This is a genomic window from Duganella aquatilis (assembly GCF_009674565.1).
GTDB classification, from domain to species: domain Bacteria; phylum Pseudomonadota; class Gammaproteobacteria; order Burkholderiales; family Burkholderiaceae_D; genus Rugamonas; species Rugamonas aquatilis.
Genome location: NZ_WKJL01000009.1, coordinates 1 through 204,324 on the forward strand (window position 1 = coordinate 1; position 204,324 = coordinate 204,324).

197 protein-coding genes, 2 tRNA genes and 1 pseudogene are annotated in these 204,324 nt (G+C 63.7%); 115 read left to right on the top strand and 85 right to left on the bottom strand.

Annotated features, from left to right (window positions below; translation table 11 throughout):
* Both GJ698_RS13590 and kdpE read left to right on the top strand, forming a co-directional pair.
* On the top strand, window positions 1-1,588 hold a 1,588-nt coding region (locus GJ698_RS13590; protein WP_154358167.1), incomplete at its 5' end, for a DUF4118 domain-containing protein.
* Window positions 1,581-2,279, top strand: a complete 699-nt coding sequence (gene kdpE / locus GJ698_RS13595) for a two-component system response regulator KdpE (protein WP_154358168.1) — start codon at window positions 1,581-1,583, stop codon at window positions 2,277-2,279. The genes GJ698_RS13590 and kdpE, both read left to right, overlap by 8 nt.
* Before the next feature lie 69 nt (window positions 2,280-2,348).
* Here the strand turns inward: kdpE and GJ698_RS13600 are convergent, their stop codons facing one another.
* From GJ698_RS13600 to GJ698_RS13615, 4 genes are all read right to left on the bottom strand, one after another.
* Window positions 2,349-3,263, bottom strand: coding sequence for a GNAT family N-acetyltransferase (locus GJ698_RS13600; protein WP_154358169.1), 915 nt, complete (start codon window positions 3,261-3,263; stop codon window positions 2,349-2,351).
* 112 nt (window positions 3,264-3,375) lie between these two features.
* The gene (locus tag GJ698_RS13605) at window positions 3,376-4,545 is read right to left on the bottom strand and encodes a vWA domain-containing protein (RefSeq protein ID WP_154358170.1); all 1,170 of its coding nucleotides are present in this window, start codon (window positions 4,543-4,545) and stop codon (window positions 3,376-3,378) included.
* A 1-nt stretch (window position 4,546) separates the two neighbouring features.
* Complete coding sequence (locus tag GJ698_RS13610; RefSeq protein WP_154358171.1) at window positions 4,547-5,140, bottom strand: GNAT family N-acetyltransferase; 594 nt, start codon at window positions 5,138-5,140, stop codon at window positions 4,547-4,549.
* Window positions 5,137-5,985 carry an AAA family ATPase gene (locus tag GJ698_RS13615; protein WP_154358172.1) on the bottom strand — a complete coding sequence of 283 codons (849 nt, stop codon included), beginning with the start codon at window positions 5,983-5,985 and terminating at the stop codon, window positions 5,137-5,139. The genes GJ698_RS13610 and GJ698_RS13615 overlap by 4 nt, the downstream gene beginning before the upstream one ends.
* A gap of 201 nt (window positions 5,986-6,186) precedes the next feature.
* Here GJ698_RS13615 and GJ698_RS13620 point away from each other — a divergent pair, with 201 nt between their 5' ends.
* Window positions 6,187-6,525, top strand: coding sequence for a c-type cytochrome (locus tag GJ698_RS13620; RefSeq protein ID WP_154358173.1), 339 nt, complete (start codon window positions 6,187-6,189; stop codon window positions 6,523-6,525).
* An 11-nt stretch (window positions 6,526-6,536) separates the two neighbouring features.
* Entirely contained in the window at window positions 6,537-6,878 is a 342-nt protein-coding gene (locus tag GJ698_RS13625) for a c-type cytochrome (protein ID WP_154358174.1), read from the top strand.
* A gap of 105 nt (window positions 6,879-6,983) precedes the next feature.
* Here the strand turns inward: GJ698_RS13625 and GJ698_RS13630 are convergent, their stop codons facing one another.
* Both GJ698_RS13630 and GJ698_RS13635 read right to left on the bottom strand, forming a co-directional pair.
* A complete protein-coding gene (locus GJ698_RS13630; protein WP_154358175.1) occupies window positions 6,984-7,409 on the bottom strand; it encodes a DUF1841 family protein in 426 nt (141 codons plus the stop codon).
* 56 nt (window positions 7,410-7,465) lie between these two features.
* Window positions 7,466-8,098, bottom strand: coding sequence for an RNA pyrophosphohydrolase (locus GJ698_RS13635; protein WP_229259978.1), 633 nt, complete (start codon window positions 8,096-8,098; stop codon window positions 7,466-7,468).
* Window positions 8,099-8,300: 202 nt separating this feature from the next.
* Between GJ698_RS13635 and GJ698_RS13640 the strand changes: the two genes are divergently transcribed.
* Together GJ698_RS13640 and GJ698_RS13645 are read left to right on the top strand one after the other, a co-directional pair.
* A complete protein-coding gene (locus GJ698_RS13640) occupies window positions 8,301-10,037 on the top strand; it encodes a proline--tRNA ligase (protein WP_154358176.1) in 1,737 nt (578 codons plus the stop codon).
* Entirely contained in the window at window positions 10,037-10,648 is a 612-nt protein-coding gene (locus GJ698_RS13645) for a lytic transglycosylase domain-containing protein (RefSeq protein ID WP_154358177.1), read from the top strand. The genes GJ698_RS13640 and GJ698_RS13645 overlap by 1 nt, the downstream gene beginning before the upstream one ends.
* A 44-nt stretch (window positions 10,649-10,692) precedes the next feature.
* Here the strand turns inward: GJ698_RS13645 and GJ698_RS13650 are convergent, their stop codons facing one another.
* Together GJ698_RS13650 and ffh are read right to left on the bottom strand one after the other, a co-directional pair.
* Window positions 10,693-11,073: an SWIB/MDM2 domain-containing protein gene (locus tag GJ698_RS13650; RefSeq protein WP_154358178.1), complete on the bottom strand. Its 381-nt coding sequence runs from the start codon at window positions 11,071-11,073 to the stop codon at window positions 10,693-10,695.
* A 180-nt stretch (window positions 11,074-11,253) separates the two neighbouring features.
* Complete coding sequence (ffh, locus tag GJ698_RS13655; protein WP_154358179.1) at window positions 11,254-12,621, bottom strand: signal recognition particle protein; 1,368 nt, start codon at window positions 12,619-12,621, stop codon at window positions 11,254-11,256.
* 182 nt (window positions 12,622-12,803) lie between these two features.
* On the opposite strand from ffh, the gene GJ698_RS13660 reads away from it, so the two are divergent.
* The 14 genes and pseudogenes from GJ698_RS13660 to GJ698_RS30950 all read left to right on the top strand — a co-directional run bounded on the left by GJ698_RS13660 (window position 12,804) and on the right by GJ698_RS30950 (window position 27,284).
* Entirely contained in the window at window positions 12,804-13,838 is a 1,035-nt protein-coding gene (locus tag GJ698_RS13660) for a YjgN family protein (protein WP_154358180.1), read from the top strand.
* A gap of 3 nt (window positions 13,839-13,841) precedes the next feature.
* Window positions 13,842-14,843, top strand: coding sequence for a M48 family metallopeptidase (locus GJ698_RS13665; protein ID WP_154358181.1), 1,002 nt, complete (start codon window positions 13,842-13,844; stop codon window positions 14,841-14,843).
* A gap of 108 nt (window positions 14,844-14,951) precedes the next feature.
* On the top strand, window positions 14,952-15,932 hold the full coding sequence (locus GJ698_RS13670) for an ABC transporter substrate-binding protein (RefSeq protein WP_371865298.1): 981 nt from the start codon (window positions 14,952-14,954) through the stop codon (window positions 15,930-15,932).
* Window positions 15,932-16,756 (top strand): ABC transporter permease, encoded by an 825-nt coding sequence (locus GJ698_RS13675; RefSeq protein ID WP_154358182.1) that lies wholly within the window; start codon window positions 15,932-15,934, stop codon window positions 16,754-16,756. Before GJ698_RS13670 ends, GJ698_RS13675 begins: the two co-directional genes overlap by 1 nt.
* Window positions 16,756-17,553: an ABC transporter ATP-binding protein gene (locus GJ698_RS13680; RefSeq protein WP_154358183.1), complete on the top strand. Its 798-nt coding sequence runs from the start codon at window positions 16,756-16,758 to the stop codon at window positions 17,551-17,553. Before GJ698_RS13675 ends, GJ698_RS13680 begins: the two co-directional genes overlap by 1 nt.
* A 22-nt stretch (window positions 17,554-17,575) precedes the next feature.
* A complete protein-coding gene (locus GJ698_RS13685; protein WP_154358184.1) occupies window positions 17,576-18,379 on the top strand; it encodes a cytochrome C assembly family protein in 804 nt (267 codons plus the stop codon).
* Window positions 18,376-18,672 (top strand): PP0621 family protein, encoded by a 297-nt coding sequence (locus GJ698_RS13690; RefSeq protein WP_154358185.1) that lies wholly within the window; start codon window positions 18,376-18,378, stop codon window positions 18,670-18,672. Before GJ698_RS13685 ends, GJ698_RS13690 begins: the two co-directional genes overlap by 4 nt.
* 18 nt (window positions 18,673-18,690) lie before the next feature.
* Window positions 18,691-20,379, top strand: coding sequence for a sensor histidine kinase (locus GJ698_RS13695; protein ID WP_154358186.1), 1,689 nt, complete (start codon window positions 18,691-18,693; stop codon window positions 20,377-20,379).
* Window positions 20,379-21,794 (top strand): sigma-54-dependent transcriptional regulator, encoded by a 1,416-nt coding sequence (locus GJ698_RS30630; protein ID WP_154358187.1) that lies wholly within the window; start codon window positions 20,379-20,381, stop codon window positions 21,792-21,794. The genes GJ698_RS13695 and GJ698_RS30630 overlap by 1 nt, the downstream gene beginning before the upstream one ends.
* The gene (gene ampD, locus GJ698_RS30635) at window positions 21,791-22,381 is read left to right on the top strand and encodes a 1,6-anhydro-N-acetylmuramyl-L-alanine amidase AmpD (protein WP_371865299.1); all 591 of its coding nucleotides are present in this window, start codon (window positions 21,791-21,793) and stop codon (window positions 22,379-22,381) included. Before GJ698_RS30630 ends, ampD begins: the two co-directional genes overlap by 4 nt.
* A 222-nt stretch (window positions 22,382-22,603) precedes the next feature.
* Entirely contained in the window at window positions 22,604-25,540 is a 2,937-nt protein-coding gene (locus GJ698_RS13710) for a ribonucleoside-diphosphate reductase subunit alpha (protein WP_154358188.1), read from the top strand.
* 65 nt (window positions 25,541-25,605) lie between these two features.
* Window positions 25,606-26,715 carry a ribonucleotide-diphosphate reductase subunit beta gene (locus tag GJ698_RS13715; RefSeq protein ID WP_154358189.1) on the top strand — a complete coding sequence of 370 codons (1,110 nt, stop codon included), beginning with the start codon at window positions 25,606-25,608 and terminating at the stop codon, window positions 26,713-26,715.
* A 93-nt stretch (window positions 26,716-26,808) separates the two neighbouring features.
* Window positions 26,809-26,913, top strand: a pseudogene (locus GJ698_RS31420) (hypothetical protein); the annotation flags it as partial.
* 116 nt (window positions 26,914-27,029) lie between these two features.
* Window positions 27,030-27,284 carry a hypothetical protein gene (locus GJ698_RS30950; protein WP_229259979.1) on the top strand — a complete coding sequence of 85 codons (255 nt, stop codon included), beginning with the start codon at window positions 27,030-27,032 and terminating at the stop codon, window positions 27,282-27,284.
* A 91-nt stretch (window positions 27,285-27,375) separates the two neighbouring features.
* On the opposite strand, the gene GJ698_RS13725 is transcribed toward GJ698_RS30950, so the two are convergent.
* Window positions 27,376-28,854, bottom strand: a complete 1,479-nt coding sequence (locus tag GJ698_RS13725; protein ID WP_371865300.1) for an FAD-dependent monooxygenase — start codon at window positions 28,852-28,854, stop codon at window positions 27,376-27,378.
* An 81-nt stretch (window positions 28,855-28,935) separates the two neighbouring features.
* On the opposite strand from GJ698_RS13725, the gene GJ698_RS13730 reads away from it, so the two are divergent.
* The 3 genes from GJ698_RS13730 to GJ698_RS13740 all read left to right on the top strand — a co-directional run bounded on the left by GJ698_RS13730 (window position 28,936) and on the right by GJ698_RS13740 (window position 31,950).
* The gene (locus GJ698_RS13730) at window positions 28,936-29,406 is read left to right on the top strand and encodes a MarR family winged helix-turn-helix transcriptional regulator (protein ID WP_229259980.1); all 471 of its coding nucleotides are present in this window, start codon (window positions 28,936-28,938) and stop codon (window positions 29,404-29,406) included.
* Window positions 29,407-30,376: 970 nt separating this feature from the next.
* Window positions 30,377-31,336, top strand: a complete 960-nt coding sequence (locus tag GJ698_RS13735) for a transcriptional regulator (protein ID WP_154358191.1) — start codon at window positions 30,377-30,379, stop codon at window positions 31,334-31,336.
* Window positions 31,337-31,416: 80 nt separating this feature from the next.
* Window positions 31,417-31,950, top strand: a complete 534-nt coding sequence (locus GJ698_RS13740; RefSeq protein ID WP_371865301.1) for a YggT family protein — start codon at window positions 31,417-31,419, stop codon at window positions 31,948-31,950.
* Between the two features lie 66 nt (window positions 31,951-32,016).
* On the opposite strand, the gene GJ698_RS13745 is transcribed toward GJ698_RS13740, so the two are convergent.
* The 8 genes from GJ698_RS13745 to GJ698_RS13780 form a co-directional block, all read right to left on the bottom strand.
* The gene (locus GJ698_RS13745) at window positions 32,017-32,955 is read right to left on the bottom strand and encodes a carbohydrate kinase family protein (RefSeq protein WP_154358192.1); all 939 of its coding nucleotides are present in this window, start codon (window positions 32,953-32,955) and stop codon (window positions 32,017-32,019) included.
* Window positions 32,956-32,964: 9 nt separating this feature from the next.
* The gene (locus GJ698_RS13750; RefSeq protein ID WP_154358193.1) at window positions 32,965-34,404 is read right to left on the bottom strand and encodes a DUF3426 domain-containing protein; all 1,440 of its coding nucleotides are present in this window, start codon (window positions 34,402-34,404) and stop codon (window positions 32,965-32,967) included.
* Between the two features lie 9 nt (window positions 34,405-34,413).
* The gene (prmA, locus tag GJ698_RS13755; protein ID WP_154358194.1) at window positions 34,414-35,346 is read right to left on the bottom strand and encodes a 50S ribosomal protein L11 methyltransferase; all 933 of its coding nucleotides are present in this window, start codon (window positions 35,344-35,346) and stop codon (window positions 34,414-34,416) included.
* Between the two features lie 2 nt (window positions 35,347-35,348).
* Complete coding sequence (gene accC, locus GJ698_RS13760; RefSeq protein WP_154358195.1) at window positions 35,349-36,725, bottom strand: acetyl-CoA carboxylase biotin carboxylase subunit; 1,377 nt, start codon at window positions 36,723-36,725, stop codon at window positions 35,349-35,351.
* Between the two features lie 105 nt (window positions 36,726-36,830).
* A complete protein-coding gene (gene accB / locus GJ698_RS13765; protein ID WP_154358196.1) occupies window positions 36,831-37,295 on the bottom strand; it encodes an acetyl-CoA carboxylase biotin carboxyl carrier protein in 465 nt (154 codons plus the stop codon).
* A gap of 88 nt (window positions 37,296-37,383) precedes the next feature.
* Complete coding sequence (gene aroQ, locus GJ698_RS13770; protein WP_154358197.1) at window positions 37,384-37,821, bottom strand: type II 3-dehydroquinate dehydratase; 438 nt, start codon at window positions 37,819-37,821, stop codon at window positions 37,384-37,386.
* A gap of 83 nt (window positions 37,822-37,904) precedes the next feature.
* Window positions 37,905-38,447 carry a TlpA family protein disulfide reductase gene (locus GJ698_RS13775; protein WP_154358198.1) on the bottom strand — a complete coding sequence of 181 codons (543 nt, stop codon included), beginning with the start codon at window positions 38,445-38,447 and terminating at the stop codon, window positions 37,905-37,907.
* A complete protein-coding gene (locus tag GJ698_RS13780) occupies window positions 38,444-39,079 on the bottom strand; it encodes a hypothetical protein (RefSeq protein WP_154358199.1) in 636 nt (211 codons plus the stop codon). Before GJ698_RS13780 ends, GJ698_RS13775 begins: the two co-directional genes overlap by 4 nt.
* Window positions 39,080-39,157: 78 nt before the next feature.
* Here GJ698_RS13780 and mpl point away from each other — a divergent pair, with 78 nt between their 5' ends.
* From mpl to corA, 8 genes are all read left to right on the top strand, one after another.
* Entirely contained in the window at window positions 39,158-40,522 is a 1,365-nt protein-coding gene (gene mpl, locus GJ698_RS13785; RefSeq protein ID WP_154358200.1) for a UDP-N-acetylmuramate:L-alanyl-gamma-D-glutamyl-meso-diaminopimelate ligase, read from the top strand.
* Window positions 40,522-41,100 carry a YqiA/YcfP family alpha/beta fold hydrolase gene (locus GJ698_RS13790; RefSeq protein WP_154358201.1) on the top strand — a complete coding sequence of 193 codons (579 nt, stop codon included), beginning with the start codon at window positions 40,522-40,524 and terminating at the stop codon, window positions 41,098-41,100. Before mpl ends, GJ698_RS13790 begins: the two co-directional genes overlap by 1 nt.
* Complete coding sequence (locus GJ698_RS13795; protein ID WP_154358202.1) at window positions 41,097-41,699, top strand: chorismate--pyruvate lyase family protein; 603 nt, start codon at window positions 41,097-41,099, stop codon at window positions 41,697-41,699. The genes GJ698_RS13790 and GJ698_RS13795 overlap by 4 nt, the downstream gene beginning before the upstream one ends.
* Entirely contained in the window at window positions 41,696-43,720 is a 2,025-nt protein-coding gene (locus GJ698_RS13800; protein ID WP_154358203.1) for a ribonuclease catalytic domain-containing protein, read from the top strand. The genes GJ698_RS13795 and GJ698_RS13800 overlap by 4 nt, the downstream gene beginning before the upstream one ends.
* Before the next feature lie 123 nt (window positions 43,721-43,843).
* On the top strand, window positions 43,844-44,731 hold the full coding sequence (locus tag GJ698_RS13805; protein WP_371865302.1) for a TonB family protein: 888 nt from the start codon (window positions 43,844-43,846) through the stop codon (window positions 44,729-44,731).
* Between the two features lie 3 nt (window positions 44,732-44,734).
* Complete coding sequence (gene aroE / locus GJ698_RS13810) at window positions 44,735-45,553, top strand: shikimate dehydrogenase (protein ID WP_154358204.1); 819 nt, start codon at window positions 44,735-44,737, stop codon at window positions 45,551-45,553.
* Complete coding sequence (gene mtgA / locus GJ698_RS13815) at window positions 45,550-46,254, top strand: monofunctional biosynthetic peptidoglycan transglycosylase (RefSeq protein ID WP_154358205.1); 705 nt, start codon at window positions 45,550-45,552, stop codon at window positions 46,252-46,254. The genes aroE and mtgA overlap by 4 nt, the downstream gene beginning before the upstream one ends.
* Window positions 46,255-46,388: 134 nt before the next feature.
* A complete protein-coding gene (gene corA / locus GJ698_RS13820; protein WP_154358206.1) occupies window positions 46,389-47,354 on the top strand; it encodes a magnesium/cobalt transporter CorA in 966 nt (321 codons plus the stop codon).
* On the opposite strand, the gene GJ698_RS13825 is transcribed toward corA, so the two are convergent.
* Window positions 47,355-47,858, bottom strand: coding sequence for a hypothetical protein (locus GJ698_RS13825; protein ID WP_154358207.1), 504 nt, complete (start codon window positions 47,856-47,858; stop codon window positions 47,355-47,357). It lies immediately after the preceding gene.
* Between the two features lie 141 nt (window positions 47,859-47,999).
* On the opposite strand from GJ698_RS13825, the gene GJ698_RS13830 reads away from it, so the two are divergent.
* Entirely contained in the window at window positions 48,000-49,730 is a 1,731-nt protein-coding gene (locus tag GJ698_RS13830; protein WP_154358208.1) for an ABC transporter permease, read from the top strand.
* 10 nt (window positions 49,731-49,740) lie between these two features.
* The gene (locus GJ698_RS13835) at window positions 49,741-51,066 is read left to right on the top strand and encodes an ABC transporter ATP-binding protein (protein ID WP_154358209.1); all 1,326 of its coding nucleotides are present in this window, start codon (window positions 49,741-49,743) and stop codon (window positions 51,064-51,066) included.
* A gap of 101 nt (window positions 51,067-51,167) precedes the next feature.
* On the opposite strand, the gene hemL is transcribed toward GJ698_RS13835, so the two are convergent.
* On the bottom strand, window positions 51,168-52,454 hold the full coding sequence (gene hemL, locus GJ698_RS13840; RefSeq protein WP_154358210.1) for a glutamate-1-semialdehyde 2,1-aminomutase: 1,287 nt from the start codon (window positions 52,452-52,454) through the stop codon (window positions 51,168-51,170).
* 24 nt (window positions 52,455-52,478) lie between these two features.
* The gene (gene thiD, locus GJ698_RS13845) at window positions 52,479-53,333 is read right to left on the bottom strand and encodes a bifunctional hydroxymethylpyrimidine kinase/phosphomethylpyrimidine kinase (RefSeq protein WP_371865303.1); all 855 of its coding nucleotides are present in this window, start codon (window positions 53,331-53,333) and stop codon (window positions 52,479-52,481) included.
* 95 nt (window positions 53,334-53,428) lie between these two features.
* Between thiD and GJ698_RS13850 the strand changes: the two genes are divergently transcribed.
* From GJ698_RS13850 to GJ698_RS13875, 6 genes are all read left to right on the top strand, one after another.
* A complete protein-coding gene (locus GJ698_RS13850; protein ID WP_110845658.1) occupies window positions 53,429-53,581 on the top strand; it encodes a rubredoxin in 153 nt (50 codons plus the stop codon).
* A gap of 79 nt (window positions 53,582-53,660) precedes the next feature.
* A complete protein-coding gene (locus GJ698_RS13855) occupies window positions 53,661-54,053 on the top strand; it encodes a response regulator (RefSeq protein WP_154358212.1) in 393 nt (130 codons plus the stop codon).
* Window positions 54,054-54,072: 19 nt separating this feature from the next.
* On the top strand, window positions 54,073-54,438 hold the full coding sequence (locus tag GJ698_RS13860) for a response regulator (RefSeq protein ID WP_154358213.1): 366 nt from the start codon (window positions 54,073-54,075) through the stop codon (window positions 54,436-54,438).
* Between the two features lie 2 nt (window positions 54,439-54,440).
* A complete protein-coding gene (locus GJ698_RS13865) occupies window positions 54,441-54,980 on the top strand; it encodes a chemotaxis protein CheW (RefSeq protein WP_154358214.1) in 540 nt (179 codons plus the stop codon).
* Window positions 54,981-55,012: 32 nt separating this feature from the next.
* On the top strand, window positions 55,013-57,322 hold the full coding sequence (locus GJ698_RS13870; RefSeq protein ID WP_154358215.1) for a methyl-accepting chemotaxis protein: 2,310 nt from the start codon (window positions 55,013-55,015) through the stop codon (window positions 57,320-57,322).
* Window positions 57,323-57,340: 18 nt separating this feature from the next.
* Window positions 57,341-62,953: a hybrid sensor histidine kinase/response regulator gene (locus GJ698_RS13875; protein ID WP_371865305.1), complete on the top strand. Its 5,613-nt coding sequence runs from the start codon at window positions 57,341-57,343 to the stop codon at window positions 62,951-62,953.
* Here the strand turns inward: GJ698_RS13875 and GJ698_RS13880 are convergent.
* Window positions 62,934-64,373: a cryptochrome/photolyase family protein gene (locus GJ698_RS13880; RefSeq protein ID WP_154358216.1), complete on the bottom strand. Its 1,440-nt coding sequence runs from the start codon at window positions 64,371-64,373 to the stop codon at window positions 62,934-62,936. The two genes, GJ698_RS13875 and GJ698_RS13880, sit on opposite strands and share 20 nt — an antisense overlap.
* Window positions 64,374-64,527: 154 nt before the next feature.
* Here GJ698_RS13880 and GJ698_RS13885 point away from each other — a divergent pair, with 154 nt between their 5' ends.
* From GJ698_RS13885 to GJ698_RS13910, 6 genes are read left to right on the top strand one after another with little or no spacing between them, the layout of a single operon-like run.
* Entirely contained in the window at window positions 64,528-65,181 is a 654-nt protein-coding gene (locus GJ698_RS13885) for a YqgE/AlgH family protein (RefSeq protein WP_229259981.1), read from the top strand.
* Complete coding sequence (gene ruvX, locus GJ698_RS13890; RefSeq protein ID WP_154358217.1) at window positions 65,182-65,571, top strand: Holliday junction resolvase RuvX; 390 nt, start codon at window positions 65,182-65,184, stop codon at window positions 65,569-65,571. It abuts the gene before it with no gap.
* A 2-nt stretch (window positions 65,572-65,573) separates the two neighbouring features.
* Window positions 65,574-66,083, top strand: a complete 510-nt coding sequence (gene pyrR, locus GJ698_RS13895) for a bifunctional pyr operon transcriptional regulator/uracil phosphoribosyltransferase PyrR (protein WP_154358345.1) — start codon at window positions 65,574-65,576, stop codon at window positions 66,081-66,083.
* Window positions 66,084-66,089: 6 nt separating this feature from the next.
* Window positions 66,090-67,055: an aspartate carbamoyltransferase catalytic subunit gene (locus GJ698_RS13900; RefSeq protein WP_154358218.1), complete on the top strand. Its 966-nt coding sequence runs from the start codon at window positions 66,090-66,092 to the stop codon at window positions 67,053-67,055.
* Window positions 67,052-68,365 carry a dihydroorotase gene (locus GJ698_RS13905; protein WP_154358219.1) on the top strand — a complete coding sequence of 438 codons (1,314 nt, stop codon included), beginning with the start codon at window positions 67,052-67,054 and terminating at the stop codon, window positions 68,363-68,365. The genes GJ698_RS13900 and GJ698_RS13905 overlap by 4 nt, the downstream gene beginning before the upstream one ends.
* 9 nt (window positions 68,366-68,374) lie before the next feature.
* A complete protein-coding gene (locus tag GJ698_RS13910) occupies window positions 68,375-69,127 on the top strand; it encodes a lysophospholipid acyltransferase family protein (protein WP_154358220.1) in 753 nt (250 codons plus the stop codon).
* On the opposite strand, the gene GJ698_RS13915 is transcribed toward GJ698_RS13910, so the two are convergent.
* Window positions 69,124-69,981, bottom strand: coding sequence for a symmetrical bis(5'-nucleosyl)-tetraphosphatase (locus GJ698_RS13915; RefSeq protein WP_154358221.1), 858 nt, complete (start codon window positions 69,979-69,981; stop codon window positions 69,124-69,126). The genes GJ698_RS13910 and GJ698_RS13915 overlap by 4 nt on opposite strands.
* Before the next feature lie 100 nt (window positions 69,982-70,081).
* On the opposite strand from GJ698_RS13915, the gene rfbB reads away from it, so the two are divergent.
* The 6 genes from rfbB (at window position 70,082) to waaA (ending at window position 77,193) form a co-directional block, all read left to right on the top strand.
* Window positions 70,082-71,152, top strand: coding sequence for a dTDP-glucose 4,6-dehydratase (rfbB, locus tag GJ698_RS13920; protein WP_154358222.1), 1,071 nt, complete (start codon window positions 70,082-70,084; stop codon window positions 71,150-71,152).
* Window positions 71,149-72,045 (top strand): glucose-1-phosphate thymidylyltransferase RfbA, encoded by an 897-nt coding sequence (rfbA, locus tag GJ698_RS13925; protein ID WP_154358223.1) that lies wholly within the window; start codon window positions 71,149-71,151, stop codon window positions 72,043-72,045. The genes rfbB and rfbA overlap by 4 nt, the downstream gene beginning before the upstream one ends.
* Window positions 72,046-72,308: 263 nt before the next feature.
* A complete protein-coding gene (locus GJ698_RS13930; protein ID WP_154358224.1) occupies window positions 72,309-73,403 on the top strand; it encodes an MraY family glycosyltransferase in 1,095 nt (364 codons plus the stop codon).
* A 121-nt stretch (window positions 73,404-73,524) separates the two neighbouring features.
* Entirely contained in the window at window positions 73,525-74,907 is a 1,383-nt protein-coding gene (locus tag GJ698_RS13935) for a phosphomannomutase/phosphoglucomutase (RefSeq protein WP_154358225.1), read from the top strand.
* A gap of 6 nt (window positions 74,908-74,913) precedes the next feature.
* Window positions 74,914-75,906, top strand: a complete 993-nt coding sequence (gene waaC, locus GJ698_RS13940) for a lipopolysaccharide heptosyltransferase I (protein ID WP_154358226.1) — start codon at window positions 74,914-74,916, stop codon at window positions 75,904-75,906.
* A gap of 3 nt (window positions 75,907-75,909) precedes the next feature.
* Complete coding sequence (gene waaA / locus GJ698_RS13945; RefSeq protein ID WP_154358227.1) at window positions 75,910-77,193, top strand: lipid IV(A) 3-deoxy-D-manno-octulosonic acid transferase; 1,284 nt, start codon at window positions 75,910-75,912, stop codon at window positions 77,191-77,193.
* A 6-nt stretch (window positions 77,194-77,199) separates the two neighbouring features.
* Here waaA and GJ698_RS13950 read toward each other — a convergent pair whose 3' ends face one another.
* The 10 genes from GJ698_RS13950 to GJ698_RS13995 form a co-directional block, all read right to left on the bottom strand.
* Window positions 77,200-78,579 carry a M28 family peptidase gene (locus tag GJ698_RS13950; RefSeq protein ID WP_154358228.1) on the bottom strand — a complete coding sequence of 460 codons (1,380 nt, stop codon included), beginning with the start codon at window positions 78,577-78,579 and terminating at the stop codon, window positions 77,200-77,202.
* Between the two features lie 17 nt (window positions 78,580-78,596).
* Complete coding sequence (locus tag GJ698_RS13955; RefSeq protein WP_371865313.1) at window positions 78,597-79,553, bottom strand: M48 family metallopeptidase; 957 nt, start codon at window positions 79,551-79,553, stop codon at window positions 78,597-78,599.
* Window positions 79,554-79,558: 5 nt separating this feature from the next.
* Entirely contained in the window at window positions 79,559-80,251 is a 693-nt protein-coding gene (locus GJ698_RS13960) for a lysophospholipid acyltransferase family protein (protein ID WP_371865314.1), read from the bottom strand.
* 67 nt (window positions 80,252-80,318) lie between these two features.
* Window positions 80,319-80,885 (bottom strand): D-glycero-beta-D-manno-heptose 1,7-bisphosphate 7-phosphatase, encoded by a 567-nt coding sequence (gene gmhB / locus GJ698_RS13965; protein ID WP_154358230.1) that lies wholly within the window; start codon window positions 80,883-80,885, stop codon window positions 80,319-80,321.
* Between the two features lie 15 nt (window positions 80,886-80,900).
* Entirely contained in the window at window positions 80,901-83,009 is a 2,109-nt protein-coding gene (glyS, locus tag GJ698_RS13970; RefSeq protein ID WP_154358231.1) for a glycine--tRNA ligase subunit beta, read from the bottom strand.
* Window positions 83,010-83,023: 14 nt separating this feature from the next.
* The gene (gene glyQ, locus GJ698_RS13975) at window positions 83,024-83,935 is read right to left on the bottom strand and encodes a glycine--tRNA ligase subunit alpha (RefSeq protein ID WP_154358232.1); all 912 of its coding nucleotides are present in this window, start codon (window positions 83,933-83,935) and stop codon (window positions 83,024-83,026) included.
* An 81-nt stretch (window positions 83,936-84,016) separates the two neighbouring features.
* Window positions 84,017-85,585, bottom strand: coding sequence for an apolipoprotein N-acyltransferase (gene lnt, locus GJ698_RS13980; RefSeq protein ID WP_154358233.1), 1,569 nt, complete (start codon window positions 85,583-85,585; stop codon window positions 84,017-84,019).
* Window positions 85,585-86,472: a CorC family transporter gene (locus GJ698_RS13985; RefSeq protein ID WP_154358234.1), complete on the bottom strand. Its 888-nt coding sequence runs from the start codon at window positions 86,470-86,472 to the stop codon at window positions 85,585-85,587. The genes lnt and GJ698_RS13985 overlap by 1 nt, the downstream gene beginning before the upstream one ends.
* Window positions 86,473-86,563: 91 nt before the next feature.
* Window positions 86,564-87,031, bottom strand: coding sequence for an rRNA maturation RNase YbeY (gene ybeY / locus GJ698_RS13990; protein WP_154358235.1), 468 nt, complete (start codon window positions 87,029-87,031; stop codon window positions 86,564-86,566).
* Window positions 87,015-88,118 (bottom strand): PhoH family protein, encoded by a 1,104-nt coding sequence (locus GJ698_RS13995; RefSeq protein WP_154358236.1) that lies wholly within the window; start codon window positions 88,116-88,118, stop codon window positions 87,015-87,017. The genes ybeY and GJ698_RS13995 overlap by 17 nt, the downstream gene beginning before the upstream one ends.
* Window positions 88,119-88,225: 107 nt before the next feature.
* On the opposite strand from GJ698_RS13995, the gene GJ698_RS14000 reads away from it, so the two are divergent.
* Both GJ698_RS14000 and GJ698_RS14005 read left to right on the top strand, forming a co-directional pair.
* Entirely contained in the window at window positions 88,226-88,549 is a 324-nt protein-coding gene (locus tag GJ698_RS14000; RefSeq protein WP_154358237.1) for a hypothetical protein, read from the top strand.
* A gap of 321 nt (window positions 88,550-88,870) precedes the next feature.
* Complete coding sequence (locus GJ698_RS14005) at window positions 88,871-89,209, top strand: hypothetical protein (protein WP_154358238.1); 339 nt, start codon at window positions 88,871-88,873, stop codon at window positions 89,207-89,209.
* Window positions 89,210-89,271: 62 nt separating this feature from the next.
* On the opposite strand, the gene GJ698_RS14010 is transcribed toward GJ698_RS14005, so the two are convergent.
* Both GJ698_RS14010 and GJ698_RS14015 read right to left on the bottom strand, forming a co-directional pair.
* A complete protein-coding gene (locus tag GJ698_RS14010; protein WP_154358239.1) occupies window positions 89,272-90,117 on the bottom strand; it encodes an HDOD domain-containing protein in 846 nt (281 codons plus the stop codon).
* Window positions 90,110-90,457, bottom strand: coding sequence for a hypothetical protein (locus tag GJ698_RS14015; RefSeq protein WP_154358240.1), 348 nt, complete (start codon window positions 90,455-90,457; stop codon window positions 90,110-90,112). Before GJ698_RS14015 ends, GJ698_RS14010 begins: the two co-directional genes overlap by 8 nt.
* Before the next feature lie 120 nt (window positions 90,458-90,577).
* Here GJ698_RS14015 and GJ698_RS14020 point away from each other — a divergent pair, with 120 nt between their 5' ends.
* The gene (locus tag GJ698_RS14020; RefSeq protein ID WP_154358241.1) at window positions 90,578-92,158 is read left to right on the top strand and encodes a sensor histidine kinase; all 1,581 of its coding nucleotides are present in this window, start codon (window positions 90,578-90,580) and stop codon (window positions 92,156-92,158) included.
* Between the two features lie 49 nt (window positions 92,159-92,207).
* On the opposite strand, the gene GJ698_RS14025 is transcribed toward GJ698_RS14020, so the two are convergent.
* Entirely contained in the window at window positions 92,208-92,555 is a 348-nt protein-coding gene (locus GJ698_RS14025) for a PEP-CTERM sorting domain-containing protein (RefSeq protein WP_371865307.1), read from the bottom strand.
* Between the two features lie 284 nt (window positions 92,556-92,839).
* On the opposite strand from GJ698_RS14025, the gene GJ698_RS14030 reads away from it, so the two are divergent.
* From GJ698_RS14030 to GJ698_RS14055, 6 genes are all read left to right on the top strand, one after another.
* On the top strand, window positions 92,840-93,664 hold the full coding sequence (locus tag GJ698_RS14030; protein WP_229259983.1) for a ChaN family lipoprotein: 825 nt from the start codon (window positions 92,840-92,842) through the stop codon (window positions 93,662-93,664).
* Window positions 93,661-93,981 carry a thioredoxin family protein gene (locus GJ698_RS14035; protein ID WP_154358244.1) on the top strand — a complete coding sequence of 107 codons (321 nt, stop codon included), beginning with the start codon at window positions 93,661-93,663 and terminating at the stop codon, window positions 93,979-93,981. Before GJ698_RS14030 ends, GJ698_RS14035 begins: the two co-directional genes overlap by 4 nt.
* A 68-nt stretch (window positions 93,982-94,049) precedes the next feature.
* Complete coding sequence (locus GJ698_RS14040) at window positions 94,050-95,324, top strand: MFS transporter (RefSeq protein ID WP_154358245.1); 1,275 nt, start codon at window positions 94,050-94,052, stop codon at window positions 95,322-95,324.
* 137 nt (window positions 95,325-95,461) lie between these two features.
* Window positions 95,462-96,865, top strand: a complete 1,404-nt coding sequence (locus GJ698_RS14045) for an MFS transporter (RefSeq protein ID WP_154358246.1) — start codon at window positions 95,462-95,464, stop codon at window positions 96,863-96,865.
* A complete protein-coding gene (locus tag GJ698_RS14050) occupies window positions 96,865-97,959 on the top strand; it encodes an aldose epimerase family protein (protein WP_166454864.1) in 1,095 nt (364 codons plus the stop codon). Before GJ698_RS14045 ends, GJ698_RS14050 begins: the two co-directional genes overlap by 1 nt.
* A 65-nt stretch (window positions 97,960-98,024) precedes the next feature.
* The gene (locus GJ698_RS14055) at window positions 98,025-99,017 is read left to right on the top strand and encodes a LacI family DNA-binding transcriptional regulator (RefSeq protein WP_154358248.1); all 993 of its coding nucleotides are present in this window, start codon (window positions 98,025-98,027) and stop codon (window positions 99,015-99,017) included.
* Here the strand turns inward: GJ698_RS14055 and GJ698_RS14060 are convergent, their stop codons facing one another.
* From GJ698_RS14060 to GJ698_RS14075, 4 genes are read right to left on the bottom strand one after another with little or no spacing between them, the layout of a single operon-like run.
* Window positions 99,018-100,280 (bottom strand): NAD(P)/FAD-dependent oxidoreductase, encoded by a 1,263-nt coding sequence (locus tag GJ698_RS14060; RefSeq protein WP_154358249.1) that lies wholly within the window; start codon window positions 100,278-100,280, stop codon window positions 99,018-99,020.
* A complete protein-coding gene (locus GJ698_RS14065; RefSeq protein ID WP_154358250.1) occupies window positions 100,277-100,534 on the bottom strand; it encodes a (2Fe-2S)-binding protein in 258 nt (85 codons plus the stop codon). The genes GJ698_RS14060 and GJ698_RS14065 overlap by 4 nt, the downstream gene beginning before the upstream one ends.
* Complete coding sequence (locus GJ698_RS14070; RefSeq protein ID WP_371865308.1) at window positions 100,527-101,633, bottom strand: NAD(P)/FAD-dependent oxidoreductase; 1,107 nt, start codon at window positions 101,631-101,633, stop codon at window positions 100,527-100,529. Before GJ698_RS14070 ends, GJ698_RS14065 begins: the two co-directional genes overlap by 8 nt.
* Window positions 101,630-102,562 carry a 4-hydroxyproline epimerase gene (locus GJ698_RS14075; protein ID WP_154358251.1) on the bottom strand — a complete coding sequence of 311 codons (933 nt, stop codon included), beginning with the start codon at window positions 102,560-102,562 and terminating at the stop codon, window positions 101,630-101,632. Before GJ698_RS14075 ends, GJ698_RS14070 begins: the two co-directional genes overlap by 4 nt.
* Window positions 102,563-102,654: 92 nt before the next feature.
* Between GJ698_RS14075 and GJ698_RS14080 the strand changes: the two genes are divergently transcribed.
* On the top strand, window positions 102,655-103,422 hold the full coding sequence (locus GJ698_RS14080; protein WP_229259984.1) for an AraC family transcriptional regulator: 768 nt from the start codon (window positions 102,655-102,657) through the stop codon (window positions 103,420-103,422).
* Here the strand turns inward: GJ698_RS14080 and GJ698_RS14085 are convergent.
* From GJ698_RS14085 to GJ698_RS14115, 7 genes are all read right to left on the bottom strand, one after another.
* Complete coding sequence (locus GJ698_RS14085; RefSeq protein WP_154358253.1) at window positions 103,411-104,892, bottom strand: GGDEF domain-containing protein; 1,482 nt, start codon at window positions 104,890-104,892, stop codon at window positions 103,411-103,413. The genes GJ698_RS14080 and GJ698_RS14085 overlap by 12 nt on opposite strands.
* Window positions 104,893-104,966: 74 nt before the next feature.
* Window positions 104,967-107,318 carry a beta-galactosidase gene (locus GJ698_RS14090; RefSeq protein ID WP_154358254.1) on the bottom strand — a complete coding sequence of 784 codons (2,352 nt, stop codon included), beginning with the start codon at window positions 107,316-107,318 and terminating at the stop codon, window positions 104,967-104,969.
* Window positions 107,318-108,583: a DUF2264 domain-containing protein gene (locus GJ698_RS14095; RefSeq protein WP_154358255.1), complete on the bottom strand. Its 1,266-nt coding sequence runs from the start codon at window positions 108,581-108,583 to the stop codon at window positions 107,318-107,320. Before GJ698_RS14095 ends, GJ698_RS14090 begins: the two co-directional genes overlap by 1 nt.
* Window positions 108,584-108,596: 13 nt before the next feature.
* The gene (locus GJ698_RS14100) at window positions 108,597-109,736 is read right to left on the bottom strand and encodes a glycoside hydrolase family 88 protein (protein WP_208023820.1); all 1,140 of its coding nucleotides are present in this window, start codon (window positions 109,734-109,736) and stop codon (window positions 108,597-108,599) included.
* Window positions 109,737-109,739: 3 nt separating this feature from the next.
* The gene (locus GJ698_RS14105; protein WP_154358256.1) at window positions 109,740-112,613 is read right to left on the bottom strand and encodes a TonB-dependent receptor; all 2,874 of its coding nucleotides are present in this window, start codon (window positions 112,611-112,613) and stop codon (window positions 109,740-109,742) included.
* 300 nt (window positions 112,614-112,913) lie between these two features.
* Window positions 112,914-113,345 (bottom strand): PIN domain-containing protein, encoded by a 432-nt coding sequence (locus GJ698_RS14110; RefSeq protein ID WP_154358257.1) that lies wholly within the window; start codon window positions 113,343-113,345, stop codon window positions 112,914-112,916.
* The gene (locus GJ698_RS14115; RefSeq protein ID WP_154358258.1) at window positions 113,342-113,749 is read right to left on the bottom strand and encodes a hypothetical protein; all 408 of its coding nucleotides are present in this window, start codon (window positions 113,747-113,749) and stop codon (window positions 113,342-113,344) included. Before GJ698_RS14115 ends, GJ698_RS14110 begins: the two co-directional genes overlap by 4 nt.
* Window positions 113,750-113,855: 106 nt before the next feature.
* On the opposite strand from GJ698_RS14115, the gene GJ698_RS14120 reads away from it, so the two are divergent.
* The gene (locus GJ698_RS14120) at window positions 113,856-114,533 is read left to right on the top strand and encodes a penicillin-insensitive murein endopeptidase (protein ID WP_154358259.1); all 678 of its coding nucleotides are present in this window, start codon (window positions 113,856-113,858) and stop codon (window positions 114,531-114,533) included.
* On the opposite strand, the gene GJ698_RS14125 is transcribed toward GJ698_RS14120, so the two are convergent.
* The 4 genes from GJ698_RS14125 to GJ698_RS14140 all read right to left on the bottom strand — a co-directional run bounded on the left by GJ698_RS14125 (window position 114,530) and on the right by GJ698_RS14140 (window position 116,976).
* Window positions 114,530-115,165, bottom strand: coding sequence for a hypothetical protein (locus GJ698_RS14125; RefSeq protein ID WP_154358260.1), 636 nt, complete (start codon window positions 115,163-115,165; stop codon window positions 114,530-114,532). The two genes, GJ698_RS14120 and GJ698_RS14125, sit on opposite strands and share 4 nt — an antisense overlap.
* Complete coding sequence (locus GJ698_RS14130; RefSeq protein ID WP_208023821.1) at window positions 115,162-116,214, bottom strand: DUF2515 family protein; 1,053 nt, start codon at window positions 116,212-116,214, stop codon at window positions 115,162-115,164. The genes GJ698_RS14125 and GJ698_RS14130 overlap by 4 nt, the downstream gene beginning before the upstream one ends.
* Before the next feature lie 13 nt (window positions 116,215-116,227).
* Window positions 116,228-116,776 (bottom strand): PAAR domain-containing protein, encoded by a 549-nt coding sequence (locus tag GJ698_RS14135; RefSeq protein ID WP_154358261.1) that lies wholly within the window; start codon window positions 116,774-116,776, stop codon window positions 116,228-116,230.
* A 123-nt stretch (window positions 116,777-116,899) separates the two neighbouring features.
* A tRNA-Met gene (locus GJ698_RS14140) sits at window positions 116,900-116,976 on the bottom strand.
* Between the two features lie 157 nt (window positions 116,977-117,133).
* Here GJ698_RS14140 and GJ698_RS14145 point away from each other — a divergent pair.
* Window positions 117,134-117,538, top strand: a complete 405-nt coding sequence (locus GJ698_RS14145) for a VOC family protein (RefSeq protein WP_154358262.1) — start codon at window positions 117,134-117,136, stop codon at window positions 117,536-117,538.
* On the opposite strand, the gene miaA is transcribed toward GJ698_RS14145, so the two are convergent.
* Genes miaA through GJ698_RS14160 form a run of 3 tightly spaced genes read right to left on the bottom strand, consistent with a single transcriptional unit; the run spans window position 117,535 to window position 121,424 of the window.
* Window positions 117,535-118,482, bottom strand: coding sequence for a tRNA (adenosine(37)-N6)-dimethylallyltransferase MiaA (gene miaA, locus GJ698_RS14150; RefSeq protein ID WP_154358263.1), 948 nt, complete (start codon window positions 118,480-118,482; stop codon window positions 117,535-117,537). The genes GJ698_RS14145 and miaA overlap by 4 nt on opposite strands.
* A 1-nt stretch (window position 118,483) precedes the next feature.
* Window positions 118,484-120,466 (bottom strand): DNA mismatch repair endonuclease MutL, encoded by a 1,983-nt coding sequence (gene mutL, locus GJ698_RS14155; protein ID WP_154358264.1) that lies wholly within the window; start codon window positions 120,464-120,466, stop codon window positions 118,484-118,486.
* Between the two features lie 31 nt (window positions 120,467-120,497).
* Complete coding sequence (locus GJ698_RS14160; RefSeq protein ID WP_154358265.1) at window positions 120,498-121,424, bottom strand: peptidylprolyl isomerase; 927 nt, start codon at window positions 121,422-121,424, stop codon at window positions 120,498-120,500.
* Between the two features lie 137 nt (window positions 121,425-121,561).
* Here GJ698_RS14160 and GJ698_RS14165 point away from each other — a divergent pair, with 137 nt between their 5' ends.
* Window positions 121,562-122,206, top strand: coding sequence for a VTT domain-containing protein (locus GJ698_RS14165; protein ID WP_154358266.1), 645 nt, complete (start codon window positions 121,562-121,564; stop codon window positions 122,204-122,206).
* Between the two features lie 116 nt (window positions 122,207-122,322).
* Complete coding sequence (locus GJ698_RS14170; RefSeq protein ID WP_154358267.1) at window positions 122,323-123,342, top strand: carbonic anhydrase; 1,020 nt, start codon at window positions 122,323-122,325, stop codon at window positions 123,340-123,342.
* Here GJ698_RS14170 and GJ698_RS14175 read toward each other — a convergent pair.
* The 3 genes from GJ698_RS14175 to tsaE are packed head-to-tail and all read right to left on the bottom strand — an operon-like array spanning window position 123,339 to window position 126,002.
* Complete coding sequence (locus GJ698_RS14175; protein WP_154358268.1) at window positions 123,339-124,178, bottom strand: D-hexose-6-phosphate mutarotase; 840 nt, start codon at window positions 124,176-124,178, stop codon at window positions 123,339-123,341. The two genes, GJ698_RS14170 and GJ698_RS14175, sit on opposite strands and share 4 nt — an antisense overlap.
* A gap of 13 nt (window positions 124,179-124,191) precedes the next feature.
* Window positions 124,192-125,553 (bottom strand): N-acetylmuramoyl-L-alanine amidase, encoded by a 1,362-nt coding sequence (locus GJ698_RS14180; RefSeq protein WP_154358269.1) that lies wholly within the window; start codon window positions 125,551-125,553, stop codon window positions 124,192-124,194.
* Window positions 125,517-126,002 carry a tRNA (adenosine(37)-N6)-threonylcarbamoyltransferase complex ATPase subunit type 1 TsaE gene (gene tsaE, locus GJ698_RS14185; protein ID WP_154358270.1) on the bottom strand — a complete coding sequence of 162 codons (486 nt, stop codon included), beginning with the start codon at window positions 126,000-126,002 and terminating at the stop codon, window positions 125,517-125,519. Before tsaE ends, GJ698_RS14180 begins: the two co-directional genes overlap by 37 nt.
* A gap of 63 nt (window positions 126,003-126,065) precedes the next feature.
* Between tsaE and queG the strand changes: the two genes are divergently transcribed.
* Window positions 126,066-127,166: a tRNA epoxyqueuosine(34) reductase QueG gene (queG, locus tag GJ698_RS14190; RefSeq protein ID WP_154358271.1), complete on the top strand. Its 1,101-nt coding sequence runs from the start codon at window positions 126,066-126,068 to the stop codon at window positions 127,164-127,166.
* Between the two features lie 20 nt (window positions 127,167-127,186).
* On the opposite strand, the gene GJ698_RS14195 is transcribed toward queG, so the two are convergent.
* Genes GJ698_RS14195 through GJ698_RS14210 form a run of 4 tightly spaced genes read right to left on the bottom strand, consistent with a single transcriptional unit; the run spans window position 127,187 to window position 131,176 of the window.
* Window positions 127,187-128,026 carry a CPBP family intramembrane glutamic endopeptidase gene (locus tag GJ698_RS14195; RefSeq protein WP_154358272.1) on the bottom strand — a complete coding sequence of 280 codons (840 nt, stop codon included), beginning with the start codon at window positions 128,024-128,026 and terminating at the stop codon, window positions 127,187-127,189.
* Window positions 128,023-128,505: a MarR family winged helix-turn-helix transcriptional regulator gene (locus GJ698_RS14200; protein ID WP_154358273.1), complete on the bottom strand. Its 483-nt coding sequence runs from the start codon at window positions 128,503-128,505 to the stop codon at window positions 128,023-128,025. Before GJ698_RS14200 ends, GJ698_RS14195 begins: the two co-directional genes overlap by 4 nt.
* Window positions 128,506-128,558: 53 nt before the next feature.
* On the bottom strand, window positions 128,559-129,140 hold the full coding sequence (locus GJ698_RS14205) for a response regulator transcription factor (protein WP_154358274.1): 582 nt from the start codon (window positions 129,138-129,140) through the stop codon (window positions 128,559-128,561).
* A gap of 5 nt (window positions 129,141-129,145) precedes the next feature.
* Window positions 129,146-131,176, bottom strand: a complete 2,031-nt coding sequence (locus tag GJ698_RS14210; protein ID WP_154358275.1) for a two-component system sensor histidine kinase NtrB — start codon at window positions 131,174-131,176, stop codon at window positions 129,146-129,148.
* Window positions 131,177-131,305: 129 nt separating this feature from the next.
* Between GJ698_RS14210 and GJ698_RS14215 the strand changes: the two genes are divergently transcribed.
* Window positions 131,306-132,292, top strand: coding sequence for a TRAP transporter substrate-binding protein (locus GJ698_RS14215; protein ID WP_154358276.1), 987 nt, complete (start codon window positions 131,306-131,308; stop codon window positions 132,290-132,292).
* 155 nt (window positions 132,293-132,447) lie between these two features.
* On the opposite strand, the gene GJ698_RS14220 is transcribed toward GJ698_RS14215, so the two are convergent.
* The gene (locus tag GJ698_RS14220) at window positions 132,448-133,821 is read right to left on the bottom strand and encodes a TRAP transporter large permease (RefSeq protein ID WP_166454870.1); all 1,374 of its coding nucleotides are present in this window, start codon (window positions 133,819-133,821) and stop codon (window positions 132,448-132,450) included.
* Between the two features lie 14 nt (window positions 133,822-133,835).
* Window positions 133,836-134,492 carry a TRAP transporter small permease gene (locus tag GJ698_RS14225; RefSeq protein ID WP_208023822.1) on the bottom strand — a complete coding sequence of 219 codons (657 nt, stop codon included), beginning with the start codon at window positions 134,490-134,492 and terminating at the stop codon, window positions 133,836-133,838.
* Between the two features lie 577 nt (window positions 134,493-135,069).
* On the opposite strand from GJ698_RS14225, the gene GJ698_RS14230 reads away from it, so the two are divergent.
* From GJ698_RS14230 to GJ698_RS30470, 3 genes are read left to right on the top strand one after another with little or no spacing between them, the layout of a single operon-like run.
* A complete protein-coding gene (locus tag GJ698_RS14230; protein WP_154358278.1) occupies window positions 135,070-135,591 on the top strand; it encodes a methylated-DNA--[protein]-cysteine S-methyltransferase in 522 nt (173 codons plus the stop codon).
* Window positions 135,567-136,469, top strand: coding sequence for a site-specific tyrosine recombinase XerD (gene xerD / locus GJ698_RS14235; RefSeq protein WP_154358279.1), 903 nt, complete (start codon window positions 135,567-135,569; stop codon window positions 136,467-136,469). Before GJ698_RS14230 ends, xerD begins: the two co-directional genes overlap by 25 nt.
* 58 nt (window positions 136,470-136,527) lie before the next feature.
* The gene (locus tag GJ698_RS30470; protein ID WP_166454865.1) at window positions 136,528-136,704 is read left to right on the top strand and encodes a hypothetical protein; all 177 of its coding nucleotides are present in this window, start codon (window positions 136,528-136,530) and stop codon (window positions 136,702-136,704) included.
* A 9-nt stretch (window positions 136,705-136,713) separates the two neighbouring features.
* Here the strand turns inward: GJ698_RS30470 and GJ698_RS14240 are convergent, their stop codons facing one another.
* The 3 genes from GJ698_RS14240 to GJ698_RS14250 all read right to left on the bottom strand — a co-directional run bounded on the left by GJ698_RS14240 (window position 136,714) and on the right by GJ698_RS14250 (window position 142,166).
* Window positions 136,714-139,818, bottom strand: coding sequence for an efflux RND transporter permease subunit (locus GJ698_RS14240; protein ID WP_154358280.1), 3,105 nt, complete (start codon window positions 139,816-139,818; stop codon window positions 136,714-136,716).
* 2 nt (window positions 139,819-139,820) lie between these two features.
* Window positions 139,821-141,065 (bottom strand): efflux RND transporter periplasmic adaptor subunit, encoded by a 1,245-nt coding sequence (locus GJ698_RS14245; protein ID WP_154358281.1) that lies wholly within the window; start codon window positions 141,063-141,065, stop codon window positions 139,821-139,823.
* Between the two features lie 129 nt (window positions 141,066-141,194).
* A complete protein-coding gene (locus GJ698_RS14250) occupies window positions 141,195-142,166 on the bottom strand; it encodes an endonuclease/exonuclease/phosphatase family protein (RefSeq protein ID WP_154358282.1) in 972 nt (323 codons plus the stop codon).
* 23 nt (window positions 142,167-142,189) lie between these two features.
* Here GJ698_RS14250 and ybaK point away from each other — a divergent pair, with 23 nt between their 5' ends.
* The 6 genes from ybaK to GJ698_RS14280 all read left to right on the top strand — a co-directional run bounded on the left by ybaK (window position 142,190) and on the right by GJ698_RS14280 (window position 146,636).
* Window positions 142,190-142,681 carry a Cys-tRNA(Pro) deacylase gene (gene ybaK / locus GJ698_RS14255; protein WP_154358283.1) on the top strand — a complete coding sequence of 164 codons (492 nt, stop codon included), beginning with the start codon at window positions 142,190-142,192 and terminating at the stop codon, window positions 142,679-142,681.
* A 59-nt stretch (window positions 142,682-142,740) separates the two neighbouring features.
* Window positions 142,741-143,370: a glycerol-3-phosphate 1-O-acyltransferase PlsY gene (plsY, locus tag GJ698_RS14260; RefSeq protein WP_154358284.1), complete on the top strand. Its 630-nt coding sequence runs from the start codon at window positions 142,741-142,743 to the stop codon at window positions 143,368-143,370.
* Window positions 143,371-144,021: a DsbA family oxidoreductase gene (locus GJ698_RS14265; protein ID WP_154358285.1), complete on the top strand. Its 651-nt coding sequence runs from the start codon at window positions 143,371-143,373 to the stop codon at window positions 144,019-144,021. It abuts the gene before it with no gap.
* A 95-nt stretch (window positions 144,022-144,116) separates the two neighbouring features.
* Window positions 144,117-145,169 carry a sensor domain-containing diguanylate cyclase gene (locus GJ698_RS14270; protein ID WP_154358286.1) on the top strand — a complete coding sequence of 351 codons (1,053 nt, stop codon included), beginning with the start codon at window positions 144,117-144,119 and terminating at the stop codon, window positions 145,167-145,169.
* Window positions 145,170-145,181: 12 nt separating this feature from the next.
* The gene (locus GJ698_RS14275; RefSeq protein ID WP_154358287.1) at window positions 145,182-145,472 is read left to right on the top strand and encodes a DUF427 domain-containing protein; all 291 of its coding nucleotides are present in this window, start codon (window positions 145,182-145,184) and stop codon (window positions 145,470-145,472) included.
* Window positions 145,473-146,636, top strand: coding sequence for a metal-dependent hydrolase (locus tag GJ698_RS14280; RefSeq protein WP_154358288.1), 1,164 nt, complete (start codon window positions 145,473-145,475; stop codon window positions 146,634-146,636).
* On the opposite strand, the gene GJ698_RS14285 is transcribed toward GJ698_RS14280, so the two are convergent.
* Window positions 146,633-147,475, bottom strand: a complete 843-nt coding sequence (locus GJ698_RS14285; protein ID WP_154358289.1) for an oxidoreductase — start codon at window positions 147,473-147,475, stop codon at window positions 146,633-146,635. The two genes, GJ698_RS14280 and GJ698_RS14285, sit on opposite strands and share 4 nt — an antisense overlap.
* Window positions 147,476-147,589: 114 nt before the next feature.
* Between GJ698_RS14285 and GJ698_RS14290 the strand changes: the two genes are divergently transcribed.
* Together GJ698_RS14290 and GJ698_RS14295 are read left to right on the top strand one after the other, a co-directional pair.
* The gene (locus tag GJ698_RS14290; protein WP_154358290.1) at window positions 147,590-148,525 is read left to right on the top strand and encodes a LysR family transcriptional regulator; all 936 of its coding nucleotides are present in this window, start codon (window positions 147,590-147,592) and stop codon (window positions 148,523-148,525) included.
* Between the two features lie 177 nt (window positions 148,526-148,702).
* A complete protein-coding gene (locus GJ698_RS14295; RefSeq protein ID WP_154358291.1) occupies window positions 148,703-148,885 on the top strand; it encodes a hypothetical protein in 183 nt (60 codons plus the stop codon).
* Here GJ698_RS14295 and tsaD read toward each other — a convergent pair.
* Complete coding sequence (tsaD, locus tag GJ698_RS14300) at window positions 148,882-149,922, bottom strand: tRNA (adenosine(37)-N6)-threonylcarbamoyltransferase complex transferase subunit TsaD (protein WP_154358292.1); 1,041 nt, start codon at window positions 149,920-149,922, stop codon at window positions 148,882-148,884. The genes GJ698_RS14295 and tsaD overlap by 4 nt on opposite strands.
* Before the next feature lie 169 nt (window positions 149,923-150,091).
* On the opposite strand from tsaD, the gene GJ698_RS14305 reads away from it, so the two are divergent.
* Window positions 150,092-150,412 (top strand): Rieske (2Fe-2S) protein, encoded by a 321-nt coding sequence (locus GJ698_RS14305; RefSeq protein ID WP_154358293.1) that lies wholly within the window; start codon window positions 150,092-150,094, stop codon window positions 150,410-150,412.
* A gap of 4 nt (window positions 150,413-150,416) precedes the next feature.
* On the opposite strand, the gene GJ698_RS14310 is transcribed toward GJ698_RS14305, so the two are convergent.
* Complete coding sequence (locus GJ698_RS14310) at window positions 150,417-151,475, bottom strand: 3-deoxy-7-phosphoheptulonate synthase (protein ID WP_154358294.1); 1,059 nt, start codon at window positions 151,473-151,475, stop codon at window positions 150,417-150,419.
* Window positions 151,476-151,551: 76 nt separating this feature from the next.
* Between GJ698_RS14310 and ybiB the strand changes: the two genes are divergently transcribed.
* The 7 genes from ybiB (at window position 151,552) to GJ698_RS14345 (ending at window position 159,436) form a co-directional block, all read left to right on the top strand.
* Window positions 151,552-152,538 carry a DNA-binding protein YbiB gene (gene ybiB, locus GJ698_RS14315; RefSeq protein WP_154358295.1) on the top strand — a complete coding sequence of 329 codons (987 nt, stop codon included), beginning with the start codon at window positions 151,552-151,554 and terminating at the stop codon, window positions 152,536-152,538.
* A gap of 34 nt (window positions 152,539-152,572) precedes the next feature.
* Window positions 152,573-153,778, top strand: coding sequence for a BaiN/RdsA family NAD(P)/FAD-dependent oxidoreductase (locus tag GJ698_RS14320; RefSeq protein WP_154358296.1), 1,206 nt, complete (start codon window positions 152,573-152,575; stop codon window positions 153,776-153,778).
* Window positions 153,779-153,919: 141 nt separating this feature from the next.
* Window positions 153,920-154,132, top strand: a complete 213-nt coding sequence (gene rpsU / locus GJ698_RS14325) for a 30S ribosomal protein S21 (RefSeq protein WP_008451879.1) — start codon at window positions 153,920-153,922, stop codon at window positions 154,130-154,132.
* 123 nt (window positions 154,133-154,255) lie between these two features.
* Window positions 154,256-154,705, top strand: coding sequence for a GatB/YqeY domain-containing protein (locus GJ698_RS14330; RefSeq protein WP_154358297.1), 450 nt, complete (start codon window positions 154,256-154,258; stop codon window positions 154,703-154,705).
* Window positions 154,706-154,789: 84 nt separating this feature from the next.
* Window positions 154,790-156,586 (top strand): DNA primase, encoded by a 1,797-nt coding sequence (gene dnaG, locus GJ698_RS14335; protein ID WP_371865310.1) that lies wholly within the window; start codon window positions 154,790-154,792, stop codon window positions 156,584-156,586.
* A 428-nt stretch (window positions 156,587-157,014) separates the two neighbouring features.
* Entirely contained in the window at window positions 157,015-159,255 is a 2,241-nt protein-coding gene (gene rpoD / locus GJ698_RS14340) for an RNA polymerase sigma factor RpoD (RefSeq protein WP_371865311.1), read from the top strand.
* A gap of 102 nt (window positions 159,256-159,357) precedes the next feature.
* Window positions 159,358-159,436, top strand: a tRNA-Ile gene (locus tag GJ698_RS14345).
* Between the two features lie 362 nt (window positions 159,437-159,798).
* Here GJ698_RS14345 and GJ698_RS14355 read toward each other — a convergent pair.
* Window positions 159,799-160,287: a DUF2726 domain-containing protein gene (locus tag GJ698_RS14355; protein WP_154358298.1), complete on the bottom strand. Its 489-nt coding sequence runs from the start codon at window positions 160,285-160,287 to the stop codon at window positions 159,799-159,801.
* A gap of 96 nt (window positions 160,288-160,383) precedes the next feature.
* Between GJ698_RS14355 and GJ698_RS14360 the strand changes: the two genes are divergently transcribed.
* From GJ698_RS14360 to GJ698_RS14415, 12 genes are all read left to right on the top strand, one after another.
* Window positions 160,384-160,584 carry a hypothetical protein gene (locus GJ698_RS14360; RefSeq protein WP_154358299.1) on the top strand — a complete coding sequence of 67 codons (201 nt, stop codon included), beginning with the start codon at window positions 160,384-160,386 and terminating at the stop codon, window positions 160,582-160,584.
* Window positions 160,581-160,793, top strand: coding sequence for a hypothetical protein (locus GJ698_RS14365; RefSeq protein ID WP_154358300.1), 213 nt, complete (start codon window positions 160,581-160,583; stop codon window positions 160,791-160,793). Before GJ698_RS14360 ends, GJ698_RS14365 begins: the two co-directional genes overlap by 4 nt.
* Window positions 160,794-160,843: 50 nt before the next feature.
* Window positions 160,844-161,503 carry a hypothetical protein gene (locus GJ698_RS30640; protein ID WP_208023823.1) on the top strand — a complete coding sequence of 220 codons (660 nt, stop codon included), beginning with the start codon at window positions 160,844-160,846 and terminating at the stop codon, window positions 161,501-161,503.
* Window positions 161,504-161,846: 343 nt separating this feature from the next.
* Complete coding sequence (locus GJ698_RS14375; RefSeq protein WP_154358301.1) at window positions 161,847-162,041, top strand: major capsid protein; 195 nt, start codon at window positions 161,847-161,849, stop codon at window positions 162,039-162,041.
* A gap of 259 nt (window positions 162,042-162,300) precedes the next feature.
* Window positions 162,301-163,632, top strand: a complete 1,332-nt coding sequence (locus tag GJ698_RS14380; RefSeq protein WP_154358302.1) for a virulence factor TspB C-terminal domain-related protein — start codon at window positions 162,301-162,303, stop codon at window positions 163,630-163,632.
* 8 nt (window positions 163,633-163,640) lie between these two features.
* A complete protein-coding gene (locus tag GJ698_RS14385) occupies window positions 163,641-163,940 on the top strand; it encodes a DUF2523 family protein (protein WP_154358303.1) in 300 nt (99 codons plus the stop codon).
* A complete protein-coding gene (locus tag GJ698_RS14390) occupies window positions 163,937-165,085 on the top strand; it encodes a zonular occludens toxin domain-containing protein (RefSeq protein WP_154358304.1) in 1,149 nt (382 codons plus the stop codon). The genes GJ698_RS14385 and GJ698_RS14390 overlap by 4 nt, the downstream gene beginning before the upstream one ends.
* 29 nt (window positions 165,086-165,114) lie before the next feature.
* Window positions 165,115-165,384 (top strand): hypothetical protein, encoded by a 270-nt coding sequence (locus tag GJ698_RS14395; RefSeq protein ID WP_154358305.1) that lies wholly within the window; start codon window positions 165,115-165,117, stop codon window positions 165,382-165,384.
* Window positions 165,385-165,965: 581 nt separating this feature from the next.
* Window positions 165,966-166,865, top strand: a complete 900-nt coding sequence (locus GJ698_RS14400) for a rolling circle replication-associated protein (protein ID WP_208023824.1) — start codon at window positions 165,966-165,968, stop codon at window positions 166,863-166,865.
* Window positions 166,866-167,127: 262 nt separating this feature from the next.
* Complete coding sequence (locus GJ698_RS14405) at window positions 167,128-167,799, top strand: tyrosine-type recombinase/integrase (protein WP_229259985.1); 672 nt, start codon at window positions 167,128-167,130, stop codon at window positions 167,797-167,799.
* 98 nt (window positions 167,800-167,897) lie between these two features.
* Window positions 167,898-169,082, top strand: a complete 1,185-nt coding sequence (locus tag GJ698_RS14410) for an AAA family ATPase (protein WP_154358307.1) — start codon at window positions 167,898-167,900, stop codon at window positions 169,080-169,082.
* Window positions 169,079-169,822 (top strand): hypothetical protein, encoded by a 744-nt coding sequence (locus GJ698_RS14415; RefSeq protein WP_154358308.1) that lies wholly within the window; start codon window positions 169,079-169,081, stop codon window positions 169,820-169,822. The genes GJ698_RS14410 and GJ698_RS14415 overlap by 4 nt, the downstream gene beginning before the upstream one ends.
* Before the next feature lie 141 nt (window positions 169,823-169,963).
* On the opposite strand, the gene GJ698_RS14420 is transcribed toward GJ698_RS14415, so the two are convergent.
* A complete protein-coding gene (locus tag GJ698_RS14420; protein WP_154358309.1) occupies window positions 169,964-170,386 on the bottom strand; it encodes a hypothetical protein in 423 nt (140 codons plus the stop codon).
* 132 nt (window positions 170,387-170,518) lie between these two features.
* Here GJ698_RS14420 and GJ698_RS14425 point away from each other — a divergent pair, with 132 nt between their 5' ends.
* Window positions 170,519-170,746: a hypothetical protein gene (locus GJ698_RS14425; protein WP_154358310.1), complete on the top strand. Its 228-nt coding sequence runs from the start codon at window positions 170,519-170,521 to the stop codon at window positions 170,744-170,746.
* A 9-nt stretch (window positions 170,747-170,755) separates the two neighbouring features.
* Here GJ698_RS14425 and GJ698_RS14430 read toward each other — a convergent pair whose 3' ends face one another.
* The gene (locus tag GJ698_RS14430; protein WP_154358311.1) at window positions 170,756-171,871 is read right to left on the bottom strand and encodes an ABC transporter permease; all 1,116 of its coding nucleotides are present in this window, start codon (window positions 171,869-171,871) and stop codon (window positions 170,756-170,758) included.
* A complete protein-coding gene (locus tag GJ698_RS14435) occupies window positions 171,868-172,602 on the bottom strand; it encodes an ABC transporter ATP-binding protein (RefSeq protein WP_154358312.1) in 735 nt (244 codons plus the stop codon). Before GJ698_RS14435 ends, GJ698_RS14430 begins: the two co-directional genes overlap by 4 nt.
* A gap of 263 nt (window positions 172,603-172,865) precedes the next feature.
* On the opposite strand from GJ698_RS14435, the gene GJ698_RS14440 reads away from it, so the two are divergent.
* Both GJ698_RS14440 and GJ698_RS14445 read left to right on the top strand, forming a co-directional pair.
* Window positions 172,866-173,003, top strand: coding sequence for a hypothetical protein (locus GJ698_RS14440; protein ID WP_154358313.1), 138 nt, complete (start codon window positions 172,866-172,868; stop codon window positions 173,001-173,003).
* Window positions 173,004-173,116: 113 nt separating this feature from the next.
* Window positions 173,117-174,145, top strand: coding sequence for a Gfo/Idh/MocA family protein (locus GJ698_RS14445; RefSeq protein ID WP_229259986.1), 1,029 nt, complete (start codon window positions 173,117-173,119; stop codon window positions 174,143-174,145).
* Here the strand turns inward: GJ698_RS14445 and GJ698_RS14450 are convergent.
* On the bottom strand, window positions 174,138-174,782 hold the full coding sequence (locus GJ698_RS14450; protein ID WP_154358315.1) for a hypothetical protein: 645 nt from the start codon (window positions 174,780-174,782) through the stop codon (window positions 174,138-174,140). The two genes, GJ698_RS14445 and GJ698_RS14450, sit on opposite strands and share 8 nt — an antisense overlap.
* Before the next feature lie 52 nt (window positions 174,783-174,834).
* Window positions 174,835-175,287 carry a GNAT family N-acetyltransferase gene (locus GJ698_RS14455; protein WP_154358316.1) on the bottom strand — a complete coding sequence of 151 codons (453 nt, stop codon included), beginning with the start codon at window positions 175,285-175,287 and terminating at the stop codon, window positions 174,835-174,837.
* A 60-nt stretch (window positions 175,288-175,347) separates the two neighbouring features.
* On the opposite strand from GJ698_RS14455, the gene GJ698_RS14460 reads away from it, so the two are divergent.
* Both GJ698_RS14460 and GJ698_RS14465 read left to right on the top strand, forming a co-directional pair.
* Window positions 175,348-175,713 carry a DUF5710 domain-containing protein gene (locus tag GJ698_RS14460; protein ID WP_154358317.1) on the top strand — a complete coding sequence of 122 codons (366 nt, stop codon included), beginning with the start codon at window positions 175,348-175,350 and terminating at the stop codon, window positions 175,711-175,713.
* A 43-nt stretch (window positions 175,714-175,756) separates the two neighbouring features.
* On the top strand, window positions 175,757-176,830 hold the full coding sequence (locus GJ698_RS14465; protein ID WP_154358318.1) for a class I SAM-dependent methyltransferase: 1,074 nt from the start codon (window positions 175,757-175,759) through the stop codon (window positions 176,828-176,830).
* Here GJ698_RS14465 and GJ698_RS14470 read toward each other — a convergent pair.
* Window positions 176,827-177,711: a LysR family transcriptional regulator ArgP gene (locus GJ698_RS14470; protein WP_154358319.1), complete on the bottom strand. Its 885-nt coding sequence runs from the start codon at window positions 177,709-177,711 to the stop codon at window positions 176,827-176,829. The genes GJ698_RS14465 and GJ698_RS14470 overlap by 4 nt on opposite strands.
* Before the next feature lie 87 nt (window positions 177,712-177,798).
* Between GJ698_RS14470 and GJ698_RS14475 the strand changes: the two genes are divergently transcribed.
* The 3 genes from GJ698_RS14475 to GJ698_RS14480 all read left to right on the top strand — a co-directional run bounded on the left by GJ698_RS14475 (window position 177,799) and on the right by GJ698_RS14480 (window position 180,819).
* Entirely contained in the window at window positions 177,799-178,404 is a 606-nt protein-coding gene (locus GJ698_RS14475) for a LysE/ArgO family amino acid transporter (protein WP_154358320.1), read from the top strand.
* 191 nt (window positions 178,405-178,595) lie between these two features.
* On the top strand, window positions 178,596-178,871 hold the full coding sequence (locus tag GJ698_RS30955; protein WP_229259987.1) for a hypothetical protein: 276 nt from the start codon (window positions 178,596-178,598) through the stop codon (window positions 178,869-178,871).
* Window positions 178,872-178,935: 64 nt separating this feature from the next.
* Window positions 178,936-180,819 (top strand): putative bifunctional diguanylate cyclase/phosphodiesterase, encoded by a 1,884-nt coding sequence (locus tag GJ698_RS14480; RefSeq protein WP_229259988.1) that lies wholly within the window; start codon window positions 178,936-178,938, stop codon window positions 180,817-180,819.
* On the opposite strand, the gene GJ698_RS14485 is transcribed toward GJ698_RS14480, so the two are convergent.
* Window positions 180,812-181,141, bottom strand: coding sequence for a hypothetical protein (locus GJ698_RS14485; protein WP_154358321.1), 330 nt, complete (start codon window positions 181,139-181,141; stop codon window positions 180,812-180,814). The two genes, GJ698_RS14480 and GJ698_RS14485, sit on opposite strands and share 8 nt — an antisense overlap.
* A 24-nt stretch (window positions 181,142-181,165) precedes the next feature.
* Window positions 181,166-182,431 carry an NRAMP family divalent metal transporter gene (locus GJ698_RS14490; RefSeq protein ID WP_154358322.1) on the bottom strand — a complete coding sequence of 422 codons (1,266 nt, stop codon included), beginning with the start codon at window positions 182,429-182,431 and terminating at the stop codon, window positions 181,166-181,168.
* 189 nt (window positions 182,432-182,620) lie between these two features.
* Between GJ698_RS14490 and GJ698_RS14495 the strand changes: the two genes are divergently transcribed.
* A complete protein-coding gene (locus tag GJ698_RS14495; RefSeq protein ID WP_154358323.1) occupies window positions 182,621-184,879 on the top strand; it encodes a TonB-dependent receptor in 2,259 nt (752 codons plus the stop codon).
* A 113-nt stretch (window positions 184,880-184,992) separates the two neighbouring features.
* Window positions 184,993-186,690, top strand: a complete 1,698-nt coding sequence (locus tag GJ698_RS14500) for a methyl-accepting chemotaxis protein (protein WP_154358324.1) — start codon at window positions 184,993-184,995, stop codon at window positions 186,688-186,690.
* Window positions 186,691-186,705: 15 nt separating this feature from the next.
* Here GJ698_RS14500 and GJ698_RS14505 read toward each other — a convergent pair whose 3' ends face one another.
* On the bottom strand, window positions 186,706-186,861 hold the full coding sequence (locus tag GJ698_RS14505; protein WP_154358325.1) for an oxidoreductase-like domain-containing protein: 156 nt from the start codon (window positions 186,859-186,861) through the stop codon (window positions 186,706-186,708).
* 7 nt (window positions 186,862-186,868) lie between these two features.
* On the bottom strand, window positions 186,869-189,913 hold the full coding sequence (locus GJ698_RS14510) for a diguanylate cyclase (RefSeq protein ID WP_229259989.1): 3,045 nt from the start codon (window positions 189,911-189,913) through the stop codon (window positions 186,869-186,871).
* Between the two features lie 207 nt (window positions 189,914-190,120).
* Here GJ698_RS14510 and GJ698_RS14515 point away from each other — a divergent pair, with 207 nt between their 5' ends.
* Genes GJ698_RS14515 through GJ698_RS14545 form a run of 7 tightly spaced genes read left to right on the top strand, consistent with a single transcriptional unit; the run spans window position 190,121 to window position 198,291 of the window.
* Entirely contained in the window at window positions 190,121-191,605 is a 1,485-nt protein-coding gene (locus GJ698_RS14515; protein ID WP_154358327.1) for a DEAD/DEAH box helicase, read from the top strand.
* Entirely contained in the window at window positions 191,602-192,789 is a 1,188-nt protein-coding gene (locus GJ698_RS14520) for an acyltransferase family protein (protein ID WP_166454866.1), read from the top strand. The genes GJ698_RS14515 and GJ698_RS14520 overlap by 4 nt, the downstream gene beginning before the upstream one ends.
* Before the next feature lie 50 nt (window positions 192,790-192,839).
* Window positions 192,840-193,259 carry a GtrA family protein gene (locus GJ698_RS14525; protein ID WP_166454867.1) on the top strand — a complete coding sequence of 140 codons (420 nt, stop codon included), beginning with the start codon at window positions 192,840-192,842 and terminating at the stop codon, window positions 193,257-193,259.
* A complete protein-coding gene (locus GJ698_RS14530) occupies window positions 193,259-194,557 on the top strand; it encodes an FAD-binding oxidoreductase (protein WP_154358329.1) in 1,299 nt (432 codons plus the stop codon). The genes GJ698_RS14525 and GJ698_RS14530 overlap by 1 nt, the downstream gene beginning before the upstream one ends.
* Window position 194,558: 1 nt before the next feature.
* Window positions 194,559-195,296 carry an SDR family oxidoreductase gene (locus GJ698_RS14535; RefSeq protein WP_154358330.1) on the top strand — a complete coding sequence of 246 codons (738 nt, stop codon included), beginning with the start codon at window positions 194,559-194,561 and terminating at the stop codon, window positions 195,294-195,296.
* Window positions 195,296-196,795 carry a hypothetical protein gene (locus GJ698_RS14540; protein WP_154358331.1) on the top strand — a complete coding sequence of 500 codons (1,500 nt, stop codon included), beginning with the start codon at window positions 195,296-195,298 and terminating at the stop codon, window positions 196,793-196,795. The genes GJ698_RS14535 and GJ698_RS14540 overlap by 1 nt, the downstream gene beginning before the upstream one ends.
* Window positions 196,792-198,291 carry a hypothetical protein gene (locus tag GJ698_RS14545; protein WP_154358332.1) on the top strand — a complete coding sequence of 500 codons (1,500 nt, stop codon included), beginning with the start codon at window positions 196,792-196,794 and terminating at the stop codon, window positions 198,289-198,291. The genes GJ698_RS14540 and GJ698_RS14545 overlap by 4 nt, the downstream gene beginning before the upstream one ends.
* On the opposite strand, the gene GJ698_RS14550 is transcribed toward GJ698_RS14545, so the two are convergent.
* From GJ698_RS14550 to GJ698_RS30475, 6 genes are all read right to left on the bottom strand, one after another.
* Window positions 198,284-199,741 (bottom strand): UbiA family prenyltransferase, encoded by a 1,458-nt coding sequence (locus tag GJ698_RS14550; RefSeq protein ID WP_371865312.1) that lies wholly within the window; start codon window positions 199,739-199,741, stop codon window positions 198,284-198,286. The two genes, GJ698_RS14545 and GJ698_RS14550, sit on opposite strands and share 8 nt — an antisense overlap.
* Complete coding sequence (rffA, locus tag GJ698_RS14555; protein ID WP_154358333.1) at window positions 199,738-200,865, bottom strand: dTDP-4-amino-4,6-dideoxygalactose transaminase; 1,128 nt, start codon at window positions 200,863-200,865, stop codon at window positions 199,738-199,740. Before rffA ends, GJ698_RS14550 begins: the two co-directional genes overlap by 4 nt.
* Before the next feature lie 10 nt (window positions 200,866-200,875).
* Window positions 200,876-201,238, bottom strand: coding sequence for a DMT family transporter (locus GJ698_RS14560; RefSeq protein ID WP_154358334.1), 363 nt, complete (start codon window positions 201,236-201,238; stop codon window positions 200,876-200,878).
* On the bottom strand, window positions 201,235-201,969 hold the full coding sequence (locus tag GJ698_RS14565; protein WP_154358335.1) for a GNAT family N-acetyltransferase: 735 nt from the start codon (window positions 201,967-201,969) through the stop codon (window positions 201,235-201,237). The genes GJ698_RS14560 and GJ698_RS14565 overlap by 4 nt, the downstream gene beginning before the upstream one ends.
* 4 nt (window positions 201,970-201,973) lie before the next feature.
* A complete protein-coding gene (locus tag GJ698_RS14570) occupies window positions 201,974-202,924 on the bottom strand; it encodes a glycosyltransferase family 2 protein (protein ID WP_154358336.1) in 951 nt (316 codons plus the stop codon).
* On the bottom strand, window positions 202,924-204,324 hold a 1,401-nt coding region (locus GJ698_RS30475), incomplete at its 5' end, for a hypothetical protein (protein ID WP_166454868.1). The genes GJ698_RS14570 and GJ698_RS30475, both read right to left, overlap by 1 nt.

Genomic DNA, 204,324 nt, shown 5'->3' on the forward strand with positions numbered 1-204,324 from the left:
CCCCTCCCGGCCCGCCGGCGATGCGGCTGGCGGGCCGGGAGGGGCGGGCAAGCGCCGGCGCGCCACCGGCTACATCGTCGCGGCGGCGGCCAGCATCGCCACCGCGCTGGCGGCCACGCCGATGCTGGCCTGGCTCGACCTGGCCAACATCGCCATGCTGTTCCTGCTGGTGGTGGTGCTGGTGGCGGTGCGCTTCGGCCGCGGCCCGTCGGTGATGGCGACCTGCGTCAGCGTGGCCTGCTTCGACTTCTTCTTCGTGGCGCCGCGCTTCACCTTCGCCGTGACCGACTTCCAGTACCTGATCACCTTCGTCGTCATGCTGGCGGTGGGCCTGATCACCGGCCACCTGACGGCCGACCTGCGCTTCCAGGCGCGGGTGGCGGCGCACCGCGAACGGCGCTCGCGGGCGCTGTACGAATTCGCCCGCGAACTGTCCGGCGCCCTGCAGACCGAACAGATCTTCGACACCACCCAAAGCGTCATCCAGCGCGCCTTCCGCGCCCGCGCCACGCTGCTGCTGCCGGACGCCGACGGCCGCCTGCTGGCGCCGGCCGCCGGCGCGCACGACAGCGCCAGCCGCGCGCACCAGTCGGCGATCGATCTCGGCATCGCCCAATGGGCCTACGACCGCGCCGAGCCGGCCGGCCTGGGCACCGGCACGCTGCCGGCCAGCCGGATCTTCTACCTGCCGCTGCAGGCGCCGATGCGCACGCGCGGCGTGCTGGCAATCGAACCGGCGCAGCGGCGCTGGATCCTGATCCCGGAACAGCGCCAGCAGCTCGACACCTTCGCCGCGCTGGCCGCCATCGCGCTGGAGCGGGTGCACTACATCGACGTCGCGCAGCACGCGCTGGTCAGCATGGAATCCGAACGGCTGCGCAACTCGCTGCTGGCGGCGCTGTCGCACGACCTGCGCACGCCGCTGACATCGCTGGTCGGCCTGTCCGAAGCGCTGGCCGGCTCGCGTCCCGCGCTCAGTGCCGCCCAGCTGGCCGACGCCACCGCGCTGCACGACGAAGCGCTGCGCATGAGCACCATGGTGGCCAACCTGCTCGACATGGCGCGCATCCAGAGCGGCGAAGTCAAATTCAACCTGCAATGGCAGCCGCTGGAAGAAGTGGTCGGCAGCGCCCTGCGCGCCAGCGCGCCGCAACTCAAAGACCACCAGGTCAGCACGCGGCTGCCGCCGGACCTGCCGCTGCTGCGCTACGACGCCGTGCTGATCGAACGGGTGCTGGCCAACCTGCTGGAAAACGCCGCCAAGTACACGCCGCCGGGCGCCCGCATCGCCATCAGCGCCGCGCTGCACGGCGCCTGGATCAACATCACGGTGGCCGACGACGGCCCGGGCCTGCCGCCGGGCCGCGAAGAAGCGCTGTTTGAAAAATTCACCCGCGGCGAGCGCGAATCGGCCAAGCCGGGCGTCGGCCTGGGGCTGGCGATCTGCCGCGCCATCGTCGAAGCGCACGGCGGCCGCATCAGCGCCGGCAGCGGCGCCACGGCCTCGGCGCTGGGCGGCGCCGCCTTCACCTTCACGCTGCCGCTGGGCACACCGCCGGCCATGCCGGAAGAGGAACAACATGAGTGACAACACCGCGCCGACCGCCCTGCTGGTCGAAGACGAACCGCAGATCCGCCGCTTCGTGCGCGCCGCGCTGGAAGAAGAGGGATGGCAGGTGTTCGAAGCGCCCGGCCTGCAACGGGGCCTGATCGACGCCGGCACGCGCAAGCCCGACCTGATCGTGCTCGACCTCGGCCTGCCCGACGGCGACGGCATCGACTTCGTCATCGACCTGCGCAAATGGTCGTCGGTGCCGGTGATCGTGCTGTCGGCGCGGGTCAACGAAGCCGACAAGATCCGCGCGCTGGACGCCGGCGCCGACGACTATCTGACCAAGCCGTTCGGCGTCGGCGAACTGCTGGCGCGGGTGCGCGCCACCTTGCGCCGCCAGCGCCAGCCGGCCGCCGACAATAGTGGGCTGGTGCGGTTCGGCGACGTCGCGGTCGATTTGCAGAACCGGCGCGTGACGCGCGGCGGCGAGAATGTGCACCTGACGCCGACCGAATACCGGCTGCTGGCGGTCCTGGTGGCCAACGCCGGCCGCGTGATGACCAACCCGCAGCTGCTGCGCGCCGTGTGGGGGCCGTCGCAATCGGAAAACGGCCACTACCTGCGCATCTACATGGGCCACCTGCGCCACAAGCTGGAAGCCGATCCCACCCAGCCGCGCTACCTGCTGACCGAAACCGCCGTCGGCTACCGCCTGCAACTGCCGTAAACCGGGGTCAGTTCTGCCATTGGTACATGAGTCCGTGTGCGATTGGCAGAACTGACCCCGGATCGGCGGCTAGTCGCGCGCCATGATCTGGTAGCCCTTGTCGTTGGCGACCGTCTGGAAGCTGCGGCGTGCCAGCATATCGGCCATTTGCGAGCCGGCCTTGCTGGCGGCCACCAGCCGGCGCTGCTGGTAGACGGTGCAGAAGAAATTCACCATCGCCGAACCGATGCCGCTGCCGCGGAAGGCCGGCGCCACCGCCACCGCGTGCAGCTCGCGCTCGGGACCCTTGTTGCCGTCCACGCCCAGCACCATCATGTAGGCCGCCACCTGGCCGTCGAGCTCCGATACCCAGAACTCGATCGGCACCGTGCTCTGGCCGCCGCTCCACAAATCGCGGGTGGCGGCGCCGTCGATGATGCCCTGGCTGAAGGTGGCGGTCAGCGCCGCCTGGCGCACGGCGTCCATCACGGTCTGGTCGAAGGCGCCGCTCTCGCCGCCGCTGTTGGTCAGCTGGATAATCGTCGGCACGTCGTCGACCACGGCGCGGCGGATGCTCGCCTTCAGCCGGCGCTGATGGCGTTCGCGGCGCACCTTGCGGCGGAAATTCTGGGCATGGCGGGCGGTGCGCTCGACCAGCATCCGGCCCTCCCATGCCAGCAGCGCCACCAGGCCATAGCCGGCCGCGCTTTGCAGCAAATCGTAGACCAGCATGGTGGCGCTGTCGTGCTGGCGGCTCAGGTAGAAATCGGCGACGCGCGCCGCGCTTGCGCCCAGCACCGCCAGGGTGGTGGCGCCGCGCCCCAGGCGCCAGGCAACCAGCACCACCGGCAGCGTGTAGAAGGGACTGAAGGAAATCGATGTGCCGCTGCCGATATCGAGCAGGAACAACAAACACAGCAGCAGCAGGGCGCCGCCGGCGACGTAGCGCCGGTTCGCCGCGCCCAGGCGGGCCGCCAGGCGATGGAATGAGAACAAGGTGGACATAACGTCAGGCTAAGGGCTGAACGACCGTACTACAACTTGATATTTGTAGCAATTTGTTTCATTTATGGACTGGTTTTTAACGAACTTGTCTTCAATGAAACCTCGCCAGCGGCTACTTGCTGAGGGTGCGCATGGCCCGTTCCAGGCCGTCCATGGTCAGCGGGAACATGCGGTTGTTCATCAACTGGCGCATGATGGACACCGACTGGCGGTACGGCCAGATGTTTTCCGGCTCGGGATTCAGCCACACGAATTTCGGGAAGGCGCTGGTGAAGCGCGCCAGCCAGGTGCTGCCGGCTTCCTCGTTGTTGTATTCGACCGAGCCGCCCGGCTGCAGGATTTCGTAGGGACTCATGGTGGCGTCGCCGACGAAAATCAGCTTGGTGTCGGGCGGGTATTTGCGCAGGATGTCCCAGGTCGGGAAGCGCTCGGCATGGCGCCGGCGGTTGTTCTTCCACATGTAGTCGTACACGCAGTTGTGGAAGTAGAAGAACTCCATGTTCTTGAACTCCGTCTTGGCGGCCGAGAACAGCTCCTCGGTGCGCTCGATGTGGTCGTCCATGGTGCCGCCGACGTCGAACAGCATCAGCACCTTGATGTTGTTCTTGCGCTCAGGCTGCATCTTGATGTCGAGGTAGCCGGCGTTGCTGGCGGTGGCGCGGATGGTGTCGTCCAGCGCCAGTTCCTCGGCCGCGCCCTGGCGCGCGAACTTGCGCAGCCGGCGCAGCGCCACCTTGATGTTGCGGGTGCCGATTTCGCGCTCGCCGTCGTAGTCCTGGTAGCTGCGCGCCTCCCACACCTTGACGGCGCTGCGGTTGCCGCCCTTGCCGCCGATGCGCACGCCCTCGGGATTGGTGCCGCCGTGGCCGAAGGGCGAGGTGCCGCCGGTGCCGATCCACTTGTTGCCGCCCTCGTGGCGTGCCTGCTGCTCCTTGAGCAGCTCCTTGAGGCGGTCCATCAGCTTGTCGTAGCCGAATTTTTCCAGCGCTGCGATCTGCTCCGGCGTCAGCTCGCGCTTCATGCGCTGCACCAGCCAGTCCAGCGGCACGCTGCCGTGGTCGTCGAACACCGCGCTGATGCCCTTGAAGTACAGGCCGAAGGCGCGGTCGAACTTGTCGAAGTGGGCTTCGTCCTTCACCAGCGTCAGGCGCGCGAGGTAGTAGAAGTCGTCCAGCGAGGTGGTGATGACCTGCTTTTGCATCGCCTCCAGCAACGTCAGGAATTCCTTGATCGTCACCGGGATTTTCGCGTCTTTCAGCGTGAAGAAGAAATCGATCAGCATGTCAGACGGTTCCGTGCCGGGCCAGCTTGTAGCGCAGGTGCGCCTTGATCTCCGGCCACTCGCCGGCCGTGATGCTGTACATGACGGTGTCGCGCACGGTGCCGTCGCGGCGCAGCGCGTGGTGGCGCAGCACGCCGTCCTTCCTGGCGCCGAGGCGTTCGATGGCGGCCTGCGAGGCGTGGTTGAAGTTATCGGTGCGCAGGCCGACCAGCGCCGCGCCGACGGTCTCGAAGGCGTGCGTCATCAGCAGCAGCTTGCAGGTGGTGTTGACGTGGCTGCGCTGGCGGCTTTTGGCGTACCAGGTGTAGCCGATCTCCAGGCGGCCGATGTCGGCGACGATGTCGTGGTAGCTGGTGGTGCCGACCAGCGTACCGCTGGCGCTGTCGATCACGGCAAACGCCAGCCGGGTGGGGCGCTGCTCGATGGCCTTGCGAATGTAGGCGTCCACCTGCTCCGGCGCCGGCACCGAGGTCACGCGCAGGTTCCACAGCTCGCCGTCGGCGGCGGCCGCGCGCAGGCCGTCGGCGTGGTGGGCGCCCAGCGGTTCGAGGCGCACGCCGTGCAGTTCCAGCGTGGTGGGCAGGATGGTGTTCATCGGTTGTGGCGCGCCATGGCGACCAGGCGTTCGAACAGGTGGATGTCCTGTTCGTTCTTCAGCAGCGCGCCGTGCAGCGGCGGCACGATGGCTTTCTGGTCCTGGCTGCGCAGCGCTTCCGGCGGAATGTCTTCCGCCATCAAGAGCTTGAGCCAGTCGAGGAATTCCGAGGTCGACGGCTTTTTCTTCAGGCCCTGAACCTCGCGCACCTCGTAGAAGGTCTGCAGCGCCTGCGCCAGCAGTTCCTGCTTCAGGTGCGGGTAGTGCACCTGGACGATCTGCCGCATGGTGTCGCGGTCGGGGAACTTGATGTAGTGGAAGAAGCAGCGGCGCAGGAAGGCGTCCGGCAGCTCCTTCTCGTTGTTGGAGGTGATGATCACCAGCGGGCGGTGCTTGGCCTGCACCATCTCGCGCGTCTCGTAGACGTAGAACTCCATGCGATCGAGTTCGCGCAGCAGGTCGTTGGGGAACTCGATGTCGGCCTTGTCGATTTCATCGATCAAGAGCACCACCGGCTCGGGCGCCGTGAAGGCCTGCCACAGCACGCCCTTGACGATGTAGTTGTGGATGTCGCGCACGCGCTCGTCGCCGAGCTGGGAGTCGCGCAGGCGCGAGACGGCGTCGTACTCGTACAGGCCCTGCTGCGCCTTGGTGGTCGACTTGATGTGCCACTGCATCAGCGGCATGTTCAGCGCGGCCGCCACTTCCTCGGCCAGCATGGTCTTGCCGGTGCCCGGCTCGCCCTTGATCAGCAGCGGGCGTTGCAGGGTGAGGGCGGCGTTGACGGCCAGTTTCAGGTCGGCGGTGGCGACGTACTGGTCGGAACCTTCAAAACGTGCGTGCATGGTGGGCGATCCGGGAAGAGAAAGAGCAAACAGTATAAAAGGAAACGCTAGAGCGGGTGCTCGATACGGCAGGGTGCTTGTGTTGTTTATAAAAAATACTTAGGTTAGAATCCCTGCACTTATAGAGCAAAAGTCAATAGAATTGACTCCGTGGTAGAAGTATCCGAGATCGCAGTATCCGATTACTTACTTAGAGACACCATGAAAAAACTCACCGCACTCCTCGTGCTCGCAGGCATCGCCCACGTCGCCGTCGCTGCGGAAGTTGTGGGCAATGCCCAGAACGCCAAAGCCAAGATTGAAATGTGTATCGGCTGCCATGGCATCCCCGGCTACAAAGCCACCTTTCCCGAAGTGTTCCCGGTGCCGATGATCGGCGGCCAGTCGGCCAAGTACATCGAGAGCGCGCTGCAGGCCTACAAGAAGGGCGAGCGCAAGCACCCGTCGATGCGCGGCATCGCCGCCAGCCTGAGCGACCAGGACATCGCCGACGTGGCGGCGTTCTATTCGCAGCAGACCCGCACTGCCGACCCGAAATGAGGACCGAGTTCATGCACAAACTGATCGCCACCGTGGGCCTGGCCCTGCTCGCCGGCGCCGCGCAGGCGGCCGGCAACCTCGACGCCGGCAAGGCGCTGACCGAGAAATACGCCTGCTTCAGCTGCCACGGCAAGGATTTCAACACGCCGATCGACCCCAGCTATCCGAAGCTGGCCGGCCAGCACAAGGATTACCTGGAACACGCGCTGAAAGCCTACAAGCGCGGCGACGCCCCCAACGGCCGCAGCAACGCCATCATGACCGGCCAGGTCAAGCCGTTGAGCGACCAGGACATCAAGGACCTGGCGGCCTACCTGCACAGCCTGCCGGGCAACCTGGCCACCCACCGCTAAAACTCCGGGGTCAGGTCCCTCATTTCTACACGAGCTCTGCCGTAGCTTTGGCTACGGCAGAGCTCGTGTAGAAATGAGGGACCTGACCCCGGGTTACACGGATGATTACAGCCGGCGCTTGATGGCTTCGATGTAGGCGACGCCGTCGGGCGGGGTGCCGTTGCGCTGGGCGTTCCAGATCATCTCGCCCAGGCAGTCCATGATCACGTGCTGCGCCGCGTGGGCGTCGTCCAGCTTGAGCGTCAGCTCGGTCGCCAGCGCGCGGATGCCGGGCGGCTGGTCGATCGAGATCTGCTCGTCGATCGACAGGTGCATCGACAAATGCAGGAAGGGATTGGCCTGCGCGCCTTCGACCTGGTAGTCGCGCGTCAGCGCCGTCTCCACGTCCGCCAGCACCTCGTGGTATTCGGGATGGTGGCGGATCCAGTCGGCCGCCATGGTTTCGATCGGGGTCAGGATGTCGTGGGCGCGCTGCTTGCGGTAGGCTTCGCAGAAGAAGCGGCGGACATCGTCGGAAGAAGGATTGAACATAGGCCGCCATTGTACGTAAAAAAAGCGGGACAGTCGGACTGTCCCGCTTTTTTGCATCAGCCGCCGTCTTTGCCGGGGTCCGGCTTGTCGGCGCAGCCGCAGTCGGCGTTGGCGGTTTCCAGCGCCGCCGCCGCGGGCGCGGCCGTGGCGGCGCGCGGCGCATGCGGCTGGCGCAGATAGCGCGAACCGTGGTGCCGGCGGTCGTGGCCGTTGGCCGGCCAGGTCAGGAAGCGCGACAATTCCTGCAAGGCGCGCTGGTAGACCTCGCGCTTGAACTCGATCACCACGTCCAGCGGCACCCAGTAGTCGTGCCAGCGCCAGGCGTCGAATTCCGGGTGGTCGGTCAGGCGCAGGTTGACGTCGTTATCGCGCGCGCACATCCGCAACAGGAACCAGATCTGCTTCTGGCCACGGTAGTGGCCGCGGATTTCCCGCTTGATGAAATGGTCCGGCACCTCATAGCGCAGCCAGTCGCGGGTGCGACCGACAATCTTGACGTGCTCGGCCCGCAGACCGATTTCCTCTTCCAGCTCGCGATACATAGCCTGCTCCGGCGTCTCCCCATATTTGATGCCGCCTTGCGGAAATTGCCATGAGTGCTCGCGCACCCGCTTGCCCCACCACACCTCGTTCTGGGCGTTCAGCAGGATGATGCCGACGTTGGGCCGGAACCCTTCACGATCGAGCATATTGCACCTCAAACTTTCTGCGGCCGAGCTCCTGTCTTATATTTTTGCCCACAAAAAGGCACGCCGGACCGGTTTTCGGGGTACGAAAACCGCCGGAGGGCCCTGATTTGAACGCATTTGTATAAAGTATGGATGCATCAGCCAGCTAATCCTTTAAAATTAGGTTGATTATAACTCTCTCTTTTTAAAAAGAATTCACCGTATGCGCGCCTCACGTTTTTTTATTTCCACGCTTAAAGAAGCGCCTTCCGATGCCGAGATCGTCAGCCATCAGTTAATGATGCGCGCCGGCATGATCAAACGGCTCGGTTCCGGCATCTACACCTATATGCCGATGGGTCTGAAAATCATCCGCAAGGTCGAAGCGATCGTGCGCGAAGAAATGAACCAATCGGGCGCCGTCGAGCTGTTGATGCCCCTGATCCAGCCTGCCGAGCTGTGGCAAGAAACCGGCCGCTGGGACAAGATGGGCGCCGAACTGCTGCGCATCAAGGACCGCCACGGCCGCGAGTTCGCCTTCCAGCCGACCGCCGAGGAAGTGATCACCGATGTTGTCCGTTCGGAAATTAAATCGTACCGTCAACTTCCGTTGAATTTTTACCACATCCAGACCAAATTCCGCGACGAACGCCGTCCACGCTTCGGCCTGATGCGCGGCCGCGAGTTCACCATGAAGGATGCGTACTCGTTCGACCGCGACCTGGCCGGCATGCAGGCTTCGTACAAGATCATGTATGACGCCTATACCCGTATTTTCAACCGCTTCGGTTTGAAGTTCCGTGCGGTAGCAGCCGATAACGGCGCCATCGGCGGCACCGGCTCGCACGAATTCCACGTCATCGCCAGCACCGGCGAGGATGCGCTGGTGTACTGCCCGACCTCGGACTACGCCGCCAACATGGAAGCGGCCGAGGCGCTGCCGGTCAACGCCAGCCGTCCGGCCGCCACGCAGGCGCTGACCAAGGTGGCCACGCCGAACGCCACCAAGTGCGAGCTGGTGGCCGAGCAGCTCAAGCTGCCGCTGGCGCAGACCGTCAAGACGCTGGCGCTGACCGTCGAGAGCGAAACCGATGGCAAACCAGCTAAACAGTATTTCATGTTGTTGTTGCGTGGCGACCACGAACTGAACGAAGTCAAGGTCGGCAAGGTGCCGGGCCTGGCCGCGCACCGCTTCTCGACCGAGGCCGAGATCCTGGAAGTCTACGGCTGCGTGCCGGGCTACCTGGGCCCGATCGGCACCCTTGGCCCGGTCACCGTGGTGGCCGACCGCACGGTCGCCAACATGGCCGACTTCGTCTGCGGCGCCAACGACGCCGGCTACCACTACACCGGCGCCAACTGGGGCCGCGACTGCGCCGAGCCGGACCTGGTGCTGGACCTGCGCAACGTGGTCGAAGGCGACGCCTCGCCGGACGGCCAGGGCGTGCTGGCGATCGAGCGCGGCATCGAAGTGGGCCACGTGTTCCAGCTGGGCACCGCCTACTCGGAAGCGATGAAGGCCACCTTCCTCGATGAAAACGGCAAGCCGGCGCCGCTGCAGATGGGCTGCTACGGCATCGGCGTGACGCGCATCCTGGGCGCCGCCATCGAGCAGAACTTCGACGACAAGGGCATCATCTGGCCGACCTCGCTGGCGCCGTTCGAGCTGGTGCTGTGCCCGATGGGCATGGACCGCAGCGAAGCGGTCAAGCAGGCCGCCGAGCAGCTGTACGCCGACGCGGTCGCGGCCGGCATCGACGTCATCCTCGACGACCGTGGCGCCCGTCCGGGCCAGATGTTCGCCGACTGGGAACTGATCGGCGTGCCGCACCGCGTGGTGATCGGCGACCGCGGCCTGAAGGAAGGCAACCTGGAATACCAGGGCCGCCGCGATACCGAAGCGACCGCCGTGCCGGTGGCCGAGGTGCTGGCCTTCATCAAAGGCAAGATGGCGCAGTGATGACCGCGCTGTTGCGCCGGACGGTGCTGGCGGCGGCGACGTCGCTGGCCTTGGCCGCGGCCGCGCCGCTGGCGCTGGCCGGCAACCAGAAGGAGGAAGCGCTGGCCGACTCGGTGCGGCTGGCGCTGTCGAACGCGATCAAGGACGCGACGCCGCCGACGCCCAGCTTCCGCAATCCGTCCGACCAGGCGCGCTACCAGAACTGGCTGGAGACCATGTCCTACCGGCTCAAGCGCAAGCTGCCGGACGACCAGACCCGCAACGAATTCCTGGCCACCGTCTGGTACGAGGCGCGCCGCGCCGGGCTCGATCCGGGCATGGTGCTGGGCCTGATCCAGGTGGAGTCGGCCTACCGCAAGTACGCGGTGTCGCTGGTCGGCGCGCGCGGCTACATGCAGGTGATGCCGTTCTGGACCAATGTGATCGGCGACCGCAACCGCAGCGCGCTGTTCAATATGCAGACCAATCTGCGCTATGGCTGCTCGATCCTGCGCATGTACCTGGACATGGAGGCGGGCAATCTGTACCTGGCGCTGGGCCGCTACAACGGCAGCCGCGGCAAGCCGGACTACCCGAACGCGGTGCTGGCCGCGTGGAATAACTGGAAATAAAAAAACCGGGAAGATCCCGGTTTTTTTTCGTCAGCGCTGAACGCTTATTTCAGGTGGTCGGAAATGAGCTTGGTCATTTCGAACATGGAAACCTGGGCTTTGCCGCCGAAAACGGCTTTCAGCTTATCGTCGGCATTGATGTTGCGGCGGTTGGCCGGATCTTGCAGGTCGAATTTTTTGATGTAGTCCCACACTTTTTTGGTCACCTCGGTGCGCGGCAGAGGCGCGGCGCCGACGATCGCGGCCAGCGAGGCGGATGGCGTCAACGCTTTCATGAAGGCGGCGTTCGGCTTGCGTGCTGCGGGTGCTGCTTTTTTCACTGCTGGTTTCGCTGCTGCTTTTGCTGGTGCTGCTGCTTTCTTCGCGGCCGGTTTGGCCGCAGGCTTCTTAGCGGGTGCTGCTGGGGTTTTTTTGGCTGTTGCCATATTCGAGCCTCCTTAACGAACACATGGAAAATTGCGCAATTGATCGCACCGGCTAATATTGGTGGGGATTTAACCAGTACGCAAGTGTTTTTCGCGTTTTTTCCCGGAAACACCACGTAAACGCGGGCTTCCGGGCGCGCACGCACCTTCCAGGGGCGTAAACCGGGGCTTTTGCCCGGCTTAGCGCAGGCCCGGCATCATGCCCTTCATCGAGCGCATCATCTTCATCATGCCGCCGCCCGACAGCTTTTTCATCATGGTCTGCATCTGCTCGAACTGGTTCAGCATGCGGTTGACCTCCTGCACCTGCACGCCGGCGCCGGCCGCGATGCGGCGCTTGCGGGTGGCCTTGATCAGCTCCGGCTTGGCGCGTTCGGCCGGGGTCATCGAGTCGATGATGCCGACCATGCGCCGCACCTGCTTGTCGGCCTGGTCCATGTTGGCGTTGCCGGCGGCCTGCTGGAACTGCGCCGGCAGCTTGTCGACCAGGCTGGCCATGCCGCCCATTTTCTTCATCTGGCCCAGTTGCGCCTTGAAGTCGTTCATGTCGAACTTGCCGCCCGACTTGACCTTGGCGGCCAGGTCGGCGGCGGCCTTGGCGTCCACGCCCTTGCGCGCTTCTTCCACCAGGGCGAGGATGTCGCCCATGCCCAGCACGCGGTTGGCCATGCGGGTCGGATCGAAGGCTTCCAGGCCGTCCAGCTTTTCCGAGACGCCGGCAAACTTGATCGGCTTGCCGGTGATGTGGCGCACCGACAGCGCGGCGCCGCCGCGCGAGTCGCCGTCCAGCTTGGTCAGCACGATGCCGGTCAGCGGCAGCGCGTCGTTGAAGGCCTTGGCGGTGTTGATGGCGTCCTGGCCCAGCATGGCGTCGACCACGAACAGGGTTTCGATCGGCTTGACCGCGCCGTGCACGGCGGCGATCTCCTTCATCATTTCTTCATCGATGCCGAGGCGGCCGGCGGTGTCGATGATCAGTACGTCGTGGTAGTGCTTCTTGGCCCAGTCCAGCGCGGCCAGCGCGATGTCGACCGGTTTGTCCTGGGCAGTCGACGGGAAGAAGTCGGCGCCGACCTGCGCCGTCACCGATTGCAGCTGGGCGATCGCGGCCGGACGATAGACGTCGGCCGACACGGTCAGCACTTTCTTTTTCTTCTCTTCTTTTAAATACTTGGCCAGCTTGCCGACGGTGGTGGTCTTGCCCACGCCTTGCAGACCGGCCATCAGGATGATGGCGGGCGGCTGCTGGGCAAAGCTCAGCTGGGCCGCTTCCGGGCCCAGGTCGGCGCCCATCAGGGCGGCCAGCTCGCGCTGCACCACGCCGACCAGGGCCTGGCCTGGCGACAGCGAGGAAATCACTTCCTCGCCCAGGGCTTTTTCCTTGACGCGGGCGATGAAGTCGCGCACGGCCGGCAGGGCGACGTCGGCCTCCAGCAGCGCCATGCGCACTTCGCGCAGCATCTCGGCGGTGTTGGCTTCGGTCAGGCGGGCCTCGCCGCGCATGGTCTTGACGACCTTGGCGAGGCGTTGAGTCAGATTATCTAGCATGGTGATCGATCAGTCGGTGGTGGCGCCGGCCGCAGGGCCGGACAATGGCCGCCATTTTACCGCATCGCCCGGGCAGTCACGCATTTGATGTATTGCTAAAAACGTACAATTTCCCATTGACAATATAGTGTATGACAGGCATCTTCTTATCATCTATTTAATTGTCATACTGAGAGGGGAATATGGAACAGCAGCAACCGCAGCGCATGCGCTTTCACGCCACAGGCGGCGAGTATTTCCGTATCTGGATCGTCAACCTGTTGCTGACCATCGTCACGCTCGGCATCTATTCAGCCTGGGCCAAGGTGCGCCGCAACCAGTATTTTTATGCGAGCACCGAACTGGCCGGCAGCAGTTTCGAGTACCACGGCAATGCCGTGGCCATCCTCAAGGGCCGTCTGCTGGCGGCGGTGTTGGTCGGCGTCTACGCGCTGACGCTGCACAGCTCGCCGCTGCTGGCCTTGGTCGCCATCCTCGGGCTGGCGGCGGTCTCGCCCTGGTTCATCTGGAAGAGCTTGCAGTTCCGCCTGCATAACACCAGCTATCGCGGCATCCGTTTCCGCTTTGCCGGCGACGTCCACGACGCCTACATCAACTACATGGTGCGGCCGTGGCTGAGCGGCGTCACCGCCGGCCTGGCGGTGCCCTTCGTCCACCAGCGCGCCAAGGCCTGGCAGCACAACAGCGCCCGCTATGGCAATGCGCGCTTTGCCTTCGATGCCGGCGTCGGCGATTTCTACAAGCTGTATGGCTTGTTGCTGCTGATCGGCGGCGGCGGCTTTGCGCTGCTGACCTGGCTCATCATGTCGCTGGGTAATCAGCCCGACGGCCTCCACAGCTACAGCCAGCAGCGCGCGGCCGAAGCCGGCATGGTGGTCATGGCCGGCTACGCCTGGTTCTTCCTGGTGTATCCGCTGTTCATGAACATGCTGCAAAACCTGGTGTGGAACCATACCCGGCTGGAAGAGCACCGCTTCCAGTCCGACATGCAATGGGGCCGCATGATCTTCATTACCGTCACCAATTATCTGGCGGTGATCTGCACACTGGGCCTGTTCCTGCCGTTTGCGCGCGTGCGCACGCTGCGCTACCGCATCGAATCGATTGCGCTGCTGCCGGAAGGCAGCCTGGACGACGTGCTGGCCGCGCCGCAGGACGAAGTCGGCGCCACCGGCGAGGGCGCGGCCGATCTGTTCGATCTTGACCTGTCGATGTAAGCCATGACCGCCGTTGCCGCCCGCTATTTCGATGGCCGCAGTTCGCGCCTGCAGCACGTCACGCTGAGCGTGGAAGCGGGCCACGCGGTGCTGCGCGGCGACGCCGAGCGGCGCGAGCCGCTGCATGCGCTGCGGGTTTCCGAGCGCAGCCGCGGGGCAGCGCGCAAGGTGACGTTTGCCGACGGCGCCTATCTGGAAGTGGACGACCACGAGGCTTTTGCGCGGCTGCTGCACGAGACCGGTCATCGCGACAGCCTGGTGGTGCGGCTGCAGCAAAGCTGGCGCGCGGTGCTGGCCGCGGCCGCCGCCACGGTGGCGCTGCTGTGGCTGGGCTATCTGTATCTGCTGCCGGCGCTGGCGACCGGCATGGCCGCCGCGTTGCCGGCCGGGGTCGAGCGGCAGCTGGGCGCCGGCGTGCTGGCGCTGATGGACCAGCGCCTGCTGGTGCCGACCACGCTGTCGCCGCAACGCCAGGCCGAACTGACCGGGCGCTTCCGCAGCCTGCAGCCGCCGCGCGGCGGCGCGCCCGGCTGGCGGCTGCTGTTCCGCAGCAGCCGCATCGGCCCGAATGCGTTTGCGCTGCCGTCCGGCGACATCGTGCTGACCGACCAGATGGTCCAGCTATTGAACAACGACACCGCGGTGCTGGCGGTGCTGGCGCATGAACTGGGCCATCTGCATGAGCATCACGGCATGCGCCGGCTGATCCAGGGCTCGGTGGTGACGGCGGTGTCCGGCCTGGTGTTCGGCGATATGTCGGCGCTGATGGCCACCGCGCCGGCGCTGCTGCTGGACATGAAATACTCGCGCGACGCGGAACAGGACGCCGACGATTACGCCGTGGCCATGATGCTGCACAACGGCCTGGGCGTGCAGCCGCTGGTGGACGTGTTCAGCCGCCTGCAACAGCTGGAGCAGCAGCGGGGCGGCGACATGGGCTATCTGTCCAGCCATCCGCCCAGCAGCGAGCGCCTGGCGCGGTTGCGCGCCGCCGCTGCGCGCTAGGCCTGCGTTATTGCTCGTAGATCAACATCGCACAGACTCGGAATGCGCTGATATGCAAGAACGATTCCGCTTGGTATGATTTCCGAACAATATATACAGGAGAGACGGATGAAACGGATCAAACTTCAAGCAGCACTCTGCAGCGCCGCAGTCATGACCGCCGCGTTGGCCCCGGCCCAGGCCCAGGAGGTGGTCCGGCTCGGCAACCTGAAATTTGCCCATTACGGCGCCGTCTCGTATATCAAGGAAATCGCGCCCAAGTGCGGCATCAAGGTCGACGAGCGGGTGTTCGCCAAGGGCCTGGATGTGATGCAGGCGATTATCGCCGGCGAACTCGATGTCGGCACCACCGCCTCGGAGGCGGCGATTTCCGGCCGCGCCGGCGGCGCGCCGATCTATGTGGTGGCCGGCTTCGCCAAGGGCGGCGCGCAGCTGGTCAGCCGCGCCGACCTGAAGCTGAAATCGGTCAAGGAACTGAAAGGCAAGAAGGTCGGCGTGACGCGCGGCGGCATCCAGGAAGTGCTGCTGCTGGCCGAGCTGCAGCAGAACGGCCTGAGCGTCTCCGACCAGCCGGGCAAGGATGTGCAGCTGGTGTTCCTGGCCTATGCCGACTTGAATCAGGCGCTGCTGGGCAAGCAGATCGACGCCATGATGCAGTCCGAGCCGCAATCCTCGCAGGCCATCAACAAGGGCTTCGGCACCGAGATCATCAAGCCCTACGACACGCCGATCGGCGAGCCGGTGCGCACCATGGTGATGACCGAGAAGTTCTATAAGGAGAAGCGGCCGCTGGCCGAGAAGTTCATGAACTGCTTCGTCCAGGCCACCAAGACCTTCATCGACAACAAGGCCATCGCCGAGAAGTACGTGCGCGAGGTGGTGTTCAAGGGCCAGATCACCAAGGACGATTTCGACGACGCCATCGGCAATTCGCCGTACAGCTACGACATCACGCCCGAGCACATCCAGACTACCACCGACGTCATGGTCAAGACCGGCGTCGGCCGCATGGCCAAGCCGCCGGTGGCCAAGGACTGGGTCAAGACCGACCTGCTGGACGCGGCCAAGAAGTCGCTGGGCGTGAAGTAATGGCGGCCACATCCTCGTGGCGCCAGGTCGGCATCGGCCTGGTGCTGCCGGCGCTGGTGGTGGCGCTGTGGCAGGCGGTGGCGTCGCTGGGCTGGGTCAATCCGCAGGTGCTGCCGTCGCCGCTGGCGGTGGCGGAAAAATGGGTGGCCTACCTGCTGCCGCTGCAGCCCTACGATCCGGCGGCCGGCAGCTGGCTGCACTGGGCCGTCTCCGGCGAACTGATCACCGATTCCCTCAGCAGCCTGTACCGCGTGGTGGTGGGTTTCCTGATCGGCGGCGGGCTGGCCCTGCCGCTGGGCCTGGCGATGGGCATGAGCAACCGCGTCTACGACTGGTTCAACGTGCTGGTGCAGATGGTGCGGCCGATCCCGCCGATCGCCTATATTCCGCTGTCGATGCTGTGGTTCGGGCTGGGCAATCCGCCGGCCATCTTCCTGATCGCGCTGGGGGCGTTCTTCCCGGTGCTGATGAACACCATCGCCGGCGTGCGCCAGGTCGACGGCATCTTCATCCGCGCCGCGCGCAACCTGGGCGCTTCCGGCTTCACCATGTTCGTGCGGGTGATCCTGCCGGCCGCCGTGCCCTACATTCTGTCCGGCGTGCGGATCGGCATCGGCACCGCCTTCATCGTGGTGATCGTGGCCGAGATGGTGGCGGTGAACAACGGCCTCGGCTTCCGCATCCTGGAGGCGCGCGAGTACTTCTGGTCCGACAAGATCATTGCCGGCATGATTTCCATCGGCCTGATCGGCCTGGCGATCGACGTCGGCATGAACAAGCTGAATAACCATCTGCTGCGCTGGCACCGCGGCCTGGAGAATTAATGAGCGCCTCCCATATCGTCATCTCGCAGGTGAACAAGGTGTTCCAGACCGCCGAGCGCGAAGTGGTGGCGCTCAAGGACATCAACCTGGAGATCCCGCAGGGGCAGTTCGTCTGCCTGCTGGGGCCTTCCGGCTGTGGCAAGTCGACCCTGCTGAACGCGGTGGCCGGCTTCGCGCCGCCGTCGTCCGGCAGCATCAGCGCCGACGGCAAGCTGGTCACCGCGCCGGGCCCGGAGCGCGGCATGGTGTTCCAGGAATACGCGCTGTTCCCGTGGATGACGGTGGCCGACAACATCGCCTTCGGCCTGCAGATCAAGGGCCAGCCCAAGGCGCAGATCGCCGCCACCGTCGACAAGCTGCTCACCATGCTGTCGCTGCAGGACTTCCGCAGCCGCTATCCGAAAGACCTGTCGGGCGGCATGCGCCAGCGGGTGGCGATCGCCCGCGTGCTGGCGCTGGACTCGCCAATCATGCTGATGGACGAGCCGTTCGGCGCGCTCGACGCGCTGACCCGGCGCAACCTGCAGGACGAGCTGCTGCGCATCTGGGCCGAGCTGAAAAAGACCATCATCTTCGTCACCCACTCGATCGAGGAGGCGATCTACCTGGCCGACCGCATCGTGGTGATGACCTACCGGCCCGGCACCGTCAAGCGCGACATGCTGGTCGGCCTGCCGCGCCTGCGCGACCCGGCCGCCGCCGAATTCAATGCGCTCAAGCGCGAGCTGGGCCAGCTGGTGATGGAAGAACAGCAACGCCATCACCACGACGAGCTGCGCATGGCCGCCGTGGACTGAGGCGATGGTGTAAACTGCGGGAATGCAGATCTATTCCTTTATCGCAGCCATCGCGCTGTACATCCTGTGCGCCGCCCTGCCATCGCGCCGTGGCGGCCTGATTTCGGCCGTCACGCTGGCGGCCTGGCTGTTGCATGGCGTCGGCCTGTGGGCCGACATCGCCGGCGGCGGCGAACTGCGCTTCGGCTTTGCCGCCATGCTGTCGTCGGCGCTGTGGGTGTCGGTGGCGGCCTACTGGCTGGAAAACCGCAACTTCAGCCTGGACGGCATGCGCCGCCTGGTGATGCCCAGCGCCGCCGTGGCCGCGCTGCTGCAGGTGATTTTCCCCGGCAACGTGGTGCCGCTGGAAGGCAAGTCGCCGCTGTTCGGCTGGCACATCGCCATCGCCACCATGGCCTACAGCACGCTGACCATCGCCGCCTTCCATGCCGTGCTGATGGCCTTGCAGGAGTCGCGCCTGCATGCGCGGCGCGACACCAAATCCTTCCTGTCCGGTGCGCTGGACCAGCTGCCGGCGCTGCTGACCATGGAAAAACTGCTGTTCCGCATGATAGGCTTCGGCTTCACCTTGCTGAGCCTGACCGTGTTGTCGGGCATCGTGTTTTCGGAACAGCTGTTCGGCCAGGCGCTGAAATGGGACCATAAATCGGCGTTCACGCTGCTGTCGTGGGTGCTGTTCGCTGCGCTGCTGGCCGGCCGCCGCTTCCGCGGCTGGCGCGGCAAGACCGCGCTGAGCTTCACGCTGGCCGGCTTTGCGACCTTGCTGCTGGCGTATGTCGGCAGCCGTTTTGTGTTTGAAGTGGTTTTGCATAAGGGTTGGGCATGAGCCGTCTTATTTTCTGGCTGGGACTGGTTTTCCTGGTGATCTTCGCGGTCCGCTCCAAGATCCGCGCGGCGCAAAAGCGCCATCAGCAGCAGTTCCGCCAGCCGCAACAGCCGCCGGCGCCGCCGCAGCCGCAACCCACCTACAAGGCGCGCGCCGCCGCCCAGGCCGCCAACGACGCCGAAGTGATGCTGCAATGCGCGCATTGCGGCGTCTTCTATCCGGCCTCGGAAACGGTGCAGGCCAACGGCCGTGACTATTGCAGCGCCGGCCATGCCGCCCTGCCGTCGGCCTGATCCTGAAAGCGCGTCGTGATGGCGCGCCTGCCAGCGCTCACGGCGGAATCGCGCGCCACCTTCTGGCGTTCGCTGCAGACGCTGAACGCCAGCCGCGTGGTGATCGCGCTGGTGCTGCTGGTCTATCTGAGCTTCGACAGCCGCGGCGCGCAGGCCGCCAGCCAGTCGCTATACCTGCAAATTTGCCTGGTGTACCTGGGACTGTCGATCGGCTTCGCGCTGTCGGCGGTGTACTGGCAGCGCCGTTTCCTGCTGCAGCTGCTATCGCAGATCGCCTGCGACCTGGCCATCATCTCCATGCTGTACCTGGCCAGCGGCGGCATGCGCAGCGGGCTGGCGATCCTCTACCTGTTCCCGCTGGCCGGCCTGGCCATCCTGGCGCCGCTGACGATGGCGCTGTTCTGCGCCTCGCTGGTGACGCTGTTCCTGCTCGGTGACAGCACCTGGCAGATCTTCCTCAGCGAGAGCGACCGTGACGTCATGCAGGCCGGCCTGTACGGCGCCGCCTTCCTGGCGGCGGTGCTGGTGGTGAACCGCATGGCGGCGCGGCTGATCGGGCAGGAGGAGCTGGCCAGCCAGCGCGGCGTCGAGATCAATGTGCAGCAGGCGGTCAACCGGCTGGTGATGGCGAATATCGGCGACGGCATCCTGGTGGTCGACGCGGACGGCCAGGTCTTCGCCGGCAATCCGGCGGCGCAGCAGATGCTGGGCCTGGTCGGCGCCGAGGTGCGTTTCAAGTTGTCGGCGGCGGCCTCGCTGTCGCCGCTGATCGAAGCGTATGAAGCCTGGCGCGCCGACGCCACCCGTTCCACCGCCTTCCTGACCATCAAGCCGTTCAACGACGCCGCGCTGGAAGGCATGAGCGCGGCCTGGAGCGCGCGCCGCGACCTGGCCGCGCACCTGAAAGTGCGCTTCGCCGCCGCCGACATGGCGGGGCTGGGCCAGGGCGCCGAACGCAGCGTCATCTTTTTGCAGGATGTGACCGGCATCGAAAACCAGGCGCAGCAGCTGAAGCTGGCGTCGATGGGGCGGCTCACCGCCAGCATCGCGCACGAGGTGCGCAACCCGCTGTCGGCCATCGGCCACGCCACCTCGCTGCTGGGGGAAGACCTGACCGACCCGGTGCAGCAGCGCTTGCTGAAAATCGTCGGCGACAACGTGGCGCGGGTGAACCGCATGGTGGAGGACATCCTGCAACTGTCGCGCAAGGTGCAGCCGCACAGCGAGCCGCTGGCGCTGGACGTCTTCCTGGCCGAGCTGCGCGCGGAATTCATCGAGACCCACGGCCTGGCGCCGGACATCCTCGGCCTGGCGGCGGCTCCGGGTGTGCAGGTGCGCTTCGACGCGCTGCATTTGCGCGAGGTGGTGCTCAACCTGCTCAACAACGCCGTGCGCTACGCCAGCGGCGGGCCGGAGTCGATCCGCATGAACGTGGTGCGCGACACGGCGCAGCGGCTGGAACTGCACGTGCAGGACGACGGTCCCGGCATTTCGCCGGAAGTGCGGGCCCACCTGTTCGAGCCGTTCTACACCACGTCCAGCAAGGGCACCGGACTGGGATTGTACTTGGCGCGCGAACTGTGCTTGAATAACGAAGCGCGGCTGGACTATGAATATCGTTTCGACAACAAGGACAACGCCGATGGCAGCCCGTCCTTGAGCGGGCGCTTTGTAATCACCTTTGCCCAGCAAGGAAAGACTGTCTGATGAGTGCTCGCTCACCGCGTGTTCTGGTTGTCGACGACGAGGCCGACCTGCGCGAACTGCTGGAACTGACCCTGCTGAAAATGGGGCTGGATGTCGACAGCGCCGCCACGCTGGGCGAGGCGCGCGCGCTGCTGGCCACGGCGGAGCGCGAATACCAGCTGGTGCTGACCGACATGCGCCTGCCGGACGGCCTCGGGCTGGAACTGGTGCGCGAGGTCACGGCCGCCTACAAGAACACGCCGGTGGCGGTGGTCACCGCCTTCGGCAGCGCCGACAACGCGGTGGTCGCGCTGAAAGCCGGCGCCTTCGACTATATCTCCAAGCCGGTGGCGCTGGACCAGTTGCGGCTGATGGTGCAGTCGGCCTTGCGCCTGAACGCGGCGCCGGCGGCAGGGCAGGCGCCGGCCGCGACGCCGACGGCCAGCCGGCTGCGCGGCGAATCGGCCGTGATCCAGGCGCTGCGCGCGCAGATCGCGCGGCTGGCGCGCTCGATGGCGCCGATCGCCATCCACGGTGAGTCCGGCAGCGGCAAGGAACTGGCGGCGCGCGAGATCCACGCGCAAAGCTCGCGCGCGGCGCAGCCCTTCATCGCCGTCAACTGCGGCGCGATTCCGGAAGCGCTGATGGAGGCGGAATTCTTCGGCTACCGCAAGGGCGCGTTCACCGGCGCGGCCGACGAGCGCGACGGCTTCTTCCAGGCCGCCAACGGCGGCACGCTGATGCTGGACGAGGTGGCCGACCTGCCGCTGGCGATGCAGGTCAAGCTGCTGCGCGCGATCCAGGAGCGGCGCGTGCGCAAGATCGGCGCCACCGCCGAGGAGCCGGTCGACGTGCGTATTATTAGTGCCACCCACAAGAACCTGGCGCAATGCGTGGAGCAGGGCAGCTTCCGCCAGGATCTGTTTTACCGCCTGAACGTGATCGAACTGGGCCTGCCGCCGCTGCGCGAGCGGCTGGACGACCTGCCGGTGCTGACCGGCGCCATCCTGGAACGGCTGGGGACCTTCGAGCACAAGGTGGTGCTCGGTCCCGGTGTGCTGGAGGCGCTGCGCGGCTATTCCTTCCCCGGCAATGTGCGCGAGCTGGAAAACATCCTGGAGCGGGCGCTGGCCTTTGCCGACGACGGCGTGATCCAGGTCGACGACCTGTCGCTGAAGGGCGCGCGCATGGCGGAGGCGGCGCCGCAGCCGCTCGCGGAGCCGGCGGCCGTAGCGGCGGCTGCCGTGCCGGCGCCGCCGGACGCGCTGCCCTCCAGCCTGCCCGACTACCTGAACCAGGTCGAGCGCGACATCATCCTGCGCGCGCTGGCGCAGACGCAGTTCAACCGCACCCAGGCGGCGCAGCTGCTCGGCATCAGCTTCCGCCAGCTGCGCTACCAGATGCAGAAGCTGAACATCCAGGAGCCGGAAGCGTGAGCGGTTTCGATGGCTGGCTGCCGCAGGCGCGGCGCTACGACAGTCCGTATTGCGACGCCCGTCCGGACCCGGCTGACATCACGCTGCTGGTGATCCACAACGTCTCGCTGCCGGGCGGCAGCTTCGGCGGGCCGCACGTGTCGGACCTGTTCACCGGCCGGATCGACTATAATGCTGACCCCTCGTTCGCCGACCTGCGCGGATTGAAGGTCTCCAGCCACTTTTTCATCCGCCGCGACGGCAGCATCATCCAGTACGTTTCCGCCAACGCGCGGGCCTGGCATGCCGGCCTGTCCAGCTTTCGCGGACGGGATAAATGCAATGACTTTTCAATCGGCGTCGAGCTGGAAGGCAGCGACTTCGTGGCCTTCGAGGCGGCGCAATACACGGCCCTGGCGGCGCTGACGATCGCGCTCCAGCAGCACTATCCGTTGACGGATGTGCAAGGCCACGAGCACATCGCACCGGGTCGAAAAACCGATCCGGGACCGTTATTTGATTGGGAATGTTATCAAAATCTGCTTAAGAAACAGGCAATGTTAGTAGCTGCTAGCGCTGAACTTGGCTTCCCTGTAGGGCTTCCTTAAAGTCAAGAGCAAAATTGCTGGAATCATCAAAATTTCTCACTTGCCGTGCTACGGTGTGACCACTACAATCAGTGGATAGGTTCTGGCCCATCACTAGATCTAGTGGTTCTCATGACACTGAATCTTGAGCGAATGGCAAGTACGCCAGGTCGGCCCAACACGGTTTTTTTACACTACATACGCGGCGCAGCACTGACTGCACGTTGTTATCGGGGAGCTTAAATGCAATCTACTCAAGACATCACCATCAATCCAGCGCTGGTACCAGCGGCCGCTGCGAGCACCGCCAGCAGCCCAGCCGTGGCCGCCAGCGCCCTCGGTGACTACCGCATCATCCGCCGTAACGGCGCGGTCGTCGCGTTTGAACCGTCGAAAATCGCCATCGCCGTCACCAAGGCCTTCCTGGCCGTCAATGGCGGCCAGGGCGCCGCTTCGGCGCGCGTGCGTGAATTGGTAGAACAACTGACCGCCAGCGTGGTGTCGGCGCTGGTGCGCCGCCAGCCATCCGGCGGCACCTTCCACATCGAAGACGTGCAGGACCAGGTGGAACTGGCGCTGATGCGCTCGGGCGAACATGACGTCGCCCGCGCCTACGTGCTGTACCGCGCCAAGCACATGGAAGAGCGCCGCGCCGCCAAGGAAGCCCAGGGTTCGGCCGCCACCATCAGCGCGCCGCAGATCCACGTGCTGGAAAACGGCGAGCGCAAGCCGCTGGAACTGAGCCGCGTCACCAGCCTGATCAACGCTGCCTGCATCGGCCTGGAAAAACACGTGGACGCCGACGCCATCGTCGCGGAAACCCTGAAAAACCTGTACGACGGCGTGCCGGTCGAAGAGCTGCACAAATCCGCCATCCTGGCCGCCCGCGCGCTGATGGAAAAAGATCCGGCCTACTCGCAAGTGACCGCCCGCATCCTGCTGCACACCATCCGCAAGGAAGTATTCGGCAAGGAAGTCGCGCAAGGCGCCGCCGCCGCCGAATACGTGAGCTACTTCCCGCAATACATCGCCAAGGGTATCGCCGCCGAACTGCTGGACACCAAGCTGGCCGAGTTCGACCTGGCGCGCCTGTCGAAAGCCCTGGTGGCCGACCGCGACCTGCAATTCGGCTACATCGGCCTGCAGACCCTGTACGACCGCTACTTCCTGCACATCCGCGACACCCGCATCGAAATGCCGCAGGCGTTCTACATGCGCGTCGCCATGGGCCTGGCCCTGAACGAGACCGACCGCGAAGCGCGCGCCATCGAGTTCTACAACCTGCTGTCGACCTTCGACTTCATGTCGTCGACGCCGACCCTGTTCAACTCGGGCACCCTGCGTTCGCAGCTGTCGTCGTGCTACCTGACCACCGTGTCGGACGATCTGGAAGGCATCTACGACGCCATCAAGGAAAACGCGCTGCTGGCCAAGTTCGCCGGCGGCCTGGGCAACGACTGGACCCCGGTGCGCGCGCTGGGCGCCCACATCAAGGGCACCAACGGCAAATCGCAAGGCGTGGTGCCGTTCCTGAAAGTGGTCAACGACACCGCCGTGGCGGTCAACCAGGGCGGCAAGCGCAAGGGCGCGGTGTGCGCCTACCTGGAAACCTGGCACATGGACATCGAAGAGTTCCTGGACCTGCGTAAAAATACCGGCGACGACCGCCGCCGCACCCACGACATGAACACCGCCAACTGGATTCCAGACATGTTCATGAAGCGCGTGATGGAAAAAGGCGAGTGGACCCTGTTCTCGCCATCGGATACGCCTGACCTGCACGATCTGGTCGGCAAGGCCTTCGAAAAAGCCTACCTGGGCTACGAAGCCAAGGCCGCCGCCGGCGAAATCCGCGTGTTCAAGAAAATCCAGGCGCTGGACCTGTGGCGCAAGATGCTGTCGATGCTGTTCGAAACCGGCCACCCATGGATCACCTTCAAAGACCCATGCAACATCCGTTCGCCGCAGCAGCACGTGGGCATGGTCCACAGCTCCAACCTGTGCACCGAGATCACGCTGAACACCGGTCCGGACGAAATCGCCGTCTGCAACCTGGGTTCGGTCAACCTGCCGGCGCACATGAAAGAAGGCAAGCTGGACCACGTCAAGCTGCAGAAAACCATCCGCACCGCGATGCGCATGCTCGACAACGTCATCGATATCAACTACTACGCCGTCGAAAAAGCACGCAACGCCAATATGCGCCACCGTCCGGTCGGTCTGGGCGTGATGGGCTTCCAGGACTGCCTGCACATGATGCGCGTGCCGTTCTCGTCGATGGAGTCGGTGCAGTTCGCCGACACCTCGATGGAAGCCGTCTGCTACTACGCCTACCTGGCCTCGACCGAGCTGGCTGAAGAGCGTGGCCACTACGCGTCGTACAAAGGTTCGCTGTGGGACCGCGGCATCCTGCCGCAGGACTCGATCAAGCTGCTGGCCGAAGAGCGCGGCGGCTACCTGGAGCAGGATCTGTCGTCGGCCATGGACTGGACCCCGGTGCGCGAGCGCATCGCCAAGTTCGGCATGCGTAACTCGAACTGCGTGGCGATCGCTCCGACCGCGACCATTTCGAACATTATCGGCGTGTCGGCTTGCATCGAACCGACCTTCCAGAACCTGTACGTGAAATCCAACCTGTCGGGCGAGTTCACCGAGATCAACGCCTACCTGGTGCGCGACCTGAAGGCGCGCGACCTGTGGGATGAGGTGATGATCGCCGACCTGAAATACTTCGACGGCTCGCTGGCCAAGATCGACCGCATCCCGAACGACCTGCGCGACATCTACGCCACCGCGTTCGAAGTGTCGCCAAGCTGGCTGGTGGAAGCTGCTTCCCGTCGTCAGAAGTGGATCGACCAGGCGCAATCGCTGAACATCTACATGGCTGGCGCTTCGGGCAAGAAACTGGACGAAACCTACAAGCTGGCATGGCTGCGTGGCCTGAAAACCACCTACTACCTGCGCACCACCTCGGCCACCCACACCGAGAAGTCGACCTCCAAGACCGGCGCGCTGAACGCGGTGGCGGTGGACGGCGGCATGTCGGCCAGCGCCCAAGCCGCCGCGCCAGCGCCGGTCGCTCCGGTTGCGGCTGCAGCCGTGACGGCCGAAGCCGACGGCGAAGCCTGCTACCTGCGTCCAGGCGACGACGGTTTCGAGGAATGTGAAGCCTGCCAATAAGTTAGAGTGCGCCGCCCGCTGATGCGAGGCGGCGCTGAACCACATATATATAGAGGAATTCAAACATGTCGCTGTCCTGGGACGAAGAGGCCGCACCGGCCAAACAAGCTATCAATCAAGCCGCGCTGGAAAGCGAAGGCACGGCTGAGCAAGTCGCGCTGCGCGTCAACGCCGACGACAAGCGCATCATCAACGGCAAAACCGACGTCAACCAGCTGGTGCCGTTCAAGTACAAATGGGCCTGGGACAAATACCTGGCCGGCTGCGCCAACCACTGGATGCCGCAGGAAGTGAACATGCAGCGCGACATCGAGCTGTGGAAGAACCCGAACGGCCTGACCGACGACGAGCGTCGCCTGGTGAAGCGCAACCTGGGCTTCTTCGTCACCGCCGACTCGCTGGCCGCCAACAACATCGTGCTGGGCACCTACCGCCACATCACCGCGCCGGAGTGCCGCCAGTACCTGCTGCGCCAGGCGTTCGAGGAAGCGATCCACACCCACGCCTACCAGTACATCGTCGAATCGCTGGGCCTGGACGAGCAGGAGATCTTCAACGCCTACAACGAAGTCAAGTCGATCCGTGACAAGGACGAGTTCCTGATTCCGTTCATCAACACCCTGACCGACCCGGCGTTCACCACCGGCACCATCGAAAACGACCAGAAACTGCTGAAATCGCTGATCGTGTTCGCCTGCCTGATGGAAGGCCTGTTCTTCTACGTCGGCTTCACCCAGATCCTGGCGCTGGGCCGCCAGAACAAGATGATGGGCGCCGCCGAGCAGTACCAGTACATCCTGCGCGACGAATCGATGCACTGCAACTTCGGTATCGACCTGATCAACACCATCAAGATGGAAAATCCGCTGCTGTGGACGCCTGCGTTCAAGGAAGAGATCAAGCAGCTGTTCCTGCAGGCGGTGGACCTGGAGTACGCCTACGCCGAAGACACCATGCCACGCGGCGTGCTGGGCCTGAACGCGACCATGTTCAAGGGCTACCTGCGCTTCATCGCCAACCGCCGCGCCACGCAGATCGGCCTGGAGACGCTGTTCGACCAGGAAGAGAATCCATTCCCATGGATGAGCGAGATGATCGACCTGAAGAAAGAACGCAACTTCTTCGAAACCCGCGTCATCGAGTACCAGACCGGCGGCGCGCTGAACTGGGACTAACTCCCCTTTCGCCTCCCTCAAAAGCCCCGCACTGCGGGGCTTTTTCATTTGGAAGCCTTGGCAGGCGAGCGAGCCAGTTACGGCGCTCAGCTAATGATCAGTCTGGGACAAAAACTTGAGCGCGAGTTTGGCCGAGGTTTTGAGGTTCAGACTCTGCGCCGCATGGTGCAGTTTGCGCAAGCGTTTTCCAATTTGGAAATTGTCGCATCACTGATGCGCCAATTGAGTTGGCCCCACTTTTACAGCTCATACCAATTAAAGCGGAGGCCGCTTGTTATTATTATGCCGACCGGAGCGTCTCGGAAGGCTGGAGCGTGCGCGAGCTTCGTCGGCAGATTGATCGTAAAAGCTACGAACGAAGCCAGATATCCGGCCTTGAAGATTCGTCCGCGACGGATGCCGCGCCGGCGGCGATTTTCAAAGATCCGTACTTTCTGGACTTTCTCGGCCTTAGCCAAGGCTATGACGAAGCCGACCTGGAAGCGGCGATCCTGATGCAACTGAAATCCTTCATCCTGGGAGCAGGTCGAGCTGCTGCAGGTGCAGAGGGATGGCATCACGGTGGCTGAATACTGGACCGAGCTGCCGCCCAAGGTCGAGCTGGAACGGCAGTTGCGCTCCGCGCTCGCGGAGGCGCGCGAGCGCCTGGCGCGTCGGAGGCTAGCGCACTGACTGAGCGATGTACGCTGACAGCGCCGCACTGCGCTCATCGTGGGTGAGTGCGGCGAGGTAGCCGTCGGGGCGGAGCAGGGCGATGTCGCCGGGGGCGAAGCCGTAGACGGTGCGCAGATGGCCTTCGTGGTCGCGCAGTTCGGCGTGCTCGCCGACCGTGATGACGCGCAGGCCGGCGCGTGGCGCGAGCGCCGCCGCGTCGCGCGGCTCATAGCGCAGCATGATCCAATCTCCCGATTTCAATAGCGAAAACAAACGCAGCGGCTGACCGCCGGCGCCGGTGAGCGGCGCATCCGGCGCACGGTAACCGGCACGCAGCGCGGCATCGTCGTCGCGCTCGTCGAGCGACAGCGGGGAGGCTGGATAGCCCAGGTCCAGTTGCTGCTGTTCGCGTCCGCGCCGCAGGTCGTCGCGTTGGCGCGCGGCGTCGAGCAGGCGAGTGGACATGCCCAGCATGCCGGCCGCCACCTCGCGGCGCTCCGCTTCGTAGGTGTCGAGCAGCGCGTCGTCGGCGCCGCGCAGCACCGCCGCCAGCTTCCATCCAAGGTTCCAGGCATCCTGCACGCTGGTGTTCAGACCCTGGCCGCCGGTTGGCGGATGCACGTGCGCCGCATCGCCGGCGATGAACACGCGGCCCACTCGATAGCGGTCTGCTAGCCGGGCGCTCATCGCGTAATCGGAGCGCCAGCGCACCGCACGCACCACGATGTCATCGCGGCCGCTGCGCGCGGCGATGGCGGCGGCGAGGCCGGCGTCCGACAGATCGAACTCTCCCGTCAAAGGAATCGGCATCTGCAATTGGAACAGCTCCGTGCCCTGCAAAGGACAGAGGCTGATCTGCTGACCGCCACTGCCCCAGCGGTGCCACACGTCGCGCGTCAGACCGTCGAGCGACAGGTCGGCCACCACCGCGCGCGCATTCAATGACTCGCCGGGGAAGCCGATGTCCAGGGTCTTGCGGACAAAACTGCGGCCGCCGTCGGCGCCAACCAGGTAGCGTGCCCGCAGCGCGATCTCGCCATCGGCCGTCGTCACGCGCGCGGTGACTGCGCAGTCATCCTGCTCAAAACCGGACAGCGCATGACCGTAGCGCGTCGCATGACCAAGCTCCGCCAGCCGCGCGCGCAGGATGCCTTCGGTCAGATGCTGGGGCAGCATCAGCGGCTCGCCATAGGGTTCTGCCGGCGTGGCGGGGTTGGCGGCGACCGACGCTTCGTCGCGGTAGCCGCCGCCGGCATCGTGGTGGCGCTGCGCCGGATAGCGTCCGCCGGTGGCGATCATGCGGTCGGCGACGTCCAGCGCCTCGAAGATTTCCAGCGTGCGCGGCTGGATGCCTTTGCCGCGCGAACCGGCGAATGGAACCTCAGCCTGATCGATCAGCACGAAGGGAATATGGCGGCGCGCGAGGTCGAGCGCCAAGGTCAGGCCGGCCGCGCCGGCGCCGCAAATCAGAACGTCAGTGTCCACGGGACTCTCCTTGATATGTGTATTATGCACATATTATTCCGACCTCAAAGGCGCGTCAAGAATTATGTGTATAATGCACATATGAATAAAGATATCCGCGAAATGCATGACGCGCTGCTCGACATCATCGGCTTCATGAGCCGCCCCGAGCCGGACGTCGCCCTGATGTCCGAGATGGCCATGCCGCTCGAACGCGCGCTGCTTCCTCTGCTGGTGCGCATCGACCGCCGCGGTCCGATCGGCGTGGTGGAGCTGGCCGACGTCGTCGGCCGCGACTACACCACCGTCAGCCGCCAGGTCGCCCGCCTCGACGAACTCGGTCTGGTGGTGCGCCGCGCCGGCACGCGCGACAAGCGGGTGCGCGAAGCGGAAGTGACGGAGCTGGGACGCGAGATGGCCGACGCCGTCGACCGCATGCGCGAGGAACTGGTCGGCGAACTGATGGCCGATTGGACCAACGCCGAGCGTCGCGACCTGGCGCGCCTGCTCAAACGGATGGCTTCCAGCATGGACGAATGGATGGCCAGCCGGAAGTCGGAAGACGCCGAGTAGCGTCGCCGCATTTCAAACGCCGCCTGTCGCGGCATGCCTTAACGCCGATTTACATCGTCACGCGCGACGCGTTTTTTGCGCTGCGCGCGTTCGATCACCTCCTCTAAAACGCAGTGCCGCTGCGGCGCACCGCTGTATTCCGCTTGCTATTCGTCTTACTCTGTCTCATAATCGCGACGAATTAAAAACAGAGTGTGGTGGCGACGCGCAGATGCAGCGCAAGCGCTCTCGGATTCGGAAGCGGGTGATGCGATTTTCAAGCCGGTGGCGGCGACATCGAAGAAACCCAGGCAGCATAAGGCTTACTTTGAAGTGCGAATTTTCAGCGCGAGGCGCGCGGCACTTCCCGAACCCGATTGAGCGCGCGTGAAGTGAGCGCGGCGACGCAAACGAGCAGGTTGAAGCGGCACGTGTATGTGAGTTGGCGAGCTTAAGTCGGAAAAAAAGCGCGCGAATACCTAACGTGCCGGTTGCGCACCGACAAGGTTTTCGTGTACTTTACGAAATTGAAAATGCGTGATTTAAAAAGTGCGTTGAATTTTTTTGGACGACGCGCCGCGCAGTGATGATCGCAACACAGGATACTGATTCACACATATGCACAAGACCACGTCGTTTTTGCTCAACCGTCTTGCCTGATTCAATTCAGGTCGGGCGGTTTTTTGTTTGAAAACGAAAACCGCGACGTGGCTGCGACGCAGGTTCCAGGAGCTGAGGATACGCCCGGACCACCGCAAAACGTCGCCACAAGATTTGTATCCGCACGCTGCTCCAGCTAGGGGGAGCGGGTGGATCGATGGCTGAAGCGCTGCACTTGTGAGGAGATGCAGCAGTTCAGCTAGTGCCGAATTCATTAGCGCAAACCGCTTTAGTTTGCGCCGATGAATAATTCGCCTGGCCCAATCCCGGGTCGGACGGGTTTAAATCTTGTAATGAATTTTTTCCCATCCCCGATGAAGGAGAACTAAACATGGCTACCGCCGCAAAGAAACCAGCAGCTAAGAAAGCTGCCGCACCAGCAAAAAAACCAGCAGCCGCTAAAGCTGCCGCCAAGCCAGCAGTGAAAGCTGCTGCTAAACCAGCTGTGAAAAAAGCCGCTGCCAAGCCAGCTGCCAAACCAGCAGTGAAAAAAGCTGCCGCTAAACCAGCAGCCAAACCAGCTGTGAAAAAAGCAGCCGCCAAGCCAGCAGCTAAACCAGCAGCGAAAAAAGTAGCCGCTAAACCAGCAGCGAAAAAAGTCGTCGCCAAGGCAGCAGCCAAGCCAGCAGCGAAAAAAGTAGCCGCTAAACCAGCAGCGAAAAAAGTCGTCGCCAAAGCAGCAGCCAAGCCAGCAGCGAAGAAAGTCGCCGCCAAACCAGCAGCGAAAAAAGTAGCAGCCAAGCCAGCAGCGAAGAAAGTCGTCGCCAAAGCGGCCGCCAAGCCAGCAGCTAAAAAAGTCGCCGCCAAACCAGCAGCGAAAAAAGTAGCCGCTAAACCAGCAGCGAAAAAAGTGGTCGCCAAAGCCGCCGCTAAACCAGCCGCCAAAAAAGTAGCCGCTAAACCCGCAGCGAAACCAGCAGCCAAAAAAGCTGTCGCCAAAAAACCAGCAGTAAAAGCAGCAGCCAAACCGGCTGCAAAGGTAGCGGCTAAGCCAGCAGCAAAAAAGCCGGTTAAGGCAGCTAAGCCAGCTGCCAAGCCAGCCGCGAAAGCAGCTAAACCAGCAGCCAAGCCAGCCGCTAAACCAGCCGCCGCTCCGGCAGCAGCACCAGCAGCCGCTCCGGTTGCCGCTGCGCCAGCAGTGAAAAAAGCTGCGCCGAAAAAAGCTGCTCCAAAAAAGGAAGCCGCTAAACCAGCAGCAGCTCCTGCAACGCCGGCCGCCGCGCCAGCAGCTAAAACCGTACTGGCACCGGCCGCCGCCTGGCCGTTCCCGACCAGCACGCGCCCATCCTAAGCTCATCGCTTAGGCGCCGCTGAGGCAAATGGCCGCTGTGTGAGACAATCACACAGCGGCTTTTTTATTGGAGGGGTTCCGTGCTGATTAGTATTATCAAGTTGATTGTCGACGCCATCGCCGTGTTGTTGGGCGGGGCCTTGCTGCTGCGTTTCTGGATGCAGGCGATCCGCGTCCGACCGCCGTCGTCGGTGGCGCAGTTCACTTTCCAATTGTCGGACTGGCTGGTGCGCCCCCTGCGCCGCATCGTGCCGGGCGTCGGCGGCTATGACTGGGCCAGCCTGATTGGCGCCTTCCTGATTGTGCTGGTGGCGACCTCGGTGCTGTTCCTGGCCGGCTGGCCGGCGCAGCTGGTGCTGCTGGCGGCCTGTCAGCGCTTCCTGGAATGGATACTGTACGGCTTCATGGCGCTGCTGGTGATCGAGGCGATCTTCAGCTGGGTCAATCCGCATGCGCCGCTGGCGCCCTTTGTGCGCGCGCTCAACGAGCCGCTGCTGCGGCCGATCCGCCGCGTGGTGCCGCTGGTGGGGAATCTGGACCTGTCGCTGCTGGTGGCACTGATCCTGCTGCAGATAGCGCAGCTTTTACTCGGCGTGGCGTTCGGCGCCAGGTAATAAAAAAGCCCTGTGGCCGTGCGGCGATCTTGAGCGCCGCAGCACACAGGGCTTTTTTTTCGTCACTTAGAAGCGGTAGCCGAAGGCTGCTTCGAACTTGTCCGCGATTTCTGCGGCGGTGAAGCGGTGGTTCTGCGCACCCTTGTGGGCGATCTTGATCGCGCCCAGCAGGCTGGCCAGGCGGCCGGTGGTCTCCCAGCTCCAGCCATTGGTGATGCCGAACAGCAGGCCGGCGCGATACGCATCGCCGCAACCGGTCGGATCCAGCGCTTCCGCCACCGGCACCGCCGGGATTTCGATGCGCTGACCCTTGGTGTAAATCTCCGAACCCTGCTCGCCACGGGTGATGATCAGCGCTTCGACGCGGCTGGCGATGTCCGCCAGCGTCAGGCCGGTGCGCTCGATCAGCAGCTCGATTTCATAATCGTTGGTGGTGACGTAGGTGGCCTTGTCGATGAAATCGATCAGCTCTTCGCCATTGAACATCGGCAGCTGCTGGCCCGGATCGAAGATGAACGGGATCTGCAGATCGGCCAGGTCGGCAGCGTGCTTCTTCATGCCCAGGTGGCCGTCCGGCGAGATGATGGCGATGCGCGCAGGACCGGCCTTGGCGATGTCGTTCTCGTGGGCGTAGGACATGGCGCCCGGGTGGAAGGCGTTGATCTGGTTGTTGTCCTGGTCGGCGGTGACGAAGCACTGGGCGTTGTAGGCGTCTTCCTTGATCAGAATGTTGTCGGTGGCCAGACCCAGTTTGCCGAAGCGCGCCATGTAGGCCGCATTGTCCTGGCCCATCACGCCGACGATGCGCGGCGCGCCGCCCAGCATCAGCAGGTTGTAGGCGATGTTCGGCGCGCAGCCGCCGAATTCCGTGCGCATGGTCGGCGCCAGGAAGGACACGTTCACCTTGTGCAGTTGGTCCGGCAGCAGGATGCTGTCGAAGCGGTTGGGGAATTGCAGGATGGTGTCGATGGCGATCGAGCCGCAAATCAAAGAGGTCTGGGTCATGATAGGTCTTTAAGGGTAGAAGACGGCGATGTGATAGCCGGATGCTTTCAGATCGTGAAGTTCAAAGTAGAGTTTAACGGCTTGTTCGGTGTGCGGGGCAAATCCTTTGTCCAGCGCGATGTCGGCGCTCAGGTAGTCGCGCGGCGTGAACACGCGGCGCAGGATGCGTTTGTCGTTGGCGTCGTCCAGCGTCAGTTCGATCGATGGCCACGACTGCGCGGTGGCGCTCTGGTTGCGCAGCAGGGTGGTGAAGGAGAATGCGGTGTCGCTCAGGGTTTGCAGCTCGCCTTGTTCGATCATCAGGTCGTCGATCTGCGTCGGCAGTTCGATTTTGCAGCCGAGCGCAGTGCAGGCGGCGGTCAGCGCCGGCTTCAGTGGCGGCATGGCGGCGGCCAGCGCGTTGCGGAAAGTGGTGACGGCCTGGCCGAGCAGGGCGGCGACCAGCAGCACCGAGCCCAGGCTCATGGCGATGGTGGCGGCCTTGCCGTACTTCTGGCGCTGGCGGTCGCGCTTGACGAAGCCCGGTTCGTCGGGCTGTTCGTCGTGCTCTTCTTCCGGTGGCGGTGGCGGTGCTGCTGCTTCGGCGCTGGGCGTGTGCAGCAGGATCGGGGCGCGAATGGCTTCGGCCTGGGCCAGGCCGGCGCTGGAGAGCTGGATCAGCGCTTCCTCGTCGGCTTCATCGAGTTCGTCGTCGCGCCGCGGAGGTTCGGCGGCTGGCGGCGCATCCGGTTCCGCGTCGGCGGAGAAGATGGCGTCGTCGGCGGCGGCAAAGGCGCGGTCGAGCGCCGGGCCGGCGCCGGCTTGCGGTTCGTCGGGTTCGGGATCCGGATCGTCCCAGGTTGGTTCGCGGCGGCCGTCGGCTTCCTGTGGCGCGTCGGCCAGCGACTGCTCCATGACGGCCAGTTCGGCTTCCAGCGCGGCTTCGAGTTCGTCGTCGCTGAGGTTTTCGACCTGCAGTTCTTCCAGTGCCGGCTGCGGCGCCAGTTCAGGATCGATGCTGGCTTCCAGGTCCGGCTCGGATTCCATGTTCAGATCGAGGTCGAACAGGGCTTCCGTGCCGGCCGGCAGCGAGGCTGGTTCGGCCGGCAGCGGGAAGGGCTCGGGCGCAGGCTCGGGCGCATCAGCCGGTTGGTCGTCTACTTCAAGGACGGGCGGCGGCTCGGGCGCAGGTTGCGGCGCTTCCGGCTCGTCGAGTTCCAGCACCGGTTCGGCTTCCTCGACGGCCAGCACTTCGGCGGCGCGCGTGTCGAGCGCGGCCATTTTCTGGTCGAGGGGCGTCGGTTCGGGAGGGGAAACAGGCGGTGGCGTCAGCGGCTCCAGCAGGGCCGCGTTGCCATCGAAGACTTCATTGCAGGAGCCACAGCGCACTATGCCCCCACGTAATTTCAACTGGTCATGAGCGACCCGAAATACCGTGTTGCAGTGGGGGCATTTAGTGGCGAGCGCCATCGATGCTGATTAACGCGCGGCAGGCACAGTGTCGCTGCCCAGGCGGCCGTGCAGCGCCACCCAGCCGTCTTGCTCGGCCCAGACGCCCAGCTTGATGAACGGCGCATAGGCCGCCGCCACTTCTTCCGCCTGGCGCGCCAGCACGCCGGACAGGATCAGCGAACCGCCGTCGGCAACGCGGCCGGACAGCATCGGCGCCATCAGCTTCAGCGGGCTGGACAGGATGTTGGCGACGACGATATCGAAACGCTGGGTCGCATGCCGGGACTCGGCAAAGCTGTCCGGCAGGAAGAAGGTGATGTCGCAGTGGTTGCGCACGGCGTTGTCGGCGGCCGACTCGATCGCTTGCGGATCGATGTCCACGCCCACCACTTCGCCAGCGCCGACCTTCTTGGCCACCATGGCCAGGATGCCGGAACCGCAGCCGTAGTCGAGCACGGTCTTGCCCGGCGCCGGATTGGCTTCCAGCCACTCCATGCACAGGCGGGTGGTCGGATGGCTGCCGGTGCCGAAGGCCAGGCCCGGATCGAGTTCCAGGATCAGCGCGTCGGGATTCGGCGCCTCGTGCCACGACGGCACCACCCAGATGTTCTTGCCGATCGGGATAGGCGCGAACTGCGACTGGGTCAGACGCACCCAGTCCTGCTCCTCCACCTTGCGGGTGGTGAACTTCGGCAGGGTGGTCAGGCCGATCTGGCCGGCGGCGGCCGCCACGATCACGGCCTGGTCGTCATCTTCGTCGGTCAGGGCGACCACGCGGCTGTGATCCCATGCCGCCTCGGTCGGTTCCATGCCCGGCTCGCCGAACAGCGGTTTTTCCGCGTCGGTGCCTTCGTCCGCGTCTTCCACGGAAACCGACAGGGCGCCCACGTCCATCAGCGCCTCGGAGAGGGCTTCGGCGTGGTCACGCGCGATTTCAATGACGATTTCAGTCCAGCTCATGGTTATTGCGCTTTCAAACTCAGTTTGTGCAGGTCCGGCATGTCGGCCAGTTTCTGCTCCAGGTAATGGATGTTGGTGCCGCCTTCGATGAAGCGCGCATCGACCATCAGCTCGCGGTGCAGCGGGATGTTGGTGGAGATGCCCTCGACCACCATTTCCGACAGCGCGATCTGCATGCGGCGGATCGCCTGCTCGCGGGTGGCGCCGTAGGTAATGACCTTGCCGATCATCGAATCGTAGTGTGGTGGCACATAATAACCCGCATACGAGTGCGAGTCGACGCGCACGCCCGGACCGCCCGGCACGTGCCAGGAGGTGATGCGGCCTGGCGACGGCGTGAACTTGAACGGGTCTTCCGCGTTGATGCGGCACTCGATGGCGTGGCCGGACAGCATCACGTCGCGCTGGCGGAAGCGCAGCTTCTCGCCGGCGGCGATGCGGATCTGTTCCTGCACGATGTCGATGCCGGTGATCATTTCGGTGACCGGGTGTTCGACCTGCACGCGGGTGTTCATCTCGATGAAGTAGAACTCGCCGTTCTCGTACAGGAATTCGAAGGTGCCGGCGCCGCGGTAGCCGATCTTGCGGCAGGCTTCGGCGCAGCGTTCGCCGACTTTTTCAATCAGCTTGCGTGGAATGCCGGGCGCCGGCGCTTCCTCGATCACCTTCTGGTGGCGGCGCTGCATCGAGCAGTCGCGTTCGCCCAGCCAGACGGCGTTCTTGTGTTCGTCGGCGAGGATCTGGATTTCCACGTGGCGCGGATTTTCCAGGTACTTCTCCATATAGACTTCCGGATTGCCGAAGGCGGTACCGGCTTCGGTCTTGGTCATCTGCACCGCGTTGATCAGCGCCGCTTCGGTATGCACCACGCGCATGCCGCGACCGCCGCCGCCGCCGGCCGCTTTAATGATGACCGGGTAGCCGACCTTGCGGGCGATCTGCACGATGGCTTTCGGATCGTCCGGCAGCGCGCCTTCCGAGCCCGGCACGCACGGCACGCCGGCCTTGATCATGGTCTGCTTGGCGGTGACCTTGTCGCCCATGGTGCGGATCGATTCCGAACGCGGGCCGATGAAGACGAAGCCGGACTTTTCCACGCGCTCGGCGAAGTCGGCGTTTTCCGACAGGAAGCCGTAGCCTGGGTGGATCGCTTCGGCGTCGGTGACTTCGGCCGCGCTGATGATGGCCGGCATGTTCAGGTAGCTCAGCGACGACGGCGCCGGGCCGATACACACCGATTCATCGGCCAACTTCACGTATTTGGCGTCTTTGTCTGCTTCCGAGTGGACCACCACCGTCTTGATGCCCAGTTCGCGGCAGGCGCGCTGGATACGGAGGGCAATTTCGCCACGGTTGGCAATGAGGATTTTTTCAAACATGATAGGTTCGCTATGTCTGTGAGCGCCGATTGGCTGCGTCAGGTGAGGAGGGATTGCGGACCAAGCAGGCGCGCCCGTCGCCGATGGGGAGGGCGCAGGCCTGTCTTAGCCGATCACAAACAGCGGTTGGCCGAATTCGACCGGCTGGCCGTTTTCAACCAGGATCTGGGTAATGGTGCCGGATTTGTCGGCATCGATTTCGTTCAGCAGCTTCATCGCTTCGATGATGCACAGGGTGTCGCCTTCCTTGACCGACTGGCCGACTTCGACAAACGCTGCCGCGCCTGGCGCCGACGAACGGTAGAAGGTGCCGACCATCGGCGATTTGACGATGTGGCCGGTTGGTTCGGCGGCGGCAGCTGGGGCTGCTGCTGCGGCAACCGGCGCGGCGGCTGGCGCCTGGGCGCTGTATTGCGGGATGGCTTGCGGCTGCATCATGACCATCTGATTTTGCGGCAGGGCCGACGATTTGACGATGCGAACTTTGCTTTCGCCTTCGGTCACTTCGAGTTCGGCGATGTCCGATTCCGCGACCAAATCAATCAAGGTCTTCAGCTTGCGTAGATCCATGTAACCCCCAGAGGAATATCTTGTAATGTGAGTGAGCGGTGGCGTCTTGTGGACGGAACCGCGCTATTTTATGCGCAGATCGCGTAGGTTATCGCTTTTTAAGGACGAAGTCGATGGCAAACCGATATCCTTCGATACCCAGTCCGCAGATCGTTCCTAGTGCAATCGCGCTCAGGAAAGAGTGATGGCGAAATGACTCGCGCTGGTAAATATTCGAAATATGCACTTCCACAAACGGGATGGCCACCCCTGCCAGGGCGTCGCGCAAGGCCACGCTGGTATGGGTCAGTCCGCCCGGATTGATGACGATGGCGTCCACGCCTTCCGCTTTGGCGGCATGGATGCGGTCGATCAGTGCACCTTCGTGGTTGCTCTGGAAGCAAGACAAGCTCGCACCCGCCGCTTCGGCCTGTGCCTGGGCAGCATGTTCGATGTCGGCCAAAGTGCTAGCGCCGTAGACCTCTGGCTCTCTGGTGCCCAGCAAATTCAGGTTGGGACCGTTGAGCAGTAGAAGGTTTTTTGCCATGATTCGTGAGCCTTCTCCGCGAAAGTTCCGCATTTTGCCGCCAACTGCGTGCATTGGCAAGAGAAAAAAACTTGTGAAACTGCTTATAGAGTTGCCAGATCTTTGCGCAGCTCGTCAAATTTCAGTTTGCCCAGGTAAGTCTTCCTGATCTGGCCGTCGGCGCCGATCAGCACCGTGTAGGGCAGGCCGCCGCCGGTGTTGCCGAACTGGCGCGACAGCTCGGTGCCGCTCATGCCGGCCACCAGCACCGGGTAGGTGATCTGGTATTTGTTGCTAAACTCCGCGATATTTGACGGCGAATCGATACCGATGCCGATAACTTGCAGCTTCTTGCCTTCATCTCCAGCGGCCAGCGCGGACAGCTCTGGCATCTCCTGCACGCACGGCGCGCACCACGGGGCCCAGAAATTGACCAGCATGGCCTTGCCTTTATATTGCGCCAGCGGCGTGGCGACGCCCTTGGCGTCCGGCAGCGTCTGTTTATATAAGGCGTCCACCGGGCCGGTCACGGTGGCCGGCGCCGCGGCGCTGACCGGCGGCTGTTCCTTGTGGATGCCGAGATAGCCGCCGATGGCGGCAAACACGACGGCGACGGCGATATACGCGGGCAGATTTTTTTTGCTCATGGTGATGGATGGGTACTATGGGTACTGTTAACTAATAGGGCGCGCACGGCGGCGATGTCGGCACGGGCCAGTTTGCCGTCACTGCGGGTCTTGACGGCGCCGCGCAGGTCGTCCAGCTCGTACAGGGCGGCGTGCACGCCTTCCTTGTGCCACATGAAGCTGACGGTTTCGACCATGCCGTGACGCGGTCCCTTGAAGTGCGGCGTCTCGGAGATGTCGATTTGCAAATTCCGGTTCAGCAGGAAGATCTCCACTTCCTTGGCGCTGTCGGCAAACAGCTGCAAATGGATGTCGTCGTGCGGGCCGGCGGTGCCGTTCAATACCGAGCCGGTCAGATAGGGATGGAAGGCTTGCAGACCTTCCATGATGTCGACCGCCAGCGTACGCAGGCGGAACACGCGGGCCGGCTGGGTGTCGGCGTGGAACAGCGACTGGTAGATCCGCACTTCCGCTTCGATCTGCGCATTGTCCGGCAGCAGGTTCAGCGGCGGCTGGGTGTCGCCCAGAATCTGCCTGGCGGCCTTGCGCTTGGCCGTGTTGTAGTCGGCTCCATCCTCGGCGATGAGGCGAGCGGCGGCGGCCGCAATCTCGGCACGCAGGAGCTGGAGTTCTTCATTAACATTCGGCGTCATGGACGTGATAATACTCTGAACCGGGAAAAGCGCGTCGGCTCAGGTAAAATCCTGTCTTCACTCGTCGTCATTATTACTATGCACATTCACATCCTCGGTATTTGCGGCACCTTCATGGGCGGCCTGGCGGTCCTGGCGAAAGAAGCGGGCCACCGCGTCACCGGCTGCGACGCCAATGTTTATCCGCCGATGAGCACGCAGCTGGAAGCGCAGGGCATCGAACTGATCACCGGCTACGGCCCGGAGCAGGTCGCGCTGAAGCCGGACCTGTACGTGATCGGCAACGTCGTCACGCGCGGCAATCCGCTGATCGAGGAAATCATGAACCGCGGCCTGCCGTTCGTTTCCGGCCCGCAGTGGATCGGCGACCACATATTAAAAGACAAATGGGTGCTGGCCGTGGCCGGCACGCACGGCAAGACCACCACCACCGCCATGCTGACCTGGATCCTGGAAGACGCCGGCTACGCGCCCGGCTTCCTGATCGGCGGCGTGCCGAAGAACTTCGGCGTGTCGGCGCGCATGCAGGGCGACAAGGATTCTATCTTCTTCGTCATCGAGGCGGACGAGTACGACACCGCCTTCTTCGACAAGCGCAGCAAGTTCGTGCACTACCACGCCAAGACCGCCATCCTGAACAACCTGGAATACGATCACGCCGACATCTTCCCCGATCTGGGCGCGATCGAAACCCAATTCCACCACCTGGTGCGCACCGTGCCGGGCATCGGCCGGGTCATCTTCAATGGCGACGAAGCGCCGCTGCAGCGCGTGCTCAAGCGCGGCTGCTGGAGCGAGAAGGAAAGCTTCGGCCGCGGCGAGGGCGCCGATTGGGCGCTGAACGAATACGATGACGGCACGTTCGATGTGATGTTCAACGGTGAAGTGGCTGGTCACGTCGAGTGGTCACTGACCGGCAAGCATAACCGCGCCAACGCGCTGGCTGCGATCGCGGCCGCCCGCCACGTCGGCGTGCCGGTGGCGCAGGCCGCCAAGTCGCTGGCCACGTTCGAGAACGTTAAGCGCCGCATGGAAGTACGCGGCGTGGTCAACGGCATCACCGTCTACGACGACTTTGCTCACCATCCAACCGCCATCGCCACCACCGTCGGCGGCCTGCGCCAGAAGATCGGCAAGGCGGCACGCATCCTGGCCGTGCTGGAGCCGCGCTCCAACACCATGAAGCTGGGCACGATGAAGGACGCGCTGCCAGGCAGCCTGGGCGACGCCGACCTGGTGTTCGGCTACGGCAGCGAACAGGCGCTGGGCTGGAACCTGGGCCAGGCCCTGGCGCCGATGGGCGGGATCGCCAGCGCCTACGAGGACATCGACGCGCTGGTGGCGGCCGTGGCCAAGGCCGCGCAGCCGGGCGACCAGATTATTGTGATGAGCAACGGCGGCTTCGGCGGCGTGCACGACAAAATCCTGAAAGCGCTGGCGTAATGATTCTGTACCTGCACGGCTTCCGCTCCTCGCCGAAGTCCATGAAAGCGCGCGTGGTGGGCGAGCGCATGGCGGCGCTTGGCCTGGCCGACCAGCTGATCTGCCCGCAACTGCCGGCCTCGCCGAAAGAAGCGATGGCGCTGGCGCTGTCCCTGATCGACGGCATCCCGGCGCAAGACCTGAGCATCATCGGCTCCTCGCTGGGCGGCTATTACGCGACCTGGCTGGCCGAGCGCATCGGCTGCCGCGCGGTGCTGGTCAATCCGGCCATCGTGCCGAGCCTGGGCCTGGATAAGCATGTCGGCGTCACCACGCAATTCCACTCCGACGAGCCGTTCGAATTCAAGCGCGAGTACATCGACGAACTGCGCGCGCTGGACGTGCCGCGGATCACCCAGCCGCAACGCTACTTTTTGCTCGCGGCAACCGGCGACGAAGTGCTCGATTATCGTGATATGGTGGCCCACTATCAAGGCGCGCGCCAGCACGTGATCGACGGCAGCGACCATGCGGTGTCCGAGTTCCCTGACTATGTGGACGAGGTGCTGGCCTTCTGCGGCATCGAGGCGCGGTCTTGAGCGCGCCGCCGAGAAGCGCCTCGCTGCGGCAGGCGCAGTGGCAGCCGCATGTGCTGGCCCTGAACGCGCCAGCGGCCTACGTGCCGTGGCTGATGGAAGGCGGTTCGCTGACCGCGCGGTTGAAGGCGCACAGCAACGCGTTCCGCGTGCAGTGCCTGCGTCAGCGCACCGCGATTTGCCTCAGCGACGAGGCCGCCGTGATCGGCATGCATCGCCCCGGCCGCGTTTTGGAGAGGGAAGTGCTGCTGAGATGTGATAATACGCCTGCGGTGTACGCGCACACGGTGGTGCCGCGCTCGGCGACGGCCATGGATTGGCCGCTGTTCAGCGCGCTGGGCGAGCGTTCGCTGGGCACCACGCTGTTCGGCGATCCGCTGGTGCGGCGCGGTGTGTTGGAATTTGCAAGATTGCGGGAAGGGCATCCTTTGGCGCGCCGCGCGCGCGCCGCGCTGGTGGAAAACGGCATCGCCGCCCCCGACGCACACATATTATATGCACGGCGCTGCCTGTATCAGCGCCGTCAAGGCACGCTGCTGGTGACGGAAGTATTCCTGCCTGCCGTGCTGGAACTGATTAAAACGAGCACAAATAAACGATGAATGTATTTTTTGAAGAATCCGGCGATTTCAAAGTCGGCAGTGTGATGACGCAAGCCGGCGAGGCCTATCAAGTCGAGATGGCCAGCGGCAAGCGCACCAAGGTCAAGACCAAGGACGTGCTGCTGCAATTTGAAAAGCCGGCTCCCGCCGAGCTGATGGAGCAAGCCAAGGCCATCGCCGCCGAGATCGACCTGGAGTTCCTGTGGGAAGTCGCGGGCGAGGAGGAGTTCGGCTTTGCCGAACTGGGCGCGGAGTACTTCGGCCATGCGCCGCAGCCGGCCGAAGCGGCGGGCCTGATCCTGAGCCTGCATTCGGCGCCGGTCTACTTCTACAAAAAAGGCCGTGGCCGCTACAAGGCCGCGCCGGAGCAATCGCTGCGCGCGGCGCTGGCCGGCATCGAGAAAAAGAAACAGCAGGCGCTGGTGCAAGCCGGCTACGTGGAAGAGCTGAAAGCCAACCAGCTGCCGGAATCGATGCAGAAAATCGTCCTGCAACTGCTGTTCAAGCCGGACAAGAATTCCATCGAATACAAGGCGCTGGAAGCGGCCTGCAACGACCTGCACACCAATCCGCAGCGCTTGATGCTGGCGGTGGGCGGCGTGCAGTCGCCGAAGGCGCTGCACATGGCCAAGTTCCTGTTCGAGAGCTTCCCGAAAGGCGCGGGCTTCCCGGACGTGCCGGTGCCGGTGCCGCCGACCGACCTGCCGCTGGCCGAGGTGCAAGCCTTCTCGATCGACGACGTGACCACCACCGAGATCGACGACGCCTTCTCGGTCACCAGGCTGGCCGACGGCAATGTCAAGATCGGTATCCACATCGCCGCGCCGGGCCTGGGCATCAAGCCGGACGACGCCGTGGACAAGCTGGCGCGCGCGCGCATGTCGACCGTCTACATGCCGGGCGATAAGATCACCATGCTGCCCGACGCCATCGTCGAAGCGTTCACGCTGGCCGAAGGCAAGACCTGCCCGGCGCTGTCGCTGTACGCCACGCTGAATCCGGCCGACTGGTCGGTGCTGGCCACCGAAACCCGCGCCGAGATGGTGCCGATCGCCAACAACCTGCGCCACAACGACCTGGACGACCTGGTCAACGAGGAAACCCTGGCCAGCGGCGAGGGCGAGTACCCGCACAAGGAATCGCTGGGCCTGATCTGGAAATGGGCGCAGGTGCTGGAAGCGGCGCGCATGGTCAAGCGCGAAGCCTTCGGCCTGAAGCCGGAACAGAACAACCGCATCGACTTCAACTTCTATGTCGAAGACGACGTGGTCACGGTCAGCCGCCGCAAGCGCGGCGCGCCGCTGGACAAGATCGTCGCCGAGCTGATGATCTTCGCCAACAGCACTTGGGGCAAGCTGATGCACGACAACGGCGTGCCAGGCATTTACCGCAGCCAGGGCCGTGGTGTTGGCGGCTGGAACGCCAAGATGCAGGTGCGCATGCTGACCCACGCCGCGCCGCACGAAGGCCTGGGCGTGGACCAGTACGCGTGGAGCACCTCGCCGCTGCGCCGCTATACCGACCTGGTCAATCAATGGCAGATCCTGGCCTGCGCCGAGAAGGGCGTGATGGCGCCGCTGGTCGCGCACTTCAAGCACAAGGATGCGGAGCTGTTCGCCATCGTGTCGCAGTTCGATGCGGCGTACTCGGCCTATGCGGATCACCAGGCGAACATGGAACGCTACTGGTGCCTGCGCTGGCTGGGTCAGGAAAATGCGCGCCAGGTGGAGGCGGTGGTGCTGAAGGACGAAGTGCTGCGCCTGACCGATATTCCGCTGATCGTGCGCTTGCCGGGCATGCCGTCGGTGGCGCGCGGCGCGCAGGTCAAGCTGGACATCCTTCGCTGGGACGAGGTCGACCTGACCATCGAAACGCGCCTGCTGGAAATCCCGGCCACCGACGTGGTGGCTGCCGATGCCGAGCTGGACTTCGAGGACGAAGTCGAGGATGCGCCGGAAGAGTCGGTCGATGCGCCGGAAGTGGCGGTGGAGGCCGCCGCCGAGCAACCAGCGGCGGAGTAACCGTCGCACCCGCGCAGGCGGGTGCCCATGGCGCGCGGGCTCAGCATGCATTTCGCATCGGCGAACCGCCGCCTGCGCAGGAATGACGTAGAATTTGCACCATCTTTCGAATCCGGCCACCGCGTGAAGTCTTTTAAAGAAAACCGCCTGCTGTACCTCGCCATCGGCTTCTCGCTGGTGGCGCATGCCGCTTTGCTGGCGGTGCGCTTCGTGGCGCCGCAGCCGGCACCGGTGCAGGCCGCCGATCCGGGGCTGGAAGTCATCCTCGTCAATGCCAAGCACAACAAGGCGCCGCTGAAGGCCGACGCCGTCGCCCAGGCCAATCTGGACGGCGGCGGCACGGTCGACCAGGGCCGCTCCAAGTCGCCGATGCCGGACATGCGCAAGACCGAGATGGGCGACAGCGTGAAAGCCAGCAAGCGCCGCATCGCCGAACTGGAAGAGCGCCAGAAGCATCTGCTGACACAGGTGAACTCGTCCTCGCAAGTGGCCGCGCCGCCGATCACCGAGAAAGCCAAGCCGGACCCGACGCCCACCGGCGCCGACCTGCTGGAATCGAGCAAGGCCATCGCCCGCCGCGTGGCGGAAATCAGCGAAACCATCGAAGACCAGAACAAGCGGCCGAAGAAAACCGTGATCACGCCAAGCACGCGCGAAGCCGGCTATGCGATCTATTACAAGACCATGCAGAAGCGTATCGAGGACACCGGCACGCTGAACTTCCCCAGCGTGAACGGGCGCAAACTGTATGGCCAGCTGATGCTGTCGATCCCGGTGTTCCAGGACGGCACCATCTACGAGAAGGAGGGCGGCATCAAGGTAGAGCGCAGCTCCGGCAACGCCGCGCTGGACGAGGCGGCGATGCGCATCGTGCGCCGCTCGGCGCCGTTCGGAAAATTCCCGCCAAGCATGCTGTCGAATGACCGCGACGATTTGTGGGTGATCATCACCACCTTCAAATTCACCCGCGAAGATAAATTACAAGCCGATATGAGCGGCGGAGGACGATAAACGATGGACCGCTACTGCGTGTTCGGCAACCCGATTGCCCACAGCAAATCTCCCGAGATCCATGCCGCCTACGCGGCCCAGACCGGGCAGGACATGCACTACGAACGCCGCCTGGCGCCGCTGGACGGCTTTGCCGAAGCGGTGCGCGCCTTCATCGCCGAAGGCGGCAAGGGCGCCAACGTGACGGTGCCGTTCAAGCTGGAAGCGGTCAAGCTGGCGCAGGCGCTGACCATCCGCGCACGGGCGGCCGGCGCGGTCAACACGCTGGTGTTCAGCGACGAAGGCATTATCGGCGACAACACCGACGGCGCTGGACTGGTGGCGGACATCGTCAACAACGCCGGCGTGCCGATCGCCGGCAAGCGCGTGCTGCTGCTGGGCGCCGGCGGCGCCGCGCGCGGCGTGGTGCTGCCGATCCTGGAACATCGTCCGGCCAGGCTGGTGATCGCCAACCGCACCGTGGCGACGGCCGAAGGCCTGGTCGAGCAGTTTGCCGCGCTGGGCGGCGAGGGCGTGGTCTCGGCCTGCGGCTTTGCCGCTATTGAAGGCGCATACGACATCGTCATCAACGCCACCGCCGCCAGCCTGAGCGCCGAAGTGCCGCCGCTGGCGCCGTCGGTCTTCGCGCCCGGCGCTTTGGCGTTGGACATGATGTACGGGGCATCCCCCACGGTATTCTTGCAGTTCGCAGCCCGGCACGGCGCACAGTTGCGCGACGGCCTGGGCATGCTGGTCGAGCAGGCCGCCGAGGCCTTCCACCTGTGGCGCGGCGTGCAGCCGGTCACGGCCGATGTGTTGCAGAACCTGCGCGCGCAATTATGAGCAAATCCGCTGGCAAATGGCGCTGGGTGAAATGGGTCTTCATCGTCCCTATCCTGCTGTTTTTGGCGGTGCAGCTGTATTTCCTGCTGCAGATCTGGTGGTGGGTCGACCATAATCCGGGCATGACCAGCTTCATGCGCGAGCAGCAGTCGGCGCTGCGCGAGAAGAATCCCAACGCCAATATCACGCAGCTGTGGGTGCCGTACAACCGCATCTCGAACAACCTGAAGCGCGCCATCATCGCCTCCGAGGACGCCAATTTCTCCGACCACGACGGCGTCGACTGGGAAGCCTTGCAAAAGGCCTACGAGAAGAACAACAAGAAACACAAGGTGGTGTCGGGCGGCTCGACCATCACCCAGCAGCTGGCCAAGAACCTGTTCCTGTCCGGTTCGCGCAGCTATGTGCGCAAGGGGCAGGAGCTGATCATCACCTTCATGCTGGAAACCTTGATGGACAAGGAGCGCATCTTCGAGATCTACCTGAACGTGGTGGAATTCGGCAACGGCACCTTTGGCGCCGAGGCGGCGGCGCGGCATTACTACGGCGTCAGCGCGGCCAACCTGAGCGCGCCGCAGGCGGCCAAACTGGCGGTGCTGCTGCCGAATCCGCGCTATTTCGACAAGCATCGCGATTCCAACTACCTGGCCCGCCGCACCGGCGTGATTTTGCGCCGCATGGGCTCCGCCGATCTCCCGTAAAAACCGGGGTCAGTGCCGACATTCGGACATTTCGCGCGCGAAATGTCCGAATGTCGGCACTGACCCCGATTTGGGCTGGATTCGTCGGGGGCTTTGCAGGTACACTTGCGCTGTTTCCAAAGGCGCGTGTACCTATGATCAATGTTTTCGTTCTCCAGAATGGCCGGCTCAACCAGGTGCCCATCGACAGTCGCGCAGACCTGGAACAGGTCGAGCCGGTCTGGGTCGACCTGACCGACCCGACGGATGACGAACGCGCCTGGGTCAAGACCATCTACGGCGTCACCCTGCCGGGCGAAGACGAGGTCAAGGACATCGAAGCCTCGGCCCGCTACTACGAAGCCGAAAACGGCGACCTGCACCTGCGCACCGATTTCCTGCTGGAAGAAGAGGACGGCCCGTCGCGCATCGTGACAGTGGCTTTCATCCTGGCGCGCAAGATGCTGTTCTCGGTCCACACCGACGACCTGCCGGTGTTCCGCCTGGTGCGCATGCGCGCGCGCTCGCGTCCCGGCTCGATCGCCGACTACATGGACGTGCTGCTGGACCTGTACGCCACCGACGCCGAGTATTCGGCCGACGCGCTGGAAGGCATTTACCAGCAGCTGGAAGAGGTCAGCGGCCGGGTGCTGCAGGAAACCTTCACCGACCAGGACGCGGCCGCCGCGCTGAACGCCATCGCCCACGAGGAAGACTTGAACGGCCGCATCCGCCGCAACATGATGGACACGCGCCGCGCGGTCAGCTTCTTGATGCGCGGGCGGCTGCTGAATTCGGAGCAGTTCGAGGAAGCGCGCCAGATTCTGCGCGATATCGAATCGCTGGACGGCCACACCTCCTTCCTGTTCGACAAGATCAACTTCCTGATGGACGCCACGGTCGGTTTCATCAACATCAACCAGAACAAGATCATCAAGATCTTCTCGGTGGCCAGCGTCGCCTTCCTGCCGCCGACCCTGATCGCCTCGATCTACGGCATGAACTTCAAGTGGCTGCCGGAACTGGAGTGGGACCTGGGCTACCCGTTCGCCATCGTCCTGATGATCACCAGCGCGATCGCCCCCTTCCTCTACTTCCGCCACCGCGGCTGGCTGAAATAATCACACCGGTTGTGGAATGAAGTCCAGCGACAGCGTGCTGTAGTAGGGCGCCGTGTGCCACTGGTGGTGCAGGGCGAGGGCGCGGTCGTAAAGGGCGGTCTTGAGGTCGAACGCCAGCCGGCTGAAGTCGAACGGCGGCTTGTTGCGGGCGCTGCAGGCTGCTGCGGCGCCGGCCAGGAAAGCCTCCTCGTCAAAGGCGCCGGACCACAGTTGCGCCTGCAAGCCCTCGACGATTGCTTCCGCCTGCACCGACTCGGTTTCCACATGCGGATTGGCGTGGTCGTGCACCGCCGTCATGACGAACTGCGCATCGGCGCCGCGCGCCAGCAGGCTCAGGAAACCATGCCGCAACGGCAGCGCCGACTCCACCACGTAATGCACCAGATCGTGGGGCAGAATGCCCTGGCGCGGCATCAGCGCGTCGGTGCAGCTGCCGTTGTTGCGCACGAAGCGCAGCACATCGTACTTGTCGGTCTTCGACCTTTTTTCAGCAATGAGTTTCATAGCTGATAATTATATAATAAGTAACTTTCACGACCGTAATATATTCGTAGTAATAATCTATTAGAATGGCGGCCAGCGCACGCGCTCCCTCCTCCCTTTGCTCCTCGCGGCACACCCTCGCCGCCCAGAGAAAGTAATAATATGAACAAGAAACGGCAATTTTTCCCCCGCCAAGTGGTGGAAGCCGGCGGTAATCGCTGGGACTGGGCGTTGCTGCCTATCGTGCTGGCGGTCTTCGTGCTGATGGCCTATGGCAGCCAGCAGATGGCGCGTCCGTATGAACTCGGCCAGACGCTGCCGATGACGCTCGATCCGAGCTATCTGCCGTACTACCTGCTGCGCACCACGCTGCGCATGTTCATCGCGCTGGGCGCGTCGGTGCTCTTCAGCTGCGTGTTTGCCGCGCTGACCACCAAGTACCGCGCCGCCGAAAAAATCATGGTGCCGATGCTCGACATCCTGCAATCGATTCCCATCCTCGGCTTCCTGTCGATCACCGTGACCGCCTTCATCGCGCTCTTCCCCGGCAACCTGCTGGGCGTGGAGTGCGCCGCCATCTTTGCCATCTTCACCTCGCAGGCGTGGAATATGGCGTTCTCGGCCTATCAGGGCTTCCGTACCGTGCCGGCCGAATTGTCGGAAGCGGCGCAGGTGTTCCAGCTGTCGGGCTGGCAGCGTTTCTGGCGCCTGGAGCTGCCGTACGCCATGCCCGGCCTGCTGTGGAACATGATGATGTCGATGTCCGGCGGCTGGTTCTTCGTGGTAGCGTCGGAAGCGATCGTGGTGTCCAACCAGACCATCAAGCTGCCCGGCATGGGTTCCTACATCGCGCTGGCGATCGAGCAGAGCGACCTGGGCGCCATCGGCTGGGCCATCTTCGCCATGCTGATCGCGGTGCTGGCCTACGACCAGCTGTTCTTCCGGCCGCTGCTGGCGTGGGCCGACAAGTTCCGCTTCGAGGAAACCGGCGGCGATACCGCGCAGTCCTCGTGGCTGCTGACCTGGCTGCGCCGCACCGAGCGCACGCAGCAGCTGGTGGAGTGGTTCGGCCACCAGCTGTCGCGCTCCATCGCCGTGTTCCGCCTGTCGCACGACGGCACCTCGATCCGTGCGCGCAAGGATCAGCCGTCGCTGGTGCCGCAGCGCGTGTGGGATGCGGTGATCGCGGCGGTGGTGTTCTACGCGCTGTGGAGCCTGGTGCACTTCATCCGCACCGAAGTCGGCTGGACCGAGGTGGGACACGTGCTGATGCTGGGCGTGTACACCATGATACGCGTGGTGGTGCTGCTGGCGCTGGCCGCCCTGGTCTGGGTGCCGGTCGGGATCTGGATCGGCATGAATCCGCGCTGGGCCTCGCGCACGCAGGCGGTGGCGCAGTTCCTGGCCGCCTTCCCGGCCAACCTGGTGTTCCCGGTGGCGGTGATCATCATCGTGCGCTACCACCTGAATCCGGACATCTGGCTGTCGCCGCTGATGATCCTGGGCACGCAGTGGTATCTGCTGTTCAACGTGATCGCCGGCGCCTCGACCATCCCGACCGAACTGCGCCACGCCGCCAAGAACTTCGGCCTGACCGGCTGGCTGAAATGGCGCCGTTACCTGCTGCCGGCCATCTTCCCCAGCTTTGTCACGGGCGCCATCACCGCCTCGGGCGGCTCGTGGAACGCCGCCATCGTGTCCGAGTTTGTCAGCTGGGGCCCGACCACCCTGAAGGCGCACGGCATCGGCAGCTACATCGCCGAGATGACCGCCACCGGCGACTTCCCGCGCATCGCGCTGGGCATCGGCATCATGTGTATTTTCGTGATGGGCTTTAACCACTTCGTCTGGCGCCGCCTGTACACCCTGGCCGAAAGCCGGCTGCATTTCTAGGAACAGAATCATGAGCACTCCTATCGTTGAACTGAAAGCCGTCGGCAAGCACTTCCGCGCTGCCGATGGTTCCGCGCGCTCGGTGCTGGAAGGCGTCGACTTCACGCTGCGCGAAGGCGAGATCGTTGCGCTGCTGGGCCAGTCCGGCTCCGGCAAGTCGACCATGCTGCGCATCATGGCGGGCCTGATCCAGGCCGATGAAGGCCAGGTGCTGTACCGCGGCATGCCCCTGTACGGCACGGCGCGCGGCATCCGCATGGTGTTCCAGTCGTTCGCGCTGTTCCCGTGGCTGACGGTGCAGAAGAACGTCGAACTGGGCCTGGAAGCGCAGGGCATGGCGCCGGACGAACGCGCGCGCCGCGCCGAAAAGGTGATCGACCTGATCGGCCTGTCCGGCTTCGAAGGCGCGCTGCCGCGCGAGCTGTCGGGCGGCATGCGCCAGCGCGTCGGCATCGCCCGCGCGCTGGTGATGGAGCCGGAAGTGCTGCTGATGGACGAAGCGTTTTCGGCGCTGGACGTACTGACCGGCGAACGCCTGCGCGAAGAAATCCTGGAACTGTGGCAGTCGGGCCAGATCCCGACCAAGGCCATTCTGGTGGTCTCGCACAACATCGAGGAAGCGGTGATGATGGCCGACCGCGTGCTGATCTTCGCCAGCGATCCGGGCCGCGTGCGCGCCGAGCTGCCGATTTCGCTGCCGCAGCCGCGCAAGGCGGAAAGCGCCGAAGTGCGCCAGCTGATCGACAAGGTATACGAGTTGATGACGGCCAGTTCCGGCCGGCGCGGCAGCGGCGGCAGTGGCCTGATCAGCGAGCGCGAAGTCAAGCTGCAGCTGGGCGACCGCCTGCCGCAGGCCGGCATCGCGCACATGGAAGGCATTCTGGAGTTGCTGGCCGAAGAACCGTTCAACGGCCGCGCCGACCTGCCGAAGATCGCCGAAGAAACCGAGCTGACCGACGCCGAACTGCTGGACGTGCTGAACGCGCTGATCCTGCTGGGTCTGGCCTACCTGACCAACGGCGACATCCTGCTGACGGAACTGGGCGGGCGCTATGTCAAGGCCAACAACACCGAGCGGCAGGAGATGTTCGGCAAGCAGCTGCTGGAGCACGTGCCGCTGATCGCCTACATCTGCCACGGCCTGCAGCAGGACAAATCGGGCGACCTGCCGGAAGACCTGTTCCTCAAGCTGCTGCGCTTCACCTTGAGCGAAGAAGAAGCCGAACGCGCGCTGCGCGTGGCCATCGAGTGGGGCCGCTACGGCGACCTGTTCGAATACAACTTCAACACCGGCGTGATCCAGCGTCCCGAAGAAGACGAACAGGCCGACGGCTGAATAAAAACCGGGGTCAGTTCTGCCAATCGCACACGGGCTCAACCATTACAAGGTTGAGCCCGTGTGCGATTGGCAGAACTGACCCCGGTTTTGGTTTTGGGTTACAGCTTGGCGAACACGCGGCGGGCGGCGGCGATGGTTTCGTCGATCACTTCGTCGCTGTGCTGCGCCGAGACGAAGCCGGCTTCGAACGCGGCCGGCGCGAAGTACACGCCTTCGTCCAGCATGGCGTGGAAGAACACGTTGAAGCGTTCGCGGTTGCCCGCCATCATTTCAGCGTAGTTGTTCGGCGGCGTTTCGCTGAAGTACAGGCCGAACATGCCGCCCACCGAGTCGGCGCAGAACGGAATGCCGGCTTCTTTTGCCGCCGCCGTCAGGCCGTCCGCCAGGCGCTTCGCGGTTGCGCTTAATTTGTCATAGAAGCCCGGCTCCTGGATCAGCTTCAGCGTGGTCATGCCGGCCGCCACCGCCACCGGATTGCCCGACAGCGTGCCGGCCTGGTACACCGCGCCTACCGGCGACATCTTGCTCATCAGCGCCGTGCTGCCGCCGAAGGCCGCCACCGGCAGACCGCCGCCGATCACCTTGCCCAGCGCCGTCAGGTCCGGCTGGATGCCGTACAGTTCCTGCGCGCCGCCCAGCGCCACGCGGAAGCCGCACATCACTTCGTCGAAGATCAGCAGCGCGCCGTGCTTGGTGCACAGCTCGCGCAAGGCTTTCAGGAAGTCTTCGTTGGCCTTGATCAGGTTCATATTGCCGGCCACCGGCTCGACAATCACGCAGGCGATCTCGCTGCCGAAGTTGGCGAACGCCTCTTCAATCTGCGCCACGTTGTTATAGTCCAGCACCAGCGTGTGCTTGACGAAGTCTTCCGGTACGCCGGCCGAGGTCGGATTGCCGAAGGTGAGCAGGCCGCTGCCCGCCTTCACCAGCAGCGAGTCGGCGTGGCCGTGGTAGCAGCCTTCGAACTTGACGATCTTGTCGCGGCCGGTGGCGCCGCGCGCCAGTCGCAGCGCGCTCATGGTCGCCTCGGTGCCCGACGACACCAGGCGCACCTGTTCGATCGACGGCACCAGGCGCACGATTTCTTCAGCCATCTCGATTTCGCCTTCGGTCGGCGCGCCGAACGACAGGCCACGCGTGGCCGCGTCCTGCACCGCCTTCACCACCGTCGGATGGGCGTGGCCGACGATTGCCGGGCCCCAGGAACCGATGTAGTCGATGTAGCGCTTGCCGTCCGCGTCCCAGAAGTACGGGCCTTCGGCGCGGGTGATGAAGCGCGGCGTGCCGCCCACCGAACGGAAGGCGCGCACCGGCGAATTGACGCCGCCTGGCGTGGTTTTCTGGGCGCGTTCAAACAGCTGGTCGTTCTTGGAAGTCGTGGTCATGATGGTATCTTCGTTATCTGGTTGCTATTGCATGTCCTCTGCAGACTGCAAGTGGAAAAAGCGGTTGGGCACAAACTTCCCCATTCCGTAGCGCTGCGCATGCGCCAGCGCGCCAACAGTGTACTCCTGTGCGGCCGCCGATGCTTCTGGGACGTCGGCGCCGCGCGCCATGAAGGCGGCGATGGCCGCCGACAGCGTGCCGCCGGCGCCGATGAAGGGGCCGGTCAGGTGCTGCCAGGCGTCGTGGCTGATGACGCCATCGGCGCCGAACAGGGTGTTGGCCAGGGTGTTGGGGGAGGCCGTCTCGCCCGGCGCGCCGTTGGCCGGCGTGCCGGTCACCAGCACGAATTCGCAGCCCAGGGCCAGCAGGTGCTCCACGTCCGATTCCAGCGTGTCGTCGCCGTCGCCGCTCTCGCGCCAGGTTTCGGCCATGCGGCCCAGCTCTACCTGCGACAGCATCAGCAGCGTGGCCTGCGGCACCAGCAGCTGGCGGATCGCGGTCAGCAGTTCCTCGGCGTCGTCGTCCGAGGGGGCCGGCAGGCGCGAACTGAATGGATCGAGGATCAGCGGCGCATCGGGATAGTCGGACAGGATCTCGGCGATCGCCGCCACCTGTTCCAGGTTGGTGATGGCGCCGACCTTGAAGGCGGCCATGGTCATGTCTTCCAGGACCACGCGGGCCTGGTCGGCGACCCAGTCGGGATCGATGTCCTGGCTGTCTTCGACGCGGGCACTGTCGCCGATCAGCAACGCGGTGGTCACCGCCAGCCCGGTGCACGACAGCGCCGAAAATACCGCCAGGTCGGCCTGGACACCGCAGGCGCCGGCCGGATCGGCGGCGCCAAAGCTTAATATGAGAGGAGAAGTTTGGTTTTGCACGGCGGGTAGATTAAGATACCTAATTCGGCATTTTACTTGATTGAGGGTGGCAAAACGTGAGTAGCAACGAAACAACGCAGGAGTTCCAGACCTGGATGTGCCTGATCTGCGGCTGGATCTACGATGAAGCAGCCGGCCTGCCGGACGAAGGCATCGCTCCGGGCACCCGCTGGGCCGACGTCCCGATGAACTGGAGCTGCCCGGAATGCGGCGCCCGCAAGGACGATTTCGAGATGGTAGCCATCTGAGTGTGCGCCGCCGGGAACCGCCGCGCCAGTGGCGCGGTCGCTTGTGCTATGGTGTAGCCTCATTCCCGGGTTAACCATTATGACCTCTACGCCCCTGAAAATCATGGTGATCGACGACAGCAGCACGATTCGTCGCTCCGCCGAGATCTTCCTGAGCCAGGCCGGCTACCAGGTGCTGCTGGCCGAAGACGGCTTCGACGCCCTGGCCAAGATCAACGATCACCACCCGGCACTGGTGTTTTGCGACATCCTGATGCCGCGCCTGGACGGCTACCAGACCTGCGCGCTGATTAAAAAAAGCGCAAAATTCCACGCCACGCCGGTGCTGATGCTGTCCTCCAAGGACGGCCTGTTCGACCGCGCGCGCGGCGCCATGGTCGGTGCGGTGGCCTATCTGACCAAACCATTTACCAAGGACAGCCTGCTGGCGGCGGTGCGCGAGCACACCGGCGGCGCTGTCACACCAGAATAAGAAAGCCGCAGGGGGAAATATGGCCATACAAAGAATTCTGATCGTCGACGATTCGCCCACTGAGCGCTACTACCTGAGCGACATCCTGTCCCGCAGCGGTTACACGGTCAGCGTCGCCGAAAGCGGCGAGGAAGCGCTGTTGAAGATCAAGGCCGAGAAGCCGGAACTGATCCTGATGGACGTGGTGATGCCGGGCGCGAACGGCTTCCAGGTGACGCGCTCGATCGCCCGCGATCCGGAGCTGAAGGATGTGCCGATCATCATCTGTTCCAGCAAAAGCCAGGAGACGGACCGCATCTGGGCGCTGCGCCAGGGCGCGCGCGACTACCTGGTCAAGCCGGTCGACCCGGCCGAGCTGCTGGGCAAAATCGCGGCGCTGAACTGACGATGGACAGCCAGGCTCCCGCCGAACGCCGCAGCCGTTTGCGCCAGTACCAGGTGCAGCTGCTGGAGCGCATGCAGGCCGCCAAGAGCGGCGCGGCGGTGGGCGGGCGCGAACTGGGCGTGCTGCTGGGCGGCCATCCGTGCCTGCTGGACCTGACCCAGATCAGCGAGATCGTGCCGCTGCAGCCGGCCACGCCGGTGCCGCTGACGCAGGACTGGTATCTGGGCCTGACCAATATCCGCGGCAACCTGACCGGCGTGATCGACCTGGCGCGCTACCTGGGGCAGGGCGCCGGCGACAGCGCGCCAGCCGAGCGCCGCCTGATCACCTTTGCGCCGGCCCTGGGCTTCAACTGCGCCTTGCAGGTCGAACGCGTGCTGGGCCTGCGCAAGCTGGCCGAGATGCAGGAAGCGCCGGCCGACGATGGCGCGCCGGCCTGGTGCCGGCAGCAGTTCAGCGACGCCGATGGCCAGGCGTGGCGCCGCATCGACCTGGCGCAGCTGGTGCTGGAATCCCGTTTTTCGCATGTAGGACTCGTATAGTCGGCAAACACTGATAATCCGGAGAGGGTGTAATGGCTTTCAAGAAGGGGATTTTCTCGCGCGGCAGCCGGAATGCCGCTCAAGACGCAAGCGCGAACTCGGAATTCGGCGATTCGCAGTTTCTGCACACGGCCGCCACGCCGACGCCGGCCGCAGCTGCACCCGCGCCGGACGATGGCGACGCTCCGCTGCGCCTGCGCGACGCGCTGGGCCGCCGCCGCACCGCCGCCGCACCCATCGAAACAGGCCCCGGCTTCAAGCTGCCGCTGATCGGCCACCTGCCGGCGCAACGCCAACTGAGCCTGCTGTCGACCGCGCTGGCGGTCTGCCTGGCCCTGAGCGCGGTGTTCGTTGCGCTGAATACCATCCACAGCGCCAACCGCTCGGCCCAGACCCAGGTCGCCAGCGACGCGCTGATGCACTCGCAGCGCATCGGCAAGGCCGCGCCCAACGCGGTGCAGGGCAGCGCCGAAGGCTTCCGCCAGCTGGAGGAAAGCCGCAAGGAGCTCACCAGCGACATCAACCTGATGACGCGCGGCGGTACCTATCAGGGCCGTTCGATCGGCGAGCCGCGCTCCGACATCGCCACCGTGGTGGCGGCCGCGCGCAAGCAGTGGGCCGCGACCGACCTCGCCGCCGGCACCATCCTGCTGCTGAAGGCGGACCTGAGCGGCATGGACAAGACCCTGCAAAAGCTGAACGACATGTCGCCGGAGCTGCTGGCGCGCACCGAGGACATCATCGCCGTCAAGGTGCAGCGCGGCGGCTCGGCGCGCGAGATCGCGGCGCTCGGCAAGCTGACCATGCTGACCCAGCGCATGAGCCGCAGCGCCAGCGAATTCCTCACCGCCGGCGGCATCAGCTCGGAGACCGCGTTCCAACTGGGGCGCGACACCACGGTATTCCGCAACACCATCGATGGCTTCCTCAACGGCAGCGTGCCCTTCGGCCTGGCCGCCGTGCGCGAGCCGGATCTGCGCGCCAAGTTCACCGCCTTGCAGACCGATTTCGAGGAGTACCAGAAGCTGGTGGCGGCGGTATTGAGCAAGCTGGATAAGTTCAGCGCCGCGCGCGCCGCCGAACAACTGATCTTCAACGACAACGAAGCGCTGCGCCAGCGCCTGACGGTGCTGCAGCAGACCTACCGCGAAAGCCAGGATTCGCTGGGCCTGACCTTCTGGCTGATGGTGGCCGGCGGCATGCTGACGCTGGTGAGCGCGGCCGCCATCGGCCGCGTGCTGCTGATGGATTCCCACAACCGCACGCGCGGCGCCGAGCGCCGCCGCCAGGAAGCGGAAGCCATGCGCCAGCAATCGCAGCAGAAGGAAGAGGAAGCCAAGGCCACCAACGACCAGAATCAGGCGGCGATTCTGCGCCTGATGAACGAGCTGCAGGAAGTGGCGGACGGCGACTTGACGGTGCAGGCCACGGTGTCCGAGGACATCACCGGCGCCATCGCCGACTCGGTCAACTACACGGTGGAAGAGCTGCGCGGCCTGGTGGGCCGGGTGACGGCGACGGCGGAACAGGTGACCAGGGCGTCCACGAACGCGCAGAGCATTTCCAGCGACCTGCTGTCGGCGTCGCAGCAGCAGTCGCGCGAGATTCAGGATGCGTCGTCCACGGTGGTGAAGATGGCCAACGAGATTACCGACGTGTCGCGTTCGGCCAGCGAGTCGGCCGACGTGGCGCGCCAGTCGGTGGCGGCGGCGCAGCAGGGTTCGACGGCGGTGGAAAACGCCATCAAGGGCATGCACGAGATCCGCGAGCAGATTCAGGATACGTCCAAGCGCATCAAGCGGCTGGGCGAGTCGTCGCAGGAGATCGGCGAGATCACCGAGCTGATTTCCGACATCACCGAGCAGACCAATGTGCTGGCGCTGAACGCGGCGATCCAGGCCGCATCGGCCGGCGAGGCGGGACGCGGCTTCTCGGTGGTGGCGGAGGAGGTGCAGCGGCTGGCGGAGCGCTCGGCCGAAGCGGCCAAGCAGATCGGCGCGCTGGTGCGGACGATTCAGACCGATACCCACGATGCGGTGGCGGCGATGGAGAAGTCGACGCAGGGCGTGGTCGAAGGCGCGCGCCTGTCCGACGCGGCCGGCGCGGCGCTGCACGATATTTCGCAGGTGTCCAATCGCCTGGCGGAGCTGATCTCCGGGATTTCGCAGGCGACCGGGCAGCAGGCCACGTCGGCGTCCGGCGTGGCGCAGAACATTCAGCATATTTTGACGGTGACGCAGCAGACCCAGGATGGCACGCAGCAAACCGCGCAATCGATTCACAAGTTATCCGTGCTGGCGCAGGAGTTGAAGAACTCCGTGGCGCGCTTCCGGATCGCTTAATCAAAGGCCGAGACAAGCATGACCAACACCGATCTTTCGCTTCCCCCGCTACCGCAATTGGATACTGGCCCTCTGTCGTGGGTGATGGTGGAAATTCGCGAGTCGCTGGCGCGTTCGCGCACCGCCTTGTTTGAAGCGGGCGGCCGTGAGCCGGAAGATCAGGCCACGCAATTGCAGCATGCGAAGTCGCACCTGCATCAGGCGCATGGCGCCTTGCAGATGGTGGACCTGGATGGCGTGAGCCTGATGACCGAGGTGGCCGAGGCGGCGCTGGACCGCTTCAAGGCCGGCACGCTGAAATGCAGCACCGATAACGTGCAGGCGGTGGCGCAGTTGTATCAGGCGCTGGTGGAGTATCTGGAGGAGCTGCTGGACGGCGCTCCGTCGCAGCCGGCCAGGTTGTTCCCGTACTATCGCGCGGTGCAGGAGATGATGGGGGCGGAGCGCATCCATCCGGCCGATTTGTTCTTCCCTGATTTGTCGCAGCCGGTCAGCCTGCCGCTGGCCGCCACCACTAGCGATGCTGCCGATGCCGCGCCGGATTACGCGGCCTATCGCCAGCGCTTCGAGCGCGCGCTGCTGCCGTATTTGAAAAGCACCGATCCGGCGCAGCAGCAGGAACACGCCGCTGCCTTGCTGAACGCCGTCGAGCTGGTGGCCGAGGCGCAGCAGGATGGGCAGGCGCGCGCGTTCTGGCTGGCGATGCAGGGCTTTGCCGAACTGGTGGCGGGTGGCCAGCTGACGGCCAGCCTGTACGTCAAGCAGCTGTTCGGCATGATCAATCTGCAGATCCGCCGCCTGAGCCAGGGTACGGCGGCGCAGCCGAAAGCGATGCTGCGCGACGCGCTGTTCTTCGTCGCCACCGCCGGCGCCGATTCGGCCGCCAGCGTGGTGCAGCAGCTGCGCGGCGCCTATGCGCTGGATGGCCTGGCGCCGGCGGATTACGAAACGCGCCGCTACGGCCAGATCGATGTCGAGGCGCTGGAACGCGCCAAGGCCGGCATCGCGCAGGCCAAGTCCAACTGGGACCGTCTCGCCAACGCGGAAATCGATCCCGATCTGGATGCGGCTTTCGAGGTGGCGCTGTCCGACGCTGCGGCCGAATGCGAAAAACTGAATCTGCCGGCCTTGAGCGCCTTGCTGCGCCAGCTGGCGGACGTCGCGCGCAAGGCGCAATCCGCCGGCCGTAGCGAAGAGCTGGCGCTGGAGATGGCGACTGCCTTGCTGTTTGCCGAGCATGGTTTGCAGCATATCCGCCATCTGCCGGACGATTTCGCCGCGCATGCCGACACCATCGGCGCGCGCTTGCTGGCGATGGTGTCCGGCGCCACGCCGCCCGAACCGGCGCAGTGGCAAAAGGGCCTGACGCACCAGATGCAGCAGGACGACACCGTGGTCGCGCTGGCGATGGAGATGAAGAGCGGCTTGCGCCAAGTGGAAAAGGTGCTGGACGATTATTACGCTGAACCGGCGAAACGGCCGTCGCTGCTGGAGCTGGACCCGGTGCTGCATCAGTTGCAGGGCGCCTTGTCGGTACTGGACCAGGATGATGCGATGCGGGCGGCGCAGCATGTGAAGTCGGCCGTGCTGGCGCTGGCGCGCGGCGAGGGTGATCCGGCGGTGGAACCGAAGGCGCTGGATGACATTGCGCAGAATGTGGGCGCGCTGGGATTCTTTGTCGATATGCTGGCGCAGAATGCGGCCGGCGCGCGCGAGCGTTTTGCGTTCGATGCGGAGCAGGGCAGTTTCCGCTCGGTGCCGTTCAAGAAGATGGCTGGTTCGGAGTCGATTCCGGTGCTGGACGAGCAGGTGCCCGCGCCGGCGCCGACCGCGATGCCGACGGAGGCGCCGCCGCCTGCCGCCAGCGATGCCGCGGTGGAGGCCGAGCTGCTGGAGATCTTTATCTCCGAGGCGCAGGAGGTGCTGGTGTTCGTGGATGCGACGCTGGCCAGGCCGCGCGCGGAGGCGGGCAGTGAAGAGAATCTGACCATGCTGCGGCGGTCCTTCCATACCTTGAAGGGCAGCGGGCGCATGGTGGGCCTGAATCAGTTTGCCGATGCCGCCTATGCCCTGGAGAAGGTGATGAACGTGTGGCTGGCGGAGCAGCGGCCGGCTACAGATGCCTTGTTTGAACTGCTGAACGGCGCAGCGCAGGAGATGGGCGCGTGGGTGGCCGAACTGGTCGCCAGCGGCATCTCCGCACGCAACGCCGACGCCCTGATCGCCGCCGCCGCGCGTGTGCAGGACGGCGGCGAAGCCGGCCTCGCACCTTCCGCCGCACTTGCGTCTACCGATGACGCCACGCCGTCCGACGTCGCGCCTGTCGCCGACACGTCGGTCATCGACGAACCCGCCATCGATCTGCCAGCCGCAGGGGCCGACGAACCGGCGGTGATCGCGCCAACCACGCCGCCGATCGTCAGCCACGGCAACGTGATTGAATTCCCGACCATCGCGCCGAACGTGCCGCGCGATGACAACATCAAACACATCGGCGAACTGGCGATTCCTCTGCCGCTGTACAACATCTACCTGCACGAATCCGATGACCTGGTGCGCAAGCTGGTGCAGGACTTCGGCGAGTGGCGCCACGAACCGCGCCGTCCGGTCAATCCGGAAGCCCTGCAGGCCGCGCACACGCTGGCCGGCACCTCCGGCACGGTCGGCTTCAAGTCCCTGCGCGAACTCGCATTGGCGCTGGAAGACACGCTGGAAGTGCTGCTGCCGCCCGCGCCGCATCTGGATCAGGTCCAGCATGATTTGCTGGACTTCACCATGGAACGCATCCGCCAGATGCTGCAAGGCTTCGCGGCCGGCGAGCTGCCGGACGCGCAGCCGGAGCTGATCGGCGCGCTGCAAGGCCTGCGCGAAGAGCTGGCGGTGACGCCGCCTGCCGCCAGCAACGAGATCGAATCGCGCCTGGACAATCTGGTGGCGGAGACGATGGATGGCATCAATACGCCGCCGGAAGTGCAGGAGTCCGCGCTGGACCAGCTGTTCCGCGAAACCTACAACGCCATCAGCGGCACCGTGCCGGAGTCTGAAGCGCCGGTAGCGCCACCGCCGAAGAAAAAGCCGGAAGTGCACGTCGACGACGGCATCGATGACTTGTTCAACGCCGCATTCGACGACGCCTTTGCCGATCCACCGCTGAAGATGGCCGAACCGCTGCCGTCCGAACCAGTGGCCGCGCCGGCGCCGCCGGAGCCTTGGCCGGAAGAGGAAATCGTCGCCGCGCCGGCCGAAGAGCCTACGGCCGAAGTCGAGCCGGAACCGGAACCGGAACCGGAACCGGAACCGCAACCGGAGCCTGACGCCGAGATCATCGCTCTGGCGCCCGCCGAGCCGGAAATCCTCACCGCCGCGCCAGCCCTGTTCAACGACGAACTGGACGCCGACCTGCTGCCCGTCTTCCTGGAAGAAGGCGCCGACCTGCTGCCGCAAGTCGGCGAAGCACTGCGTACCTGGCAGCACAATCCAGCCGACACCGCGCAGGCGCAAAGCCTGCTGCGCCTCCTGCACACCGTCAAAGGCAGCGCGCGCATGGCCGGCGCGATGCGCCTCGGCCAGCACTGCCACGAAATCGAAACGCACATCGAAAACATGGTGCACGCCGGCTCCGCCACACCGCAAGCCTTCGATGAACTGATGGCGCACTACGACCACGCGCTGCTCCTGTTCGAACAACTCCAGAACCCGATCGCGCCGCAAGCCGAGGCGGTCACCGACCTGGCCGGCAACGTCGCAACGTTGCAGGACGGCGTCACGGCCGGAGACGCGACACCTGAACCAACGCCAACCAGCGTGCCGCAAGCCCCGGCGGAAGAGGCCCCAGCCGGCATCAAATCGCCACTGGTGCGCGTGCGTGCCGACATTCTGGACCGCCTGGTGAACCAGGCCGGCGAAGTTTCGATCTCACGCTCCAAGCTGGAAAACGAAGTCGAAACCCTGCGCGCATCGCTGACCGACTTCTCGGACAATCTGGCCCGCCTGCGCCGCCAGCTGCGCGAAGTCGAAATGCAGGCCGAATCGCAAATCGCCTCGCGCATGGCCATCTCCAGCGACCGCGAATTCGACCCGCTGGAATTCGACCGCTTCACCCGTCTGCAGGAACTGACCCGCATGATGGCCGAAAGCGTCAACGACGTCGCCAGCTTCCACGAAAGCCTGGCCCGCAGCGTCGACAACGCCCACAACGACCTGACGCAGCAAGCCCGCCTGACGCGCGACCTGCAACGTGACCTGATGCGCGTGCGCATGGTGCCCTTTGCCAGCATCTCGGAGCGCCTGTTCCGTGTCGCCCGCCAGAGCGCCAAGGACGTCGACAAACGCGTCAACCTGGATATTCGCGGCAGCAGCGTGGAGCTGGACCGCAGCGTGCTGGAACGCATGGCCGCGCCGTTCGAACACCTGCTGCGCAACGCCATCGCGCACGGCGTGGAATCGCGTGAAGCGCGCAGCGCCGCCGGCAAGAGCGAAACCGGCGAGCTGCTGGTGCAGGTGGCGCAGGAAGGCAACGAGATCGTCATCGAATTCAGCGACGACGGCGGCGGCCTGGATCTGGAACGCATCAAGGCCAAGGCCATCAGCGTCGGCCTGCTGGCGGAAGAAGACGCCGCCACCGATGCGCAGATCGCCGACCTGATTTTCGAACCAGGCTTCTCCACCGCCGAAGCGCTGACCGAACTGTCGGGACGCGGCGTCGGCATGGACGTGGTGCAGTCGGAAGCGCAAGCGCTGGGCGGCCGTGTCGACATGTTCTCGGAGGCGGGCAAGGGTACACGCTTCACCATCCGCCTGCCGCTGACCCTGGCCGTCACGCAGGTGGTACTGTTGGCCGCCGGCGGCAAGACCTACGCGCTGCCGGCGATCCTGGTCGAGCAGGTGCTGCAGATGAAAGACGCCGCGCTGGCCGAGGCGCGCGACAACGGCATGCAGTATCTGCCGACGCTGCTGGGCGATGTCGCGCAGCCGGCCATGCAGCGTTCATCGCCGGTGATGATGCTCAAGAACGGCAACGAGCGCCTGGCCTTGCAGGTGGATGAGGTGCTGGGCAACCGCGAGGTGGTCATCAAGAACATCGGCCCGCAGTTGTCGCGCATGGTGGGGATTGCCGGCGCCACGGTGCTGGGCACGGGCGATATCGTGCTGATACTGAACCCGGTGGCGCTGGCGCAGCATCTGGCGCATCACCCGGAGGTGAAGCCGCAGTATGCGCAGGTGGCGGCCGATAGTCCGGCGGCGCAGCTGGGGTCGGGCCGCACCATCATGGTGGTGGACGATTCGTTGACGGTGCGGCGCGTGACCCAGCGTCTGCTGGAGCGCGAAGGCTATCGCGTGCTGCTGGCGAAGGACGGCGTGGATGCGCTGGAGCAGTTGCAGGCGTCGGCGCCGGACCTGATGCTGGTCGATATCGAAATGCCGCGCATGGACGGTTTCGACCTGACGCGCAATGTGCGCGGCGACGAGCGCACCAAAAACATCCCGATCATCATGATCACCTCGCGCAGCGCCGACAAGCACCGCAACGTTGCGCTGGAGCTGGGCGTGAACGCCTACTTCGGCAAGCCGTTCCAGGAGGCGGTGCTGCTGGAGGCGATCAGCGGCCTGCTTACGCCGTCGGCTTCTTGACCACTTCGTAGCGCTCAAGCGTCAGCTTGCGCGCTTCGTCGTGCATCACCACCGGCGCCGGGTAGTCCGGCGCCAGCATGCGCGGCGCCAGCCATGGCGCGTGGATTTCCTTGTCGCTCAGTTCTTTCAGCTGCGGCAGGTAGCGGCGGATGAATTTTCCTTGCGCGTCGAACTTCTGCGACTGCGTCACCGGATTGAAGATGCGGAAGTAAGGCTGCGCATCGCAGCCCGATGACGACGCCCACTGCCAGCCGCCGTTGTTGGACGCCAGGTCGAAGTCGTTCAGGTGCAGCGCAAAGTACGCTTCGCCGCGCCGCCAGTCGATGCCCAGATCCTTGATCAGGAAGCACGCCGTCACCATGCGCAGCCGGTTGTGCATCCAGCCAGTCTGGTTCAGCTGCAGCATGGCCGCATCCACCAGCGGATAGCCGGTGCGGCCTTCGCACCAGGCGGCGAACAGTTCGTCGGCTTCCGGGCCGGTTTCCCATTCAATCGCGTCGTAGGCCGGCTTGTAGGCGCCGCCCACCACGTGCGGGTTGTGGTAGAGGATCATGGCGTAGAACTCGCGCCAGATCAGTTCCGACAGCCACACGGCTGCGCCTTCGCCGCCGGCGCCACGCTCCTGCAAGTCCAGCACCGTGCGTACCAGGTGGCGCACCGACAGCGTGCCGAAACGGAAATGCACCGACAGATAGGACGGCCCCTTCACGGCCGGGAAATCGCGCGCCACGTTGTAGTCGGCCATGCGCGGCAGGAAGTCCTCGAACAGCTGCGCCGCGCCGGACATGCCGGTCGGGATTTTCAGTTCGGCCAGGTTGCTCGGCTCGAAGCCCAGCTCGGCCAGCGTCGGCAGCGCCGGAGCGGGCGAGGGTGGCGGCGCCAGGCGCGCCGCATGCGGCTCGATGTTGTATGGCGCCAGCACCGACGGATCGGCGGCCAGCTTTTTCAGCCAGGCGTTCTTGTACGGCGTGAACACCGAGAACACGCCGCCGGTCTGCGACAGCACCTCGCTGCACTCGAAAATCACCTGGTCCTTGTAGCTGTAGAACTGGCGGCCGTCCGCTTCCAGCGCGCTGGCCACCGTGGCGTCACGTTCTATCGCTTGCGGTTCATAATCGTGATTGCAGAACACCGCCTGCACGCCGAGTTCGGCGGCCAGTTGTGGGATCTCGGTGGCCGGATCGGCGTGCCGCACGATCAGGTGGCCGCCCAACTGTTCCAGCTCCGCCGCCACTTCGGCGATGCTGGCGTGGATGAAGTCGACGCGGCGGTCGCGGCGCGGCAGGCTGTCGAGGATGGTGGTGTCGTAGATAAAAACGCAATACACCTTGTCACTCGCCAGCAGCGCCTGGTTCAGGGCCACATGGTCGAAAACGCGCAGATCGCGGCGCAGCCATACGAGGGAAGAAGTCAGTTTCATTCGGTCTGTATCAATCTTGTGTGAGACGCAATCATGGCCGCACCCGCAATTCAGTGTAAACTACAGGGTAAACAGAGTTGCTAGCCGCGCGAATACTACAGTAATTGTCAGCAGCACAGAAAGAACACGCACCCCAGCAGAGAGAGCAACTTGTATGAAGAAGAGCAAAATAGGCAAAACTCTACCTGTCGCCGGCATGATGCAGGAAGCCGGTGTATCCCTGGAGCCGTTCGGCGCTGCCGCCAGCACGCTGAATCTGGCAAATCATTTCCTTATTGCAATGCCATCCATGCAAGATCCGGTCTTCGGCGGCACGGTGGTGTATGTCTGCGAACACAATGAAAACGGCGTCTTGGGCGTGGTGATCAACAAGCCCACCGACATGACCATGCACACGCTGTTCGAACGCATCGATCTCAAGGTCGAATCCGGCCTGGAAGGCCATGACGACGAGCCGATCATGTTCGGCGGCCCGGTGCAGGACGACCGCGGCTTCGTGCTGCACACGCCCGGCCACCGTTATTCCTCGTCGCTGACGGTGACCGATGAAATCGCCTTCACCACCTCGATCGACGTGCTGGAAGCGGTGGCGGCCGGCGAAGGTCCGCCGCGCATGCTGGTGTCGATCGGCTATTCGGGCTGGAGCCCCGGCCAGCTGGAAGAGGAAATCGGCCGCAACGGCTGGCTGACGGTCGGCGCCGATCCCGAAATCCTGTTCAACATGCCCATCGAGGACCGCTACACGGCCGCCATGCGCCTGCTCGGCATCGATCCCTTGATGCTGACCTCCGAGGCAGGTCACGCGTAAATGGGCGGTATTGAAACCATCTTCGCTTTCGATTTCGGCATCAAACGGATAGGCGTGGCAATGGGCAATACGATGTTGCGCCAGGCCGAGCCTGTCAAAGTCATCAGCGCTGTCGACAACGCCACCCGCTTTGCCGACATCCAGAAACTGCTCGACGAGTGGAAGCCGGCCCGGCTGGTGGTCGGCCTGCCCATGCACCCGGACGGCGCCGAGCACGAAATGACCGCCCGTGCCCGCAAGTTCGCCAATCAATTGAACGGCCGCTTCAACCTGCCGGTGGAGCTGGTCGACGAACGCTATTCCTCGGCCGTCATCACGGCCAGGCGCGGCGAGGTCATCGACGACCGCGCCGCCGCCATCATTCTGCAACAATACTTCGATACCCTGTGACCATGTCTACCCTCAATCCCAACCAACTCGATGCCGAAGCGCTGTACGCGACGCTGCTGGCCGATGTGAAAGCCGGCCTGGCCGGCGTGCCGGATGTCGCCATTGTCGGCATCCACTCTGGCGGCGCCTGGATCGCCGAACGCCTGGCGGCCGACCTCGGCCTGTCCGCGCGCTGCGGCGTGCTGGACGTGTCCTTCTACCGCGACGACTACGCCAAGAAGGGCCTGCCGGCCGAAGTCAAGCCGACCAACATCACCTTCGACGTGGCGGCCGCCAACATCCTGCTGGTGGACGACGTGCTGTACACCGGCCGCACCACGCGCGCCGCGATCAACGAGCTGTTCGACTACGGCCGCCCGGCGCGCATCATGCTGGCGGCACTGGTGGACCGCGGCGAACGCCAGCTGCCGGTGGCGGCCGATTTCGTCGCCGGTCACGTGGCCGTGCCGAAGGGACAGGCGCTGGTGCTGCAACGCGCCGACGATGGAAAATTTACGCTAACCATTGAATAACACACCATGCTGAATCCGCAACTGAACAAACACGGCGAGCTGCAGCACTTGCTGTCGATCGAGGGCCTGCCGAAAAGCATCCTCAATCACATCCTGGACACCGCCTCGTCCTTCGTCGGCATCTCCGACCGCGACGTGAAAAAAGTGCCGCTGATGCGCGGCAAATCGGTGTTCAACCTGTTCTTCGAGAACTCGACCCGCACCCGTACCACCTTCGAGATCGCCGCCAAGCGCCTGTCGGCCGACGTGATCAACCTGAACATCCAGGCCTCGTCGACCAGCAAGGGCGAATCGCTGCTGGACACCATCGACAACCTGGCGGCCATGCACGCCGACATGTTCGTGGTGCGCCACGCGCAGTCCGGCGCGCCCTACCTGATCGCCAAGCACCTGATGGAAACCAAGCAGAACCACGTGCACGTGGTGAACGCGGGCGACGGCCGCCACGCGCACCCGACGCAGGGCCTGCTGGACATGTACACCATCCGCCACTACAAGAAGGACTTCACCAACCTGCGCGTGGCCATCGTCGGCGACATCCTGCACAGCCGCGTGGCGCGTTCGGACATCCACGCGCTGACCACGCTGGGCGTGCCGGAAGTGCGCGCCATCGGCCCGCACACGCTGCTGCCGGGCGGCCTGGAGCAGATGGGCGTGCGCACCTTCACCAACATGGATGAAGGCCTGAAGGACGTCGACGTGATCATCATGCTGCGCCTGCAGAACGAGCGCATGAGCGGCGCGCTGCTGCCGTCGGCCGGCGAGTACTTCGCCAGCTACGGCCTGACGCCGGAACGCCTGGCGCTGGCCAAGCCGGACGCCATCGTCATGCACCCGGGCCCGATGAACCGCGGCGTGGAAATCGATTCCGCCGTGGCGGATGGCGCGCAGGCAGTGATCCTGCCGCAGGTGACGTTTGGTATCGCAGTACGCATGGCGGTGATGAGTATCGTAGCAGGGACGCAAGCATGAAGAACATTCACATCAAAAACGGCCACGTGATCGACCCAGCCAACGGCGTCGACGGCATCAATGACCTTTACCTCGCCGACGGCAAGGTGCTGGCGGTAGGCGCGGTTTCGGCTGAATTCGCGGCCGGCTTCAGCGCCGACCAGACCATCGACGCGACCGGCCTGATCGTGTCGCCGGGCTTCGTCGACCTGTCGGCGCGCCTGCGCGAGCCGGGCTTCGAATATAAGGCCACGCTGGAATCGGAAATGCAGGCCGCCATGCAGGGCGGCGTCACCACCCTGATCTGCCCGCCGGACACCGATCCGGTGCTGGACGAGCCGGGTCTGGTGGAGATGCTGAAATACCGCGCGCAAAAGCTGAACCAGGCGCACGTGCACCCGCTGGGCGCACTGACCATGGGCCTGAAGGGCGAGCAGCTGACCGAGATGTCGGCGCTGACCGAATCGGGCTGCATCGGCTTCTCGCACGCCGAGCAGCCGATTGAAGATACCAACGTGCTGCTGCGCGCCATGCAGTACGCCAAGACCTTCGGCTACACCGTCTGGCTGCGTCCGCAGGATGCGCACATCGGCATTGGCGGCGTGGCCGCGTCCGGTCCGCTGGCGTCGCGCCTGGGCCTGTCCGGCGTGCCGGTGATGTCGGAAACCATCGCGCTGCACACCATCTTCGAACTGATGCGCGCCAGCGGCGCCCGCGTGCACCTGTGCCGCATCTCGGCCGCCGCCAGCCTGGAACTGATCCGCAAGGCCAAGGCTGAAGGCCTGCCGGTCACCTGCGACGTCGGTGCGCACCACATCCACATGACCGACGCCGACATCGGCTTCTTCGATTCGAACGCGCGCATGGCGCCGCCGTTCCGCAGCCAGCGCGACCGCGACGCGATCCGCCTCGGTCTGCTGGACGGCACCATCGATGCGCTGTGCTCGGACCACACGCCGGTCGACGACGACGAGAAGCTGCTGCCGTTCGGCGAGGCTTCGCCCGGCGCCACCGGCCTGGAACTGCTGTTGTCGCTGACGCTGAAATGGGCTGATGATTACGCCGCCACGCAGGACACCGGCGCCCAGCGTCCACTGTCGCGCGCGCTGGCCCGCATCACCTCGGAAGCGGCGCGCGTGGCCGGCCTGGCGGCAGGCACGCTGTCGGTAGGCGCGGTGGCGGACGTGGTGCTGTTCGACGCGGGTGCGCACTGGACGGTGGAAGCGTCGGCGCTGGCCAGCCAGGGCAAGCACACGCCGTTCCTCGGCTATAACCTGGCGGGTCAGGTACAAACCACCATCGTGGCCGGCTACGTTGCCTATCAACGCTGACCTGTTTGCATGAAACTGTCGACTATCTTCCGCCTGGTGCGGGTGCTGCTGCACGTGTTCAAGGGTATGGCGATCTGCGCCACGGTGTTTCCATGGATCGGCCAAGAGCGGCGCAACGCGCACATCCGCCGCTGGTCCACCAAGCTGCTGGGCATGTGCAATGTGACCGTCGAGACGGCGGCCGGCAGCGCGCCGGTGCTGGAGCGGTCGATGGTGGTGGCCAATCACGTGTCGTGGCTGGACATCTTCGTGGTGCACAGCCTGCACCCCAGCCATTTCGTCGCCAAGGCCGAGATCCGTTCCTGGCCGCTGGCCGGCTGGCTGGCGGAGAAGGCCGGCACCGTGTTCATCTCGCGCGGCAACCGGCGCGATCTGCGGCATATCTTCAAGGGACTGGTGACCACGCTGGAGCAGGGCGAGCGGGTAGCGTTCTTCCCGGAAGGGACCACGGCGGCGCAGGGCAACCTGCTGCCGTTCCACGCCAACCTGTTCGAGGCCGCCATTGACGCCAAGGTGCCGGTGCAGCCGTTTGCGCTGATGTACGAGGATGCCAACGGCGGCCGGCATCCGTCGGTGGATTTCATCGGCGAGACCAGCTTTGCCGAAAGCATCGTGCTGATCCTGAACGGGCCGCCGGTCAAGGCCAGGCTGGCGATTTTGCCGCCGGTCGACACCACCGGCGCGCACCGCCGCGACCTGGCCGAAGTCACGCATCAAGCCGTGGCCGCCGCGCTGGGCGTCACGGCGTCAACGACGCACTAGGCTTTTCCGCCCGGTTCCTTGAACTGCGGACACTGCACCTGCAACAGCGTACGGTCTTCCAGGCAGACGGCGGACAGCTGGCCGCCCCACACGCAGCCACTGTCGAGACCGAGCAGCTTGGGCTGGAGGGTCAGGCCCAGCGCCGACCAGTGGCCGAACACCACCGTCTCGCGCGCGCTGCGGCGGCCGGGCACGTCGAACCACGGCATCAGGCCGGTCGATGGATCGGCCGTGCCGCTTTCCTTCATCTTGAAATCCATCACGCCATCGGCGGTGCAGAAGCGCAGCCGCGTCATGGCGTTGATGATGCAGCGCAGCCGTTCCACGCCCTGCAGATCGTCCGACCACTGGGCCGGCTCGTTGCCATACATCTCGGCCAGGAAATCCGCGATGCTGTCGCCGCGCAGCATGTCCTGTACCTCGCCGGCCAGCGCCATCGCCTGCGCGCCGGTCCATTGCGGCAGCAGGCCGGCATGCACCAGCACGTGCTCGCCGGAGCGGATCGCCAGCGGCCGGCGCCGCAGCCAGTCGATCAGTTCGTCGCGGTCCGGCGCATGCAGGATCTCGGCCAGCGTATCGGACTTGTGTTCGGGCCGGATGCCGTAGGCCACCGCCAGCAGGTGCAGGTCGTGGTTGCCCAGCACGCTATCGATGAGGCCGCCGCTGGCGATGGCCAGGCTGCGCACGTGGCGCAAGGTGGACAGCGAGTCCGGCCCGCGATTGATCAGGTCGCCAGCGAACAGAATGGATGGCTCCGCCACGCCGCTGTCGGCCGCGTGGACGCGTATGCGGTCGAGGAGGGCCAGGGCCTGGTCGTGGCAGCCTTGCAAATCCCCGATGACATAGGTTTTCATATGGACGCTCGCTGGTTCGTTGCTTATTTTTGCCCCGTCACGGGACACTTCACATAAAATCATGCCTACGACTAATTTGACGCTTGCTGCGGGATACTAAATGATTTTTGTAACGGGTGGTGCTGGTTTCATAGGCTCAAATTTCGTCCTGGACTGGCTGGCCCAGTCGGATGAGCCTGTCATCAACTTCGATAAGCTGACTTATGCCGGCAATCTGAACAACCTGGCCTCGCTGAAACAGGACGCGCGCCATACCTTTGTGCGCGGCGATATCTGCGACCAGGCCCAGGTGCTGGCGCTGTTCCAGCAGCACAAGCCGCGCGCCGTGGTGCACTTCGCGGCCGAAAGCCACGTCGACCGCTCCATCCTCGGTCCAGGCGAATTCATCAACACCAACATCAACGGCACCTTCAGCCTGCTGGAAGCGGCGCGCGCCTACTGGTCGGCGCTGCCGGATGACGAGAAAGCGGCGTTCCGCTTCCTGCACGTGTCCACCGACGAGGTGTATGGCACCTTGGGACCGGACGATGCGCCGTTCAGCGAAACCACTGCGTTTGCGCCGAACAGCCCATACTCGGCGTCGAAAGCCGCGTCCGACCACCTGGTGCGTTCGTACTTCCACACCTACGGCCTGCCGGTGCTGACCACCAACTGTTCCAACAACTACGGCCCTTACCACTTCCCGGAAAAACTGATCCCGTTGATCATCGCCAATGCGCAAGCCGGCAAGCCGCTGCCGATCTACGGCGACGGCCAGCAGGTGCGCGACTGGCTGTACGTCACCGACCACGCCGCCGCCATCCGCCGCGTGCTGGAAGCGGGCCGCCTGGGCGAGACCTACAACGTCGGCGGCTGGAACGAGATGGCCAACCTGGACGTGGTGCACACGCTGTGCGACATGCTGGACAAGCTGAAGCCGAAGGCCGAAGGCAGCTACCGCGACCAGATCACCTTCGTCAAGGACCGTCCCGGCCACGACCGCCGCTACGCCATCGACGCGCGCAAGCTGGAACGCGAGCTGGGCTGGAAACCGGCCGAGACTTTCCAGAGCGGCATCGCCAAGACCGTGCAGTGGTACCTGGACAACCAGGCCTGGGTGGCCGACGTGCAGTCGGGCAGCTACGCCAAGTGGGTGGAGACCAATTACTTTAACCGCGAAGGCCAGGCATGAGCACTCCTCAACGCAAGGGCATCATCCTGGCCGGCGGCTCCGGCACCCGGCTGTACCCGGTCACCATGAGCGTGTCCAAGCAGCTGCTGCCGATCTACGACAAGCCGATGATCTACCATCCGCTGACCGTGCTGATGTTGGCCGGCATCACCGAAATCCTGCTGATCTCGACGCCGCAGGACACGCCGCGCTTCAAGGATCTGCTGGGCGACGGCAGCCAGTGGGGCATCAGCATCAGCTACGCGGTGCAGCCATCGCCGGACGGCCTGGCGCAAGCCTTCATCATCGGCAAGGACTTCGTCGGCGACGCGCCGTCGGCGCTGATCCTCGGCGATAACATCTACTACGGCAACGACCTCGATGCGCTGCTGCGCCATGCCACCGAGCAGACCGACGGCGCCACCGTGTTCGCCTACCACGTGCAGGACCCGGAGCGCTACGGCGTGGTCGAGTTCGACGACAAGCGCACCGCGGTGTCGATCGAGGAAAAGCCGAAGCAGCCGAAGTCCAACTACGCCGTCACCGGCCTGTACTTCTACGACAGCCAGGTGTGCGACATTGCCGCCAACATCAAACCGTCGGCGCGCGGCGAGCTGGAAATCACCGACGTCAACCAGGTGTACCTGGACAAGGGCCAGCTCAACGTGGAAGTGATGGGCCGGGGCATGGCCTGGCTGGACACCGGCACCCACGATTCGCTGCTGGAAGCCGGCCAGTTCATCGCCACGATAGAAAAACGCCAGGGCCTGAAAGTGGCCTGCCCGGAAGAGATCGCGTATCGCAAGGGCTATATCAACGCCGACCAGCTGCGCAAGCTGGCCGAGCCGCTGAAGAAAAACAACTACGGCCAATACCTGCTGCAGATCCTGGAAGACAAGGTCGTCTCGCGCTGAAGACCCCCTCCGGGGTCAGGTCCCTCATTTCTACACGGCCCCAGCTGTAGCGACCGCTACAGCTGGGGCCGTGTAGAAATGAGGGACCTGACCCCGGAGTTAGGAGTTGTATCGATTGGTAAGCATGCTCTGTTGTGCAGGGCGCTACTGGTATTATGCCGGCGGCCCGCTAAACGCTGGCTGCCGCGTGTAATCCTGTACAATCAGCTGTTGGCACGTTGATAATGCTTCGTGTTGCGATACAACGCAGAAATTAAAATAATATGTTTTCCTTCCTACTGAGCTTTATCGCTTCCGCGCTGCTGACCTTGCTGGTCATTAAAGAAGCGAGATTGCACGGTCCGGCGCTGGACGCCAATTTCAACGGCGTGCAGAAAGTCCACGCCCACCACGTGGCCCGCATCGGCGGCCTGCCGATTTTTGTGGCGGTGGCGATCAGCTCGACGATTTCCATCTGGCGCGTGCCGGTGCTGGGGGACTTGCTGCTGGCGCTGCTGGCCAGCGCCGCCGTCGCCTTTGCCGGCGGCATCGTCGAAGATTACACCGGCCGCGTCAGCCCGCTGCGCCGTCTGCTGCTGACCATGGCGGCCGCCACGCTCGGCTATTTCCTGCTCGACGCCCGCATCGACCGTCTGGACTGGCCGTTCTCGGCCTGGACGCTGCCGTATATGTGGATCACGCTGCCGCTGACGGTGCTGGCGGTGGCCGGCATCGCCAACGCAGTGAACATCATCGACGGGTTCAACGGCCTGGCCAGCGTGGTGTGCATCTGCATGCTGCTGTCGCTCGGCTATGTGGCCCTGCAGGTCAACGATATGTTCGTGCTGATCGCCGCGCTGATGGTGGCCGGCGCCACCGCCGGTTTCCTGATCTGGAACTACCCGGTCGGCCTGATTTTCCTCGGCGACGGCGGCGCCTATTTCATCGGCTTCATGCTCGGCGAGCTGGCCTTGCTGCTGGTGATGCGCAATCCGCAGGTGTCGACCTGGTATGCCGCCTTGCTGCTGATTTATCCGACCTTTGAAACCCTGTTCTCGGTCTACCGCCGCATGTTCGTGCGCGGCAAGTCGCCGGCCATGCCGGACGGCATCCACCTGCACAGCCTGATCTTCCGCCGCATCGTGCAATGGGCGGTGGGCCGCAAGGAAGCGCGCGCGCTGATCCGCCGTAATTCGCTGACCTCGCCCTATCTGTGGCTGTTCTCGCTGACGGCGGTGATTCCGGCCACCGTGTTCTGGCGCCATACCTGGGTGTTGATGCTGTTCTGCATGCTGTTTATCGGCAGTTATATCTGGATTTACGTGCGCATCGTGCGTTTCAAGGCGCCGCGCTGGATGATTCGGCATAAAAAGCACTGATTTGCGCACCGCACAATTGCAAGGCTTGCGCGTCGCCATTATCACAATTACTATATGAAAGTTGTGTCTGCTGCAATGCAGGCAAGCTCCTTCCTACTAATCCCGCACGTACAATCCCACTATGGTCACCTTATCCAAAACCATCTTCAAAGCTTACGATATTCGCGGCATCATCGATAACACCCTGGACGCCGGTGTGGCGCACCAGATCGGCGCCGCCTTCGGCCGCGCCGCGCTGGCCAAAGGCGAAAAGAAAGTCGTGATCGGCCGTGACGGCCGCCTGTCCGGCCCTGCGCTGGCGAAAGCACTGGCCGAAGGCCTGCAATCGTCCGGCGTCGATGTGATCGACCTGGGCGTGGTGGCCACGCCGATGGTGTATTTCGGCACCAACGTGCTGGGCGCGGCGTCGGGCATCATGGTCACCGGCAGCCACAATCCGCCGGACTACAACGGCTTCAAGATGGTGCTGGCCGGCGAGGCCATCCACGGCGAGGCGATCACCGGCCTGTACGACAGCATCCTGGCGCACGACGGTTCGGCCGTCGCCAACCCGGGCGCCTACAGCACCCACGACATCCGCGAACAATACCTGCAGCGCATCATCGGCGATGTGAAGATTTCGCGTCCGATCAAGATCGCCGTCGACTGCGGCAACGGCGTGGCCGGCGCGTTTGCCGGCGACCTGTATCGCGGCATGGGCTGCGAAGTGATCGAGCTGTTCTGCGAAGTGGACGGCACTTTCCCGAACCACCATCCGGATCCGGCGCACCCTGAAAACCTGCAAGACCTGATCCGTTGCCTGCAGGAGACCGACGCCGAGATCGGCCTGGCCTTCGACGGCGACGGCGACCGCCTGGGCCTGGTGACCAAGGACGGCCAGATCATCTATCCGGACCGCCAGATGATGCTGTTCGCGGAAGACGTGCTGTCGCGCAATCAAGGCGCGCAGATCCTGTACGACGTCAAGTGCACCCGCCACCTGGCGCCCTACATCGAGAAATCCGGCGGCGTGCCGCTGATGTACAAGACCGGCCACTCGCTGGTGAAGGCCAAGCTGAAGGAAACCGGCGCCCCGCTGGGCGGCGAAATGAGCGGCCACATTTTCTTCAAGGACCGCTGGTACGGCTTCGACGACGGCCTGTACGCCGGCGCGCGCATGCTGGAGATCCTGACCAAGCAGCAGGACCCGTCGGCGCTGCTGAACGCGCTGCCGCAGTCGGACAGCACGCCCGAGCTGCACCTGCACCTGAAGGAAGGCGAGAACTTCAGCGTGATGGACAAGCTGCGCGCCGACGCCAAGTTCCCTGGCAATGAGCGCATCATCACCATCGACGGCCTGCGCGTGGAATACCCGGACGGCTTCGGCCTGGCGCGTTCCTCGAACACCACGCCGGTGATCGTGATGCGCTTCGAGGCGGAAACGCCGGCCGCGCTGGAACGCATCCAGGGCCAGTTCAAGAGCGTGATCCTGGCTGCCAAGCCTGACGCGGAGCTGCCGTTCTAAACTGCGATGTCGAATCAAAAGCCGCTGAATATCCTGCTGGTGCGCGTGTCGTCCCTGGGCGACGTGCTGCATAACATGCCGATGGTGGCCGACATCGCCCGCCATTACCCGGACGCGAATATCGACTGGGTGGTGGAGGAGGGCTTTGTCAGCCTGGTGCGCTTGAACGCCCGCGTGCGCAACGTGATTCCGTTCGCGTTGCGGCGCTGGCGCAAGAGCCTCGGCAAGCCGGAAACGCGCGCCGAGATCAAGCACTTCTTCCGCACGCTGCGCCAGCAGGAATACGATTTCGTATTCGATACCCAGGGCTTGCTCAAGACCGGCATCATCATGGGCGCCGCGCGCGTGGCGAAGGGCGGCCGCAAGGTCGGCCTGGCCAACGGCAGCGAAGGTTCCGGCTACGAGGGTATCTCGCGCATCTTCCATCATCTGAGCATTCCGACCGATCCGCGCACGCACGCGGTGGCGCGCGGGCGCATCGTCGCCGGCGCGGCGCTGGGCTATGCGGTCGATACGCCGGCCGATTTCGGCCTGCCGGCGCTGCCGGACGATACGCCGCGTCCCGAGTGGATGCCGGCGTCGTATGCGGTCTACTTCCACGGCACCGCGCGCGACGCCAAGAAGTGGGCCACCGACAACTGGATCGCGCTGGGCAAGGAACTGGCGCCGATGCCTGTCCTGCTGCCCTGGGGTTCGCCGAAGGAAAAGGCGGAGGCGGAGCGGATCGCCGCCGGCCTGCCGAATGCGGTGGTGCTGCCGAAGCTGCCGATGGCCGACGCCATCATGCTGGCGCGCCGCGCCGCGCTGGTGATCGGCGTCGACACGGGGCTGGTACACATCGCGGCGGCCTTCGTGCGGCCGACGGTGGAGATTTATGCCGATTCGCCGCGCTGGAAGACCGAGGGCAACTGGTCGCCGCGCATTATCAATCTGGGTGATCAGGGCACGCCGCCATCGGTGGCGGAAGTGCTGGCTGCGGCCCGGAGTCTGTTGGGCTGATTTATGCGTCTGTTTTATTCCCTGATGTGGTGGCTGGCTTTGCCGCTGGTGCTGACGCGCCTGTGGCTGCGTGGACGCAAGGAGCCGGGCTATCGCCAGCATTGGGGCGAGCGGCTGGGTTTCTACGGCCGCGCCGATGGCAGTGCCGCCGCGCCGGTGCTGTGGGTGCACGCCGTTTCCGTCGGCGAGACGCGCGCCGCCGAGCCGCTGGTCGATGCGCTGCTGGCCGCGTATCCGCAAAGCCGCATCATCCTCACCCACATGACGCCCACCGGGCGCGCCACCGGCAAGGCGCTGTTCGCCAGGCATGGCGCGCGGCTGGTGCAATCCTATCTGCCGTACGACACGGGCAGCATGGTGTCGCGCTTCATCCGCCACTTCCAGCCGAGCGTCTGCATCCTGATGGAGACGGAAGTCTGGCCGAACCTGATCGCCGTCTGCGGCGCCAGGGGCGTGCCGGTGGTGCTGGCCAACGCCCGCCTGTCGGAACGTTCGCTGCGCAAGGCCACGCGCTTTGGTTCCCTGCTGACCGACGCCGCGCGCGGCATCGCGCTGGTGGCCGCGCAGACCGAGGCCGATGCACAGCGCGTGCGCTCGCTGGGCGTGCAGCGCGTGGAAGTCACCGGCAGCATCAAGTTCGACGTGGTGGTGCCGGAGGCGGCGCTGGCCATCGGCATCGCGCTGCGCGCCGCCATCGGCGCACGTCCGGTGCTGCTGTGCGCCTCCACCCGCGAGGGCGAGGAAGAGCTGATCCTGCAAGCGTTCATCAACGCCCGCGCAACGCTGCCGGCCGACTTGCTGCTGCTGATCGTCCCGCGCCATCCGCAGCGCTTCGATGAAGTGGAAAACATGATCGCCGCGCGCGGCCTGACGGTCGAACGCCGCAGCAGGCTGGCGCTGGACGGCGGCGCCATGGCGGGCGGCGTCGCCGTGCTGCTGGGCGACTCGATGGGTGAAATGTTCGCCTATTATTCGGCGTGCGACATCGCCTTCGTCGGCGGCAGCCTGCTGCCGCTGGGCGGCCAGAACCTGATCGAGCCGGCGGCCCTGGGCAAGCCGGTGCTGATCGGCGAACACACCTTCAACTTCGAACTGGTGACCGAAGACGCCCTGGCTGCCGGCGGCGCCCAACGCGTCGCCGACGCGGCCGGCCTGATGTCCGCCGCCGCCAGCCTGCTGGACGACACCGCCGCCCGCGCGACGATGGGCGACAATGCCCTGGCCTTCGCCAACCAGCACCGCGGCGCCACCCGCCGCACCCTGGCGCTGCTGCCGTCCCTTTTCTAGCCTGGTCTAGCGCTGCGGCAGCGGGTAGGTGGCGACGCTGGCGTTGCCGTCCTTGTCGACCGCCTGCACGCCGAACAGGAAGTTATCCTTGGAGCGCGGGATGATGTACTGGGTCGTGTTGCCGACGTAGAGGGCGCCCTGCCATTGCGGCGCCGTGGTGTCGCGCCAGACGATGCGGTAGCCGGCCAGGTCCGGCTCCTTGTTGGCCTGCCATACCAGTTCCGTATTGTTATCCAGCTTGGCGGTGCGCACCTTGACCTGTTGCGGCGCGGCCGGCGCCAGCGCCAGCGACGACAGCGAGGCCGCGTTCACGCGCGCCACCTGGGCGATGTAGTTGAAGTCGTCGTATTCCGGCAGGTCGCCGATTTTTTTGCCGCCTTCCTCGCGCAGATCCTGGTGCTGGTGGCTGAAGTCCTCGTTCGGTTCGGTGAAGCGCACCGCCGCGTAGCCGCGATCGAGGAAGGGGCTGTGGTCGCCGCCGCGCAGGTAGCGGTCGCGCCGGTAGATGACGTTGACGCTGAACTTGTCGACATAGCGCTCGCCCACTTCCTTGATGTGGCGCGCCAGCTGGCGGGTGATGGAGTCGTTCTCGCCGCCGGTGGCCACCAGCGCGCGATTCGCGTCCGACATTTCCTTGACCGCCGGGATGCCTTCCGCGAACAGGCGCACCTGGGTGTTGTCGACATGGTCGTCATCGGCGCGCGAGCTGCCGATGATGTCGTTGTTCAGCATGCCGGCGATATTCCAGTTCTTCTGCCTGGCCAGCTCGGCCCAGTTGGCGGCGCCCAGCAGGCCTTGCTCCTCGGCCGCCACAGTCATGAACACCAGCGTGGCGTCGAACTTGTGGCGCGCCATGACGCAGGCCATTTCGATGACGGCGGCGGTGCCGGAGGCGTCGTCGTTGGCGCCCGGCGCGTCGCTGGTGGCGTTCATGACTTCGGTCACGCGGGAATCGTAGTGACCGCTCACTACATACATGCGGTCCACCGATTCAGCCTGCGTGCCGGGCAGTGTGGCCACCACGTTGACGATCTCGGTCGGCTGGCTCAGGCGCGCCATCACGGGATGCACGTGGCTGTCATAGCTGACCTGCAGGCGGCCGCCGGCCGCCGCGCCGCAGCGTTCCAGTTCGCTCTTGATCCAGCGCCGCGCGGCGCCGATGCCGCGCGTGTCGGACACCGTGTCGGACATGGTGTGGCGGGTGCCGAAGCTGACCAGCTTGCGCACATAGCCCTCGATGCGCTGCGGCGAGATTTCCTTGACGATCTGGTCGATCTCGGCCTGGTGGCCGGTGACGTTGGGACCGGCATCGGCGGCGATGGTGTGAGCGGCTGCAAAGCACAGCAGCAGCGCCGCCGGCAAGGTCTTGCGAGGAATGAATTGCATGGACTTCTTTCTGGATGTCAGGGGAACAGCACAGGCAGCTCTTGCGAGCGTTTGCGGAGGAGGTTTTTGGCTTCGTCGTATTCGGGATAAATCAGGCCGACCGTGTCCCAGAACTGCTGGCTGTGGTTCATCTCCAGGATGTGCGACAGTTCGTGCGCCACCACGTAGTCGATCAGCGGCAGCGAGAAGTGGATCAGCTTCCAGTTCAGGCGGATCTTGCGGTCGGCCGTGCACGAGCCCCAGCGCGTGCCGGCCGAGGTCAGGCCGAAGGAGTGGTACTGCACCCCCAGCCGTCCGGCGTACAGGTCCAGCCGTTCCTCGAACAGGGTCTTGGCCTGCTGCTGATACCAGGCCTTGACGCGTTCCTTGAGCAGGTTTTCGCTGGCGCCCGGCATCAGCGTCATCCACAGCTCGCGGGTGTTGGGATTGTAGATGCTGCGGTTGCGGCCACCGACCAGCAGCCGCAAGGTGATGTCCTGGCCCAGATACGGAATCTGTGTGCCGTCTATCCATTCCACCGGCGGCTTTTGCAGCCGCGCCGCGCGGCGTTCGCGCCGCTCTTTGAGTTTGCTGAGGATCCAGTGCTGCTTGGTGCGGATCGCCTCGTCGATTTCGGCGATGCTGATGCGCTTGGGCGCGGTCACGCGCAGGCCGTCGTCGTCGATCATGAAGCCGATCGAGCGCCGCGTCGAGCGGCGCAATTCGTATTCGAGGATGAAATCGCCGACCATCAGCTGGCGGCGCGGCGGCAGATCGGACGGCGGCGCCACCAGCGGCCTGGTTTTGACCGGGACGGCCGTTTCCGGCGGCGCGACGTAAGGCGATACGGGAGGAGGGGTTGTCGATGAGGCAGGCGTCGGCGGAACCGACCACACCGGCGTGGTGTACACCGGCTTGGGAGGCGCCGACGCCTCCCGTCCAAACAGGTCCGGCTGATTCGGATCGGGGGACGCCGGTTTGACCAGCGTCGCCAGATCGTCTAACCAGCGTTGTAGGCGTGGGGCGAAATGACGCGCATTTCTGATTCTATCCAAGTTTCCACCTGTTGCATCATGCTGTCCGGGGTTTGGCCTTCCGGCGAGATTGGTTTGCCTATCGATACTGTAACAAGGCCTGGGCGTTTGATGAAAGAGTTTTTTGGCCAGCACTCACCGGAATTGTGGGCAATCGGCACCACCACGGCGCCGGTCTCGATGGCCAGGCGCGTGCCGCCGCTCTTGTACTTGCCGGTCTGGCCGACGGGAATCCGCGTCCCTTCCGGGAACATGATGATCCACAGGCCCTGCGCCAGGCGGCGCTTGCCGTGACGGACCACGTGCTTGAAGGCGTGCTTGCCCTGCTTGCGGTCGATCGGGATCATGCGCAGCAGCGCCATGGCCCAGCCGAAGAAGGGAATGTACAGGATCTCCTTCTTGAACACGAACACCAATGGGCGCGGCATGTTCGGCAGCAGAAAGATGGTTTCCCACGCCGACTGGTGCTTGGACAGCACGATGGCCGGCGCGTCCGGCAGGTTGTCCTGGCCGCGGATTTCGTAGCGGATGCCGCAGATGACCTTCAGGCACCAGATCATGAAGACGTTCCAGCGCGAGGTGACGAAGAAGCGGTTCGCATACGGCAGCGGCGCCACCAGGAAGCACACGCAGGACCAGACGATGGTCGATACCACCATGACGATGGTGAAGATCAGGGAACGCAGAAATAAAATGGGATGACCCAATGCAGACTCCAAAAACTGTTTAACTGACGACGTGCAGCGCCGGCGGCACGCTGGTTTTCAGCAGGTGCGTGACCATCGCGGCCAGGTCCGGGAACACCATGGTGCCGGGCGGCAGACCACCGGTGGCCTGGGTTTTTTCCCCTTTGCCGGTCAGGACCAGGTAGGGCACGCAGCCGCTGACATAGCCGGCCTGCAGGTCGCGCAGCGAATCGCCGACCACCGGCACGCCTTTCAGGCTGATTTTATAGCGCTGCGAGATTTCTGTGAACATGCCCGGCTTGGGCTTGCGGCAGTCGCAGTTGTCGGCCGCCGCATGCGGGCAGAAGAACACCGCGTCGATGTCGGCGCCTACCTGCTGCGCCAGGTTGTGCATCTTCTGGTGGATGGCGTTGAGGATGGTCATGTCGAAGAACTCGCGGGCGATGCCCGACTGGTTCGACGCCACCACCACCCGGTAGCCGGCCTGGTTCAGGCGCGCGATCGCTTCCATCGAGCCGGGGATCGGAATCCACTCGGCCGGCGATTTGATGAAGTCCGGCGAATCGTGATTGATAACGCCGTCGCGATCGAGAATGATCAGTTTCATGGACGGCGTACCCATTTACGCCGCCAGTTTCGAGATGTCGGCCACGCGGTTCATCATCCCGTGCAGGGAGGACAGCAGCGCCAGACGGTTGTTGCGCAGGGCGACGTCTTCGGCCATGACCATGACGTCGTTGAAGAAGGCGTCCACCTCTTCCTTCAGCTGGGCCAGGGTTTTCAGCGTGCCGGCGAAGTCGCCGTTGTTGAAGGCGGCGTCGATTTCCGGCAGCACGCGCACCACGGCGGTGTTGAGGTTTTTCTCGGCGGCGTCCTGCAGCAGCGAGACGTTGACGCCTTGTTCGCCGACGGCGGCCAGGGCTTCCTCGTTCTTCTTCAGGATGTTGGTGATGCGCTTGTTGGCGGCCGCCAGCGAGGCCGATTCCGGCAGCGCGGCGAAGGCCTGCACCGCTTCCAGGCGCTGCACGATGTCGTCCAGGCGGTCCGGGTTCTGGGCCACCACGGCTTCGATCTCGTTGACCGAGAAGCCGCGCTCGCGCAGGATGCCGCGCAGGCGGTCGAACATGAAGGTTGCGACGTCGGCCGACGGGTCTTTGAAGCCTTGCACGGACTTGAACAATTGCGCGGCATGCGACAGCAGGCTGCTGATCGACAGCGCCAAACGCTTTTCGATCAGCATCCGCAGCACGCCCAGTGCGTGGCGGCGCAGCGCGAACGGATCCTTGTCGCCGGTCGGCGCCAGGCCGATGGCCCAGATGCCGACCAGGGTTTCCAGCTTGTCGGCCAGCGCCACGGCGGTGCCGGTAACGGTGGTCGGCAGGGCGTCGCCGGCAAAGCGCGGTTGGTAGTGTTCCGACGCGGCCAGCGCCACATCTTCCGGTTCGCCGTCGTTGCGGGCGTAGTAGGTACCCATGATGCCTTGCAGCTCCGGGAACTCGCCGACCATCTCGGTGACCAGATCGGCCTTCGACAGCTTGGCCGCACGGATCGCCAGCGTGGCGTCGCCACCGATGGCGGTGGCGATGAAGCCGGCCAGCGCCGCAACGCGTTCGCCGCGCGCGCCTTGCGTGCCCAGTTTGTTGTGGTAGACGATCTTGTCCAGCAGCGGCAGGCGCGATTCCAGGGTCTTCTTCTTGTCCTGCTCGAAGAAGAACTTGGCGTCGGACAGGCGCGGACGCACCACGCGCTCATTGCCGTCGATGATGGCGGTCGGCGTGTCGGTGGCGATGTTGGAGACGATCAGGAAGCGCGAGCGCAGCTTGCCGTTGGTGTCGGTCAGCGCGAAATACTTTTGATTGGTCTGCATGGTGAGGATCAGGCATTCCTGCGGCACGGCCAGGAATTCTTCCTCGAACTTGCATTCGTAGACCACCGGCCATTCGACCAGCGCGGACACTTCGTCCAGCAGCGCTTCCGGCATCAGCACCAGGTCGGCGCCGGCTTTTGCCAGCAGGTCGGCGCGGATCTGTTCCTTGCGCTGTTCGACGCTGGCCAGCACCTTGCCTTCGCTTGCCAGCGTGGCGGCGTAGACATCGGCGTTGGCGATGGTGACGGCGCGCTGGCCCGGCGCGGTCAGGAAGCGGTGGCCTTCGGTGACGTTCGATGCGGTCAGACCCAGCAGGGTCAGTGGCAGCACGGTGTCGCCATGCAGCGCGATCAGCGCGTGGGCCGGGCGCACGAACTGCACGGTGGCGCCGTCCGGACGCTGGTAGCTCATCACTTTAGGAATCGGCAGCTTGGCGACCGATTCTTCCAGCGCCATTTGCAGGCCGGCTTGCAGCGCGCTGCCGGCGGCGGTGTAGGTGTAGAAGAAGCTTTCGGCCTTGCCGTCCTGCGCGCGCTCCAGATCGGCCACGGTCAGGTTGGGGAAGCCCAGCGCGGCCAGTTTCTTGGCCAGCGGCGGCGTGCCGTTGCCGGCGGCGTCCAGCGCCACCGAGACCGGCAGCACTTTTTCGCGGATCGATTTGTCCGGCGACACGGCGCGCACCTTGGTGATGGCGACGGCCAGGCGGCGCGGCGTGGCGTAGGCGGTGGCGACGCTGTCGGCTTCCAGGAAGTCGCGCGATTTCAGGCCGTTGACGATGCCGTCCGCGAAAGCCTTGCCCAGTTTGGCGAGCGCCTTCGGCGGCAGTTCTTCGGTCAGCAGTTCGATGAGCAGAGTTTGAGTCATATCGTTTATATCGTTTATTCAGCAGCTGCGGTTTTTGGCGCCATCGGGAAACCGAGGCGCTCGCGCGAGTCGTAGTAGGCTTGGGCGACCAGGCGCGACAGGGCGCGCACACGGCCGATGTAGGCGGCGCGTTCGGTCACCGAAATGGCGCCGCGCGCGTCCAGCAGGTTGAAGCTGTGCGAGGCCTTCATGATCTGCTCATAGGCAGGCAGCGTCAGTTGCGCTTCGATCAGGCGCTTGGCTTCCGATTCGTGGTTGTTAAACTGCGAGAACAGCAGCTTGGTGTTCGAGTGTTCGAAGTTATAGGCCGACTGCTCCACCTCGTTTTGGTGGAACACGTCGCCGTATTTCAGCGTTTTCGTTTCACCGTTTTCTTCCCAGGTGGTCCACACCAGGTCATACATGTTTTCCACGCCCTGCAGGTACATGGCCAGACGCTCGACGCCGTAGGTGATCTCACCCAGCACCGGTTTGCAATCCAGGCCGCCGACCTGCTGGAAGTAGGTGAACTGCGTCACCTCCATGCCGTTCAGCCAGACTTCCCAACCCAGGCCCCAGGCGCCCAGCGTCGGCGATTCCCAGTCGTCTTCGACGAAACGGACATCGTTCTGCTTCAGGTCCAGGCCCAGCGCCTCCAGCGAACCCAGATACAGGTCGAGGATGTTTTCCGGCGCCGGCTTCATCACCACCTGGTACTGGTAGTAGTGCTGGCCGCGGTTCGGATTCTCGCCATAGCGGCCGTCTTTCGGACGGCGCGACGGCTGCACGTAGGCGGCGCGCCAAGGCTCAGGGCCGATCGCGCGCAGGAAGGTGCCGGTGTGGAAGGTGCCGGCGCCCACTTCCATGTCGTATGGCTGGAGCAGGGCGCAGCCTTGCTTGTCCCAGTAGGTTTGCAAGGTCAGGATAATTTGTTGAAATGTCAGCATCTTGTGATCGTCGGTGGCGCGCCCGGGCAGGGGCCGGCGGGCGCGCGGTTGCAGTTTCGCTAAAGGGATGATTTTAGCGGGTTAAGCGGTTTTTGGCTGATTTTTTGCGCGGCGCGTCAAAAACCAGGCACCCGCCAGTGACAGCGCGGCCAGCACCAGGAACAGCTTGTTCCCCCAGATGATATAGGGTGTGCTGCCGGCCATGCCCTGCACCGTGGCGGCCAGCGTGCCGAAGGTGTTGGCCGGCAGCTGCTGCACCACCTTGCCTTCGCCATTGATGATGGCGGTGGCTCCGGTATTGGTCGCCCGCAGCATCGGACGGCCGGTTTCCAGGCTGCGCATCTGCGAGATCTGCAAATGCTGCGGAATGGCGATGGTGTCGCCGAACCAGGCCAGGTTGGAGATGTTGAGCAGCAGCGTGGCCGGTTTCTGGTCCTGCGCCGGGTGGTTCAGCTGCTGTGCGATTTCTTCGCCGAACAAGTCTTCGTAGCAGATGTTGGGCAGCACGCGCTGGTCCTTGATCGGGAACGCCGGCTGGACGTCGCGGCCGCTGGTCTGGTCGCCGAGCGGAATCGACATCAGGTTGACGAACCAGCGGAAGCCGTAGGGAATGAATTCGCCGTACGGCACCAGGTGGTGCTTGTCGTAGCGGTAGTAGCTGGCGCCGTTGGCGGCGATGCCGATGGCGCTGTTGAAATAGGCGGTCTGGCTGTCGGCCAGCGGGATGCCGAGGATCAGGTTGCTGTTGGTCCGGTGCATGAACTGCGCCAGGCCCGGCAGGTAATCCGGCGGCAGCTGCTGCGGCAGCATGACGATGGCGGTTTCCGGCGTGGCGATCAGGTCGGCCGGCGCGGCGGTGATGGCGTCCTGGTACAGCTTGAGGGCGGACAGCACGCGGGCGCCGTTGAACTTCTCATCCTGCGGGATATTCCCCTGCAGCAGGCGCACCGAGATCGGCTGGCCTTCCGGATGGGTCCAGTGCAGGAAGCTGAGGCCGACGCCGGCCACGCCGATGGCCACCGCCAGCCCGGCCGCGCGCAGGCGCGTCCGGTGCAGCAGCAGCAGCAGGGCGCCGGCGATGATCGCGGCCAGCCAGCCCAGGCCGTACATGCCGATCACCGGCGCAAAGCCGGCCAGCGGGCCGTGGTTGTGGGCGTAGCCGGAGGCCAGCCACGGGAAACCGGTGAACAGCCAGCCGCGCAGCCATTCGAACAGCGACCACATGGCCGGGAACACCAGCAGGTTGGCGGCCGGCAGCGGCAGCGACCAGCGCTTGCGCAGCCACCAGGCGCCGCCCATCGCCAGCGCGCCGTAGACGCCCATGGCGGCGCCCAGCAGCAGCACCGCCAGCGCCGCCAGCGGCGCCGGCATGGCGCCGTAGGTATGCATCGAGACGTACAGCCAGTGGATGCCGGCGGCGGTCCAGCCGGCCACGAAGGCCCAGCCGATCAGCGCGGCGGCCTTGACGCTGGTGCTGCGCAGGACCTGGTAGAACAGCGTGGCCAGGCCGAGGATCTCCAGCGGCCACCAGCCGAACGGCGCGAAGGCGAACACGCACAGCGCGCCCGCCACGCCGGTGATGATCATCCGGCCTGGGGTCGAGCGTTGCGGCTTGGGGGGATCGTTGGGATTTGCGCGGCGAAAGCGCATTATGCGTCGTCGTCCTGGTCGGCCGGGGCCGGCGGCAGTTTTTCCACCGTCAGCACGTGGATCTGGCGGGCGTCGGCGCGCAGCACTTCAAAGCGCAGGCCTTCGAAATCGAAGGTGTCGCCCTTGTGCGGCATGCGGCCGAGGTGCTTGGCGACCAGGCCGCCGATGGTGTCGACATCGTCGTCCGGCAGCGCGGTGGCCAGCTCTTCGTTGAACTGTTCGATCTCGGTCAGCGCCTTGACGCGCCAGCGCGGGCCGTGCTGGCCTTCGCGGATCGACAGGATGTTGTCTTCCTCTTCGTCGAAATCGTACTCGTCCTCGATGTCGCCGACGATCTGTTCCAGCACGTCCTCGATGGTGATCAGGCCGGCGACGCCGCTGTATTCATCGACCACGATCGCCATGTGGTTGTGGTTGGCGCGGAAGTCGCGCAGCAGCACGTTCAGGCGTTTCGATTCCGGGATGAAGATGGCCGGGCGCAGCATGTCGCGCACGTCGAACGATTCTTCGGCGTAGTAGCGCAGCAGGTCTTTGGCCAGCAGGATGCCGATCACCTTGTCGCGTTCGCCTTCGATGGCGGGGAAGCGGGAGTGGGCGGTTTCCAGCACCAGCGGCATCCATTCCTCGATCGGCTTGGAGATGTCGATGACATCCATTTGCGAGCGGGGAATCATGATGTCACGGGCGGACAGGTCGGACACCTGGAACACGCCTTCGATCATCGACAGGGCGTCGGCGTCGATCAGGTTGCGTTCGTGGGCGTCATGCAGGACTTCGAGCAGCTCCGATCGGTTCTCGGGCTCGGGGGAAATCAGGGCGGTCAGCCGTTCAAACAGCGACCTGTGGGGTTTAGCGTCAGTCTTGACGCTACTAGAGTGCTCTTGCATAGGAGGCGTGAGCCATTGTTTTGAAGGGGTATAGGATACACCAATTGGTGTGACAGGACTGCTTTTGTCAAAAAGACAGCCCTATCTTACATCAATCCGCGTAAGGATCGGCGTACCCGAGGGTGGCCAGGATGTCGGTTTCGATGCCTTCCATTTCGGTGGCTTCCTCGTCGTCCATGTGGTCGTAGCCCTGGGCGTGCAGCACGCCGTGGACGATCAGGTGGGCGGTGTGTTCTTCCACGGTTTTCTTTTGCTCGGCCGCTTCCTGCTCCAGCACGTCGGTGCAGAGGATGATGTCGGCCTGGGTCGGCGCGTCGTCCGGCAGTTCTTCCTCGCCTTCGTTGTAGGCGAAGGTCAGGACGTTGGTGGCGTAATCCTTGCCGCGGTATTCGCGGTTCAGCGCCTGGCCTTCGGCGGCGTCGACGAAGCGGATGGTCAGCTCGGCCGGCGCGAACAGCGCGGCCTGGATCCACTTGCGTATCATCGGACGGGTGATGCTTTCCTGCAGGCGCGGATCGGCGTATTGCACCGACAGCGTCAGTTTATTTTTTGCGGACATTTTTCAGGGCGGTGGCTTTGAGGAGCGGAGCGATTTCCGCTTCGTGGTTGTGGGCGGTTTCGTAAGCGTCGACGATGCGCGCCACCAGCGGGTGGCGCACCACGTCTTCGCTGTTGAAGTGGCTGAAGGCGATGCCGCGCACTTCCTTCAGCACCTGGATGGCGTCCACCAGGCCGCTCTTCTGGCTCTTGTGCAGGTCGACCTGGGTGATGTCGCCGGTGATCACGGCCTTGCTGCCGAAGCCGATCCGGGTCAGGAACATCTTCATCTGCTCGACGGTGGTGTTCTGCGCCTCGTCCAGGATGACGAAGGCGTGGTTCAGCGTGCGGCCGCGCATATAAGCCAGCGGGGCGATTTCAATCACCTGCTTTTCGAACATTTTCTGCGTGCGGTCGAAGCCCAGCAGGTCGTACAGCGCGTCGTACAGCGGACGCAGGTACGGGTCGACCTTTTGCGACATGTCGCCCGGCAGGAAGCCCAGGCGTTCGCCTGCCTCCACCGCCGGCCGGGTCAGGATGATGCGCTTGACGGCGTCGCGTTCCAGCGCATCCACCGCGCAGGCCACGGCCAGGTAGGTCTTGCCGGTGCCGGCCGGACCGACGCCGAAGCTGATGTCGTGTTCGAGGATGTTGCGCAGGTAGCGGATCTGGTGCGGTGTGCGGCCGCGCAGGTCGGCGCGGCGCGTCTTCAGCACCGGGCTGTTGATCTCGATGTCCGTGGCCGGCACGGTTTCCACCTTGCGCGGCTTGGCGGCCGGACGCGGCGCTTCGCCTTCCAACGCCGGCGTCTCGGCCAGCGGCAGGCCGGCGTGCATGCTGGCGCGCTGTTCGACCAGCGCCAGTTGCACTTCCTCGATCGGCACGATCTTGTTGGCGATGGCGTAGAAGTGGTCGAGGATCTCGACCGCGCGCTCGGCGTTGTGGCCGCTGACGATGAACTTTTCGCCGCGGCGGAAAATGGTCACGTCCAGCGCGGCGGAAATCTGGCGCAGGTTTTCGTCGAGCGGGCCGCACAAATGGGCCAGGCGCGCGTTATCGAGCGGCTCGGGGACGAAGTAATGCGGCTGGACTGGAGTTTTGGTTTTCAATGGAATGCTTTGCGAGAGAAGGCCGTGCGGGACGGCACAGGCGCTAGTTTATCGTATTTGCCGCAAGCGGAACTTGATTTTGCTTGCCGTTGCGCTACAGTGGAGTCATGGCAATTAATGTTACTTCCACTTCCAACGCGAATCCCGTGCAGCTGAACCTGCGGGAAACCCGCGCCAACCGCGCCGAGCAGCGCAGCGAGCAGACGGCGGACACGCGTCGTGCCGAGCAGGCCAACCGCGCCGAGAAGGATGGCGCCGCCCTCAAGCAGCGCGTCAGGGAAAACACCGACGCCAGCCGCACCGAGGCGCGCAACAACGACGCCGCGGCCGCCGCCGACCGCCGCGCGGTCCAGCAAGCCGACAAAAAAGCCGACACCCAGCGCCGCGACAACGAAAAAACGCTGGGCCGCAACATCGACACCACCGCCTGATTCCCCCCTCAACCGGGGTCAGTGCCGACATTCGGACATTTCGCGCGCGAAATGTCCGAATGTCGGCACTGACCCCGGTTTTGCGCTGTAAAGCTGAACTTGCTTTGTGTAACAGTTTCCTACAAGTTCTTGCGTGCGACACCCTCCGGTCCCATGTGATGAAATAGCATTGTTGCTAAGGTTTCTAGCCACTGATTGATGTCAAACAATCTTAGCCCGGTGCGCGCTGGTATCTTGCATGAATAGCAATCTGGAAGTCTAAGTTTTGCTTAAGTTCAAACCAGCACTATCTGTTCACCCCAACCAACGAGGAAAATCATCATGGCACATCATGCTCTCGCTTCCCAGGAAAGCTACAACCCCAACCATCTGCTGGATATCTTGCTGGGCAAGATGCAGCTGAAGAACGATGCCGCACTGTCGCGCCTGCTGGAAGTGGCGCCGCCGGTGATCAGCAAAATCCGTCACCACCGTCTGCCGGTCGGCGCTTCGCTGCTGATCCGCATGCATGAAGTGACCGGCATGAGCATCCGCGACCTGCGCGACCTGATGGGCGACCGCCGCACCAAGTACCGCCTGTCCGACGCCCAGGGCCGTCCGAAGGCAGACGATCGTCCAGCAGCTGACAAGGCCCAGGCCGGAAACGTGGCGCATCATTAATGCGCGCCGCGCGCAAGCGCCTGCCGGTCCGGGTTTAAAACGCGTTCCGGCAGGCTGCCGCTTCAGGTCAGCAACACCATAGAGATCTCTTCATACTGCAGTTCCGTTTCGCGGAAAATTTGCAGATACACTTCTTCATCGAGGCCCAAGGCAGTCCAGGCCACGGTGGACACAGGCGGCACCAGGTCGTCCTGTACCTGCGCCAGATCGAGCGCATGCACGATAGCGTCGGCCACGTGAATGATGGCCGCAAGGAATCCCGCGCCCGGTGCTTCCGGGTCGTGATGGCCGCCGATGGCCAGCCGCATCGTGTCCGAGAAATTCCAGTGTTCCGCCAGTGCGAGGCCGGCGTCGACGTGATCGACGCCCAGCACGCTGCGCTCGGCCTCCAGCATGTAGCAGTCGTGCTGCTCGCGGTAGGCGATCGCTTCCGAGTAGTGATTCGGGAAGCAGGACACCAGCACCAGGCGGCCGATGTCGTGCAGCAGCCCCGCCGTGAAGGCGTAGTCCTGGTTGAAGCGCATCTGCCGCGCCAGCACCTTGGCGCAGGCGGCGGTGGCGATCGAGTGGCGCCAGAAGGCCTTGTGGTCGAAGCCGGGGCAGTGGCCCTCGGCAAAGCAGCCGGTGACGGCGGCCGCCGTGATCAGGTTGCGCGTGGTCTGGAACCCCAGGTAGGTGATCGCCTGCTGGATGGTGGTCACCTTGACCTGCAGGCCATACAGCGACGAGTTGGCCAGGCGCAGCGTCTTGGCCGTCAGCGCCTGGTCGTAGCTGACCTTCTTGGCCAGCACGGAAATGTCGACGTCTTCCTGGTCGATGCTGTTGAGCAGCTCCATCACCACCGCCGGCAGCGAGGGCAGGTCGTCCAGCGTGCGCACCACGTCGTCGTAGCTCAGCGTATTACTCATGTTCCGGCGTCTCCTCTACCCCCAGGCGGAAGTCGGTGACGAAGCGGCGCAGGGTGGCGGTGGCCCAGTCGCTGTCGCTGTCCGCATCGTTCTTGCGGAACAGGTGGGCGATGCGCGCCTCGTGGTGCTGCAAGGTGGCCGCCACCGCTTCCGGCGTCACTTCCGCCAGCGCGATCGGCAGCACGGCGATGCCATGGCGCGGCATCAGCGCCAGCATGGCTTCGGTCAGCACCGCGCCTTGCGGCAGCAGCACATTGCCTTGCACATCGAGCAGCACGTCGGACAGGACCATGCCCGGCCGCACCTCCGCCAGCGTCAGTTGATGATAGTTGCTTGCCATGCGGCCTCCTGATTGCTTCTTGATCTATGTTTCCCGATCTTACCATTGTCTTGCCAAGATGCAGCCCATACCGTACATTGGGGCGTTGCCGTCAAATCCGTGTTGTCGGGAGATCGCTCGATGTTTGGTATTAAAGGCCGCTTGACGCTGCTTTTCGTGGTCATTGTCACCCTGGTGCTGGGCGTCTCCGGCACCTACGCCCAGTACAGCCTTGGCCATGAGCTTGAAGTCAGCAGCCAGCGTCTGCGGCAGGGCGTGCTGACGCGCCTGCAAACCAGCCTGCCGTCCGCCCTGTGGGACCTGGACAAGGCCAAGGTCGACAACATCGTCGCGGCCGAGATGATGCCGCCGGAGCTGGTCTCCATCCGTGTCTATGATACGTCGGTCGGCCTGTTCTCGGGCAAGCTGCGCAACGAGAACGGCACCATTTCCTCGATTGAAAACGACGCCGCCGTGGCCGGCACGCCGGTGGTGGCCGACCTGGCCTACCGCGATTCCGGCGCGGCCGGGGCGGCGCTCAAGCCGGTGATCGTCGGCCGCGTGGTGGTCAATTTCAGCCGCGCGCAGATCGACGCCACCCTGGCCGCCGAGGTGCGGCGCAAGGTCACCGAGGTGCTGCTGCTGGACCTGATCCTGGTGGCGGCGCTGGCGTGGTCGCTGCGCATCGTGTTCGATCCGCTCAAGCAGCTGCGCGACGGCCTGTTCGACCTGGCCACGCGCGGCAGCGACGAGGTGGAGGAGCTGCCCGACAACCGCCAGGACGAGCTGGGCGAGGTGATCCGCGGCTTCAACGCCATCCAGCGCAAGATCAAGTCGAATATCCAGCGCATCCGCGAGGCGGAGGACGAGGCGCGCAAGTCGGCCCAGGCCACCGCCAAGGCGATGGACGACCTGCGCCGCACGCAGGAATCGCTGCTGCAGGCGGAACGGCTGGCCTCGCTGGGCGGGCTGGTGGCCGGCGTCGCGCACGAGATCAACACCCCGGTCGGCATCGCGCTGACCAGCGCCTCGGTGCTGATGGAGGCGACCGAGAAGGTGCAGGCCTCGGTCGAGGGCGGCAACATCAAGAAATCCGACATCACGCGCTACCTGGAGACGGCGGCCGAGAGCACCCGGCTGATCATGAACAACGCCTACCGCGCGGCGCACCTGATCCACAGTTTCAAGCAGATCGCGGTCGACCAGGTCAGCGAGGCGCGCCGCCGCTTCGAGCTGCGCGACTACATCAACGAGGTGGTGTCCAGCCTGCAGCCCAAGCTGAAGAAGACGCGCATCACGGTCAGCATCGCCTGTCCGCCCGACATCATGCTCGACAGCTATCCCGGCGCGCTGGCGCAGGTGATCACCAACCTGACGCTGAACTGCGTCGACCACGCCTTCGGGCCGGAGGACGAAGGCCGCATCATCATCGGCGTGGCGCAGCAGGGCGACTGGATCGAAATGCAGGTGACCGACAACGGCAAGGGCATCCCGCCGGACATGCTGGACAAGGTGTTCGATCCCTTCGTCACCACCCGGCGCGGCCAGGGCGGCACCGGTCTGGGGCTGAACATCGTGTTCAACCTGATTGCCAAGCAGTTCGGCGGCAGCATCACGGTGTCCAGCGTGCTGGGGCAGGGCGCCAGCTTCGTGCTGCGCATGCCGTGCGTGACGCCGGTGGACGACATCGCGCTGCACGCCGATTCGCGCCTGCACGCCTGACGTAAAAAATCCCGCGCGCAGCGGGATTTTTCGTGAAGCGGCAAAGCGTTTAGTCGGCGAACTTGTCGGGAGACTGGCGGCGGCGCGAGGCCACACCCAGCACCACCAGGCCCAGCATCAGCATGACGAAGGTTTCCGGCTCCGGCACCGGCGTGGCCGGGTCGTTTTGCTGGCGCTGTTTGGAATCGACAGGCGGCAACGCGTGCGGATCGGTATCGCCGCTCTGTTCGGCGGGCGCGTCGATGCTGCACGGTGCAGTGTCGTCCGCCTCGCAGTGGGCAAGGACGATTGTTGCAGGTGCAACATTCTTGTTTGCTGGTGCGGCAGGCTGAGCCTGTACGGCGCCGGCGAGGCTTAAAGCCAGTAAAGCTGTCGAGATCAAGGACAATACTTTCACGATGACACTCCTGACTTGCTGAATACACAGGAAGTTAAGGTCGGTCTAATGCATAAACTGTAAAATTGCAGGCGGCTGAAGTAATACTTGCTACCGTTCTGCTATTAAATCACAGCTAATAACAAATTGCCATCTGTTTTTCTTTTGGTGCAAGGTAATTTTGCGCCGCAACAACACCCGCCGGCCGTTTGCCTGTGGCGCAGAAAATATCACATTTTCAACAAATAATTTTGAAGCATACAGGTGTTCATCAGATGATTTCTATATATAAGGCCAGAACACAATTGACTTTGGCGCTGCCGGCGGCGGTGTTGTTGGCAGGCTGCGCCAGCGGCGGCAAACCGGCCACCGCGCCGGCGGCGGACTTGCTGGAAGCCAAAAATCCACAGGTGCTGCTGCTGGGCGAGGTGCATGACAACGTCCAGGGCCACAAGCTGCGCTACGCGCTGTTGCGGCAGCGGGTGGAGGCGGGCTGGCGGCCGGCCATCGTCATGGAACAGTTCGACCGCGAGGACCAGGACCTGGTCGACAAGGCGCAAAAAGGCTGCGCCGACGCCCAGTGCGTGATCCAGGTGGTGGCCGGTGCGCGCTGGGATTGGCAATTGTATTATCCTGTGATCCAGCTGGCGCTGACATACCACCTGCCGCTGGTGGCGGGCAATCTGTCGCGCGCCGATGCGTCGCGTGTGGTGCGCGACGGCGTCAAGGCGACGTTCGATCCGCAAAGCATCAAGGATTACAGGCTGGACGCGCCGGTGCCGGCCGCGGTGCGCAACGCCCAGCAACAGGAAATCGTCACCGGCCATTGCAATATGCTGCCGGAGATGATGATAGGCGGCATGATCGACGCCCAGGTGTCGCGCGACATCTGGATGGCCAAGATCATCCGCGACCAGCAGCCGAAGGATGTGGTGCTGATCGCCGGCAACGGCCACGTGCGCAAGGATATCGGCGTCGGCTACTGGCTCAAGCAGGTGGCGCCGGCGCTGACCATCCGCAGCGTGGGCTTTGTGGAAAGCCGCGACAACGGCGGCCGCTACGACAGCATCCAGACCCTGGCGCCGCAGGAACGAGACGACCCGTGCAAACAACTGAACAAGGGTAAATGAAGACACAATATATTCCCGAGGCGCCGCAGCGCGCCGAGATCGACGCCACCAAGGGCGCGCTGCTGCTGGAGTTCGGCGCCAACTGGTGCGGCCACTGCATGGCCGCGCAAGCGCCGTTGCAGCAGGCCTTTGCCGGCAACGAGGGCGTGAGCCATTACAAGGTCGAGGACGGTCCCGGCCGGCCGCTGGGGCGCTCGTTCCGCGTCAAGCTGTGGCCGACCTTTATCTTCCTGCTGGACGGCGAGGAAAAGGCGCGCGTGGTGCGGCCGCTACGCGCGGACGATCTATCGGTTGGCTTTGCGCAAATCGACCCCTGAGCAGGCTTGGCAATCCTGCAATGTCCTGTGTATGATGGCCCGCACACCACATTGCAGGAGCGTCAAGCATGAGCCAGCCTCACCAGGGAGCGACGAAGGGCAATTCGCCGGCCACCGTGTTGTTTGCCAGTCTGATCGGCACCACGATTGAGTTCTTCGATTTCTACATCTACGCCACCGCTGCCGTGCTGGTGTTTCCCAAGCTGTTCTTCCCGGCCGGCGACCCCGCCGCCGCCACGCTGCAATCGCTGGCCACCTTCGCCATCGCCTTCTTCGCCCGTCCGGTAGGCTCGGCCGTGTTCGGCCACTTCGGCGACCGCATCGGCCGCAAGGCGACGCTGGTGGCGGCGCTGCTGACCATGGGGATCTCGACCGTGGTGATCGGCCTGCTGCCGACCTACGCCACCATCGGCACCCTGGCGCCGGCGCTGCTGGCGCTGTGTCGCTTCGGCCAGGGCCTGGGCCTGGGCGGCGAGTGGGGCGGCGCGGTGCTGCTGGCCACCGAGAACGCGCCGCCGGGCAAGCGCGCCTGGTACGGCATGTTCCCGCAGCTGGGCGCGCCGATCGGCTTCTTCCTGTCGGGCGGCATCTTCCTGCTGTTGAGCCAGGTGCTCAGCGACGCCGAATTCTTCAGCTACGGCTGGCGCATTCCTTTCCTGGCCAGCTCGCTGCTGGTGATCGTCGGCCTGTACATCCGCCTGAAGATCCATGAGACGCCGGACTTCCAGAAGGTGCTGGACAAGAACGAACGGGTCAAGGTGCCGGTGCTGACGGTGTGGCGCGACCATCGCGGCGTGCTGGTGCTGGGCACGCTGATCGCGCTGTGCACTTTCGTGCTGTTCTACCTGATGACGGTGTTCGCGCTGAGCTGGGGCACCAGCGCGCTGAAGTTCACGCGCCAGAATTTCCTGATCCTGCAACTGTTCGCGGTGCTGTTCTTCGCGCTGACGATTCCGTTCTCGGCGGTGTGGGCCGACCGCAAGGGCCGACGCTCGACGCTGATCTGGGTCTCGGCCGCGATCGCCGTGTTTGGCCTGGTGCTGGGGCCGATGTTCGGTTCGGGCGATCCGGCTGAGGTGACCATCTTCCTGTCGTTGGGCCTGGGCCTGATGGGACTGACCTACGGCCCGCTGGGCACCATGCTGTCGGAACTGTTCCCGGCCGAGGTGCGCTACACCGGCTCGTCGCTGACCTTCAACCTGGCCGGCATCCTGGGCGCCTCGCTGGCGCCGTACGCCGCCACCTGGCTGGCGACCAACCACGGCTTGCAGTACGTCGGCTACTACCTGTCGGTGGCCGCGGTGATCAGCCTGGTGGCGCTGCTGATGGTCAAAACCCGCTAAGTCATCGTACAACAATCGGCGGCAAGCGCATCTTTCCGCTTGCCTCGGGTTCTAAGTAGTTGTACGATGACATACGACTAAGGATGATCTCGTGGAGACCGAGAGATCATCACCATAAACATAAAATAAGTGATGCCATGAACCTGAGCGAGCCTGTCAATGCGCAAGCGGTGGCGCAATCCGTCGGTAAATACCGCTGGACCATCTGCGCCCTGTTGTTTTTTGCCACCACCGTCAATTACCTGGACCGCCAGGTACTGAGCTTGCTGGCCCCTTCCTTATCGACCGAGTTTGGCTGGAGCAATACCGACTACGCCAACATCGCCGCCGCCTTCCAGTTCGTCTATGCCATCTCGATGCTGTTTGCCGGCCGCGTGGTCGACAAGATCGGCACCAAGGCCGCCTACGTGGTGGCCATCACCATCTGGTCGCTCGGCGCGCTGATGCATGCCTTCTCGGTGCCGATGGGTAATGTGGGTGTCGCCCTGCTGGGCGCCTTCGGTGTAGCGGCCACGCCGTCCATCGTCGGCTTCATGATTTCGCGCGCGGTGCTGGCGATCGGCGAGGCGGGCAACTTCCCGGCCGCGATCAAGGCCACCGCCGAATACTTCCCGAAGAAAGAACGCTCCTTCGCCACCGGCATCTTCAATTCCGGCGCCAACGTCGGCGCCATCCTGGCGCCGATCGCCGTGCCGCTGATCGCGGTCGTATGGGGCTGGCAGGCCGCCTTCATCATGATCGGCATGCTGGGCTTCATCTGGATGAGCGTGTGGCTGTGGCTGTACGAAAAGCCGGAGCAGCAGAAGCGTCTGTCGGCCGGCGAACTGGCCTACATCCGCAGCGACACCATCGCGCCGGTGGAAACCACCGAAGAAGCGTCGATCGCCGCCGCCAAGAAAGTCTCCTGGTTCCAGCTGCTGAAGTATCGCCAGACCTGGGCTTTCGCCTTCGGCAAATTCATGACCGATGGCGTGTGGTGGTTCTTCCTGTTCTGGCTGCCGACCTATCTGTCGGCGCAGTACGGCATGAAGGGTGAGGCCATCGTGGTTCCGCTGGCCGTGTTGTACAGCATGACCATGGTCGGCTCGATCGGCGGCGGCTGGTTCCCCAGCTACTTCATGGCGCGCGGTTATGCGCCGTACGACGGCCGCATGAAAGCCATGCTGATGATCGCCTTCTTCCCGCTGGTGGTGCTGCTGGCGCAGCCGCTGGGCGCGATCAGCTACTGGATTCCGGTGCTGCTGATCGGCGTCGGCGCCTCGGCGCACCAGGCCTGGTCGGCGAATATCTTCACCACCGTGTCCGATATGTTCCCGCAAAAATCGGTGGCCTCGGTGATCGGCATCGGCGGCATGGCCGGCGGCATTGGCGGCGTGGCGCTGACCAAGCTGGGCGGCTGGGTGTTCGACTACTACAAGCAGGTGAACGACATCCACACCGGCTACATGATCATGTTCGGCATCTGCGCCGTGGCTTACCTGGTGGCATGGGGCGTGATGAAGGCGCTGGTCCCGCGCCACAAGGAAATCACCGACCTGTGATGCGCGCGGCGTTCTTTGCCGCGCTGCTGGCGGCCTGCGCCCATGCGAGTGCCGCCAGCGGCATCCGCACTGAGGCGTACGGCGTCACCCAGGCCGGCCAGCCGGTCGAAAAAGTCGTGCTTGAAAATGCGCGCGGCATGCAGCTGGCGTATATCGACTACGGCGCCACGCTGGTGGCGGCCGAGGTCGCGGACAAGCACGGCAAGCGCACCAACGTCATTCTCAGCCTGCCCGACCTGGCGGCGTTCGAGCGCACGCGCGGCCGCTACGGCGCCGTCATCGGCCGCTATGCCGGCCGCATCGCCAATGCGCGCTACACGTTGGACGGCAAGACCGTGCAGCTGCCCGCCAACAGCAAGGGCATGGCCATCCACGGCGATCCCGATCCCTACGACAAGCGCGTGTGGCGGCGCCAGGATTTCGCCGACAAGGAATCGATCGGCTCCATCTACCGCCTGCACAGTCCCGACGGCGACCAGGGCTTCGCCGGCGCGCTGGACCTCACGGTGACCTACCGCCTGCTGCGCAAGCGCGACGAATTCCGCATCGAGTACCAGGCCACGAGCAGTGCGCCGACCGTGCTCAACCTGACCAATCACGTGTACCTGAACCTGGCCGGCGCCGCCGCCAATACGCTGCAAGACCACCGCTTCCAGATCGCCGCCGACCGTTATCTGGAAACCGATGCGCTGCGCATCCCAACCGGCGCGCTGCTGGACGTGGCGGGCACGCCGTTCGACTTTCGCCGCGCCGCCAGCGTCAGCGCGCGGCTGGGCGGCGTGACCGGCGGCTATGACCACAGCCTGGTGTTAGCCAAGCCGGTGGGCGCCTATGCGCCAGTGGCCACCATCACCGCCGCCGGCCGCAAGCTGGTGGTCGGCACCAGCGAGCCGTCGGTGCAGCTGTACACGGTCAACGGCTTTGACGGCAAGGAGATAGGCAGCGAAGGCGTGGCCTACCAGCGCTTTGGCGCGTTTGCCTTCGAAACCCAGCATTTCCCGGACAGCCCGAACCACGCCGGCTTCCCCAGCACCGCGCTATATCCGGGCCAGGTGTTCCGTTCGCGGACCAGCTTCCGCTTTATGACGGACTAAACATGCCGCCATGCTAAGATTGTCGCTTCGGCGCAGCAGCCGCCACGCTTTCCGACAGTCTGAACATGAAAAAAAACGTAGCAACCATCCGTGACGTGGCCGCCGCCGCCGGTGTCTCGACTGCCACCGTCTCCAAGTTCGTCAACGGTGCGCAGCGCTTCTCGCCGGCGGTGGAAGCGACCATCACCGAGGTGATTGCAAAGCTGGGCTACCGTTCCAACCCGCTGGCGGCGTCGATGATCACCGGCCGCACCAAGAGCATCGGCCTGTCGGTGCTGGACGTCAGCAATCCCCACTTCACCAGCATCGTCAAGGGCGCCAACCGCGTGGCGCAGGCGCATGGCTACACGCTGCTGCTGGTCGATACGGAAGAGAATCCGGGGCGCGAACGTCCGCTGCTGGAAGCATTGAGCCGCCGCGTCGACGGCATGATCGTCTTCTCGCGCATGCTGGAGGAGGAAATGGACTGGATGACGGAGCTGGGCAAGCCGCTGGTGTTCTTCGGCCGCCTGAACCGCCTGGAGATTCCGTGGGTGATCAGCGACGACCATCGCGGCGCCTACATGCTGACGCGCCACCTGGTGTCGCTGGGCCACAAGCGCATCGCCTACCTGAGCTTCCCGCGTTCGCGCCGCGACGAAGAGCGCCTGGGCGGCATCCGCGAATGCCTGGCCGCGCATGGCATGGAGCTGATCGTCCACGAAAGCAGCGCGCCGACGGCGGCCGAAGGCGAGCGCGTATGCTCGGCCATCATGCTGGGCGGCGAGCATCCGGATGCGCTGATCTGCTACAACGACCTGATGGCGCTGGGCTTCATGAAGGCGGCGCAGCCGCTGGGCTTCAAGCTGCCGGAGGATATGTCGGTGGCCGGCTTCGATAATATTCAATACGGTTTATACACGTCGCCGGCGCTGACCACGGTCGACCTGCAGAGCGAACGCATGGGCGCCGCCGCCATGGAAAAACTGATCGCCACCATCGACGGCAAGGCGCCGCCGACCACCACCATGATCGAGCCGCAGCTGATCCTGCGCGGCTCGACCATCAAGCGCAATTAATTACTCGATGATGCTGGCGATGCGGGTCGGCGAGATCGGCATCCTGACCGCGTCCGGCCGCCAGCCGTAAAGCACCTCGGTGGCGCCGCCGCAGATGCGGCCCTGGCACGGACCCATGCCGCAGCGGGTTTGCAGCTTGGCGCTGCGCCAGCTGCCGTGCGTGCGCAATTCGCTGTGGCAGACGTCTTCGCAGCGGCAGACGATGGTGTCGTCGCCGGCCAGCGTGCGCGGTTCGGGACGCAGCGCGAAGGCGCGCGCCAGGCGCTCGGCAAACTTCCGCCAATGCGCGCGGTTTTGCTCCGCTTCCGGCGACGGTTCGGTTTGGCCGCAGGCGGCCAGGCCGGCGATATGGCCTTCCGCCAGCGCCAGGTCCACGCCGCCGATGCCGGTGCCTTCGCCGGCGCAGTAGATGTCCGGCACGGAGGTGCGCTGCGATTCATCCACTGTCACCACTGTCTGCGCGCCGTCCGTCGCGGTGGCGCAGCCCAATGCCTGCGCCAGTTCCACGTTCGGCATCAGGCCGTAGCCGCAGGCCAGGTAATCGCATTGCAGGGTTTCCATCTCGGGCACGCCGCCGCGCTGGATCTGCACCGATTGCAGCGTGCCGTCGCCGTGCGCCGAGTGCACGAAGCTGTCGCGCAGGTAGGGCGTGCCGCCCAGTTGCGACATCAATTGCATGGCCTGGGTGATCTTGGCCGGCGTTGCCAGCAGGCCAAGGCCGAAGCGCAGCAGCGCCGGCGTGCCGGCCTGTTCGACGATGGCGACAATGTGCGCGCCCTTGCTTTTCAGCGTGGCGGCGCAGGCCAGCAGCAGCGGGCCGCTGCCCGCCACCACCACACGCTTGCCTCGCAGCGGATAGCCGCCCTTGGCCAGCGCCTGCAGGCCGCCGGCGCCGGTGACGCCGGGCAGCGTCCAGCCGGGGAAGGGCAGCAGGCGTTCGCGCGCGCCGGTCGCCAGCACCAGCCTGGCGTAATGCAGCGTGGCCGCCGCGCTGGGCGTCTGCACCAGCAATTGGCCGGGCTGCGGCGCATACATCACGCGCGTCTGCGGCAGGAACTCGACAAGCTCCGATGCGCGCAAGGCGCTCCACAGCTGCGGTGCGCGCGCATCGGCTTGCAGGTCGGGGCCGCCGCGCCAGATTTGGCCGCCGGCCAGCGGATTATCGTCGATGATGCCGACCTGCGCGCCCTGCGTCATGGCCGCATGCGCCGCCGCCATGCCCGCCGGGCCGGCGCCCACCACCAGGACGTCGTAGCGCTTCATGCCACCGCTCCGGTAACGACGTGCATGCCGTCGGCGCACAGCGTCTGGCACGACAGCTGGTGCGGGCGGCCGTCGATGGTGACGCGGCATTCCTGGCAGACGCCCATGCCGCACAAGGGCGCGCGCGCCGCGCCGCCGACCGAGCGGCGAGTGGTGATGTCGCCCGCCATGGCGATGGCGGCAGCCACGGTCACGCCGGGCGTCACGCTGACGTCGCTGGCGTTGATGTTGAGGGTGATCAGGGTGTCAGACATGGAAGCGTCCCGGCAGGTAGGGCGCAAACGGGATGCGCGTTCTTTCGTTCTGCATCTGGCCGGCCAGCAGCTGCGCCGTCGCCAGCGAGGTGGTGATGCCCAGGCCTTCGTGGCCGGTGGCCAGCCACAAGCCGTTCCTTGCGCCGCAAGGGCCGATCAGCGGCAGGCCGTCCGGCGTGGCCGCGCGGAAGCCGGTCCAGGTGCGCAGCACGTTCAGCTGCGCCAGTTGCGGCGTGAAGGCGGCGGCGTGGCGCAGCATGCGTTGCAGCATGGCCGGTTCCACCGCCGGATCGGTGGTGTCGAACTGGCGCGAAGAGCCGATCAGGATTTGTCCGGTGGGGCGCGGCTGCAGATTGAACGCCACCGAGTCGCCGCTGGCGGCGTGCGCGCTCTTGATGTAGCCCAGCTCCACCAGTTGGTGCCTGACGAAACCCGGATAGCGGTCGGTGATGGCCAGGTGGCCTTTCTTGGGCTGGATCGGCAGTTCCGGCAGCAGCGCGCCGGAGCGGGCGCCGGCCGCCAGCACGATGTGCTGCGCCTGATGGCGCGTGCCGTCGCCCAGCACCACGCAATGGTCCTCGATGGCGGTGACGCTGGCGCGGCGGGTGACGGCGCCGCGGCGCATGGCGCGGTCCAGCAGGATGCGGGTGGTCTTGGGCGGATACACCAGCCCATCGCCACGTACCAGCAGGCCGCCGGCCAGGCCGGCGCGCAGTTGCGGCTCGCGCGCATACAGCGCGGCGGGCGTCAGCACTTCGCAGATCAGGCCATGGCCGGACAGGTTCTGCGCCTTCTCCAGCGCGGCATCCATTTCCTCTTCGTCGGCGGCGATCCAGATGGTGCCGCAGCCGCTGTATTCGTGGCGTTGCGGACGGTCGCCCACCAGATCCTTCCACAACGAGACCGAGTAGGCCGACAGCGCCAGTTCCGCCGCGTTGTCGTCCATGACCACCAGGTGGCCCATGCCGGCCGCGGTGGCGCCGCCGCCGGCGATGTCCTGCTCGATGATCGCCACGCGCAGTCCGCGCTCGCTGAGCGCATCCGCACACGCGGCGCCGACGATGCCGGCGCCGATGACGATGACATCGGCACTAATCACCGGATGCCCCAGACGAAGGGATCGCTCGGATCGAGAATCAGCTGCGCCTGCGCGTTGACCCAGGCCTTGCCGCGTATGCTCGGCAGCAGCTGGCCGTCGCGCACGCGGTACGAGGCTTCGAACACGCTGCCGATCACGCTTTCCTGCTTCCACAGCGCGCCTTCGGCCAGCTTGCCGTCGGCGGCCAGGCAGGCCAGCTTGGCGCTGGTGCCGGTGCCGCAAGGCGAACGGTCGTAGGCCTTGCCGGGGCAGAGCACGAAGCTCTGGCTGTCGGCGCCGGTGCGCGAATCGGCAAACAGTTCGATGTGGTCGATCACCGCGCCGTTGTCGCCGGTGATGCCGGCCCTGGCCAGCGCGTCGCTGACGGCGACCGTATAGCCGGTCAGCGCTTCGACATTGCGCACGCTCAGTTCCTGGCCATGCTCGGCGATCAGGAAGAACCAGTTGCCGCCGTAGGCGATGTCGCCGGTGACCGCGCCATGGCCGGGCACCTCCACCGTGACGGCGGCGCGGCTGCGGTACGACGCCACGTTGTCCACGGTGACGCTGCCGTCGGCATGCAGCTCCGCTTCCACAACGCCCACCGGCGTGTCGATGCGGTGGCGGCCCGGCGCGATGCGGCCCATGAAGGCCAGCGACGCCACCAGGCCGATGGTGCCGTGGCCGCACATGCCCAGGTAGCCGACGTTGTTGAAGAAGATCACGCCCGCCACGCAGTCCGGCGCGTGCGGTTCGCACAGCAGCGCGCCCACCAGCACGTCCGAGCCGCGCGGCTCGCACACCACGGCGGAGCGGAAATTGTCGTGGGCGGCGCGCAGCCTGGCCAGGCGTTCGCTGAGCGGGCCTTTGCCCAGTTCAGGGCCGCCGTCGATGACAAGGCGGGTCGGCTCGCCGCCGGTATGGGAATCGATGATGGAGATGGTTTTCATGCCATAAATCTTAGGCTGGACCCCATCCGCTGTCTTGCTTGGCCTGCGCATGATGGGTGACGAAATCTGCACAATGGTGCACAATGAAGTTCATGCAGACAGAATCCGTCAACAATCAGGCCGTGCGCCGCGCACTGGGTGCAAATATCGCCGATCCCTTTTTTGCAGAGGGCCTGTTCGATGCGCTGCCGGACGTGGTGTTCTTTGTCAAGGACATCGAGGGGCGCTACGTGGTGGTCAACCAGACCCTGGTCCAGCGTTGCGGCCAGCGGCACAAATCGGCGCTGATCGGACGTACGCCGGCCGAGGTGTTCGCCCATCCGTTCGGCCAGACCTATCTGGCGCAGGACATGCAGGTGCTGGCCGGCGACAGCGATATCGAAGACCAGCTGGAACTGCACCTGTATCCCAACCGCGATCCCGGCTGGTGCCTGACCCGCAAGACCGCGCTGCGTGATGCACACGGCCGCATCGTCGGCCTGACCGGCATTTCGCGCGACCTGGCGATGGCGGACAAGAAGAACCCGGCCTATCGCAAGGTGGCGGCGGCGGTGCAGGTGATCCATGAACAGTACGGCCAGCCGCTGCAGCTGCCGGAACTGGCGCGCATCGCCAATATGTCGGTGGCGCAGATCGAACGCTACTTCCTGCGCATCTTCCACCTGACGCCGCGCCAGATGATCATCCAGACCCGCGTCGACGCCGCCTCGCGCCTGCTGAACGGCGCCGCCAGCGTGGCGGAAATCGCGCAGGCCTGCGGCTATGGCGATCACTCGGCGTTCACGCGCCAGTTCAAGGCCACCACCGGGCTGACGCCCAGCCAGTACCGCCAGCTGTCGGCGCGCCGCTCAGGTGACTGATTCGACGTCGGCCAGTTCGACGCGGTTGCGGCCCAGCTGCTTGGCGCGGTACAGCGCGACGTCGGCCGCCTTCAGCAGGTCATCCCACGAATCCTGCTGGCCCGGCGTGAAGACCGCCACGCCGATGCTCACCGTCAGCACCTCGAACGGCGATGTGGCGTGCGGCATGCGCAGCGTGGCGATCGAGCGGCACAGCCGTTCCGCCATCGCCAGCGCATGGTCTTCGCCGGAAGCCTGGGCGATCAGCGCGAATTCCTCGCCGCCGTAGCGCGCCACGAAATCGCCGCTGCGGCGCGCATGCCGCGCCAGTTCGGCGGCGATGGCGCGCAGCGCGTCGTCGCCGCACTGGTGGCCGTAGTGATCGTTGTACTGCTTGAACAGGTCCACGTCCAGCAAGGCCAGCACCAGCGGCTGCTTGCTGCGGCGGGCGCGGTTCCATTCGCCGCTCAGCGTTTCGTCGAAACGGCGGCGGTTGGCGATGCCGGTCAGGCCGTCGGTGGCGCTGATTGCGGCCAGGCGGGCGTTGGATTGTTCCAGCTCGCGCGTGCGTTCGCGCACCCGGCTTTCCAGTTCGCGCTCGCGGGTTTGCAGCTCGCTCAACAGCACGGCAAAGCCGATGCCGATGATGCACAGCGTCAGGATGAACTCCTGCGCGCGCACCACTTCCAGGTGAATCGGTACGTCGCCGAACGGTTTCAGGCCTGTGGTCATCAGCATCGCGGTGCTCAGCGAAATCAGCGCCACCAGCAGCGTGGTGAGACGCACGCCGAAGCGGAAGGCGATCACCGCCACCGCCGGCAGCAGCAGCGTCGGCGTGACGGAGACACCGTCGATTTCGCCGCCATGGGCCGACAGGACGGCGAAGGACAGCATCAGCGTCAGCCCCAGCGCAGCGTCATCGAGGCGGGTCAACTTCAGGCGCTGGCGCTGCGGCTGGGTGTAAGCCAGCAGCAGCGGCGTGTAGATCAGCAGTCCGAGACCGTCGCCGAACCACCATACCCGCGCCAGCGTGAAGTAGGACGTGGTGGCGCCGCCCACCTGCTGCAGCACCACCGCCGCCAGCAAGCCGGCCAGCATGGCGCCGAACACCGGGCCGGCGATGATGAACTTGACCAGGTCTTTCAGACGGTGCAAACGCGGCGAGGCGCGGCTGCGCAACATGACCTGATAGGTGAAAATGATTTCCGCCAGGTTGACGGCGCTGAGCAGCACCGCCTCGTACCAGGGGAAGGCGTTGAGGTTGGCCAGCACGTCGGACGTGAAGGTGATCGCGGCCAGCAGCGGCGCGCGCTGGCCGCGGAAACGCAGCAGCGCGGCCAGCAGCACGGCGTTGGGCAGCCACACCACCACGGCGTTTTCCGGCGTGACTGCACAAAAGAAAGTCAGCTTGACGCTGGCAAAGTGGAACAGCGCCAGTAACAGGCAAAACACCCAGCCCGGCCGCTGCCAGAATTTTTCACGTTTGATCATCGCCAGCATTTTGAGGACAGCACGCCTAAGATTGCCCGGCGACCGTCCTGCTGTCAATGATTGTGGGTGTAAAACTAGGTTGTTGTAGTCAAACTGCCAACATAGGCCCGGTAGTGGCGAATACGCCCGGTGACGCCCTCGGGGCCCTGGCGCGGCGTGTAGCGCAGGCCGGCCACGGTGGCTTCGGCGCCCAGATCGATGATGAGGCGATGTGGATGCTGGCTGCCTGGCGCGGTGGCGGCCTTGCCGCTGTAGGCGGTGTGCCAGTGGTCGGTGGCCTGGCCGTTGATGGCGTTGAGGGCGCCGCCGTCCTCCTTGGTGGCTTCCTCGCTGCTGGCGTAGGCGATGGTCCAGCTGGACTGGTTGAGCGGCTTGCCATCCACGCCCAGCAGCGATAGTTCGGCCACGGCGGCGTACTGCTTGCCGTCCCAGGCATCCAGCGATTCGAGACAGAACTGGCGGCCCCTGGCTGGCTGCGCGAAGGTCACGTCCTGCACGGCGGCGCCGCGCGCGAATTCGCCCTCGTGCACCGGCTTGACGCCGTCCAGCGCCGGTTTGACCTTGCTTGGCGGGCGCGCCAGGTCCAGCTCCGGATGCAGCTGGTCGAGGATCGGCGCGGTCAGGCCGGCGATGCGGGCGCTGCGCGGACCGGTCAGGTCCAGCACCACCACTTCGTTCTGTCCGCGCTTGATCCAGGGGCCGGGCAGGTACATGGTCTGCGTCGGGCCGATGCTCCAGTAACGCCCCAGGCAGCGGCCGTTGACCCAGACGATGCCTTGGCCCCAGCCTGACATGTCGAGGAAGGTGTCGCCGACTTGTGTCACGTCGAAGCTGCCGCGCCAGAAGGCGGCGCCCTGCGCGCGGCCGGTCTTCCACGTCAGTGGCGGCAGCGCGGCGTCGGCGTCGAAGTCGATGGCGCGGATGTCCCAGTTTTCCAGTGGCTGGCCGTTGAGGGTGACCGGTCCGTGCAGGCCTTTGCGGTCGTGGATCTCGACGCCGAAATTGACGCGGGCGATGGTGTACAGCAGGATCTCCAGCGTGGCCGGCTTGCTGCGCGCCGGCAGGTCAATGCTGAAGCGGCGGTGGCGCGTGTCCATCGTGCCGACCTGTTTGCCGTCGATGCTGACCCAGGCCAGGTCGCGCACCTTGGCTGCTTCCAGCGTGCCGGCCGGCCCGGCGGGTAGCGTCACGCGGTAGGAGACCAGTCCCCGGCTGATGTCGTACTGCTCGATCGGCTGCGGCGACGCCACGCGCAGGCCCTTTGCTGGCAGGGCGCTGGCCACGGTGGAGGACTGCTTCAGCGCAAACGGCTTGATGGCGATGACAGGATTTTTCGGCGGTGGCGGCGGCAGCGTTTCGCCGGCCGGCAGGAAAGGCTTGATGCCGTCGCGGTAGGCCTGGAATTTTTCGCCGGTCCATCCGGCCTCGCTGATCGGCGCATCGTAATCGTAGCTGCTGGTGTCGGGGCGGAAGGGACGGTCGCAGCCGCCCCACAGGCCGAAGCTGGTGCCGCCGTGCGCCATGTACAGGCTGAAGGAACCGTTGGCCTTCAACATGGCCTGGATGTCGGCCACGGCGCCGTCGGCGGAGCCGCGCCGGTGCGGCGCGCCCCAGGTATCGAACCACCCGGAGTAGTATTCGCCGCACATGCGCGGGCCTTTTTGCACCTGATCCAGCATCTTGAAGCCGGCCGCCGGATCGCTGCCGAAATTGACCACGTTGAACAAGCCGTCGATGTGCGACTTGACCACCGCATTGGTCGGATTGCACTGGAACAGCGGCACGTCGAAGCCCGCGTCCTGCAGCATGCTTTTCATCTCGCGCATATAGGCCAGGTCTTCGCCGAAGAAGCCGTACTCGTTCTCCACCTGCACCATCAGTATCGGACCGCCATGCGTGATCTGCTGCGGACCGAGCACGCGGCCGACTTCCTTCATGTAGCGGCGCGCCGGCTGCACGAAGTTGGCGTCGCGCGTGCGCAGGAAGGCGTCGCCCGGTTTCTTCAACAGCCACCATGGCAGTCCACCCATTTCCCACTCGGCGCAGGCGTAGGGACCGGGACGCAGGATGACCCACAGGCCTTCCTGCTGCGCGAGCTTGCAGAATTCCGCCGCGTCGCGCTGGCCGGCCCAGTCGTAGCGGCCTTCGCGCCATTCGTGGTAGTTCCAGAACAGGTAGGCGCACACGGTGTTGAGGCCCATGGCCTTGATGGCTTTCAGGCGGTGCTGCCAGTATTCGCGCGGCACGCGGGCGAAGTGCATTTCGCCGCAGCGGATTTGCATGCGCTGGCCGTCGAGCATGAAGTCGGTGTCGCTGATGGTGAAACGTGCAGCGGCTTGGGCGGACAGCGGTAGCATCAGACTACCCATGGCAGCGGCGCTGGCGCCGCGCAGCACGCTGCGGCGGGAGGTGGATGTGATCGTCATTAGTAGTTCACGGGATAGTCTTTAGGGAAGCGGGCGCCGGCAAAGGCTTTCTTCTGCGTCCAGTCCTGCGCTGGCGCGGTCCAGTAGCTGTCGTTGGGTGACAGACCCAGGGGTAACAGGCTGGCGGAGGCGATGTACATGCTGCCGTTGTTGGAGTACCAGTCGCCCAGCTCCGGCTGGTGGCCGACGAAGCCGATGGTCAGGTAGCCTTCCTTGCTGAAGTTGGAGGGCGCCGACCACACGGCCTTGTGCACCGCTTGCAGCGCGGCGCGGATCTGGCCTTCGGGCAGACTTTGCGGCAGCTGCTTGCGCAGCGCCAGCAGGGCCAGTGGCTGGAAGGCGGCGGTACGATAGGTCAGCGAGCGGCCGATGGGCGGGAAACTGCCATCGGTGGAAACGAAGCGTTCCAGATGTTCGCTGTAGCGCTGCATGCGCTTGATCGCCTGCGCACGCAGCTCTTCCGGTTTGCCGTTCCAGAAGGCGCCTTTTTTCTCGTCGAGCACGTCGAGGATTTCGACCAGCATCGGGTGCATGACGAAGGCATTGTAGTAGTCGAAGTGGAAGGCGTCGCCGTCCTTGATCCAGCCGTCGCCGACGTACCATTCGTTGATTTTGCGGATGGCGACGTTCATGCGCAGCGGATCGAATTCTTCGCCGATGGACATCAGCCAGGCTTCGTTCATGGCGGCGAACAGCATCCAGTTGATGTAGGGCGGCTCGATGCGGCGCAAGGCCTTGATTTCGGCGATGATGCGCTGCTTGGTTCTGGCATCCAGCGGCTCCCACAGCGCTTTCGGCGCACGGATCAGGGCATTGGTGAAGTAGGCGGAATCGACCAGCGTCTGGCCCGGGCCTTTCCACAGCAGGTAGTCCGCATTCGCTGGATCGACCGAATTGGTGTAGCTTTGCAGGGCCAGTTGTTGCAGGCGCTTGCGCTCGCGGCCTTCGGGCGTGCCGTCGTCGGCCAGGGAGAGCCAGGGAGCGATGCCGGCGATCAGGCGGCCGAAGCATTCCAGATAGGCGACGCCTTTGTCGCGGCCGTCCCAGGTGGGACTGACTTCGAGGGCGAAGTTTTTCTTCAGCGTGCCGGCGGCCATGTTGGTCAGCACCGGTTCGGACATCTTCTGCGCCAGCGCGGCAAGTTGGGCGCGGGCTGCGGCGCCGCTGGTGTCGATGGCGCTGGCCGCTGCCGCCGCGCCGGGCGCCGCAGCCATACCGCCGCCCGCAGCAGCGGCCAGCGTCTGGATAAAGTTTCGTCGTTCCATTCAGTCTCCGTTGTTATTGACGCAGCAGGCGCACCAGTTCCGATGAGGCCAGCAGGTAGGCGCCGACGCCGAAGGCCGTGGTCGAATTCTGGTCCACCACCTGGCCCGGAATGGCGCGGTCGCCGATCGGCTGCACATAGCCTATCTTGCCGTCCGCCTGCAGCGCGGTCTTGCTCAGGTAGCGCCAGCCCTTGCGCACCACAGGCAGATATGCGTCGCGTTCCAGCAGGCCGTTATTGATGCCCCACAGGTAGCCGTAGACGAAGAAGGCGGTGCCGCTGGTTTCCGGTCCCGGCGCGTGCTGTTGGTCGAGCAGGCTGCGGGTCCAGTAGCCGTCGTCGGTCTGCGCCTTTTTCAGCGCCTGCGCCATGCTCTGGAACTTGGCGATGAATTCGGTGCGATGCGGGTCGTCTTTCGGAAGATCCTTGAGCACCTTGGCCAGACCGGCGAACACCCAGCCATCGCCGCGTGACCAGAAGTCCTTCTTGCCGTTCACGCTTTGGTGTTTTGGATAGACGTAGCGCGCGTCACGGTAGTACAGCTGCGCATCGCTGTCGTACATGATGCTGTTCGAGTACTGGAAATATTCATACAGCTTGTCGAGATACTGGCGATTGCCGGTGATCGCGTACAGCTTGGTCATCACCGGCATCACCATGTACAAGCCGTCCGACCACCACCAGTAATCCTGGTTGGGCGTGCTCATTTCGTACTCCATCACCTCGCGGGCGCGGGCGATCTTCTTCGGATCGGGATCGAGCTGGTACAGGTCAGCATAGGTCTGGAAGCAGATCTGCCAGTCGCCGAACAGCACATGGTCGTCGGTCTCGCCGTACTGGTACTTCCAGGTCGCCTTGTTGGTGGACCTGGCGCCTTGCCAGTTGTTGTGCGCGGCCCAGTCTTCCGAATACTTGCGCCACGCCGGATTGCCGGTGATCTGGTAGGCCTCCATGTTCCCGGTGTGGTAGGCGGCGACGTCCCAGAACGCCCACTTCTGCGGCGCTTCGCGCTGCTGCCAGTAGCCATTGACCTTGTTGATAATGCCGATCACCTCCTGCTCGGAAGTATCGACCGCCGGCGGCGCCGAAGCGCAGCCGGCCAATACGGTCACGCTGGCCGCCAGCAGGCCGGCGGCGTAGAGTCGTTTCATCATGGTTTAGAGTTTTCCCCGAATGCCGATTTTGATCGTGCGGCCATCATACTTGGCATAGTCCATGCGGGTCTTTTTGCCGCTGCCGTATTGGCCGCTCGCGTCTTCGAAGTAATCATACGCCAGCGTGTTGCTCAGGTTGAGCGCATCGACGCGGAACTCCAGGTTCTCGTTGATCTTGTAGCTGATGTTTGCATCGAGGTAGCCACGGCCTGCGCGCCAGCGGATCAAATCGTCACCCAGGTTGCGCGGGCTGTCCGGATGCAACGACTTGTCCTTGTAGTTGTAGGACATGCGCGCCGCCCATGGTCCTTGCTCGTAGTAGATCGTGGCGCTGTAGGCGTACTTCGGCACCGAGTTGACGTCGATGACCTTGCCCGCATTGGTAATCCACGGCACGCTGTTGAAGGGATTGATGTGGGTGTAGCTGGCCAGCGCGCCCATGCCGTTGAATGGCGCCGGCAGGAAGTTGAAGGCCTGCTGGTAGGCCAGCTCGTAACCCTTCAGCGTTTGCTCGCCGGCGTTGGTGTAGGTACGCAGCGTCATCGCCAGGTTAGGGTCGACGTGGCCGTTCGCATCCTGGAACAGCGGGCCGAGCGCCGTATCCGGCAAGCCGAGCGAGGAGAACGGCACCACGGTGGTGTTGGCGACGGTGGCATCGGTCAGCTTCTTCTGGAACAGGGCGGCCGACAGCAGGCTGCCAGGCTTGAAGTACCATTCCAGGCTGGTGTCCAGGTTCTTCGACTGCTGCGGACGCAGGTTGGGATTGCCCGAGGTGGCCGAGTTGTCGAACTGGTTCGGGATCACCGTCTGCGCCGCGATGATGGACAGCGAGGCGCGGGTGATGGTCTTGCCCCACGAGGCGCGCCACATCAGCGTATCGGTCAGATCCAGCGCGCTGCTCAGGGCTGGCAGCACATTGCTGTACGAGCCTTGCTCATGGTTCGGCGAATAGACCAGGCCCGCGCCTTTCTGTTTGAAGTTGTCGATGCTGGTCTCAGTCTTGGAGAAGCGCACGCCGGCGTTGATGCGCAGCTCGTGGCCGCCGATATCGCCTTTGAAGTCTGACTGCGCGAAGGCGGTCTTCACATCCTCTTCCGCCGCGAAGCTTTGCGATGGCGTGAAGGTGGACTCCGGGTTGTAGGTATTCGGATCGAACTGCGAGTAGAAATAGCTGCTGTTCCAGGTCGCCCAGCTGTGCGGCCAGCCGGCGCCGAAGTCCAGGTGGTCGATCGGCAGTTGCGACGTCATCGCGGTGCGCAGGCCGGCGGCGCCGATGCTGTTCAGGTGCGCGGTGGCCAGCGCGGTGCCGTTACGCTTGTTGACGCCCTTGATGGTGGCGACGTAGGTCAGACCGGTTTTCAGATGACCGGTCCAGCCGCCGGGCAGGTCGTAGTCGTAATCGGCGGCGACGCGCGCCTGCTTGCCCTTGTCGGTTTCCTTGGTCCAGCCGGTGCCGATGGTGAAGCCGCTCCAGCTGTTCGGGTCCGTGTAGCTGGTCGGCGAGGAGATCGACGGGTAGACGTGATCGCTGCCGTAGTCGATGGTCGACGTGGCGCCGTAGATGTAGCCGGACAGCTGGCCGGTGGCGCTGGTGGCGGTGCTTTGATTCAGGCTGGCCTGGCCGCTCAGGGTCAGCTTGGGACTGGCCTTCCAGCTGGCGTTCAGCGCGCCGTAGCCGAATTTGGTGTCGTCCTTGGTGTAGGCGGCGCCGGCGTTGTAGGTGGTGTTGCCGAAGGTACCGGTCAGCAGATTGGTGGATGGGTCGATGCTGACATTCAGCGGTATCAGGCCGTTGTTGCCGGAGGCGCCGACCGGCGCGTTGCGGTTGGTGGTGGCGGTGCTGCGCACCAGGATGCCGAACAGCTGCTCCGCGCGCGTGTTCTCCAGCTTGGAGTACATGGTGTCCAAGCTGACGTTGAGCGTCGGCGTTTTCCACTGCACCGACGACACCAGGCCGTCGCGCGTGCGCTCGTTCTGCGAGCCGTAGAAGCGGTAGATACGCGGCAGGAAGGCTTTCGCCACCTGGTCGCGCGTGTAGTTGCCCAGGTTGGCCAGCGGGCTGTCGAAGTCCAGCGCCAGGGCGAAGTTGCCCTTGACCGGATTCTGGCTGCCGTTGAAGGAGCTGTTGTAGCCGCCGGTAGCCTCGAAGCCGGAACGGGTATTGATGCTGCCCGAGTGCGAGGCGCCGATCAGGAAGCCGAGGTTATCCCAGGTGTTTGAGTACAGCACGAAGCCGTTCGGATCGTTGTGCTTGGAGCTGGTGTTGTAGGTGTCGGTCAGGCCGTAGCGGATGGTGCGCTTCGGATTGTCGAAGGGGCGCGGCGTTTGCAGGTCCACCACGCCGCCAAGGCCACCCTCGGTCAGCTCGGCCAGCGGCGACTTGTAGAAGTCCACGCGGCCGAACAGTTCTGACGCGAACACATCGTAATTAAAGCCGCGCGCCGCCGTGCCGATGGTGGCGGTGGACGTGGTGTTGACCGGCGCGCCGTTCAGCGTGGTGACCGAGTATTCGGTGGGCAGGCCGCGGATCGAGATGCGCTGGCCTTCGCCGGACGATTCGTCGCGGTTCAGGATCACGCCCGGCACGCGCTGCAGGGATTCGGCGACGTTCGCCTCCGGGAATTTGCCGATGTCTTCGGCGACGATGGAATCGCGCACGCCGATCGCCTGCTGCTTCAGGTTAAGCGCTTTCTGAAGGCTGGAACGGAAGCCGGTGACCACCACGGTGGTGCCGGGATCGTCGGATGGCGAAGGCAGCGGCGGCTCGGCGGTTGGGGCCGTTGCCGGAGGTGTCGGGGCCTGCTGGGCGAGCGCAGCAGGGGCATACATGGCCGCCAAGGCGAGCGGAACCACAGTCTCCATTATTTTCTTTTTCATGTTTTTCCTCAGTGGTTAGTTCTGGGAGGGTGCAGGTTGTCTGACGACCTGTCACAATCAAGACTAGCCATTTCGACAAGCCGAAGCAACACGGTTCGGAAAACGTTTTATTGCGGTGCGGCAGAGGCTTTGCGCGGGCGTAGCGCAGCGGATTTCGCTCTGAAAGCGAGCGATTTTGTTCGTGTGGTGAAATTGAAAACGGCGGGGAAGGCGAGGTTTTGGACGGTCAGGTATGCCGACATCGTATAGGCCAACGCAAATTTTCTATACGACGATGTGGGGAAAAACCGACGAGCCAATTTACAGCAGTGGCGGCGGGCGGATGTTGATGATACGGGTGGTGGTGACGGTTTCCAGTTCGTAGGGAACGCGGATGTTGGGGCCTTTGAAATCTTTCTTGTTGCGCGTCACGACGACCAAGCTCCGCGCCTGCGCCGTCGCCAGGATGATCGCATCAGGCAGTGCGATTTTAGCCCGCCTGCGGACGCTGGCGCTGCGGATGCGCGCGGCGATGTTGATGATAGTGGCGTCAATTTGAATGATTTCAAAACCGACGCTGGCCAGCACGCTGGCGATTTCTTGTTTATCCTTCAGAGCTACACCGGCGTACAGCTCAATCAGGGTAATGGCGCTGATGGCTGTCCGTTGCCAACATCCAAATTCGGCGAAGGCCTCAGGGTAGCCGCTGATGGCATCGATGAGAATATTGGTATCGAAAAGCGCGGCTTTCATTTTTCATTATCTTCATCATCGCGCATGAAGTTCAGACCGTCCGCCGGGAAAACCTGGTAATTGCGCAAGTATTCATGCAATTCCGTGATCGCCGCTAGCCGGCGGGCGCGGCCTTCTTCATAGCCAGGTGTACGAACCATCTCTTGAACGATCATTGCGAAGTCTTCGTCCGACATCATCTCTTGGACCGGTTCGGGCAACTCCGGCTGTTCAATCTCGGGCGGCTGGCTCTTGCGACTCAGGATTTCCTGACGCAACTTTTCGAACGCGGCAATTCGGCGTGCACGCGCTTCATGGTACCCAGGCTCGCGAGCCATCTCTTGCACGATCATCGCGAAGTCTTCGTCCGACATCATTTCCTGGACTGGTTCCGGCCAATCCCACTGCTCAGGTCGGTCGTTCATGATGCACCTCCTGTGTGATAGTTTAGGACATTGTCCTGCGCTTGCGGGCGATCAGTTTGATGTGGCGCAGTTGTGGCAAAACTGTGGCCGCATGAAAGGATGAGATATGCATCGCCTACTAATCTGCATTGCGCTTGCCACCTCGCCAGGCATCGGGATAGCCAGCACCTGTTACGGTACGGTCGCCCATGGGCGTCTGGAAGAGGGCGTGCAGTTGCCGAAGGATGGCGCCAATTTCGTTGCCTACAGCAGCTTGGGCGTGCAGCTTGGCCGAACCTATGTGCACAGCGCGGTGCGCGAGATAGTGGTTGATGCGTATCACGCACTTGAGCTATCGATGCCGAAGACAACCTTTGTCTACGGCGAGACCGGCTTCGCCAAGGGCGGACAGATACGCCCGCACAAAACCCATCAGGCTGGCCTGTCGGTGGACTTCATGGTGCCGGTGTTAAACGCCGCCGGCGCATCAGTGCCGCTGCCGGGTAATGCCGCCAACAAGTTTGGTTATGGAATTGAGTTCGACAACGCCGGAAAATTCAAGGATCTTCGAATCGACTATGAGGCCATGGCCGAACATCTGTACCAATTGTCCCGCGCTGCCGAGTCGCACAAGCTGGGCATCACGCGCGTGATCTTCGATCCGCGACTGATGCCGCAACTGCTCTCCACCAACCGTGGCGCATATTTGCATCAGCACCTGCACTTCATGAAGGAACGACCGTGGATACGGCACGATGAACACTATCACATGGACTTCGCCATACCGTGTCGTCCGTTGCGCTAATTTGTCTTAGTGTTTTCCTCGTTAAGTTCGATATCCCTGCCAATACTGATATCGATCAGATAGCGGTCCAATCCGATACGGCTGTCGCATCGCTCGAAGCAATGCAAGCCGAAAAACATGTAATACTTTTTAGGTACTCTGATCGAGATCCAATGGCCATGCTCGCGTAGGACGGCGCGCAAGGTTGATTTTCCCGAATCGCTCAGATCTATCCATTTCGCACCGTGCGCCAATTGCCAACCTTTGGCTTGAAACTGTCGCTGCAATGAATCGACTATCTCCAGTGTTTCGCCAAACGAGAGTTTTTTTAACATGGGCGACGTGTCTATCGTAATCACTCGATAGTCGCTATAACTCACCGCTGCGAATGTCGTCGGCGGTAAAGTGAAACCATGCTCGGCGTCGTTAAAATGAATAACGACAGCTGGTTCGGTTACCCACGTCGCGCCGCTACCGTCAGTGCTAGCATCGGGAATATTTGAAGATGCCATTACGGGAAAACTGGAGTCTTTTACCACCTCATGAAACGGCTGTTGTACGCGAAGGGAGAGCGACGTTGGTGCTGGGGAGTCCAGGCATGCGAGGGCAGCGCAGCTAATAAGTCCGAGGGTGACAAACCATCGCTTCCTCATCGCACGCCTCCATTTCGCGCAATCTCATTTATAGAATCTTCAATATTTTTTTCAGCACTTCCTTTCAGTAGATCGTCAAATCGTGCCGCCGCCGCATACACAAACTTCATCCGTTCATCTTCGTCATATAGTCTCGCAGTCTTATTTCTGGAGAACATAATGGTGAGAGGACCAGCAACGGTTTTACATTCTGCGGATAACGTAAGCGAGATTTCTGCTGCAACACCTGTTGGAAAATTTACGGCCCAAGAAAATTGGTTTGCATCTAGCGCTCTTCGCATCGCGATATCACTATATATCGTGGCTTGAAGAACATTGATTTGCTCATGGTGAGCGAATCGCTCCACGCTTTTGGCAATCAAGTTATTTTCGACCATCTCGAAGGCTTCAACAATATCTCTGGCGGGCTGGCCGAACGCCAGTTTAGTTTGAGCAATTGGCCATATGATGTCTTTAAAGATAAGTGCGCGCTCTCGCAAGCAGCCTTGCAGATGTTTTAGTCCACGCAGCATGTAGAAACGGTGCAGCGGGTAGATGTCGAGGAACAGCGTGGTGTTGCCGAGGGCGAGTTGTTGGTACATATAGGCCGAGCTGGCACTGATGGCTGCGGGAATGGTGTTCATCGCGGCGATGTCGGCGCTGCTGGCGATGTCGGGGCGGTAGGCGTTGGCCGCCATTTCTTCCTGTGATTTGTTGATGTTGTCTGCCGCATGCAGCAGGCCGCAGCCGACTTGTTTGGAGGCGAACGCCGCCAGTCCCGCCCATTGAAAGCGCTTGTCGGCCAGCCACAGCTGCGCATAGGCCTGATTGATGCGGCGGTTGCGCGCGACTGGATCGGCGATCAGCTTGCCGCCGGGAGCGATCCACGCTTCGGCTTCTTTCTGGACGCGCAGCCAGATGCTGGCGCAGCTGAGGATCGGCACGTCGATGGCTTTGCAGGTTTTGCCGCCGACGGTGGTACTGTGGACGTCGCACTCCGGCACGGGCGTGGTGTTGCGGCCGAGCGGCGTGGTGTCGTGCGGGTGTTTGGTGAAGACATCGTCCGGCATGGAAGTCTCCTTGCTAGTCGAGAAGATGCCAGGCGGTCAGTTGCGCGCGCTCGGCTGTGTTGATGGGCTGGGTGTAGCCGCTGCTGTCGGTAATGCCTTCGAGAGTTTTGCCTACCAGCTCCAACCGGTAGCGCCGGGAGGCGAGTGGTGCTTGCGTGAGGTCGTCCAGGAAACGCAGTGTGATTTGTTCTTCCTGATGGCCAAGGGCAGCAGCTTGCGCTTCCTGGCGCGCAGTCGCGGCGGCTTGTGTTGCCGAGGCAGGGGAAGGTGCGCTGCCGCCCACTTCCTGATATTTGTGCTGCTGGCTGGCGATCAGCTTGGGCGGCGGCGTGCACTTGCAGACGCACAGGTCGTCCTGCAACGCCACCTGCATGCCGTTCCAGCTTTCGGAGATGCGTGGGCCGAAGATTTTGATCTTGCCTGGCGATTTACAGGCAGGGCAGAAGATGGCGTCGCCCTCCAGCGCGACCAGCACGCCGTCGATGCTGCAGCAACTGCTGGCGCTGATAACCTTGCCGCCAGCACTGGTGCTGGCGCCGAGCGTGATGTGGTAGCGTTGCATGGACTTTCCGTTCAAGAACAGAAAGTCTCCAATGTAGCGAGCGCCTCGACAGCAGGCCTTGTGACGGCACAAGAAAAACAAAAAAGCCGTAACTCACAGTGTGAATTACGGCTTTCGGAATCTTGGTGGTGATAGATGGACTTGAACCATCGACCCCAGCATTATGAATGCTGTGCTCTAACCAACTGAGCTATATCACCTGCAACGCCCAGCATCATAGGGGATGGCACCCTGACTGTCAAGACTGACCCAAAAATTTTTTGAAAAAAGTGCCGAATAACGCGTGGCGGTCGTCAAAATATTGGCATATTGGTATTCTGTGTCTTCGCCGATGATTATTTTTATAACGGGGGCAATATGGCAACCAATATCTTCATCAACCTGCCGGTGCGCGACCTGCAGAAGTCGATCAAGTTCTTCGCGCACCTGGGCTACAGCTTCAACCAGCATTACACCGATGAATCCGCCACGTGCATGATCGTGGACGAGAATATCTTTGTCATGCTGCTGACCGAAACGCGCTTCAAGGAGTTTACGCCGAAACCGGTGAGCGACGCGCACACGTCGACCGAGGTGCTGCTGTGCCTGCAAATGGAATCGCGCGATGCGGTGACGGCGCTGGTCAACAAGGCCATCGAGGCCGGCGGCAGCGCCTACAAGGAACCGCAGGACCATGGCTTCATGTACGGCCACGGCTACCAGGATCTGGACGGCCACCTGTGGGAAGTGGTGTACATGAGCGGCGAGCCGCCGAAGGCTTAACCCAGCCGTTCGGCGATCTGCGCCAGCATGGCGTTGGCGGGATCGGGGGCGAGGCAGTCCAGCACCACGCGCTCCGGCATCGAGCGCAGCCAGGTCAGCTGGCGCTTGGCCAGCTGGCGCGTGGCGATGATGCCGGTTTCGCGCATGGTGGCGTAGTCGATGGCGCCGTCGAGGTATTCCCATGCCTGGCGGTAGCCCACGCAGCGGATCGACGGCAGGCCCGGATGCAGGTCGCCGCGCCGGCGCAGCGCTTCCACTTCGGTGATCAGGTTACCCTGCGGCGTTTCTTCCAGCATGATGTCGAAGCGGCGCGCGATGCGCTTGTGCAGCACGGCGCGGTCGGATGGTTCCAGTGCAAATGACAGCAGCTCGAACGGCAGCTCGGTTTTCTCGCGCAGCGCCAGCAGCTCGGACATCGGCTTGCCGCTCAACGCGTGAATCTCCAGCGCGCGCTGGATGCGCTGCGAATCGGCCGGCGCCAGGCGCGCGGCGGTTTCCGGATCGACGGCGGCCAGCCGCGCATGCATGGCGGGCCAGCCGAGGCGGGCCGCTTCCTCATCCAGCGCGGCGCGCACGGCGGGATCGGCGCCCGGCAAATCATCCAGTCCATCGGCCAGGCCTTTGAAGTACAGCATGGTGCCGCCGACCAGCAGTGGCAGCTTGCCGCGCGCGCTGATGTCTTCCACCAGCCGCAGCGTGTCCTTGCGAAACTGTGCCACCGAATACGAATCCAGCGGGTCGATGATGTCGATCAGATGATGCGGCACGGCGGCCAGTTCTTCGCGCGTCGGCTTGGCGGTGCCGATGTCCATGTCGCGATACACCAGCGCCGAATCGACGGAGATGATTTCGGACGGGATGCGTTCGGCGATGGCCAGGGCGGAGGCGGTCTTGCCCGACGCCGTCGGCCCCATGATGGCGACGGCCAGTGGTTTCGCGCTCATGTTATTGACCGCGCAGGAACAGCTTGTCGAGCGCGCCGATTTCCACCTGCACCCAGGTCGGGCGGCCATGGTTGCACTGGTCGGCGCGTTCGGTGATTTCCATCTGGCGCAGCAGGGAATTCATCTCCTGCACCGACAGGATGCGGTTGGCGCGCACCGCGGTGTGGCAGGCGAGAGTGCCGAGCAGTTCGTTCTGGCGTTCGATCAGCACGCGCGAGCCGCCGAATTCGCGCACGTCGCGCAGCACGTCGCGCGCCAGCGTCTGGGCGTCGGCGTTCTTCAGCAGCACCGGCACCGAGCGCACCGCCAGCGTGGTCGGCGACAGCACGGCGATGTCGAAGCCCAGTGCCTGCAAGGTGTCCTGATGTTCTTCGGCGGTGCCCACTTCCACCGCGTCGGCGTAGAAGGTGATCGGGATCAGCAGCGGCTGCACCTGCATTTCTTCGCCGGCCACGCGGCTGTCCAGCGCGTTCTTCAGCTGTTCGTACAGGATGCGTTCGTGCGCGGCGTGCATGTCGACCAGCACCAGGCCCTTGGCGTTCTGCGCCAGGATGTAGATGCCGTGCAGCTGCGCCAGCGCGAAGCCAAGCGGGAATTCTTCCTGCGCCATGGCGGCAGCGGAGACGGTGAAGGAGCTGGCTTGCGGCAGCGTCATGTCGGATTCGCTGCGCGCGCCGGCCGGGCGGTCGCTGTCGCGGAACAGGGCGCCGTATTTTTCGGTGCTCTGGGCGACGCCGCCGTCGGCGCCGAAGCGCGGGCCGGCGTAGCTGCTGCCAAAGCTGCCCTGCGTGCTGGCGGCTGCGGCGCCCGAGCCTCCGCTGCCGCCGGCGCCGAACGGCGATGGCGAGAAGGTCGGCGCATAGTCCGGCGCCAGCAAGGGGCCGAACGAGGTCTGCTCGCCGCGCCACATCGGCGTGGTGTTCAGGCTGTCCGCCGCCGGCAGCGGCGACGGCACGCTGCCGTGCGCCGTGGCCGAGGTCTGCGCCAGCGCGCGCTGCACCGCGTGGAACACGCACTGGTGCACGGCGCGGCTGTCGCGGAAGCGCACTTCAATTTTCGATGGGTGCACGTTGACGTCCACCAGCGCCGGGTCCATCTCCAGCGACAGCACGTAGGACGGGAAGCGGTCGCCGTGCAGCACGTCCTGGTAGGCGGCCTTCACCGCGTGCACCAGCACCTTGTCGCGCACGAAGCGGCCGTTCACGTAGAAGAACTGGCCGTCGGCGCGCGCCTTGGAGGCGGTCGGCAGGCCGACGTAGCCGTGCAGGCGCAATGGGCCCATGGTTTCATCGACCGCCAGTCGCGCTTCGGCGAAGTTGTCGCCCAGGATGTGGGCGCTGCGCTTGGCCATCTCGCTGACGTTCCAGTGATCGATGGTGCGGCCGTTGTGGCTCAGCGAGAACGACACGTCCGGCCGCGCCAGCGCGATGCGGCGCACGACTTCGGCGCAGTGGCCAAACTCGGTCTGCTCGGACTTGAGGAACTTGCGCCGTGCCGGCGTGTTGAAGTACAGGTCCTGCACATCGACGGTGGTGCCCACCGCGCCGGACGACGGCGCCGGCGTGGCGTTGTGCGAGCCGACGATTTCCCACGCGTGCGCGGCGTCGGCGGTGCGCGAGGTGATGGTCACGGCGGCCACCGAGGCGATCGACGCCAGCGCCTCGCCACGGAAGCCGAGCGTGCCGACGTTTTCCAGGTCGTGCAGGGAGCTGATTTTGGAGGTGGCGTGGCGCGCCAGCGCGAGCGGCATTTGCTCGGGCGGGATGCCGCGGCCATTGTCGGTGATGCAGATGCGTTTGACGCCGCCTTCCTCCAGCCGCACGGCGATTTGCGTGCCGCCGGCATCCAGCGCGTTTTCCAGCAGTTCCTTGACCACGGCGGACGGTCGTTCCACCACCTCGCCGGCGGCGATCTGGGAAATCAGCTGGTCAGGCAGGGCCTGGATGGGACGTGGGGTGCGGGGGGCAGTGTCTGGCGCGTTCATCTCCAGATTATAACTGGTCCCCCGCCAGGACTTACTGCTTTGGCCGTTCGCGCACTGGAATCATGGCGTTGCACACTTCCAGGTAGTTGGCCGCGTATTTATTCCACGGGCCGCCGCGGTTGCGCTGCGCTTCCAGCACCTGCTCGTAGATCGGCGCTTCGCTGCGCATCACTTCAAAGTGGCTGCGATCCGCTTCCGGCACTTCGGCTTCCAGGCGCACCGAGACGATCGGCATGCGCGCCTCGTTCGGGCCGTAGAAGCCCAGCGCCTCGTTGCCGCGCGGCAGAGTGGTCAGCAGCGGCATGCCGGAGATGACGCGGCCCAGCAGCGTGATGTTGCGGTCCAGATGGCGCGGCGCGTGGCCGGTGATGGCGTACAGCTCGGAACCGCTGCCGCTGTCGGTGTCGTTGTCACGGCCGACGCCGACCATGCCGTAGCAATGGATCAGCCAGGTGCTCTTGGCCTTGGGATCGCGGCCGACCGGGAAGCCGTTGGAGTGGCCGATCTGCGGCGCGTAGCCGTCGGCGTCCTTCTGCTGCACGAAGTGCTTGTCGTTCGACATCGGCACCGTGAATTCGCCCGGCACCTTGGCCTTGGCCGAACCCAGCGACTTCGGCTTGGTCTCGGCGTTCGGATCGCCCCACTGCGCCACGTAGTTGTCCTGCGAGCGGATGATGGCCAGGCCGTCAAAATAATGCTCTTTTACCATGGTCTTGATGTTGGCGATGCCCAGCGGCGCGAAGTCCGGCGCCAGTTCGATCACCACGCGGCCGGTCGGCAGGTCCATATACAAGGTGTTGGCCGGGTCGGTGGGACGCCAGTCCGACGGCTTGGAGGTCTTGATAATGTCGCTGGCGCTGGGGCGCACCGGCAGGTCGGCGGCATGCGCGGCGGCGGCGCCGAGGCCCAGCGCCAGGGCCGGCAGGGATAAAGCACGGAAAATGTGTAACAAAGCCATCCAAATCTCCTTGGTTGAGCGAACCCGCTTGCTGCGGGACCTAGCTGGATTGTAAACTGGATATCAATCGCTCGGAAACCGATGCCGCTAGGGCTTAGGGTGGTGTATGATTCCGGCGCTTACTTTATGGGAAGAATATGGATTTTATGCAATTTTTCGACATGATCCTTCATGTCGACAAGACCTTGGAAATGCTGATCCAACAATACGGAACGCTGATCTACGTGGTTCTGTTCGCTATCATCTTCGCCGAAACCGGCCTGGTGGTCCTGTTCTTCTTCCCGGGCGACACGCTGCTGTTCATCGCCGGCGCCCTGTGCGCCGTCGGTGAAATGAATCTGCCGCTGCTGGTGGTCCTGCTGACCACGGCTGCCATCACGGGCAACACCGTCAATTACTGGATCGGCGAAAAGGTCGGGCAGCGGGTGTTTACCCACGATTACCGCTGGCTCAACAAGGCTGCGCTGACCCGCACCCACGAATTCTTCGAAAAACACGGCGGCAAGACCATCGTGCTGGCGCGCTTTGTGCCGGTGGTGCGGACCTTCGCGCCGTTCGTGGCCGGCGTCTCGGACATGACCTTCGCCCGCTTCCAGCTGTATAACTTCACCGGCGCCATCCTGTGGGTCGCGCTGCTGACCACCGCCGGCTACTTCTTCGGCAATATCCCGATCGTGCGCGAGCACCTGACCGAGATCGTGCTGTTCGGCGTGGCCGTGGCCGTGGTGCCGATGGCGCTGGGCGGTTTGTGGAAACTGACGCGCCGCATGCAAAGCCGCTGAAACCCGCATGAATGCATGCTGCGCGGCCGCCGCAGCATGCCGTTTTGTCCCTGTCCCTCAAGTTTTGCCCAAATGCATCCGTAAACCAGAATGTAATTGTTCATTCTGGATACCCAATGCGCACCCTCCTGACCCTATTGGCCTGCTGCTACGTTGTCACCGCAGCGGCCAGTAACGAAAAAGACCCGCTGATTTCGCCTTCGACGAAATCGGCGCTGGTGGGTGCTGCCGGTGTCACGTCCACCGGTTCGTCCGCCTCCTCGTCCGCCCCCGCCACGCCGCCACGCAAGCTCACCGAGCGCGAGAAGGAAGCGCAGGCCGAGGCCGACCTGTCGGCCCGCATCCAGGAGCGGCTGGCCATCATGCGCGCCAACCAGGCCGCGCGCGTGGCGGCGGCGGCCAAGGCCAAGAAGCAGGCGGCGGCCAAGGAAGCCGCGATCGCGGCGATCCCCAAGGTGTACAGCAATGTGTGGTCGTACGAGGGCGAGACCGGCCCGGCCAACTGGGGCAAGATCAATCCGGCCTGGGCCAAGTGCGGCGCCGGCAACCGCCAGTCGCCGATCGATATCCGCGACGGCATGAAGGTCGACCTGGAGCAGATCACCTTCGACTATCATCCGTCCTCCTTCAACGTGACCGACAACGGCCACACGGTGCAAGTGATGGTCGGCAGCGGCAATTTCCTCACGGTGGGCAACCGCACCTATGAGCTGATCCAGTTCCACTTCCATCGCCCTTCGGAAGAGCGCATCAACGGCAAGGGCTACGAGATGGTGGTGCACCTGGTGCACAAGGACGGCGAAGGCCGCATCGCCATGCTGGCGCTGCTGCTGGAGCGCGGCAAGCCGCAGCCGGTGATCCAGACCGTGTGGAACAATCTGCCGCTGGAGAAGCTCGATACGGCGGCGCCGGTGGAATCGCTCGATCCGCTGGACCTGATCCCGGCGCGCCGCGACTACTACACCTTCATGGGGTCGATGACCACGCCGCCTTGCAACGAAGGCGTGCTGTGGCTGGTGATGAAGGAGCCGGTGCAGGCCTCGCCGGCGCAGATGGCGCTGTTCAGCCGCCTCTATCCGCTGAATGCGCGGCCGACCCAGCCTAGCTCGGGCCGCATCATCAAGGAATCGAATTAAGCGTTGATGGTGTGCTTGCCGGTCCAGGTGGCGCCGGCTTCCAGCGGCTGCTGGTGGATGCGCGCCGGCTCGATGCAGACGAAGCGCAGGTATTCATCCTGGCCCAGATCGGTAAGGGCCGCCGCGTCTGCCGTACCCGGATTCCACACCACCCATTGTTCAAAGCCCTGCTGCTCCAGGCGCAGCGTCGACGCGGCCGTGTTCAGTGTCACGCTCGGCGTGGACTGGTACATGCGGTCGTGCTTCTCGGTGAAGTGCAGCGCCGGCGTGTCCTGCTCCAGCGTGTTGTTGTGATGGTCGAGGAACTGCACGTGCTGCAGGCCGCTGATGCTGGTCGCGTCCAGGTGGCCGACATCGTAGTAGGTGTGCAGCGCCACGCCGAACGGGAAAGCCTGCCGGCCGGGATTGTGCACGGTATAGGCCATCTCCAGCGCATCGCCATGCAGCGTGAAACGCAGCTTGAGGTCGAACGCGTGCGGCCACGCCTGCGCATGTTCCGCCGACAGGTCGGCCGGCGCCAGGCTGAATTCGAGGAAGGAGCGGCCGCCATCGCCGCCGCTGTCGCTCAGGCGCCAGGTGCTGACGCGCGCGAAGCCGTGGCGCAGGCCGGGGCCGCGCACATTAAACTGCGGGAAAATGACCGGCACGCCGCCGCGGATCGCCTTGCTGCCGTCCAGCGGCGTCTTCGAGCTGACGAACAGACGCTCCTTGCCGTCGGCGGTTTTCCACGACAGCAGGTGCGCGCCGAACAGCGACACCGTCGCTTGCGCGCCGTCGGCGGCGGTGATGTGGACGGCCGGCAGGTCGCCGTACTTGGTCATCGTAACTACAGCCATGTCTCTCTCTTCTTCAGGTTAAGCGGTTCTTGGCCAGCGGCGGGTTCTTGGCGAAATAGCGGCGGATGCCGGTGACGATGGCGTCGGCCAGCTTGTTCTGGTAGGCGTCGTCGAGCAGCTTGGCTTCTTCTTCCGGATTGGAGATGAAGGCGGTCTCGATCAGGATCGACGGAATGTCCGGCGCCTTCAGCACCGCGAAACCGGCCTGTTCGACCGAGCCTTTGTGCAGGCGGTTGATGCCGCCGATCTCGCCCAGCACCGAGCGGCCCAGCTTCATGCTGTCGTTGATCTGCGCGGTGGTGGACAGGTCGAGCAGCACGCTGGCCAGCTGCTTGTCGTGGTTCTTGACGTTGACGCCGCCGATGTTGTCGGCCGAATTTTCCTTGTCCGCCAGCCAGCGCGCGGCCGAGGAGGTGGCGCCTTTTTCCGACAGCACGAACACCGACGAGCCGCGCGCGGTGGGCTGCACGAAGGCGTCGGCGTGGATCGAGACGAACAAATCGGCCTGCACCTTGCGCGCCTTGTCGACGCGGGTGCCCAGCGGGACGAAGTAGTCGCCGTCGCGGGTCAGCATCACGCGGATGTTGGATTGTTCTTCCAGCTTGCCCTTGAGGCGCTTGGCGATGGCCAGCACGATGTCCTTTTCGCGGCTGCCGTTCTTGCCGGAGGCGCCGGGATCTTCGCCGCCGTGGCCGGGGTCCAGCGCGATGGTAATCATGCGCACGATCTTGCCCGACGGGTCGGCCTTGGCCTTGGATTGGGCGTCGGCGGTTTTCAGCTCGGTTTTCAGTTCTTCGCGCGGCTCGGCCTTCAGGTCCGGTTTGAGCTGCTCCAGCTGTTCCTTCGGCGTGGCTGGCGTCACGTTGGCGACTTTCTCGTCGCCGGACCAGTCGCCTTTTTCGATCATGGCGGCGATCGGATCAACCGCCTTGACCGGGTACAGGTCGAAGATCAGGCGGTGCTTGTAGTTGCCGGCCGGCGGCAGCGTGAACACCTGCGGCTTGACCTCTTCCTTCAGATCGAACACCAGCCGCACCACGTTGGGCCGGTTCTGGCCCACGCGCACCTGCTTGATGTACGGGTCGTTGGACTGGATCTTGGCAACCAGGCTTTTCAGCGTCGGATTGAGTTCCAGTCCTTCGATGTCGACCACCATGCGCTCCGGATCCTTGACGATGAAGTGCGTGGCCTTGAGGTCGGTGTCGTTTTCCAGCGTGACGCGGGTGTAGTCGTCGGCCGGCCAGACGCGCACGGCGAGGATTTGCGCGGCATTGGCCCGCAGCGGCACCGTCACGGACAGCAGCAGGGTGGCGCCGGCCTTCAGGACGGTGCGGCGGCTCACATGTTGGGAGCGAATTTGAGGCGTTGAAGGCATGAGTTACCCAAGGCGGTAGACGCCTGCAATTCTACATCACGGCCGTGGCCGGACACAGTCAAAAACACATTCAGGTCCGGCGGCGGCAGCACGCCTTCGGCTTTTTCCGGCCATTCGACGATGCAGACGTTATCGCCGTTGAAGTCTTCGCGGAAGCCGGCGTCGAGGAATTCCTCCGGGCTGCCCATACGGTACAGGTCGAAGTGGATCACGCTGACGGCGCGGCCGTCGAGCTGGATGCTGTACGGTTCGGACAGCGTGTAGGTCGGGCTCTTGACGGTGCCGACGTGGCCCGCCGCGTGCAGCAGCGCGCGGGTGAGGGCGGTTTTGCCGGCGCCCAGGTCGCCGTGCAGGTGGATCGCCAGGCCGGGCGCCAGGGCGCGCGCCAGCGCCGCACCCAGGGCGGCGGTGCCTTCTTCGTCGTGGAGGTGGGCTGTGAAGTGCTGCATCAATTAGAATGTCATGTTGGTTTGACCGCCATTGTAACCGCCTACGCCAGTGCAAACTCCAAGATGTCCCTGTCTGAAACCAATTTAGCCGAACTTGCCCTCAGCATCAAGCGCTGGGGCACGGAGCTGGGCTTCGCCGAAATCCGCATCACCGACGTCGACCTCCGTCACGCCGAGGCGGGCCTGCAGGCGTGGCTGGACGCCGGCATGCACGGCGAAATGGACTACATGGCGGCCCACGGCATGAAGCGCGCGCGGCCCGCCGAGCTGGTGCCGGGCACCATCCGCGTGGTCAGCGCCCGCATGAACTATCTGCCGAGGGACACGGAAACCAGTGGCGAGCACGATTGGCGCGAGCGCGAGGCGGCGCGGCTGGCCGATCCCGGCGCGGCCGTCATTTCGGTCTATGCGCGGGGCCGCGACTACCACAAGGTGCTGCGCGCGCGTCTGCAGCAACTGGCCGACAAGGTGAAGGCGGAGATCGGCGACTTCGGCTACCGCGTGTTCACCGACTCGGCGCCGGTGATGGAGCTACCGCTGGCCGAGAAGGCCGGCCTGGGCTGGCGTGGCAAGCACACCTTGCTGCTGTCGCGCACCGCCGGCTCGATGTTCTTCATGGGCGAATTCCTGGTCGACCTGCCGCTGCCGATTGACGAACCGACCGGCGCGCACTGCGGCCAGTGCTCGGCGTGCATCACGGCCTGTCCGACGCAGGCCATCCTCGGGCCGGGCAAGCTGGATGCGCGGCGCTGCATCTCCTACCTGACCATCGAATTGAAGAACGCGATTCCGCTGGAGCTGCGACCGCTGATCGGCAACCGCATCTACGGCTGCGACGACTGCCAGACCGCCTGCCCCTGGAACAAGTTCGCGCAGCGCGCGGTGCTGCCGGATTTCGACGAACGCCATGGCCTGGGCAGCGCCTCGATGATCGAGCTGTTCGCGTGGAGCGAGGACGACTTCAATCGCAAGATGGAGGGCAGTCCGATCCGCCGCATCGGCCATGAGCGATGGCTGCGCAATATCGCGGTGGGGCTGGGGAACGCGGCGGCGGCCGGCGCCAAGGGCGATGCCGCCATCGTGGCGGCGCTATTGTCACGGCGCGACGATCCGTCGGCGCTGGTGCGCGAGCACGTCGAATGGGCACTGGCCTGCCATGCCTGAACGTCAGCCACGCGGCGGCGTCAGCGCTTGACGGCGCGGCGCAGGAGGAGGATGGCGGTGGCGCCCCAGAGCAGCAGGGTGATGACGGAGGCTTCGACGCCGTAGGCGCCGCCGGTCAGCCAGTCGGGGCCCGTCATCGTCACTTGCAGCCAGCCGCGCGCGGTGTGGCCGGAGACGGGAACGGCGAACAGGCTGTCGTACAGGTAGTTCCAGCCGAAGTGCAGGCCGATCGGCAGCCACAGGCGCCGTGTCTGCAGGTAGGCGGCGCACAGCGTCAGCGAGGCCACGCCGGTGATCAGAATGCCCAGCGCGCTGGCCTGGTCGTTCGGCACGTGCGCCAGCGCGAACACCACGCAGGAGACGACCAGCGCGACGCGCGTGCCCCAGCGTTGCTCGACGATGCGGAACAGCACGGCGCGGAACAGCAGTTCTTCAAACACCGCCACCATCATCTGCTCCGGCAGGGTCTTGAGCATGATCGCCGCATCATTGCTGCCGCTGATGGCGAATGCGCCGGCCGCCGCCAGCACGCCCGCCACCGCCAGTCCGAGGGCGACGCCGAGCGCCACGCCGGTGAAGGTTTCGCGCACCGCGCCGCTGGGCGCCAGTTCGGCCAGGCCGCGCCGCTCGGTGCGGCGCACGAAGTGGCGGTAGCTGAATATGCCCAAGCCACCTGCCAGCAGGAACTGCCAGCCGAAGCGCAGTTCCTTGGGCACCAGCTTGTCGATCACGGCCAGCGTCAGGATGATCGGCAGCACCACGGCGCACATGCCGATGATGATGCGCGTGACCGGGTGCGCAAACAGACGGGCGCGGAACGAAGGCACGGATGAAACGACCTGCGGCTGGGCGATGCTCATGATGTCTCCTTTTTGCTCTTGGTGGTGGCACGCGCCGCGCGGATGCGGGCGCCGAAAGATTGGATTTGCAGCGCGGCGATGGCCTCGGCCAGCGCGTCGGACAGGGGATAGGGCAGGTCGCGGTCGAGACTATCGGCGGCGGCGCGGGTGGCTTGCCAGCACTGGCGCAGCTTGGGCAGCAGCGCTTCGCCGTGGGCGCTCAGGCGGACCATCTTCTGGCGCGCATCGCGCACGCCGGGCGAGGCTTGCAGCAAGCCTTGCTTCATCATCAGCGTGACGGTTTGCGTGGCCGCCGGCTGCGTGATGCCGGCCGCCTCGGCGATCTGGCTGACGGTGCGCGGCTCGCCGCCCTCCAGCGCCCGCATCACCGGCGTGTAGCGAGGCCGGTAATCGATGCCCGCCTCCTCATAGGCGGCGCTGACCGCGCCATCCAGCAGGTCGATCAAATGACGTAATTGCGTGCCAAGTCCTTGTCTCATGCGACAAGCATAACACGATACATAAGTGCTTATGTATGTTTTTCGAGCGGGATTTATTTCAGCAGGCCGGCCAGTTCGACGGCGGTTTTGACTTGCATCTTGTCGAAGATGTGGGCGCGGTGGACTTCCACGGTGCGCATGCTGATGCCCAGCTGGTCGGCCACCACCTTGTTCATTTTGCCGGCCAGGATCAGGTCCAGCACTTCGCGTTCGCGCGTCGACAGCGTGGCCAGGCGGGCGTGGACGGCGGCGGTTTCGCCGGCGCGGCGCGAGTTGGCCAGCGCTTCCTGCACGCGGTCCATCAGCTGGTTGTCGTTGAACGGCTTTTCGAAGAAGTCGAAGGCGCCGCGCTTCAAGGTGTCCACCGCCATCGGCACGTCGCCGTGGCCGGTCAGGAAGATCACCGGCATGCGCTGCGCCAGGCCGCGCGTCAGCAGCTGGTCGAACACCGCCACGCCGTTCATGTCCGGCATGCGCACGTCGAGCAGCACGCAGTCGCCGTCGGTGTCGAAGTCGCCGGTCTGCTGCAGGAACTGCGCTCCGGATTCGTAGGCGCGCGAGGGAATCGCCCGGGATGTGGCCAGCCAGGTCAGTGCGTCGCGCACCACCGCTTCATCGTCGACGATATGCAGCATTTGTTTTATGTCTCCTGTGTCGTGGCTGCCGGCGCGGCCGGCAGCACGAACGTAAATATTGTTCCGCCTTGCGGATTGGCGCGGAAGGTCAGCGCGCCGCCATGGAATTCTATCGCAGTCCGGCAGATGTTGAGGCCCATGCCCATGCCCTCGGCCTTGGTCGAGAAGAACGGCGAGAACAGGCGCTGCGCCACATCGTCCGGAATGCCGTGGCCCTGGTCGATCACCGCCACGCTGACCTGGTCCAAGTCGGCATGGTATCGCGCCACCACGTTGAGGATACGCCGTTGCGGCTGCACGTGCTGCATCGCTTCTATGCCGTTGCGGGTCAGGTTGAGCAGCACCTGCTCGATCATCACGCGGTCGGCGCGCACCGGCGGCAGGTCGGCCGGGAGGTCGGTGTGGAACGACACATAGCTCTGGCGCGCCTGCAGTTCGATCAGCGCGCGGATGCCGTCCAGCAGCGATGGAATCGCCACCGCCTGCCGCAGCGGCTCGCGCTTCTTGACGAATTCGTGCACGCTGCGGATGATCTGGCCGGCCCGCTGCGCCTGCGCGCTGGCCTGTTCCAGCGCCGGCTTGAGGATGCCGCGGTCGACCGGCTTATGGTCCTCATGCGCGCGGTCCAGCACATTCAGCGCACCGGTGGTGTAGCTGGAAATGGCGGCCAGCGGCTGGTTCAGCTCATGCGCCAGCATCGACGCGATCTCGCCCATGGTGGCCATGCGCGCCGACGATTGCAGCTTTTCCTGCTGCTGGCGGTTGACCTCCTCGATGCGCTTGCGGTCGGAGATGTCGAGGATGGAGCCCATCCAGCCGGTCTGCTTGCCGTGGTTGTCCACCAGCGGCGCCTCGAACACCAGCACCGGCACGCGCTCGCCGTTGGGACGCTGGAAGATGGTTTCGAACTGCGGCGTGACCTTGCCGGCCAATACCGAGGCAAAGCGCGCCTGGTATTCGGACATCGCCTCCGGCGCCCAGTAGGGCATGGGCGGCAGCTTGCCGACGATTTCCTCGGCCGGATAGCCGACGATCTGGCAGAAGGCCGGATTGACGTAGGTGATGCGCCCTTCCAGGTCGCGCGCGCGCAAACCGGTCACCAGCGAATTCTCCATCGCGGTGCGGAACGACATCTGCTGGCGCAGCGCGCCTTCCGCCGCCAGGCGTTTCGAGATATGGCCCCACAGGGCCAGCAGGCTCCATAGCAGGCCAAGCGACAGCACGATGACCGAGCCGACCAGCAGGTTGGGCAGCAACTGCGGTTCGCTCTTGACGCTGTCCGTCACCAGGGTGACCGAGGCGCCCGGCAGGTCCAGCGCGCGCTTGTGGGTGTAGATGCCGTGGCCCGGACCTGCGGCCGCGCGCCGCGCCAGCACCTTGTCGTCGCGGTCCACCAGCGTGACCTGATTGTCCTGCGCGAACCACCACGGCACCATTTCATCGAGCAGCGCGCTGGTTTGATAGGTGGCGACCAGGTCGCCGAGGTATTCGTCGCCATGGAACAGCGGCACGTGGTAGTCCATCAGCACCGCCGACGGCGCGGCGGTCTGGTTATGCGCCTGCACTTCCGGCTGGGCGTACATCGCGCGGCGCGTCTTGCGCGTGATCTCGGCGGTGGCCCTGGAGGCGGGAGTCAGCTCCACCGGCTCGGACAGCGGATCGCTGCTGCTGCCCAACTGGCCGTCCGGCTTGAGCCAGACCACGCGCAGCAATTCGTGGCCATTCTTGAGCAGCCGCGCCATGCGCTCGTGCAGCTCGTGCGGCGACAGATGGCCGGCGGCGATTTCCACGCCCAGGCTGCGCAGGCTTTCCTCGTCGCGGCCCATCTGGAAGCGGATGGTCTGTTCGACCCACAGGGTGTCGGCGATCAGCTGTTCCTGGCGCTCGTTGCTCTCCATCTGGCGCGCCTGCCACGGCAGCCAGATCAGGATCGCCAGAAAAAACAACACCAGCACGATGGGCAGCAGCCAGCGCAGCGAGGTGCTGGTGTGGGTGCGGCGGCGCGGTGCGGGCGCGGTGGAGGGCGATGGCGTCATGGGTGGTCAGGGTAGCTGGTCACGCTGGTGCGGCCATTGTGGTTATCCACACTTGCCAGTGTTGCAGCTATTTATAAGAATCGGTCAGAATAGAACAATAGTGTAACTTTAAACCCACCAGGAGACTTCATGAAACTGAAACCCGTCTTGCTCGTCCTGAGCGCGGCCCTGAGCTTCAACGCGTATGCCCAGGCGCCTATCGTCATCAAATTCAGCCACGTGGTGGCCACCGACACGCCGAAAGGCCAGGCGGCGGAGCGTTTCAAGCAACTGGCGGAAAAGGCAACCAACGGCCGCGTGAAGATCGAGGTGTATCCGAACAGCCAGCTGTACAAGGACAAGGAAGAGCTGGAAGCGCTGCAACTGGGCGCGGTGCAGATGCTGGCACCGTCGCTGGCCAAGTTCGGCCCGCTGGGCGTGAAGGAATTCGAGGCGTTCGACCTGCCGTACATCTTCCCGTCGAAAACGGCGCTGTACAACGTGACCGAAGGCGAAATCGGCAAGTCGCTGCTGAAGAAGCTGGAGCCGAAGGGCATCACCGGCCTGGCGTTCTGGGACAACGGCTTCAAGGTCATGTCGGCCAACAAGCCGCTGCATAATCCGACCGATTTCAAAGGCCTGAAGATGCGCATCCAGTCGTCCAAGGTGCTGGACGCGCAGATGCGTGCGCTGGGCGCCAATCCGCAGGTGCTGGCGTTCTCCGAGGTGTACCAGGCGCTGCAGACCGGCGTGGTGGATGGCACCGAGAATCCGCCGTCGAATATGTACACGCAGAAGATGCACGAGGTGCAGAAGTATGTGACGGTGTCGAACCACGGTTACCTGGGCTATGCGGTCATCGTCAACAAGAAGTTCTGGGACGGCCTGCCGCCGGACATCCGCGCCGCGCTGGACAAGGCGATGAAGGATGCCACCACCTTCGAGAAAGCGATTGCGCAGCGTGACAACGACATGGCGCTGGATGCGATCAAAAAGGCCGGCAAGACCGAGATCTATAGTCTCAGCGTGAAAGAGCAGGCCGAGTGGCGCAAGGCGCTGCTGCCGGTGCAGCAGCAGATGGAGAGCCGGATCGGCAAGGATCTGATCTCGGCGATCAACAAGGAAGCCGCGAAGTAAGTCTTCGTCGGGAAATGAGAAAGGAGGCCTAGGCCTCCTTTTTTTATGGGTACGGCGGACGATTGTTATCGCATGGAGTACCCCTAACGAAAGGGTCTGACCCCGTACGGGGTCAGACCCTGGCCGCAGCGGTGTGCGGGTTGCGCAGGTGCCGCTTACATCAACCCCATCGCCTTCGGCAGCCAGAGCGACAACCCCGGCCAGTATGTCACAATCACCAGGAACACCAGCATCGTCAGCAGCCACGGCATCACCGCCACGGTCAGCTCGGAGATGCTCATCTTCGAGATGCCGCTGGCGACGTACAGGTTCAGGCCCACCGGCGGATGGCACAGACCAACCTCCATGTTCGCATCGATCATGATGCCGAAGTGGACGGCGTCGATGCCGAGGCGAATCGCGGCCGGGTGCAGAATCGGCGCCATCACAAGGATGATCGACGACGGTTCCATCACATTCCCCGCCAGCAGCAGCAGGATGTTGGTGAAGAACAGGAAGCCGGCCTGGCCCAGATCCTTGCCCAGAATCCAATCCGCCATCGCCTGCGGAATATTCTCGTGCGCCATCAGGAACGAGAACAGCACGGCGTTGGTGATGATGTACAGCAGCATGGCCGACAGCGCCGCCGATTTTTTCAGCACCTCCGGCGTTTTCGACAGCGGCATGTCCTTGTAGACGAACACCGAAATCAGGAACGCATACACCGCGCTCATCGCCGCCGCCTCGGTCGGCGTGAAGATGCCCTTGGTAATGCCGCCAATGATGATCACCACCAGCATCAAACCCCACACGCTCTTGCGGAAGGCCTTCCAGCGCTGGCCCCAGGTCGACTTGCGCATGCGCGGGTAGTTGTTCTTCTTGGCCAGCACCCAGGTGGTGGTGCACAGCATCACCGTCAGCAGGATGCCGGGGAACAGGCCGGCCAGGAACAGCGCGCCGATCGAGGTGTTGGTCGAGATGGCGTAGATCACCTTCGGAATCGACGGCAGCATCAGGATGCCCAGCGAACCGGCGGTGATGATGACGCCGGCGCCGAAGGCCTTCGGATAACCCTGCTTGACCATGGCCGGCAGGATGATCGAGCCGATCGCCACCACCGTCGCCACCGACGAGCCGCACACCAGCGCAAACATGGCGCAGGCGATGATGCCGGCCAGCGCCAGGCCGCCGTGCCAGTGGCCGATCAGGCTGGTGGCGAAGGCGATCATGCGCTTGGCAACGCCGCCGTGGGTGAGGAAGTTGCCGGCCAAAATAAACAGCGGAATGGCCATGATTTCGAACTTCTCGATGCCGCTGAACAGCTTCAGCGCCACCGCCTCCACCGGCACATTGGTCAGCAGGTACATAAACATCAGCACCGTCAGGCCGAGCGCGATGGAAGCCGGGATGCCGGTCAGCATCAGCAGAATCAGCAGCGCGAACACGATGCCGACCTTGCCGCCCAGCAGGCACACGGCCAGCAGGATGCCGGCGATCACCGACAGGATGGTGCCGGCCTTCTTTTTGCTCCAGGGTTCGATGCCCTGCATTGCGATGGCGCCGCTCATCGTGCACCTCCATGGGCTGGCTGGTGCGACGGGGCGGCGGCGAACAGTTCGTCGTCTTCGTCGTCGTCCAGGCCTTCGACGTGGGATTCGTCATGGTGCGGCAGCTCGCCGTGGCGCAGGAAGGTCCAGCCGACCTGGATGAAGCGGAAGCACATCAGGTAGGAACCCATCGGCACGGCGGAATAGATGAACCAGGTCGGCCATTCCAGGTCCGGCGTGGTCGGGCCTTCCGGCACCTCGCTGGCGTCCCAGCCGAGCAGGGTGTAGACCGCGTGGTGCATGCCGTTTTCCCAGACGAAGGTCAGGCCCAGCGTGCCGACGATGCCGGTGAACAGCATGCCGCAGCCGATCGCCAGCAGCACCGTGAAGCGGCGCCATTCGGTCGGCATGCGGTTGACCAGCACGTCGACGCCGACGTGCACGCCCTTGCGCACGCCGTAGGCGGCGCCGAACTTGGCCATCCACACGAACATGATGATGGCCAGTTCCTGCGCCCATTCAAAATGCAGTGAGAGGAGGTAATCCTGGACGTAGGGAATCGGCAGGCCGGTGCCGTAGCGGTGCACCACGGACAGGAAGATGATGAGGGTGGCGCCGCCCATCAGGAGGGTGATGATCCACTCCTCCAGATGGTCGAGTATTTTTGTCAGCATAATATGTCTCTAAGAATTATTAGTGCTGGGAAATCCAGCATAGCTGTAAATTATCCGTGACTGGCAAGACTAGCAATAAGGACTATTACTAAGTTGGCTACAGTGTTCAGTTTGCCTATACCACAACTTGTTTGATCTGCGTCAAACATGTTTCAGGTTTAAAGTATGCTCGTTCCCGTACACAAAAAATTTGAGAAAAACCTTAACGAATACGTTATGATGGCGTCGCTCTCAGGGATACATGCATATCGATATGCGACCCGGTAGCAAAGAATTGTAAGTGGGGAGTGTGTATAGAAACGGTAACGAATACCGGCAATAGATCGAGGAGACACACGTTTTACAGAATGTCGCTGTTATAGGCTCTGCAAGCCGCCACAAGCGTGCTACGGAACCAGGCAAGCGACCGGGAACGTGAAGCAGGATTTGGAAGCGCACCGTCAGGTGCGTTTTTTTTTGCCCGGCGCATTTACAATGCATCCAGCGTGGTTTTTTTGCTGTAGCAGCGACGCAACAAAATGGTGCATTTAGACAACGAAAACACAATCGAGGTACTTTTTTGGTGCAAGTAAGTGTGATGAAAATACAACAGGGCAGCGAGCTGTTTTCCGCCGTGGTGGCGCTCCCGTTCGGGAAACTGGGCGTGCGCACGGCCGCCGGGCTGATTACCGAGCTGTGCTACCTGCCGCCCCATTTTGATGCGAAGGCGCCGCAGGACGCGGCGGCCGAGCTGGCGGCCTACCAGGTGGAAAAGTACTGCGACGACGCCGATTTCCAGTTCACCCTGCCGCTGAAGCGCGCCGGCACCGAGTTCCAGCACAAGGTGTGGGAGGCGATCAGCTCGATTCCGCGCGGCAGCATGCGCACCTATGGCGAACTGGCCAGGCACATCGGCTCGGCGCCGCGCGCGGTGGGCCAGGCTTGTGGCGCCAACTGGTTCCCGGTGGTGATTCCGTGCCACCGCGTGACCGCCGCTACCGGCCTGGGCGGCTTCTCCAACAGTGACGATCCGAACGGCTACCTGCTGGGCATCAAGCGCTGGCTGCTGGCGCACGAAGGATCGAGCGAATACGCATGGCAGCAGACAACCTTGCTCTGATCGACGAGTTCTGCGACGGCCTGTGGCTGGAGGACGGGCTGTCCAAGAACACGCTGGAAGCCTACCGGCGCGACATGCGCCTGTTCGCCGCCTGGCTGGAAAAGATGCGTCCCGGCGTGGCCGGCCTGCAGGCGGTGGCGTCGCATGATATCGAAAGCTATATCGCCGCCCGCCACGATCAGGGCAAGGCGACATCGTCGAACCGGCGGCTGTCGGTCATCAAGCGCTTCTACCAGATGCTGCTGCGGCAGCGCCGCATCAGCGCCGATCCCAGCCTGAAGCTGGCCTCGGCCAAGCAGCCGCAGCGCTTCGTGCACACGCTGAGCGAAGCCCAGGTCGAGGCCTTGCTGGATGCGCCCGATGTCAATACCCCGTTAGGGTTGCGCGACCGCACCATGCTGGAATTGATGTACGCCAGCGGCCTGCGCGTGTCCGAGCTGGTGGAGCTGAAAATGCTGGAACTGAGCCTGAACGACGGCGTGCTGCGCGTCACCGGCAAGGGCGCCAAGACGCGGCTGGTGCCGTTCGGCCAGCAGGCGCGGGTGTGGATCGAGCGCTACGTCAAGGGCGCGCGCGGCATCATCCTCAACGGCCAGCAGGACGACGCGCTGTTCGTCACCGGGCGCGGCGCGGGCATGACGCGGCAGATGTTCTGGGTGCTGATCAAGAAACATGCGCTGAAGGCCGGCATCACGGCGCCGCTGTCGCCGCACACCATGCGGCACGCGTTTGCCACCCATTTATTGAACCACGGCGCCGATTTGCGTGTTGTTCAATTGCTACTTGGACACTCCGATATTTCCACGACGCAGATCTATACCCACGTCGCCCGCGAGCGCATGAAGCATTTGCATGCGCAACATCATCCTCGGGGTTGAGCAACTTGGTTCATAATGAGGGTTGTGCAGTGCAACGCTTTTAGAGAAGGAGCAGCAAATGGCCAAAACAAACTTCGCATATGAAAAGCGGCAGCGGGAATTGGAAAAGAAGAAAAAGCAGGAAGAGAAGAACCGGCGCAAGGCCGAGTTGAAGAATAATCCAGGCCTGGCGCAGGAAGGCGAAGAGGATGTCGCCGAGGGCGAAGCTTCCGGCCTCGCCCCCGACAGCGAATAATCCGCGGCGCTACGCCACCTCGCGCAGCACGTGTTCCTCCTCGTGCTGGCGCTTGAAGAAGCGGGCGCAGCGCTTGCCCCAGTTGTCCAGGTAGGTGTAGGCCACCGGCACCACCACCAGCGTCAGCAGGGTTGAGGTCAGCACCCCGCCGATCACCGCGCGGCCCATCGGCGCCTGCGTTTCGCCGCCATCCCCCATGCCGATCGCCATCGGCAGCATCCCGAACACCATCGCCAGCGTCGTCATCAGGATAGGGCGCAGCCGCACCTGGCCGGCGTTCATGATCGCCTCGTGCTGGCCCTGGCCTTCCTTCTGTGCATGGTTGGTGAAGTCCACCAGCAGGATGGCGTTCTTGGTCACCAGACCCATCAGCATGATGAAGCCGATCACCGAGAAAATGTTCAGCGTGCTGCCGGTTACCAGCAGCGCCACCAGCACGCCGATCAGCGACAGCGGCAAGGACATCATGATCGCCACCGGCTGCAGGAAGCTGCCGAACTGCGAGGCCAGCACCAGGTAGATGAAGATCACCGCGATGCTCAATGCGATCATGGCCGAGGTCATCGATTCCTGCATGCTCTGCGCATTGCCGCCGACGTCGAAGCGCACGCCGGACGGCAGTTCGATTTCCTTCATGGCTTTCTTGACGTCGCTGTCGACGTCGCCGCCGGGACGGCCCTCGGTGCTGGCGTACACCGCCACCCGGCGCTGCAGCGCCTGGCGCTTGAGCACCTGCGGGCTGAAGGCCGGCACGAAGTCCACCACCTGGCGCAGCGGCACCATCACCGGGCGGCCGTCCGGCCCCAGCTTGCTCGACGCCAGCGACAGGTCGGCCAGGTCGGCCACTTTCTGGCGGCCGGACTTCGGCAGCTGCACGTTGACTTCATAGTTCTGGCCGTCGGCGGCCAGGAAGTGCGAGGTGGTGTCGCCGGCCACGAACGGCCGCAGGGCGGCGCCGATCTGCTGCGTGGTCAGGCCGAGGTCGCTGGCCAGCTCGTTGTTGATCTTGATGTTGGTCGACGGGTTGGCGCCTTCCTGGCTGTATTCCAGGTCGGCGATGCCCTTGATCTTGCGCATCTTGTCCATCAGGCGGTGCGCCACGTCGTCCAGCTTGGCTTCATCGGTGCCGAGGATGGCGATGAAGATCGGCTTCTGGCCCATCGACAGCGTGATGCCGGCGATCTTGCTGAGGCGCGCGCGGATCGCGATTTCCATCTCCTGCTGGCTGCGGCGCGCATGCGTCTTGCGGTCCAGCAGCTTCATGTCGAGCTGGGCGATGTTGCGGCCTTCCCAGGTGCCGACCACGGTGATCAGGTTGGCGATTTCCGGAAATTCCTTCAGCGCCGCCTCCACCTGGTGGATCTTGTTGTCGGTGTACTCCAGGCTGGAGCCGACCGGCGTCTTGATCATGAAATTGACCCAGCCGTTGTCCTGCTGCGGCATCATCTCGCCGCCGATCTTCGGCACCAGCAGCAGGCTGCCGGCGAACAGGCCGAAGGCCAGCAGCAGCGTCAGCTTCTTCCAGCGCAGCGCCAGCGCCAGCACCTTGCCGTACACCCGGTGCAGCCATTCGACGCCGCCCTCCAGCCAATGCATGAAGCGGCCCAGCCACGGCAGGTACTTGAAGCGGTCCTTGACCGGGTCCGGCCACACCGACGACAGCATCGGATCGAGCGTGAAGCTGACGAACAGCGACACCAGCACCGCCACCGCCACGGTGATGCCGAACTGCAGGAAGAAGCGGCCGATGATGCCTTCCATGAAGGCCACCGGGATGAACACGGCGACAATCGCAAAGGTGGTGGCCATCACCGCCAGGCCGATTTCGTTGGTGCCGTCTTCGGCCGCCTTGCGGTGGTTCTTGCCCATGCCGAGGTGGCGCACGATGTTCTCGCGCACCACGATGGCGTCATCGATCAGCAGGCCGATGCACAGCGACAGCGCCATCAAGGTCAGGAAATTCAGCGTGAAGCCGAAGGCCTTCATGGCGATGAAGCTGGCCATGACCGAGATCGGCAGCGTCAGGCCGGTGATGATGGTCGAGCGCCACGAGTGCAGGAAGAAGAACACGATTACCATGGTCAGCACCGCGCCTTCGATGATGGTTTCCTTGACGTTGTCGAGCTGGCTTTGCACCTTGAGCGATTCGTCGTTCAGCACGGCCAGCTTGATATCGGGCGGCAGCGACTTCTGCAAATCGGCCGCCACCAGCTGGATGCGGCGTCCCACTTCCACCACGTTGGCGTCCTGCACCTTGGTGATGTCCAGCGTCACCGAACGCTGGCCGTTGATGCGCGAGATCGACAGTTCTTCCTGGGCGCCGTCCTCGACCGTCGCCACCTGTTCCAGGTAGACCGGGCCGTTGGCGCGCCGCGCCACGATGATCTTGTTGAATTCGCGCGGGTCCTTCATCTTGCCTTCGACCCGCACCAGGCGCTCGCTGGCGCCGTAGCTGATGAAGCCGGCGGGCAGGTTGGTGTTGGTGTTCTGGATGGCGTTCAGCACTTCGTCGACGCCGACCGCCTGCGCGGTCAGGTCGTTGGGGCGCAGCTGGATCAGGATCTGGCGCGCCGCCATGCCGTTGATGCGCACCTGGCCGACGCCGGCCACGCCCTGGAAGCGCTTGGCGATGACCTGGTCGGCCAGGGTCGACAGGTCGCGCAGCGAGTGCTCGCTGGCGGTCAGGCCGATCTGCGCGATCGGCTGCGCGTTCTCGCCTTCGAAGCGGACGATGAACGGGTCCTTGGCTTCGCGCGGGAAGCGCGGGCGCACCTGCGCCACCTTGTCGCGCAAGTCCTGCATGGCGCGGTCCATGTCGGCCGACAGTTCGAAGTCGATGTAGACGCCGGCGCGGCCTTCCCAGGAGTTGGCGCGCAGCGTCTTGATGCCGCTGACGGTGTTGACCGCTTCCTCGATCGGGCGGGTGATGTCGTTCTCCACCGCTTCCGGCGAGGCGCCCGGATACTGCACCTCGATGGCGGCGCCGGGAATGTCGACGTTGGGCATGGCTTCCAGTCCCAGGCCCCGGTAGGAGAACAGGCCCAGCACCATCAGCGCCACCATCACCATGGTGGCGAACACCGGATTCTGGATGCTGACTTTAGTGATCCACATAATCAGCCCTTGCTTGGTTCAGCGGCCTTGGCCTGGGCCGAGGGCGGTGCCTCGGCGGCGCTGGCGCCGGCCGGCAGCTTGACCAGCGCGCCCGGTTTCAGGCTGTCCAGGCGCGAGACGATGACGTTGGCGCCTTGCTCCAGGCCTTCGGTGACTTCGGCATAGCCTTCGTCGTCGTTGCGCAGGCCCAGCTTGACCGGCTGCGCCACCAGCTTGCCGGCGGCGACCTTGTAGACGATCTGCTTGCCATCCTTGTCGCTGCGCACGGCGGCCAGCGGCACGATAGGCGCCACGCCGGAGCGGTCGGTGACGATGCTGCCCTTGGCGAACATGCCGGCGCGCAGCGCGCTGTCGCCGTTCTTCACGGCGATATACACCAGCATCGCGCGCGAGCCGGCTTCGGTCGATGGATTGATGCGCGCCACCTTGCCGTGGAAGTCGCGCTGCGCGTAGCCGTCGACGCGGAACCTGACGTCCTGGCCGACCTTCACGCGCGGGATCTCCGAGGCCGGCACCTGCGCTTCCAGTACCAGCTCCGCCAGGTTGACGATGCTGTACACCGGCATGTCCAACGCCAGCTTTTCGCCGGCCTGCACGTGGCGCTTGCTGATCACGCCGTCGATCGGCGCCTTGATCACGCCGTCGTTCAGCGCGATGCGCGCCAGTTCGACCATGGCGCTGGCCGACTTGACCGACGCGCGCGCCAAGTCGACCGAGTTCTGCGTCGAATCGTAGGCGTTCTGCGAAATGTATTTCTGCTTGAGCAGGGCCTGGCTGTTGGTTTCGTTCTTGGTGGCCAGTGCCAGCCTGGCCTGCGCTTCATCCAGCATGGCCTGCTGCTGTTGCAGGCGCGCGCGCAGGTCGGCCTGGTCGATGCGGGCCAGCACCTGGCCGGCGCTGACCGCCATGCCTTCCTGCAGCGTGGTGGCCTCCACCACGCCCGAGACCTTGGACTTGATGGTGGCCGAACTCAGGGGCGCCAGCGAGCCGGAGAGGGGCAAGCTGACCGCCAATGAGCGGGCGTCGACGGCGGCGATGTCGCCGCTCGACAATTCAAAGATGTCTTTTTTCTCTTTGGCCGGCGTGGCCGAGGCCGAGGCTGCGGCTGGCGCGGCCTCCTGCTTGCCGCGCAGGACGGTCCAGCCGCCGCCGGCCAGCGCGATGACGACCAGCGCCGCGGCCGGCTTGCGCCAGCGCGCGCTGCGCACGGTGGGCTGGGAAAGTGGGGGTAAAGTTTCTAGTTTCATATCGTTTTTCTGGCCTGAAGTGGTCTCCGCATGCTGCCACTTTAGGCATTTGCAAGGGCTGCGGCCATGCGCATGCGACAAGCGGTGCAAAAGCACGCCTGAACTGCAGAAAAACGGGGGTGACGGCGCTTAATACAGTTTCAGGCGCACCAGGACCTGGCCGTGGTCGGAGGCTTCCGGCCGCGCCTCGGTCAGGTGTTCGTTCAGGTATGTAACATCGACCACCTCGCCGACCGCGTGGCGCGAGGCCGGATTGAACTCTTCCGACACCAGCACGTGGTCGATGGTGGCGTGGCGGCCGTCGTGGGCGATGGTGTAGCCGCTGTCGCGCCGGCGCTCGCGGCCGGACTGGATCTGGCGGCTGTCGAACAGCTGGCCGTGCAGTTCCTCGCCCGGTTCGCAGGCGGCGCCGCCGCCCATCACGATGTGGGTGGTGACGGCGTCGACGGTGTCGTTGAAGTCGCCCAGCACCACGCGCGGGCGGCGCTGTTCCTTGTCCATTTCGCTGAGCAGCGCGCGCAGCGCCACCGCCTCGGTGCCGCGCCGGATCAGCGAACGCAGGTTGGCCTGGGCGTGCAGCATGGGATTGTCGCCGGTGTCGCCGATGCGGTAATCGGGCCGCTTGGATTTCAGGTGCACCACGATGACGTCGATGACGCGCTCGTCCGGCAGGCGCAGCTGCACGTGCAGCGGCGCGCGCGCGAAGCGGTCGGCGTCGCGGCTGCCTTCGGGCAGCGCCACGCCTTGCGGGAACATGATGTAGGCCTCGGCCGGGGCGGCCAGCGGCAGGCGCGAGATCAGCGCCAGCTCCGGCGTCATGCGCGGCGCGCCGGTCAGCGGATCGGGCGGCGGCGTGAAGCCGGTCAGCGTGGCGTGGCGATAATGGGTGCTGCGCGCCAGCACGTCGCGCAGGGCGTCGAGCGAGAAAATTTCCTGCAGGCCGATGACGTCGGCGTCCAGCTGGTCCAGCTGCTGCGCCGTCCAGGCGACTTTCGCTTCATACTCGGCCTCGGTCAGGGGCGCCAGATTGTCGTACAATTTCGCCCCAGGCTGGGAAAGATTGCAAACATTGAAAGTGGCAAAGCGAATTTCCTGCTGCATAATGGACAACTCCCGATCTCACCATGGCTAAAAAAGAGCATATCTCCGAAACCCCCGCCACCCAGCTGCTGCGCAAGCACAAGGTGGCGTTCACCGAGCACCCGTACCACTACGAGGAGCACGGCGGCACCGGCGTGTCCTCGCGCGAGCTTGGCGTCGACGAACATCACGTGGTCAAGACCCTGGTGATGCAGGACGAAGCCGCCAAACCGCTGATTGTGCTGATGCACGGCGATTGCAAGGTCTCCACCAAGAATCTGGCGCGCAACATCGGCTGCAAGTCCGTTGAACCGTGCAAGCCGGAGGTGGCGTCACGCCACAGCGGCTACATGATCGGCGGAACTTCGCCGTTCGGCACCAAGAAGACCATGCCGGTGTACGTAGAGGATAGCATCCTTGCGCTGGAAACGATTTATATCAATGGCGGCAGGCGCGGCTACCTGGTCGGCATCGCGCCCCAGGTGCTGGTCGACCTGCTGGGCGCCAAGGCGGTGCACTGCGCTCTGGCCGAGTAGGGCGCGGCGGTGTATATTCAGCAGCCCTTTCCGGGCGATAACAAGAATTTGAGGAAAAGATGAATACAGTTTGGATGACCGTGGCCGCCTACCTGATCGGCTCGATCTCATTTGCCGTTGTCAGCAGCAAGTTGTTCGGCCTGGCCGATCCGCGCACCTACGGCTCGAAAAATCCCGGCGCCACCAATGTGTTGCGTAGCGGCAATAAGGCCGCCGCCATCGTCACCCTACTGGGCGACGCCTTCAAGGGCTGGCTGGCCGTGTGGCTGGCGATCTGCTTCCAGGAGCGGCTGGGCGTCGGCGACGCCACCGTGGCGCTGGTGGCGCTGGCGGTGTTCCTGGGCCACCTGTGGCCGGTGTTCTTCCGCTTTGTCGGCGGCAAGGGCGTGGCGACCGCGGCCGGCGTGCTGCTGGGCTTGAATGTCTGGCTGGGCGTCGCCACCTTGGTGACGTGGGCCGTGGTGGCGTTCGCCTTCCGCTATTCGTCGCTGGCGGCCCTGGTGGCGGCGGTGTTCGCGCCGTTCTATTATGGTTTATTGTTCGGTGTGGAGCCGCAGCTGGCCGCCGTGTTCATCATGAGCGTGCTGTTGGTTTTCCGTCACGCAAAAAATATCTCCAACCTGATCGCCGGGAAGGAAAGCCGCATCGGCAGCAAGAGCAAGGATGCGGCCAAGAAGAAAGGTAAATAAATGGCTACTCCGCTGAAAATCGATTTCGTCTCCGACGTCTCCTGCCCATGGTGCGCCATCGGCCTGAAGTCGCTGGACAAGGCGCTGGCCGCCATCGGCGACGACGCCGACGTCACCATCCACTTCCAGCCGTTCGAGCTGAACGCCGCCATGCCGCCGGAAGGCCAGGACATCGGCGAGCACCTGACCGAGAAATACGGCTCGACGCCGGAGCAGCAGCAACAGGCGCGCGAGATGATACGCTCGCGCGGCGCCGACGTCGGCTTCGAGTTCGCGATGGACAAGCGCGGCCGCATCTACAACACCTTCGACGCCCACCGCCTGCTGCACTGGGCCGGCCTGCAGGGCAGGCAGAAGGAGCTGAAGGAGGCGCTGTTCAAGGCCTACTTCACGCAGGGCCTGGACCCGAGCGCGCACGAGGTGCTGATCTACCTGGCCGGCGAAGTGGGCCTGGACAAGGAAGCGGCGCGCCAGGTGCTGCATTCCGGCGAATACGCCGGCGACGTGCGCCAGGCGGAGGAATTCTTCCACCGCCACGGCATCAACTCGGTGCCGGCCGTGATCATCAACGAGCGCCACCTGATCTCCGGCGGCCAGCCGGCCGCGGTGTTTGAAAAAGCGCTGCGCGACATTATGGCGAAATCGGCATAAAAAGTGCCGGCCAGGCGGGAGAGGCCGCTCCCGCCGATCTTGTTTTGCTATAAACTCCCTGGGTAAGAGATTGTTGTCACTATCCAGGGAAGCCCATGCTGGCCGCAGAAAAAGTACACACGCTGTTTACCGCCAAATCGCCGGCCGATAATTTCCGCATCGCCGCGCTGCACCGCTATCACATCCTCGACACCCCCGCCTGCGAAGACTTCAGCTTCCTGACCGAACTGGCGGCGAAAATCTGCGAGGCGCCTTACGCCTTCATTTCGCTGGTCGATGCCGAGCGCGTGTGGATCAAATCCTGCGCCGGCATGCACATGGGCGAACTGCCGCGCGGCGAGAGCTACTGCTCGCTGGCGGTGCTGGGCGACGCCGTCACCGAAATCCCCGACCTGCGGCTGGACCCGCGCACCGCGCAGATGCGGCTGACCGTCAGCGAACCCTATATGCGCATGTACAGCAGCGTGGCGCTGACCTCGTCGGACGGCTTCGCCATCGGCACGCTGTGCGTGCTGGACACGCGGCCGGGACGCCTGAGCGACGACAAGCGCGCCATGCTGGCCAAGCTGGCGCGCCAGGTGATGGCGCTGATCGAACTGCGCGCCAACGAGAAAACGCTGGAAGCCACGGTGCGCGAGCTGGAAATGCTGGCCACCACCGACGACCTGACCGGCCTGCACAACCGCCGCTCGCTGCTGCACCGCCTGAAGTTCGAAACGGCGCGCGCCAAGCGTTTCCGCTCGCCGCTGTCGGCGGTGATGATCGACCTCGATCACTTCAAGAAAATCAACGACGAACATGGCCACGCGGTGGGCGACCAGGTGCTGACCTCGCTGGGCAAGCTGCTGCGCGAGAACGTGCGGGTGATCGACATCCCCGGCCGCTACGGCGGGGAGGAGCTGTGCGTGATCCTGCCATCGACGCCGCTGGAAGGCGCCTGCAAGTTCGCCGAAACGCTGCGCGCCAAGATCGAGGCGCAGGTGCATTACGCCGGCACGCAGCCGGTGCACGTGACGGCCAGCCTGGGCGTCGGTTCGTTCGATCACATGGAAATCGCGGATGCGGAAAGCCTGCTGCGGCAGGCCGACACCGCGCTCTATCGCGCCAAGCACGGCGGCCGCAATCGCGTGGAGTGCGGCGCCACATAAAGGAGACTGGTCATGCCTACCGCTAGCTGGAATGGCGTCGTCATCGCGCAGGCGAACGACGACGAAGTTGAAATCGTGGAGAACAATGTCTACTTCCCGCCGTCCAGCGTGAAGCGCGAATATCTGCAGGCGAGCAGCCACACCTCGCGCTGTCCGTGGAAGGGCCTGGCCAGCTACTATTCGCTCAACGTGAACGGCAAGGTCAACGAGAACGCGGCCTGGTACTACCCGGAGCCTTCCGAGAAGGCGGCGCAGATCAAGGATCACGTGGCGTTCTGGCGCGGCGTCGAGGTGCAGCGCTAATTGGATAACATCACCCATAGCATCATCGGGTTTGGCGTCGGCGAGCTTGTGCACCGCAGCTTGCCGGCGGAAGCGGACACTGTGGCGCAGCGCGTGCGGCACCGGCTGCTGCTGGTGTCCTGTGCGCTGGCCAGCAACTTCCCCGATCTCGACCTGTTCCTGACCAGGCTGCTGCCCGATCCGCTGGGCTATCTGCTGAACCATCGCGGGCATACGCATACGGCGCTGTGGGCGGTGCCGCAGGCCTTGCTGCTGGCGGCCTTGTTGTGGCTATGCTGGCCGTCGGCGCGGGCGCTGCTGCGCGCCAGCCGGCCGGCGCGGCTTGGCCTGGCGCTCAGTGTGGGGCTCGGCTTTGCGCTGCATCTGCTGATGGACTTCACCAATTCGTATGGCGTGCATCCGTGGTATCCGTTCGACGGGCGCTGGCTGTACGGCGATATGGTGTTCATCGTCGAGCCGCTGTTCTGGGTGGCGATCGGCGTGCCGATGGCGTTGATCATGCGCTGGCGCGGGCTGCGCATCGGCGGGTTGCTGGTGCTGTTCGGCGCCTTGGTGGTGTTTGCGGCGCGCGGTTATCTGGGCTGGATTTCGTTTGCGGCGCTGCTGCTGATTGCGTTGATGTGCGGCTGGGCGCAATGGCGTTCCGGCCCGCAGGGACGCGGCGGGCTGCTGCTGGCGCTGGGCGTCAGCGTTGCCTTTATCGGCGTGCAGGGCGTGGCCTCGCACGCGGCGAGGGTGCAAATCACGGCGGCCGTGAAGGCCATGAATCCCGATGTGCAGGTGCTGGATGTGGCGCTGACGGCGTTCCCGTCGCAGCCGCTGTGCTGGAGCTATATCACCATGGAAGTGACCGGCGCGCAGTACCGCATGCGCGGCGGCGTGGTCCATCTGGCGGACGGCAGCTGCCCGGCCGGGCTGTCCATAGCGCCGTCGGCGGTGACCGGCAGCGTGCAGGAACTGCGCGCGCTGAAGGCCGGCAACTGCCAGGTCGACGCCTGGCTGCGCTTCGGCCGCATGCCGCTGCTGGCGGATGGCATGCTGTCCGATTACCGCTTCGCGGGCACGCCGCGCGGCAATTTCACCACGCTGCATATTTCGCCGACCGCCCCATGTCCGGCTGGCGTGCCGGCGTGGGGCTATCCGCGCGCGGACCTGCTGAATTAGGCGTGGTCGGTGGAGAGGGCGAGGTCCAGCCACTCCGCCATCTCTTTTTCGACGAACTGGTTTTTGGCGCGCACGCGCTGCACCGTGTCCGAACCCAGTTGCAGGCGCACCGGCGGCGTGGCGCTGTCGGCCAGTTGCAGCAGGGCGCCGGCCAGCTTGAGCGGATCGCCGGGCTGCGCATGATTCACGTCCGCCGCGAACGAGCGCATCGCGCCGACCGTGGCGGCATACGAATCGATGCGGTCGCGTGTCGACACCAGCGAGGTCGTGTCGAGGAAGTCGGTGCGGAAGAAGCCCGGTTCCACCACGGTGACCTGGATGTTCAGCGGCTCCAGTTCCATCGCCAGCGCCTCGCTCAAGCCTTCAACCGCGAACTTGGTCGAGCCGTACACGCCCCAGCCGGCATACGACGAATAGCCGCCCACCGACGAGATGTTGATCACGTGCCCGCTGCCCTGGCGGCGCATCACCGGCAGCACAGCGCGAGTGACGTTGAGCAGGCCGAAGACGTTGGTCTCGTACACGGCGCGCACTTCCTCGCCGCTGGCTTCTTCCACCGCGCCGAGCAGGCCGTAGCCGGCGTTGTTGACCAGGACGTCGATGCGGCCGAAGCGCGCCACCGCCTGTTGCGCGGCGGTGATGGCCTGGGCTTCCAGCTTGACGTCCAGGCGCAGCACCAGCAGGTTGGGATGCTCGCCCAGCGCGGCGGTAACAGTGTGCGGATCGCGTGCGGTGGCCACCACCAGGTCGCCGCGCTCCAGCGCTTTTTGCGCCGTCAGGACGCCGAAGCCGCGCGATGCGCCGGTGATGAACCAAACTTTTTGTGCAGTGCCAGTCATGATGATTTCCTTTCGGTGTGTGAGTTGATGGAGGCAAGTTTAGGCCGCCGTTACCTGCTACACTAGCCATAGGAAAGCTGTTTGATTTTCACCTTTTGGTTGTAAATAAAAACCATGGATAAAGCCCGGGTCATCAGTTTGTTCATTGGCGTGGTGCGCGCCAAAAGCTTCAGCCAGGCGGCGGTGGATGCGGGGCTGACGCCGCAGGCGGTCAGCAAGGCGGTGCGGCAACTGGAGGAGCATCTGGGCGTGCGGCTGTTCCACCGCACCACGCGCAGCCTGAGCCTGACCGACGACGGCGCGCGGCTGTTCGAGCTGGCCAATCCCGGCCTGCGCCTGCTGGACGAGGCGCTGGAGCAGATCCAGAGCAGCCGGCTGGAAGTCGAGGGCCTGATCCGGCTGGCGGCGCCGACCTCGATCGGCAACGCCATCATCGTGCCGCTGCTGCAGGAGTTCCAGCAGCGCTATCCGGGCACGCATTTCGACATCCAGCTGGACGACCATTTCACCGATCTGGTGGAAAGCAAGATCGACGTCGGCTTCCGCGCCGGCGGCCCGCCCGAGCGCAACCTGGTGGCGCGCGCGCTGGGCGACATGATGCTGCTGGTGTGCGCCACGCCCGGCTATCTGGAGCGCTTCGGTGTGCCGCGCACGGTGGCCGACCTGGCGCGCCATCGCTGCACCGGCTTCCGTCATCCCAATACCGGCCGCATGATGCCGTGGGAGCTGCACGTCGACGGCGCCACCGTCTACCAGGACGTGCCGGCGGTGGCCAGTTTCAATACGGTGGAAGGGGAGCTGGCGTCGGTGCTGTGCGGGACCGGCATCGGCCAGGTGCCGGTGTTCATGATCGAACGCGAGCTGGCCGCCGGCGCGCTGGTGCCGCTGCTGACGCAGACCATCACCTCCAATCGCGGCGTGTTCATGTACTACCAGCAGCGCACGCAGATGCCGCTGCGGGTGCGGCATTTCATCGATTTTGTCTCGGCACAGGCGCCGTTGCGCCTTCAAGGGCAGCGCCGGGCTGTCAATGCGGCGAAAGCAAGATAACTGCGGAAATAGGTGCGTGTGTGCACGGTTGCGGTGCTCGAAGCGTTATATCGTGTGGCAACTTCACCACAAAAGCGCCTAGAATCAAGCTGACTAGGCAGCTTTCTGCCTATTTGGTTGGCACAACAATTGCATTGCCCTCCAGAAAGGACGATGATCGATTACATGGAGGCTGTTATGAATACCGCAACTGAAAAAGACAACAACACCGTCGTGCACGAATCGCCGGCCGACGAACATCGCCTGCGCAGCGAGCGCATTGCCGCCCGTGGCGTCAGCCTGAGCAAAGGCAAGGCCAAGTACTGGATCCCGCTGGTCGGCCTGGCGGTTCTCGCCGGCATGGCCTTCGCGTCGACTTAAATGACCTTGAGCTCGTCGAGCGGCCAGCGTGGCCGCACGTTGAACGAGTAATCCTTCTTCGCAGCGTCCGGATTGATCATCAGTCGCCGGGCGCCTGCGAACGCGATCATCGCGCCGTTATCGGTGCAGAATTCCAGCTCAGGGTAGTAGACCTTGAACCGCTTCTTGGCGGCCGCCGCGTTCAGTGACGCGCGCAGCTGGGCGTTCGCGCCCACGCCGCCGGCGATCACCAGCCGCTTCAGGCCGGTGTGCTTGAGCGCCGACACGCATTTCGCCGTCAACACTTCCACGATCGCATCGACAAAGCCGCGCGCGATATTGGCCTTGTCCTGTTCGCAGATGTTGGCGATGACTTTTTCCTCGTGGTTCTTCACCACCGTCAGCACCGCCGTTTTCAGGCCGGAGAAGCTGAAGTTGAAATCCTTGGTGTGCATCATCGGGCGCGGCAGCTTGTAGGCCGCCGGATCGCCGAATTCGGCCAGGCGCGAAATCGCCGGACCGCCCGGATAGCCCAGGCCCAGCAGCTTGGCCGACTTGTCGAAGGCTTCGCCGGCCGCGTCGTCCAGCGTTTCGCCGAGCAGCGTGTACTGGCCGACGCCGTCCACCCGCATCAGCTGGGTGTGGCCGCCCGAGACCAGCAGCGCGATGAAGGGGAATTCCGGCGGTTCCGACGCCAGCAGCGGCGACAGCAAATGGCCTTCCAGGTGGTGCACGCCCAGCACCGGCTTGTCCATCGCCAGGCCCAGGCTGCAGGCCACCGAGGAGCCGACCAGCAGCGCGCCGGCCAGGCCGGGGCCCTGGGTGTAGGCGATGGCGTCGATGTCGTCCAGCGTCTTGCCGGCCTGTTCCAGCGTCTGCGTCAGCAGCGGAATGGCGCGGCGGATGTGGTCGCGCGAGGCCAGTTCCGGCACCACGCCGCCGTATTCCTCGTGCATGGCGACCTGCGAGTGCAGGGCGTGGGACAGCAGGCCGTGTTGCGTGTCGTACAACGCCAGGCCGGTTTCGTCACAGGAGGATTCAACGCCAAGAACGATCATGGAAGCAGCAAATTTCAAAAGGGGAATCCGCCATTGTAATGGAAAGTGCGTGCAAGCATGCACCAGCAGCGCGCCGGACCGCACTGGCCGGGTGCGGAATTTTGCCAAATGGACAGAAATTCGATGGCATCGGTTTTGCTTAGAAAACAGGCAACGCAGGGAGGAAGCTATGTCTGGACAATGGAAACTGATATGCAAACTAAAGGATGTGCCGCTGGATGGCGGCGTGCGCCTGGTGCCACGCGGGCTGGCCTGGCAGGAGTTGCCTGGCGTGGCGCTGTACCGCAGCGGCGAGGAAAGCGTGCATGCCGTGCTCGAATGTCCGGGCCTGGACGCGCGCTACAGTAATGCGCTGCGCTATTCGGTGAAGCTGGAGAGCGGCAAGGTCTATCTGGACCTGGAAGAACTGAGCGCCCCGGCCAGCAAGGCCGAGGCGGCGCTGGCGGGGACGTTCGGCGTGGCCACCAGCCTGGTGGCCTACTGCTACTGAGCGCTTACGGGCGGCCCAGCAGCTGCTTGTGGGCGTCGCGCAGCATCTGCTCGGTGGTGTCCCAGTCGATGCAGCCGTCGGTGACCGAGCAGCCGTACTTCAGCTGGCTGAGGTCGGCCGGGATCTTCTGGTTGCCGCCGACGATGTTGGACTCGATCATCACGCCCACCAGCGACTTGTTGCCCTGGACGATTTGATGGATCACGTCCGCCATCACCAGCGGTTGCAGTTCCGGTTTCTTGTAGCTGTTGGCGTGCGAGCAGTCCACCACCAGGTTGGCCGGCAGCTTGGCCTTGGCCAGCGCCTGTTCGGCGATCGCGATCGACACCGAGTCGTAGTTCGGCCGGCCGTCGCCGCCGCGCAGCACCACGTGGCCGTAGGCGTTGCCGCGGGTGCGCACGATCGACACATTGCCCTGCGCATTGATGCCCAGGAAGGAGTGCGGATGCGCCGACGACAGGATGGCGTTGATGGCGATGCTGATGTCGCCGTCGGTGCCGTTCTTGAAGCCGACCGGGGTCGACAGGCCGGACGACATTTCGCGGTGGGTCTGCGATTCGGTGGTGCGGGCGCCGATGGCGGTCCAGGCGATCAAGTCGCCCAGGTACTGCGGCGAGATCGGATCGAGCGCCTCGGTGGCGGTCGGCAGGCCCAGTTCGCACACGTCCAGCAGGAACTGGCGCGCCTTTTCCATGCCGACGTTGACGCGGAACGAATCGTCCATGTCCGGATCATTGATATACCCCTTCCAGCCGGTGGTGGTGCGCGGCTTTTCGAAATACACGCGCATCACCAGCAGCATGGTGTCGGCCACTTCGGCCTGCAAGGCTTTCAGGCGGCGGGCATAGTCCAGGCCGGCCACCGGGTCGTGGATCGAGCATGGGCCGACGACCACGAACAGGCGCTTGTCCTGGCGGTCGATGATGTTGCGCAGGGCTTCGCGGCCCTTCATCACGGTCTCGGAAGCCAGATCGGTCAGCGGCAGCTTGCTGTGCAAGGCTTCCGGCGACGGCATCGGAGCAAACGAGGTGACGTTGACGTTTTCAATGTCTGGGGAAATCATGATCTCTACAGTAGTGTTTTATTTCGGGGGACAGATAGTGTAGCCGAAATGCACGCTCGTGGTTTAAGCTGATGCCATGACACCAAACACCGAACCTTTTGCAGCCGCACGTTTCATCAAGGAAATAGGGCGCGGCAAGAACGGCGCCCGCAGCATGAGCCGCGACGACGCCCACGATTTGTACCAGGCCATGCTGGACGGCCGCGTCTCCGATCTGGAGCTGGGCGGCATCCTGCTGTCGATGCGCATCAAGGGTGAGTCGGTGGAGGAGATCGCCGGCTTCCTCGACGCGGCCGAAGCTTCGTTCGAGCCGTTCAACGCGCCGCCGGGCCAGTTCGCGCCGGTGGTGATCCCGACCTACAACGGCGCCCGCAAGATGGCCAACCTGACGCCGCTGCTGGCCCTGCTGCTGGCGCGCGAGGGCGTGCCGGTGCTGGTGCACGGCGTCGCCACCGACCTGGGCCGCGTGGCGACGGCGGAAGTGTTTGCCGCGCTGGGCGTGACGGCGGCGCGCCACCGGTCCGAGGCGGAGGAGGCCATGTCGCAGGGCAAGCCGGCCTTCATCACCATCGAGACCATGGCGCCCAAGCTGGCCTATCTGCTGTCGCTGCGGCGCAAGCTGGGCGTGCGCAATTCGACGCACACGCTGGTCAAGATCATGCAGCCGTTCGCCGGCGCGGCGCTGCGGCTGGTGTCGTACACGCACCCGGAATACCTGGAAATGCTGGGCGAATACTTCACCACGGCGGCGCTGCACGAGCGCGGCGACGCCTTCCTGATGCGCGGCACCGAGGGCGAAACGGTGGCCAACGCCAACAAGGCGCAGCAGATCGACTGGTTCCACGGCGGCCTGCGCACGACCCTGGTGCCGAAGCAGACGCTGGTCGGCGAACTGCCGCTGCTGCCGGAAAACAAGGACGCGGCCACCACGGCGGCCTGGATCCAGTCGGTGCTGGACGGCGAGGTGGCGGTGCCGCCGCCGATCGCCGAACAGGTGGCGCAATGCCTGCTGGTGGCGCGGACGATCCTGTCGCGCCAGCATGTCAGCGAGCCGATAGAGTAGAATCTCGCCCCTTCACTGAAACGACGGGAATCCCATGGCAAAGTTTGATGTAGCGGTAATCGGCGCAGGCGCGGCCGGCATGATGTGCGCGGCCACTGCCGCCCAGCGCGGCCTGCGTGTGGTGCTGATCGACCACGCCACCAAGCTGGCCGAGAAAATCCGCATTTCCGGCGGCGGCCGCTGCAACTTCACCAATGTGAACGCCGGCCCGGCCAATTTCCTGTCGGAGAATCCGCACTTCTGCAAGAGCGCCTTGTCGCGCTACACGCCGGCCGACTTTGTCGCGCTGGTGAAGAAGCACCGCATCGGCTACCACGAGAAGCATCGCGGCCAGCTGTTCTGCGACGACTCCGCCGAGCAGATCATCGAAATGTTGAAGGACGAGTGCGCTGGCGGCGACGTCCACTGGCGCATGCCGTGCAAGGTGGAACGCCTGGCGCAGGGCGCGGAAGGCTTCGTGATCGAGACCGATAGCGGCACGATCGAAGCGCCCAGCGTGGTGATCGCCACCGGCGGCCTGTCGATCCCGAAAATCGGCGCCACCGACTTCGGCTACCGCGTGGCCCAGCAGTTCGAGCTGCGCATGGTCGAGCCGCGCCCGGCGCTGGTGCCGCTGACCTTCGACGCCCAGCAGTGGGCGCCGTTCGTGGAAATGTCTGGCATCGCGCTGGAAGTCGATGTGGAAACCGGCTCGCTGAAAGGCCGCAACCCGACCGGCGCGCGCTTCCGCGAAGACCTGCTGTTCACCCACCGCGGCCTGTCCGGCCCGGCGATTTTGCAGATTTCCTCGTACTGGCAGCCGGGCACGCCGATCGTCATCAACCTGCTGCCGGAGCTGGACCTGGCCGCCACGCTGATCGAAGGCAAGAACACCATCAAGAAGCAGCTGGGCAATGTGCTGGCGCAGTGGCTGCCGACCCGCCTGGCCGAAGGTTTGCTCGTGGCACACGGTTTCGCGCTGGATGCACGCCTGGCCGACTTGCCGGATGCACAACTGCGCAAGCTGGGCGCTGCCATCAATCAATGGTCGCTCACGCCGAACGGCTCCGAAGGCTACAAAAAGGCCGAAGTCACGCGCGGCGGCATCGACACGCGCGAACTGTCGCAACAGACCATGATGGCGACCAAGGTGCCGGGCCTGTATTTCATCGGCGAAGCGGTGGACGTGACCGGTTGGCTGGGCGGCTACAATTTCCAGTGGGCCTGGGCTTCCGGAGTGGCGGCGGGCCAGGCGGTCTGATATACTGGCTGTCTGCACCGTGTTGTTTTTCCTATGAAAGCCGCATGTCTGGCTGTTCCCGACAGCTGGTGGCTTCCATTTTTCGGAAAAAGCTGCTATAGTCTCTGTCTCCCTATAACCTCCAACGGTTTGAATTTTTACATGACCACTATTCGCCTTAAAGAAAACGAGCCGTTCGAAGTCGCAATGCGTCGCTTCAAACGCACCATCGAAAAAACCGGTCTGCTGACCGAACTGCGCGCACGCGAGTTCTACGAAAAGCCAACGGCTGAGCGTAAACGCAAGCTGGCTGCTGCAGTAAAGCGTCACTACAAACGCATTCGCAGCCAACAGCTGCCGAAAAAACTCTTCTAAGATTGCTTACGCAGACCAACCTGGCGCATGCCGGTTGCGTTTAGCGGCATCTAAGAGATACCCGCTCCGGCTAGCCGCAGCGGGTTTTCGCATTTTTACTCCAAATTCTTTGAAAGAAACGCCATGGCCTTGAAAGAACAAATCACCGAAGACATGAAGAACGCAATGCGTGCCAAAGAAGCTGGCCGCCTGGCGACCATCCGTCTGATCCTGGCGGAAATCAAACGCAAGGAAGTGGACGAGCGCATCGACGTCAGCGACGAGCAGACCGTCGCCATCATTGAAAAAATGATCAAGCAGCGCAAGGATTCGATTACCCAGTTCGAAGCCGGCGGCCGCGCCGACCTGGCCGACATCGAAAAAGCCGAACTGGCCGTGCTGACCACCTACATGCCAGCCGGCCTGTCGGACGAGGAAATCGCCGCTGAAGTCGCTGCCGCCGTGGCCGCCTCGGGCGCCGCCGGTCCGCAGGACATGGGCAAGGTCATGGGCATCGTCAAGCCGAAGCTGGCTGGCCGCGCCGACATGACCGTCGTGTCCGCCCTGGTCAAAAAAGCGCTGACCCCAGCGTAAGTACCCGCCGCCGCGGTTTGATGCGCATCAAGGCGCATCGGCTGCGGCGGTATAGCCTGATTACCACCAAGACCGTCCAGCCCTGTGATACCACAAACTTTTATCGCCGATTTGCTGAACCGCGTCGATATCGTCGACGTGGTCGGCCGTTACGTGCAGCTGAAAAAAGGCGGCGCGAACTACATGGGGTTGTGCCCGTTCCACAACGAGAAGTCGCCCAGCTTCACGGTCAGCCCGACCAAGCAGTTTTATCACTGCTTCGGCTGCGGCGCGCACGGCACCTCGATCGGTTTCATGATCGAATATTCCGGCATGGGCTTTGTCGATGCCGTCAAGGAACTGGCGCAGAACGTCGGCATGGTGGTGCCGGATCAGGACGACAAGATTCCGCCGGCGCAACGGGCGCAGATGCAGGCCCAGAGCATGGCCCTGACCGACGCCATGACGCGCGCCAGCGACTTTTACAAGCAGCAACTGCGCACGGCGCCGGATGCCATCGCCTACCTGAAAAAACGCGGGCTGACTGGCGAAATCGCGGCCCGTTTCGGCCTCGGCTACGCGCCGCACGGCTGGGACAACCTGCGTTCCGTGTTTCCCGATTACGAAGTGGTGGCGCTGGCCGAGTCCGGCCTGGTGATCGACAAGGTGGACGAGGACGGCGGCAACCGCAAGCGCTATGACCGCTTCCGCGAGCGTGTGATGTTCCCGATCAGAAATACCAAGGGCCAGGTCATCGCCTTTGGCGGACGGGTCATGGACCAGGGCGAACCGAAGTACTTGAATTCTCCCGAAACGCCTTTATTTTCAAAGGGCTTCGAGCTGTATGGCTTGTTCGAGGCGCGCCAGGCGATCCGCGATGCGGGCTATGTGCTGGTGACGGAAGGCTATATGGACGTGGTGGCGCTGGCGCAGATGGGTTTCCCGCAAGCCGTGGCGACCCTGGGCACCGCCTGCACCACCCACCATGTGCAGAAACTGTTGCGTCAGACCGACACGGTGATCTTCAGTTTTGACGGCGACAAGGCCGGCCGCCGCGCAGCGCGGCGCGCGCTGGAAGCCTGTCTGCCGCACGTGACGGACAACAAGACCATCAAGTTCCTGTTCCTGCCCACCGAGCACGATCCGGACAGCTATGTGCGCGAATTCGGCAAGGAAGCCTTTGAGCAGGAAATTCACGAGGCGATGCCGCTGTCGCAGTTCCTGATACGCGAAGCGTGCGGCGAGCACGACCTGAACAGTCCGGAAGGCCGGGCGCGCGCGCAGTTCGACGCCAAGCCGATGCTGCAGGCCATGACGCCGACCTCGCTGCGGCTGCAAATCGTGCGCGGCCTGGCGCAGCTGACGCAGACCTCGCCGTCGGAGATCGAAGTGCTGTTCGAGCTGGCCAAGCCGGTGGCGCTGACCAAGATCGCGCCGCCGCGCGGTGGCCGGCCGCAGCCGAAAGGGCTGGAGTTGCAGATCATGCGCCTGCTGATCGCCCATCCGGCGCTGGCGCAGGAAATCGACGAGGCCGCGCAGACCGCGTTCCAGTTCTTCGGCCAGGAGTCGGCCGAGCGGCTGGCGCAGCTGCTGGCGGCGGCGCGTTCAATGGGCGAGGGCGGTGCGTTTGCCGCCTTTGCCCAGCATTTGAAATCGCAGGGCGAGGAGTACGACGGCATCATTGCGGAAATCGTCAAGGAGCCGGAAACCGAGCGCGACACCGAGCGCGTGGTGCTGCGGGCGGCGATACGCCAGGTCAAGCACGATGCCTTGAAGCATGAGTTGAGCCAGTTGTTCGCGGCTGGCCTGTCGTCCGACGAGATCGGCGTGCGCTACCGGGAGTTAACCGCCCAGCAAGACCAGTTGTTGCGCGAGGCGCAGGCGGAGTTGCCTACCCGTTAAAGTTGTAGGGCGTTTTGTTGCGTAATGTTTCTGTCATTATTCCAACGGCAGACCTGCGGGTCTTCCCTCTGGAAATTGAAAAGTGACGTGCTATAATAAAACGCTAAGTGTTGTATGTTTTGGCATCGTTTTTCTGTTCAGAGTGTGTTTGTTTTCAGTGAGTTAGGCTCTTGATCGACGCGGAAGGACGGGTGTCGGCGGCCAGGGCCAGCTACGGTTCAGCAAATAGTCTGTTTGCTATCTAACCGAGTCACGGTTTCTTGCCCCCACGCACGTGTCTGATGCAGTAGAATTCCCCGGAGTTCTATAGAGTAGGTCGGCCTGACCCAGGTGTAAGTAAGTCGTAGTATTGTCGGACTTGTGTAGTCGGCAAGTTCGAAGACGTAGTGATCTTAGGATCGAAACTTTATCCGTAATCGAAAGCGCCTGTGCCAATCAAGAAACCTGAATCCAAAGCGGCTGTAAAGCCGACTAAAGTGAGCGCAAAATCCGCGAAAACGGCGGACAAGCCGGAGACGCGCGTTGCCAGCAATCCGCCGGTGGTCAGCCAGACCACGGACGCGGCCACGCTGGCGGCGATCGATACTTCGGGCTACGTGCTGCCTTCGGTCAAAGTGCCGGGCCGGCGCGGGCGCAAACCGAAAGAATTCCAGCCTGAGAACGACGAAGTCGCCGCGCTCAACGCGGTCGAACGCGCCGAGCTGAAGGCGGTCGACAAGGCCAAGGCCAAGGACCGCAAGGCCAAGGAAAAAGCGCTACTGAAGGACGCCTTCTCGTCGGACACCGAAGCGACCGAGGAAGAGCTCGAACGCCGCCGCCAGAAACTCAAGACCCTGATCAAGTTCGGCAAGGAACGTGGTTTCCTCACGTACGCCGAGATCAACGACCATTTGCCCGACAATATCGTCGATCCGGAAGCGATCGAAGGCATTATCGGCACCTTCAACGACATGGGCATCGCCGTCTACGAGCACGCGCCCGATGCCGAGACGCTGCTGCTGTCCGACAATGTCGCCACCGTCACCTCCGACGACGAAGCCGAGGCGGCCGCCGAGGCGGCGCTGTCCACCGTCGATTCCGATTTCGGCCGCACCACCGACCCGGTCCGCATGTACATGCGCGAGATGGGTTCGGTCGAGCTGCTGACCCGCGAAGGCGAGATCGAAATCGCCAAGCGCATCGAGGACGGTCTGAAAGACATGATCCAGGCGATCTCCGCCTGCCCGGTGACGATCGCCGAGATCATCGCCGCGTCCGACCGTATCCGCGCCGATGAAATCAAGATCGACGAAATTGTCGACGGCCTGGTAGACGAAAGCGAAGACGCACCACCGGCCCCGGCCGCCGCCAGCGACGAGGACGAAGAGGACGACGAAGAGCAGGAAGAGGAAGAAGAGGAAGAGGAAGAAGCCAGCCCGTCAGGCGCTGCCGCCGGCTACTCGGCCGAACAGCTGGAGGCGCTGAAAAACGCTTCGCTGGAAAAATTCGACACCATTTCCCTGCAATTCGACAAGATGCGCCGCGCCTTCGAGAAGGAAGGCTACAACTCCAAGGCCTACGTCAAGGCGCAGGAAGCGATCTCGGCCGAGCTGCTGGGCATCCGCTTCACCGCCAAGGTGGTCGAGAAGCTGTGCGACACGCTGCGCGGCCAGGTGGACGAAGTGCGCCACATCGAGAAGCAGATTCTGGACGTGGCGGTGAACAAGTGCGGCATGCCGCGCGCCCACTTCATCAAAGTCTTCCCTGGCAATGAAACCAACCTGGAATGGGTCGATGGCGAAGTGGCCGCCGGCCACGCCTACAGCGCCATTCTGGGCCGCAACATCCCGACCATCAAGGAACTGCAGCAGCGCCTGATCGACCTGCAGGCCCGCGTGGTGCTGCCGCTGCCGGACCTGCGCAACATCAACCGCCAGATGGCGGCCGGTGAAATGAAGGCGCGCAAGGCCAAGCGCGAAATGACCGAGGCCAACTTGCGCCTGGTAATTTCGATCGCCAAGAAATACACCAACCGCGGCCTGCAATTCCTCGACCTGATCCAGGAAGGCAACATCGGCCTGATGAAGGCGGTGGACAAGTTCGAATACCGCCGCGGCTACAAGTTCTCGACCTATGCGACGTGGTGGATCCGTCAGGCCATCACCCGCTCGATCGCCGACCAGGCGCGCACCATCCGGATTCCGGTGCACATGATCGAGACCATCAACAAGATGAACCGCATCTCGCGCCAGATCCTGCAAGAGACGGGCGCGGAGCCGGACCCGGCAACCCTGGCCATCAAGATGGAAATGCCAGAGGACAAGATCCGCAAGATCATGAAGATCGCCAAGGAACCGATTTCGATGGAGACGCCGATCGGCGACGACGACGATTCGCACCTGGGCGACTTTATCGAGGACAACAACACGCTGGCGCCGTCTGACGCCGCGCTGCACGCCTCGATGCGCGGCGTGGTCAAGGACGTGCTCGATTCGCTGACGCCACGCGAAGCCAAGGTGCTGCGCATGCGTTTCGGTATCGAAATGTCGACCGACCACACGCTGGAAGAAGTGGGCAAGCAGTTTGACGTGACGCGCGAGCGGATTCGTCAGATCGAAGCCAAGGCCTTGCGCAAGCTGCGTCACCCAAGCCGTTCGGACAAGCTGAAAAGCTTCTTGGAAGGCAACTAAGACTTGACTGGGGCTTGTGCTAGCCCTTATGCTCGCGTGCTCGGCGCAAGCCGGGTGCGCGTCAGCGAGGCTAAGCAGGCTCCAGCGCAGCAACATCCCTTAGGGCCCTTAGCTCATGCTTGGTTAGAGCAGCGGACTCATAATCCGTTGGTGCCCAGTTCGACTCTGGGAGGGCCTACCATCTTTCAATAGCTGCTCTTGAGCAGCTATTATTTTTAGTGCCTCTTCTGCCGGAACTCCCGCATCCCCGATGATCTGGAGCGCGGTCTTAAAGTCCGGCATCCTGTCTCCCCTCATGTACCTATCCAGTGTTGATGCTGGAATCCCCCACATCTGTGCGGCCCGTCGTGCAGAACGTCCACCTAAAGCTTTCTCTATCAGTTCTTCGTAGTTCATAGTAATTTCCAATTAGCAATGCATCCAAATGGATGTATTATCAGTGCATCCGTTTGGATGCATCTGTTTGGAGCTGTTTTGGCTCCGTCTGGATGTAAACGATAGCACATTGCGGCACAGGTTTAGCAGATTCCGTGACTTGTAACGCTAATTCGATTGCGCGGTAAGTCCGGACACTTTCTTGAATGCGGTTTCGATGTCTTGGCGTAGCTGAATAGGGGTGGGGTAGTCGCGGTAGCGGATCGTTTGGTAACCGGCATTTCTGAGCATTGCGTCTCTGTCGGCATCTTGCGCAGCCTTGTTGTTATGTGATGGGTCGTCTAGTTCTATCACTGCTATGGGCGTCAGCGTTTTAGTGCAGACCAGGAAATCTGCGATTTTCCGGTCGAAGCGATTCCGGTCCTGTCGGTCGGAAGTTGTCAGGAGTGCCGCTAGCGGCATTTGGGGGAATACGGCGCAGTCGGTAAGCGTTTCGGTGAGTCTGAAGTACATCTGCTGTTCTCTGGCTGTAAGCGGTCGGCGGGGTTGCAGTTTCAGATGGCTCAGCGGTTTTAGTTTGCTTGATTTTTTCGGGCTTGAAAAAACCGCAATGAAAATTCCGGCTAACACGATCGCGAGGATGACGAAATTGTTCATGATGAATTGGAAATAGTTGAGTTGCGGCAATTTTATCGCTTTTGGTAGCGCTGAATTCTCGTGATTTGTAACGCTAAATTTTTGAAGGAAAACGAAATGTCCACCACCGTCCGCAACGCTACCTCTCCTAAACGGGTGCGCTTCCAGATTCAGGCCCGTCGCGCTGAACGTGCTGACGAGTCGGCGTGGTTCGATATGGAATTGATTCGCCCGATGTCGCGTGAGGCGTCGGCGCGTGCTGTTGTGGTTTTGAACAAAAGTGTTCCTGAATTCGTCTACCGCGCGGTGGCTGTATGAGTGCTGCTGCTGAGTGGACGTTGCCGTTGGCGCTTAACGCTTCGGAGGTCCGCGTCGTCAAGGCCGCGTTACTGGTCGAGATTGCGACTCTGGAATTCAAAGCGCGTGAAGACCATCAGCCTGAGTTGTGGTTGCCTGCATTGGGCGCTGCGCGCCGTGTTTTCTCGGCTCTGTGTGACAGGGCAAACAAGGATTTACTGGATTTATAACTGCGCCGGTTGGCGTCATCGCGTCCTAGAGGGCGAATTTTGAAAAGGGTATGACCATGAAATCGAAAATCGAAATTATCCACGTGGTGCAAGTAGCTGGTACGTCGCGGAAGACTGGCAATGATTACGACATCCGCAACGCGCAGTGCGTTGTACGCGACGCTGACAAGGCGACCGGCGAAGTGAAGCCGAAAATCGGTGTGCTGTCGCTGCCAGCGCGTTACAAGGATTTGCCGAAGGGGGTTTATATGGTCGAGTTTGAGGCCGCTATCGGCCAGAACAGCCGCGTTGTGTCGGAAGTCGCGGATGTCAAACAATGGGATGGCTCCGCGCCGGCTGGCCCTGATCGTAACGTGCTGGTTGAGGTGTTGAGCGTGACGCCTCGGGCTGGCTTCTCCAAGAAATCGCTCAAAGATTACGACATGCTGTTCGCTGACTGCATCGTGCACAAAGTGGACCGTGAAACCGGCGAGGTGTCCTTGCTGGTGGGCGAACTGCTGGTGCCGGATCGCTTCAAAGACATCAAGCCAGGAATGTACGAGGTGGCGTTTGAAATCTCCATCGGTCAAGACAAGCGCATTGGTGGCCGCGTGTCGGAAATGACGCCTCACAAGGCTGCTCCTGCGGCTCCTGCGGGTAAGCCTGCTGCGCCAGCGCCTGCTGCCGCGCCGGTCGCTTCTGCGGCTCCTGCTGCGCCTGCTAAGGCCTGAGTATGCCTACGTGTTTGCGTTCGATGAATCTCGGCGGTCAAGGCACGGGCGACGTTAGCTATGTTTGGGCCTTGAATGGCCTAGTGTTAGCTCCCCGTGTACGCGCTGTGGTTCTCGTTCCTGACACTGATACGGCTGATCTCGCGAGTTGTGCCGCCGTGTCTATATCCGGCGCTGAGTATTTGGCCCTGCAGTCGGGGGCCAATGGGGCTGATCCTTCGGTCAGTCCATTTGCGATGTCTGCGGAGGATGGTGCACTTGTCTCCGCTTCCATTATTGGATGCTGGGTCGCTGCCTACCTGATCCGCAGCGTTATTAACGTTGTTCAACAGGGAAGTGAATCATGAAAAACAAACTGAAATATCTGGCCGCTCTGGCCCTGTCCGCTGGTTTCGGCGTCGCTCAAGCTGCTGGTGGTATCGACATCTCGGCCGATACCGCGCAAGCGAAAACCGACATCGCCACCGCTGGTGGCCTGATCGTCGGCGTCGTGGTGGCCGTTGCCGCCATTTCGTGGATCCGTCGCGTGATCCGCTAACACGGGCCTGCTCCGTGTTTGTGAGGGGCTTCGCGCCCCTCTTTTCATTTTTGTCGTTGGAGGTTGCTATGGCCGGTTACTTCGTCATTCTTGCGACGTGTGGTGCGTTCTGGATTTTGTTGAATCACCGCGGTTGAGGTGGGTAATGTATAAACGATTTATACTGTTATTGGCGTTATTGTCCGCTTGCTTGGTTGCGGTGGCCGCTACGTCGTATACGCCGACTCGATTACAGTTTAGGTTTGGCAGCGATCCTTGGATGGACGATGCCAGCAGTGCGTGTTCGACGCATGCCGCGAATAACACTGCGAGCCAGACCGCCTTGAATTGGGCTATGACTTCTGCACCCGTCGCACCGGCTTATAACTGCGGCCTGACGTCGTATTATCGTTCTAATGGCACTGTAGCCTCGGGGCCTAATTATTATGCTCTCGAAAAAAGACTGGTATGTAATAACGGCAGTTTGCCGGTCAATAGTCTGTGTACCGACGAGGTTCCTAAGAAATGCACTACGGCTGCTGGCAAGTCTGTGACGTGGCGGCAGTTCGATGGTCATTCGACGAATCCGAAGGCGAAAGTCCCGGATGCCGATTTGCCTTATCCGACTACATCGGCGTCGTGCGTGATTAGCAGTGTGCCTGATGTGGTGAGCTGTTACACCGTTCCTGCGTCGGATGGCGGCATTGATTTTTACTGTAATTATTCTGCGATTTCTACGGGCGCGGATTCGCCGCCAGATGCTCCGGGTGAGGCTGGCGTTATCAATACACCGGAGAACGCCACGCCAGGAACAACAACTGTTCCTGCTTCGCAGACTGGCGGCAAGTGTCCAGGCGGCACGGTACAGGCTGGTGCGGATTCAAGCGGCATTCCGATTTGCATTGGCTCTGGTACGAACCCAATTAATTCCACATCCACCGGCACGGTCAAAACGCCTGATACCACTACTACGGCAGCGGATGGAACGACTACCACCACCAGCACCACCACCGTAACGAACAGCGACCACTCGGTCACCACCACTACTACAACGACCGTCACGTCGCCTGACGGCACGGTCAAAACGAGTCAGACCAGCACTACCAGCAATACGCCAACGGGCACGCCGGGGAAGGGTGACGATACCAAGGATTTTTGTAGCGCACATCCTGAACTGACGATTTGTCAGAACTCTTCTGTCGCTGGCGCGTGCGGTCAAATTTCTTGCCAAGGTGATGCGATTCAGTGCGCTACGTTGAGGGCGGCCGCTGCCATGCAATGTGCGCAGCAACAGGACATCGATGCGTTGAAGGCTATGCCGCAGAAAGCGTTGGGCGATCAGATTATGGCCGGTGCTGATCCTATGGCCGGTCAGATTGCCGATACGTTGAAGGGTACTGATGTCGATATGAGTCGGGTGTCTTTTGACCAAAGCGGTTTTCTCGGCGGCGGCACGTGCTTGGCGAATCGTTCTTTCACTGTGATGGGCCACGTGGTGCCGGTTGATTTCACTTCGGTGTGCAACAACATCCTGCCGTTACGTGGCGTGATGATGGCGGTTGCACTAATCCTCGCTTACTTGATCGTCGGTCGGTCCGTTGTCGGATCGTAGGAGGCTATATGTTTGCTGCATTTCTTCCAGCTTTGATTGGTGCGCTTGCGGGTGCTATGGGTACGCTGGCCGGTCGCGTTCTGATCGCGCTGGGCCTTGGGTTTGTGACGTACAAGGGTATTGATATCGGCGTGGCCGCGCTCAAGCAGTCGGTGATTTCGGGCGTACAGAGTCAGTCGGCCGATATCGTTGGGTTGCTGGGCTTCTTGTGGGTGGACAAGGCGCTGACGGTGGTGTTCTCGGCCTTCACGGTGGCGCTGTCGATGAAGGCCATCGGCGGCTCGGTGAAAAAGATGGTGGCTAAATGATCTCGCTGATTACTGGTTTGCCGGGTAATGGCAAGACGCTGTTTGCACTGTGGTCGATCAAGCAGAAGGCGGAGAAGGAACAGCGTGAGGTCTACTATCACAACATCAAAGACTTGACGCTGCCTTGGCATGCGTTTGAGGCCGAGAAGTGGATGGACCTGCCGAATGGCTCCATCATCGTGATGGACGAGTGCCAGTTTGTATTTCCGAAAAAGCCGAACGGCTCGAAACTGCCAGAATTTTATGAACAGCTTGCGACGCATCGTCACAAGGGTTTCGACATCTATTTGATAACGCAACATCCGACGTTGATTGACAACTTTGTGCGCCAGTTGGTGGGCGAACATTATCACGCTGTGCGCAAGTTCGGCTTGGCGCGTTCAACGATTTATAAATGGTCGGCAGCTAATCCAGCGCCTCAAAATCAGTCCTCGCAAAAGTCGTCTATATCGTTGAAGTGGGCCTTTCCGAAAGAGGTGTACGGCTACTACAAAAGCGCAGAAGTGCATACGGTCAAGCGCGCCATACCTATGAAGATCTTCTTGGCGCTTGGCTTCGTTGTAGCGTTGCTGGCGTTTGGCTATTGGGCGCTGAATCGGTATCAGCATCGTTATGACAAAAAAACTGAGGATGCTGCGCAGGCGTCTGCTGCTCGTGCTGCTGGTAGTAGCGTGGCTGTTCCTGCTGCCGGTCCGGCATCGTCGCAAGCTCCTTTTGATCCTGTGGCTGACGCCAAGCATTTCGTTCAAATGGAAACGCCCCGCGTCGACGGACTGGCGTACACGGCGCCGAAGTATGACCGTATCACCGAGCCTGTCCGGGCGCCAGTGCCTGCGGCGTGTATTCAGGTCGGCACGCCGCAAAGTCAGAAGGGCGTTACGTGCAAGTGCTATTCGCAACAGGGTACGCCGTTGGATGTGGGCTTCAACATGTGCATGGGCTTTGCGCGCAATGGCTGGTTTCAGGATTTCGATGCGGATCGTGATCGCCAGGACACTGATAGGGCGCAACGCTCGGTCAAGGTGATGGAAGGGCATGACACCGTGGATTCAGTGCATGCTAGTTCGCGTGTTCTGGTGATGGAAGTGCCGAAGCCTGATCCGCCGTACAGGCCCATTGGTGGCGGTCCTGCCGCTACGTATTAGTGTTACTTGTCACGGAAATAGGAGGGTGTATGAAGTACGGGAACGATCATCGCCAGCTTGATCTGGTGTCGAGTGCAAACCGCCAGCCCGGTCGACCGCCCACAGGTGTCGCCAAAACGGCCGCAGAACGGCAGGCGGCACGGCGAGAACGGTTGGCGAAAAAAGGCAAGGGCGTCTTGACGGTGGACGTGTCGCAGGAAGTGATTGAAGCGCTCGATAAGTATGTCCAGTTTAAAGATGTGACGAAGGGTGATGTTGTGGACCGGCTGCTGCGCGGTGCGTTGCTCCGGAAGCGATGACCAAATTTAGTTCTGGCTGCAGGTCGCAAGTTGCTCCGATCGCGCACGCCGGCCTGAAATTTGTGGATATTTTTCCTGCAGGGGCCGTATTTCGTTCTGTCTCCAGGAAGCATTCACTGACGATGCCGGGGTGGCTGCACAAGCGGCCGAAGGCAAAATCTTTGGGGGCCAGTTGGTGCCGGTGGTTGATGTTGAAGTAGCTGTAGCTGGGGCCTGTTCGTGTCGGAGCGAGGAGCGACAAGGTTCCAAAGTTTTAGCGGGTAGTCCGCAGGCTTGTTTAGTGCCTCGCTGCGGCACGTCGGCAACCGGCCCCATTCTGAATGTTGCTTTTCGTTGTACGTGGTTCGTAGGCGTGTTTGGTGGTCTGGTATTTGGCGCGTGCGCAGCCGTGAAGGGCGCTCGCGACCTGCGCGGCGGCGCGCAGCGCCGCCTAAACTTGTATTGAGAACACTTAAGAACACAGACACGTAAAACACTGTGGCTGTCATAGGGAAAAAGGAATTTTGAAGCACCAAAGAAAAGGCCCCGATCAGCTGGAACTGAGCGAGGCCCTTGATAAACCTGCCATCACAGGAATACCAATGAACGAATTAGATTATGAAACTGCTTTAGCGTCAATTGATTTCACGTCGGTTGCTCGTGACGGGGATGCACAGAAACCGGACTGGTGGCAGGGCGACCGCACAAGGGGCGCATGGCAAGACACCTACACGGCTCGCAAGCGCGTTTATCCAGATGGTCAGTGCGTTGTGACGGTCACGAAAGATAAATCGTTTGTAGGCCCTGCTATTACCCGTCCACGCGCAAGGCGTGGTGAGTCAGAGAATCGCGAGGCGAGCGAAGAGGTTTCCGCACGTCGGGCGAAGCAAAAGGTCCGTGACTGCTGCAAGGCCATTTCGGCGGATCGTATGGTGACGCTGACATATCGTGAAAATATGCTTGATCGGGACAGAGCGGCGAAGCATTTTAAGGCGTTCTGCCGTCGCCTGGGCAAGGTGAAGAAGTTCCACTATGTGGCGGTGATTGAACAGCAGGAGCGGGGCGCTTTGCACTTCCATATCGCTGTGCGTGGTCGTCAGTGCTACGCCTTGTTGCGTTCGATTTGGCAGCGTGTGGTTGGCCTCGGGCCGGATGGCCAACAGATGGGCCAAGCCAATGTGCGCGATCCCCACTCGTTCGGATTTGGTGTGAAGGGCGCTCACCGACTGGCGAGCTACATTTCGAAGTATTGCGGCAAGGTGATGGACTGCCGTGACCTAAACGAAAAGCGCTATTTCCGTTCACGGGGCATCGTGCTGCCAGAGTTGCAGTATTGGCGGCTGCCGAATTGCACATGCATGCTTGACGCTGTCCACGCGGCATTTCGGATGATTGAGGGCCATGCCATGGAGAACCTTGATACTTGGTGCAATAACGCACTTGGGGTTGTGTATCTTGCCACTGCGCCGGGAATGCCCTGCGACTTGGAGTATCCCTTTTAGTGATTTTCAGTATTGATATATTATTTCCCTGTGGAAATATCATGAGGTATTTTAGATGGGGTCCAACATTTCTGATCAGGTTGTATCGCTAGTAGAGGTAGGACTGGCTAAGACGTGGGAGGATGCAACTGAGAGGTGGTTATTTGAAAAGTCTGACAAAGCTTCATTGCATTCTGATAAGTGTATTATCCGTTGGCTGTGTCCATATCTTAATGGTCTCACGTTGTCGCAAATCGATCGGGGTGTCATCGATGATATTGTCTTGAAAAAGCTTAAGTCTGGGGTTGCAAACAGTACAGTCAATCGTATGCTAGCCTTGCTTCGTGCAGTGCTGAGAAGGGCGTCATCGGAGTGGGAGTGGATTAAAACAGCCCCAAGGATACGGTTGTTAAAGGAACCTGTGAGGCGCGTACGTTTCTTGACTTTGGTTGAAGCCCAGCGATTGCTTAGTCATTTACCGGAGCAAATTGCTCTCATGGCGACTTTTTCTTTAGCTACTGGACTCCGTAAGTCGAACGTGACTGGTTTACAATGGTCCCAAATTGACATGCAGCGATGCGTAGCGTGGGTTCATCCCGATCAGTCGAAGACTAGAAAAGCTATTGCTGTTCCTCTTAACTTAGATGCCATGCGTGTACTTGCATTGTGCAAAGGTCGTCATCCTGTGTATCCTTTCGCGAGTCCCGGTCATATGTGCGTGTCGATCAGTACCTCAGTGTGGAAGCGCGCCTTGGCCGATGCCGGTATTGAAGATTTTAGATGGCATGATTTGAGACATACATGGGCTAGCTGGCATGTTCAAAATGGCACCCCTTTGAATGTTTTGCAAGAACTAGGGGGATGGGAAAGTTCCGAGATGGTGCGGCGATATGCTCATTTCTCGGCTGGGCATCTTGTCGCGTATGCGGAGCGGCTCCCTAAAGTTATAGAATGATTTGTCTAGCGTGATTTATTTAAATTTTACTAAATAAAATCTTTTTTTAAGTAAATTAATGTTTGAATGAACCGATATTATGAAAATAAGGTACTGTGATGATTAAGGCGTTACATATGAGTAACTTCAAATCACTTGTGCAGTTTCGGTTGCCTCTGCCAAAATTTACAGTTTTGATTGGCATGAATGGTTCTGGTAAAACGACTATTTTACAAGCCTTTGATTTTGTTTCTCAACTTATGGAAGGTAAAGTTGAGCAATGGTTGACTTCTAGAAGTTGGTCGATAGGAGATTTAGCTTCTAAGTTTAGTTCTTCTACTAACATTAATGGCGGTGTGGTTTATGAATGGGGCGGTGAAACTCTCTTTTGGCTCCAATCATTAAATCGCAAGGAAATGGCTTGTCTTACTGAATCTGTATCTGTGTATAAAAATAAAAACTATGATACAGATATATTTAAAGTAAAAGATCGTCATTACAAGATCGATGATAAAGAATCTGTCCCGGTGACCTTTACTTATCAGGGATCTTTGTTATCTCAACTTCGAGATAGCGAACTTACTCCGCCTTTGAAAGGTTTGCGCGATGCATTAAAGAAAATCCGTTCTTTAGAGTTGTTGTCGCCTCATCTTATGCGTCAGCGTACCCGTGACTCCACTACTGATATTGGAGTTGGCGGCGAACGGTTGTCCTCCTTTCTTCATTCCTTTAAAGGGTCTTCAAAGGGTGAATTGCTAGAAATCTTGAGGAAATTTTATCCGCGCGTAGTTGATTTTAAGACATCTCCTACGAAAGGGGGCTGGAAAAGGCTTTCAATTACTGAGGATTTTGATGGAAAATATGTTGAATCTGAAGTTAGACATATTAATGATGGACTTCTTCGTGTTTTGGCGTTGATTGCTCAAACTAAGACTGATAAGTCGCTGTTGTTGTTTGACGAAGTTGAGAACGGCGTTAATCCTGAAATAGTAGAAAAATTAGTTGAGATTCTTGTTAATGCAACTCAGCAAATTGTTGTCACTACTCATAGTCCAATGATACTGAATTACCTAGAGGATGATATAGCTCGTCATTCAGTAATGTTTGTATATAAAAACCCCAAAGGCATTACTCGAGTAAGACCTTTTTTTTCAATATCAGGGATTGGTGAGAAGCTCGAAGTAATGGGGGCTGGCGAAGCTTTTGTTGATACCGATTTAGTTGATCTGACAAAAAGGTGTGTCGCGCTCGACGAGGCGGAAGAATTTGCTCAAAGAGCTAAAATTGGGAAAACAAAAGCATGATATTGATCTTAAGTGGTGAAGGGCCTACAGATCTCGGAACATGTAACAATGCACAGGTTGAATGCAGCGAAGATTTTTTTTCTATAGGTCCCATGGGCGTGTTGGTAGATAAAATAATAGAGCCTTTGCTCGGTTATTCTTTACGTACCTTTCCGGGATCAATAAGGTTTATTAGTAAAGCTAAATTAAAGTTATTGGCGGACGAGCGTAAAAAATCAAAGCGAAGCATGGTATTGAGAGGGAAATATCATGATCATGAGACTTCATATTATTATGTGAATTGTTGGGACTTAGGACTCGCTTCTTTGAAGGTTGAGGCAGAGGGTGACAAGGTTGTATCTGTGTTTTTTCGGGATTGTGATCGAATGAGATCCGATCCTCCACTAATTTGGAAAAGTAAGTTTAAGTCAGTGAAAGATGGCTTTTCTCGTGCTGGCTTTGGGCGAGGCGTTCCTATGATCGCGAATCCGAAGTCGGAAGCTTGGCTCTTGTGCTGCGCGAAAGATCAACCTTTTCAGCATTGCGCTATTTTGGAAAATATTTCCGGTAACGACGATGCTCCTCATCCAGCCAAAGCTCAATTGGCGGATGCTCTAGGCGGGGAAAAAAATGCTAATGAGTTGAGTGCGTGGCTTGATGGGGTGGAATTCGACGTCCAGGGTGCAAGCGCTATGCCAAGCTTCGCTGCGTTTTCGGAACGCTTGCATGACGTGATCAGAGACGTACTCGCAGACCGTTGAGTGGCTAGTTTATCCAGCGAGCTGCTTGAAAACGCGCTTGTATATATCGCGATAACGGACTCATAATCCGTTGGTGCCCAGTTCGACTCTGGGAGGGCCTACCATCTTTCAATAGCTGCTCTTGGGCAGCTATTATTTTTTCTATTTCGGCGTTTCTTGCACGGTTGCGACCGGTAATCCGGAGGCGCCCTGGATCGCCTCGTAGTGGTCGATGTTCAGCGCGTCGCCGTTTTCAGTGAAGACGAGCTTGGCGCCGCCTTTGGTGACGAACTGGTCCGGGGCAGTGGGGAAGATCTCCACCGGCGGCTGGCCCTTAATCGTCACGTAGAAATGCAACACCCGGCGGCTGAAATTCACCACGTCGCCGTTGCTGATGCGATACGCGTATTCGTAGTCCGTGAATTCAATCGGTTCCATGTGGAAGCGCTTTGCCGTGACGGATACGGTGTCGATGGCGGGCGGCGTCTCGGCCGCGCTGATGGCCTGTTCTTGTTGCTGGGCATACGCAGTAACAGCGGAAGACCATACGACGGCGGCGGCCAGGCTCAATCCGATAACTTTCATGATAATCTCCGTGCGTTAATAAAAAACTACTAAGCCATCCCTGAAATATTCTACCCCTTGTCTATTGGCTAATTGTTTAGTTTTGTAACATCGTCATTGGTTTATTTCGAATTCAATCCCAGGAGCGCTAGCGTGCAAAAAGAAGTCGCGACCACCGTCATGGACGATATCCAGAAGATCAATGCATCGATCAACGATTTGTTGTCGACGCTTGATCAGCAGGGCAAGGATGAGGATATCAGGGCGCTGACGCAGGGAGCGCTGAGGACCGTCATGCATGTGTACGAGGAGTTGATGAGGCCGGTGATTCGTCAATTCCCCGACCTCGATCCTGATGCGGAATTTTTGAGTAAGAAATAGCGGTGTTTCTCAGGCATTCGCCAAGTAGCCAGGGCGGGAAATGCGTGCTACCGCGAAGGCAAGGAACGGCGCCGAGCACAGCAAGTTGATCAGGAAGACGCTGCCGTAATGCATCAGGCCGGGATGTGCGCCGGAGGCCAGTTGCTGCAACAGGTAATGGTTGCTGAGCATCGGCAGCGCCTGTGCTATGTGCGAGGCGACGCCCGATACGCCTGCCAGCACCGAAATCAGCAACGGCACCATGGCGGTCAGGCCGACCGTGGTTTGTGCTTCCTTGTAGGTTTTTGCATTGATGGCCAGGGCCATTTCCACGGCTGCGGCCAATAGCGGCAGGCTGGCGCTGGCGATGCACAGTCCGATAATTTCCGCCGTGTTCACCGTCCACGACATGCCGATCTGTTCCAATGGCAGCGACAGCATCAGCCCGTGCACCAGCAGCAGCTCGGCACTCAATCCCACGACACCGATCAGCGACGCGCTCAGCCATTTGCCGGCGATTAGCGATACCGGCGACAGCGGTTGCGCCAGCAGCACTTCGGCGGTGCGGCGTTCCTTTTCGCCGGCGGTGGCGTCAATCACCGTGCTCATGCAAAAGAAGAAGGCGGGCATGAACAGCATGCCGATGAAGCCCTTGATCTGGTCGCCGGCGCGCAGTGCGCTGGAGCTGATGTCTTGTTCGCTGAGTTGCGGCAATTGCGCGGCCTCCGGATGCGCGCGGGCGAATTGCTGGGTATTGAAATCACGCAGCAAGCCAAGCAGGCGTTGGTACGCTTCGGTTTTGACGGTCGTGCTGTCGTAGTAGACGGTCAGGTCCTCGCTGCCTTCCATTGCGACCCCTACGGTGCCTTCCTGTGCGGACGGACTGCGTGACAGTTCGCCGGCGTCGCGCACCGTGTGCACGTTGACGTGGTGCTGCGTCAGGTAGGCGGACAGCGGCGCTGAGGATTCATGCAGCGCCACTTCGATGAAGGTTTGTTGTGGCTCGGCGGCGCGAATCTGTTTGGTCAGCAGCAGCGCCAGCAGCAGCGGATAGACCACGACGCACACGCCCAGCATGATCAGCGTGCGGCGGTCGCGCATGCTTTCGCGCAGTTCTTTGCCCAGTACGGTGGTGAGGACGTTCATGCGCACTCCATTTCGGCGGTGGCCACCAGGTTGACGAAAGCATCTTCCAGGTCGTCCGCGTCGGATGCTTGCCGGAGTTGCTGCTGCGAGCCGGATGCGATCACCGTGCCGCGCGCCATGACGATGATGTGGTCGCTCAGTTGCGCCACCTCTTGCATGATGTGCGTCGACAGCAGGATGCAGCAGCCCGATGCGCGCAGCGACAGCAGGGCTTTGCGCAAGGTGCGGGTGCTCATTACGTCCAGTCCGCGCGTCGGCTCGTCCAGGATCAGGTTCTGCGGTCGCGCCAGTGTGGCGCGGGCCAGCGAAACGCGCATCCTTTCGCCTTGCGAGAAGCCGATGGTGCGGCGGCTCAACAGGGTTTCGATGTCGAACAGCGCGGCAACTTCGGCAACGCGTGCTTGCGCTTGTTGCTGGTCCATGCCGCCGAGGCGGGCGAAGTAGGTCAGGTATTCGCGTGCGGTCAGACGGTCGTACAGGCCGACCTGGTCCGGCAGAAAGCCGATCGAGGCGCGTACGGTCTGGGCGTTGGCGGCTGGGTCGATGCCGTCCACGTAGACCGTGCCGCTGTCACGCGGCATCAGGCCGAGCAAGGTGCGCAGCAGGCTGGTCTTGCCGGCGCCGTTCGGGCCCAGCATGCAGGTGATGCTGCCGTTGCCTGCCTTGAAGGACACATTGTTCAACGCCCGCAGTTTGCCGAACGACTTATTCAGGTTGTTCACTTCGATCATCACGTTCATCCCAAAGGTTGCGATGGGATAATCGTATATCGGAAGTCGATATAGCGTCAAGCGATATAGTTTTTTGGTGAAGCCGCGAATGCGGCGTCGTTTGACGATGCTGCGCGTACCAAGATGGTTGAGGATTACGCGCAGAAGCTGCAAGATACGTACGTCTTTCCGGCCAAAGGCAGGTTGTTGGCGGATGGTCTGCGCGCGCATCTGAAGCGTGGCGACTATGCCGGGCTGGATGAAAAGGCGTTATCGGCCGCAGTGTGGACCCGCTTACCCAAGCCAACTGGGAGCGCACCGGCGTGCAGCCGGACGTGAATGTGCCAGCCGCCCGGGCGCTGGATGTGGCCCTGGCGCAGATATCGAAGGCGAGTAGCGCGGTAGGGTTGTTCTTGTACTAAAATCATCTCCACAACCCCAATAAAGGAGTGAGGAGATGATTGATTTGAATCGACGCGGTGTCGTGCTTGCTGCTGGTAGCGCTATCACGCTCTCGGCAGCCGGGCTTCCGGTGATGGCGGCAACGCCCGACCGCAAGCTGGGCTATGCGATTGTCGGACTGGGCGGTTATGGACTGGGGATCATCATTCCGCAGTTTAAGAACTGCCAGCACAGCAAGCTGGTGGCGCTGGTCAGCGGCGACCCGGTCAAGGCCAGGCGCGTGGCGGCCGAGTATGGCGTGCCGGAACGCAGCATTTACGATTACAAGAATTTCGATAGCATCAAGGATAATCCGGACATCGACGTGGTCTACGTCTGCCTGCCCGTATCGATGCACGCCGAGTACACCATCCGCGCCGCTGCTGCCGGCAAGCACGTGATGTGCGAGAAGCCGATGGCGGTCTCGTCGGCCGAATGCGAGGCCATGATCGCCGCCTGCAAGAAAGCCGGCAAGAAGCTAATGATCGGCTACCGCTGCCACTTCGAGCCCTACAACCTGGAAGCGCGCCGCCGCGCCCGCGCAGGCGAGATCGGCAAGCTGCGCTATTTCCGTTCCGAGCACGGTTTCACGGCCGGCAACCCGAATTCCTGGCGCTTGAAGAAAGCCATGTCTGGCGGCGGTTCGCTGATGGATATCGGCATTTACGCGCTGAACGCCGCACGTTACATGACGGCCGAGGAACCGGTCTCAGTCTACGCCAAGGAAACCACGGACCGCAACGATCCGCGCTTCCGCGAGGTGGAGGACATGATCGAGTTCCAGCTGGAATTCCCGTCCGGCGTTATTGCATCGTGCATGTCGATGTACAGCGCCAACCAGAACCACATCCTGCTGATGGGCGACAAGGGCCGCATCGACCTGGAGCCGGGCACGCGCTACGACGGCAACAAGCTGTGGGTGGGACAGGACCGCAGCACACCGGTCAATCCGCCGCCGGGGCCGGGCGCGACGCAATGGTCCGGCCAGTTGGACCATCTGTCGCTGTGTGTGATCAACAACAAGGAACCGATCGTGCCGGGCGAAGAAGGCTTGCGCGACATTCGCATCATCGAGGCAATCTACCGCTCGGCGCGCGAGCAGAAACGGATTGCGCTTACGTAGCGGCGTCTTCGACGGCGCGGACATCCAGCATCGACACCACCAGGTCCGCGCCGGTCAGGAATTCTTTCAGCGGGAAGCCGTCTTCCAGCGCGACCACGGCGCCTTCGGCGATGGCGGGCGTCTCGCCGGCCGGGCGATTGGGCGTGTGCGGCATGTAGGCGAATTGCGGGAAGCGGGTCTGGCCGCGGTCGGCGATTTCGCTCAGCGTGCGCGGCGCGGTGCGCAGCAGGCCATTGCGCACGCGGCGCTGGCGTTCTTCGGCGCGTTTTTGCAGCAGCTCGGCCAGGCGCGCGATTTCAGCGGTCAGCCGGTCGGACTCGGCTTGCTGGCTCTGCATTTCCTCGTCGCTCAGCGCTTCTTCCCATTGCGTCAGCTTCAGCAGGCCGCGCTTGTGCATGGTCTGGCGCTGGAGGTCGATTTCCAGCGTGGACTGGCGCGTCTTGTGGCCTTCCAGCGTCTGCACGATGCTGACGTCGCCGTTGGCGCGGTGCCATTTGTCGTTGAAGTCGAACACCAGCCCGTCAAAGTAAAAATACATGGGCAGGGCGTGCGGCGAGATCAGCACTTCTTGCGGCAGCATGTTCCAGCGTTCGGCCAGCTCCGCCAGCGTCAGGGTAAGAGGTTCTATCGTAGGCATACCGCCATTTTCGCATACAGCACCGATTGTTGCGCCGGCCTTTGCGAAAACGTCAGCGCAAGCGCTTGCGCATGAAAATGGTGGCCTGCGGATTGTCGTTGTAGCGCGCGCAACGTTCGTAGCCGAGGCGGTCGTAGAGCTTGATGGCGCCGATCAGGTCGTCCTTGGTGTCGAGGTAGACGGCGTCATGGCCGGCCTGGGCCGCGTGAGTTTCCAGCGCGTCCATCAGCGCATCGGCCAGGCCCAGGCGGCGATAGTCCGGCTTGACGTACAGGCGCTTGCACTCGGTGGCGCCGGGCACTTCGGCCAGCGGACGCATGGCCACGCAGGCGGCCGGCGGATGGTTGACGTAGGCGATCCACATGGCCGAGCTGGCGTCGTTGAGGAAGGCGCGGATGGCGTCGTCGTCATCGCGCAGCACGACGTTGATGGCGTCGAAATATTCGTGCAGCAGATGGCGGGCGTCGTTGAGGTCGGCGGCGGTGGCGCGGTGGATGCGGTTCATATGCGCCAATATAAGCGGCAGACAGTAAAATAACAATCTTGCTGTCGCGGAGTAATTGAGATGATGTTTTTAAAAGTGCCGTTCGCGGAAAAAGAAGAAGCCAAGGCGCTCGGCGCGCGCTGGAATGGCGAACGCAAATCCTGGTACGTGCCGGATGGTAAGCCGGTCGAAGCGTTCGAGCGCTGGCTGCCGCCGGGCGGCGCCGATTTCGTGCCGGCCGTGGCCAAGCCGTCGCTCAAGTCGCGTCCGGTAATGACGGATTCGTACGCCGGCAAGCCGGTCATCGGCCGCCTGTACGTCGAGCTGCAACACGACTGCAATTCCTTCGAAGTCTGCCCGGTGTGTGCGCCCAAGCTGGCGGCTTCCGGCTGGCAGGCGCACTATGAAGATGTTGCAAAGATGCTAAAGCCGTTGCGTCCGGCGTGATGTTCTATTTACAAAACTAACGAGAAGTGCAATCCTCGTTCGCATGAATAGCACGACCCTGCAGCCTCGTTTTCGTACTGAAAATCGCGCCACCGAGCCGGTGCAGCGCTTCCGCCAGCCCGCCGATATCTTTGAGGCGCTGTTCCAAAGCATCCAGGGCGGCGAATCGCACGCCCGGCCCACGCTGGAGCTGACGCCGGATTCGCCTTTCCTGTCCTTCCTGGAAATCGGCTACGCGCTGCGCGCCTGCCTGGAAAGGCCGGACCGGCAGGATTATCTGCTGCAACGCCTGCGTCCCCACCTGAGCGTGATGATCGGCACGCTGCCGGCCAGCATCCTGCCGCTGGGCATGCTGCCCAAGCTGGCGCCGCTGCCCGGCTTCCGCGAGCTGGAAGACATTTCCGACGACGAAGTCCGCGCCTGGCTGATACAGGAAGGTGGTCTCATCTACGGCGAAATGCAGCGCTTCGAGCTGGAAAATTACTTCGATGCGGTCAAACCCTTCCTGCCGCCGGGCGGCGTGATGGTCGATTTGGGCAGCGGCCTGGGCAAGGTGGTGATGACAGCCGCGCTGACCTTGCCGTTCACGCGCTGCGTCGGCATCGAGCTGATGACCTACCGCCATCGCCTGGCGCAGGAGCGGCTGGTGAGCTTGCTGACGCTGAATCGCCAGGGGCTGGAATCCCTGCCGCAGCCGCTGCTGGCGGACGCGCCGCTGCTGCTGCCGTCCGGCGCCCAGACCACGGGCCGCCATCTGCTGGAACTGGGATCGCGCATCGCCTTCATCGAGAGCGATATGTTCAAGGTGGATGTGCGCGGCGCCAGCCTGGTGTTCCTGTACAGCACCTGTTTCGGGCCGCTGATGGATGCGCTCAGCAACAAGCTGGCGCGCGAGCTGCCGGAAGGCGCGCTGGTCACCACCACCACTTATCCGATCAAGCACCCGGCGTTCCGGTTGTTGGAAACGCATGCGCCGGGCACCTTGTCCTGGACCAGCGTGATGATTTACCAGCGCATCGGCCCGCAGATGACGGCGCCGGCGTCCGAGGAACGCTATCTGCACCAGCCTGACGCGGATGCGTGGGAAGCACGCGTGCGCGAGGAGTGGGCGACTTAAATCAGGCAGTTGCGTGCAGTTGCGATCAAGTTATCCGACAAAGCGCGCGTGAACGGGGTCTGGATGTCCCACATATGCCACACCAGCGGGATATCCAGCCATTCGCCCGGCGCCAGGTCGACCAGCGTTCCTTCCTTCATCTGCCGCTCGCATTGCGGGATCGGCAGCATGCCGTAGCCCAATCCTCCCTCCAAAAAACGTACGAAACCGTCCGAACTGGCCAGCGCGTGGTGCGGATAGCGGCCCGTATAGCCCGTGTGCTGGGCGATGAAGCGGGTTTGCAGCATGTCCTTGCGGTCGAAATTCAGCGCCGGCGCCTGCTGCACGGCCTGTGCATGCATGCCGGCCGGAAACCAGCGCGTGGCGAAGGCCGGGCTGGCCACACATAAATAGCGCATCACGCCCAGCGGCGTGACGGTGGTGCCCGGCACCTGGGCGGTTTCGCTGGTCACGCAGCCGAAAACGCGGCCTTCGCGCAGCATGGTCAGGGTGTGGTCCTGATCGTCCAGGTGGATGTGCAGCAGGCAGTCGCCGCGGCGCATCAGCGGCGTGACGGCTTCCTGCAGCCAGGTCGCGGCGCTGTCGGCGTTGACGGCGATGGCGATTTCCGGGCGGACATCGGCGTCGCCGGGGCGCTTGTCCAGCGCCGATTCCAGCAGTCGAACCTGGCGGTAATGGGCGATCAAACGCTGTCCGGCTTCGGTCGGCGAGGGCGGTTGGCTGCGGATGATCAGCAGCTCGCCGGCGCTGTTTTCCAGCATGCGGATGCGCTGCGACACTGCCGATTGGGTGATCGACAGCGCGGCGGCAGCCTTGTCAAAGCTGCCATGATCGATCACCGCATCGAGCGCGGCCAGTCCCCGGTAGTCTACGCGACTCATTAGCTCACCTAATATTTGGCAAATAATATTAATTATACTTATCTTCCGGCAGGCCGTAATCTGGCGGTTTTTTGCACGGAGAAGGTCATGGAATTCACTGCTTTTTTGAAGGGCATCGGTTTGGGCGGCAGCCTGATCGTTGCGATTGGTTCACAAAACGCCTATTTACTCAGGCAGGCGCTGAAACGGCAATTTGTTCTGACCTGCATCGCCATTTGTATTATCTGCGACGTGGTGCTGATTGGCGCCGGCGTTGCCGGCATGGGGAAACTGATTACTGAAGCGCTTGGCCTTTTATTCTGGATAAAAATAGCGGGATTCGTATTTTTATTCTGGTATGGATTGCGCGCGGCGCGCTCCGCATTGAATCCTGGCGTAATGTCGGCGAATGAGAATGATACTGCACCGGATCGCCGTGCGGTTATTGCAGCGATGCTGGCGTTCAGTTTATTAAATCCCCATGTTTATCTCGATACCGTGGTTTTATTAGGTTCGATAGGCGGCCAGCAAGCCGGCGCTGGACGTTGGTATTTTGCTCTTGGGGCAATGTTGGCATCGACCATATGGTTCAGCAGTTTGGGGCTGGGCGCGCGTTATTTGACGCCAATATTTTCCCGTCCCAATGCCTGGCGGATTTTGGACGGCATTATCGCCTTGATCATGTGGACCCTGGCGATCTCCCTGTTTGTGTAGGGCGCAAGCTGAAAACTGGCTGGTTTATGCTAATTCTTAGCATGACTTTGCCTTTCAGCTTACAATGCAGGTAGTCATCTTGATCCGCCCGCCGGGCGCAGAACGTCAATGAGCGCAGAACCAGGCTATCTCACAGCAATGGTGGTGGAATTTACCGCCGACTCCATCTTGAGCGCATTACTGATTTTCCTATGGCTGATGCAGCGCAAGGAAAAACACGCCTTATTCTGGGGCGCCGGCCAATTGGCGATTATGGCCGGTGGAATTATATGGTTTGGCGGCGCCGGCCTTATTCCCTTGGAATTGCAGCTGTATTTATGCGCCTTGTGTTTAACCGTCGGCATGGCTGGTTATTGGTCGGGCACGCAATTTTTTATCGGCAAATTACGCGCTTATCACGTGCGCTGGATGCTGCCGGTTATTCTGACCCTCAGCGGCTTTTTTTATTACCTCTGGCACCTGAATAATGCATGGCTGCCGCCCGGCAGCGCGGCGGCTTTAGGCCTGGTGATGTTATGGGGGGGCTCGCGGTTGGTCAGCGTTAATAATCGCTATCGCTGGCTGGGCCTGACGCTGATGCTGCGCGGCGGTTTTAATTTGTTCTCGGCGGCCAGCCTCAGCCCGGACCTTTATAAAGTGTGGTTTGTCGGCACCAGCATTCTCAAGGTGCTGACGATGCTCGGCCTGATCTACGCGGTCCAGGATGAAATCCAGCAACGTTACGCCCGCACCATCGACAGCCTCAGCCATGGATTTCTGATCCGCGACCGGCGCGGCTATATCCACGTCGCCAATGAACGGTGTGCAAAGTTGCTAGGTTTTAACAGCGCACAAGAGTTGATCGGTTTGCATGTTTGCGATCTGTTGCCGGGCCTGACGCGCGAGATGGCCGACCACTATTTCTTCCGCTTCGAGGCCGACGGCGCGGAGTATCCGATCGCCGATACCGCCATCTTTAAGTTGCGAAATGGCAATCATTTGCCGGTTGAGCTGCTGGGCTCGCCGTACGTCGAGCGCGGCCGCCTGTACTGCCTGGTCCAGCTGCTGGACATCAGCGAGCGTAAAAAGAAGGACGATTTGCTGTACCAGGCCGCCCGCGTCGATCCCGTCACCGGCTATTGCAACCGTCACGCGCTGTCGGTCCGGCTGACGGAGGAAGTGAAAAAGGCCGCCGCGGTGGGCCGCGAATGCGCGGTGCTGTTCATCGACCTGGACAAGTTCAAGCGCGTCAACGATTCCTTCGGCCATGCCGCCGGCGACGAGCTGCTGCGCAACGCCGCCGACAGCCTGCATCACCTGCTGCGACCGACCGACGTGCTGGCCCGCTTCGGCGGCGACGAGTTCATCATCGTCATTGCCGACCTGGCGCCGAACAGCGCCGAGCAGATGGCCATCGATTGCGCCGACGCCGTCATCGCCGCCATGGCCAAAGGCTTCGAGCTGTCCTACCATGCGATCAGCGTCACGGCCAGCGTCGGCATCGCCTGCTATCCCCACCACGGCGCCGATAGCGATACCCTGATCCGCAACGCCGACATCGCCATGTATGCGGCCAAGAAAGCCGGCCGCGGCGAGCGGCGCGTGTTCAACGATGCCATGAACGCCGTCGCCAAGAACGCCCTGGCGATCGACGGCGCCTTGCGCGACGCCATCGAGGCCAACGAGTTCTACCTGGTCTACCAGGCCATCACCAACGCCCACACCGGCAAGCTGACCAAGGTGGAGGCGCTGCTGCGCTGGAACAGTCCACTGCTGGGGCCGATGCCGCCGGACCGCTTCATTCCGGTCGCCGAGGACAGCGGCATGATCATCGCGCTGGGCACCTGGGTGCTGGAGCAGGCCTGCCGCCAGGTCGGCCTGTGGAAGCACAGCGTACTGGACGATGTGACCATCAGCATCAACGTCTCGGCCTGGCAGCTGGCCGATCCTGGGTTTGTCACGCTGGTGTCGCAGGCGCTGATCCGCAACGGCCTGTCGCCGCACCAGCTGGAACTGGAGCTGACCGAGCGCGTGCTGATCGAGGACGCCGCCAACGTCCAGACCGTGCTGGCGCAGCTGCGCGCGCTGGGCGTCGGCATTTCGCTGGATGACTTCGGCACCGGCTATTCCTCGCTCAGCTATCTGACGCAGTTCCACCTGAACACGCTGAAGATCGACCGCGCCTTTGTCATGGATATCGAGCATAGCGAGCGCAGCAACAGCCTGGTGCACGCCATCATCGCCATGGGCCACAGCCTGGGCCTGCAACTGGTGGCGGAGGGCGTGGAAACGGCGGGGCAGGCCGCGATCCTGGAAAAGATGGGCTGCCATTATCTGCAGGGCTACCATATTTCGCGGCCGATACTGGCGGACGACCTGCTGCATTTCGCCGGCGACCGCGCCGCGCCGCAAGCGCAGCCGGACTTCGTTATTTAGCCGCAGGCACCGGCTGTGCCGCTTCGTCCGCCGTCAGTATCCAGATGCGGTCGATATAGCCCATGCCATCCACCGTGTAATTGACCACCAGGTCGGCGCCGCGCACGGCGGCCGGCATCTCGATGCGGTTGTCCTGGTTGAAGATGCGCGCGGACGGCGACAGCTGGCGCGGCTTGCCGTCCAGCGTAATGTCGGGAAAATAGCCGGGCGTGAATTTGCCGCGCAGGATGTTGGCGGGGAAGGGGCGGTCAATGGCGAGCGCGGGCAGCGTCATCGTCAAGGCCAGCAGCACAGTCAAGGTCAGGGCAAACCAGCGTCGCATCGCACCTCCGGGGAAAACCGCAGCTTACCCCAGCGTGGCAAACATCGCCAGTACCGCCAGCGCCATCACACCGGTGCACAGCCAGCCCAGCACGCGCAGGCGGCGCGAGATCACCAGCTCGCCCATCACGGCCGGCCGCACGGCCAGCAGCATCACCACCACCATCACCGGCACCGCGATCACGCCGTTGACCACCGCGCTCCAGAACAGCGCCTGGATCGGGTCGATGGAGGTGAAGCACAGCGCCGTGCCGCCCAGCGTGGCGCCGATGATGATGGCGTAGAACTTGCGCGCGCCAGCCAGCTGCAACTCCAGGCTGTTCTTCCAGCGCATGGCGCCGGCGATGGCGTAGGCGGCCGAGCCGGCCAGCACCGGCACCGCCAGCAGGCCGGTGCCGATGATGCCCATGCTGAACAGGGCGAATGCGAAGTCGCCGGCGATCGGCCGCAGCGCCTCGGCCGCCTGCGCCGACGACGCAATGTGGGTGACGCCGTGGGCGCCGAGTGTGACGGCGGTGGTCAGCATGATGCACATCGCCACCAGGTTGGAAAAGCCCATGCCGGTGACGGTGTCGATCTTGATGCGCCTGAGCTGCTCGCTGGCCTGGTGCGTGGCGTGCTTGAGCGGCTGGGCGTCGGGATCGGCATGCAGGTCTTCCACTTCCTGCGAGGCCTGCCAGAAGAACAGGTAAGGGCTGATGGTGGTGCCGAAGATCGCCACCACGGTGGTGATGTAATCCTTGTTCCAGCTGAGCGAAGGCAGCACGGCCGCATGCAGGATGTCCGGCCACGGCAGCCTGAGCGTCAGCGCGGTGGCGACGTAGGCCAGCAGCGCCAGCGTCAGCCACTTGAGCACCCGCACGTAGCTGCGGTAGGGCAGCATCACCTGCAGCACCGCCGACAGCACGCCGGCGCCGGCCGCATACCAGTGCGCGCCGCCGCCCAGCACCAGGCTGGCGGCCTCGCCCATGGCGGCGATGTCGGCGGCGATGTTGATGGTGTTGGCGAGCAGCAGCAAGGCCACCAGCGTGTACAGCAGCCAGGCCGGGAAGTGGCGGCGGATATTGGTCGCCAGCCCATGTCCGCTGACGCGGCCGATGTGCGCGCTGACCGCCTGGATGCCCACCATCAGCGGGTAGGCCAGCAGCAGCGTCCACAGCATGCCGTAGCGGAATTGCGCGCCGGCCTGCGAGTAGGTGGCGATGCCGCTCGGGTCGTCGTCGGCGGCGCCGGTGATCAGGCCGGGGCCGAGCTTGCCGAGCCAGCCCTTGGCCTGGACGTCTTTATCCATGATGTCTCCTGTTTGCAGCCATGCTAAGGCGGCGCCCGCCGCGCTTCCGTGCGCAGCCGTACTATGACTGCATGAACAACTGTTGCTGTGTCATCAAGATGTCACGCCGGCGTCATCGCATCGTCACATGCTCTTCCTACAATCTTGCCAGTTGATATTCCACCAACCTAGCAAGAAAGAACAACAATCATGCAACAGCGCTTCCCCCTGAAACCTCTGTGCCTGCTGGTTCTGCAAGCCCTGGCCTGCCACGCCGCCTACGCTGCCGCCACCGTTCCCGCCGATGCCGACGCCGCCGATGACAGCGCCGCTGTCGCCGCCATGGCCGGTCCGGTGCAAACCGTGGAAATCACCGGCCGCGGCCAGTCGCGCCAGGTGCAAAACATCAACAAGGCCGACCTGGCCGAAGCGCTGCCGGGCACCAGCCCGCTGAAAGTGCTGGAGAAGCTGCCAGGCGTGAACTTCCAGTCGTCCGATCCGTTCGGCGCCTACGAGTGGTCGACCCGCTTCAGCATCCGTGGCTTCAACCAGAATCAGCTGGGCTTCACGCTGGACGGCATCCCGCTCGGCGACATGACCTACGGTAACAACAACGGCCTGCACATCAGCCGCGCCATCTCGTCGGAAAACATCGGCAGCGTGTCGGTGTCGCAAGGCGCCGGTTCGCTGGGCACCGCCTCGTCGAGCAACCTGGGCGGCACCGTGCAGTTCTTCACGCTGGCGCCGAGCGACGAGCGCGGCCTGACCTTCGCGCAAACCGTGGGCAGCGATTCGACCTCGCGCACCTTCGCCCGCGTCGACACCGGCCTGATCAACGGCGTCTTCAAGGCCTACCTGAGCGGCACCCGCCAGCGCACCGACAAATGGAAAGGCCAGGGCGGTCAGGACCAGGACCAGTGGAACTCGCGCTTCGTGTTCAACTTCGGCGACAACAGCCTGACCGGCTTCCTGAATTACTCGGACCGCAAGGAAATCGACTACCAGGATCTGTCGCTGGAAATGATCCGCCGCCTCGGCTACAACTGGGACAACTACCAGTCCGACTGGCAGCGCGCGGTCAACGCCGCCAAGGGCATCTTCACCGGCGGCGTCACCAGCCTGGACGACGCCTACTACTCGGCCGGCGGCCTGCGCAAGGACACCCTGGGCGGCCTGACGCTGGACCTGCACCTGGCCCAGAACCTGGACCTGAAAACCACCATCTACCACCACGACAACAAGGGCCAGGGCCACTGGTACACGCCGTACGTGCCGACCGACGCCAACAACCCGATCTCGCTGCGCACCACCGAGTACAGCATCGGCCGCGACGGCGTCACCAGCGACCTGAGCTGGGAAATCGGCGACCACACCGTCACGGCCGGCCTGTGGGGCGAGCGTAACAACCACACCGCCAGCCGTAACTACTACGGCGTGACCGGCCCGGCCGACACCATGTACTACCTGACCAACCCGTTCGCCACCGACTGGAAGCAGAACTTCATCACCACCACCTCGCAGTACTACCTGCAGGACACGCTGGCGCTGATGGACAACAAGCTGAAGATCAATGCCGGCTTCAAGGCGCTGGACGTGGACATCAAGGCCACCAACATCGTCGGCACCCGCGCCGCCGGCGACCTGGACGCCAACAAGAAATTCCTGCCGCAAGCCGGCTTCAACTACGCGGTCACCGGCGACGATGAAGTGTTCGGTTCGGCATCGAAAAACATGCGCGCGCACCAGCCGGGCGTAACCGGTCCGTTCTCGCAGACCCAGGCCGCCTACAACGCCGGCGTCGGCAACCTGAAACCGGAAACCTCGACCAACGTCGATCTCGGTTACCGCTTCAAGCGCGCCAGCCTGCAAGGCTCGCTGGCGGTGTACAGCGCGCGCTTCGACGACCGCCAGCTGAGCGTGGCGACCTGCGCCGGCATCGTCGGTTGCGCCTCGACCTTCGTCAACGTCGGCAAGGTGGACACCAAGGGCCTGGAAGCGATCGCCGTGTGGAAGTTCAACCGCGAGTTCAGCTGGTTCAACTCCTACACCTTCAACGATTCCAAGTACAAGTCGAACTACATGGACGGCACCACGCTGGTGGCGGTCAGCGGCAAGACCGTGGTCGACGCGCCGCGCCAGCTGTTCAACACCGAACTGTCGTATGAAGGCGGCCCGTTGTTCGCCCGCGTCGGCGCCAAGTACACCGGCAAGCGTTACTACACCTACCTGAATGACAACGGCGTGCCGTCGTTCTGGCTGGCCAACCTGTCGGCCGGCTACAAGCTGAAATCGCTGGGCTGGGCCAAGGAACTGTCGCTGCAGCTGAACGTGACCAACCTGTTCGACAAGCAGTACATCAGCACCATCGGTTCCAACGGCTTCCAGGCCAGCGATCCGACCGGCACCGCGCAGACCCTGCTGAACGGCGCGCCACGCCAGGTCTTCCTGACCCTGAACGGCAAGCTGTAAATCGTCCTTAAGCGCAAGTTGTTGTGTGGAAAACACAGCAACAGCTTGTCGCTGGCACGCGCCTCCTGTTAGTTGCATACTGGATATCCGGTGCAACTATCAGGAGATCTGCCATGAAATGGTTTTACGATCTGAGAATCGCCCCCAAACTGATCGTCTCGTTCGGTGCGGTGTTGTTGCTGACGCTAATCCTGGGCATCAGCAATATGGTGTCGATGAGCCGCGTCAACCAGGCGTCGACCGACCTGGCGGACAACTGGATGCCCAGTGTGCGCGCGGTGATGGACCTGCGCACCGACGTCGGCGAGTTGCGGCGCTGGGAGCTGGCCCACCTGCTCAACGACGACGCCGTGCTGATGGCCAATTATGAGAAGCGCATGGACGAAGCGCTGGCGGCCCTGAAAAAACACCGCAGCAACTATGAGACCCTGATTTCCAGCCCCGAGGAACGGGCCCTGGCCGCCGATTTCGACAAGAGCGTGGCGGCCTATATGGGCGAGCACGACAAAATGGTGCAGCTGTCGCGCTCCGGCAACAAGGCCGAAGGACGCGCGGTGATGACCGCGTCGGCCTCGCGCATCACCGAATTCACCGACATCATCAACAAGCTGGTCAAACTGAACGTCGACGGCGGCGATGCCGCCAGCGAGGCGGCGTCGGCGGTGTACCAGAGCGCGCGCATTACCTCGGTGATCCTGCTGGTGGTGAACATCGGCATCGGCATCGTGCTGGCGCTGTGGGTGGCGCGCATCGTCGCCAGGCCGCTGCAGGAAGCCGTGTCGCTGGCGCGCGACGTGGCGGACGGCGATCTGACGCGCGACATCGACGTCAAGAGCTCCTGCGAAACCGGGCAACTGATGCAGGCGCTGAAGGACATGACCAGCAACCTGCAAAGCCTGGTCAGCCAGGTGCGCAACGGCACGGACACCATCGCCACGGCCTCGGCGGAAATCGCCAGCGGCAACCAGGACCTGTCGTCGCGCACCGAGGAACAGGCCAGCTCGCTGGAAGAGACGGCATCGTCGATGGAGGAGCTGACCAGCACCGTCAAGCAGAACGCCGACAATGCGCGCCAGGCCAACCAGCTGGCGCAATCGGCTTCCGGTATCGCGCTGAAGGGCGGCGACGTGGTGGGGCAGGTGGTGGGCACCATGGCCTCGATCAACGAATCGTCGCGCAAGATTGTCGACATTATTTCGGTGATCGATGGCATCGCCTTCCAGACCAATATCCTGGCGCTGAACGCGGCGGTGGAAGCGGCGCGCGCCGGCGAGCAGGGCCGTGGCTTCGCGGTGGTGGCGGGCGAGGTGCGCAACCTGGCGCACCGCTCGGCGGCGGCGGCCAAGGACATCAAGCTGCTGATCAGCGATTCGGTGGAGAAGGTGGAAACCGGCTCGGCACTGGTCAACCAGGCCGGCGAGACGATGCACGAGATCGTCACCAGCATCACCCGCGTGACCGACATCATGAGCGAGATCACCTCGGCCAGCGTGGAGCAGAGTTCCGGCATCGAACAGGTGAACACGGCGATCGTGCAGATGGACCAGGTGACGCAGCAGAATGCGGCGCTGGTGGAGGAGGCGGCGGCAGCGGCGGAGTCGATGCAGGAGCAGGCGGCCAAGTTGAGCGAGGTGGTCAGCGTGTTCAAGCTGCTGGCGACGGCGCAGACGGCGCCGCGTCCGGCCCCGCCGCCACGCAAGCGCGCGGTGCCGCCAGCGGTGGTGGCCAGCGCCAAGGCGCCGGCGCCGCGGTCGGCGCTGAAGAAGCCGGTCAAGGAGACCGTGGGTGGGGATGAGTGGGAGGCGTTCTGAGCGCAGCCCCTGTCGTCAGGATTGCGGCTGGCGCGCCAGCCAGTCTTTCAGGGCTTGTTGATAGCGCGTCAGCTCTTCCTGGTACAAATCTTCCACGCAGTAGACGCAGCCGCTGCTGCAGCAGTCGCCGGGAGCCGGCGGGGTGGGGGGTTGTGGCTTCGGGTCATCCATACTTGTCTCACATCGGCGGCATGGCCAGCAGCGCCATATTGCGTCCTTTTTCCTTGGCGCGGTACAGCGCGCGGTCGGCCAGTTGCACCAGGTCCTGCGGCGTGGTGTCCTCGGTCGGCACCAGCACCGCCACACCGATACTGATCGTCATGATACCGAAAGGCGACTGCTCGTGCGGCAAAGCCCGCCTGGTGAGCTCGCCGCAGATTTCTTCCGCCACGCCGAAGGCGTCGGTGGCGTCGGTGGCGGCCGCCAGCAGCGCGAACTCTTCACCGCCGTAGCGCGCCACCACATCGGTGGTGCGGCGGCCGTGGGTGGTGATCAGCTCGGCCACGGTGCGCAGCATGGCGTCGCCGGCCTGGTGGCCGTAATGGTCGTTGTACTTCTTGAAGTAGTCCACGTCCAGCATCAGCAGCGCCAGCGTCTGGCCGGTGCGCGCCGCGCGCCGCCACTCGGCCTCCAGCGCCAGATCGAAACCGCGGCGGTTGCTGACGCCGGTCAGGCCGTCGGTGGTGCTGAGCGCGGCCAGCTTGCGGTTGGATTCCTCCAGCTCGGCGGTGCGCGCCGCCACCGTCCGCTCCAGTTCGGCCTGATGCCGGGTCAGGCGGTTGATGCGGATCTTGTACGCCAGCACCAGCGAACCGACCACCAGCGCCGCCAGGCCGGAACGGAACCACCAGCGCTGCCAGAACGGCGGCGTGATGGTGATGTTCAGCGTGGCCGGCACATTGTTCCACACGCCGAGGTGGTTGGCGGCCTTGACGCGGAACACGTACTGGCCGGGATTCAGGTTGGTGTAGCTGGCGGTGCGGTGGGCGGCGTCGGTCTCCACCCAGTCGCGGTCGAAGCCCTGCAGCTGATAGGAATAGCGGTTGCCGGACGGCTCGGTGTAATGCAGCGCCGCGAACTCCAGCGCAAACACCGAGGCCTGCGACGACAGCGTCAGCGCGGTGGGCGCCGTCACCGGGCCGTCGGCCTTGACGTTCTCGGCCGGCTTGCCGTTCTGCAGCGAGTGGTTGAACACGGTGATGTCGGTGATCGCCACCTGCGGCGGTACCGAGCTGGTTTTCACTTTCGACGGCGTCACCGCCGTCATGCCGTGCACGCCGCCGAAGTACAGCGTGCCGTCGGCGCCGAACGACGAGGAGTTGACGGTGAAGCCTTCGGTCAGGCCGTCCGAGGCGGTGAACTGGGTGACCTTGCCGCTGTCCGGTTCCAGCCGGTACAGGCCGGCGATGGTGCTGCACCAGATCTTGCCGTCGTTGTCGTGCTGGATGGCGAGGATCTTCGGCGCGCGCATGGCGGCCGCGTAGGACTTGAAGGCGATCGAACCATCCGGCTTGAACACCACCAGGTCCAGCCCCTTGCTGGTGCCGACCCAGATGCGACCCTGCGCATCCTCGTGCAGGCTGGCGATGTTGTCGTCGCTGAGGCTGGCCGTGTCCTTGGATGAATGGCGGTAGTGGCGGAACTTGCCGCTGGCGGTGTCCAGCAGGTCGAGGCCGCCGCCGTTCCATTCCGAGCCGGCCCAGACGCGGCCCTGGCGGTCTTCCAGCACCGCCGAGGTGCCGTTGACGCTGCGCGAGTGCGGGTCCTGCGGATCGTTGTAGTAGATCTTGCGGGCGTCTGTCTTGATCTCGTAGCGGATCAGGCTGTTGCCGGTGGCCAGCCACAGCATGCCGCCGGCGCCGGGCGCGATGGCGTTGATGTAGTCGCTGGCGGTGTTGCCGAAGTGGATGGTCTGGAACGGGCTGTCGGGCGTCTCCAGGCGGTTCAGGCCGTTGGAGGTGCCCAGCCAAAGCGGGCCTTTGCCGTCCTCGTCCTGGTACATGCTGTAGACGATGGAGTGCGACAGCTTGCCTGGCGTCTTGTCGTCGGCGTGGTAGCTGCGCAGCACCGTGCTGGTGGCCGGATCGTACAAGCTCATGCCGACGTTACCGCCCAGCCAGATCTTGCCGTTCGGCGCGCGCGCCAGGCTCAGCAGCGCATTGCTGGCCGGCGCCGAGCGGCTGTCGATGCGGAACGGCACGTGGCGCGTGAAGCCTTCGCTGCTCAGGTTGGCCATGGCGATGCCGTCGGTGAAGGAGGCGATCCACAGCATGCCGCCGCGGTCCTGCATCACCGCGCGCAGGTTGTCGCCGGGCAGGCTGTAGGGATCGTCGGCGGCGTGCACGAACTGGTCGAACATGTCGTTGGCGTCGTTCCAGCGCAGCAGGCCGGCCGACAGCGTGGTGGCCCACAGCACGCCCTTGTTGTCGAGGCCGAAGTTGGTGATGCGACTGTAGGGCGAGGCGATCGCCTTGCGCGTGTCCCAGTCGCTCTTGCCGTCCCAGCGGATGATGCCGGACTCGGTGCCGATCCACAGCGCGCCGCCGTTGTCGAACTGCAGCGCGCGGACGATGTTGACGCGGGCGTCCGGCTTGGCGGCCGGATCGACCTGGTGGTGGCGGAACTTTTTCGCGCCGGGCGCCAGGTAATCCAGCCCGCCGGGCCAGGTGCCGATCCAGACGCCGCCCTTGGCGTCCAGCGCCAGCGCGTTCAGGTCGTTGCTGGCCAGGCTGTCGGGATCGTTGTCGCTGTGGGCGTAGACGGCGTCGAACTTGCCCTGGGCCGGATCGAAGTGCTGCAGGCCGCCCCAGGTGCCGATCCAAAGGCCGTCCTTGCCGTCGGAAATGATGTTCTTGACGATGCGGTGGTTCTTTGGCGCCAGCTCGGTGGTGAAGGTGGTGAAGTTGTTGGTCTCGGGATTGAAGCGCGCCAGGCCGTTCTGGGTCGCGGCCCACACCCGGCCCTGCTTGTCCTCGAAGATGGCCGAGACGCGGTCGTGCGGCAGGCTGGTCGGGTCGGACGGGTTGTTGGTGTACTTGACCGCCTGGTAGCCGTTATAGCGGTACAGGCCGTTGGTGTGGGTGCCGACCCAGACAAAGCCCTTGCGGTCCTGGATCAGCGACAGCATCGACGGTTCGTCGCCGCCGAGGGGGCCGAGTTTCTTGAAGCGCAATGACGGCGCCGGCGCGGCGCCGGCGACGCCCGGTGGCAGCAGGGGAGCCAAAAAGGATGCCAGCAGGCAGACAAGCAGGAGGCGGCGTAACGTCGAGAGAGACACGGGCATGGCAGGGGTACGCATTCATCCAGATTCAGGTCAGCCGGCTATTATACATGCCATTGATGCAATAGTTTCAGCATAAACCTGGCGGTTTTTAGCGCAGTTGCCAGAAATTAGGGTATAGTTTACGGCGCTTCACCATCCGTCCACATTATGTCCGATACCGAGATCACTACCCCGTCCCCATCCGAGCAGCCTGTCGTTGCCGCCCCAGCCACCGTGCGCTTCGCCGATTTCGGCCTGTCGCCGGACATCCTGCGTGCGCTGAACGACCAGGGCTACGAGCACCCGACGCCGATCCAGGCGCAGGCCATTCCTGTGCTGCTGCAAGGCCGCGACGTCATGGGCGCGGCCCAGACCGGTACCGGCAAGACCGCCAGCTTCTCGCTGCCGATCATCCAGATGCTGCTGGCCCACGCCAGCGCCAGCACCTCGCCGGCGCGCCATCCGGTGCGCGCGCTGATCCTGACGCCGACCCGCGAACTGGCGGTGCAGGTGGCCGAGAACGTCAAGGCTTACGCCCAGCACACGCCGCTGCGCTCGACCGTGGTGTTCGGCGGCATGGACATGAAGCCGCAGACCGTGATCCTGAAGGGCGGCGTCGAAATCGTCATCGCCACCCCGGGCCGCCTGCTGGACCACGTGGAGCAGAAGAACATCAGCCTGGGCCAGGTGCAGATGCTGGTCATGGACGAAGCCGACCGCATGCTGGACATGGGCTTCCTGCCGGACCTGCAGCGCATCATCAACCTGCTGCCGAAGAAGCGCCAGAACCTGATGTTCTCGGCGACCTTCTCGCCGGAAATCAAGAAGCTGGCCAACACCTTCCTGACCGACCCGATCACCATCGAAGTGGCGCGCAGCAACCAGACCGCCGACAAGGTCACCCAGGTGGTCTATAAAATCGCCGAGAACCAGAAGCATGCGCTGACCGCGCACCTGCTGCGCCAGCGCGAACTGAAGCAGGTGATCATCTTCTCCAACACCAAGATCGGCGCCTCGCGCCTGGCGCGCGAGCTGGAACGCGAAGGCATGAAGGCGGTCGCCATCCACGGCGACAAGACGCAGCAGGAGCGCATGGCCGCCCTGGACGCGTTCAAGAAGGGCGAGATCGACATCCTGGTGGCGACCGACGTGGCCGCGCGCGGCCTGGACATCTCCGACCTGCCGTGCGTGATCAACTACGACCTGCCGTACAACGCCGAAGACTATGTGCACCGCATCGGCCGCACCGGCCGCGCCGGCGCCTCGGGCGACGCCATTTCGATCTACTCGGACAAGGACGAGCGCCTGCTGGCCGACATCGAAAAACTGATCAAGCAGACCATCAAGCGCGGCGAGCCGCAAGGCTTCAACCCGGCGCCGAGCTTTGCCGACGAGCGCGGCGAACGCCGTCCGCGCCGCAGCGAAGACCTGGGCCGCGCCCCGGCCGGCCGCGGCGCCGAACGCGGCGAACGTCCGCCGCGCAGCCTCGGCGGCGGCGGTCCGCCACGCCGCGAGAAGGTCGATCCATGGTTTTTGAAACCCTACGAGCCCACCAAGGCCGCCCCGGCGCCCAGCGCCACGGCCAGCACCAGCGGCATCACCAAGGCCAAGCCGAAGCTGGCCTTCCTGCTGGGCGGCGCGCCCAAGCCTTGAACCAGACCGCGCTGCCCGCCGAGGCCGAGCGGCTGCTGTTTCTCGATGGCCTGCGAGCGCTGGCGGCCTTGTGGGTGATGTTTGGCCACATCTATTTGTTTGCCGTCGGCTGGCAGGCGCAGACCTTCTGGGCCGCTCTGCCCTTAAACCTGCTGATGTATATGCACCTGGGCGTCGATATCTTCCTGGTGCTGTCCGGCTACTGCCTGGCGCTGCCGGCGGTGCGCCATGGCTACCGGGTTGCCGCCGGCTGGTCGTCATTCTTCACCGCCCGCGCGTTCCGCATCCTGCCGCCTTACATGGCCACGCTGGCCCTGATCCTGCTGGTCAACTGCTTCGTGCCGCTGGCGGCATGGGGCCGCCATGACCTGGGGCTGACCGCCACCATGTCCAGCCAGGTCTGGTGGAGCAACCTGTTGCTGCTGCAGGATATCTACGGCCAGTACAACAACATCAACGGGGCGTTCTGGAGCATCGCCTGCGAGTGGCACCTGTACTTCACCTTTCCTCTGCTGATCTGGCTGCTGCGCCGCTACGGCCTGGGCGTGCTGCTGGCGGTGAGCATTGCGCTGGCCTGGGGCCTGACCCGGCTGTCGGGCGCCTATCCGCGCCTGCCGCTGCTGGACGCCTCGGTGCCGCAGCCGCCGTATTTCATCGCGCTGTTTGTGCTCGGCATCGCCGCCGCCGCGCTGGCGCACGGCCAGCCGTTTGCGGCGTGGCGCGCGCAGATGCAGCGCCATGCGTGGGTGGCGGCCGCCATGCTGCTGGCGCTGCTGGCGGGGGTGATACACCATTATTTCATCGTTGATCCCGCCAGCGCGGTCAAATTCGCCGGCCGCTTCGCGCTGGTCGATCCGCTGACCGGCGCCTTCAGCGCGGCCCTGCTGGTGGCGCTGAGCGGGCTGGCGCCGGGCCGGCCGCTGCGCCGCCTGTTCGAGCAGCGTGCGCTGGTGCGCATCGGCGGCTTTTCCTACTCGCTGTACCTGGTCCACATCCCGATCGTGGCGTCGGTGTTCCAGGGCCTGCTGCAACTGCCGGCCTATGCCAACCTGGGCTCCCTGCCGAAATTTTTCGGACTGGCGCTGCTGGCCGCGCCGCTGTGCCTGGGCTTTGCCTACGGCTTCGCGCGCGTGTTCGAGCGCCGCATCCACTGGCGCCCACGCCGTCGCGGCGCACCGGCCTGACGCCGCCCACCACCCGCCGCGCGCGGCGATGCGGTATTATGCAATCCGATATGATTGACATATTTGACATGAAACTGGCCCGTACCTATCTGTTGCTGGCGATCCTCGCCACGCTGTTCAACATCGCCGTGCAGGATCTGTCCACGCGCGTATATGCCGGTCCGTATGACCTGGCGCTGGCGGCGGTGGCCGGCACCGCCGCCGGCCTGGTGTTCAAGTATGTGCTGGACAAGCGCTACATCTTCCGCTTCAAGGCCGACAACCTGGGCCACGACAGCCGCGTATTCGTGCTGTACGCCACGGCAGGCCTGGTCACGACGGCGGTTTTCTGGGGCTTCGAATTCGGCTTCAATTATGTATTCGACAGCCGTGAGGGCCGCTACCTCGGCGCCGCACTGGGTCTGGCCATCGGCTATCTGTGCAAGTACCAGCTCGACAAGCGCTACGTGTTCCGCGCGGCGGCCGCCTGATGCGCATTCACGGCTGGGGACGTTATCCGGTGGTCGAGGCCGACGTGCTGGCGCCGGCCAGCGCCAGCGCCACGGCGCGCCTGCTGGCCGCCCGCCATGGCACGGCGCTGATCGCGCGCGGCCTGGGCCGCAGCTATGGCGACAGCGCGCTGGCGCCGCTGGTGATCGACAACACGCGGCGCCACCTGCTGCTGGACTTCGACGCCGCCAGCGGCATCCTGCGCTGCGAAGCCGGCGCCACGCTGGACGACCTGCTGGAAGTGCTGCTGCCGCAGGGCTGGTTCCTGCCGGTGACGCCCGGCACCAGGTATGTCACGGTGGGCGGCGCGGTCGCCAGCGATGTGCACGGCAAGAACCACCACCTGGATGGCTGCTTCAGCGCCCATGTGCTGTCGTTTGAACTGCTGCTGGCCGATGGCAGCGTGCTGCAGTGCGCGCGCGACGTCCATCCGGAACTGTTCCGCGCCACCTGCGGCGGCATGGGCCTGACCGGCATTCTGCTGACGGTCACGCTGCGGATGCGGCGCGTGCGCAGCGCCTACATCGAGCAGACCACGCTGCGCGCCGGCTCGCTGGCCGAGGTGCTGGCGCTGTTCGAGCAGCACCGCAGCGCCAGCTACTCGGTGGCCTGGATCGACTGCGTCACCGCCGGCGCGCGGCTGGGCCGCTCGCTGCTGATGCTGGGCGAGCATGCGGACGAAGGCGGACTGGCGCCGCTGCCCCGGCGCAGCCGCAGTCTGCCGCTCGACCTGCCGCCGCAACTGCTGAACCGCCACACCATCGGCGCCTTCAACACGCTGTACTACCACCAGCCGCGCAGCGCGCAGGCGCGCGTGCATTACCAGCCGTACTTCTATCCGCTCGACGGCCTGCTGCACTGGAACCGCCTGTACGGCAAGGCCGGCTTTGTGCAGTACCAGTTCGTCATCCCGCGCGCGGCCGGCACGCAGGCGCTGCATGCCATCGTGGCGCGCATCGCCGCGTCGGGACGCGGCTCGTTCCTGGCGGTGCTGAAAACCTTCGGCCCCGCCAACGACAATTACCTGTCGTTCCCGATGGAGGGCTACACGCTGGCGCTGGACTTCAAATTGCAGCATGGCCTGCTTGAACTGCTGAATGAACTCGACGCCATGGTGCTGGCTGCCGGCGGCCGCCACTACCTGGCCAAGGATGCGCGCATGAGCGCCGCCACCTTCCAGCACAGCTATCCGCAACACCGCGCCTTCCAGCAGGTGCGGCGCGACTACGGCGCCATCGGCGCCTTCGCCTCCTGCCAATCCAACCGTCTTGGACTCTGACATGCAAAAAATCCTCATCATCGGCGCCACCTCGGCCATCGCGGAGGCCACCGCGCGCCGCTTTGCCCAGCGCGGCGACGCCCTGTACCTGCTGGCGCGCAATGGCGAGCGTCTCGACGCGCTGCTGGCCGACCTGAAGATTCGCGGCGCGGCAAGCACCGCCGGCGCGTGCTTCGACGCCAACGACTTTGCCCGCCACGCCGCCGCCATCGAAGACGCCGCCGGCGCGCTGGGCGGTCTCGACACGGTGCTGATCGCGCACGGCACGCTGCCCGACCAGCAAGCCTGCCAGGCCGACGCCGCGCTGGCACTGCAGGAGATCAGCACCAATGCGCTGAGCGTGATCTCGCTGCTGACCATCATCGCCAACCGTTTCGAAGCGCAGCGCCGCGGCGTCATTGCGGTGATCGGCTCGGTGGCGGGCGACCGCGGCCGCCAATCCAACTACGTCTACGGCAGCGCCAAGGGCATGCTGGCGGTGTTCCTCCAGGGCTTGCGCAACCGCCTGTTCAAGGCCGGCGTGCACGTGCTGACCATCAAGCCCGGCTTTGTCGATACGCCGATGACGGCCGCCTTCCCGAAAGGGCCGTTGTGGGCCACGCCGGAGCAGGTGGCCGGCGCCATCGTCAAGGCCATGGATGGCCGCCGCAACGTGCTCTACACGCCATTCTTCTGGCTGGGCATCATGACCGTCATCCGCGCGATTCCGGAGGCCGTCTTCAAGAAGCTGAGCCTGTGATGCGGCGTGTTTCGCAACTTGCGCTGGCCGTTTTGCTGGGACTGCTGGCGGTCGGCGCCATGACCGTGATCTATCTGCAGCAGGCGGTCGATCCGCTGATGTTCTTCAATTCGGACGCGCTGTATTTGCCGGCGCTGTACCACGACGTGCTGGTGCGCGGCGGCCACCTGAACCAATGGTATCTGACGCCCGCGCCGTACTTCTTCCCGGACTGGCTGCTGTACTTTGGCGCGCGCGGCGTGGCTGGCGACACCTATCACGCGCTGGCCGTGCTGATGGCGGTGCAGGCGCTGGCGCTGTGGGGGCTGCTGCTGCTGCTGGTGCGCCGCCAGGCGCCGCTGCTGCAGGCGGCGGCGGCCGCCACCGCCGCCACCGCGATGGTGTGCTTTGCCGCCAGCCGCGCCGGCTATCCCTACGCCTATGTGATGTTGGGCAGCTACCACTTCGGCACCTTCCTGATGGTGCTGGCCGGCCTGCTGCTGGTGCTGCGCCGTTCGGTGCCGGGCCTGGCGCTGCTGGTGGCCGCCACCGTGCTGTCGGACCGCCTGTATGCGCTGCAGTTCGTGCTGCCCGCGCTTGGCATGCTGCTGTTGCTGCGCAAGGATTTCCCGCAGTGGCGCCGCCTGTGCCTGGCCATGCTGGCCGGCTGCGTCGCCGGCGTGCTGCTGTATAAACTCAAGCTGCTGGTGCCGAACAGCGCCAGCATGCCGTGGAAGCTGGCGCCGGCGTTTGCCGCCGTCCGCGTGCAGGAATTGCTGGACGTGTTTAGCGCGCTGCGCGGACCGTGCGCGCCGCTGGCCTGGTACGTGGCGCTGTACTACCTGTTGCTGCTGTCGCTGGCGCCGGGCACCTTGCTGGGCCGGGGCCGCTGGCGCCTGGCCCGGCCGGAAGCCGCGTGGCTGGGCATGTTCAACCTGTCCGCCACGGCCGGCCTGCTGCTGGTGATGGCGCTGTCGTCGGCGCCGGCCACCACCCGCTATCTGATCCCGATGTTCGTGCTGCCGCTGGTGCTGGGGCCGGTGCTGCTGTTCGCATCGTGGCGCGCGCGCCAGCCGGCGCTGCTGGAATTGTCGCAGTCGCTGTTGCTGGGACTTGCCGCCGTGGCGGGCGCAGGCATGGCGCATACGATCTCGACCGGCGGCGCGCTGAAGCAGGAATATTATCCGGCGCCGGTGGCCTGCATCGACCGCGTGCTGGCGCAGTACGATCTGCAGCACGGTTTTGGCGGCTACTGGGACGCTGGCTGGCTGGCCATGAACAGCCACCGCCAGCCCAGCGTGGCGCCGGTCAAGCCGGACCTGCAACGGTTGAACTGGATCACCAGCATGGCCAACTTCCGCGACCGCTATGACTTTGCGCTGGCCGCGCCGCAGGCCAGCGATGGCGACCGGCCATCGCAGTCCACGGTGGTGGCGCTGAACGGCGCGCCGCTGGCGGTGGTCGGCTGCGGCCCGTTGAATGTGCTGGTCTACCCGCGCGCCGGCGCGCGCATCCAGTGAAACGCCTGCTCGAACGCCATGGCCTGCCGCTGCTGGCGGCGCTGTGCATCGGGCTGACGCTGCTGGCCGCCGTGCTGTGGTATCTGCAACTGAAGGCGGATGTGGCGCTGCTGTTCCATTCCGACAGCGACTACCTGCCGGCGCTGTACCACGATCTGGTCGAGCAGGGCGGACGCCTGTCGCAGTGGAATCTGACGCCGGCGCCATCGTTCCTGCCGGACTGGCCGCTGTTCTTCCTGGCGCGCTGGGCGGCCGGCGATTTCTTCCACGCGCTGCCGGCCTATTTTGTGCTGCAAGGGCTGTTGCTGTTCGCGCTGATGCTGTGGCTGGCGCGCGCCCTCATCGACGCCCGCCAGGCGCTGGCCACGGCGAGCTGCGCCACCGTGCTGGTGTTCTACTGGGCGATGCACGCCATCTCGCCTTACATCTATTTCTACCTGAGCGCGTTCCATTGCGGCGTGTTCCTGCTGTTGCTGCTGTCGCTGCGGCTGGAGTTCCGGCAGTCCTGCTGGCTGCTGGGCGGCGTGGCCATGCTGGCGGCCTTGTCGGACCGCCTGTACCTGCTGCAATACACGCTGCCGGCGGTGCTGACGCTGGCCGCGCTGCATTGGCGCCAGCGCTTGCCGTGGAAGCGCCAGGCGCTGGCGATCGTGCTTGGCTCGCTGATCGGCGTGCGGCTGTACCGGCTGGTGGCGCACGCGCTGACGCTGCCGTGGATGATGTCGCTGGATGCGGTCGCGCTCAATCTGCCGCAGCTGGGACGGATACTGGACGAGACCTGGCACTATGCGCCGGCCTGCCTGGCGCTGCTGATGATGTACTACCTGGTATTGAGCGCGCTGCTGGCCGGCGCCTTGCTGGGGCGTGGCTGGCGCCTGCGCCAGCCATTGGCGGCGCGGCTGGCGCTGTTCAACTGGCTGTCGATGGCGGGCACCCTGGCGGCGGTGCTGCTGTCGGCCAATACGCCGACAGTGCGCTACTTCATTCCCGCCTATGTGCTGCCGCTGCTGGTGGCGCCGGTGCTGCTGTACACCAGTCTGCCGCAGCATTGGCATCGCCACCTGACGGCGGCGCTGTTGCTGTGCGCGGTGTGGCTGACGCAGTCCATGCTGCTGCCGGTGCTGCGCGACCTCGGCGCCACGCAGCGGACCTACTATCCGCCGCAGGTGGCGTGCATGGATGGGGCGATCGCGCAATATGGCCTGCAGTACGGCATGTCCAATTACTGGGACGCCAAGCGCTTCGGCATGCTGAGCCGCCATCCGCGCATGATCGCGCCGTACACCAAGGAGCTGGAACCGATGCACTGGATAACCAGCGAGTCGGTATTCCGCCGGTCCTATGATTTCGTGCTGGTGGGCCACGGGCAGGAACTGGACGTGCTGGACGCCGGGACGCTGATCCGCCAGAACGGCGCGCCGGCCGCGCGGATCGACTGCGGAACCTTCGACCTGCTGGCCTATCCTGGCGGCGGCCTGAAAAACGGTTTCAGGTAGCGGACCAGAAAATCAGCGCGAACAGCGCGCCGACCACCAGGCTGGTGCGGTCCTTGAGGGCAAACACCACCGGATCGTCGTGCATCTCGCCGCGATGGGTCAGCATCCAGATGCGGGTGACCCACAGCAGCAGCAGCGGGCAGGCCAGCCAGATCAGCTGCGGCTGGCGATACAGCGCCATGGTGGCGCGGTCCTGCGTATACAGCGCCAGCACCAGCACGCTCAGATAGCCGGACGCCGCGCCCAGCGATGCGATCATTTCCAGGTCGCCGGGGAAGTAGCCGCGCCCGCGCGCCTGATGGGTGTCGCCGCGATGGCGCGCCACGCGCAGCTCGGCGTAGCGCTTCACCAGCGCCAGACTGAGGAACATGAACATGGAGAACGCCAGCATCCAGAACGTCAGCGGCACGCCGAACGCGGCGCCGCCGGCAATCAGGCGCAGCGTGTACAGGCCCGCCAGCGTGATGGCGTCCAGCGCCATCAGCCGCTTCAGGTACAGCGAATAAGCCAGGGTCAGCACGTAATACGCCAGCAGCACGGCGCTGAACCGCCACGGCAGCAGCGTCAATCCCAGCGCGAAGGCCGCCCCCAGCAGCAGCGGCGTCAGCAGGATGCCGGCCAGCAGCGGCAGCTGGCCGGAGGCGAACGGCCGCCGGCGCTTGCTGTGGTGGTGGCGGTCGTCGTCCAGGTCCAGCAGGTCGTTCAGCAGGTAGACGCTGGAGGCGCACAGGCTGAAGCAGATAAAGGCCAACACCCCGGCCAGCAGGTGCTGCGGCTGGTGCGCCTGATGGGCCGCCAGCAGCGGCAGGAAAATCAGCAGGTTCTTGGCCCATTGGTGCAGGCGCATGGCGCGCAGGCCGGCGCGCAACTGCTGCAGTGGCGCTGGCGGCGGCAGCACCGCGGCGACATTGCCCTGCGCCGCGGCGCGCCGTTGCAGCCGGCCGCCGGCGCTCACCACGTAGGCGTGCCGCGCGCCGGCCCATACCGGCAGATCGTCGGCGGCGTTGCCGGCGTAATCGTAGCCTTGTGCGCCATACCGTTGCAGCAGGCGGTCGCGCTTGCGTTCGGCCGATAGATTGACCGCGCCCTCGCTGGCCAGCACCTCGTCAAACAGCTGCAGGTGCGCGGCGATGCGGTCGGCATACAGCCGATGGCTGGCGGTGGCCAGCACGATGCGGCGTCCGGCCGCCCGTTCGCGCCCGATCAGGTCCAGCACCCGCTGGTCGTAGGGCAGGGCGGTGACGTCCAGCTCCACCGATTGCGCCAGGCGCTGCTTGAGATGGACCTTGCCGCCGGCCAGCCAGGCGAGCGGCGCCAGCATCTGCAGCGGCCTGGTGCGGACATGCGCCAGCGCCGATTCGAGCAGCAGATCGGAACGCAGCAGCGTGCCGTCCAGATCGATGACCAGCGGCGGCTCGGCCGCGCGCGGTGGCCGGGTGTCGCCGCTCACAGCGCCTCGCGCAGCGCGCGCAGCACGCGCTCCTGTTCCGCCTCCAGCCCCACCCACAGCGGCAGCCGCAGCAGGCGGTCGGACAGCTGGTCGGTGTGCGTCATGGCGCCGTGCTGGCGGCTGTTCTTGACGCCATAAGGCGCGCTGTGCAATGGCACGTAGTGGAACACGCAGTTGACGCCCTGCCGCTTCATGTCGGCGATGACCTGGGTGCGCTGTTCCAGCGAGTCCAGCAGGATGTAGTACATATGGGCGTTGTGGCGGCAGTCCGGCGGCAGCAGCGGCCGGCGCAGCTTGCCGGCCGCTTCCAGCGGCGCCAGCGCCGCGTGGTAGTGGTCCCACAGCGCCAGCCGGCGCGCGGTGATGCTTTCCGCCTCTTCCATCTGGGCCCACAGGAAGGCGGCGATCACTTCGCCCGGCAGGTAGGACGAGCCGATGTCGACCCAGGTGTATTTGTCCACCTGGCCGCGGAAGAACTGGCTGCGGTTGGTGCCCTTCTCGCGGATGATCTCGGCGCGTTCGGCCAGTTGCGGATCGTTGACCAGCAGGGCACCGCCTTCGCCGGCGATGACGTTCTTGGTCTCGTGGAAGGAATAGGCGCCCAGGTGGCCGATGCTGCCCAACTGCCGGCCCTTGTAGGTCGACATGATGCCCTGCGCCGCGTCTTCGATCACGATCAGCTGGTGGCGGGCGGCGATGTCCATGATGGTGTCCATCTCGCAGGCCACGCCGGCATAGTGGACCGGCACGATGACCTTGGTGCGGGCGGTGATCGCCGCCTCGATCTTGGTCTCGTCGATATTCAGCGTGTCGGGGCGGATGTCGACAAACACCGGCACCGCGCCGCGCATCACGAACGCGTTGGCGGTGGAGACGAAGGTGTAGGACGGCATGATGACTTCATCGCCCGGCTGCAGTTCGGCCAGCAGCGCCGCCATTTCCAGCGCGGCGGTGCAGGAATGGGTCAGCAGCGCGCGGCGGGCGCCGGTGCGCTGCTCCAGCCAGCCGTGGCACTGCTTGGTGAACTGGCCGTCGCCGGACAGGTGGCCGTTGGTGTGGGCCTGGGCGATGTACCACAGCTCGCGGCCGGTCATGAAGGGTTTGTTGAACGGGATCGGTTGCATGGGGGGTCCTTTAGCCTTGGGCGGCGACGACGGTGCCGAGGCAGATCAGCGCCACGCCGGCCAGGCGGGTGACGGACATCGGTTCATTGAACAGCCAGGCGCTCAGGCCCAGGACGATGACGAAATTCAGCGCCATGAACGGATAGGCATGGCTCAGCTGGAATTTGCTCATGGCGCCCATCCAGGTCACCGAGGCCAGGAAGGCGGCGGCAAAGGCGGCGATGATCCACGGATTGAGCAGCAGCTTGAACAGGAACAGCAGCTTGTCGCTGCCGGCCGCCGGCAGCGCGCCGGCCTTCAGCACCTGCATCTTGATGGCGATCTGGCCGAACACGGTCAGCGCGATGGTGGCGATGATGTACAGGTAATTCATGGGTTTTCTCCGTACCACTGGTGGAAGGTGTAATAGCTGGACGACGGTTCGAAGCCGAGCCGGCACCAGACCTTCTGCACCGCCAGGTTGACCACCTGGGTGGAGACGGTCATGGCGCTGAAGCCGTGCGCCTGTCCCCAGTGCTGGGCCTGCTGCATCAGCGCCTGGTACAGGCGGCGGCCCTGGTGCTGCGGATGGACGCCGAACAGCACGCCTTCGAGCAGCGCGGCGCCGCGGTCCTTCAGCGTGGCGAAGGCCGCCAGCTTGCCGTCGTGTTCGATCAGCAGCACGGCATCGGCCACCGCCGGGTTGCGGCAGGAGTTGGCGGCCCAGTCTTCGTACACGGCGTCGGCCGTGGCGCGGTCGAGGCGGGCGTCGGCGTGGTAATGGCCGGCGTAGCCGCTGAAGGTCAGCGCCGCCAGCGCCGCCACGTCATCGGCGTCGGCGGCGCTTGCCAGCCGCCAGCGGTAGCCGTCCGGCAGCAGCGCGGCTTCCGGCGCCAGCGCGCGGCGGCTGTAGTACAGCAGCGTATCGGTGAGAAAGGCGCCTTGCTGTTCCAGCTGCTGCACCAGCGTCACCGCGCTGGTCGGCACGCGCGCGATCAGCATCCGCACCGCTTGCTGGCGGCACCAGCCGGCCAGCGCCGCGACGCTGTCGTCCGGCTGCAGCGCGGCCTTGGCGGTGATCACGCCGAAGCGCTCCAGGTCCATCTGCGACAGGGAAATATCCATCGGCTCAGTCCTCGCGCAGCACGGTGTTGGGGGTGGCGCGGCGCACGATGTACAGCGGGCGCTTCTTGGCCTCGTCGAAGGTCTTGCCCAGGTAGATGCCGAGGATGCCGAGGATGCCGATGATCAGGCCGCCGATGAAGTACAGCGAGACGATCAGGCTGGACCAGCCGGCGATCGGCGAACGGTGCACCAGCGACGACGCCAGCAGGTACAGGCCGAACGCCAGCGACACCGCCGCCATCGCCATGCCCAGCGTGGCGGCCATGCGCAGCGGCTTGTCGGAATAGGCCAGGATGGTGTCCATCGCCAGCCGCCACAGCTTGGCGAAGGTGTAGGAGGACTTGCCCTCGGCGCGCTCGGCGTGCTGCACCTGGATGCCAGTGGTCGGGAAGCCCATCCACTGCACATGGCCGCCGAAGAAGCGCAGCTGCTCGCGCATGCGCACGAAGTTTTTCACCACCTGGCGCGACATGATGCGGAAATTGCCGCTGTCGCCGTCGATGTCGAGGTCGGCCAGGTAGCTGAACAGGCGGTAATACAGCCACGAGGTGGCGCGCTTGAGCAGCGGGTCCTGGCGCTTGCCGCGCAGCGCCAGCACCACGTCGTAGCCTTCCCGCGCCTTGGCGTACAGGCGCGGAATTTCTTCCGGCGCGTCCTGCAGGTCGCAGTCCATCACCACCACCCAGTCGCCGCGGCACTGGTCCATGCCGGCGGTGATGCCGTAGTGCTGGCCGAAGTTGCGCGAGAACTGCAGGCCGACCACGCGCGGGTCGGTCCGCGCCAGGCGCTCGATGACGTCCCACGAGCGGTCGCCGCCGCAGTCCTCCACCAGCACGATTTCAAACTGCGGGCTGACGGTTTCCAGCGCGTCGCGCAGGCGGGTGTACAACTCGTCGAGCATGTTCTCGGCCTTGTAGACCGGGATCACGACCGAGATTAAAGGTGTTGCTGACATTACTGTTTCTCCGAAGCGGTAGGGATGCGGGCGACGTCGATGCCGCTCAGCGCAAAGCGGCCGCGGCCGCTGGTAAAGGCGCGGAATTCGACCATGTCCAGCGTGCTGGCGGTGTCGAAGCGCAAGGTGATGCGTTGCTTGCCGGCCGCCATCACGGTCTGGCGTGCGTGGACCATGTTGCCGGCCTGCGTGACCACGTCGAGCATGCCGAAGTCGCCGGCGTCGGCGCCGCTGGTTTCGATGTCGAAGCTGACCGCGTAAGCACCGCGGCCGAGGATGCGCATCGGGCCGAAATGCAGGTTGCCTGTCTCGCCCGGCTGCGCCACCATGGCGCCGTCCTGCAGCGTGCCGCGCTGGTGCAGCGTGTGCTCGTCCATCGGGTAATGCTGCGGCTGCCGGACGTCGATGTCCCAGCCCGGCAGCGCCGCCGCCAGGTTGCGCGGATAGACCAGGATCGTGGCGTCCTGGTAGTGCAGGCGGCGCGGCGCGCCGGCGTAGCCGGTCAGCAGCGGCAAATTCAGCGCCGCCAGCTCGCTGTCGCGCAGCATCAGAAAGGTTGGGCCCTGCCAGGCGGCCGGCGTGTACCAGCGGTTGGAACTGAGTTTGCGGGTCGGCATCGGCAGGCCGCGCTCGACCGCCACCGGGCGGATGCGCACGGCGCCGCTGCTCAGGACCGTGATCTTGCCGGCGCTCCAGAACGTGGCGTAACCGTATTGCAGGCCCTGCTGCTGCAGGAACTCGCCCAGCTGCTGGTCCGGGGTTTTCAGGAGCGCGCCATGGTGCGGCATGCCGATCACTTCGTTGTACGGATACAGGTAGGCGGTCGGCGCGCTGGTGGCCAGCAGCGCGATGGACGCCAGGCCGGCGTAGCGCGTCAGCGGCGCCAGCGGGTGACGGTCGACCATCAGGCCGGCAAAGATCAGCAGCATGGTCAGCAGCGATGGCACCAGGTAGCGCACCGAGGCGGTCGGCGCGCTCATGTCGGCCAGCGAGGTGGTCAGCATCATGAACAGGTTGGCGGCAAAGGTCATGCCGGCAAACACCACCACCAGCTGGCGCGGCCCGCGCTGCCAGCGCAGCGCGCGGTACAAGCACCATGGCAGCATGAATGCCAGCAGCAGCGCGCTGACCAGACGCAGCGCCGCATAGCCGCCGGCCAGCGAGACCACCTTGCCGTCCGCGCGCGGCAGGCCGTCGAACAAACCGGTCACGCCTTCGATCACCGCCAGCAGATTGTGCAGCATGCCATTGAAGTCCAGCCAGTGCAGCATGGTCAGGCCGAGGTTGTTGTTGACGCGCGCCAGCGTGTAGCTGCTGAGCGCGATGCCGGCCAGCGCGCCGCCCAGCACCACGCCCATCGCGCGGGCCTGGCGCCAGTCGGCGGCGGCGCCGTCGGCGCG

Bases quoted from the DNA above. Each gene is read 5' to 3' on its own strand.
- kdpE (WP_154358168.1), top strand. From the start codon at position 1,581: ATGAGTGACAACACCGCGCCGACCGCCCTGCTGGTCGAAGACGAACCG.
- GJ698_RS13600 (WP_154358169.1), bottom strand. From the start codon at position 3,263: ATGTCCACCTTGTTCTCATTCCATCGCCTGGCGGCCCGCCTGGGCGCG.
- GJ698_RS13605 (WP_154358170.1), bottom strand. From the start codon at position 4,545: ATGCTGATCGATTTCTTCTTCACGCTGAAAGACGCGAAAATCCCGGTG.
- GJ698_RS13610 (WP_154358171.1), bottom strand. From the start codon at position 5,140: ATGAACACCATCCTGCCCACCACGCTGGAACTGCACGGCGTGCGCCTC.
- GJ698_RS13615 (WP_154358172.1), bottom strand. From the start codon at position 5,985: ATGCACGCACGTTTTGAAGGTTCCGACCAGTACGTCGCCACCGCCGAC.
- GJ698_RS13620 (WP_154358173.1), top strand. From the start codon at position 6,187: ATGAAAAAACTCACCGCACTCCTCGTGCTCGCAGGCATCGCCCACGTC.
- GJ698_RS13625 (WP_154358174.1), top strand. From the start codon at position 6,537: ATGCACAAACTGATCGCCACCGTGGGCCTGGCCCTGCTCGCCGGCGCC.
- GJ698_RS13630 (WP_154358175.1), bottom strand. From the start codon at position 7,409: ATGTTCAATCCTTCTTCCGACGATGTCCGCCGCTTCTTCTGCGAAGCC.
- GJ698_RS13635 (WP_229259978.1), bottom strand. From the start codon at position 8,098: ATGCTCGATCGTGAAGGGTTCCGGCCCAACGTCGGCATCATCCTGCTG.
- GJ698_RS13640 (WP_154358176.1), top strand. From the start codon at position 8,301: ATGCGCGCCTCACGTTTTTTTATTTCCACGCTTAAAGAAGCGCCTTCC.
- GJ698_RS13645 (WP_154358177.1), top strand. From the start codon at position 10,037: ATGACCGCGCTGTTGCGCCGGACGGTGCTGGCGGCGGCGACGTCGCTG.
- GJ698_RS13650 (WP_154358178.1), bottom strand. From the start codon at position 11,073: ATGGCAACAGCCAAAAAAACCCCAGCAGCACCCGCTAAGAAGCCTGCG.
- ffh (WP_154358179.1), bottom strand. From the start codon at position 12,621: ATGCTAGATAATCTGACTCAACGCCTCGCCAAGGTCGTCAAGACCATG.
- GJ698_RS13660 (WP_154358180.1), top strand. From the start codon at position 12,804: ATGGAACAGCAGCAACCGCAGCGCATGCGCTTTCACGCCACAGGCGGC.
- GJ698_RS13665 (WP_154358181.1), top strand. From the start codon at position 13,842: ATGACCGCCGTTGCCGCCCGCTATTTCGATGGCCGCAGTTCGCGCCTG.
- GJ698_RS13670 (WP_371865298.1), top strand. From the start codon at position 14,952: ATGAAACGGATCAAACTTCAAGCAGCACTCTGCAGCGCCGCAGTCATG.
- GJ698_RS13675 (WP_154358182.1), top strand. From the start codon at position 15,932: ATGGCGGCCACATCCTCGTGGCGCCAGGTCGGCATCGGCCTGGTGCTG.
- GJ698_RS13680 (WP_154358183.1), top strand. From the start codon at position 16,756: ATGAGCGCCTCCCATATCGTCATCTCGCAGGTGAACAAGGTGTTCCAG.
- GJ698_RS13685 (WP_154358184.1), top strand. From the start codon at position 17,576: ATGCAGATCTATTCCTTTATCGCAGCCATCGCGCTGTACATCCTGTGC.
- GJ698_RS13690 (WP_154358185.1), top strand. From the start codon at position 18,376: ATGAGCCGTCTTATTTTCTGGCTGGGACTGGTTTTCCTGGTGATCTTC.
- GJ698_RS13695 (WP_154358186.1), top strand. From the start codon at position 18,691: ATGGCGCGCCTGCCAGCGCTCACGGCGGAATCGCGCGCCACCTTCTGG.
- GJ698_RS30630 (WP_154358187.1), top strand. From the start codon at position 20,379: ATGAGTGCTCGCTCACCGCGTGTTCTGGTTGTCGACGACGAGGCCGAC.
- GJ698_RS13710 (WP_154358188.1), top strand. From the start codon at position 22,604: ATGCAATCTACTCAAGACATCACCATCAATCCAGCGCTGGTACCAGCG.
- GJ698_RS13715 (WP_154358189.1), top strand. From the start codon at position 25,606: ATGTCGCTGTCCTGGGACGAAGAGGCCGCACCGGCCAAACAAGCTATC.
- GJ698_RS13730 (WP_229259980.1), top strand. From the start codon at position 28,936: ATGAATAAAGATATCCGCGAAATGCATGACGCGCTGCTCGACATCATC.
- GJ698_RS13735 (WP_154358191.1), top strand. From the start codon at position 30,377: ATGGCTACCGCCGCAAAGAAACCAGCAGCTAAGAAAGCTGCCGCACCA.
- GJ698_RS13745 (WP_154358192.1), bottom strand. From the start codon at position 32,955: ATGACCCAGACCTCTTTGATTTGCGGCTCGATCGCCATCGACACCATC.
- GJ698_RS13750 (WP_154358193.1), bottom strand. From the start codon at position 34,404: ATGGCGCTCGCCACTAAATGCCCCCACTGCAACACGGTATTTCGGGTC.
- prmA (WP_154358194.1), bottom strand. From the start codon at position 35,346: ATGAGCTGGACTGAAATCGTCATTGAAATCGCGCGTGACCACGCCGAA.
- accC (WP_154358195.1), bottom strand. From the start codon at position 36,725: ATGTTTGAAAAAATCCTCATTGCCAACCGTGGCGAAATTGCCCTCCGT.
- accB (WP_154358196.1), bottom strand. From the start codon at position 37,295: ATGGATCTACGCAAGCTGAAGACCTTGATTGATTTGGTCGCGGAATCG.
- aroQ (WP_154358197.1), bottom strand. From the start codon at position 37,821: ATGGCAAAAAACCTTCTACTGCTCAACGGTCCCAACCTGAATTTGCTG.
- GJ698_RS13775 (WP_154358198.1), bottom strand. From the start codon at position 38,447: ATGAGCAAAAAAAATCTGCCCGCGTATATCGCCGTCGCCGTCGTGTTT.
- GJ698_RS13780 (WP_154358199.1), bottom strand. From the start codon at position 39,079: ATGACGCCGAATGTTAATGAAGAACTCCAGCTCCTGCGTGCCGAGATT.
- mpl (WP_154358200.1), top strand. From the start codon at position 39,158: ATGCACATTCACATCCTCGGTATTTGCGGCACCTTCATGGGCGGCCTG.
- GJ698_RS13790 (WP_154358201.1), top strand. From the start codon at position 40,522: ATGATTCTGTACCTGCACGGCTTCCGCTCCTCGCCGAAGTCCATGAAA.
- GJ698_RS13800 (WP_154358203.1), top strand. From the start codon at position 41,696: ATGAATGTATTTTTTGAAGAATCCGGCGATTTCAAAGTCGGCAGTGTG.
- aroE (WP_154358204.1), top strand. From the start codon at position 44,735: ATGGACCGCTACTGCGTGTTCGGCAACCCGATTGCCCACAGCAAATCT.
- mtgA (WP_154358205.1), top strand. From the start codon at position 45,550: ATGAGCAAATCCGCTGGCAAATGGCGCTGGGTGAAATGGGTCTTCATC.
- corA (WP_154358206.1), top strand. From the start codon at position 46,389: ATGATCAATGTTTTCGTTCTCCAGAATGGCCGGCTCAACCAGGTGCCC.
- GJ698_RS13825 (WP_154358207.1), bottom strand. From the start codon at position 47,858: ATGAAACTCATTGCTGAAAAAAGGTCGAAGACCGACAAGTACGATGTG.
- GJ698_RS13830 (WP_154358208.1), top strand. From the start codon at position 48,000: ATGAACAAGAAACGGCAATTTTTCCCCCGCCAAGTGGTGGAAGCCGGC.
- GJ698_RS13835 (WP_154358209.1), top strand. From the start codon at position 49,741: ATGAGCACTCCTATCGTTGAACTGAAAGCCGTCGGCAAGCACTTCCGC.
- hemL (WP_154358210.1), bottom strand. From the start codon at position 52,454: ATGACCACGACTTCCAAGAACGACCAGCTGTTTGAACGCGCCCAGAAA.
- GJ698_RS13850 (WP_110845658.1), top strand. From the start codon at position 53,429: ATGTGCCTGATCTGCGGCTGGATCTACGATGAAGCAGCCGGCCTGCCG.
- GJ698_RS13855 (WP_154358212.1), top strand. From the start codon at position 53,661: ATGACCTCTACGCCCCTGAAAATCATGGTGATCGACGACAGCAGCACG.
- GJ698_RS13860 (WP_154358213.1), top strand. From the start codon at position 54,073: ATGGCCATACAAAGAATTCTGATCGTCGACGATTCGCCCACTGAGCGC.
- GJ698_RS13865 (WP_154358214.1), top strand. From the start codon at position 54,441: ATGGACAGCCAGGCTCCCGCCGAACGCCGCAGCCGTTTGCGCCAGTAC.
- GJ698_RS13870 (WP_154358215.1), top strand. From the start codon at position 55,013: ATGGCTTTCAAGAAGGGGATTTTCTCGCGCGGCAGCCGGAATGCCGCT.
- GJ698_RS13875 (WP_371865305.1), top strand. From the start codon at position 57,341: ATGACCAACACCGATCTTTCGCTTCCCCCGCTACCGCAATTGGATACT.
- GJ698_RS13880 (WP_154358216.1), bottom strand. From the start codon at position 64,373: ATGAAACTGACTTCTTCCCTCGTATGGCTGCGCCGCGATCTGCGCGTT.
- GJ698_RS13885 (WP_229259981.1), top strand. From the start codon at position 64,528: ATGAAGAAGAGCAAAATAGGCAAAACTCTACCTGTCGCCGGCATGATG.
- ruvX (WP_154358217.1), top strand. From the start codon at position 65,182: ATGGGCGGTATTGAAACCATCTTCGCTTTCGATTTCGGCATCAAACGG.
- pyrR (WP_154358345.1), top strand. From the start codon at position 65,574: ATGTCTACCCTCAATCCCAACCAACTCGATGCCGAAGCGCTGTACGCG.
- GJ698_RS13900 (WP_154358218.1), top strand. From the start codon at position 66,090: ATGCTGAATCCGCAACTGAACAAACACGGCGAGCTGCAGCACTTGCTG.
- GJ698_RS13905 (WP_154358219.1), top strand. From the start codon at position 67,052: ATGAAGAACATTCACATCAAAAACGGCCACGTGATCGACCCAGCCAAC.
- GJ698_RS13910 (WP_154358220.1), top strand. From the start codon at position 68,375: ATGAAACTGTCGACTATCTTCCGCCTGGTGCGGGTGCTGCTGCACGTG.
- GJ698_RS13915 (WP_154358221.1), bottom strand. From the start codon at position 69,981: ATGAAAACCTATGTCATCGGGGATTTGCAAGGCTGCCACGACCAGGCC.
- rfbB (WP_154358222.1), top strand. From the start codon at position 70,082: ATGATTTTTGTAACGGGTGGTGCTGGTTTCATAGGCTCAAATTTCGTC.
- rfbA (WP_154358223.1), top strand. From the start codon at position 71,149: ATGAGCACTCCTCAACGCAAGGGCATCATCCTGGCCGGCGGCTCCGGC.
- GJ698_RS13930 (WP_154358224.1), top strand. From the start codon at position 72,309: ATGTTTTCCTTCCTACTGAGCTTTATCGCTTCCGCGCTGCTGACCTTG.
- GJ698_RS13935 (WP_154358225.1), top strand. From the start codon at position 73,525: ATGGTCACCTTATCCAAAACCATCTTCAAAGCTTACGATATTCGCGGC.
- waaC (WP_154358226.1), top strand. From the start codon at position 74,914: ATGTCGAATCAAAAGCCGCTGAATATCCTGCTGGTGCGCGTGTCGTCC.
- waaA (WP_154358227.1), top strand. From the start codon at position 75,910: ATGCGTCTGTTTTATTCCCTGATGTGGTGGCTGGCTTTGCCGCTGGTG.
- GJ698_RS13950 (WP_154358228.1), bottom strand. From the start codon at position 78,579: ATGCAATTCATTCCTCGCAAGACCTTGCCGGCGGCGCTGCTGCTGTGC.
- GJ698_RS13960 (WP_371865314.1), bottom strand. From the start codon at position 80,251: ATGGTGGTATCGACCATCGTCTGGTCCTGCGTGTGCTTCCTGGTGGCG.
- gmhB (WP_154358230.1), bottom strand. From the start codon at position 80,885: ATGAAACTGATCATTCTCGATCGCGACGGCGTTATCAATCACGATTCG.
- glyS (WP_154358231.1), bottom strand. From the start codon at position 83,009: ATGACTCAAACTCTGCTCATCGAACTGCTGACCGAAGAACTGCCGCCG.
- glyQ (WP_154358232.1), bottom strand. From the start codon at position 83,935: ATGCTGACATTTCAACAAATTATCCTGACCTTGCAAACCTACTGGGAC.
- lnt (WP_154358233.1), bottom strand. From the start codon at position 85,585: ATGCGCTTTCGCCGCGCAAATCCCAACGATCCCCCCAAGCCGCAACGC.
- GJ698_RS13985 (WP_154358234.1), bottom strand. From the start codon at position 86,472: ATGCAAGAGCACTCTAGTAGCGTCAAGACTGACGCTAAACCCCACAGG.
- ybeY (WP_154358235.1), bottom strand. From the start codon at position 87,031: ATGTCCGCAAAAAATAAACTGACGCTGTCGGTGCAATACGCCGATCCG.
- GJ698_RS14000 (WP_154358237.1), top strand. From the start codon at position 88,226: ATGGCAATTAATGTTACTTCCACTTCCAACGCGAATCCCGTGCAGCTG.
- GJ698_RS14005 (WP_154358238.1), top strand. From the start codon at position 88,871: ATGGCACATCATGCTCTCGCTTCCCAGGAAAGCTACAACCCCAACCAT.
- GJ698_RS14010 (WP_154358239.1), bottom strand. From the start codon at position 90,117: ATGAGTAATACGCTGAGCTACGACGACGTGGTGCGCACGCTGGACGAC.
- GJ698_RS14015 (WP_154358240.1), bottom strand. From the start codon at position 90,457: ATGGCAAGCAACTATCATCAACTGACGCTGGCGGAGGTGCGGCCGGGC.
- GJ698_RS14020 (WP_154358241.1), top strand. From the start codon at position 90,578: ATGTTTGGTATTAAAGGCCGCTTGACGCTGCTTTTCGTGGTCATTGTC.
- GJ698_RS14035 (WP_154358244.1), top strand. From the start codon at position 93,661: ATGAAGACACAATATATTCCCGAGGCGCCGCAGCGCGCCGAGATCGAC.
- GJ698_RS14040 (WP_154358245.1), top strand. From the start codon at position 94,050: ATGAGCCAGCCTCACCAGGGAGCGACGAAGGGCAATTCGCCGGCCACC.
- GJ698_RS14045 (WP_154358246.1), top strand. From the start codon at position 95,462: ATGAACCTGAGCGAGCCTGTCAATGCGCAAGCGGTGGCGCAATCCGTC.
- GJ698_RS14050 (WP_166454864.1), top strand. From the start codon at position 96,865: ATGCGCGCGGCGTTCTTTGCCGCGCTGCTGGCGGCCTGCGCCCATGCG.
- GJ698_RS14055 (WP_154358248.1), top strand. From the start codon at position 98,025: ATGAAAAAAAACGTAGCAACCATCCGTGACGTGGCCGCCGCCGCCGGT.
- GJ698_RS14060 (WP_154358249.1), bottom strand. From the start codon at position 100,280: ATGAAGCGCTACGACGTCCTGGTGGTGGGCGCCGGCCCGGCGGGCATG.
- GJ698_RS14065 (WP_154358250.1), bottom strand. From the start codon at position 100,534: ATGTCTGACACCCTGATCACCCTCAACATCAACGCCAGCGACGTCAGC.
- GJ698_RS14075 (WP_154358251.1), bottom strand. From the start codon at position 102,562: ATGAAAACCATCTCCATCATCGATTCCCATACCGGCGGCGAGCCGACC.
- GJ698_RS14080 (WP_229259984.1), top strand. From the start codon at position 102,655: ATGCAGACAGAATCCGTCAACAATCAGGCCGTGCGCCGCGCACTGGGT.
- GJ698_RS14085 (WP_154358253.1), bottom strand. From the start codon at position 104,892: ATGATCAAACGTGAAAAATTCTGGCAGCGGCCGGGCTGGGTGTTTTGC.
- GJ698_RS14090 (WP_154358254.1), bottom strand. From the start codon at position 107,318: ATGACGATCACATCCACCTCCCGCCGCAGCGTGCTGCGCGGCGCCAGC.
- GJ698_RS14095 (WP_154358255.1), bottom strand. From the start codon at position 108,583: ATGGAACGACGAAACTTTATCCAGACGCTGGCCGCTGCTGCGGGCGGC.
- GJ698_RS14100 (WP_208023820.1), bottom strand. From the start codon at position 109,736: ATGATGAAACGACTCTACGCCGCCGGCCTGCTGGCGGCCAGCGTGACC.
- GJ698_RS14105 (WP_154358256.1), bottom strand. From the start codon at position 112,613: ATGAAAAAGAAAATAATGGAGACTGTGGTTCCGCTCGCCTTGGCGGCC.
- GJ698_RS14110 (WP_154358257.1), bottom strand. From the start codon at position 113,345: ATGAAAGCCGCGCTTTTCGATACCAATATTCTCATCGATGCCATCAGC.
- GJ698_RS14115 (WP_154358258.1), bottom strand. From the start codon at position 113,749: ATGAACGACCGACCTGAGCAGTGGGATTGGCCGGAACCAGTCCAGGAA.
- GJ698_RS14120 (WP_154358259.1), top strand. From the start codon at position 113,856: ATGCATCGCCTACTAATCTGCATTGCGCTTGCCACCTCGCCAGGCATC.
- GJ698_RS14125 (WP_154358260.1), bottom strand. From the start codon at position 115,165: ATGAGGAAGCGATGGTTTGTCACCCTCGGACTTATTAGCTGCGCTGCC.
- GJ698_RS14130 (WP_208023821.1), bottom strand. From the start codon at position 116,214: ATGCCGGACGATGTCTTCACCAAACACCCGCACGACACCACGCCGCTC.
- GJ698_RS14135 (WP_154358261.1), bottom strand. From the start codon at position 116,776: ATGCAACGCTACCACATCACGCTCGGCGCCAGCACCAGTGCTGGCGGC.
- GJ698_RS14145 (WP_154358262.1), top strand. From the start codon at position 117,134: ATGGCAACCAATATCTTCATCAACCTGCCGGTGCGCGACCTGCAGAAG.
- miaA (WP_154358263.1), bottom strand. From the start codon at position 118,482: ATGAGCGCGAAACCACTGGCCGTCGCCATCATGGGGCCGACGGCGTCG.
- mutL (WP_154358264.1), bottom strand. From the start codon at position 120,466: ATGAACGCGCCAGACACTGCCCCCCGCACCCCACGTCCCATCCAGGCC.
- GJ698_RS14160 (WP_154358265.1), bottom strand. From the start codon at position 121,424: ATGGCTTTGTTACACATTTTCCGTGCTTTATCCCTGCCGGCCCTGGCG.
- GJ698_RS14165 (WP_154358266.1), top strand. From the start codon at position 121,562: ATGGATTTTATGCAATTTTTCGACATGATCCTTCATGTCGACAAGACC.
- GJ698_RS14170 (WP_154358267.1), top strand. From the start codon at position 122,323: ATGCGCACCCTCCTGACCCTATTGGCCTGCTGCTACGTTGTCACCGCA.
- GJ698_RS14175 (WP_154358268.1), bottom strand. From the start codon at position 124,178: ATGGCTGTAGTTACGATGACCAAGTACGGCGACCTGCCGGCCGTCCAC.
- GJ698_RS14180 (WP_154358269.1), bottom strand. From the start codon at position 125,553: ATGCCTTCAACGCCTCAAATTCGCTCCCAACATGTGAGCCGCCGCACC.
- tsaE (WP_154358270.1), bottom strand. From the start codon at position 126,002: ATGCAGCACTTCACAGCCCACCTCCACGACGAAGAAGGCACCGCCGCC.
- queG (WP_154358271.1), top strand. From the start codon at position 126,066: ATGTCCCTGTCTGAAACCAATTTAGCCGAACTTGCCCTCAGCATCAAG.
- GJ698_RS14195 (WP_154358272.1), bottom strand. From the start codon at position 128,026: ATGAGCATCGCCCAGCCGCAGGTCGTTTCATCCGTGCCTTCGTTCCGC.
- GJ698_RS14200 (WP_154358273.1), bottom strand. From the start codon at position 128,505: ATGAGACAAGGACTTGGCACGCAATTACGTCATTTGATCGACCTGCTG.
- GJ698_RS14205 (WP_154358274.1), bottom strand. From the start codon at position 129,140: ATGCTGCATATCGTCGACGATGAAGCGGTGGTGCGCGACGCACTGACC.
- GJ698_RS14210 (WP_154358275.1), bottom strand. From the start codon at position 131,176: ATGACGCCATCGCCCTCCACCGCGCCCGCACCGCGCCGCCGCACCCAC.
- GJ698_RS14215 (WP_154358276.1), top strand. From the start codon at position 131,306: ATGAAACTGAAACCCGTCTTGCTCGTCCTGAGCGCGGCCCTGAGCTTC.
- GJ698_RS14220 (WP_166454870.1), bottom strand. From the start codon at position 133,821: ATGCAGGGCATCGAACCCTGGAGCAAAAAGAAGGCCGGCACCATCCTG.
- GJ698_RS14225 (WP_208023822.1), bottom strand. From the start codon at position 134,492: ATGCTGACAAAAATACTCGACCATCTGGAGGAGTGGATCATCACCCTC.
- GJ698_RS14230 (WP_154358278.1), top strand. From the start codon at position 135,070: ATGAAAATACAACAGGGCAGCGAGCTGTTTTCCGCCGTGGTGGCGCTC.
- xerD (WP_154358279.1), top strand. From the start codon at position 135,567: ATGGCAGCAGACAACCTTGCTCTGATCGACGAGTTCTGCGACGGCCTG.
- GJ698_RS30470 (WP_166454865.1), top strand. From the start codon at position 136,528: ATGGCCAAAACAAACTTCGCATATGAAAAGCGGCAGCGGGAATTGGAA.
- GJ698_RS14240 (WP_154358280.1), bottom strand. From the start codon at position 139,818: ATGTGGATCACTAAAGTCAGCATCCAGAATCCGGTGTTCGCCACCATG.
- GJ698_RS14245 (WP_154358281.1), bottom strand. From the start codon at position 141,065: ATGAAACTAGAAACTTTACCCCCACTTTCCCAGCCCACCGTGCGCAGC.
- GJ698_RS14250 (WP_154358282.1), bottom strand. From the start codon at position 142,166: ATGCAGCAGGAAATTCGCTTTGCCACTTTCAATGTTTGCAATCTTTCC.
- ybaK (WP_154358283.1), top strand. From the start codon at position 142,190: ATGGCTAAAAAAGAGCATATCTCCGAAACCCCCGCCACCCAGCTGCTG.
- plsY (WP_154358284.1), top strand. From the start codon at position 142,741: ATGAATACAGTTTGGATGACCGTGGCCGCCTACCTGATCGGCTCGATC.
- GJ698_RS14265 (WP_154358285.1), top strand. From the start codon at position 143,371: ATGGCTACTCCGCTGAAAATCGATTTCGTCTCCGACGTCTCCTGCCCA.
- GJ698_RS14270 (WP_154358286.1), top strand. From the start codon at position 144,117: ATGCTGGCCGCAGAAAAAGTACACACGCTGTTTACCGCCAAATCGCCG.
- GJ698_RS14275 (WP_154358287.1), top strand. From the start codon at position 145,182: ATGCCTACCGCTAGCTGGAATGGCGTCGTCATCGCGCAGGCGAACGAC.
- GJ698_RS14285 (WP_154358289.1), bottom strand. From the start codon at position 147,475: ATGACTGGCACTGCACAAAAAGTTTGGTTCATCACCGGCGCATCGCGC.
- GJ698_RS14290 (WP_154358290.1), top strand. From the start codon at position 147,590: ATGGATAAAGCCCGGGTCATCAGTTTGTTCATTGGCGTGGTGCGCGCC.
- GJ698_RS14295 (WP_154358291.1), top strand. From the start codon at position 148,703: ATGAATACCGCAACTGAAAAAGACAACAACACCGTCGTGCACGAATCG.
- tsaD (WP_154358292.1), bottom strand. From the start codon at position 149,922: ATGATCGTTCTTGGCGTTGAATCCTCCTGTGACGAAACCGGCCTGGCG.
- GJ698_RS14305 (WP_154358293.1), top strand. From the start codon at position 150,092: ATGTCTGGACAATGGAAACTGATATGCAAACTAAAGGATGTGCCGCTG.
- GJ698_RS14310 (WP_154358294.1), bottom strand. From the start codon at position 151,475: ATGATTTCCCCAGACATTGAAAACGTCAACGTCACCTCGTTTGCTCCG.
- ybiB (WP_154358295.1), top strand. From the start codon at position 151,552: ATGACACCAAACACCGAACCTTTTGCAGCCGCACGTTTCATCAAGGAA.
- GJ698_RS14320 (WP_154358296.1), top strand. From the start codon at position 152,573: ATGGCAAAGTTTGATGTAGCGGTAATCGGCGCAGGCGCGGCCGGCATG.
- rpsU (WP_008451879.1), top strand. From the start codon at position 153,920: ATGACCACTATTCGCCTTAAAGAAAACGAGCCGTTCGAAGTCGCAATG.
- GJ698_RS14330 (WP_154358297.1), top strand. From the start codon at position 154,256: ATGGCCTTGAAAGAACAAATCACCGAAGACATGAAGAACGCAATGCGT.
- GJ698_RS14355 (WP_154358298.1), bottom strand. From the start codon at position 160,287: ATGAACAATTTCGTCATCCTCGCGATCGTGTTAGCCGGAATTTTCATT.
- GJ698_RS14360 (WP_154358299.1), top strand. From the start codon at position 160,384: ATGTCCACCACCGTCCGCAACGCTACCTCTCCTAAACGGGTGCGCTTC.
- GJ698_RS14365 (WP_154358300.1), top strand. From the start codon at position 160,581: ATGAGTGCTGCTGCTGAGTGGACGTTGCCGTTGGCGCTTAACGCTTCG.
- GJ698_RS30640 (WP_208023823.1), top strand. From the start codon at position 160,844: ATGACCATGAAATCGAAAATCGAAATTATCCACGTGGTGCAAGTAGCT.
- GJ698_RS14375 (WP_154358301.1), top strand. From the start codon at position 161,847: ATGAAAAACAAACTGAAATATCTGGCCGCTCTGGCCCTGTCCGCTGGT.
- GJ698_RS14380 (WP_154358302.1), top strand. From the start codon at position 162,301: ATGGACGATGCCAGCAGTGCGTGTTCGACGCATGCCGCGAATAACACT.
- GJ698_RS14385 (WP_154358303.1), top strand. From the start codon at position 163,641: ATGTTTGCTGCATTTCTTCCAGCTTTGATTGGTGCGCTTGCGGGTGCT.
- GJ698_RS14390 (WP_154358304.1), top strand. From the start codon at position 163,937: ATGATCTCGCTGATTACTGGTTTGCCGGGTAATGGCAAGACGCTGTTT.
- GJ698_RS14395 (WP_154358305.1), top strand. From the start codon at position 165,115: ATGAAGTACGGGAACGATCATCGCCAGCTTGATCTGGTGTCGAGTGCA.
- GJ698_RS14400 (WP_208023824.1), top strand. From the start codon at position 165,966: ATGAACGAATTAGATTATGAAACTGCTTTAGCGTCAATTGATTTCACG.
- GJ698_RS14410 (WP_154358307.1), top strand. From the start codon at position 167,898: ATGATTAAGGCGTTACATATGAGTAACTTCAAATCACTTGTGCAGTTT.
- GJ698_RS14415 (WP_154358308.1), top strand. From the start codon at position 169,079: ATGATATTGATCTTAAGTGGTGAAGGGCCTACAGATCTCGGAACATGT.
- GJ698_RS14420 (WP_154358309.1), bottom strand. From the start codon at position 170,386: ATGAAAGTTATCGGATTGAGCCTGGCCGCCGCCGTCGTATGGTCTTCC.
- GJ698_RS14430 (WP_154358311.1), bottom strand. From the start codon at position 171,871: ATGAACGTCCTCACCACCGTACTGGGCAAAGAACTGCGCGAAAGCATG.
- GJ698_RS14435 (WP_154358312.1), bottom strand. From the start codon at position 172,602: ATGATCGAAGTGAACAACCTGAATAAGTCGTTCGGCAAACTGCGGGCG.
- GJ698_RS14445 (WP_229259986.1), top strand. From the start codon at position 173,117: ATGGCGGCAACGCCCGACCGCAAGCTGGGCTATGCGATTGTCGGACTG.
- GJ698_RS14450 (WP_154358315.1), bottom strand. From the start codon at position 174,782: ATGCCTACGATAGAACCTCTTACCCTGACGCTGGCGGAGCTGGCCGAA.
- GJ698_RS14455 (WP_154358316.1), bottom strand. From the start codon at position 175,287: ATGAACCGCATCCACCGCGCCACCGCCGCCGACCTCAACGACGCCCGC.
- GJ698_RS14460 (WP_154358317.1), top strand. From the start codon at position 175,348: ATGATGTTTTTAAAAGTGCCGTTCGCGGAAAAAGAAGAAGCCAAGGCG.
- GJ698_RS14465 (WP_154358318.1), top strand. From the start codon at position 175,757: ATGAATAGCACGACCCTGCAGCCTCGTTTTCGTACTGAAAATCGCGCC.
- GJ698_RS14470 (WP_154358319.1), bottom strand. From the start codon at position 177,711: ATGAGTCGCGTAGACTACCGGGGACTGGCCGCGCTCGATGCGGTGATC.
- GJ698_RS14475 (WP_154358320.1), top strand. From the start codon at position 177,799: ATGGAATTCACTGCTTTTTTGAAGGGCATCGGTTTGGGCGGCAGCCTG.
- GJ698_RS30955 (WP_229259987.1), top strand. From the start codon at position 178,596: ATGGCTGATGCAGCGCAAGGAAAAACACGCCTTATTCTGGGGCGCCGG.
- GJ698_RS14485 (WP_154358321.1), bottom strand. From the start codon at position 181,141: ATGCGACGCTGGTTTGCCCTGACCTTGACTGTGCTGCTGGCCTTGACG.
- GJ698_RS14490 (WP_154358322.1), bottom strand. From the start codon at position 182,431: ATGGATAAAGACGTCCAGGCCAAGGGCTGGCTCGGCAAGCTCGGCCCC.
- GJ698_RS14495 (WP_154358323.1), top strand. From the start codon at position 182,621: ATGCAACAGCGCTTCCCCCTGAAACCTCTGTGCCTGCTGGTTCTGCAA.
- GJ698_RS14500 (WP_154358324.1), top strand. From the start codon at position 184,993: ATGAAATGGTTTTACGATCTGAGAATCGCCCCCAAACTGATCGTCTCG.
- GJ698_RS14505 (WP_154358325.1), bottom strand. From the start codon at position 186,861: ATGGATGACCCGAAGCCACAACCCCCCACCCCGCCGGCTCCCGGCGAC.
- GJ698_RS14515 (WP_154358327.1), top strand. From the start codon at position 190,121: ATGTCCGATACCGAGATCACTACCCCGTCCCCATCCGAGCAGCCTGTC.
- GJ698_RS14525 (WP_166454867.1), top strand. From the start codon at position 192,840: ATGATTGACATATTTGACATGAAACTGGCCCGTACCTATCTGTTGCTG.
- GJ698_RS14530 (WP_154358329.1), top strand. From the start codon at position 193,259: ATGCGCATTCACGGCTGGGGACGTTATCCGGTGGTCGAGGCCGACGTG.
- GJ698_RS14535 (WP_154358330.1), top strand. From the start codon at position 194,559: ATGCAAAAAATCCTCATCATCGGCGCCACCTCGGCCATCGCGGAGGCC.
- GJ698_RS14540 (WP_154358331.1), top strand. From the start codon at position 195,296: ATGCGGCGTGTTTCGCAACTTGCGCTGGCCGTTTTGCTGGGACTGCTG.
- rffA (WP_154358333.1), bottom strand. From the start codon at position 200,865: ATGCAACCGATCCCGTTCAACAAACCCTTCATGACCGGCCGCGAGCTG.
- GJ698_RS14560 (WP_154358334.1), bottom strand. From the start codon at position 201,238: ATGAATTACCTGTACATCATCGCCACCATCGCGCTGACCGTGTTCGGC.
- GJ698_RS14565 (WP_154358335.1), bottom strand. From the start codon at position 201,969: ATGGATATTTCCCTGTCGCAGATGGACCTGGAGCGCTTCGGCGTGATC.
- GJ698_RS14570 (WP_154358336.1), bottom strand. From the start codon at position 202,924: ATGTCAGCAACACCTTTAATCTCGGTCGTGATCCCGGTCTACAAGGCC.